A 230,686-nucleotide genomic window follows, 5' to 3' on the forward strand; every position below is an offset into this window, starting at 1 on the left:
AGACGCGTCGCCTGCTCGTTGGCGAGCGAACGCTCGGCAAGCTGGTCGATGCGCGCACGCAATTCGTCGATCGTATAGTCTCTGCGCACAGCATGAATCTGCAGCGCGGCGATCTCTTCCTTCTGCCGTGCAATCACGCTGCCGTTGCGAAACATGGACGGCCAATCGAGCGCCGGCGGTCCGTCGGCCGCGGCCTGCGCACGCCGCTGCGCGTCGTGTTCGCGCCGGATCACGACCTGATCGGGAATGAACAGGTTCATGGCGCCAATCGCGTCCTGTATTTCCTGCTCCGCGCTATCGGACTTCTTCCAGACGATCAGGTGATACATCACCTGATCGCAAACATCGAGCAAACTTTGCCGCGCGAAGCGGCGCTCGTCGTCGCTCGCGTTGAGAAACGCAGGGAAATAAAACATTTCCATGCGCGCCAGCCGGAACTCGATGCCGGGCTCCGAATGATCGGACTCGGCCAGTCCCCAATCGGTCGCATGCGGATGCCAGTATTCTTCCCGTGGTACGTTGGCAATTCTGCTGGAAGACCAGAATCGCGGCGTGTGCTCGTTGAACGCTTGAAGGTGGTAACTGTTCGCCGAGTTGAGTTTCTGTTCGAAGTACGGCGCGAGGATGCAAACTTGTGCGCCATGTTTGCACACGCGATAAATCTCGCGCATCGTGTGCATGAGGTCCGCTACGTGCTCCAGCGAATGGGATGCATAGACGAGATCGACCGAATCCGATTCCAGCGGAAGCGTGCCGTTCAGGTCGACGACCAGATCGACGCCCGGCATGGGCGAACGGTCCAAGCCGACAAAACCGGCCTGCTTGACCGTTCCACAGCCTAGATCAATGCAAAGCACAGTAACTACCTCCGCTGAGTTTTCCGACTCGAAGCTGGCTCATTGCAAGCACCCCTCATCTTAAAAACCAATTACATCAAGACAGCGCTTAGCTTTGATCGTTCAGCGGCCCCATCCTCCCAGCAAAACCATCGCGCAACCCCTGTGCCATCAACCTGAGTCGTTTCAATCGTGGCGCCAGGGCAATACCGAAGAAGAACCAGAACTGCACGAGCCGGACGACATGCCACAGTTGCCAGCCTCGACTCATGGGCGTGGAGCGCAGCATGACAACGGTATTGCGAAACGCGTAGTAGTCCCGAAATGGCGAATGCACGAATACTTCGCGCCAATGGCCGAACCAGACGCGCACGATGCTGTCGCCAAGCGAATGCTGCAACTCGGCGTCGCAGATGCCGAATATGCGCCAGTCGCGTGCCCGCGCGCGCAGACACCATTCGGTGTCGACGTGGTCGATGAAATAGCCTTCGTTCATCGTGCCGATCGCATCGAACACTTCCATGCGGACAAGCGTTCCGGATGCGATCAGAAAATCGGTTTCGACATACTCGCAACCCGCCTCGCAGGAAGGTCGCATGATCGACAGGCCGGTTGCCCGCATGAACTTGTTGCGGCTACCGGTTCTGCGATCGACCGTCACCGGCCCAACGGCAGCTAACCGAACGCCTTCCCGCACGAGCTTGCGGCTTGCCGCCACAAGGCGATCCACCATCGATTCGTCGGGGATGCTGTCGTGGTCGAGCAACAGCACGTATTCCGCGCCCCAGCGTTTCGCGGCTTCGATACCCCGGTTCTGCGCGGCAGCGATGCCCAGATTCCCGCCCAGCGGGATGAACTCACCATCGGCCCGACTCGCGAGTTCAGCGAGTTCAGCTTTCGCGTCACTCTTTGATCCGTTGTCGACGATGACGATACGTTGAACGGAGCGCGCCAGCGCCACCGTCTGCGCTGCGACCGTGGCAACTTCCGGGTTATAGCTGACGATGACCGCCGCGACCCTCGGACGCTCTCCGATGCCGGCAGATGAGTTACCGAGCGAGCTCATACGGACCGCCGCTGCAGCATGCCAAGCGTGTGTTCCAGCAGCCGACGGGTTCGCCGGGCCACGCCCGACACGATCCAGATGCGCCACAAGGCAATACGGGTCGCTCGCCTGACCTGCAAATGATCGGCGTCGGAGATGGACACAGCGCTCAGTGCCGCGTGCCAACGTTGCCCGGCTTCGAGCAAAACCTCACGCCATTGAAGCGCGACGACATCCTGCGCGTAGTGTTCGCGCACATCGGCGCATGCGCGCCCGGCAATCTGCTTCCTGAGTTGCGGATCCCGAATCAGGCTCGCAATACCTTCGTACCAGCCCTCTTCCGTTTGCTGAACCAACAAGCCCGTCTCGGCATGCTTGACACTGTTCTTGTAGGGATGCGAATCCGCATACACACCCGCAATACCCAATGCACCGTATTCGCGATACTTGTTGTTCGTCTTGTAGAGATTCGATTTCACCGGCGCCATCGGCGCGAGTCCGATGTCGAGGCACGACTCGCGTTTCAACCGGATGAAAGAAGTGTAGTCGTCGACATGAGCAGTGAAATGCACACGTGGATGCTTACGCAACCGCTCCGGCACGTAGCCGAAAAAATACAGCTCGGCTTGCGGGAAATCTGCGAGCACGCGCTGGAGTGCGGGAATCACCTGCTCGAAATCCGGCGCACGGGTCGGACTACCGGCGAAGCCGATGCGAACCTGGTTGTCCTCTCGCGGCGGCACATCCAAGGTATCGATGAGCGCGAAATCGAAAGGCGCCGGCAGAACGAGCGGCGTGACGCCTAGCCGCTCCTCGATGTATTGTCCGAGCAACGGAGAATTGACGATCACGGTGCCCGCGTGTTGCACGGCCAGCGCGAGCATGCCGCGAACGCCTTTCGATTGATAAAACCGCGCGAGGGGCGTACGCCCCTCCAGTTCCCAGAAGTTATCGTCGATGTAGTAAAGGTACGGCAGCTTGCGAGCGATCATCCATTCGAGCATGGGCTTACCGACGGGATCGCCGATTCTCACGAGAATCGGCATCCCGCCGTCGCGCAGATGGTTCGGCAAAAAGCCAGCCAGGATGATCTTGCTCACGTGCGCAGCGCCGCCGAGCGCCTGGGACACCAGACGCTCGATGATGTGCGTCGTCGCGATCTCGCCTTCGATCACCAGCTTTACCCGGCAGGACATATTTTCCTCGCACGAATTTCGTCTGGAACCGTGATGGCGCGCCCCGCCTGCGCGGCCAGGATGCCGCTCGACCACTGCATCGTCATTCGACGAACAACTCCATGAACGGCGTGGGCGGCGCGAAGCGCGCACCGAATAGACGTCGGTTGATGAATTCGTACACGTAGACCGGTGTTTTGGACCGCACGAAAACTCTGATGCGCCAGCTCTCGCCTTCCAGGGTCTTCACGTCGGTGAAATCGAAGCGCACCGGTTCGTGCACGTCGATGCGAGCGAGATCGAGCGACACGTTGTCTTTGATCTGGTCGTCCGGCGCCACGAGTTCGACGCCGATCAGCCCGTGACGGACCCAATCGACCGCCACCGCAAGCGACAAACCGCGCCAGGAGCCCGTACCCGGTTCGACCCGGTATTCGCGAAACGCCACATCGTGCAACGCGTCGCTGAGTTCGAGCGTTCCGCCCTTGCGCCAGTTAGCATTTGCGCTGTAGCGCTTGAGCCCGGCAAATTGCGGCGACACCGAGTCCCAGAGATCGCTCTTGCGGTGCAAGATACGGTGACGCCACGAGTAGCGCACCATGCGGCGCATGGCGGCGAGCTGATTGGCTTGCTCGTCGGCGTTTTCCGCACCCGCGGCATTGTTCGACAAACCTGCGGTTGCCCGCATCCAGCCCGCCAGTTTATGCAAACGACGCGACTGCTCTGCCCAACCCGGCTCACCGCCATGTTTCTCGAGCAGGCCGGAGAGAATCGCGACATTGGGCTTGCTAGAGAAATGCTCCGAGCAATACGCGGAGTTCCGCGCCTTGATATCGTCGAGATCGTATTTGCGCTCGACCAGATCCTTGAACGTTTGATACCACGCACGCGGTACGAATGCGTCGTTGACGATCGCCGCCACGCCGAGATCGGCGATTTCGGTGTACGGCGCGTTGCCCGGCATGACCGGTACGGCGTTGAGAAGCTTGGCGGTCAGCAACGGATGCAGAGTCTTGAATTCGTTGTTGAGCGTGGTGCTCGGCGCATGCACGACGAAGTCGGGCGAGAAGCGCGCGAATCGGCGCATGGCGAACACGTAGCTCACTTCGAACGAGAGCATCGTGACGCGCATTCCTTCGGGAAGACCTTGCAGCTGATCGAGATAAACCGAGTCGTGCGTTTCCGGAATGACGAAATTCAACGCCACGCCGCCCGACGCCAGCCGTTTCAATGCCGGAATAATGGCGTCCCAAAGGCCTTTGGTTCGATGAACACCGCCGGCGAAGGCAATGGTAATTTCACCGGGCTCCTTGGGAATCTGATAGTCGACATGAAACGGACGCTGGTCTTCGCATGCGACCGGATAAACGATCACGTTTGGATGAAGCAGCTGTTGCTCGAAATAAGCCTCGAGCTTGGGACTGGATACCAGTACCCCTTCGAACTGCTTCACGCTTTCGCGGAATGCCGGCAGGCGGTAATCCTCACCGGCAAACGTGTACTCGCCCGTCTCGGTCAGCAGCGGGAGATTGTCGTCGATGAAAAAGTACGTGGGAACGCCGATCGCCTTCGCGGCGTCGATCCACGGCTGGACCGAACTGATCGCGCGTACAAAAATCACGCACGTCGCGCGCGCCAGTTCTTCGACACCGAAGCCGCTGTAATACGAAATCACGCGAACGCGTTTGGCCACGTCCTGCGGAAGCAGTTCGAAATAAAGTGAAGTGGATGCATTGCCTCCGAGGTTCACTACGAGAATGTAGCCCTCTTTCGGCTCGGTGTAGTCCGGCGCGGGAACTGCGGACGGCCATCCACGTGCGAGCGAATGCTTTTTCGCAACCGACTCGGTGATGGTGCGCGTGCTCATGCCGTGCGACGGATCTTCGGCAAGCACCTCGCACATGGGAAGGTTGGCCGGACGCAGGCGTTCATTGCGCGCGGTGCGCATCCATTCGTCCGCGGCGCCAAAATCCACCGAATAGGTGTGGCCGAGGCTATCCGTTGTCATGGGGCCTTCTTCGCGGCCCACTGCAACGTCGACGAAGCGAATTTCGTAACGCTCCGCCACGCGGCACCACAGGTCCCAGTCGCACAAGCGCGCAATCACGATGTGCGGATCGTAGAAACCCACGTCTTCGACGACACTCTTCGACATCAGAATGCCGTTGTTCGGAATGAAGTTGCCGGCGCGCAGCGTGCCTTGCGAACGTTCGCTGCCAAGACGCGTGACGATGACTTCGTTGGTGGCCGGATCTCTGACGCAAAACTCGACGTGCCCGTAAATCACCGCCCAAGGCGTTTTCTTCGCTTCGGCGAGCAGTTCTTCGAGTGCTTCCGGATTGAAAATCGTGTCGTCGAACGCAAACGCCAAACGGTCCGCGCGCGCGCGCAGATAGCCTTCGAACTCGGAAATGGCCGGCAGACCGATGTTTTTCGTGTGACGCAGACAACTGACCCGGCCGTCCCGCTTCTGGAACTCGGCGATCTGATCCGCGGTGCCGTCGGTGCTGGCGTCATCGATGATGATGAGTTCGATGTTCTCCAGCGTCTGGTTGAGCACCGACTCGACGGCACGCCGGAACATCCCGCTTTTGCCACGTCGAAAGGTTGGCAGCAATACCGAGATTTCGGGCTTCCGGTTGACGTCGTAATCGGCGCCCGGCAACCACACGGTATCCCGAATCAGGTCTTTAACTAACATTCGATATTCCTTTGCTCGATGGCGAGCCGGTGCGGGCGCGGGAGATTTACGTCGTTGGCAGTCCTGCTTTGATGCGAATCGACGTACCCGGTGCCATGGACCGCCGCAGCGATGGTTATGAGCCTGAGTGCAATTCGTACTGCTTCAAGACTTCTTTCGCCGGTCCGTCCATCACGATCTCGCCCTTCCTCAGCCAGATCACTCGTGCGCAAAAGTCTTCGACCAGAGGCAAGCTATGACTCGAAAAAACAAGAATCTTGCCCTGCTCCATGAACTCGTACATCCGCCTTTTGGCTTTCTCGGCAAACACCAGATCGCCCGCCCCCATCACCTCGTCGAGCAGCAGAATCTCGGGATTGATGGCAGTCGATACGGAAAACGCAAGGCGGATGAACATCCCCGCCGAGTACGTTTTCACCGGGTAGTCAAGAAAGTGGCCGAGTTCCGAAAAATCCCCGATTTCGCGAATACGCTCTTCGATCTGCTGCGGTGCGAGACCGAGCAGCATGCCGCGTATGCGAATGTTGTCCCAACCCGTTTGCGTCATTTCGAAGCCGGTTGCCAGTTCGAACATTGGCGACACGTGGCCCACGATTTCAGACGTGCCATGGGTCGGAGGATAAATGCCCGCCATGACTTTCAGGATGGTGCTTTTACCCGCGCCGTTGAGACCGACGAGGCCAACCCGCTCCCCGTGTTCGATCTCGACGTTCACGCCTTTCAGCGCGTCGACGTATCGCTTTTCCCGCTTCTCGCCGCGAAGGCGTGCAAGAATTGCGCCCTTCAAACTGTCCTGATTGTTCGAAACATCGAAGCGCACCCGAACGTCGCGCAGGCTTATTTTCAGTGCGTTGGTCATAAAACGTAGACGATGCGAGCCGACATCTTTTTGATCACAATAATGGCGATGATTCCGACGAGCGCCCCGTATCCCAATGCAAGACCGACGACCGGCATAGGCGGTGCCGCGTTGTTCATCAGCGGGTAGCGGATGATTTCGATCAGATAGTACAGAGGGTTCATCAGATACACGAAGTCCAGCCCACGCTGCTTCAGCATATCGACGGTATACATCACCGGCGTGACATAGAAAGCGATCTGGATCAAGCCGGTCAACAAATGCGGCAAATCACGGAATCGCGCGCCGACGTGCGCCACGATAATCAAATGGAAAAAGTTGATTATCACGAACGCAAGGAAGCCCGGAATCGCCCAGAGCGCGCCCCATGTGAATGGCCGGCCGTAGGCGATTGCAACCACGAAAAACACGAACAGACCCACGCTGAACACGACCATGTAAGGCACCATGGCGCGATACAGATACGTCACTTTCGGAAACGAGAACTGCTTGATGTAGCCTTCCGCGTGGACGAACGACGATGCTCCTTCGGTCAGCGCTGAAGTCATGAAACCCCAGATCGCCAGGCCCAGCGTCAGAAACGGAAGGAAGTCCCGCATCGGCTGGTGGAACAGGCGGCCAAAGATGATCCCGACCGCGCCCATCGTTGCCGACAGGTTGATCAGAATCCACAGTGGGCCGAGAACGGAGCTTCTGAACCTGCCTTTCAGGTCCTGCAGCCCCATATGAAGCCAGACACGCCAGAGGCGTGCCGCCGTCACGTATTCGGTAAGCGGCCGCGTACGATTACTGCTGTACGTCACCATCGAGAGTTCGCTCCATGAAAATCACGCCATCCTTGCATTCAACGTCGTTGAACCCAAGCTTTGAATAAAGTTGGTGAGCCCGCTCATTTGCCTCGATGACCTCGAGATACAAACTGCTCAGCCCGAGTTCCTGCTTTGCAAATGACATCAGCCCCAGGATCGCATTGCGCATCAACCCTTTGCCCTGAAAACCGGGCGCAGCCACGAACCGGCCAATTTCGGCCCGACCCGCGACGGGATCGATCGAATAAATCGCTACCTGCCCAACTTTTTCACCCGAGCTCGTGCTTTCGACGATAAAGACGATATCGTCCGGCTTCTCGCTGTAGTGCAGGAACCACCGATGGTGTTGTTCCCACTCGAGCACAGCCGAATGCTTGAAGTTCTGACGAACACCTTCGCGATTACGCCATTCCAGCGTTTCGCGGAGGTCGGCTTCGGTCAGCGTACGAATGCGAACGTCGCCGCACACGTACGGTGCATAGACATTCTTCATGCGGCCGCGTAGCGGATCACGAGATCCGCAATCAATTCAACGTCTTTACGCGAGACGCCCATATGCATCGGCAGCGACAGGATTTCGCTGCTAGCCTGGTGCGACTTCGGACATTGGCCCTTGCCTTGCGCGTACATGCGGTACTCGGTGTTGTCGCGGTAGTGGACGCCCGGATACACCTCGTGCTCGTTCAGCGCGAGCATCAGTTCGTCACGGTTCTTCACGCGAATCTGGAACAGATGGCGCGACGACTCGCAGCCCTTCGTGATCGGCACCAGACGGATATTCGCGTGACCGCCGAGCAGTTCTTCGTACCAGTTGGCCAGCTGACGGCGATAGGAGTTGTCGTTATCCAGATACTTCAGCTGCACCAGGCCGATAGCGGCCATGATCGAGTTGCCGTGGTACTTGAAGCCCACTTCCTCGACGTCGTACATCCACTTGTACGCGCCTTGCGAAGCGGTACGTGCGTACGTGTCCTTGTTGATGCCGAGCCAGCTCATCTTGCGAGCACGCACGTCGTCTTCCGCGTCACGGAAGCAGATCATGCCGGAGTCGGCGGTCGGCAGATTCTTCACAGCCTGGAAGCTGAATACGGTGACGTCGGCGTCGTGGCCAACGTGCTTGCCTTGGAAGCGCGTGCCGGACATGTGAGCCGCGTCCAGAATCAGAGCGATGCCGCGATCGCGGCAGAGCTTCAGAACGCGCTCGTACTGACCAACGTTACCGCCCACGCCCACGTAGATCACTGCGCGCGTACGATCGGTGATGCGTGCTTCGATGCTTTCCGGATCGAGACACAGCGAGTCGTCCACGTCGGCGAAAACCGGCGTGAGCTGCGAGTACAGAATGGCGTGGTTCGACGAAACGAACGTCAGCGGCGTGGTGATGACTTCGTCGCCGTCAGCCCAGTTGTGCTTGGTCTTGAGCAGTTCGAATGCGAGGTGCAGCCCGACCGTGTTGGAGCTCAGAAAGTGCGCGTGCGGCAGACCCGTGTACGCCTTCCATGCTTCTTCGAACTGATTGGTCTTGAAGCCCAGCCCGGTCCAACCTTTCTCGAGACATTCCTTGATCTCGTCGAGGCATTCCTGAATGCGGAAATTAGGTACGAACAACTGAATAGCCATAAAAGTCTCCTCGGGAGTCGGGCTAGTTAAATAATTCGGCGTCGGCAAGTGCAGGCGCTGCCGCGTCTTTCTTCGACAGCAGCGGTTCACCCTCGAACGGCCATTCAATTCCGATAGCGGGATCGTTCCACGCCAGCGAGCGCTCGTATTCCGGCGCGTAATAATCGGTCGTCTTATACAGGAACTCGGCAAATTCCGACAGCACGACGAATCCGTGCGCAAACCCTTCGGGAATCCACAGTTGCCGTTTGTTCTGATCGGACAACTCGACACCGACCCATTTGCCGAAGTTCGGCGAGCTACGGCGAATGTCGACCGCGACGTCGAACACCTGACCGCTCGTTACCCGAACCAGCTTGCCCTGCGGTTGCTGGATCTGATAATGCAAGCCGCGCAGAACATTGCGCGCCGAACGCGAATGATTGTCCTGCACGAAGTTGCGCTCGATGCCCGTGCCTTCTGCGAACTCGCGAGCATTGAAACTTTCGAAAAAGAAGCCGCGATCGTCGCCGAATACCTTCGGCTCGAGAATGACGACTTCGGGAAGTGCCGTACGGGTAACGGTCAGATTCATGCTACGGTTTCCTTCAGAATCCGGTAAAGGTATTGGCCATAGCCATTCTTTGCGAGCGGCGCCGCCAGCGCTTCCAGATCCGACGCGGAAATCCAGCGGCTGCGGAACGCGATCTCTTCCGGGCATGCAACCATCAAACCCTGACGCTTCTGCAGCGTTGCAATGAAGGTCGCCGCTTCCTGGAGAGAATCGTGCGTGCCGGTGTCGAGCCAGGCGTAACCACGTCCCATGATCTCCACCTTGAGCGCTGCATTACGCAGGTAGTGAAGATTGACGTCCGTGATTTCGAGTTCGCCACGATCGGACGGCTTGATGCCCGCGGCAATGTCGCACACGGTGTTGTCGTAGAAATAGAGGCCCGTGACCGCGTAGTTGGAGCGCGGCGTTTTCGGCTTCTCTTCCAGCGAAACGGCCTGGAAGGCCTGATCGAATTCCACGACGCCGTAGCGCTCGGGATCGTGCACGTGATACGCGAACACGGTCGCGCCGTTCTCGCGGGCCGTTGCGCGCTGCAACTGACCGAGCAGGTCGTGGCCGTGAAAAATGTTGTCGCCCAGCACCAGCGCCGAGGGATCGTTGCCGACGAAGTCGCGCCCGATGATGAACGCCTGCGCGAGTCCGTCCGGAGACGGCTGAACCGCGTACTGAAGATTGAGACCCCAGCGGCTGCCGTCGCCCAGAAGCTCCGAGAAACGGGGCGTGTCCTGCGGCGTCGAAATGATCAGGATGTCGCGAATACCCGCCAGCATCAACGTGCTCAGCGGGTAGTAGATCATCGGCTTGTCGTACACCGGCAGCAGCTGCTTCGATACCGAACGCGTAATAGGGTAAAGGCGCGTGCCGGAGCCTCCGGCCAGGATAATGCCTTTTCTTTTCATGATGGGGTCTCTCAAGTTTTCGCCACGTACGCTTAGCCGAACAGCTGCCGTCCTTCGATCAACTGCGCCAGCACACGATCGACGCCGTCTCGCCAGTCGGGCAAATCGACGCCCAACGCCGCACGCAAGCGCGACGTGTCGAGCCGGGAGTTGAGCGGACGCGCAGCGCGGCTGCCGTAGTCGGCGGCCGCGATCGGCGCAATGCGCTCGGGACTTGCGGCAACCGGCACGCCCGCGCGCGCGAGCGTTTCAACAATACGGCATGCGTACTGATGCCAGCTCGTCTCGCCCGCCGCCGCGACGTGATAAACGCCATAAGGCATGGGCGACGCGGCGCCCAGATAGCCACGCACCGCCAGGGCCGTGACGTCCGCCAGCAGCGCAGCCGGCGTCGGCGCACCGATCTGGTCCGAGACCACCGACAAGGTCGGGCGCGTCAGAGCGGCACGCGCAATCGATTTCAAAAAGTTAGCACCCTGCAAGCCGAAAACCCAGCTGGTGCGAAACACCCAGTGGTCGGCGCCGCTATCCCGTACCGCGATCTCGCCGTCGAGCTTGGAGCGGCCGTAAACCGACAGCGGCGACGTCGCGTCGTCTTCCACGTACGCGACTTCGCTCGCTCCGTCGAACACGTAGTCGGTCGAATAGTGGACCATCAGGCTGCCCAGCGCCTTCGCTTCGGCCGCGAGCAAACCGGGCGCGACCGCGTTGATGGCGCGCGCCGCATCGACCTCGGTTTCCGCCAGATCGACTGCCGTGTAACCGCCTGCGTTGATAACGACGCGCGGCTTCACCGAGCGCATCGTGGTGACGATTTGATCCGCCGACGCGAGGTCGCACGTATCGCGCCCAACCGCCACGACGCGCCCTACCACCGACAGGCTCCGGCACAACTCAGCGCCGAGTTGCCCGCGGGCCCCGGTCACGAGGATCGTGTCGCTGCCCGCGGAAAAACCCGGGTCCCGATCACGCATAGTGCTGGCCTACCCACTTCCGGTACTCGCCCGACGTGACGTTGTCGACCCACGGCTGATTGTCCAGATACCACTGAACCGTTTTCTTGAGACCCGTCTCGAACGTTTCCGCCGGCTTCCAGCCAAGCTCGCGCTCGAGCTTGCGTGCGTCGATCGCGTAACGGCGGTCGTGGCCCGGACGATCCTTGATGAAGGTCATCTGGTCACGGTAAGAGCCTTCGGCTTTCGGCTTGAGTTCGTCGAGCAGATCGCACAGCGTATGCACGACCTCGAGATTCGTTTTTTCGTTCCAGCCGCCGACGTTGTACGTTTCGCCGGGCGTGCCGTGCGCCAGCACCTGACGGATGGCCGAGCAGTGATCGGTGACGTACAACCAGTCGCGCACGTTCTGCCCGTCGCCGTAGATCGGCAGCGATTTGCCGGCAAGCGCGTTGGTGATCATCAACGGAATCAGCTTTTCCGGGAAATGATACGGACCGTAGTTGTTCGAGCAGTTGGTGGTCAGCGTGGGCAGACCGTAGGTGTGGTGATAGGCGCGCACCAGGTGGTCAGAGGCGGCCTTCGTTGCCGAATACGGGCTATTGGGCGCGTACGACGTTGTCTCGGAGAACTGCGGATCTTGCGGACCCAGCGAGCCGAAAACTTCGTCCGTGGAAACGGCGAGCATGCGGAAAGCCGCTTTTTCGGTTTCGGGCAGATTGCTCCAGTAAGCGCGAACCGCTTCGAGCAACGTGAACGTACCGACGACATTGGTTTGCACGAAATCGGCCGGGCCGTCGATCGAACGATCGACATGGCTCTCGGCGGCGAAGTGGACTACCGCACGCGGCTTGTGTTCGGCCAGCAGTTTGTCGAGGGCTGCGCGATCGCAGATGTCGACACGGGCGAATATATGCTTCTCGCTGCCTTCGACCGACTTGAGCGTGGCCAGATTTCCCGCGTACGTGAGTTTGTCCACGTTAAGCACAGGTTCATCGTTGACGCTCAGCCAATCCAGCACGAAATTCGCGCCGATAAAGCCGGCGCCGCCCGTTACGAGAATCATACAAATCCTTAAGATGTATTCGTGCGCCACGGCCTGGTAGCGCGCCCCGCCACTCTGTCACTGCCGCGAACAGCGATAACCGATGCTTTTTCTGTGCGGATCCACGCCAGAAACCTGCAGGAGCCGGGGCGGATGTACTGTTTTTAGCAATCGTGCCAAAAACACCAATAGCCGGGCGATTTTTGACGCTTGGGGAGCGGAGATTATATGACACCCAGCCCCCAAAACAACGCCCCCATACAACTTGAAACATAGGACAGGCGGGTGAAACCTTGTGTTACCGGCACGAGTTACCGGCTACACATGGGGGCTTCGGGCTTCTTTACCGAGCAAATCGGGCGGACATTCTCGCCGCCGATTAATGCGAAATGATTACGTAATTTTTTAGCAAACCACGTCGGTTTGCAATCAGTTTCAGCGGACAACTCACGCCGCCAGCATCCACTTCAACGTATCCACGAACGGAATCGGCTCGACTTTCGGCACCAGCGTTCGCAGCTTGGCAGGCGACCCCGCCAGCATCTTCACGTCCGTCTGCCGCACGAAGGCCAGATTGACCCGCACCTCGATCTCATGGCCGGTCAGTTCGCTGGCCGTCGAGAGAATTTGCCGCAGCGTGAAGGGTGTGCCCGTACACACGTTGACGGTTTCCCCGGCCGCATCGGAATCGAGCAGCGCTTCATAGGCGCTTGCCACGTAACGCACGTCGGAAAAATCGCGCGCCACGTCGATATTGCCTAACTCGATGGCCGCATCGCGACGCGCGAAGTGTTCGACGATCTTCGGCACGAGGAAGTTGTTCGCCTGGCCGCGTCCGGTGTAATTGAACGGCCGCACGATCAGGATCGGCAGGCGGTCGAACCACGTGCGCACCATCGTTTCCATGGCCGCCTTGCTGGCCGCGTAATGATTCACCGGCGTGATGGGAAAGGTTTCGTCGATGGCGTTGCTCGTCACGTTGCCGTACACGTTCGCGCTGCTGGCGATCAACAGTTTGCGCGGCGTATGGCCGACCGCCTCGCAGGCTTCGAGCAGGTTCAGCGTGCCGAGCACGTTGACGCGGTAAAAGTCGAGCGGATCGTTGTGCCCGACGAAGCTGATCGCGGCGAGATGCACGATGTAGTCGGGACGTACCGCGGCGATCACGCGCCGGCAAGCGTCGGGGGACGTGATGTCGAGTCGCACGCGCGTGGGCGTTTCGACTTCGTCGCGACCGGCCACGGTCTCGATCACCGTATGACCGCGGCCCAGCAGATTTTCAACCAGATAGCGGCCGGTGAAACCGCTCGCCCCAGTGACGAGCGTGCGGATCGGTTGCGTCGCATGAGAATTCGACATGCTTTCTCCGTTCACGAGGGTCATTCTGTTGTGATGCAATATCGAGCCACTCCTGCGCGGCACCGCCTAGTCGCCGCATTCTGGCGGCATACGGCGCGATATTGGCGTCTCAAACGGGCTATTATGTCACGCTGGCATGTTGCACTGCCCACCGCGGCACGTCTTATGCGTAACAGGTTGTACCGAATTGCAACGACCCTCTTCGATGACACCTTCCACCGTTACTTCCGCCCCGTCCTCGTCACAACTGTTACCTCTCGCATTCGGCGACCTGCAGGGCTGCCGCACGCCTTTTCAGCAGTTGCTCGCGAAAGCGGCGCCGGCCTCCGGCACGCCGCTCTGGTTCGCGGGCGACCTGATCAACCGGGGCGCGGAGTCGCTCGCCACGTTGCGCGACATCATTGCATTGGGCGACCAGGCGGTGCCGGTGCTGGGTAATCACGACCTGCATCTGCTGTCGGTGTCGGCGGGTATCCGGAAGTCGAAGAAAGGTGACACCATCGACGAGATTCTCTCGGCACCCGACGCTCAGGACCTGCTCGAATGGGTTCGTCACCGGCCGCTTGCGCACTTCGATCACGGCATGCTGATGGTCCATGCCGGCGTGCTGCCGCAATGGGACGTCGCCACCACGCTCGAACTCGCGCACGACTTGCAGCGTGCGCTGCGCGCGCCGAACTGGAAGGAAACGCTCGCTGGTCTGTACGGCAACGAGCCGAATCGCTGGAAGCCGAATCTGAAAGGAATCGAACGCCTGCGTCTGACTTGCAGCGCGTTGACGCGCATCCGTTTCTGTAACGCGGACGGCGTGATGGATTTCAGCAGCAGCGGCGGCCTGAATTCCGCGCCGCCGGGCGCGATGCCCTGGTTCGATGTGCCGTCGCGCAAAACGTCGGACGTCACAGTGGTGTTCGGACACTGGGCCGCGCTGGGCTTGACCTTGCGCGACAACCTGATCGGTCTGGATTCGGGCTGTGTGTGGGGTGAAAAGCTGTCCGCCGTGCGTCTGGCGAAAAAACCGGCGGAGCGCACGCTGTTTCAGGTGAACTGCGAAAGTTGCCGCTCAACTGAAGAATAAGCGCGTTGCGGGGCCCGTTTCCGGGCCCGACCGCCGGGCGCGTGCTCAGTCTTTCTTGTAGACGTGTTTGTGCGCCGCCACGCCGTTAGGAAACAGTTTGCGCACGAGACCGCGCGCCGCCGCGTCCGCCTGTAGCACGACATCGCGCACTGGCTGGTCGGGTCGGCCGCGAAACGACGTCGGATGGAAATACGCTTCTTCGCCCACGGGATGGTCGGAGAAATAATAGTTCGACACGCAGCAGCGCGGCTCGTCGCTGAGATTCGGCGAGACCGAATGCCACGAGTGCTGGTTCGTCACCATCACGGCAAGCCGGTTGAACTGGCTGACGATGGTGATCGGCTCCGCTTTCGGCCCATGCGGCCACACTTCCAGATTGCCGCCATTCTCCGCCTGCCAGCCAGGCGACGCGTAGTACAGCAGATTCAGCACGCGATAACGCGCGCGATCCTTGTCGTGCGAATTGTCCAGATGCGGATTGAGGAAGTGCCCACGACCCATCATCGAAATACCGCCGGCGTACAGATGCTCGTCGGGATACAGCGAGCGCAGGCCGGTAATCTGCACGACGAGATCGACCACCTCCGGCTGCTGAAACGCAAAGATGACTTCTTCGAGAATCGGCGCATGCTGGTTCATCTGCGCCGAGACGTACTTCAGTTCGCGAAGGCTCTTGCGCAGCATCATCGTCGACGCGTCCGGAAAGCCCTTGCGCACCGACGCCGCCAGTTCTTCAGGCAGCACGTCGTCCACGACGAAATAATTGACCGGCGCACTCTGCTGCCATTGCACGCGTGCGGCGTCGAGATTTTCACTCAGCCGCGCCGCAATGTGCCGGCCAATGTCCGTGCGTTGCATTGTCATGGCGTTCACTTCTGTAATTTGGAGTCGATTCCGAGCAGCGCCTCTTCGGCCGGCGACGAAACCACGGCGCGGACCGGCGCTGCAACGCCTCGCCCACCCTGCATCTCCCGCAACGCCGCCCCAATCACCGCTTCCGCCTCCGCCGCCAACGTACGCCGATCCGCACCGGGCGCCAGCGCCGCGCCGACATAGACGTGCGCGGTCAACGGCCCGCCGCCCAGCAGCATGTTCAGCGAATCCGCGAGCGTCAGGTCGTCGATATAGGCCGGCGCGGTGGACTGCTTGCCGTGCGCGTCTTCGTACATGATGCACAGCGGCTGCACCGGCACCGAAGCCGACACCGCCGCCTGGAACATATTCGCGTGAAACGGCAGCAGCGTGAGGCCGTTGGACGTCGTGCCTTCGGGGAACACGCACATCAACTCGCCGGCACTCAGGCGGTCCGACAGTTCGTGCATGATCCGCTTCGCGTCGCTACGCTTCTCGCGCTGGATGAACACGGTGCCCAGTTGCTGCGCGAGCCATCCCACCACGGGCCATTGCCGGATCTCGGCCTTTGAGACGAACGGCGTGGGCCGCCACGCGTTGATCACGTAGATGTCGATCCACGAGATGTGATTGGCGACCACCAGTGCGCCGCGATCGAGCCGTGCGCCGTCGTTATGAACGACGAGTTGCATGCCGCACAAACGCAGCATTTTCAACGACCATTCGCGGTTCAGCGTCTGCCGGCCTTCCTCGCCTACTTTGGAAAAGCGCGTGGCGACGATCCACATACCGTGCAGCAAATGGGCGATGAGACGGGCCTTGCGTAACGCGAGCTTCATGTGCGGAGCTTTCCGTAACGGGACGATAACGCGGCAATCAATGCTGTTCGAACGCAACGTGGCCGGCCACGATGGTTGCACGCACGCGCGCCGGCAGTTCGTAGCCGAGGAACGGCGTGTTGTGACCCTGGCTCTTCAGCGCGCGCGGCTCGACGCGCCAGTGCGCGTTGCGATCGAACACGCACAGGTCGGCCACACTGCCCACGCCGATGCGGCCGGCTGCTTCGAGCTTCAACACGTCGGCGGGCGACGTGGAAATGCGATTCAGCGCCTTCGCAAGCGGCACGCCGGCTTCGTCGGCCCACTTCACTGTCAGCGAGAGGAACAGTTCGAGCCCGGTTGCGCCCGGCGTGGCTTCGGCGAAAGGCAGCAGTTTCTCGTCGTCGTCGACCGGCGTGTGATCGGAACAGATGGCGTCGATGGTGCCGTCGACGAGGCCCGCGCGGATCGCTTCACGATCGCGCTGTTGACGCAGCGGCGGATCGAGCCGGAACTGCGCATCGAAATAGCCGATGTCGAGGTCGATCAGATGCACGTGATTGATGGTGACGTCGCACGAAACCGGCAAGCCCTCGGCCTTCGCGGCCCGCATCAGCGCGACGCCCGCCGCCGACGACACGTGCGACAGATGCACGCGCGCGCCGGTCACGCGGACCAGTTCGAAGATGGTGTGCAGCGCGATCGTCTCGGCCGAGACCGGCACGCCGGACAGCCCCATGCGCGACGCAAGCGCCCCGCTCGCGGCCACGCCGCCCTTGCCGAGGTACGCGTCCAGCGGACGCAGCCAGACCGTGTAGCCGTACGTGGCGGCGTACTGCAACGCGCGCAGCAGGACCTGCGTATCCACGACCGGCACGTCGGCTTGCGAAAACCCGATACAACCCGATTCGGTGAGTTCCACCATCTCGGTGATGACCTGCCCCTTGAGGCCGACGGTCAGCGCGCCGAGCGGATAAACATGCGCCTGGTTCAGATTGCGCGCGCGGAACTTGAGCATTTCGACGAGGCCGGGTTCGTCCAGCGTCGGGTCGGTATCCGGCGGACAGACGAGGCTCGTGACGCCGCCGGCGAGCGCCGCGGCCATTTCGGATTCGAGCGTCGCCTTGTGTTCGTAACCCGGTTCACGCAGACGCGCCGACAGATCGACGAGACCCGGCGCGATCGTCAGGCCTTTGGCGTCGATCGTTTTCGCGGCCTCGAAGCCCGCGGGTGCATGGCCGAGCGCGGCGATCTTGCCCGCCTCGATAAAAATATCCTGCTGCTGTTCGGTGCCCGCTGCCGGATCGATCAGCGTGCCGCCTTGAATATGAATCTTCATGTGCTGCCTTATTTGTCGACTTGTGTGTCGCCTCATGGTCCGCCCGGAATAACGGTCGAACGTCGGGTCTAACGTTGCGCCCAGCGGCTCGGGGATGCCTAATCGTGGTTACCCGCGACGATACCCATCACCGCCATACGCACCGCGATACCGAACGTGACCTGATTCAGGATCACGGATTGCGGACCGTCGGCCACCTGCGAATCGATTTCGACGCCGCGGTTCATCGGTCCCGGATGCATGACGATCGCGTCGGGTGCGGCGAGCGCGAGACGCTCCGGCGTCAAACCCCAGCTCTTGAAGTACTCCTGCGCCGACGGCAGCAACGCGCCGCTCATGCGCTCGTTCTGCAGTCGCAGCATGATGATCACGTCGACGTCTTTCAGACCTTCGTCGAGATTGTGGAATACGCGCACGCCCATTTGCTCGAGGCCGCCCGGCAGCAAGGTGCGCGGGCCGATCGCGCGCACTTCCGGCACGCCGAGCGTGGTGAGCGCGTGAATGTCCGAGCGCGCGACGCGCGAATGCAGAATATCGCCGACGATCGCCACCCGCAGATTCGTGAAATCTTTCTTGTAGTGGCGGATCGTGTACATATCGAGCAGACCCTGCGTCGGGTGCGCGTGACGACCGTCACCGGCATTGATCACGTGCACGTGCGGCGCGCAGTGCTGGGCGATCAGATACGGCGCGCCACTCGACGCATGCCGCACGACGAACATATCGGCATGCATCGCCGAAAGGTTATTGATCGTGTCGAGCAGCGATTCGCCCTTGCTCGTGGACGACGCATTGATGTTCAGATTCAGCACGTCCGCCGACAGACGCGTGGCGGCAATCTCGAAGGTCGTGCGGGTGCGCGTCGAGTTCTCGAAGAACAGGTTGAACACCGACTTGCCGCGCAACAGCGGCACCTTCTTGACTTCCCGGTCGGTAACGCTGACGAACTGGTCGGCAGTGTCGAGAATGTGATTGACGATTGCCTTCGGCAAACCCTCGATCGACAACAGATGTTTGAGCTCGCCGTTTTTCGTGAGCTGCGGGTTGCGCTTCAGGAAGCCGTAGCGAAAGCGCTCGCTGTCGCTGCCGGATCGATCCTGGGGAGCGTGGGTGGCGGTGTTCATTGATGTACCTGCTTCAAATACGGGCTTCGACGGGTTCGATGTCGAAGCGGACTGCGTGTGATGGTCGAGGGCGCGCCCCCGGTCGCAGCGCCGGATCAGTCGACGCGTGCTTCGGTGTGAAACGTGAACTGCGGGCTGCCGGTCTTGCCGCCCTCGTCCCGGGCCAGCACGAGCGTGGCCTCGGCCGGCACGTCCACCGTGCCGCCCACGAAGCGCGCCGCCACCGGCAGTTCGCGCCCGCCGCGGTCGGCCAGCACGGCCAGTTCGACGGAAGCCGGACGGCCGTAATCGTAGAGTTCGTTGAGCGCCGCGCGAATCGTGCGGCCGGTGTACAGCACGTCGTCGACGAGAATGATGCGGCGCTGGTCGACCGCGAACGGCAGCGAGGTCGGACTCGCCTGCGAATGCAGGCCCTTTTTCGCGTAGTCGTCGCGATGCAGCGCGACGTTCACCACGCCGAAGCTCGGCACGTTCAGATCGTGCGCGAGACGCTCGGCGAGCCATGCGCCGCCGCTATAAATGCCAGCGAGCACGGCGTCATTGTCGCCGCCGAGCCCGTTGCCATGAACCGCCACAATCTGTTCGAGCAAAGCGCGGTAGAGCGCTTCGGCGTCAATGGAACTCATGATCGTCGGAAAGTCCGTCAAAGTATTGCTGAAGGATGATGCTCGCGGCTTCGGCGTCGAGCATGTCGGCGCGGCCTTTGCCGGCGCGGATTCCCGCTTTCGCTTCGACCGACGAATAACGTTCGTCGATCCACGTGACCGGCAGGTTGAAGCGGCCGTTCAGCTGGTTGCCGAAGCGCGTGGCAAGCTGGGTCATCTCGTGCGGCGCGCCGTCGGGATGCATGGGCAGGCCGACGACCAGCGCGTTGGGTTTCCATTCGGCGATCAGCTTGCCGATTTCCTCGAAGCGGTATTCGCGGCTGCGGTTCTGCACGATCACCAGCGGCCGGGCGCTGCGCGTGAGCGAGTTGCCCACCGCGACGCCGATCCGCTTTTCGCCATAGTCGAACGCAAGCAGCGTCGCCTCACGTCCGCCCGACAGACTCATGCGTGACCTGCTTCGCCCGAGAGCATGGAGAGGGAAATGCCGAGCAGCGCAAGAGCCGCTTCGAGGCGTTCTTCGGCGGGTACGTCGAACACGATTTTCGGGTCGGCTTCGACCGTCAGCCAGCCGTTCTTCGAGATCTCTTCTTCGAGCTGACCCGCGCCCCAACCGGCATGGCCGAGCGTGAGCAGAAAACGCTCCGGACCATTGCCGCTCGCGACCGCTTCGAGCACGTCTTTCGAGGTGGTCATTTCGAGGCCGCCCGGCACCGACATGGACGACGTGTACGCATTGCCGTCTTTCGGATCGTGCAGCACGAAGCCACGCTCGGTTTGCACCGGGCCGCCGAAATACACGGGAACATGCAGGAGAGGTTCGATCTCGAGCTTGAGGTCGATGCGACTGAAGAGCGCTTGCAGGTCGATGTCGGTCGGCCGGTTGATCACGAGGCCGAGCGCGCCGCGCTCACTGTGATCGCAAAGGTAGACCACCGTTCCTGAAAACGTGGGGTCGGCCATGCTCGGCATGGCGATCAGGAACTGGTTGGTCAGATTGATGCGATCGGTACTCTTGGACATAGTTCGGATTTTAGCAAAGACGATGCAGGATGGCGGGGCTTCGAGCGTGCTTCGATGCCGGTGCGACGGCAGGTGCCGAAGCGCTCCGAACGTGCCGAAGTTTGCCGACAGCCATCGGCGGCGATTCAAGTTCCACTCTATCACGCACGTCGATCCTGGCTAGGGCGCAGTTTCGCGCCGACCGACGACTTTGCGGGGACATTCCGCGGGCATTCATCGAGCACGCATATCGCGTGCCTTGAACGTCGCCGCAGTGTCCAGCCGCGCGGCGCTCAGGCGCCGCCCTCCTCGATGGCACGGGTCAGCGCGGCGAGCGTGGCCGCGGCACCGGGCGGCGCGACGCCGGCGGCGACTTTGTGCAACATGGCGCGCAGCGCCTCGGCAGCCTGTTCGAGCGTGCTCGCAGCCGGCGCACCGACGATGACATGCGCCCGCACCGCGGGTGTCGAAACGCCCGCGTGCGCGCGACGACGCCAGGCCAGCCCAAGTGCGTCGGCGACCAGCGCCACGTGGCCAAGACCCAGCGCACAGGCGGCCGCTCCGAGGCGGTACGCGGCGTCTCCGGCTTGCAGCGCTTCGCTCGGATCGGCTTTCTCGGGTTGGTCGGCCATGCGCGCGTGCTGCGTCAGCGCGGAGATCGCGGCGTCGGCGGTTTGCAGGAAATCTTCGTAGGCGTGGGCGTTGACGGTAAGCACGCCCAGTTCGCGCGTCAGCGACACGCGCGAAGCGCTGATTGCCTGCGCCTCTGCCACGCCCGCCTCCCATAGCATTTCGGAAGCCTGCGTGCCGGCCACATGCCAGTCGACCGTCAAACCGTAGTCGTGCAGCACTTCGACCTGATCGGCATCTTCCGCCGCAGCGCCGAATAGCGCGTAATCGCGCCAGAGCAGCGCGAGCGTTGCGCGAACCAGCGAACGCGGCGCGCGCTGGATGCCGCGCGCATGGTCGGCCAGGGTCAGATTGCAGCGCGCATAAAAACGTCGCGCATCCGGCTCGCCGGTGGCGCGGTTGCCCACGCGTAATGCTTTTGCACAGGCTCTCGCGAGCCGCCAGAAATCGTAGGGATCGGCGCCGGCCAGTTCGTCGAGCACGGCGTCGAGTTCGTCGAGCGCGGCGTTCGCGAACGCCAGCGCGGCGCCGCTGTTGTCAGGCTGCGCACGCAGCACCGGCAGCAAGGCGCGCTCGTAGCGCGCCCGCAAATGCGCGAGCCGATCAGCCGACTGCGCAGGCAGCGACACCGGCGGCACCGGACGCCCGGTCAGCGCGAGATCTTCGAACGCAACGGTGGAACCCGGCGAGTGCTCCGCCAGATGCGCGCAGACCGCGCGATAGTGATTGAACAACGTAGGCGAGCAGGACAGCTCGCGCAGATTGTGACGCTCGAGCGCCGCGCGAAAGTCGCGCAAAGCCGCGCCAAAGACCGGCCGCGCATCGTCGGCGTTAGACGGGTCGGACGTGGCGAGCGGCGAGAGCCGCACCAGTGCATCCGCGAAACGCTGGGCGCCGAGCCAGCCGGCCTCGCGCAGCGCATGGGACGCACGCACCAGAGCCGCCGCGCATTCACCGCGCTGTTCGTAGGCGAGCAGCGCTTCCGCCAGTGCCAGTTCCGCGGAGCGCACAGCGCCGCCGCGCGGATTCGGCAAGGCATCGAAGGAGTCGGGTGTAGCGGATCGAAGAGTCATGGGCAGACGACAGGGAGCTGACGGGCCGCCGCTTCGTGTCACGCGCAGACTGCTCGTCTAGCGACGTAATACCGGCGACAGGACAATGACAGACTACCGTTGCGACACGGCATATTCGAGGACGTTCCGTGCCGAAGCACCGAACACGGCTCGCGGACCTCACATCCGCCCGGTTGACCGCCGCTGGAAAGCGCCGCGCCGCCGCATCTGAGGAACGCTGGGCAAGCGCCGGCGAACCGACCGCAGCCGGCTGCTGACTTCAGATCTGGACCATCTCGAAGTCTTCCTTGCGCGCGCCGCACTCGGGACATGTCCAGTTAATGGGAACGTCCTCCCAGCGGGTGCCCGGCGCAATGCCTTCGTCCGGCAAACCGGCTTCTTCGTCGTAAATCCAGCCGCAAATCAGGCACATCCAGCTTTGATATTCCATTCTTGTGTCGCGTCGTAGAGTCCGTGGAAACGGGAGCCATGATGGTACCGTGTTGCCGCCCCAATGCCTAGCAATCAGAATCCTCCAAACGTCGCGCGCGACGGCGATCGGCAGCGATGCAAAAAAACGCCCCCGCGACGGTTTAGGCCGCATAATTGAGCCAATTGCGCACTCCCAGCGCCTAAATTCAGCTCCTTTCAGTCAATCTTCATGCCCAGCGATACGCCTCCGATCGTCCTCACCTTCGGCCTTTCCGATCCCACCGGCGGCTCCGGTCTGCAAGCCGACCTGATGACCCTTGCCAGCATGGGTTGCCACGGCGTTTCCGTGCTGACCGGCTACACGGTGCGCGATTCGGCCAGTTGCGATGAAGTCACCGGACTCGACCCAGAAGTGGTCGCCACCCAGGCGCGCATGCTGCTCGAAGACATGCCGATCGCGGCCTTCAAGGTCGGCGCCTGCACGCGCGCCGAAGTGGTCAGCGCGATTGCCGAAGTGGTCGCCGATTACGACGACATTCCGCTCATCCTCGCGCCCGACTTCACGCTCGACGACGAGCACGTGCTCGCCGCCGACGAACTGCGTGAAGCCATCGCCGACCTGCTCGCGCCACAAACCACCTTGCTGGTCGCCGATTCCGCCACCCTGCTCGCCCTCGCCCAACCCGACGGCGACGCCGAAGCGCCCAGCCTCGACGCGGCGATCTCGCATCTGCTCTCGCAAGGCTGCGAGTACATTCTGTCGACGGAAACCGGCACGCACCGTCTCGTCAACACGCTATTCAGCGAAGACGGCCAGTTGCGTCAGGACATGTGGGACCGCGGCAGCCACCGGATCATGGGCATTACCGACACGCTCGGCGCCGCGATTGCCGCGCTGCTGGCCAACGGTCAGGAACCGGCGGAAGCCGTCCGCGAAGCGCAGGAGTATCTGTATCAGGCGGTGCGCAGTGCGTTCCGTCCGGGCATGGGTGCTTATATGCCGGATCGTTTCTTCTGGGCGCGCAGCAGCGACGACGAAACACCGCCGGCCGCCGGCAAGGACGCAACGCCAGGCGAAGCGCGCCATTGATGTGGATCAACTGAATACGCCGGTCGCGCGATGCGCGGCCGGCGCGGCTGTGTGATTCGAAGCGGAAAGGATCGATGCCCGGACGTTTCGTCCGCATGCGCAACATCGCCAAGATCGCAACCAAACCAGACGACCATAAAAAAACCCGCATTTCTGCGGGTTTTTTCTTTTGGGAAGCACCCCTCGCGGCGCGCTTCCCCATGTGCTCCAACCGAGCCTCGCGAAGAGGCCCAATCGCAATTACATGTCCATGCCCATGCCGCCCATGCCGCCGGGCATGCCGCCAGGCATCGGTGCATCTTCCTTCGGCAGTTCGCAGACAGCTGCGTCGGTGGTCAACAGCAGGCCAGCGACCGAAGCTGCGTTTTGCAGCGCCGTGCGCGTCACCTTCGTCGGGTCCACGACACCAGCGTCGACCAGGTCGACGTACTCGCCGGTTGCCGCGTTGTAGCCGTAGTTGCCCTTACCAGCAGCAACTGCTGCCACGACGACGCTGGCTTCTTCGCCACCGTTCGTGACGATCTGGCGCAGCGGCTCTTCCATCGCGCGCAGCACGATCTTGATACCTGCGTCCTGATCGGCGTTAGCGCCCTTCAGGCCAGCGATTGCCGTACGTGCACGGATCAGTGCGACGCCGCCGCCAGCAACGATGCCTTCTTCCACAGCTGCGCGCGTTGCGTGCAGTGCGTCTTCGACACGTGCCTTCTTTTCCTTCATTTCGACTTCGGTCGCAGCACCGACCTTGATCACTGCAACGCCGCCTGCCAGCTTGGCAACGCGTTCTTGCAGCTTTTCACGGTCGTAGTCCGACGTAGCTTCTTCGATTTGCGTGCGAACCTGCTTCACACGTGCTTCGATGTTTGCAGCTTCGCCAGCGCCGTCGATGATCGTCGTGTTTTCCTTGCCCACTTCGATGCGCTTCGCTTGACCCAGTTCAGCCAGCGTTGCCTTTTCGAGCGTCAGGCCGGTTTCTTCAGCGATGACTTGACCGCCGGTCAGGATCGCGATGTCTTCCAGCATGGCCTTACGACGATCGCCGAAGCCCGGAGCCTTGACGGCAACAGTCTTCAGGATGCCGCGGATGTTGTTCACCACCAGCGTTGCCAGCGCTTCGCCTTCGACGTCTTCAGCGATGATCAGCAGCGGACGGCCAGCCTTGGCGACCTGTTCCAGTACCGGCAGCAGATCACGGATGTTCGACACCTTCTTGTCGTGCAGCAGCACGAACGGGTTGTCCAACACGGCAACTTGCTTGTCCGGGTTGTTGATGAAGTACGGCGACAGGTAGCCGCGGTCGAATTGCATACCTTCGACAACGTCCAGCTCGTCTTGCAGCGACTTGCCGTCTTCGACGGTGATGACGCCTTCCTTGCCGACCTTGTCCATCGCTTCAGCGATACGGTCGCCGATCGACGAATCGCTGTTCGCCGAGATCGCGCCGACTTGAGCGATTTCCTTGTTGGTCGTGCACGGCTTGCTGATCTTGCGCAGTTCTTCGATTGCTGCGAACACAGCCTTGTCGATACCGCGCTTCAGGTCCATCGGGTTCATGCCCGATGCAACGTACTTCATGCCTTCGCGGACGATCGACTGAGCCAGAACCGTTGCGGTCGTGGTGCCGTCACCTGCGTTGTCGCTGGTCTTGGAAGCCACTTCCTTGACCATTTGTGCGCCCATGTTCTGGAGCTTGTCTTTCAGTTCGATCTCTTTCGCGACCGACACACCGTCCTTAGTGACCGTCGGGCCGCCGAAGCTGCGTTCCAGGACAACGTTGCGACCCTTCGGGCCCAGCGTGACCTTCACAGCGTTCGCGAGGATGTTCACGCCTTCAACCATCTTGGCACGGGCGGAATCACCGAATACGACGTCTTTAGCTGCCATCTTCTAACTCCTTGAATTCTTTGAAATATGACCGGGAAAAGTAGCGACTTGCGCTTACTTCTGCACCACGGCCATGATGTCTTCTTCGCGCATCACGAGCAGTTCGTTGCCGTCGACCTTGACGGTCTGGCCTGCGTACTTGCCGAACAGAACACGGTCACCAACCTTCACGTCGAGTGCGATTTGTGCACCCTTGTCGTCGCGCTTGCCCGGGCCGACTGCCAGAATTTCGCCTTGATCCGGCTTTTCTGCTGCGGCTTCGGGGATCACGATGCCCGACGCGGTCTTGGTTTCTTGATCCAGACGTTTGACGATCACGCGATCATGCAAAGGACGAAGGTTCATACATACTCCTCTCTTGATTGAGACTGAAGAACGCTGAGAAAACCCGGCTGGCGGAGCCAACCGGCGATGTTGTTAGCACTCTCGTGCAGCGAGTGCTAATTATATGGACGGGTGGTGACAAATTCAAGAAGGGATGCTGCCGGGGATACCATGAGTCGCTGAACTACGAGCGTTGCGGGGTCGGATTCGAACTCTAGGGAGGTGGTTCCCCGCTAGTTGAGCATTTAATTCGACTCTTGAACAGACTTTTGGCGTAACGATCCATTTCGCTCGACTGGCCAACCGCCGCGCGGCAGCACCGGGCGAGTCATGCATCAACGCCGCAAGGAGGATTCACAGTCGCGACTTTGCCACATCGCCAGCCTCGCGTCGGCCGAAGACCCCTCAAGCGGCACCTGCCTCGACCCAATCCGGAATCGCGACGATAAATGCATACGAGCCCGGTTCGAAATTATCTTTAAAAATAACCTGCATCGACTCGCCATAAATCAGGCGCCCCAACACACCGAACAACGTTCTGAAAAGAAATCCAGAATTATTCGGTGCCCGAGGATAATTCTGAATCGAAGCGAATTTCGAATAACCAAAGCTTCTGACAAGATTGATCACCTTCGACTGGCCATCCACAAAATCCGACAAATGCTGTTCGAACAGGATGACCGGCGAATTTTTTCTGATCACGCTTTCGGAACCTAGTAAAGCGTCGTATTCGTGCCCTTCCACGTCGAGCTTGATCAGCTTTATCGGTTCGGCACCGTTCACGACGGAATCCAGAGTCTGCAATCGGATAGCCTGAGTGTGCGCGGACGGCTCCGTGGAAACGAACGAACCACCCAGATTCTCGTGATCGACGTGGAGCAAAGCATCCCGATTGCTGCTGGAGATGCCTACGTTGTAGCAGGCGATGTTCTCCGTGAGATCGGCGTTGATCGACAGAAGCTTGTAGGTTCTCGACGCCGGCTCGAAGCTCAGCACCTTCCTGTAGAAGTCGGAAAAATAAAGACTGTGATTTCCGATATTCGCGCCTATATCGATGGCGATACCATCGAAAATATTCTTGTATTGCGACAGCCAGGCAAACAGCGTTTCCAGCTCCTTGATTTCATATATTCCGCTGATATTGATTTCGCGACCAATATGATCGAACGAAAAAACAACCAGCTGCCGCTTATCCGCCAGATGTTTTTTAGACTGCCTGAGCAGCAGAAAATTGACCAGCCAGAACGCCATTTCCCGCAGAAAAAACAGGCGGCCGTAATTGATTTTAAATACAGGCGATTCGCCGAGGCTATCTTTACGCATAATTCCCTCAATGTGCATGAATGAACACAAAGGCGTCTTATTTCACCCCAGCAGCTTCCCGCTATTTTTCTAGAAACGTACCGACCCGCCGCGCGAAATCGAATCACAACACCCGGCGGCTCAGTGACCACTCGTAGTGAGCGCTTAATCAGACGGCATCCACCTTCATCTCCAACCGCCCTCTCGGCGCCGAATACACGTGCCGGTACGCCGCCCAGCAGCGCTCGATCGAAAAACGTGCTTCCATCCGGGCGCGCGCCTGATCGCCGAGCCGCTCGCGATCGGCCGCGCTCAATGCGAGCAGACTTGCGATGCCCTCGGCCAGCGCCTGCGGATTGCTGCGCGGCACGACGCAACCCGTGTCGCCCACCAGCAGCGCCGTGTCGCCTACGTCGGTGGCAACGCAGGGAACGCCGCAGGCCATCGCCTCGCCCACCACCGTCGGCAGTCCCTCGCTTCGGGACGACAGACAGAACAGATCGAGCGCGGGCACCAGCAGATGCAGATCGCTACGCGCGCCCATCAGATGGCAGACGTCCGTCACGCCGGCGCGATCGATCATCGAGACGAGTTCTTCGTTAGCGGCATCCAGCCCGCGGCCGATCATCACGAAGCGGCAATCCGGCTGCATGGCCGACGCTTTCGCCACGGCCGCGACAAAATTCTCGTAGTCCTTGGCCGGGTCGTAGCGACCGACGATGCCGACCACCGGCGTCGCCGCATCCAGACCGAGTGCGGTGCGCAGCGGATCGTCGTCGCGCGCACGCGGCTTGAAGAGATCGAGATCGAAGCCGTTGAAAATCACGTGCATGCGCTTTTCGTCGTATCCGCCGCCAACATGCGAGCGACGCGCCGCTTCGGCACAGCACACGATGACATCCGGCAGCCGCGACGACAACCACGCGCAAACCTTCGCCACGAACGCGAGCTTCATGCCCGAACTCGACGACGGAAACTCCGTTTGATGCACGCCCCACGCCAGCGTAAACGGCTGCGTCCGCGCGGCGCCGCGCCCCGTCACGAACTGCGCCACGCGCGCAGCCACGCCGCCGAAAAGATCGGCGTGATACATCCATGTTTGCACGACGTCCGGCCGCAATTCCACCAGCCAGCGCACCAGACGGATCAGACTGAACGGATTCGGCACGCTGCGCGACATCCCGAGCAGACGCACCTCGACGCCGAGCGCGCGAATGCGATCGCCCATCACATCGAGCGACGACATCGAAATGACCGTGTGCTGAACGCCGTCACCCTGCGATGCCTGGATCAGCCGGTAAAGCATCATTTCGGCGCCGCCCACGCTCAGGCCGGAGATGATATGAACGACTTTCATGGTGTGCGTGTCTCCGCGCTGGATTGCATCGTGGCCATCAAAGCGGCACCGGCGCCGGGACGGCCGGCGTCTGCGGCGATGCCACGCCGAGTTCGTGATAGACCGCGAGAATCCTCGCGAGCACGATGCTTTCGTCGAACTCTCTGAGCACCTTCTCTCTCGCCGCGAGACCGAGCTTCGCGCCGAGCGCGCGGTCGTCGTCGAGCAGACGGATCGCGTCGGCAAGCGCCTTCGAATCGCGCACCGGAATCAGAATGCCGTCCTCACCGTTGCGGCTCACCACTTCGCGGCAGCCGGGCGCGTCGGTGGTGATGAGCGGCAGCGCGCAAGCCGCGCCCTCGATCAAGGTAGTCGGCAAGCCTTCGCGGTAATAACTCGGCAGCACCACGACGTCCACTTCGGACAGCAGCGCCGGCATATCGCCCACATGACCGAGCCAAACCAGCAAACCCTCGCGCGCCCACGCTTCGATCTGGCTGCTGCGAATCGCGGCGGGATTGCCGTCGTCGGGCGAACCGGCCAGCAGAAACGTGACCGAGCGGCCTTCGCTTTTCAGCAAGCGCGACGCCTCGACGTATTCGCCAATACCCTTTTCGCGGATCAGACGCGCCGCGAGCAGAATCCGCAACGGCGCAGCCGACGACGACGCCGAAGGCTCGCGCGGCTTGTAGCGCGTGAGATTCACACCGGTGCCTTTGATGAGCCGCAGCGAATCGTCCGCAGCGATTCGCGACTTGCTGAACAGCGCGATATCGTCCGCGTTTTGCAGCATCACGACCGAACGCTTGCCGTTGAATGCCGCCTTCATGATGTTGCGTACCAACGGCCGCAACATCCGCGCACGCGCCTGCTGGCTCGTAAACACATAGCCCATGCCGTCGATCGCGTTGACCCGAATCGGCACGCCAGCGAGGCGCGCCGCGAACGAACTGTAAACGGCGCCCTTGATCGTGAAGCCGTGCACGAGAATCGGCTTTTCGCGCTTGAAGAAACGCGCGAGCCACATCACCAGCCTCAGTTCGCGCCACGGGTTGAGACTGCGCCGCTCCATCGGCATGACTTCCCAGCGGAACCCGAGTTCGCGCAACTTCGGACCATAGCTTCCGTCGGGCGACACCAGAATCACTTCGAAGCCGCGCTCGCGCAGCGCTTTTGCGAGCGGCAAGCGGAAATTGAACAGATACCAGTCTGTGTTGGAAAGCAGAATGACCTTCTGTCTCGGCATCATGCTCGTACTCCTTATGATTCTTCAGCTCACGCTCAAGCGCGAGAACAGCTGATCCCAGATCGCGAGAATCGCGGGCACCGAATAGCGCTCGCGAATCGAACGCGCGCCTTTCTTGCCGAGTTCTTCGCGCAGCGCGGCGTCGGCCAGCAGTCGACGCAATGCGTCGGCGAGCGCGGCAGCATCGTCCGGCGCGATCAGCAAACCGTCCTGACCGTCGCGCATCAATTCGCGCGGCCCGCTACGGCAGTCGAATGCAACGGACGGCACACCCAGCGCCATGCTTTCCATCAACGCCATCGGCATGCCTTCGAAGCGCGACGACAAAACGAAGGCATCGGCAGCGGCCATTTCGTCCCACACGGCTTGCGTGCGTCCAGGCAGCAAAACGCGGTCGCCCAGATTCAGTTCGGCAATGCGCGCGGTCAGCATGTCGCGCTCGGGACCTTCGCCCCAGATCCACAGATCCCAGTCGTCGAACTCGTTCGCCACTTTCGCAAACGTATCGATCAATAGTCCGTACTGTTTTTGCGGATGCAAGCGCCCCACCGAGATAAGCCGCTTTCTGCCGTCGGCACGCGTCGTTCTCGCGAAACCGAGCAGTTCGTCGGAGACGGGATTCGGCAGCACCGCGATGCGCTGCGCGCTGCGTTCGCGGTCCTTGTGCTTCTTGCGGAACGCCGCTGCAATCGACTCCGAAAGAAACGCAATGGCCGTCGCGCGCGGATACACCAGCTTGCAGAGCAATTTCCACAGCATCGAGCGGCCGTCGGCAGTCGGGTCGTTGTGCTCACAGGCCACCACCGGAACGCGCAGACCGCGCGCGGCGACGATGGCGGTGATGTTGACGTTCGTCAGGAACGAGACGATCACATCCGGTTGCGCTTCGACAAAAAGCCGGCGCAGCGCCGCGATTTTCGCGACATAGCCGAAGGGCTTTTTCACGCGGGCGCTCATACGGTCGGCGAGATACACCATCCGCACCTTGTCCGACACCGGGAAGAAGCAGCCGCCGCGTTTGCTGTAGGTGGCAACCAGCGTCACGGTGTCGCCGCGCGCGGCCCACGCCTGCGAAAGAATCGCCGCGACGCGCTCGGCGCCGCCGCTTTCCATCGAACTGACGACGAGAACGATCTTCATGAGTGGCGATCTCCCACGTTCGACGCCGATTCACCTGCTTTCGCGTCACGCCGTGCCGCGCGATCGCCGCCGTGACCGCCAGAAAACAGAATGCCGACCGAGATGAAGAACGCGGTGGCGTACATGAGCGCCGTCGAAATCTGCGCGCCCGCAATGCCGAAGTGCGGAATCAGCGTGAAGTTGCCGATCACTTTCAGACCGAAAGTCAGCACGGCGATATTGGCCATCACCTTGAAACGCCCCTCGCTGGCGAACAGTTGCCCGAGCACGAGACAGGCGAAATAGAACGGCACCTGCAACAGTCCCCAGCGAAATACACCGGCCACGTTGACGGTATCCGCCGCCGTGAAGGCGCCGCGCTGGAACAGCACGGCAATGAAGGTCGGACCGAACACCCACGACACCACGGCGCAGGCAATGCCGATCGCGAACGCGGCCATGCCCCAGAACAACGCGGTACGGTGCGCACGTTCGAAGTCGCCCTGTTTGAGGATGTCGGAGAAGATCGGCAAAGTGGCGCGCGCTGCCGCCATGGCGCCCATGCTCAGCAACAACGCGAGCACGCGATTGGCGTAGCCGAGCGTGCTGTTGGAGCCATCGCCGAGACGAGCCATGAAGTACTGATCGAGTGGCGCGCAAAAACACAGCACGATCTGACCGACCATCAGGGTCCGCACCGAAATCCACATCGCCGCCCAGTCGGTCGATTCGAACGACAGGCGCGCGCGACTCCGCACGCCGTCCGCGCGCGTTGCCAGCGATCTCAGCCAGACCGCCTGCAACGTGAGCCCCACGACTGTGCCGATGATCAGCGGCAGAACGCTGTCGCCGGTCGGCGCGGCGAGCACGCAGATCAGGATCAGTGCCGCCGGCAGACCTTCGAGCAGCGTGTTGACGTGCCGCTCGCGCGCCTGCAAACGCGCGGCGTAAACGCCGGACGCAAGCATCATCACACTCGTCGGCGCGAGTCCGTACATGAGTTGCTGGCACATTTCGCGCGTGACCGGCGACAGGTCGCTGCCGGTCACGCGAATCACGAGTGGCCAGCACAGAAACAGCACCGCGGCGAATACGATGCCGCACACCGCTGCCGCGCCTTCCATCTCACCGGAAAAGCGCGCCTGATAATCAAGCGGACGATGGCGCAAGTTGACGAACACCGGCACGAGCACCACGCCGAGTACGGCGAGCAACGTGCCCGGCAGCCACGTCACCAGCGCAACCGTGAACTGATACGCGTCGACGATATTGTTGATCCCGTACTTGTACGCGATCGCCATTTCCTTTAATGCACCCGCACATTTTCCGACCAGCACGAACGCGGAAACGCGCGCCGCGCCGCGCGCGATGCGCAAATGATCGGGATGTGCCGTGCGTACCCGCTCTCGCCAGCGAGAAATCTGAAACATCAGCGCAGTCAACATCGCGAGCCGCCCTCGACTCCGCGCGCTCGCCTCATTGAAGCGAGGCCCGGTTGCGGCAAGCGCGGCATCCTTGAGGTATCCATGTGATTGAGCATGTCACCGCGCACCGCCGTCATAGCTGCTGGCTACGTAGGCATGGCTGCCGTAACGTCCCGGATGCACCTGCTTCATGCTGGAAACGGCAAAGCCGTTCAGCATCACGCCGTGCACACGGCCACCGGTTTGCGCGAAGCGCTTGATCGACTCCTCGATCTCTGCAACACGTGTTTCGGAAAAGCGCGCCACGAGGAAGACGGTCCCCGCGTGCGGCGCCATCATGCCCGCATCGGATACGGCGAGAACAGGCGCGGAATCGAGCAGCACGATGTCGTATTGCGACGACGCCTTGCGCATCAGATTGCCGAACTCGTTGCCATTGATCAGTTCCGAAGGATTCGCCGGATACTCGCCGCACGGCAGGATGTCGAGATTCGGCAAGACTTCGCGCCGGATGGCACCGTCGAACAGTTCGGGATCGGCCAGCGCTTCGGCGAGGCCCGGTCCCATCTCCAGACCGAAACTGCGATGCAGTCTGCCCTTGCGCAAATCGCCGTCGACCAGCAACACGCGCTTGCCGGCCATCGCCAGGATCGGCGCGAGATTGCTCGCGACGAACGACTTGCCGACCAGCGGCAGCGGACCCGCCAGCATCACGATGTTGTTGCGCGCGCCGAGAATCGCAAACAGCAGCGCCGAGCGGAACATGCGCAGACTTTCAACCGTCGGGTCACGCGGATAGCGGCGTGCAAGAATCAGATGATTGGCGTCTGGCGCGGTTTCGTCGGTGTCCATGTCGCGTTGCTTCGCGCTTTGCGGCACCATCGCGTACACCATCAGGCCGGTGCGCGCTTCCACTTCTTCGGGCTCGGTGACACCCGCGAGCATCAGATGACGCACGAGCGTAATCGCAACGCCTACGCACAGGCCGAGCAGCGCGGCGACGATCACGATCAGCGAGCGCACCGGACGAACCGGATGCTCGGGAACGTCGGCGCGGTCGATCAACTGGGCCGAGCCTGCCTTGCCGGCCTGAACGAGCCGAAGCTGTTCGATATTCGAGCGCATGGCCGAGTACAGCTCGGTCGTCACGCGCATGTCGCGCATGAGTCCCAGTGCGCCCTGCTCTTCCTGCGGCATCGCCTTGATGCGCGCATTCAGCTTCGCGATGTATTGCTGGATCAAGCCGATCTGCGTATCGATCGCGACCATGTTCGGCGAAGCCGGCGCAAACCGGTCGGCCATGCTCGCGCGAGTCTTCCGCAGATTCAGCAACTCCACTTCCGCTTCGGCGCTCTTCTGCAAGGTCAGCTTGCCTTCTTCGCTGGCGTCGACGAGCGTATTCGAATTGCGATACGCGTTATAGCGCTGCTCGGCTGCGACCATTTCCGTTTGCATGACGGGCAATTGGCCTTCGAGAAACTTCAGCGAATTCGCGGCGATGGTGGCCTTGCGATCGTTGTTCTCGCGCACGTATTCGTCGGCAATCGCATTCAGCGTATTGCTGAGCATGACCGGATCGTTCGACTGCATCGAAACGTTCAGGATGTTCGACTTTTCGCCCTGCTCGACGATCTGCAGACGCTTCTGGATTTCATCGGTGGCATCTTGCCGCGACATGCGTACGACATCGAAGCGGATGCCCGGACGCGCTTCCATCTTCTTGACCAGCAGCGTGATGTCGCCGACCGGTGTCGCGAAAGTTTCGGTTTTGCCGACCATACCGGTAACGGGATGCTCGATACCGTCGCCGCTGAGCTGATAGTGGTTGTCGGCGAGCGCGATCAGTTTGAGCGGACGGCCCAGCAGTTTGCGCGGTACGTCGAGCGTGCCGACTTCGATCGATTCGTCGCCCCATGCATATCCGCCAACGCCGAGCAGACCAGGATTCGAGAGTCCTACATTGTGACGCGCAAGCCATCCACCGATCACCGGAAATCGGGCCGGGCCGGCAGAGATATCGAGTTTGAGTGTGTCGACGACATGCGCGATGACCAGACGCGAGGCGATCAACTGCTTTTCGCTTTCGGCATTCGACTTGGTATCGAACGAAGGTGTGAGATTGCTCAACAACTCCGGTTTCGATGACGTCGGACCATCGGCCAGCTCATCGATGCGTACGAGCAGATTGGCCCGATAGACCGAAGGAGCGGTGACTGCGTACGAGATCCCCAGTGCGATGAAAATGACCGTAGTGACGGCGATCGTTTTCCAATGACGCGTCAGTACATCGAGAATCTCGGTCAGATTACTCTTGTCTCCGTGCGCCGACGTTTGTCGTGTTGTTTTATCTGCGTTCATGGCGATCCAGTTAAGGTTGCCCTGGTTAGACGAAATGACCGCGCAGGGGTGTCGCGTCCCGCAGTCACGTCTTTTTCATCCAGCGTGGAACTGGATGTTCTGCCCAAATCGTGTCGAAATGCTGACAGGAAAATTAGTCACTTTTTCCAGAACGTAATCGCATTTATGACCTATCTCGTGGCGACCACAAGATATCAGCGCAGTCTGGCGGTATATGTTTGCCACCGCACATTGGCCGAGCAAGTGCCTGCGCTACTTTCTTTCCCGTGAACAAAAACAAATTTGAGACATCTACCACGCGCCGCCATTCGGGAACTCGATCCAATTTTCCTGGGAAATTCGAATAAGGGTCAGCAGTACGGTCTCGCGAACCAAATCATCTACGGATTGAAAACTGTCCGCCGTCCTGGTGAACTCCAATCCGATCGGGATTCAACGGAGCTTCAAAAATGTCAACGCTGACACTCGGCCTCCTGAGCAGTTTTCTGCTCACGTTCCTCATCGTCAGGTACGCGGGCCTCGTTAAGGGCATGGCGCTCGACGGCGACCTGACGGGTGTCCAGAAAATGCATGTCGTGCCGGTTCCGCGAATCGGCGGCGTTGCGATATCGATTTCAGTCTCGCTCACGATGCTGGTCGGCGCGTGGCTCGGAACAAATCCGCGTCAGGAAGCTTTCACGTTGATGCTCTGCGCCACACCGGTTCTGCTCGGCGGTGTGGCCGAAGATCTGACCAAACGCGTCAGCCCCGCGGCACGTCTGCTCTGCGCGATCGCTTCCGCAGCCGCCGGCGCTTACATGCTCGATGCTGTCGTTGGCCGCGTCGGTCTGCCCTTGATCGATCCGTTGCTCAAATACTGGCCTCTCGCACTCGGCCTCACGCTTCTCACCGTGGCGGGTCTGACAAACGCCATCAATCTGATCGACGGCTTCAACGGACTGGCCGGTGGCGTTGCCGTGCTGGTGTTCGGCTCGATCGGCTTCGTTGCACATCAGGTGGACGACTGGCTGGTGCTCAGCGTCTCGCTGACGATGATCGGCGCATTGCTCGGCTTTCTCATCTGGAACTACCCGTTCGCATCGATTTTTCTCGGCGACGGCGGCGCCTATTTCATCGGCTTCATCATGGCCGAACTGGTGGTGCTGCTGATTGCGCGGCACCCGACCGTCTCGCCGTGGTACGCCGCCGTCGTGGCGATTTATCCGCTCTTTGAAACCGTTTTCACCATCTACCGCCGACGCTTCGTGCGCGGATGCGAAGCCGGACAACCGGACGGCATTCACCTTCACACGCTCATCTTCCGCCGCCTCGTGCGCAGCGGTCCGCGTCCCGAAAGCGCTCGCCGCCGCACCTTGCGCAATTCGCGCACGTCGCCGTATTTGTGGATCATCAGCCTCGTCGGCATCGTTCCCGCCACGTTCTTCTGGGACAACGAAGCGGTGCTGGCGGGAACGGCGGTGGCGTTCGTCGTGGTCTACGTATGGCTTTACGTATCGATCGTCAGGTTCAAGGCACCGCGCTGGCTCGTCACGCACGCAACACGTGAGACGTCACCGGCCGCCAGCGCAACCCGCCATTGATAAGCGATGCCAATGAATATCCTCCATCGCGCTCGCAAGACAATCGACATGCGCCGCCCTTACTGCCTGCAAGCTATCCGGAGCGAATGACGATGCGCGCTCTCAGCTTTCGCAATGGTCTGCTGTTCGTCGCGCTGCTGCTCTGCACGCTGACGAGTCACGGGCCTTATGTGGTGATGGCCGGCATTCTGCTTTTATGTGCTTGCTGCCTGAATACGGCGGACGCGCGCGAACTGCTTTTCAGTCAGCGCTATCAGGCTGGCATCTGGATCGGCGCGTCGATTATCGCGGCGTTCTATCTCTGGTATCTGATGGTGCCGCATGCCAATACCTCGCGCGATCTCGAGGCATCGGCCAACAACAACTTCATGTTCCTGATCCTGGTGCTGCTGTTTCTCGCCGCATTGGCGGCGCTGATCGAAACACGTCTCGACGAAGTCACCTCGATCGTCAGCGGGTTGCTCGTTCTGCATAGTGCCGCGCTGTTGCTGCAGACGGTCGTGCTGCTCGCCACCAATCAGTACATCGACTTTATCAAGCCCATTACCGGCGAAGCGTCGCGCTACCTGAACTATCAGACCGTCAATCCGATCTTCGCTTACCGGCCAACCGGGCTTTACGTCGAACCGTCTACCTTCGGTGCCGCAGTCGGCGCCCTGGCTGTGGGCTACATCCTGTTGTCGCGCGCACGCGGTCGCACGCCCTCGCTGCTGCCGATCGCCCTGACTGTCGTGGCCATGCTCACCACGCAATCGGCAGCGGCAGTCGTGCAAACAGGCGCACTGGTGGCCGCCGTCGTGATTACGCACAAACCTCAGGCGAAGGCGTGGGCCGCGGTAGCACTCGCACTGCTTGCCATCGCATCGCCGGGCCTCATCTCGGCCTATCTCGACAGCTTCATGCTGAAGTTCAACGCCGACTCCGGCATGCGCTTCGCGCTTGTCTCCTACGCGTTCGATTTTCGGCGTGGCTGGGATTTCCTGTTCGGTTATGGCCCATTCTCGCTGGAATACGATCTGTACGATCTTGCCGCGAGAGGCAATGGCTCGGCGGCTGTGGCGTCGCTCAACGACTCCGGGCTGCTGAACTTCTTCATCGTCAAATTCGGCATTGCGGGCCTCGCGATTCCCGTTGCCATCTTCGCGCGTATGCGCAAAGACATCGGCACGATCTGTCTGTTCTGTCTGCTGATGACGACCAAGCTGTCATACACGACGCCTCTGCTTTATATCGGACTTTTACCGCTCGTCATGCGGATGCGCATGCGTGATTCGACTTTCATTGCGACGACACCCGACGCACTGGACGATCCACAAGACACCGACGCGGATCATTTCGACGAGCCCGCGCACACCGGCCCGCGCGCCGGAGACAACCCATGGTTGCGCTCATCATGAATACGTCGCTAACCATTCTCACGCCCACGTACAACCGCGCCAACTGGCTCGAACGCCTGTATCGCAGCCTGGTTGCACAAACGCGCCGCGACTTCGAATGGCTGGTGGTGGACGACGGCAGCACCGATCACACGCCGCAACTGATTGCCAGCCTCAAAGCCGAAAATACGATCACCATTCGCTATATCCGCAAGGACAACGGCGGCAAGCACACCGCCGTGAATGCCGGTGTGGCGCTGATCGAGTCGCCGCTGACATTCATCGTGGACAGCGACGACTACCTCACCGCCAATGCCGTGGAGCGCGCACTCGACGTGTGGGGCCAACATGCCTCACCGCGCTTGTCCGGACTCTGCTTCCTGCGCGGAACGAGCCCCGATCATCCGCTTGGACGTACCTTCGCGTCTCATTGCTCGGTCGCTTCATATATCGACATGCGCTTTAATCGCGGCATTAGCGGCGACAAGGCGGAGATTTATAAAACCGATGTATTGAAGGCTTATCCATTTCCCGAATTCGCCGGTGAACGCTTTCTCGCCGAAGACGCAGTGTGGGCGCGAATCGGCTTGCTGTACGAGATGGTTCATATCAACGAGATCATTTACATCTCGAACTATCTCGAAGGCGGATTGACACTCGGGGATCAGTCGATCAATGTGCGCTGCGCAAACGGCTCGGTTGAAAGCACGCGATGGTTTCTGTCGCGCAAGGTCCGACTGAAAGTGCGTTTACCGATGGCATGGCGCTATGTCGCGTACGGCCTCTTTGCGAAGAAGCCGTTGCGCGAGCTATTACGTATGACGGAATCGCCGCTGCTGGTGCTCACGCAGCTTCCCGCCGGCGTCGCACTCTATATGTATTGGTCGCGCAAATTTGCGCCGCAGCTTGCACGGGCCCGCACATTGAACGGACCGCCGCCACGCGCCCAGATCAATTCGGACGCGTCGTGAATGCCATTTTTACATCGTCTGGTATGAAGCAACGCTCAGCCGTTGCCGCTTCGATTGGCCGGTTTGGCTTCACCGGGCTTGCGAACGTCCTGCTGGGTACGCGAGGCTCTGCGTGCGCGCGCGTTTCTGCCCAGGTAACTGCCGCGACCCGAGACCTTGCCGAACAACACGTCGACAACAGCAATCAAGCCAAGACCTACCACGAGAATAAAAACAACCGTGCCGATGGTTCTTATGATTTCCATTGTGTTGAAACGCGAATGACGTGCGGCATAGACCCAGGATCCCGGAATGGTCGCAGGTTGCCGGATTCGTGTATTGAGTGGCGCAATAAGTGTGCCAACAATGGGGCGAAATACGTCCGATTAAATTATAGCGCCCACGCATGATCATCGAAGTACGAAACGCGAACCGGTCCCTGCTCGCATTGCGTGCAAGACGAACTGCGCGCCCACTCAACGCGGTGCGCAGATGTACTTTATTGGATCACTTCGCATCCATCCACACACGTATTCTGCAAGTACTGCGCAGCGCCCCCGCTCGCCTTTTGCCAGATGAAACTCGGCAAACCGGAGCCGCTGTCCTGTTTGCGTTGGGAACGGCCCGACACTGTGTTGTAGCGCACGACATTGCCGGAGTAATCGGCACCGCCGGCGGTCCCTCCTGTGAGCATGGCAGACGCTTTCATGTCCGGCGCGCCATAGCCATGCACGACGCTCAGATGGTTGTACTCGATGACGTTACCGCCGCTCATTTGCGAGGGCGCGTCGTTCTCGACGCCGAGCGCGCAGTCGACGAGTACGTTGTGGCCGATGTACCCGTTGCGGTGCGCAACGAGTGCCGCGCCGTAGTAGCCGCAGCTCTCGAAACGGTTATAGGCGATAACGTCGCCGCTGCCGCCGTCCACGCGGCCATAGGTCTGAAACATGGCCTGGCCGAAAAAGCGGCTGAAGGTATTGCCGATCAACATGAAGTTGCTGACCCTGTCCTGCGTTTGCACCGGGATGTTGTAGTGGCGCGCGTCGCCGTCGAAATAGCGCGGTGCAGCCGTGTTGGCGCCGACGAACACGCAATTTGCGATGCTGTCGCCGCTCAGTGTGCCTTCGTCGAGCGAGACGATTTCGAACATACGCTGTTCGTACGGATTGGTTTGCCTGAGCGTGGCGCCCGGCTCGCATGCCAGATGCCGGTTGCTCACGGTGATCTGAACCGTGTGGTCGATGACGCAAGTCCTGGCCGGCACCAGCACGTCGCCGGCATTCAGCGCAGCCTGAAATGCGGCCGAGTCGTCGGTCACGCCATCGCATTTCGCGCCGAACGTCAGCGGATTTCCCGGTTTGACAAGCGTGGGCGCGACGATCGTCTTTTCCACGCGCGAGGTCCGATCGATCACGGCCGGCGCGCTGGCGATTCCCTTTTCAGCGGCCGGGCTGATGGGTGGATCGCTGTGGTCGCTGAGAAAACGCCATGACAGCAGCCCAAGCAGGCAGATCAGCACCAGGTTTGACAGCCAGCAAGCAATCTTCATCGAGGTTAACCCGAGCTATCGATTCGCGGATGACGGGAGGAGAAGCATGGCGCTTCGAACGGTTGCACAAAGGCTGTGCCGATCAGCCGACGACGATAGTACGGCAGGAAGCCTGCGAACTCCAATCCGGCCGTCCGGCGAGTGCGCGAGCGACCTCGTTTGCGCACCGTTGTCAGGACAACGTCGGGAAATGTGCGGCGACGTACTTTCTCTTACCAAATCTTTCGATACGTTTTCGATGCTGAGACATTCTGCTTCATTGCTTGCCCATACGCGGTGCGCCGAGCCCCGCCACGAGACATCCCGGCACGCTGGGCCGCAGTGTGCCAAACCCGCACGACGAATAGGGGTGCAGATGGAAAAGTCTTTACTCCCGCTGAGCCTGAAGGCTGGTGTCGCCCCAGCGGGCGTCGCGCCGCCCCAGGGCATGGCAAAGCCGGCTGTCGCCCAGCGCCCGCAGGGGCTGAGCGAGCGCTCGGTCTTCCACGAGCCGTGGTGGCTCGACATCACCGCAGGCGGCTCCTGGGACTCGGCAATCGTCAAGGACGGCGACGAAGTTGTCGCGGAAATGCCCTATATGCTGCACCGGAAAGGCCCGTGGCTGCTTTCCACGCAACCGCCGCTCACTCGCACACTCGGCCCCATCATCAAGCCGCCCAAAGTGCAATCCGAGCAGGACTGGCGCTATCAGATCCAGCTGACGGCCGAACTGATTTCGAAATTGCCGCGCTGTGTGCTGTTCGAGCAGACGCTCGACACGCGCATTGGTGAGGCCATCGCTTTTGCGCTGCACGATTTCTCCATCTCCACGAGCTTCACGCTCACCGTGCCGCCCCATCGCACCGAGCAGGACGTCTGGCAGCAAATGCGGCCGAATACGCGCAACCTGATCCGCCGCGCCGAAGAACGCGTGATGGTGTCGGAGATCGTGAGTGCAGCAGAGTTCGTCGATTTCTACGACGTCAATCTCGCGGAACGTAATCGCCGCAATGTCTATGGGTCGCAATTGATGCGGCGTCTGGTCGGCGAAGTGATTCGCCGCAAAGCCGGCATCGTGCTCGGCGCCTTCTCCGATGCGCGCACGCTCAGCGCGGCGGTGACGCTCGTGTGGGACAACTCCACGCTGTATTACCTGCTGTCGACGCGATCGGCACGCGCACACTCGGGCTGCGTCGCACTGCTGCTCTGGCGCGCGCTTCAACTGGCTCGCGAGCGCAATCTCACGTTCGACTTCGACGGCATACCGAACATGCAGATTCTGACGTTCCTGAGCGGCTTTGGCGGCACGCCGGCGCAGCGGCTGACCGTCGAGCGCAGCCGCTTCGATTACGCCACCGTGCGTGCCATCCGACGCTTTGCGACCCGCGGTCGTTGACATGAGCCGGCTCGATGGACGCTGCTCACAGCGACTCATTTAACTGGATTCACCGGAAATCGAACGACGATGGACGCCAAGCTGCAAACACGCGTAATCACGAGCGCCGATGAATTTGCCGCGCTCAGGCCGGAATGGGACGCACTGTGGCAGTCGGCTGGCGGCCACCACAACCAGGCCTTTCGCACCTGCTGGCTAAGTTGGGAGCATGTGCAGAAACAGCGTGGGCGCACGCTCAAATGCATTACGTGTCGCGAGAACGGCGAACTGGTGCTGGTGTGGCCACTGGTCTCCTACCGGCGCGTTGTCTGGACATTCGTCGAACCGCTGACGCCCGGCACGGTGGAACAGACGAGCATGCTCACCGCTGCTTCCGCACGCGGGCCGGACGTTGGGCCTGGCGCTATTCATGCCGCGTGGCACGCGGCCACGCATGCATGCGGCGCGGACGTCATGTTTCTCCCGTTCCTTCGCAACGACGAAACGCTTTCGCGCCTCGCATTCGACCACAAGGGATTCATGCACAAGCGTTTCGACGTGTCGTCGAAAGCGATTTTGCACGACGCCCCGGAGTGGATCGCGCTCTGCAAGGAAATGGGACACGCACGCGGCGTACGCGAGCGGCGCCTGGGACGCGTCGGCAAGATGGAAATACGCGAGGTGGACTTCAGCGTCGAAGATCCCGCGAAGTGGATCGACTGGATTCTCGACAAGAAACGCGACTGGGCCGAACGTGTGGATAAACGCGGACCGTGGTTGTATGCGCCCGGCTATCGCGACTTTCTCGTCGGTCTCGCTAATCCGCAAGACGGTGGGCCGTTTCTGCGGCTTTTCGCAGTTGTGCTGGACGGCAACGTGATTGCCGCTTCGACGCTCGGCGTTGGGTCGTCGTGCCATTACTATCTGATCGGCTCGTTCGGCCTCGAGTACTCGAAGTACAGTCCGGGCACGATCCTGAACGAGTTCGTTATCAAATGGTGCGCCGACCGGAAGATGGACATCGATTTCGGCATCGGCACCGAGAGCTTCAAGGCGTACTGGAGTCGAGGCAACGTCATCGAGAGCCCGAGCGTGCAGATTGCCAATAGTCTCTCGGGGCGTTTCTATTTCGCTGCGAAGGACGCTGCTCGAAAGCTGCTCGACGCTTCGCGCAAATCGCGCGCGCCACGTCAGCAAGACGATGCAAGCGTGGCGCACAACTCGCCGGTCGGCATGCCCGAGGTCGGCACTGCTTCGCCGCCACAGCCTTGAACAAACATCATTGCTCAGTCGCTCGCGCGGCGAGGGAATCATGAAAGCAGAGGCCGTCGAATTTCAGATCGTCGAAGATATCGACGCCATGCAGGCGCTTCAACCCGAATGGGACGCCTTGTGGCACACGGCCCACGGCGAGTGCTATCAGAGTTTCCGCTTCTGCATGGCGAGCTGGACAACTGGCGTCGCCGCGCCTGGCGGAAAACTTCATTGCGTGGCGGGACGCAAGAGCGGTCGGCTGGTGGCACTTCTTCCGTTCGTTATTCATCGGAATCTGCTGTGGAAGTTCGTGAAGCCGCTTGCGCCCGATAACGGCTCGCCCAACGGCGTACTGGTCGAACCGGGCCCCGACGCCGTCGACCTTTTCAATGCGACGTGGCGCGCCATGCTTAAATCCACGCGCGCTGACGTTGTCGAATTGCGCCGCGTACGCGCCGGCTCGTTACTTCATCTGAATGCCGTTGCCAATGGGCGGATCGTCAATGCATCGCAGGAATTGACGCCCTTCGTGCCGCTTCGCCAGTACACCGATTGGGACGAGTTCCGTCGCTCGTGCGGCGGGCGGTCGAATACGTCGCCCGAGTACCTTGCCCGGCGCCTGAGCAATCGCGGCAAAGTGGAAGTCGAGATTGTCGAAGCGAACGACGACCGCGCTGAACATTTCGTCGATTGGCTGCTGACTCACAAGCGCGAATGGGCGAGACGCAACGATCTGAACAGCCCATCCATTTTCGCCCCGCAAACGCGCGACTTTCTGCTCGCGCAACTCAAAGCGCCGCCAGGGCATGCGTTGCCGTTCCGCTTCTTCGTATTAACCCTTAACGGACATCCTCTTGCGATTGCACTGGCCGCGATTGCAGGCCACTGCTTCGATCTGTTCATGAACACCTACGACGCCGCGTACTCGAAGCTCTCTCCGGGCACCGCGCTCGTCGACTACTGCGTGAAGTGGGCATTCGACCATCGACTCGATTTCGACTTCGGCCCAGGTCTTCAACAGTACAAGTGTTTCTGGAGTCGAGGCGAGTCATACGAAACCGTCAATGTGCGACTGGCGCAAACTGCATGGGGCCTGGCCGGCTGCAAAATAAAAGCAACGCTTGGCGCTACGCGTGATGCAGTGCGGCGATTACGCAGCGAGCAGAATGAGAAAAACGAAGACGCTCCGCAAGCGAGCGGTGAGACACCACAAACCCCTCTTCAGGTCTGAAGAACGTCGAACGACAACGTTTGCGCAATGTGCGATGCCCCACATTGCCGCCGGATAGCGCCGTAAGTTTTGGGAAGGCGCAACTATAGTCAATGGATAACGATTCGCTGTCCGGCAAGCCATTCAAGGCTTCGAGCCAACGAACTGCACCGATCGACTCCGGCGCTGTTAACTCTGTCCGATCTACAAGACTCGAGGAGTACACGAATGTTAAAAAGGAACTTCAACCGGCGGACTTTCCTGAAGAGTTCGGCCTCGGCGGCGGCCATGATGTCGCTTCCTCTTCCGGCCATGAGCGCGGGAACGCCGACTCGACTCGAATGGCAGGTCTTCAAAACGACACCGCAATACGCGTCTTTCCTGAATGCAGTGAAGTCGATGAAGGCGGTGACCGATGCGAAGAAGAAAACATCGTGGACGTATTGGGTCAATGTTCACCTCAATTACTGCCCGCACATGGTGCCGTACTTCCTCGCGTGGCATAGAGGCTATCTCTACTATTTCGAACAGCAGTTGCGTGCGGTGTCGGGCGACAATTCGCTTTGTCTGCCGTATTGGGACTATTACGCCAACCCCAATATTCCGAGCGAATTCACCGACTCGGCGCGCGGCAATCCGCTATACGTAACGGGACGCGTCAATACCGACGTCTATGCCGCGCTCACGCTCGCGCCCTTCGCCGCGAACGTGATCAACATGCAGCGCGGCACGGCGAATTCTTATGAAGCATCGTTTGAATCTGCGCCGCACAATCCGGTGCACGACATCATCGGTGGATGGATGGCGGACATGACGTCGCCCACCGATCCAATTTTCTATCTGCACCATGCAAACGTAGATCGTCTCTGGGACGCGTGGGCGATGCAGCCGCAAACCATTCTGCCGGCGCCGAACGATCCATACTGGTCAGGGACATTCACCTATGCCACGGGTCTGACGATTGCGAAGTCGCAAACCTATATGCCGTCGTTGCTGAACTACCAGTACTCGAAGCAGACGTTGCCCACCGCCCTGCCGCCGAACGCGCAGGAAGGTCACATCATTCGCGTGCAAGCGCAAATCAACCCTATCGTGTCACGTCCCCCACTCGCCAATTTCGCCGCCACGCAGGCACGTGCCATCACGAATAATCGACGCTCGCTCGGTGGCGTAGCCAATGTGACTTTCGACGAGAAGTCCTTCAGTGCGCGTTTGCCCTGGCAGGCATCGTCCACGTCTTCATTGCGCGACGCCATGGCGGCGAATGCAGCAATGGCCGCATCGGCCGCGAGTGCAATTGCGCCGAACGCGCAAAGCAATAGTGCCGCGACTACCGCGACGTTCAAATATCCGCATATCGTGCTGGACAACGTGACGGTGACGGATCTGGGAAAAGGCGGCGGGTACTTCTATAACGTGTACGTCAATCTGCCGGCTGCGGGTGATTCCGATGCGGATCGACAGGCGCATTTCGCCGGTACGATAGGCGCATTCGAAATATCGGCGGCCTTGCATCACAACGGTGGCGTATTGGTTTTGCCCGCTTCGGATGTATTCCGCAATCTCGGCCTGACCGATATGAGCGAAGTCGTGATCTCGCTAGTGCGCGTCAACGGCAAGAATTCGCCTAAAGGACCGGTGATCAATGTCGGCGAAATGCGAATCGAATTGTCGACCGACGGACCCTGATCCTCAAAAAAAAGCGCACCACGCGCTGAATACAGCGAGTGGTGCGCCAGGGTAACTACTGTTACTTCTATTGCTTGCGCAATTACTTGTACGTTGCGCAACCCGAACCGCAGGTATTGTTTTCGTACTGCGCTGCGCCAGCCGGCGAGCGTTGCCAGATTGCGCTAGGCAAACCTGCACGCTGGAAAGAACCCGAATCGCTTACGCCCGACACCGTGTTGTTACGCACGATGTTCGTCGAGTAATTCGCGTTGCCGGCAATACCACCCGTCAGCATGACCGCGTCGCCCATATCCGGTGCGCCGTAACCGTGCACGGCCGTCAGCGTGTTGTACTCGATGATGTTGCCGCCGGACTTCTGGCTCGCATTGTCGTTTTCCACGCCCATTGCGCAATCGATCAGCGTGTTGTGACCCATGTAGCCGTTCGTGTGCGCATCGAATGCCGGACCGTAGTAACCGCAGCTCTTGAACGTGTTGTATTCGATCACGTCACCGCTGCCGCCGTCGGTCGCGCCATACGTCTGGAAGCTCGACTGGCCGAAGAACTGTGCGAACGTGTTGCCGGCGAGCATGAAGTTACTGACGCGGTCTTGCGTTTGCACGGGAATGTCCCAGTGACGGTTGTCATTGCCGTAGTACTGCGGCGCAACCGTGTTCGAACCGAGGAACGAGCAGTTGACGATACTGTCGCCGGTCAGCGTGCCGCCCGACGGCGAGTAGACGTTGAACATGTTGCCGGCATACGGATTCGTGTGCTTCAGAACCGCGCCCGGGGTGCATTCGATGTGACGGTAGCTCACCGTGATGGCGACCGGCTTGTTGATCACGCACGTGCTGGCCGGAACCTTCACGTCGCTCACGTTGACTGCGGCCTGGAAGGCGGCGGAGTCGTCGGTCACGCCGTCGCATTTCGCGCCGTATTGCAGCGGGCTAACCGGATTGACCAGAGTCGGCGCCGTGAACGGCGAGCTCGAAGTCGGGGTGGACGTGGCCGGAGTAGACGGCGTCGAAGGCGTGCTGGTCGTCGGGCGATGCTGACGGTTAGCAACGGCTGCCGCGTCCGAACCGGAGTCGCCGCCGCCACCGCATGCGCTCAGCGCAATGCCGCAGACCGCAGCCGCGGTCAGAACCAGCATGCTCGAATGCGATTTTTTGAATGAACGAGACGTTTTGCTACGTAGTGACTTTAGAAAATTAATTAGCATAATAGAAATGCGATTGACGATTCCATATAGTTAAAAAAGGCTTCCTCGATACATCCGGTTAATTCGGTTTCCGCGAGCCCATAGCTGCGCCACAGGAGTTGCACGCGAAACGCGTGAGACCTGCCTCGTGCCCTGCGCGAATTGTCGACACTGCTTCGAACGCGTTGACCGCATTCGCAAATTGACTACCGAAACACCCGGTCACGAAGTGCCGGCACATGGCCGGACCTGCTCCAGACGAACGCCTTCACGCCTCAGCCAGGCTGGTGCGGTGCGGCCGGCTGGTAGCCGTGGCGGACTTGACCCGGATGGGTAACGGTCGGCATCGACGGGCTGACTCAAACACCATGCAAACCATTCACGCATTTGCAGTCGAAAACCGGACCATACGGAGTTGAATTTCGGTGGACGCTTCTCAAGCCACGAGAAGCATTTGCACGGATGCCGCCGATATCAGAATAAATCGGGTATCGAAAGACCCATTGCCTTATCCACTTTCGAACGACGACGCAGCCTAAGCATCAGGTTTCCCCGTACTGGAATTGGAAACATTCCGCATATGCGAATCGCCTTTCTATTCGTACTCCTAAACTAGCAAAAGTACTTCGCGCAATTCCTCCATTTCTCCGGAAGATTTCAATTGAAATCACCGTGGCTTGAGTGGCCGGTTGAAAGCGGCCAGAGTAGCGGCGAAACTATCCTTTGCAACGGGATAGCCCATTGATCAGACAAAAAAGTACTCGTAGGCGGTTTGTTAGCTCATCACCAGGCCTGGAAGAATCCTGACAAGGCGACAAAACTCGCAAACGTTTGCCTGTAAAGGCTGCCAGCGCTTCTGCCGGAAAAAATATTCCTTCCCGGCTAGGCAACGGGGTGAATCGTACCAAAAATGCACTGTGAATCAAATACTTAATAGCCAAAACGCGCCAAAAAGCACGATTGTTTCTGCCATCTCCAAATGTTGCAGAAAATTTCACGTAAGAGTTCCGGTATGAGGGCTAGACGCCCGGAAACTTACCGACTTCGACCCCACAAAAACGCATGTTCGGTCACTTCGACCTGTCTTAGCGTTCGCGTTTTGTTCAGGACAGAAAAACAATCCGAAGCTTCCATCACATCGGCACGTCGAAATTACTCGCAACAACGATTTGGCGAGCACAGTTACACTTTGTGACATGTTTGCTCGCGACGCGAGTAATGACTCGGTTCGACGGCAAAGTCCGCATCATGCTGAGGTAGCCCGACGGTCGTTTGGAAGCCGCCTTCCTGTCACGTGATGATCGTTTCACAGCGTCGAGTTACGCTGCATCGCACAAAAAAAAGCGCGCATTTCCGCTATAAAAAGAAGCCGGCCGCCATTCGCTCCAATAAAGCCAATGACGAATACGGATGTGATTCGCCGTGAATTCCAGTCGGATGCAATTACGCCTGCGTGCATTGCTTTTAAGTTTTTCAGTCTGATTGCGCACGGAATCGAATTACTCGCTGTCTTGTCGATACGACAGTTCACGCAAGGATTAACCCTTAGTTTTTCGCCCAATTTCTATCGTTTCTTATCGCCATGTCGTGTATGACCTGCACGATGGCGTTTTCGTGCGCTATTGAAGCCATTCGATCCGCAAAGCACGGTGTTACGCTAAAGAGGCAGCCTTCGCGGAAATGAGCCGCTGTCTTGCGGCATGTCAGCAACGATGAAAACGGACCGCGAAAGTGCCACTGCCTGCCTGTAAATGGCGAAACATCGCTGCGGGAGCGACTGCGATGGTATTTAAAACATATACCGTATTAACGTTGTTGGTCTTTAGCAGTGCTGCCCTTGCATGGCAGCCGCTGACCTATCCAGTTCGAAGTCAGAGTGCGTATCAGCGCAGCGTCGACACTGCGCTGTGCTATGCCGCGGCGAGCAAGCAGACCAAGGTCAATATCGCTCGCGAATCGCAACTGCCGCCTCGCAAACCGGCCGCGACGAAAACTTCGTCGACCGGCACGCCGTCGCGGCCGCCCTTGCCTCCCAGCAGTTTTTCCGCCACACCGACCGGTGGCGCGAGCATGCCTGTAGCGGCAACCGCGGCTGGCGCCAGCGCTCCGGCTGCAACCGACGCAACGGGCAAACCGGGCAAGCCCGGCACGAAGACAGCGACCGCTACGGCGGCAAGTTCACCGACAACATCCGCGGCGGCATCGGCCACGACTGCGGACATCGGCGCCTCGGGAACGGTGGCGGCCAGCGACGCACAGACGACCGCAGGGTCGGACGTGAAGCTGCCTCCGCTGCCGGCCCCCGAGCCGCCAATGACTCAGTACTGGGCCGCGTATGGCGCGTGCATGCAATCGCGGGGTTACGTCGTCACGCAGTAACTCCGGTTGCAAGCCTCGTTGCCGCGCGTGTTTTCTCTGATTGTGGCGCCGGCATTCGACGCCCCTTTGCGACACGGCGATGCTTAGCGACTTCGATACAGACCGATATGATCCATTGCGATGCAGGCACTGCGGTGGCCCGCTAGTCGGCCGCTTTACGCCCTGCGCCCGCTGCAGCGTGCGGCCCGTCGAAACTTTCGGCATGCAGCGACCGCCGGGCTCGCAACTCAAGGTGCCGCTGAGTCACACGCCTGCCGTGGTGAAGACGCCGGTGGTGAAGACGCAATTGCCCGCGAAAGTATGGGGTTCGTCTTCGAGAGCGTTGACCGATCCATCCTACCTGGCCCCCGAGCCCGAACTCGAGACATTGCCGCGCACGCAGAAGCTGCGCCATCCGGTGGCACTCGGGGCGTCGGTGGTCGTGGTGGTGTCGGCGGTGTATCTCGGCTTCATTCATAGCGACGACTCCGCCGTCGGTACGCCAATCGCCGTCTCCGGCAAAGTCCAGACCCAGAACCCGAAACAGCCTCTCGTCGTTGCGCAGCGCCCGGCGCCTGCGCGGCCGGTCGCGCCACCGCGCGTCGTTGCGTCTGTCAAACCGCCGCCCGTTCGCTCTGTGCCGACACCGGCGCCGGCACCGGTTGCCGTGGCGGCTGCACCGCCCGCGCGCCGCGTGGCAGCGCTGGCGTCCGCCGCGCCCTTATCCGCGCAAGCGCAACGCAATACGCCGAACCCGCCGCCCAGCCAGCTGGACAAAGCACGCGCCGACTCCGCGCGGCAATTGCGCGCCGCACGTGCGAATCTGCAGCAGAACAATCTCTCGGCGACGAAGGCGCGGCTCGCCGCCGCCATCGCCGCGCAGCCCGATAACCGCGACGCGTTGAATCTGCGCGCGTCGCTCACGCAACGCGAGCAACAGCGCGACGCGCTATTGAGCCTCGCGCGCGGATGCGGCTATATCGCGCGCTGGAACTGCGTATCGCAGAACGCAGGCAGTGCGCTGCAAATCGATTCGAGTAGCAAGGAAGCTCAGCGGCTCGTCACATTGGCGACGCGCGAATCGGAACTCGCGAGTGCATGGACGCAGGAGCCGGAAACGCCGGCAATCACGCCTGACGATCATCCGTCGATGAGTCATCACTAAAGCACGGGGCATTAAGAACGCTGAGCGCGCAGTACCACCGCAGTACCACGTCGATCAACGCGCCGGCACCGCCATGCAGACCTGCTGGGCAATCGCCCGATAACGCGCCGCCGTGTCGCTCAGCGTCAGACCGGCCAGCGAGCGTCGGGCGCGCGCCTGGCTCAAGGCCACCACCACCGCATCCGCGTAACACTGCACGTCGTCGGTATCGACGAGTTGAACGCCGGGGAAACCGTTCGCGAATGCGAACGATGGAATCTTGCTCGCGACGATCGGAATGCCCGACGCCAACGCTTCGAGAAACGCCACGCTATGCGCCTCGGAGCGCGACGGCATGACGAACACGTTCGACTCCGACAACACGGTCGCGACATCCGTGCGCGGACCGGCCACCACGACACGATCGGCAAGCCCAAGTTCTTCGACGAGCGAGACGACCGCATGCTGATAGTCGGGATCTTCCACCACGCCGTATAAAACGAGACGCGCGTCCTTCACTCGCGCCAGCACTTTGCTGAAGGCACGCACGGTGAGCAACTGATTCTTTACCGAAGCGTAGCGCCCGATCTGCACGACTTGCGGCACGTCGCCGTCATGGCCCACGCCGTCCGTGAATGAAAAGCGCGCGAGATCGACGCCGTTCGGCACGACCGTCATGGACGGATGCGGCCCAATGGCTTGCGCGTAATCCGTCACACCTTGCTGCGAAACGCCGATCACCGCGCGCGCGCGGCCCGACAGAATATGCTCGACATGCCGGAACAGCGGCCGCTCGAAATCGTTGGTCGCCGAATGCATCACGTAGACGACCGGCACGCGCAACGGCAACGCGCGCGCGTAGAACGAAGGAATGGTTGCGTGCGCAAAAATCACGTCGGGCCGGAATCGCCGAACCGCCTTGAACAGATTCCACAGCTTGCCGGGCGCGCGATGCCGCCGCGAAGCAAACAAACACTCCACGCCATGCTGCTGCAACTCGTCCTGCAGCGGCACGAATTCGTCATGTACCGGCATCAGCGAGGCGATGCATACCGCCATGCCGTCGGCTCGTTGATCGATGGCGAGATCCTTGGCGAGAACTTCGGCGCCGGATAAACGCGGCGCCAGAACGAGGTGAAAGACACGCATCACGAAGTAGTCCTTGCAGTCAGCGTACGGAACAGCATCCACGCCGCGGCGCAGCCAAGGCCCAGCGTCATCGACCACGCAATGCCCGTCACCCCCCACCAGTGCACGGCGGCGGGCACGCTTGCGAGCAACACGACGACCTGGATCAACGAAGCATGCACGGTCGCCTTGGCGTCGCCCACCGCGCGCAGATAGGCGACGAGTACCGCGATCAGCGCGCCGATCGCCATGTTGATCACCAGAATCCTGAAGAGCGGCACGGCCGGCAGCCAGGCCGCGCCGAGTACCAGTGAGAACAACGGCTCGGCGACGAGCCGCAGAATTTCGACGAACACCGCAAGACCGACCGCAATCGCCAGCAGATAGATCTTGATGAGTCGCGAGGCCGCTTGCGGATTGCGCCGGTGATGCGCGGCGAAGGTCGGAAACAGGTATTGCGACATCGCGATCGCCGCATCGGCCAGCAACATCTGCGCGAGCCGCGACGACATCTGGTAGCCACCGAGTTGCGCCGGCCCCAGCAGTTTGCCCACCACCACCTTGTCGAACTGGTTGAGCAGCAGATTGATGACGCTGCTCGCCCAGATCCAGCGGCTAAAACCGACGTACTGACCGATGCCGCTCCACACCGGACGCAGCGGCGGACGCGGGCTCATGGTGGCCCACGTCAGCGAACTCTTCAGCGTCTCACCTGCCACGAGACCGATCAGCACTGAAATCGCACCGGCGCCGAAATACGCGAGCGCGAGTCCCACCGAGCAATCGACAAAAGCCGCCGCGACTTCCACACCGGCAATGTGCTGAAAGCGCCTTTCGCGCTGCACGAGGTAATAAGTGGGCGACGCCAGCCCGCGCAATAAGGGCAGGGTCGCGGCCAGCTGGATCAGGACGAGCGAGCCGTCGAGATGGAACTGGCTGCTCAGAAGCGGCGCGAACGCCACCAGCAGCAGCGAGATCAGCACGCCGCGCGCCGTGAGCGTCGTCCAGACCGCGCCGAGTTGCGAGCGCGTCGGCGCATGTTCGCCCTGTATGACAGCCTGCGCGAGGCCGGTATCGGACAACGCCTCGGCGATCGACACCGCCAGCAGCGCAACACTCACGCTGCCGATCGCTGCCGGTCCGAGCATGCGCCCAATCGCAAGAAACTTGATCGCCACGAGTCCACGCACGGCGAACTGCTGCAGCAGCACCCACGTTGCCGCACTCGCGCCGAAGCTGGACGCTATCGAAAGCGCCGGAAGCCTGATCGCCCGCAAGCTGTACTCCGTCGAGTTGGAACGCCGTAGCACTGGCCACGCGCCGATTTGTCGGATCGCTGCGTGTGCCGCCGGCGAATAATTAGTAAGGTAGCCAGCGACGCCGGCAAGGTTTCTCATCGAACTCTAGGCACGACCATACCGCGAGAGAATCGGCGACAACCGCCATCACCCAGGCCATCTCGGCCTAAGCCATTGCGCTCTAGTACGTTTACCCACAGAACGAATCAAATAGACGAATTCACCCCTGCCGACGATGCTAACGTTGTTCAGTCAGCGATCCGGCACGCCCTGAAAACAGGGGCTTTTCCACAACCACTACGACACCTACGCGATGCAACAACCTTACGTACTGATTGTGGAACCTAACCTGACGGGCCATCGCTGGCGCTATGTCGAGTGGACCATGCAGGCCTGCGCGGAGGCCGGCTATCCCTGCATTCTCGCGACCGAATCCGCCAACGAAGATCATCGTCTGCCGAGGCAGATCATGGCGGCGAACCGGCCGGACATGCAGATCGCGTTCGTCGATCCGGAGGAGCGTCCGCGCGGCCTGATGCGCGACCCCAACGAGTACTGGCGGTTTCATCGCTACTTCAAACGCGTCGCCAAGGTGCTGAAGCACGCGCAGCCGATCCGTCTCGTGGTCGTGCCCTATGTCGACTACTTCTTTTATTCATTGCCCTTTCTCGGCTCGCCGTTCGGCAAGACGCCGTGGATCGGCATTACGATGCGCGCCACGTTCCACCATCACAAGGTCGGGATCAAGGCGCCGGATCGTCCGGTCGTGAATGCGATCAAGGCGCTGCTCTTCAAGCGCGCGGTTCGCACGAACGGACTGCGCACACTGCTGACCATCGACCCGACCTTGCCGGAGTGGGCCAGCCATAATCTGTCCAAAGGCAGCGCGAAGGTCGAGTATGTGGCCGATCCGTTCCCGGACGAACGCGCGGAGAATCCCGCGCTCGCGCGCGAGCGCCTCGGTCTCGATCCGGATCAGCGCTATCTTCTGGTGTACGGAGCAATTACCGAACGTAAGGGCATCTATGAACTGGTCCACGCACTATCGCGAATGGAGCATGCGCCTACGTTAATCGTGGCGGGCGAACAGGATGCCGGCACGCGTCATTTCATGCGCAACCATGTGCGCAGCGTCCAGCCGTCGCCGTTGATACTCGACTCGTTCATCTCGAACGAAATCGAACGCGATCTCTTCTCCGCCTGCGACGCCGTCTGGCTCGGCTACAAGGGTCACTACGGCATGAGCGGCGTGCTGGTGCAGGCCTATCGATTCGACAAGCCCGTGATCGCAACGGAAGACGGTTTGATCGGCTGGTTCAGCCGGCGCTGCGAACTGGGTCCGATTCTGAGCGATCTCAGTTCGGCCTCGATCGGCCGCGCGATCACCGAAACCATGACCTCGTGGCCGCACGAAGATCATGCGATACCCGCCGAGCGCGAAGATTTGCTGTCTCGTCATACGCTCGGGCAATTCAAGCAGACTCTGCTTCAGCAGATGGCCTGACGCGAGGCGTCATCGGTTATTCGGCAAGACGTCGACGCCGCTTCACGCGGCGTCATCTCCTACTTATTCCACCGGTTCGCCTCCCGCGCCTGGCGCGGGGTGGCGTCGCGCATCCTGCGTGCCATGCGCGAGCAGCAAACGCCTCGCCCACGCACCGCACGGCCGGTCGATCCAGCGTGTCGTCACCAAAGCGGCCGCGTACGACAACGCGCTCACCAGCGCGAGCGCAAACAGAAAGCCCAGCGTCGGAAAGTGCTTGAGCGCTGTCCCGACCGGCGTTTTCAGCAAGGCGCGCACGAGCGCGACCGCCGCCGCACTCCACAAGTAGACGCCATAGCTTTGCTGCCCGAAGCTCGCCACCAGCGGCGCCTTCAGCCAGCGCACCGGCAGATGCGAAGCGACGATCAGCATGCAGACCGCAGCGAGACCTGCTGCGCTCGGTGCGAGCCCGTGCGCCAGCTCCGCCCCCGCGCCGAACTCGTAGACCAGCGTGAGACACGCGAAGCCCGCCAGCACCAACGCAAGCAGCGCGCGCCACGGTAATCGCCGGCTGCCTGTCAGCAGCGGCATGCCGAAACGCGCAAGCCACAAACCGAACACGAAGCACGGCACCTGCACCGGCAGCCAGAAATAGAAAAACTCGTTGTTCTCGATATGACACTGCACGCCAGCGGAACACGCCCCCATGACCGCAATGGACGCGCCGCAAATGAGCATCAGCAGCCCCGTCATCCAGAGTCCGCGCGCAGTTCTGCTGGCATAGAGAACGAATGGCGCGAGCGCATAAAAACTCATCTCGACGCCGATCGACCAGCCGCCCGGCACCACGCTGTTGATCGACGTAGGCAACCAGCCATGAATGAACAGTAGATTCGCCATGACGTCGGAAGCATGGTGCTGCAGCGTGATCTGTCCATGCGCGAGATGCGCGAGGTAGTCCAGCACGCCGTACACGACGATTGCCGCGTAATACAGCGGCGCAATCCGCACGAACCGTTTGATGTAGAAGCGACGCGCCACGATCTGCAACGACGCACCGTAGCGGCGCTCGTCCGCTTCGAGCGTATAGCTGACCGTCACCGCGCTGATGACGAAAAAGAGCTGCACGCCGTACTGCCCGAGTTCGGACACGACGTTGAGCCACGGCGGCAACGCCGGCATCCATAGTCCGAGATGGACCGCTATGACGCCGACAATGGCGAACGCGCGCGCCGCATCGAGCACGGCGATGCGGTTGTCGGGGGCACGCTCGGCCACGCCGGTGGACAGCCCGGCAAAGCGTGCGAAGAGAGTGAGGGCCGGCCGCACGGGTCAGTGCAATCAGGACAACTGGCCGCCGGCAACAGGAACTTCCTCGCGCACCGAACTACTGCGTTTCTCGGGGAAGAGCGCGTTGCGCATCAACAGGAACGGATATTCGATCGCGCGAGTGGTCACGTAGCCGATCACGATGGCAATCGCGAACTGCGCCGTGAGCGCGACGATCCAGATCGCACTCGGCGGCAGACCCAGCGCGGTCGCCTTGCGAATGATGATGTCGCCCGGCGCGAGTGCGAGCGAATGCCACAGGTAAATGCCGTACGAGTACAGTCCGACCCACGCCACGCCACGATAAAGAAACGAGTTGCGCAACGATCCGGAATGCTCCAGCACGAGCACGATCAATCCGGCAAAGCCGATGGCCTGAATCGTGTAACCGATGCTTTCGTCGAGCGGAATGTTTTTGGTAGCCAGAACCAGCCACGCGCAGAGCACCGCGACGATACCGATCAGCAGCAGCCGGTTTTTAGCAAAGCGCTGATAAACGCCCGGTTTCATCCAGTAGATCGCGGAGAGAATCACGCCCACCAGCAGACTGTCGATCCGGTATTGCGTGTAGGCAAATGCGCCTTGCAGATCGCCGTTCGCTACCGCGAAGCAGCGCGCCGTGAGCACCACCACGCAGATGCCGCTCAGTACACCGACGATCGTCCAGACGCCGAAGCGCCAACGGGCGAAAAGCAGCAGCAAGGCCGGCAAAACCAGGTAGAAATGTTCTTCGACCGCGAGGCTCCACGTCTGCGTAATCGAGGTGCCGAGATAATTCTGCAGGTGCACCAGATTCTGGAACAGGAAGGTATTCCACGGATGACGCCCGGCCAGCACGTGAAACACGATCAGCACGTAATACGCGGGCCAGATACGGAAAATGCGTCGAATAATGAAACGGCGTGCGTCGACGTGGCCGGTTTCGGCGTATTGGCGCAACAGCAGGCCGCCCACCAGAAAGCCGCTTAGCGTGAAGAACAGATTCACGCCTTCACGGCCGAAATTCTTGAGGGGATACTCGATGATCTGAATGAGGAAATTGCCGGTGTGAACAGCATGAAAGTGAAAACCCATCACCATGATGATGGCAATGCCGCGGACGAAATCGAGCTCGATCGCCCTGCCGGCCGTCGCGGGTGCCGCCCCGCTGAAAAATTTCATGTTGTTCTCCCCTTGGCCCCAATTGTGCGGCACATTCGGCCGCACGTCCCCGCACGTCTGTAATGGCATATTCGGCGGCGAAGGCCGTGCGTGCGCGCCAACATCAAGGCATTGAACGACAAGATCGCCAGGTTCGCGCGCGTCTTGCAGAGAGCCGTCTTTCCCCTGTCGCCAGAACCCAGGCAATCGGAGACGAAAGCGCCGATCGAAATTGGCAAGCGGGGATATTCCCTCACAATGGCTTCGTGCTAGACCGTCTGCAATAGACCGACGGCGAAACGAAGGCGACGGGGAGGAATCAGCAATGCGCCATCAGTATGCGACGCTCTGGATCTGGATTTTCATACTACCGCTTGCGGTGGACTACAAAGCCACCGATGCCAACACCGGGCACTTCGCCCAGTTCGTGTTCGTGCTTCCAGTGGTTGCCGCGGGCATCGGCCTCGCGCTGATCGCGCCGCGCTTTCACGACCGCTCCCGGCTTCGCTCGATCGTCACGATCAGCATGCTGCTGTGCGTGTTCGGCAGCTTTCTGACGCAGTTCATTCAGGACAACGACTTCGGTAATTTCCTGCGCGTCATCCTGCCCTTCATGCTGTTCCTGCTCGGCTACATCGTGGCGTGCCGTCCGTGGAGCGAATACCGCATCTCGCAGTTCGAAAAAGCGATGTTCGTCGCGAATGTGATCTGTCTGCTCTTCACATTCGCGTTCGGTATGGCGACCGGCGGCGACCTCGAAGACGTGCGCTTCCGTATTCTCTCCGTGACCCTGCTCGGATTGCAGGGCGTGCTGCTGCATGAATTCGTCGTGGCCAAACGCTATTCGTGGCTGACGGTGGGCATTTTCGGCGTGAGCGTGGTGGTCGAACTGCTGAGCGTGACGCGCAGCATGATGGTCGGCACGATCCTGCTGTTCGTCCTCGCAATGGCCCTGTGTGCGCCGTCGATGCGCTACGTCTGGCGCGCCGGCGCGCGTTCCATCGTCGTGGTGGCGGTGCTGGCCGGTGTCGGCGGTATTGCCGCGGTGGCGTTCCCGACCGTCACCGAACACTGGAGCCAGCGCATCTTCGCGTCGAAAGAAGCGACCTCCGGCCGCGACCCGACCACTATCACGCGACTCGCGGAAATGCGCGATCAGTACGACCAGGTCACGGCGACGCCGGAAGGTCTGCTGTTCGGCGAAGGTTACGGCCACTACTACCGCTACTCGCCGCTCTACCTGCCCGATCTCGCCGGACAATTCAGCGAAAAAGATTTCTACGCGATCAACGAATGGGCTGCGGGTCACAATTTCTGGGTCTATCAGTTCTTCGCGGGCGGTCTCGTGTTCGGTATCGCCATGCCGCTGGCGTCGCTGCTGGCGCTGGTGGTCTGCATCTTCTCGTACCGATACTGGCGCTCCGTCGTGCCGGACGCGCCGCTCTTGCCGGTGCTCGGGCGCGCCATCATGATGTTCGCCGCCTTGCCGGCCACGTCGATCGGCGGCAACCCGCTGGGGCCGCGTTTCTCCGGTTTGATTTTCGGCCTCGCGCTCGGACTGATGGTAGCGACCCATGCGCGCCTGCAGCGTGCATTGCCGGCCCGCAAACGTCGCTTTCCGATGCCGCTGCGCCCTCGCCCGACCCAGATGCCGGACCTGCCGGGCAGAATCCAGCCCGGCATGGGCCGCGCCGATCTGGCCGGGACGCTCGGCGTGTCCCGCACGGCCAACACCGCGTCCGGCTCCGGTAATTTCGGCGCCCTCGTGCCACATAACCCGTCGGCTCACCGCAGCGACCGACCGGATATCGCCCGATGAAAATACTCCATCTTCTTGCAAGCGTCGATCCACGCACCGGCGGCCCGGTCGAAGGCGTACGCCGCAGCGGCCTGGCCATGCAGGAAGCGGGGCATGAAATCGAAGTGGCGAGTTGCGATACGCCGGGCGACGCCCATGTCGCCGCATTTCCGTTTCCCGTGCATGCGTTCGGGCCGGCCAGCAACCGCTACGGCTACAACGCGAAGCTCACGCCCTGGTTGTCGGCCAACGCGAAGCGCTTCGATGCGGTCGTGGTGCACGGACTATGGCAGTACCACGGCTACGGCACGTGGAAGGCATTGCGCAGAAGCGAAGTGCCCTACTACGTGTACACGCACGGCATGCTCGATCCGTGGTTCAAGGAAGCCTATCCGCTCAAGCACCTCAAGAAATGGCTGTACTGGCCATGGGCCGAATATCGCGTGCTGCGCGACGCGCGCGCCGTGATCTTTACGACCGAGGAAGAGCGCACGCGCGCACGTGAGTCGTTCTGGCTCTATCGGGCAAGAGAACGCATCGTGCCGTTCGGCACGACGGTGCCCGAACTCGACGCCGCACGAGTGCGCCACACCTTTCTGCAGGCGCTGCCCGAACTCGCCGGCAAACGCATCGTGCTATTTCTTGGCCGCGTGCATGCCAAAAAAGGCTGCGATCTGCTGATCGAAGCATTTGCGCGCGTCGCCGCGCGCGATCCGTCGCTGCATCTGGTGATCGCGGGTCCGGACGAGACCGGCTGGGCGCCGAGTCTGCTGGCTCAGGCGCAGGCCGCCGGCATCGCCAATCGAATCACGCTACCGGGCATGTTGCAGGGCGACCTCAAGTGGGGCGCTTTCCACGCGAGCGATGCGTTCGTGTTGCCGTCGCATCAGGAAAATTTCGGTGTGGCCGTCGCCGAGGCACTGGGCTGCGGGTTGCCCGCGCTGATCTCCGATAAGGTCAACGTGTGGCGCGAAATCGAAGAAGACGGCGCCGGGCTGGTGGCGACCGATACGGTGGAAGGCACGGAAAAGAGCCTGCTGCGCTGGCTCGACCTCGACGACACCGGCCGCCATGCGATGCGCGCTCAGGCACGCCGCACGTTTCACTCGCGCTTCCGTATCGAAACCATGGTCACGGCGCTGACGGCGTTGCTGGAATCTAAAGGCGCTGCCGTCGACATGCGCAAAACGCCGCTCACGCCTTTGCGCGAAGCAACGCAACAAAGCCGGTAACGCGACAGCGCCACTCGGCCACTCGCCCCCCCCACCACATTCGACACAAACCGGCCGCGGTCATCCCGCGGCCGGTTTGCGTTTCACCGCTCTTTCATGAGTGAAGGCGTCAACGTGGACGCCGCGATCGGCAGCGTGTCGATCTGCGATTGCGCGGGAATCGACATCATGGCGCTGTTGGCTGCCTCGAGCCGCGAGTTGGCGACGACATCCGGCAGATCGAGCTGACGGATCAGATGACCGGCAAGCCGCAAGGACAGCGCCGCAATCGTGATGGTCGGGAAGTTGGCGCCGACCGTTGGAAACACCGAGCTTCCGCCGATATACAGATTGCTGATGCCGTGTACCTTGCCGTCACGATCCACCACGCCTTCGCGCGGAGAATCATGCATGCGCGTAGTGCCCATGTGGTGCCACGTACCTTCGAGTTTCGCGGGCCAGCGGCGGCCTTCGATCGGCGCATCGAGTTGCACGTCCGCGACGCCGGCCTGTTGCAGTTCTTTCGCGAGCAGCGAGAAGGTTTTGTCGAAGGTGCGTTGCACCTGTTCACCCAGACGCCATTCCACCCGGACGCGCGGCATGCCGAAACGGTCGCGCCGGTCAGGCGACAACGTCACGCGACTATCGGGATCGGGCACGGCTTCCGCGATGGCCTGCAAGGTCACGTCGGTAATCAGCGCCGGCCACTGCAGCAGACGCGTCAAGCCGAAACCCACCGTGTCCAGCGGATGCGCGGCCATGGTCGCGATATCGGCCTTCAGGCTGCGGCCCGGCTGGTCTTTCTGCATCAACGCTTCCTTGCAGCGGATCAGCGCCTCGGAACCCGCGCTGCCCTCGCCGTACCAGCGCGAGTAAAGCCACACGCGTGAATTGAGCAGTTTCTCGCGCTGCATCCATTCCTGGCTCGGTGCGAACTGCGACGAGATCTTGGTGCCGTTCGCCGACACCGCCGCGTTCTGGTAGTGATACTTGATGTCGTAGAGCTTGTTGCGCTTGATGCCCTGACGGAAGCGCACCTTGCCCGACATCATGCGCGGATGGTCCATGAAATAGCGGCCCACCAGATCGTTCGCGTTGCCAAGGCCGGTGCTGTGCACGTTATTCGAAGCCAGCAGAAGACGCGCGTTTTCGATGCCGCCCGTGGCCAGCACGAAAATTTTCGCCGTCACGGACAGTCTGCGTCCGCTGATCGTGCCGACCTGCAGGCGCGAAATCGAGGTGCCCTGCGCGTCGGCGTCAATGTTGAGCACGTTGGCGTAGAGATACACGCGAACCCGCGGCGAGCGCTGCAATTCCTCGCGATACACCTTGCCGAAGCGAACCGGCGGACTGAACTGGGCAACCGTGTCGCGCATGTCGCCGGTCGAGAGCGAAATGCGGCGCACGTCGGGCCGGCCGATTTCACGTTCCCAATAGGCCGGATCGAAATTCTGCGGGCCGAGTTTCAGCAGATCATGTGTGCGGGCGTAGTACGGTGCGAGTTCTTCGAGACCGAACGGCCAGCCGCTGTGCGGAATCCAGTCGCGCTTTTCGAAATCCCACGGATCGAGCGGACGGCACCAGCCGCCCCAGCAATTGCTGCTGCCGCCGAAATAGCGGCTGCGCGAGCCGTCTGCGAAAGTATAAGGAAGCCCGACGTTTTCGCCGCGATAGAGATCGCGCGTTTCGTCGTCCGGCCCGAAGCCGCCGCTTTCGAGTATGCAGGCGTCGACTCCTGCTTTCGACATCTCCAGCGCGAGCGTGATCCCGGCTACCCCGCCGCCGATGATGCAGACTGTCGTTTCGATGACCGTATTCTGTTCGACGTTGCGAGTATCGATAAACATCCCTGCTCCCCATCTTCTTCCTGCATTTCTTGAGTGCGTCCACCCGGCGGCCCGCCAGCCGGAGCTAGCAAGCAAGCCAACGCACACGTCGTTGCCGGACCCTTCCATCGAACGAATCACGGTGCGCCGATCTTCAAAAGTCGATCGAAAAACGCAGGGTGTCTGCCGACCTTCCGGTGCTCAACGACTCGGCCTCCTCAGCGTACAAACGCTGCGGTTCTATCTATGTGGTTCAGGTCACGGAATCGAAGCGATTCCTCAGAAAACGACACGGATTTCCGCCGTACACGCCCTCCGGTTCAAGGGACCGATGAACAACGGATAGCGGCGTCACTACGGCCGAACGACCGATCGTCACGCCCATCTGCACGACGCACTTCGAGGTAATCCACACACCGTCTTCGATGACGATCGGCGCGACGCGCAAATCCATCGTGGTGCTCATGTCATGCGAACCCGCGCTGAGGAAAGTCCCCTGCGATACGCAGACATTGGAGCCGATCCGGATGAGCGCCTGGTTGTAGATCCAGACGTCGACGCCGAACCAGCAGTTGTCGCCCACTTCGAGGTTCCAGGGCGCCTTCACGCGCACGGGATGCACGAAGCGGCAGCCGCGTCCGACCTTCGCGCCGAAAAGACGCAGCAGGCCGACGCGCACGAACGAGAGCGGCAGCAGCTTGTTGTTGATCACGCAAGCTTCGAGCACGAACCAGATGAGTTCGATCAGCGCGCTACGCTTCGCCACGAAATTGCCCTTGCCGGCACGGCTCAGATCGATCACGCGACCGGCGTGGCCGCCCTCGCTTGCGCCCTGTTCCGGCAGGCGTCCGATCAGCGGATCATCGGCTACGTTACCCATCGAATTTCTCCACGCTACGAGCGGCGGTGAACAGATACAAAGCCGCCAGATTGCTTACATTATGTTGCGGCGCCTTACGCGACTTCGCGCACTGGCCGCGCAGGGAAGCGTTTTGGCGGCTACGCGCGTGACGGTTGGCGCACGATAGCTCTATCGCGACCGCACCATTCCGGGGAACATCATGACCAGTTCGCATCGGCAACTCGCCGCCTCGCTTTTCATCGTCGCCGTTTCGTGCGCCGCACCCGTCTTCGCGCAGAATGCCGCGCCCAATGCGGCCCCCGCGGCTGCGCCGGCCGGCCTCGGTTATGGCACGACGAACGCCGCGCCGACGGGCGCCGATCGTCAGGCCGCGCGTTTGAAGAAGGAACAGAGCCTGCTCGGCGCACCGCGCGAATATGGCTCGCCCGATGCGCAAGGCGACGGCGCCGATGCGCAGCAGGCCGCGCTGCTCAACGAACAGCGCATGACCGTGACCGGTGGCGGCCAGGGCGGTGGCGCGGCCGCGCCGGCCAAGGGTGCCCGCAACGCCAAAGCGGGAGGCGCTCCCAAAGCCGGCGACAACCTGATGGCGGCCGGCGCCGCCAAATCCACGTATGCCGACCCGTACGACACCACCGGCGCGGGTAAGCGCGCCGTGTATCGTTCGCCGTGGTGAGGTCGTCTGCATGAGAATGGCCGCGTACCGGATCAATCCGGCGCGGCTTCCTTCGCCGTCGTAGGCTTGCCGCGGCGGCGTGCCGCGGCCGCCGGACCGCGCGCTTCGAAATACGCCGCACGCGCATCGGAACTCTCACCGCCCGCGTCGCGCGACAACGTTGCCAGACGCTCCTCGAAAGTCCGCATGGTCGCTTCCGGCGACAGCGCGCGTTCCGCGTAATTGCGTGCCGCTTTGCCGAGCGCGGCGCGCCGCTGCGGATCTTTCGCCAGCACGCCGATAGCCGATGCCAGCGCCTTGACGTCGTCCGGCGGCACGACGACGCCACGCGGCGCCACTGCGTCGTAGAGACCCGTGCCGCGCCGTGCCATCGCCACGATGGCGCGGCCGCTGGCGAACATGCCGGTGAGCTTCGACGGCATCACCAGATCCGCGGCATCGCCGCGTTGCGGCAATACGTGAATGTCCGCGAGATTGAGCAGTTCGTTGAGCCGCTCCAACGGCTGCAAGGGCATGAATACGCAGTTCGACAGACCCGCGCAGCGCGCCAGCAGATTTTCTCTGGCCGCACCGCTGCCGCAGAAAACGAAGGTGAGGTCCGTGCGATCGGCGAGCAACGCGGCCGCGTCGGCGAGCGTCTCGATGCCCTGCTTCGCGCCCATGTTGCCCGAGTAGAGAATCACTTTTTGCGCCGCACCGATGCCGAGCACGCGCCGGTAGTCGCTCGCCTGTGGAAGCGGAAAAATCGCCTTCACGTCCACCCAGTTCGGCAGACACACGATACGCGACGGCTGCACGCCTTTCGCTTGCGCTCGCACGGTCATCTGACGCGTGATGGACGAAACCGCATCGAAACGCCGCAACAGCGCGCTCTCGATCCAGCGCGCCACGCGCGACGCGCGCGAGCTATTGAGCAAACCGAGTTCGAAGGCCGCATCCACTTCGAAATCCTGAATATGCAGCCAGGTTTTCGAGCGCGCCAGTCCGGCGAGCGTCAACGCGGCGGGCGCGCACATGAGCGTGGGCGCGATCAGCATCACGACATCGGGGCGCCAGAAAGTCTGGCGCGCGAGAACCGGCAACGAGCTTGCCGCGAAGGTCGCCAGATGCAGCATGCGCTTGAGTCCGCTGGGCCGCGACGGGACCCAGATCGGCGCGCGCCATACGGTCACGCCGTCACGCGTTTCGCGTTTGTAGCGCCACGATGAATAGCCCTCGCCGATACGCCATTCCGGGTAGTAAGGCGGCGCACACACCGCGCGCACCTCGTGACCCCTGGCGGCCAGCAGGACGGCCATTTCCGCCGTGTACTTGCCCGTTCCCGTCAGTTCCGGCGCGTAATTGAGGCCGTAAATAAGGATCTTCATTGTGGCAGCCAGAACGGTTGCAGAGCTATGCACGCATGACGCGGCCTCAGGCCGCGCGCATACGGCATCAGTACGGGTTCAATCGCTGAGCATCAGGGCGCAGCCGCGCGCGATATTCGCGGCAGCCGTGGGCGGATCGAAACGTCGGATCACGTCCATGCAGCGGCGCGCGGTGCCGGCAGCGTCGTCGAATGCTTCCATGGCCTTCAGCATGGTGCGTTGCAGCGCCGCGACGTCGCCCGCCGTGAACGCATAACCGCTCACGCCGTCGATCACCAGTTCGGGCACGCAGCCGCAACTCTCGCTCACCACTGCCGGGCAGCCGTGCGCCAGCGACTCGTTGACGACCAGTCCCCACGGTTCGCTATAACTCGGCAGCACCATGCAGGTCGCGCCGTAATACTCACGCGTCAGCGGCTCGTCCTGCAGACTGCCGACGAAGGTCACGGAGTCGCCGAGCTGGAGTTCGGCCACTTTGGCATGCAGCACGTCTTTCATCGGCCCGGTGCCGACGATGCGCAGTCGTGCCGCCGGAATACGCCGCCGCAAACCGGCAAATGCTTCGATCAGCGTGCCGATGCCCTTCTCTTCGGAAAGACGCCCCACGTACAGAAACACCGGCGGATTGCCCGCACGGGCTTCGGTCCGCTCGACGAGCGCGCGCTCCGGCGAAAACGATCCCGGCAACGCGGCGGCCTGACACGGTACGAAAATCTTGTCGCGTTTCGCGCCGAGCGACAGCAGATATTCGCGGCTGCGTTCGCCGAAACCGAAATAGCCGTCGCATAGCGAGAAAAACACGCGTTTTGGAATCGAGGTGAGCAGCTTCTTGGGCCGGTCGCGCGCGGTCGAATCGCAGAACACTGCGCGCCGTTTGCCGGTGACGATGCACGCGGCCAGCATGGCCCAGTACTCGGGACGATGGTAGCCCGGCAAAACGATCAGGTCCGACTTCGCCCGCAGCACTTCCCATGTGAGACGCCACATCAGCTTCATCGTGGGCACATCTTCGTAGCAACCGTCGAACAGCTTCTGCATCGGATAGCGATGGTACGAGTAATCCACTTCGGAGAAGCCGATGCGGTCGTGCTCGGTGTCCGCGATCTGCACCATCGAATACCGTATTGCTCCGGACGCCGAAATATTATGCAAAGCGGAGAACACGACACCCTTGTGACGCGACCATACGACGTTGTGGAAGATCGTGACTGATGCCGTCATTTTTATGCCACTCCTCGAAATTTCGTCCCCCTGTGCGGTCCGCGATGTAACCGGCGGACCGCCCAAGTTCCCTGGTGAACTCTTGGTATCGCGCTCGCGGGCGCGTTTTACGTCTTCCGATGCGGCTAGGCGGCGACGGCAGCCGGAGTCGAACCCGCATGAAGCTCGGCAAACTCGCGGTAAGTGGCGGCAATTCCCTCCTCCAGGCCAATGGACGCCTGCCAGCCCATTTCCGTGAGGCGAGACACGTCGAGCAGTTTGCGCGGCGTGCCGTCGGGTTTCGACGCATCGAACACGAGTTGACCTTCGAATCCGACGACCCGGCAGATGCATTCGGCGAGTTCGCGGATCGTCAGGTCGTGTCCCACGCCAACGTTGAACAGACCGTCCGTCACGCCGTTTTCGAGCACGAAGAGCGTGGCGGCGGCGAGGTCGTCGACATGCAGGAATTCGCGGCACGGCGTGCCGGAACCCCACACCGTCAGCGACGCCGCGCCGTTCAGCTTCGCTTCATGCGCCTTGCGCAGCAAAGCCGGCAGGACGTGGCTGCTGTTCAGGTCGTAGTTGTCGTTCGGACCGTACAGGTTGGTCGGCATCAGCGAAACGTACTTCGTCTGATACTCGCGGTTGTACGCCTCGCACAACTTCAGCCCGGCGATTTTGGCGATCGCGTAGGCGTCGTTGGTCGGTTCGAGCGGCGACGTGAGCAGATATTCTTCGCGAATCGGCTGCGGACACTGCTTCGGATAAATGCACGACGAACCGAAGAACACCAGCCGATCCACTTTTGCCCGATACGCCGCGTGGATCACGTTGGTTTCGATCACCAGATTCTCGTAGATGAACTCGCCAGGCCGCGACGAGTTCGCGAGAATACCGCCCACGCGCGCAGCGGCGAGCAGCACCACGTCGATCCGCTCTTCCTCGAAAAAGCGGTTCACGGCAGCCTGATCCTTGAGATCCAGCTCCGCGCGCGTACGCGTGATCACATTCGGATACCCCGCGGCGGTCAGCCGCCTGACCAGCGCGGAGCCGACCATGCCGCGGTGTCCCGCGACGAAGATGCGTGCTTGTTTGTTCATCGCAGTCACTCGTGATGTTCCAGCGCCGTGAAACCAGCCAGGGTGACGAGCGCGTCGCGTCTCGCGATCTGGTAGTCCGCACGCACCATTTCCTTGACCAGCGCTTCGAACGACGTAGTAGGCTGCCAGCCGAGTTGCGCGTGCGCTTTCGACGGATCGCCCAGCAGGGTTTCGACTTCGGCCGGACGGAAGTAGCGCGGATCGACCCGCACGATCACGTCGCCGGGCGACATCTTGATCTCGCGTCCTTCGACCTTTTCGACGATACCCACTTCGTCCACGCCGCTGCCTTCAAAACGCACCGTGACACCCAGCTCAGCGGCGGCGTGCTGCACGAACTGCCGTACGCTGTACTGCACGCCGGTTGCGATGACGTAATCCTCAGGTTTGTCCTGTTGCAGCATGCGCCATTGCATCTCCACGTAATCGCGCGCGTGACCCCAGTCGCGCAACGCCGAGAGATTGCCGAGATACAGCGTCTTCTGCATACCGACCGCGATACGCGCGACGGCACGCGTGATCTTGCGCGTCACGAAAGTCTCGCCGCGCACCGGCGATTCGTGGTTGAACAGAATGCCGTTGCACGCGTAGAGCCCATAGGCCTCGCGATAATTCACCGTGGTCCAGTACGCGAACAGCTTGGCGACCGCATACGGGCTGCGCGGATAGAACGGCGTGGTTTCGGACTGCGGCACCTGCTGTACGAGACCGTACAGTTCCGAAGTCGACGCCTGATAAAAGCGCGTCTTTTCCTGCAGGCCGAGAATCCGGATCGCTTCGAGAATCCGCAAGGCGCCGAGACCGTCCGCGTTCGCCGTATATTCCGGCTCTTCGAACGACACCGCCACGTGGCTCTGCGCCGCGAGGTTGTAGATCTCGTCAGGTTCGACGCGTTGAATCACGCGCAAAATGCTGGTCGAGTCGGTCAGGTCCGCATGGTGCAGAAAGAGCCTCTGATCCGGATCGTGCGGATCGCGATAGAGGTGGTCGATCCGATCCGTATTGAACAGCGAGGACCTGCGTTTGATTCCGTGTACGTCGTAATCCTTGGAGAGCAGCAGCTCCGCCAGATACGACCCGTCCTGTCCAGTGATGCCGGTGATCAGCGCGACCTTACGTTTCATGAAGCATTCTCCCGGTTAAACAATGCAATGCAGTGCTTCGTGCTGGTCGAGTGGCGCTCCCGGTCGGGAGCACACCTCAACCGGCGATGCTGTCGTATCCGTAATAGCCGCCCTGATAGCCCGAACCGAGGAAGGCGCCTTCCTGCGGAACGTCCGTGAGCAGCACACCTTTGAGATGAACGCCGCCGTTGAGCAGTCGCTTGACCGTCTCGGAGATCTCGTTCATCGGATGACGTCCGTGGCGCACCACCAGTAGCGTGGTGCCGACGTGCTTGCCGATCACCGTCGAGTCGGTCACGGCGAGCACCGGCGGCGTATCGACGATCACGAGGTCGTAGTGCGACTTCAGTTCTTCGAGCATCGTCTCGAAGCGCTTGCTCATCAGCAGTTCGGACGGATGCGAAGGCAGCGTGCCCTTGGCCAGCACATCGAGGCCCGGCAGCACGTCGCGCTGGATCATCGATTGCAGGTCGCCGCCGCTCAGCGCGTCGGACAGACCCGGCTGATGGACGATACCGAAGTGCGAGTGAACGTCGCCGCGCCGCATGTCGCCGTCGATAATCAGCACGCGCTTGTTCGCCGACGCCACCAGTGCCGCCAGATTCACCGAGAGGAACGATTTGCCGGCGTCGGGACGCGAGCCGGTAATCATCACCACGTTGTTCTCGGCATGATCGAGCGACAGTTGCAGCGAGGTGCGCAGATTGCGCACGCCCTCCACGGCGATGTCTTCCGGCGCCTGCTGCGCGAGCACATGCAAACCGCGACGGCGCAACATCACGTTTTCCTGCAGACGGATCTGCTGCTGGCTACGCGGCACGATCGCAAACACCGGCACGCCGAGCGCGGCTTCGATTTCATCCGGACGTTCCACGCCGCCGTACATCGCGCGCTTGAAGAAGGTCAGCATGATGCCGATCACCAGACCGCCGCCCAGCGCGATCAGGATCGCCAGCACGCGCTTCGGACGCACGGGTTCGTCGGGTGCTTCGGCGAAATCCACCACGCGCACGTTGCCCACCTGCCCCGCTTTCGCCACGCGCAATTGCTGCGCGCTGTTCAGCAGGTTCGTATAAAGCTCGGTGTCCACGTGCACGTCGCGCAGCAGCCGCAAAGCGGTTTGTTCCGTATCCGGCATGACGGACACGCTGCGGTTCATGTTGGTCTGTGCGCCTTGCAAGGCCGCGATCTGCGCGTCGAGTGCCGCAACCGCCGGGTGATTCGCCGTGAAGCGTTGCGACATCTCCGCGCGTTGCGTTTGCAGGTCGAGCAGCTTGGTCTTGTTATCGACGATCTGTTGCAGCAGCAAACGGCTTTCTTCGCCGAGGTCGACCGTGCCGTGCGTATTGCGGAACTTGTTGTAGCGCTGCTCGGCGTCGTCGAGTTCCTTGCGCAGGCCGGGCAGTTGCTGGTCGAGGAATGCGAGCATATGCTCGGCTTCCGTCGAACGGCTGGCCACGTCCTGACGCACGAATTCGCGTGCCATGTTGTTGACGATCGCAGCCGTCAAGGCACTGTCGCCGCCTTCGAGGCTCGCACGGATCACGCCCGATTGCAGCGTGGTTTCCTGCACCACCAGCGCTTTCTGCAGGCGGTCCACCGTCACGAGCGTCGACGCGCGCTGCAGTTCGAAGCGCGAGCCGGCAGGACCGGTCAGCGCATCGACGTGCAAGGCGATCGGGCCGTCGGCGGTATCGGTTTCCACCGTTTCGCCCACATGGCCCGACAGGATCGCGATGCCGTTCTTGTCGCGCAACACGTACGAACCCTCGTTGCCGGCAATCAGCGTAAAGGGCGTGTCGTACATGTCTTTCGAGGTATCGAAGCGCGACACCTTGATGCTTTCATTGCCCCATGCGTAACCGGACAGGTTGATGAACGAGGGCAACTTGAAGCCCCATTGCCCGTTCACCAGACCCGCGATCATGCCGCCGATGATGGGGAAGTAGCGTGGCGACGCCGAGATGTCGAGATGCAGACGCTTGACCGTTTCCTCGGTGACGAGCCGCGACTTCAGCAACTCGATCTCCGCCGCGGTCGACGGTTTAGTGTCGAACATGCCGGTGAGCGGCGGCAAGGAATCCTTGCCGTTGCCGTTGGCATTGGCAGTCTTGTCTTCCACATGGAACATCACGTCCGCGCGATACACCGGCGGAGCGAGGAACGCATAGGCGCACCCCAGCGCCAATGCGATCAGCGTAACCATGAGGATCGTGCGCCAGCCTCGCACGATCGTGCGCAGATAGTCCGACAGATGCAACTCATCCGGCCCGGAGACGTCCGTATAGCGGTTCTCGAAGTTGATTGCCATTTTCTTCACCCAGCAAAGCCTGGCGGTTCACGATCGCGAGGCATGGTTTTACTTCGCGAGGACAGCACCCGTCACAGCCGCGTTGATCGCCGGGAGCAGCAGGTTCAGCACGCGGTTGAAGCGGACGAGCGCATTGTTATCCACGTACACCACGTCCTTCGGTTGCAACTCGAACTGGTTCGCGAGCACCATCGAAACGGGCGAGGTCGCGTCGAGGTGGTAGACCTCGGGCGTATCGCTCGTCGAATTGCGGATCACGAACAACTGCTTGGTTTCGGCCGTGTTGGAGTTGAAACTGCCACTGTCCGAAATCGCTTGCGACAAGGTCAGCGAGCCGTTGCGCATCGGCAGGATGGTGGCCGGCTTGTTGACTTCACCCATCACGAACACGGCGCTGTCGTCACGCGAGGAAACGCGCACGATGTCGCCCGGCCGCAGATAGATGTCCGACGGATTACGACCGCGCTTGACCAGATCGTCCACGTTCAGCGGATACGTCGTGCCGTTGCGGATCAGGTCCACGCGGCTGCGATCGGCATTGGCGCTGAAACCGCCGCTCATGTTGATCGCGCTCGTGAGCGACATCGGAATGTCGTTGATCGACTGCGTGCCCGGCAGACGCACTTCACCGTCCACATACACCTGCGCGGCGCGGAACGAGGCGACGCGCACCGTCACTTCAGGCTTCTGGTACACCACGCTCAGCTTCTTGTGCAACTCGCGCTGGATCGTGCCGACGTCCTTGCCCGCCACGTGCAGCGTGCCTGCATACGGGAATTGCACGTCGCCGTTCTCGTCGATCAGGAAGCCGGGTGCGGCATCCGAAGTCTTCGAGTTCTGCGCCGGCTGGCCGAGCGCGGCAGCGAGTTCCGGGTGATCCCACACGACGATCTGCAGCACGTCGCCGGGACCGACCTTGTATGCGGTCGGCTTGCCGAACAGGCCAACCGTATCTGCCGGCAATGCCGCAGCCTTCTGATCGGCCTTCATCTTGCGCAACAGCGACAGGTTGATGTCGGTGATCGGCACCTGCACCTGCTGCGACGCTTCGGTGCTGTAAAGACCACCCGTGTCCTGCACAGCGGCAGGCGTCACCATCCGCTGCCCCGGCGCGAGCGAGCAGCCCGCGAGTAAAGCAGCCACCGTGCAAATCACCAAACTTCCCGTACGTATTTCAAGCGAGCCCATGATCTTCCTCCTTGCGCCAGGGCGTCTGTCCTCGGGGGAGGCAGGGCCCAGCGTGCTTGTTAACTACTTCTTAGTAAGCGTTTCGATGCCCCAGTCCGGCAACGATCGTCGCGCCGATGATCCGCATGTCGAGTGCGAACGACCAGTGCCCCAGGTAGTACAGGTCGTGTTCGACGCGACGTTCCATTTTCTCGATGCGGTCTGTTTCGCCACGGTAGCCGTTGATCTGCGCCCAGCCCGTGATTCCCGGTTTGATCCGGTAGCGATTGATGTAGCCAGCGACGACCTTCTGATACAGATCGTCGTGCTCGAGTGCATGGGGACGCGGTCCGACGACCGACATATCGCCACGCAGCACGTTGAAAAATTGCGGCAGTTCGTCGAGGCTCGTGCGACGCAGGAACGCGCCGACACGGGTGACGCGCGGATCGTTGCGCGTGGCCTGCTGCACGATGCCCTTCGGCTCGTTGTGCAGACGCATCGAACGGAATTTGTAGATGGTGAAGACGCGGCCGTCCGCGCCCTTGCGTCGTTGACGGAACAGCACCGGGCCGCGCGAGGAAAGCTTCACCGCAATCGCAATCGCGACCATGATCGGCGCGAGACCGAGCAGTGCGGTCGCCGCGAAGATGCGATCGAAGATCTCTTTCTTCAGCATCGAGCTCGCCGACAGCGGCGACGCCACCAGATTGATGGCGGGCACGCCGAGCAGATCGATCACGCCGCTGCCTTCGAAAAGCGCGAGGCTGCGCACGTCGGGCATGAAGCGGATGTTCACGAGGTCGTCGCGAAACTCGTTGATGAGCGAGACGATCAGCGGCTCTTCGGTGAGCGAGAGCATCAGCCAGAGTTCGTGCACGTCGTTCGTGCGGATGTACTCGGCCAGTTCGTTGACGCGCTCGAAAACCGGCACACGCGGGCTTGTCACGGGCGACGTGTCGGGACGCGTGTTGAAGACCACCGTGGCACGAAAGCCGGTGGTCGGCGCGGAATCGATACGGCGGATGATCGCGTCGCATTGCGCGCCGCTGCCCACGATCGCGACCTGATGCAGATTCATGCCGGCACCGCGTGCGCGTGCCAGCACGGCATGCGTGATGAGGCGATAGGAGATCAGCATGCCGCCCGTCATCGCGGTCCAGTACGAGAACCACAGACGCGAAACGAAATCGGCGCGATGCAGCGAGTACATCAGCACGAGCGCGCAGCATTGCACCATCAGCCACGCGAGCGACACCTGGCCGGCGAGCGCGAGCTTGGAGCGGCCGCGCCACGATTCGTAGACGCCGAACGCCGGAAAGATCGCCAGCGCGAACGCAGCGGAAAACATCACGAACGCCCAATAGAATTTGGATTGAGCGAGGTATTCAAAGCGGATCTGCGACGCTACCGCCGCACCCGTCAGCACCAACGCGACATCGAATATTCGCGCGAGCAAATCCTGAAACTTGCGCATTTTGCTTCCCTCGTTCTTGCCGTTCTTATCCGCGGATGATCCCGGCGCGCTGTTAGGAGCAGCGGCCGTAGTTGTCGTTGAACCTCACGATGTCGTCTTCGCCGAGATAGGCGCCTGACTGGATTTCAATGATTTCGAGCGGCACCTTGCCCGGGTTTTCGAGGCGGTGGCGCGTGCCGAGCGGAATGTAGGTCGATTCGTTTTCGCTCAGCAGGAACTGCTCTTCACCGCGCGTGACGAGCGCGGTGCCGCGCACGACGACCCAATGCTCGGCGCGGTGGTGATGCAATTGCAGCGAGAGTTGCGCGCCCGGCGTGACCACGATGCGCTTGACCTGGAAACGCTCGCCATGGTCGATCGAATCGTAGAAGCCCCACGGGCGGCGAACCTTGCGGTGCGCGTCGGCTTCGGGCGCGTGCTGCGCCTTGATACGCGACACCAGACCCTTCACGTCCTGTACATGCGAGCGATCGACCACCAGCACCGCGTCGGCCGTTTCCACGACCACTACGTTGGTCGTGCCGACGCAGGCGACCAGCCGCCCTTCCGAATGCGCATAGCTCGACACGGCGCCTTCGAAGGTCACGCGGCCACGTCCGGCGTTGCCGTTGGCGTCTTTGTCCATCGCGGCCCAGACGGCATCCCACGAACCGAGATCGGACCAGCCGGCGTCCAGCGGCACGACCACGCCCGCGGCATTGGCCGCCGCGGCAGGCTGATTGCCGTCCACTTTGCTTTCACCGTCCGTGAGGCGTTCCATCACGGCGTAATCGATCGAATCGGCCGGCGCGGCGAGGAAGGCGTCCAGCAGCGGGCGGAAATAGGCGCCGTCGGCGCGGCCGTTCGTGAAGGCCTGCTCGCAGGCCGCATGCATCTCGGGTTGCAAGCGTTTGAGCGTGTCGAGCCAGACGCTCGCCTTGACGATGAAGATGCCGCTGTTCCACCAGTACGTACCGGCGGCGACGTATTGCGCGGCGAGTTCTTCCGCCGGCTTCTCGACGAAGCCTGCAATGGCGTGACCGCCATCGGGCAATTCGGCACCGATGCGGATATAGCCGAAGCCGGTGTCGGGCCGTGTCGGCGGAACGCCGAGAGTGGCGATCGAACCTTCTTGCGCATGACGCGCGGCGGTTTGCAGCGCGCTTTGCAAGGCGTCGACGTTGGCGATCGAATGATCGGCGGGCATCACGATGAGAATGGCGTCGTCGCCGGCCGCGCAGGCGAGCGAAGCGGCAAGCGTCAACGCCGGCGCCGTATCGCGACGCGCGGGTTCGACGATCAGTCGCGCCGTCACGCCGTTTTCCTGCAGTTGCTCGGCAATCACGAAGCGATGCTCTTCACCGCACACGATGATGGGCGATGCATCCACGCTCCAGCCAGACGGAAAACCGTTCATGCGGCGAGCGGTGGCTTGCAGAAGCGAATCGGAACCGACCACGTCGATCAGCTGCTTGGGAAAATTTTCGCGCGATACCGGCCACAGGCGCGTGCCCGAGCCACCCGCGAGGATGACCGGTACGATGCGCGTGCAGCGCGAGCCGGCCGTCCCGGCGCTTGCGCCGTTCGGATTCACCGACACAGCGCTTCCAGCTCCCTGAATCAACATATTCGCATTCCTTATAATTCTTCAACCCCACCGCAATACCGTCGAAGCATTGCGTTGCCAGCGCGTTTTGCCGTGCAGCGGCGCCTTCGCTATGCGCCGACCAGTCGGCGGCTTTGAATCCGGAACTCCGTCGGGGAAATTCTCATGCGTTTGCGGAACACCTTGGCGAGCCGGTCGCCGTTGCCCATGCCGGTGCGCCGCGCAATCTTGTCGACCGGCAACTCGGACTCGGTCAACAGGCTGCAGGTCACCGCGAGGCGTTCGTGCAGCAGGAAACTGGAAGGCGTGATGCCCATTTCCATCTTGAAGCGGCGCAGGAAATTGCGTTCGCTCATGGCGGCGAACTGCGCGGCGTCGGCAATCGAAATCGATTGCTGGCAGTTTTCCTGCAACCAGCGGGCTGCCGCGCGTACTTTGTCGCCGGGACTGAGACCGCCGTCTTCACCGAGCAGCGGCGCAAGGTTCGAGCAGGAATCGGCGAGCAGGCGTTCTGCGACCGTGCGCGCCGTGGCGCTGCCCAGATCGCGCTTGATCATGGCAAGCGCGCTGCGCATCGATTCGAGACGGTCGCCGGCATCGCTGTTGTTCGGCTCGCTCTGACGCGACGACGGCAGCGGCGGCTGGCGCAGGTCGCCGCCTTCGCGTGCATCGGCGGAATACGCCGCTTCGAGCAGCGCGCGGCCTTCGGCGATCGGTCGAACCATGCCCGTATTGCGGCGTACGCGGCGCAGCCATGCGATCAGGCGCTCGTCGGCAGCCGCGGCTTGCGCGCCCTTGCCGCCCGCCACGTACAAGGCATCGAAACCGCCGTAATGGCGCGCGTCGAGTCCATCGGTCCACACCCGCAGCGCGGACGACGACGTCACCATGCCGCCATCGACCGACAGGAAACACACGTCGTACAGCCATCCGCCGGAACCCGACGAAGCCAGTTCATTGGCCGCCTGAAACACCTCGGCAACGGCGCCGGCGCCTTGCAACGAGCAGTCGTTGAACATCAGTAAGGCGATGCGACGCATACCCTTATTCGGTGCGTGCACCCAACGCAGCATTGCAGACTCGAGACTCGCGCAGGTCATAGTCATTCCTCACCGGAAAACGGATCTACAAGGTCATCTGAACGGCCGAACAGAGGCATCCTCTGTGCAGTGCATCATAGACACCGGCAATCCAGCATTTAAACGCCATGACCGAAAGAGCAGACATGTTGGCGTATCGATATGGTGGCCAGCCAGTGATTTTCAGAACATTCACGCCAGGGCGTTTCTTTCAATAAATCGAACGCGGATTCCGCATATGAATCTGTTTACGTTCTGCGAATCTTAATCAAAAACAATTCGACTTTGCGTGCGCCAGACCACACTGGCGCGCTACTCGAAAGACTCGTGCGGGATTCGGATTGCGCCCTTTATCTCACTGATTTCAAGTGACTTTTTTCTGCACTGACGGCAGAATGAGTGCAACCGCCCGATGTGTGCTGGCGCATGCCGGTAATGCCGGCAGGCTCAGCTTTCTTCCGACGATATATAGATCAGGCAACTCGCTGTAAAACAGTCACCAATATAAAGAGTTTTTGCGTGACAAAATTATTTAATTCCCTGCTATTGGCTGTCGGTAATATAAACAGGGCGATTAATGTTTCAAACCTGAAACACTCGAATAAGACAACTTCAGAGCGTTGTGCAATAGACGGGCCAGTGGCGGATTTCGTCGAAAGGGAGACGGTTCCTTTCCGCCATCCGATTGCGGAAATACACTATGCCATTTCCGCAACACATTGGAATGTACGCTAGCGTACGGCGGCTCTGGCCTGGTGAATTAGCAATCCTGCGACACGCTGAAACGCTGTCGACATGGCTACCACCTTGCAAACGATCATCAAACGACACGGGGATCACATGTCGAATGAAAGCGCCTTCCGCCTGCCGCGACTGTTCGCCCGCGTGCCGGCAAGTCCCGATGGACGGCAGCGGCTTGCTGGCTTCGCGCTCGTCGCGATCGTGCTGCTCGTGGCCGCTCCTCGCGCAAGCAATGCCGCCGCGCCCGCCGCGAAAGATGCCGAATTCACCGCAGACGGTAAAAAGTGGACACCGTGCGCGGCGGAATACGGCACCTGCCGTTTCAGCGGCACGCGGGAAGTGTTGTATGGAACGGTCGAACAGCATGCAGTGAAGACGTTCACCGACACCGCCGATTGCAACAACGGCGTATTCGGCGATCCCGCGCCGGGCGTGATCAAGCGTTGCGCTTTTGCGAGCGGCGCGGCATCCGCTGCAGCCGCCGCGCCGGCCGCGGCGTCGCCATCGGCACCGGCGCCTACCGCGTTGCGCGCGCTTGGCGGAGAAGGCCTGCGCTGCGCCGCGCCCAGTGCGCAAACTCGCGCGACGGCGAACGGCGATCTGCTGGAAGCCGACACGCCCGGCGACGGCACTCGCCTCTACGCAGCGGGCAAGCCGTTCACCCTCGTTTTCACGACGCGTCCGACGCAGAACGACACATTGGTCTGGCAAATCCGCGACAACTGGAACACCGTGCGTGCCAGCGGCCAGTTCCCGGTGAGCGCGGGGCCAATGCAGTCCACTTTGATGTGTGCGTCGAGTCTTGCCGGCTACTTTGCGATTTCTGCGTCGCTGGAGCGCGCGCATGGACAGCTCGACGCGCGCGGCACGCGGCCGGCGGGCATTGCCACCTTCGGCGTGCTGCCGGACCTCGCGGCCACGCTGCCGCCGGTCCGCTTCGCGTATGAAGATCAGCATCGCTTCGGCGGTCAGGGCGCGGCCTATCTTGCACCCGGTCAACATTGCTGCGACGGCGACGGCTACCGCCCCGTGTACACCGCGCTCGGGCTGACGTGGGTCAACGACAATCGCAACTGGTATATGGAGGAGCCGAAAAGCGCAGGCACCTTCAATCCTTCGACCAAACAGCTGGCGCCTTTCTTCAGACGCGGCGACCTGCTGCGCCTCATCCAGCTCGACGGCATTCCGCAATGGGCGAGTCCGAACCGGAAAGAGACGCACAGTTATGCGCCCACTTCGCTCGCGCAGATGAAGGAGTACATGGCAAAAGTCGGCACGGAATCCAATAGCGTACGAACCACTTACTTCCCGAAACAGCGCGACAACTACTATCAGGTCACATGGGAACCCGATGCCGACGGCGGTCTGCCGTGGCGCGACAGCGACGCGAATTTCGTCGCCATGTACCGGGCCGTCTGGGAAGGCATTCATCAGACCGATCCCCACGCCGTGGTGATGGGTTTGACCTACGCGTCCGTGCAAGCCAACGTGACGTGGCTGCGCCGCCTCGGACCGCAAGGTATCGGCCGCTATATGGACGGCGTGAGCATTCACGGCTATTACGATGTCGGCACGACGCCGTCGCATCCTCCCGAGCGTGTCGCCGATTCCGGCAACGCGGGGACGGTGGCGGGCGCGTTGCCCTCGGCCATGCGCGCCCTGCGCCATGAAATAACGCAATACCTGAAACCGGGCGCGCCGCTGTTCGTGACGGAAACCGGCATCAGCTATGACATCGGGCAGTCTTACGGCAAGAATTATCCCGGCTGGAACGTGCTGTATGCGCAGGCCGCGGTCGTCGCGCGCACGCATCTGATCCTGCTCGGCGAAGGCGCGGATATGACGTACATCTTCTATCTCGCCGATATGCCGGAAACCGCGCCGGGTTACGGCGTTTTCTTCGAACTCGACCACCCGACCGGCGCATACGGTCCGACTCACATCAGTCCGAAGCCGGCCGCGCTGGCAGTGGCGGCAATGACGCGCATCGTCGACGGCACCGTCACGCTCGGGCCGCTCAAGGCTTTGCCCGAAGGCGTGTACGGCTACGCGTTCCGGCGGCTCGGCGGCGGCAAGATCGTCACCGCTTTGTGGACGCATGACAACGACGCGTGGTCCGCGCGCGCCGGCTTCAATGCGACCCGGAGCGTCGACTATCGTCTGCGGGTGGACGCGCCGGGCACCAACGGCGAGGTGACCGTGCTCGATATGATGGGCAATGCCACCGCCCTGCCGTATCGCGACGGCGTGGCGGCGCTCAAACTGTCGCCGACGCCCGTGTACGTCGTCTCGACCAACGCCGACGTGTTCAAGGATGCCGTCAGGACGCCGGAGGGCTATGTCGGGCGCTAGGCAATTGCGGCGCGTATAGCGGGTCTGGTCTGCGGGAAACGGGGCTTGTCGAGTCGCGACGATACTTCGTCGTGATATGACAGGCCCCGGCAGCGATCACGGGACGTAGTATGAAACCGAATGGGAAAGTGTCCCGCTAATCAACGCACCGGAGCCCGACATGAACGGACTCGCATGGACGATGCTGGTGCTAGCCGCAATGATCGGCGCGTTTCTCTTTGCCACCGTGGGCGCCGTTCTGCTCGCCCTATTGCTGGGCAACGTGTCGGAGCGGCTCACGAAAGACGACGCCAGCCATCACGAGTACTGAAACTTCGAAACACCCACGACACGCGATCGGCCATTAACTTCCTGGAGCACGGATGCTGACTCAACTCGACTTTCTGGACGTGGTTCGCCTGACCCCGCTGGTGGCGATCGATCTGATTGTCAGCGATACGCAAGGCCGCGTGCTGATCGGCCATCGCCGCAATCGCCCGGCGCGCGGTACGTGGTTCGTGCCGGGCGGACGCATCCTTAAAGACGAGACGCTCGACGCCGCGTTCGCGCGTATCGCCGACGCGGAATTGGGCATCGGCCGGCTGGAGCGCTCGGCCGCGCGCTTCGAAGGCGTGTTCGAGCATCACTACAGCGATAACTTCGCCGACGAGCCCGACGTCTCCACGCACTACATCGTGCTGGCCTATTCGCTGCCCATCAGCGGCTCGGCGCCGGTCGGCCGGCTCGACCAGCACAGCGACTATCTATGGCTTGCGCCGCCGGATCTGCTCGCGCGCGACGACGTCCACGACAACACCAAAGCCTACTTCCGCTAGACCGCATTGCCGCGGCAGGAGTCGAACTGTGAGTTCGCCAACGTGCCGGGTCGCCGGGGTGAAGTAAGATCGAGCCCACCGTCAAGGCTCGAATCAACATGCGACTATCGGCATCCCGGCTTATTCGCGCTTCATTCCAGGCTTTTCTTGCGGTTTTCTTTCTGGCTGGCGCCTGCGGCGCGGCCCATGCGGCATCGTCCGACTCCGCAGCGCCTTCGGCTGCCTGCGGCGCCGGCACGCTCGTCACTGTCGTCGCGCACCTCGACGACGATCTGCTGTTCGTCGATCCGGCCATCAGCGAGCGGCTCGATGCCGGTTGGTGCATCACCACGGTTCATCTGATCGGCGGCGCCAACGGCGCGAATTTCGCGTACGTGCTCACGCGCGAGCGCGCTTCGCGCCTCGCCTACGCGCGCATGGCGGGCGTGCCGAACGAGTGGAACGAAGCGAACGTGACGATCGCCGGCAAGCTCGTGCACGAGATGGTGCTGAAAGCGAAGCCACAGGTGCGGCTGCTCGAATTCCGCCTGCCGGGCGGCGCCGTACGCGGCGGTCGCGAACCGCTCGGGTTGTTGTGGGAACAGCGCGCCACGCTCTCCACCTATCCGATGAACGCGGACGGCTCCGTGCGCGTGCAATACGATCGCGCTTCGCTCTCGGCCACGCTCAAGTCGATCCTTTCGAGCGCCACGCAGATCTACACGCTCAATCCGGACACGGTGCCGTTCATCGAGCATCCCGACCACATCTTTGCCGCGCGCATCACACGACACGTCGCGCAGACCTTGAGTCGCAGCGTGCCGATCGAATACCACGTGACGTATCCCACCGGCGGCTGGCCCGCCAATTTGCCCGCAGCCGAAGTGCAGCGCAAACGCGACATCGTGGCGAGCTACTTTGCCATCGACGGCAGCGATTATTCGCATGTGTTCGGCGAGTATCAGTGGGACGGCAACTGGGTCGCGCGACGTTATGCGTTCGCCGATCGCAGCGATCATCGCGTGCCCGACTTCCAGTCGAATCCGATCCAGCTCTTCAACGCAGCGTCGAGCCGTTGCCTCACGTCGGGCGGCGCGGGACGTTCGCCCACGCTCGCGGCCTGCACCGGCGCGCCCACACAGCAATGGCGCTGGGACCCGCTGACGGTGTATCCCGGCAACACGCGCAATGCGGCGCTCGTGAGTGTCGCGACGTCGCAATGTATCGCCGAACGCGACGGCTTTCTGATCGGCGAGACGTGCGATCAATGGGACGTCGCGCAACGCTGGACGCCCTGGGACTTCGGACTCGTCTACACGCCGCAGCGGCATTGCCTCGGCGAGAATGACGGCAAGCTCGCGATGCGCGGGTGCAATGCGCTGACCACGCGGTATCGTTGGGCGACGACCCAACGCACTCAGGCCACCGATCTGCGCCTCGCCACGGCCATGTACGGCGACCTCGCCGGCAAGGGCGAAGCGTCGGCGGTCTACGTGCAGCGTCAGAAAGACGGGCCGGGATTCAGCGTCTATGCAGCGTCGCTCGCGAAGCCCACGCATGCCGCGCTCTGGTACACGGGTTCGGTGCCCTTCGACTACAAGGCAACCGTGCCGAGCTGCGCCGGCGACAAGCTTTGCTTCGACAGCGTGCGCTTTCTGCTTGGCGATTTCGACGGCGACGGCAAGGCCGATCTGATGGCGATTGCCGCGCGCGCCGGCGGCACCGCGTTCTGGTTGCTGCACAACGCGGGCGGCCATTTCGAAGCACCGCGTCTCTGGCTTCAGACGCGCGACGCATTCCGGCCCGAACTCGCGCAGCAATACGTGGCGGCGAACTTCGACGGCAAAAATAAAGCGGACGTGCTGATCGCGCAGAAGCGCAGCGACAGCGGGTTGGATCTGTGGATTGCTGCTTCGAATGGATCGAGTGGCGCGGCGCCGACGCTGAAGGCACAGGCCAGAACGCTCGGACAAAACAGCAATTTCCTCGCGCTGCAAGCAACGAAACCGGGAGCGTATGCCTCGCTCGTCGCGCTCACCGACACGGACAATCGGCTCGCGGTCACACCCATCTCGAACGACGGCGCACAGATGACGATCGGCGAGCGCACGCTGTTGCCCGCATCGTTCGAGCCGGAGTTCGTGAAGGTGGCCGCCAGCGCTTCATCGAAAGACGGCGGCACGCTGATTCTGCTGACACCGCATCTCGAAGACGCCAGCGACGACGCGCGCATCGACGTCGCCGCCTTCGATCTCGCCGTCGACAAAAACAGCAGCGCAGCGAAGGCACCGGTTCCGGTGGGTACGTTGCAAGGGATGTCGTGGTCGGACGTGTTTCCGGCGGTGGTGTACGACAACGGAAATCCGTCGCTGGTGTTGTACCGGCGAACCGATGCGACGCTCGGCGATTTCTACTTCACCGGTGGGTCGGCGGCGCTGATGCGCTACCCGTTGAATGCGAATTTTGCCCTCGGCGCCGCTCAGGAACTCGGCGCGCTACCGGGACTTTTTTCGGAGACGCTACGCATCGACCGTCTTGCGCAATAGCGAGATTCGTTCAGGCGGACACTTGCAGCGGCTGCACGAACTTACGGGCGATGCTCATGTAACGGTCCGCCGTATCGTGCAACGTGTAGCCGGAAAGCTGGCGATTTGCGCGCGGCGTGTCGAGTGCGTTGAGCAGCGCGCGGCCATATGCGTTCGCATCGGTCGTATCGACGAGATTCACGCCGTCGAATCCACTGGCGAACCCGAAGGACGGAATGCGATTGGCCACGACCGGAATACCCGAAGCGAGTGCTTCCAGAAAACCGATACTCTGCGCTTCGAAACGTGACGGCATCGCGAAGACGCGCGAGGTTCTCAGAATCTCCGCGACATCCGATCGTGGCCCGCACACCGTCACGCGACTCTCCAGGCCAAGCCGATTGACCAGCGAAAGCACCGCTTCGTAGTAGCTCACTTCTTCCACTACACCGCACAGCAGAAGACGCGCATCGGGTTCGCTTTGCAGCACGCTGTCGAAAGCGCGAATCGTGTCGAGCTGATTTTTCGCTTCTATATAGCGGCCCAATTGCACGATCTGTTTGGACGGCACTTCAATCGACGGCGCAGCCGCGTCGACAACCGCCGCAAACTGCGATGCGTCGACGCCATTCGGAATGACGACCATGGCCGGATGCTCGCCGATCTCGCGCATGTAGTCGTCGATGTTCTGCTGCGACACGCCGATGATGGCGCGTGCGCGGCGCGACAACAAACGCTCGGCGTGCTTGAGCGAACCGTTTTCGAAATCGTTGACGCCGGAATGCATGACCCAGGCAATCGGCGTATGCACGGGCAAAAGACGCACATAAAGCGCCGCGAGCGTGGCGTGCGCGACGATGAAATCCGGCCTGAACTGACGCACCACGCGATACAGGTGAAGCAGGCGCCCCACTCTGCCATGGCGAGTCTGCGGAAACATGCAGGTCACGCCGGCGGCCTGCAGTTCGACGCGGATGTCGGCGAAATCGTCCTGCTGGGGAAGCAGGGACGCCATGCAGACTTCGTGCCCCGCGCGCTGATGATGAATCGCCAGACCCTTTACAAGTACTTCCGCCCCGGATAGCCGTGGTGCATGAACCAGCTGAAGAATTCTCACGATTTATCTCTCTGGATAACCGCATTTTTTGAGCAACGGATGGACATATCGACCCGGCTATCGAACCGCTCAAGGAAGAAGTCGGTAGTTCATCATCTTTTGATCATCGATCCAGCGCACTCGCCTCGAAGCCGCGCCCTTGTCTCGTGAAACGCTCGACAGTGCTACATCCAAAGTCACTGTCGCGTGGAAACGTTACACCCAAGCATAAGCACTATTACGCCAACTCCAAGACAGTATCCGCTTGGGAATGAGCGGCAACGCCCATTTCTCATCGCTTACTGCGAATCCATTTAGTTAGGCATCCATTTCAAATTCAGAAAGGCGTTCGTCGGCCCACATGAAACTGGCGGATAAGGACAGGTTTCGCCATACGTTTTCTTTCATTCGACCAATGAAATTAGTACTGCCTTATTGTTCATACGTAACGACTCGTTACTTCTTTTAAGCAGACTAATGCGTATCGTTGCGGTCGATTCTTCCCAAACAGGCCGTTTCGGCCTACGGGACAGTAAATACTGCATCGCGTAACGCGATGTTTCGCCGGAACGGCGGCAAGCCGCGTCGTTCCATCAGACTTTTGGCTGTTTTCGTCGTACTTTCTTCGATCGTCCGAATCCGCCAAAGCCGACTTTGGTCGGCGGCGCGCGTTCGCCTGAATGAAACCGACGTCGCTCATTTCCGCACGCGCGTGCCGCGAAGAAATGAACTGACGCTCCGCTAACTCATTGCTTACAGACTGATGAAATCCCGACTTCTTCTCCTTTCTACTCTTTCACTCACGCTGGCCGCATGCGGCGGCGGCGGTGGTGGCGACGGCTCGTCGAACAACGCATCCACTCAGGCCAACGGCAGCAGCGGTGCGGCCACCGCCGGCACGAATGCGGCCGGAAGCGCCGGCGCGGCTTCGTTGAACGCCGCAAGCAATTCCACCGCGTCGATGAGCTGCGCGTCGCCGTCCACCGCGGCAGGCTCCGGCAGCGCGACGATTTCCGCCGACACGCCGAGCGCCGACGGCACGCGCATTTTCGCTGCCGGCAGCAGCTTCCCGTTGACGTTCAATACCAACGCGCCGAGCGCCGACACGCTGAACTGGGCCGTCACCGACACGCTCGGCAAAGTGGTCGCGAGCGGCAGCACCGCCGTGGCCAGCGGCGCCAAAGCCATCACCTTCAATTGCACGTCGACGCTCGCCGGCTATTTCGCCGCGACCGGCACGCTCGCGAAAGCCGGCGGCAGCTTGCCGCAAGCCGGCACGCGTCCGGTCGGCATCGCCACGTTCGGCGTGGCGCCGAATCTTTCCGGCGTGATTCCCACCGTGACCTACGCGCGCCAGGAGCAGCATCGCTTCGGCATGCAGGGCGCGAACGACAACGGCCCACTGCTGGCCGCGCTCGGCATTTCGTCGACGATCGACGATCGTCAGCTGTCGACGATGGAGCCGAACGGCCCGAACACGTTCAGCCCGTCGGGCAGCAGCCTCGATCCGTTCTACAAGAGCGGCAACGTGATGCGCCTGATCCGGCTCGACGGCATTCCGGCATGGGCGAGCAGCACCGGCGCGTTCCAGGACGACACCGGCGTGCCGACCGACCTCGCCTACTACCAGAGCTACATGGGCCGCGTGGGCACGGAATCGAACACCATCCGCAGCACGTATTTCCCGAGCCAGTCGGCGAACTACTATCAGGTGACGTGGGAACCGAACCAGATGTGGACGGACACGGACGCCAACTTCATCGCGCTCTACAAATCCGTCTATCAGGGCATCCATTCGACCGATCCGCATGCGGTCGTGATGGGACCGGCCGACGCATTCCCGAGCCTCACGACCACGCGCCTGAAGCGTCTCGCGCCGCTCGGCCTCGGTCAGTACATCGACGGCGTGGCGACGCACGGTTACTACGACGCGGGCACCTCGCCCTCGCATCCGCCCGAGCGTTACGACGCCGATCCGTCCACCGCGGATAGCTCGCTGCGCGGCCAGATACGCGCACTGCGCTCGGAAATGGCGACGGACTATCGCACCGGCATGCATCTGTTCTCGACCGAAGCCGGCATCAGCTACGACATCGGCAGCTCCTACGGCCCCAACTATCCGACCGCCAACGTGCTGTACGCGCAGGCCGCCGTCGCGGCGCGCATGCACATCATCACGCTCGGCGAAGGCGCGGACCAGACCTACGTGTTCTACGGCGCGGACTATCCGGGCGAAGTGGGCTACGGCACGTTCTTCGATCTGAACGACGCGCAAGGCGCGTACGGCGCGTCGAACATCAGTCCGAAGCCGGTCGCGATGGCGATCAGCGCCATGACGCACACGCTCGACGGCACCACCACGCTCGGCCCGGTCAACGGCACGCCGAACGGCGTCTACGCGTATGCCTTCCAGCAGGTCGGCGGCGGCGCGGTCATCACCGCTTTGTGGGCGCACAACAACAACGTGTGGAACGCGAGTGCGGGCTTCAGCCCGAGCTACAGCGTGGCGTACACGCTGAATGTCGACGCGCCGGGCACGAGCGGCACGGTGAAGGTCGTGGACTTGATGGGCAACGCCTCGACGATGAACTACAGCAACGGCACGTTGACGCTCAACCTCACCGAATCGCCGGTGTACGTGGTGTCGACCAACGCGTCGGTCGCCAAGGCCAACGCGACGGCGCCGGTCGGTTACGTCGGCATGTAACGCTGTCAGACCGGAAACAAAAATCCGCCGGCAAGCGCGAGCATGCCGGCGGATTTTTTTATCGTGCTGCGATCCGATGCAGCGCGAAGCGAATCAACCTTCGCCGAGCCGTCCTTCCATGCCGCTCAGTTCCTTCTCGCGCTCGGTGGAAACCTTGCCGATCGGCGGACCCGCGAAGCTCTTGCGGACGCCCGCGCCATACCAGATGGTCAGCAGGACAGCGAGCAATCCGACGATCACGTACACCACTTTCTGGTTCGGCGGCTGCATGCCGACATAAGCGAGCACGAGGGCCCCGAACACCGCCGCGACCGCGAACGGCTTCGACAGCATGCCCAACTGGAACGGCCCTTTCTCCCTCCACGTGCGGCCTTCGGCAAGAATGCCGGCGGCAATCGGCATGGCGTACGAGATGAACAGAAACACCGCGCTGCCCGCGCTCAGTACGGTGAACGCGTCACCGTAGAGCGTCACCACGATTGCCAGCACGGCCGTGGTCCAGATCGCCGCGCCGGGCGTGCGGTGCGTCGCGTTCACTTTGCGCAGCCATTTCGATGCCGGCAAGCCGCCATCGCGAGCAAAGGCGAACATCATGCGCGAGGTCGACGTGACCGCTGCAAGGCCGCACACGTAGTTGATGAAGAACATCAGCAACTCGATCACGATGCGCAGCGGCCCCGGAATCGGCGCGAGAATCGCTTCGAAGAAACCCGTACCTTGCTTCACGGCCGCGCCGAGATCCGGCATCACGAGGACGAATGCGCAGACCATCACGTAACCGAAGGTGGTGGACCAGAACACCGAACCGACGATGCCGCGCGGCACGTTGCGCGCCGCCTCGTGCGTTTCTTCCGAGGTGTGCGCCGACGCGTCGAAACCCGTGATCGTATAAGCCGTCAGCAACAGGCCGGACAGAAACGCCATGGCGAGCGTTTGCTTGGGCCACGCGCCGCCGTCCACGCCGGTGAAATTGGTGAACGTATAAAGACGCGACAGGTCGATCTTCACCGGCGAATACACCAGCAGCGAGCCCACCAGCAGAATCGTCACCACGAAGATCAGATAACCGGACAGATCGGTGATCTTGCTCGTGATACGAATGCCGCGATGATTCAGAAACGCCTGCGACGCCGTGATCACCGTGAGGAAAAGCGTTTGCTGCCACCAGCCGAGCGAATCCGGATTCACGCCGAACATGGGCGCGATCAGGGTGCGGAAGAAAGGATCGTAAGTGCCGTAGTTGATGGCCGCGACCACGAACACCAGCCCGAGCAGATTGAGCCAGGCCGTCAGCCAGCCCCACGTTTTACCGCCGAGAATCGAACTCCAGTGATAGAGGCCGCCCGCGGTGGGATACGACGACGCGATCTGCGCCATGGCCGCCGACACCACCAGCGCGAACAGCGAACCGAGCGGCCAGCCGAGTCCGATGGAGGCGCCGCCCGCCGCCGACAGCCCCATCTGGAACGACGTGATGCCGCCCGACAGAATGCAGATCAGCGAGAACGACACTGCGAAGTTCGAGAACGCCCCCATGCGCCGGGACAGTTCCTGCGCGTAGCCCATCTTGTGCAACAGCTTGACGTCGTTGTCGGCGGATTCCGCTGACGGCACGGCCGTGTTGATGTCCATGACGCGTTCCTTTGAACAGGGTTATGACGAAGCGGCGAGCCGCGATCACGCCGCCGTAAAACAGTTATCGACGTACAGGTGCGCGCCGTTGACGAAGCTCGCGTCGTCGCTGGCGAGAAAGAGCGCGGCGCGCGCCACTTCTTCCGGTGCGCACAAACGGCCTTGCTGCACGGACAACGCGGCCTCGCTCGCGTCGAAGCCATATTTGGCCAGCGCGCTGATTTCGCGCCGCCCGTGCGGTGTGTCGATGAATCCCGGACACACCGCATTGCAGCGAATCCCCCGGTCGCGATACTCGACTGCAATGGAGCGCGCGAACATCGCACAGGCGCCTTTGGTCGTGCAGTAGAGCACTTCGAGCGGCGTCGCCGCCACCGACGAAATCGACGCCGTGCACACGATCGATCCGCCGCCCGCGTCGAGCATGTGCGGCAGCACGGCGCGCGTCATCATGAACATGCTCTTCACGTTGACGTTCATTAGCCAGTCGTAGTCGTCGTCGGTGGTATCCACGAACGGCTTCACGACGATGCTGCCCGCGTGGTTGAACAGCACGTCGATTCGACCGAAACGCGCCATGATGCCGGCGACCGCGGCATCGACCGCGGCGCGCTTCGACACGTCGGCGGCGAACAGTTCGGCCACGCCGCCTGCGGCGCGAATCCGCGTGACCACTTCCTCGCCCGCATCCGTGTTGATATCGACCACCGCGACCTGCGCGCCTTCCTGCGCGAACAGCAACGACGCCGCCCCGCCCGCGCCGGTGGCGCCGCCCGAGACGATTGCGATCTTGCCTTCCAGTCTGCCTGCTGACCTGCTCATGCCGACTCCCTTTCCAGTGCAATGCGTTATGCACAAAGTAGGGGCGGCAAAAAACGGCGACTATCCAAAATTGGCAAAAAGTAAAAATCCCGTAAAAACCCGTCTCGCTGACGAAACGATTACGGACGCGCGTTCAATGCGCCATGACTCGCCCGTGTTACCCGGATTCAACATTGCCGTGACGAGTTTTTTTTCGCATACACTGGGTGGCACGAAGTTTTGCGGGGAGCGCAACCAGAACCGGGAGAAGCCATGCACGCGGTCTATCGGACACACCAAGCCGTCGAGATTCGTTGTTGCCGCAACATCGACGAGCAGGCGATGCTGCTCGATGCCTGGAACCAGAGTTATTGCCAGATTTCGCGCGGCGCTTTCGACGGCTCGGTGAGTTCGTTCACGGCCGGCGGCGTACGCGTGCTGGTGGAGCGACTGAACCGCACGGTGTATCAGCGCGGCCAGGTGGCGGCATCCCGAATCGCTGTCGGCATACCGTTCCAGCTCGAAGGGCATGCACTGCTATGCGGCCAGACCAGTCATCGCGACGGTCTACACGTATTTTCCGGCGACGGCGGCTTCGAGTTTCTTTCGCCGGACAAGCATGTCGTAGTGAATCTGGAAATCGAACCCGAAGCGATCGGCGACATTCACGCGCGCTGGCAGCTCGAAACCTTATTGCCGGTGTTGGGCACAAAGCCCGGCGTACTCAATATCGACCCGGCGCGCCTGCAGGCGTTTCGCGAAGTCCTGAAGCGCCTGCTCGATGCCGTGGCCGCCACGCCCACCCTGCTCGACGACGCCGCGATTGCCGCGACGTTCGAGAAGTCGGTGATCTTCGGACTCGCCGAAGCATTGCAAGGTTTGTCGGACACCGCTGCGTTCGGCAATGCCGAGCCACGTACCGCGCGAAACTGGCAACTCGTGCGCAGCGTGCGCGAACTGGTCGAAGGCACGCCGGATTGCCCGCTTTCCGTTGCCGAACTGTGTGCCCGGTTTCGCGCGAGCCGGCGCACTTTGCAGTATGCGTTCGAAGATACCCTTGGCGTGAATCCTTCGGCGTACATGCGGGCGGTGCGGCTCGATCACGTGCGGCGCGAGTTGCAGGCGTCGTCGTCAGTGACCGAAGTTGCCACGCGTTGGGGGTTCTGGCATTTCGGGAATTTCTCCAGCGAGTATCGGGAGCAGTTTGGGGAATTGCCGAGTGAGACTTGTCGAAGAAAGAGGGTGGCTTGACGCCGAGGCGAGTTTGGTTTTTTGTCTGCGGTGGCTGTTGTTGTTGCTCTTGTTGTTTGCCTGCGGCGGTGGTGTTTCTTATGTTTGTGGTTTATTAGCGTTGCCCCTGTGCGGGGCGGCACTTACTTTCTTTGCCGCGGCAAAGAAAGCTAAGCAAAGAAAGCCGCTTTGAACCGCCAATGCTATTCGTTATCGGTGGCGCTTCTCTGCGGCGGTGGCCCCGGAGCATCCGACGTGTCGCGCACTCCGCGTGAGTGACAAGGCCGTCATCAGTTCCGGCGGCGCTCCGCGCGCCGAGCGGCATGCAAGGGAAACCACAGGTTTCCAATTAGCTTCTCGCCGAGGCAAAGCCGACGGCTGGCACAGCGAAAAACGAAGTGATTGGTTGAAATGAAGTACCGCTCCGGCGCGCGCAGCGTCGCCGGAACGGATGACTGCTGTACCACTAGAAATGACGATCCACGGTCGGCCCTATCGGCTGCCACTCCGTGTGGTTATGAGAGGTGCCCGCTTAGGGTTAGCGGTGTGAGCGGCTTTCTTTGCTTACCTTTCTTTGCCGCGGCAAAGAAAGTAAGTGCCGCCCCGCACAGGGGCAACACTAATAAACCAATAAGATAAATAAGCACCCACCGCCGCAGGCAAAAAACCCACCGCCCGCTGCGCAAAACAAAAAACCACCGTTGCATCCAATTCCAGCGCACACTAGCCCCCATAGCTCTCCAGCAGAGCAAAAAGATCACCCACCGGGAGCCCCCACCATGGCAAAAGGCCAACTACGCAGCAACCGCGAAGTAAAAAAACCGAAACAGGCGAAGAAACCGCAACCTGCCACTTCGCCGTCGGGCTCGCCGCCCATCCGCATCGCGCCGAGTACTTCCACGACGCCGAAAAAGCACTAATCCGCGATAGAAGCCCGCCCACGAAACGGCGGGCTACCTCGATACGTCCTCCAGTGCGACGCCTCGCGTCTTCGGCCCAAGCATGCCGATCGCTAGCATCACGATCACCATGGCGCCCGAAATAAATACGAATACGCCGTTCACGCCGAAGCGGTTCAGACACGCCGCGATCACGAACGCGGAAAACATCGCGGAAACGCGGCTCCACGAATAAACGAATCCCACGGCCCGCGCGCGGATGCTGGTCGGGAACAGCTCGGCCTGGTAGGCGTGATAGCTGTACGAAATGATGTTGCCCGCCAGCACGAGACATACGCCCAGACTCACCAGCAGCACGGTTTCGCGCGCCTGGCTGAACATCAGGCCACACACCACGTTGACCGCGGCCATGCAGATAATCACCGTCTTGCGTTCGAAACGGTCGGCAATCAGCATGCCGAGCAGCGGACCCAGCGGCGCGGCAATCGCAATCACACTCGCATACATCAGACTGGTCGTGACGGTGATGCCCTGCTTGATGAGCAAGGTCGGAATCCAGTTTGCAAAGCCGTAATACCCCATGGTCTGGAAGACGTGGAAGATGATCAGCATCAGCGTGCGCTTGCGATACGGCGGCACCAGCAGATCGCGAAACGCAGCGCGTGCGCGCACCGGCTCCGGCAGCGCGGGCGGCGGCAAGGGCCGGCCGTACTCGCGTTCCACGCGCGTTTCAAGGCGCGTCATGACGGCGTCGGCTTCGTCGATGCGTCCTTTCTGCGCCAGCCAGCGCGGGCTTTCCGGCAGCCGCAGGCGAATCCACCACACCACGATCGCGCCGACCACGCCGGTCAGCACGACGAGTCGCCAGCCGTCCATGCCGAAGTAGCGATGCGGTACGAGCAGATACGAGAGAAACGCGACGATCGGCACGGCGCAGAATCCGACCGCCTGCGAGAACGCCGAAGCCCGGCCGCGCACATGCTTCGGCACGAGTTCGGAGATGTACGTGCCGATCGTCACGATCTCCACGCCAATCCCGATGCCCGCAATAAAACGCCACAGGTTCAGCCCGAGCGCAGTGTCCTGAAACGCCATGATGATGTTGGCCGCGGTGTACCACAGCAACGACCACGTGAAGATCGCGCGTCGACCGAAACGGTCGGCGAGAAAGCCGCAGGCGGCGGTGCCGATGAACAGTCCCGCGAACAGCGCGGCGATGAAACTCGCCACGCCGCTGCTGCCGAAGAGGCCGTGCGTCGTGGCGCTCAGAATGCCGCTTTTCACGAGACCCGGCGCGATATAGCCGGAAAACATCAGGTCGTAGAGTTCGAAGAAAAGCCCGAGACTCAGCAGCATCACGAGCTTCCAGACAGAACGGGTGGCGGGCAAGCGGTCGAGCCGCGCCGATATGCGCGCGCCTTCCAGCGCGATCGCGTCGGCGCGACTGCTCGCGGAAGCGTCCACGTCCGCGTCGGGCACACCGCCGAGCGCGCCGGCATCGCCCAGCGCCGTTGCATACACTGCCTGATTCGACGATTTCATCGTCTGTCTCCTTGAATTGCGCTATGCCGGTCTCACGCCGGATAGAAATTGACCACGACGTCCGATGGATTCGCGTAGCGAGCAAAAGCTCACGCGGCTTCGCGCGGCGTTTGCACAGCGCCGCCGAGCGCCGCGATCTGCGCATCGTCGTAACCGAGTTCGCGCAGCACGTCGGCGGTGTGCTCGCCCACTTTCGCGATCGGCTGACGCGGTTGCAAACGTGCGCCGTCCATCGAAATCGGCAGCAACGGCATGGCGGTTTCGCTGCCGTCGTCGAGCGTCAGACGTGCAAGGCCGCCGCTTTCGTTCAGGTGCGGATCGTCGAACAGTTCTTCCGGCTTTGTGATCGACGCGAACGGAATGTGGTCGCGCTCGAACAGCGGCACGAGCGTCGCGCCGTCGAATCCGCTCAGTGTCTCGCCGAGCGTCTTGAGCAGCCACTCGCGCGCGAGCACGCGATCGTTGTTGGTCGCAAGACGCGGATCGGCGAGCAGATCGGCGCGGTCGAGAATGTTGCACAGCGCGCGCCATTGACCGTCGCCGGTGGCGGCAATGAACATCTGCTCGTCATGGGCCAGGCGGAACACGTCGTACACCGCCCATGCGCTGATGCGCTCGGGCATCGGCGCGGCAGGAACGCCGGTCGCGGCGAACTGCTGCATGTGTTGCGCGGAAAGCAGCACGCAGTTCTCGAACAGCGCACTCTGCACTTCCTTGCCGCGGCCGCTCGCATGCCGTTCGTGCAGCGCGGCGAGCACGCCGATGGCCCCGAACATGCCGCCCATGATGTCGTTGACCGAACTGCCCGCGCGCAACGGACGTCCCACGGGGCCGGTCATGTAGGCGAGCCCCGCCATCATCTGCACGACTTCGTCGAGCGCGAGGCGATGCTCGTAAGGTCCATTCAGAAAGCCCTTGTGCGATACGTAGATCAGCTTCGGATTGCGCTCGCGCAGCGCGGCGTAATCGAGACCGAGGCTCGCCATGCGGCCCGGCTTGAAGTTTTCGACGAACACGTCGGCGGTATCGACGAGCTTGTGCAGCGCCGCGAGTCCGGCTTCGCTGTCGAGATCCAGCGCGAGACTCTTCTTGTTCCGGTTGAAGGTGCGAAAAAAACCCGCGCCGGTGCCGAGCAAACGACGCGTGCCGTCGCCGCGCGGCGGCTCGACCTTGATGACCTCGGCGCCGAGATCGCCGAGAATCATCCCGCACGTCGGCCCCATCACCATATGCGACAGTTCCACCACACGAATACCCGCGAGCGGCAATGCGCCTGACTGCGCTGACGAAGCATCCACGGATGCCGAAGCGGAAGCGGACGAAGCGGAGAAAAACGATGTCATGGCAGCACCTGTGATTCGGAAAGTTCGAGACGTGGCGACGCGGCGGCACATTGCTTCGGCAAGCCGGCGCGCGCGAGATAACCGTAAAGCGGTTCGCCCGGCAGTGCGTCGGCGAGCACCTGGCGCGATTCGATCAGGCCGAGGAGATCGATGCCGGTGTCGTAGCCCATGCTGTCGAGCATGAACACGAGGTCTTCCGTATTGACGTTGCCGGTGGCGCCCGGCGCATGCGGACAGCCGCCCAGTCCGGCCAGCGATGCATCGAATGCGCGGATACCGTGTTGCAAGGCGATCAGCGTATTGGCGAGCCCGAGGCCGCGCGTGTCGTGGAAATGCAGCGAACGCAGTTTGTCGCCGGCCACGCCGCGCACCAGTTCGATGATTTCGCCGACCTGGCGCGGCGTCGCTTCGCCGGTGGTGTCGCCGAGCGCGAGCACATCGGCGCCCGCCTCCAGCGCGGCACGCGCAATCGCGGCGATATCCGCGTAAGGCACCGCGCCCTGCAAGGTGCAGCCAAACACCGTCGATAAACCCGCGATCAGTTCGACCGGCCGCGCGCTTGCGTCGATCAGGGCGCGCATGCCGGCAAACGCGCCGATCATCTCGGCGGGCGTCTTGCGCACATTGGCGAGGCTGTGCGCCGTGCTCACCGAGATCGGCGCGACGATGCGGTGCACGCCCGCTTCGAGCGCCCGCTCGGCGCCCTTCAGGTTCGGCACGAGCGCGGTGACGACGAGATCGTCGTAAGTCAGCGCATGGGCGATCACGGCGTCGGCGTCGGCCATTTGCGGCAGCAGTTTCGCGGGCACGAACGAGGCGACTTCCATATGACGCACGCCCGCCGCATAGGCGGCGTCGATCCAGCGGCACTTGGCGTCGGTGGGCATGATGCGGTCGATGCTTTGCAGACCGTCGCGCATACCGACTTCGGTCACGACGACGCGCTCCCTTGAGTCATTCATGGTGGTGATTCCTGCGGAAATTGCGGGGAATGGAGCAACTGGATGACAGCGTGCCCGCGCGCGTACGCGCTGCAAAGTCTGCGTTGACGACGCACTCCATCGCCGCTCGCGATGGCGCGCGAGCCCCGTGTGACAGGCGTGCGCCGTCGCAAAGGGGAAACCCTTAAGGGCTTGTCAGAGGGTGGTTGAACGGCGCGGCCGCCGCTGCGCCTTATACCGAGCGCAGCAGATGATCGAGCAGATGCGAGGCAGTCAAGGTCAGTGCGCTGCGGTCGCGCATGCAGATCACGAAACGGCGCTGCGCCCAGGCTTCGCGCAGCGGGACGGCGACGATGCCGTATTCGTCGGCCGCATGACGCGGCAAGGCTTCGCGCGGCAGGATCGCCACCGCGAGACCGGCCTGAATGAAACGATACGCGGCGTCGAAGGTGGAGACGTAAGTGCGATAGTTGAGTTCGCGGCCCTTCTCGGTCGCGATACGCTGCATCAGCGCATTCACCGACGCATTCGACGCCAGCCCGAGATGATCGAAAGCCAGCGTCTGCTCGAAGCCGACTTCGCTTTCGGCGGCTAGCACGTGATCGCGCGGCACGATCAGCGCGAGATGGTCGGCGCGATACGGCAACGTGTCGAGACTGCCCATCGGCACGACGTCGCGGCAGATGCCGAGATCGGCCACGCCTTCCTCGAGACCGCGCACGATCTCCGCGCTCACGCGTTCCTCGACATCCACGCGCACCCGCGGATTGGCCTTGAGAAACGCCGACAGCGTCTCGGGCAGAAACTCCACCATCGACGACACGTTCGCCAACACCCGCACATGGCCGCGCGCGCCGGCGGCGTACTCGCTCAACTCGGCTTGCAGCCGCTCATGACCACGCATGATGAGCCGCGCGTGCCGGAGCAGCGCTTCGCCCGCGGCGGTCGCGCGCACGCCGCGCTGGCTGCGCGAGAGCAAGGCGACATCGACCAGCGCTTCCAGATCGGCGAGCCGTTTGCTGACGGCGGACGGCGCGATGAATTCGCGTTCGGCCGCGCGCGCGATCGTGCCTTCCTCGCACACGGCGATGAACAAGCGCAACGTCACCTGATCGATTTGCCACATGAGCCCGCACGTCCCCGAGAATGTCGTCGAGGAAAATTATGCCCGACGAACCCGCCGATCGCGTTCGACCGAGGGTATCCCCGGTTGCGGTGCATCGGTATCGCTCACGGCGAATATCGCGTTGAACGCGCTCTCTTGCCGGGAAACAGGCGGCTCGTTATGCTGGGCGACCGGCCGCGAGCACGATCGTTATCGCGACGAACGCCGGCCATCGGAACAGATCACACGGATTCCCCATGTCCACCACGAGTCTCTTTTTCACCGCCGCGGGCGTCGGCCTCGCGATCGCCGCACCGGTCGGCCCGATGGGCATGCTGTGCATTCGCCGCACGCTCACCGGCGGTCCGCGCGCGGGTCTCGCAATCGGCTTCGGCATCGCCAGCGGCGACGCGGCTTATGGACTCATCGCCGCGCTGGGTCTCGTCGGCATTTCGCAATTCATGCTCGCCTACGACCGTCCGCTGCATCTGCTCGCCGGTCTGTTCCTGCTCTATCTCGGCCTGCGTACGCTGATGCAGAAAGCGCCCGCCGAACCGGCCGACACGAACGGCGGCAATCCGAAGCTCGGCGAAATCGGCCGCGCCGGCGCATTGCGCGCCTACGCGAGTTCCCTGCTGCTGACGCTCACCAATCCGCAAACCGTCATCATGTTCGCCGCGCTATTCACGACGCTCGCGCCGCGCGGCGCGTTTTCGTCGACGGTCGCGTTGACCACGGTGAGCGGCGTGTTCTGCGGCTCGATCGCGTGGTGGTGTTTTCTCGTGACGGTGGTGTCGCTCGCGCGCCATGCGATCGGCAGCAAACTGCGCGTCATGATCGACCGGGTGGTGGGCTTCACGCTCGCGGCCTTCGGCGTCGTGGAGATTCGCCGCGCGCTCTGAGTTCGCCGGAGCAAAGACGCCACCGCAGCGAGACGTACGCGATCGCGGCAGTTTTGCGACAATAACGGCTTTCGCCGCGCCGCCGCCCGCGCGCCCTGCGCGTTCCACGGGCACCTGGCCGGCGGCGCCGTCGCCCGATCCGTCCAACTCACCGACCGTCCGCGGTCCGCTCAATGGCACTTCCCCATATCGAACTGCTGTACTCCGTCTCCGGCCTGTTCGTCGGCTTTCTGGTCGGACTGACGGGTGTTGGCGGCGGCTCGCTGATGACACCGATTCTCGTCCTGCTGTTCAACGTCCATCCCGCCACCGCCGTCGGCACCGACCTGCTGTATGCGGCCGCCACCAAGGCGACCGGCACACTGGTGCACGGTCTGAAAGGCTCGGTGGATTGGGGCGTGACCTTGCGCCTCGCCGCCGGCAGCGTGCCGGCCGCCACCGTCACGTTGATCATGCTGCATCGCTACGGCATGGATACGCCGGGCGCGAGCCGTCTGATTCAGGTGGTGCTCGGCGCGGCCCTGCTGATTACCGCGGTGGCGCTGATCTTCCGTCCGCAACTCGCGGCGCTGGGCGCCCGGCGTCAGCGCGCACCCAGCCATGCGCGCACGCTCGCGCTGACCATCCTGACCGGTGCCGTTCTCGGCGTGCTGGTATCGCTCACTTCGGTGGGCGCGGGCGCGATCGGCGTCACAGTGCTGTTGCTGCTGTATCCGCTTTTGCCGACCACGCGGATCGTCGGCTCCGACATCGCACACGCCGTGCCGCTCACGCTGCTGGCGGGCGCGGGCCACTGGCTGCTGGGTACGATCGACTGGTCGATGCTGCTGTCGCTGCTGGTCGGTTCGCTGCCGGGCATCGCGATCGGCAGCTACCTGTCGTCACGCGCGCCGGATGCGCTGCTGCGCAACCTGCTCGCCGCCACGCTGACGCTGGTCGGCGTGCGGCTCGTGCTCGCATAGGCGCGCCGCCGGTTATTTGAAGAACCGGCAGGTCAGGTCGGTTTCGAATTGCCGGACCCAGCGTCCCTGATGATCCGGGTACGACTGCGCCCAACCGCCGCGCCGCACCGTGACCAGGCGTTCATGGCTGGCGTCGTCCGGGTCCACGCGGGCACTGATGACAAAATGCGCCGGCGCGAAGCCGTGCCGCGCGCAAACGAGTTCAAAAGCGGCACGATCGCCGATCGGCAGATCGGTATAGCGCAACAGGGTGGTTTCCATAGCATCGACTCCGGTTCCTGTTCATCACAGTACGCCTCGCTCCGCGTCGTCTGTGTGTCACAACGCACGGAGAGCCGCAGCAGCGCTCGCGATCGGCGCAACGCCACCGCTAACCATCATCACCGTTTCAATAATCTTCGCCGCGGAAAATAAAAAAGGCCCCGGCCGTTAGCCGGAGCCTTCGAATCAGCAAGCCTGCCGAACGGCCCGAAGGCCGGTCGTGCGGGTGGCGCCGCTTGCCGTTCGCTTACTGTTGCATCACGGTCAGCTTGTTCGACACCGACGTCACGCCTGCAACGCCCTTGGCGGCTTCGCCGGCTGCGTCGATCTGAGCCTGGCTCGGCACCGTGCCCGTCAGCGTCACTGCGCCGCCACGAGCGCGCACAGCGATGCTCGACACGTCGACGCCTTGCGCCTTGCCGATTGCAGCGCGCACTTTGCGGCCGAGCTGGCTATTGGCCTTCTTGGTTGCCTTGGCGCTGGCTGCCGGCGCTGCCGTCGTGCCCGTTGCCGGCGCATCGCTTGCCTGAGCGTAGACATTGCATGCGACAACCATCGCGACAACCGAACCCAGCGTTTTCAGAAAACCGACCGATTTCATATTTTCTCCTTTGCTTCACATTGGACCGCATCTAACAAGCGGCTTCGTTACGACTCCCTGCGACCGGCACCGGACGCGACAAGGCGCGGCGGGGCGACGGCCGACAAAGACGGCAACACGGAGTGCGAGAGGCTAAAGGAGCCGGCCGGTGCCGCATGCGATGACAGGCATGCAAGGCGGCGCTGAGCCGGCAAGCCGCGAGGTCCACGAGCGCGCCCGGTTCTTTTTGGTGTGCCGGGTCGCGCCGCGCAAACGTCTGTTCGCGGCAGCGATGCACAATTTAATCCAGGCGCGCCAGAATCGCAAAGGGTTTAGTCGTGAAGGCGCATCTGGCGGGCCATGAGGACGCGTTGCGCTCAGGTTTTGGGACGCGGACGGTTTATGCGCGGTTCATCAACCGGCGTGGCCGCCTTGCCTGCGATTCACTTTTTGTTACGCGTTTGTCGATGCGGCGCACGTGCCGACGCGTCGCCGGCGCGGCAATCTCGGGTACCATCGGCCCGACACGCGCGGCCGCGCGGCGTGCCCGGCATGGCGCGGTCCCGATACCGCCCAGCGCGAGGTTTGCCGCCGGGCGCCTTCAACTCACTTTCGATCGTAGCCGTTCCGTCATCCGATGAAGCCAGCCACCGGCCGCAAACGCCCTCCTCGCCTCGTCGCCCGATTCGTGGCAATTTCCTGGCGCGATCTGGCGGTCTCGTTCGGTCCGATCCTGCTGATCGCCGCCGCGGCGATCTGGGTCGCCGTGCGCCTGATCCAGCCCGCGCCGCCCAACACGCTCACCCTCAGCGCCGGTCCGGAAGGCAGCACCTACTGGACCGCCGCGCAGAAGTACAAGGCGATCCTGGCGCGCAATCGCATCACGCTGAACGTGTTGTCGTCCGAAGGCTCCGTACAGAACCTCAAGCGTCTCGCCGATCCGAAGTCGAATGTCGACGTCGGCTTCGTGCAGGACGGTCTCGCGCCCGGTGCCACCGACGGTTTGATGTCGCTCGGCAGCGTGGCCTATGTGCCGCTGGCGATCTTCTATCACGGTCCCACGGTCACGCGGCTCTCCGAATTCAAGGGCCAGCGGCTCGCCGTCGGCGCCGAAGGCAGCGGCACCCGCGAACTCGCGCTCGCGCTGCTCAAGGCGAACGGCATCGAACCGGGCGGCACCACCAAACTGCTGCCGCTCTCGGGCGACGACGCCGCTCAGGCGCTCATTTCCGGCAAGGTCGACGCGGCTTTCCTGGCCGGCGATTCCGCGCAACCGGCGGTCATGGGCAAGCTGTATCGCACGCCGAACGTGCAGTTCTACGACTTCGCGCAAGCCGACGCCTACACGCGCCGTTTCCCGTATCTGACGCAAATCACCATGCCGATGGGCGCGTTCGACCTCGGCAAGAATCTGCCGTCGGCGCCGTTTCATATGGTCGCGCCGACCGTCGAACTGGTGGCGCGCGACTCGCTGCACCCGGCGCTCTCCGACCTGCTCGTCGAAGCGGCCCGCGAAGTGCACGGCAAGGCGACCATCATGCAGCGCGCGGGCGAATTTCCCGCCCCGCTCGCCCACGATTTTCCGATCAGCGACGACGCTGCCCGTTACTACAAGTCGGGCAAGAGCTTTCTCTACCGCATATTGCCGTTCTGGCTCGCGAGCCTTGCGGACCGCCTGCTGGTCGTGGTCGTTCCGCTCGTCGTGCTGCTGATTCCGGCGCTGCGGCTGGTGCCGTCGCTCTATGCGTGGCGGGTCAAGTCGCGGATATACCGCTGGTACGGCTCGCTGATCGCGATCGAGCGCAGCGCGCTCAGCGAACACTCGGCCGCCGAGCGTGCCTCGCTGATCGAGCGGCTCGACGCTATCGAAGAATCGGTCAATGGTCTGAAGATGCCGCTCGCCTACGCGGATCAGTTCTACGTGCTGCGCGAGCACATCGGTTTCGTGCGCGAGCGGCTGACGCATACCCGCGAAGCGCAACGCGAAGCCACGGACGAGCCCGACGACGACGCGGGCCGCGCCGACGAAGCAACGGACCAGGCGTCGGACGAAAACCCGAACGACCAAGCGCCCGAATCCCCCGCCGCCGCCGAAGCCGGCGAGCCGTCCGGCGGCCGTCACGCCTAGCCACGGGCAGGCGCTGGATCGCGCCGCGCGCCGGGATTCATATTGACGGGTGCAAGCCGCGAGCGCACCGCGTAAGATCATTACAATTCCGACGGCCCAACAGACACGCCGTCGAGGCCACGCACCTGGAGACATTTATGAAGGCTGGCAAGGTCGCCACGCAACCGCTGTGGTTTTACGATTTCGTCTCGCCGTTTACCTATCTCCTGCTCGAACAGCACGAGAAATGGCCGGACTTCGACTTTACCTTTACGCCGGTCGTGCTGAACGACCTGTATCGTCATTGGGGCCAATCGCCCGCGTACAGCGTGCCGGCCAAGCGCACCTTCCTGTACCGCCACGCGCTGTTCCGCGCGGAGCAGCTCGGCATTCCGTTCAAGATGCCGCCGGTTCATCCGTTCGAGTCCATGAAGCTGTTGCTGCTCGCCACGGCCGTGCAAGGCGACGTGCAGTTCGTGCGCGAAATCTTCCGCTTCATCTGGCGTGAAGGCCGCGATCCGTCGAGCGATGCCGTATTCGCCGAACTGTGCGAGCGCGTCGGTCAGCCGAATGGTCCCGAACTCATCAAGGACGAAGCCGTCCACCAGCAATTGCGGCGCAACACGGAAGACGCGATCCAGCTCGGCGTGTACGGCGTGCCGACCTTCTATCTGAACAAACAGCTGTTCTGGGGCGAAGACGCGTTGCCGATGGTGCTGTATTGCGCCCGCACGCCGAACTGGCTCGACTCGAAAGAAGTGAAGCGGATCAGTTGCCTGCCTTCGGGTCTCGCGGACATCCAGCCTTAAGCCGGCGCGGAGCCGCACGCAGAGCGCATGTGAAGCGGATGCGCCGCGCTGATGCCGGTCATACCGCGCCTGCTATGGCCGCGGGTTGGCAACGGGCCTAAGGTTATGATCTTTGCGCCCGCTTCGCGATATCGCTCGCGGGCGGTTTAGTGCGACGCGCCCGCGTCCGATCCTGCCTGATGTTGCCTGACCCGCCACGCGCCTGAACCATGGACGACACCGCCGCTTCTCTCGACATCTGGCTCGTGCGCGTGTTGCGCACGCTGCTGGTCGAGCGCAGCGTGACGCAAACCGCGCTGCGTCTGAACCAGACCCAGCCCGCGATCAGCACCGCGCTGCGCAAGCTGCGCGAGACGCTGAACGATCCGATCCTCGTGCGCGGCAAGTCGGGCATGGTGCCGACCGAATACGGCGAATCCTTGCTGGCCGCTGCTCAACGCGTTCTGCGCGACGTCGATTTCGTCGCCACGCCGCACGGCGATTTCGATCCGGGCCGCTCGCGCCGCACTTTCCGCGTGGCCGCGCCGGACTACCTGAACGACTTTTTCATGCCCACCGTGATCGCGCAGTTTCGCGAAGCGGCACCGCATGCGCGGCTCGAAATCGAGTCGCTCGGTCCGCTGCTCGATCATTCCGCGGCGCTCGATTCGGGTGAGCTCGACCTCGTGATCGGCAACTGGCCCAAGCCCGATCCACGCTTCGGAAAGAGCGACCTGTTCTCCGATACCGTGGTCTGCATGATGCGCGCGGACCATCCGCTCACGCGCGCGCCGCTCACGCGCGAGTCGTATCTCGCGGCGCCCCATCTCGCGCCGACGCCATACAGCGGTGCACGCGGCGGCGCGATCGACATCGGCTTCGCGCGCGCACGCGCCGAGCGGCGGATCGTCGCCACGCTGCCGTATTTCGGACTGGTGCCGCAAACGCTGCTGCAATCGGATCTGATCTTCACCACCACGCGCCGTTTTGCCATGCACTATGCCGGCATGCTGCCGCTCGCGGTGGTCGACGTGCCGATCGCGTTTCCGCGCATCAAGTGTTATCAGCTCTGGCATCCGCAGCCGGATCGGCCGAGCGATGTCGGCTGGCTGCGTGCGCTGATGTCGCAGGTCTCGGACGATCTGGTGGCACGCAAGGTGAAGCGCACGAAACGCGCGTCCACGCAGGTGGCGGCGCCGGAAAAGACAACGTCAGCCGCGATGGACTGACGTTGGAGTGAACTTGCCGGCGGTTGAACTGCCGCCCTTAAGTGGCCACGCTAGGCCGTTGCGCAGATTTCCTGCGTCATCGCCAGCGCGACGGTTTGGCGGGTCCGAATCTGCAGCAACTCCGCGCACACCGCAATGGCGATCGCGGGCGGCGCTTTATCGACAATGCCGCCGACGCCGATCGGACACGTCATCTCCACCAGCCGGTCCAGGTCCACGCCACGTTGCAGCAGGCGACGCTCGAACTTCACGCGCTTGGTCTTCGAACCGATCATGCCGAAGTACGTGAAATCGCGCCGCCGCATGATGCGCTCGGCGAGCGAGAAATCGAGCGCGTGGTTGTGCGTCATCACCAGAAAATAGGCACCGGGCGGCGCCGTGTCGACGATCGCGTCGGGCGTGTCGGTCGCTTCGATCTGCACGTTGGCGGGCGTCTCGTCGGGAAACAGTTCGTCGCGCTCGTCCACCCATTGAACGACGCACGGCAAGCTGCCGAGCAGCGTGACGAGCGCATGGCCGACGTGGCCCGCGCCGAACAGCACGATATGCATCGGCGCCGGACGCGGCATTTCCACGGCGCCGCGCCGGCCGATCTGAACGGATGAAAAGTCGTTCATGGCGATCATTCCTGTTGATTTCGATAACTGCACGGCACGATGGCCCGGTTCACTTCGGCTTGCGTGTCGCCGCGTCTACTGGCGCGCTGCAACACTCGCCGCGCGTACCGCACCGACCGCCTTGAGAATTTCCTCGGCGGTGGCCGGCGCGTTCAGCGGCGGATTGACCTTGTGATTGCCCACGGCCGAGACCGCGTCGCGAATCGCAAAGAACACCGAGAACGGCAGCAGGAGCGGCGGTTCACCGGTCGCCTTGGAGCGGTGGATGCTGTCCTCGGCATTGCGGTTCTTGAACAGGCGCACGTTGAATTCCGGCGGCGTGTCGTTGACGGTCGGAATCTTGTAGGTGGACGGCGCGTGCGTCATCAGCTTGCCGCCCGCGTTCCACCACAGTTCTTCGGTCGTGAGCCAGCCCATGCCCTGAATGAACGCGCCTTCCACCTGGCCGACGTCGAGCGCCGGATTGAGCGAGGCGCCCACGTCGTGCAACGCGTCGGCGCGCAGCACGCGCATTTCGCCGGTGAGCGTGTCGATCACCACTTCGGAGACGGCCGCGCCGTACGAGTAGTAATAGAACGGCCGGCCTTGCAGCTTCGATTGATCCCAGTACAGCTTGGGCGTGGCGTAGAAACCGTCCGACCACAACTGGATACGCGCGATATAAGCCTTCGCGATCACTTCCTCGAACGGCACGACGAGTTCGCCGACCAGCACGCGGTCGTGCGCGAAACGCACTTCGGCGGCACTGACCTTGCCTTCGCCGAAACGCTCGGCGGCAAATGCCGACAGACGTTCGCGCAATTGCCGCGCGGCGTCCTGCGCGGCCTTGCCGTTCAGATCGGAGCCCGTCGATGCCGCGGTTGCCGAGGTGTTGGCAATCTTGCTGGTGTCGGTTGCGGTCACGCGGATGCGGCTGAAACCGACGCCGAGTTCGTGCGCGACCACCTGGGCGACCTTCGTGTTCAGCCCCTGGCCCATTTCGGTGCCGCCGTGATTCACCAGCACCGAGCCGTCGGTGTAGATGTGCACGAGCGCGCCGGCCTGGTTGAAGTGCGTCACGTTGAACGCAATGCCGAACTTGACCGGCGTGAGCGCGAGGCCCTTCTTCAGGACTTCGTTGTTCGCGTTGAATGCGTCGATCTCGGCGCGGCGCGCGCGATACTGGCTGGTGGCTTCGAGTTCGTCGATCAGTTCGTGAATCACATTGTCTTCGACGATCTGGCCGTACGGCGTCTGATTGCGCTCGGTCTTGCCGTACAGGTTGCGACGGCGCACGTCGAGCGCGTCCTGGCCGACCGAGCGCGCGACGTTGTCCATGATGTACTCGATCGCGAACGCGCCCTGCGGGCCGCCGAAGCCGCGAAACGCGGTGTTCGATTGCGTATTGGTCTTGCCGCAGAAGCCGTCGATGGTGACGTCGGAGAGCCAGTACGCGTTATCGAAGTGGCACAGCGCGCGCGTCATCACGGGACCGGACAGGTCGGCGGAAAAGCCGCAGCGCGAGGTCATGTCGACGGTCACGCCGTCGATCACGCCCTGATCGTCGTAGCCGACTTCATACGTGTAGTGGAAATCGTGGCGCTTGCCGGTGACCATCATGTCGTCGTCGCGATCCGGACGCAGTTTGACGGGGCACAGCAGCTTCCATGCAGCGAGCGCCGCGCAGCAGGCGAACAGGCCCGACTGCGATTCCTTGCCGCCGAAGCCGCCGCCCATGCGCCGGCATTCGATCAGCACGTTGTGCGAGGCCACGCCCAGTGCGTGCGCCACCATGTGCTGCATTTCGGTCGGGTGCTGCGTCGAACAGTAGACGTGCATGCCGTCGTCGTCTTTCGGCACCGCGTACGAAATCTGTCCTTCGAGATAAAACTGCTCCTGGCCGCCGAGCAGCATCTCGCCGGCTTCGCGATGCGCGGCACGCGCGATCTTCGGGCCGGCCTCGCCGCGCGCGAGTTTCATCGGCGGCAGCACGTGCTGATTCGCGGCGCGGGCCTGCTGCGCCGTGAGAATGGCCGGCAGTTCCTCGTACACCACGTCGGCGCGACGCGCGGCGAGGCGCGCGGTTTCGTGCGAGGTCGCCACCACGATGAACATCGGCTGGCCGATGTACTGCACGAGGCCGTCCGCGAGAATCGGATCGTCGCCGTGGATGATCGGACCGACGTCGTTCGCGCCGGGAATGTCTTGCGCCGTGAAAATCGCCACCACGCCGGGCGTCGCGCGCACCTTGTCGAGCGACATCGAGACGATCTTCGCGTGCGCTTTCGTGGAGAGCCCGAGCGCCGCGTGCAGGGTGCCGGCGAGCGTGGGGATATCGTCCGTGTAAGTGGCGCGGCCGCTCACGTGCAGATGCGCGGATTCATGCGGACGCGACACGTGCACCTGGGTGAAGGCTTCCTGGGCCTGAAGGTCTTTCAGGAACGGTTCGGCTTGCTGATTCATTGTGATGTTCTCCGTATCCGTGTGTCGTCTCAGGCGCTCGCGCCTTCCGGTGAGCAGGCGGCAAGCACCGCGCGCACGTCGAGCGCGCTCTTCGGCAGCGGATTGTTCGGACGCGTTTCGAGCCAGAAGCGGTACAAGGTGTTCTTCGCCGCTTCGAGGCGATAGTTGCTGGTGGCGCGCATGTCGGAGAGCGGCGCGTAGTCGTTGCCGAGCGCGATCATCGCGGCCTGCGCGGTGGCCTCGTGCCATTCGGCGTCACGCAGCACGGCTTCCGCGTGCGTGGCGCGCTTCGAGGTCGCGGCCATGCCGCCGAACGCGATGCGCGGCTCGCGGATGACGCCGCCGTCCGCGATGAACGAGAACGCGGCGCACACGGCGGAGATGTCGGAGTCGAAGCGCTTCGAGAGCTTGTAAGTGCGGAATTGCAGGTTGGCACGCGCGCCGGTGCGGGTCGGCACTTTCAGTCCGACCACGAATTCGTGTTCCGCCATGTCCTTCTTCTGATACGCGAGGTAGAGGTCTTCGAGCGGCATCTCGCGCTCGATCTCGCCACCCCGCACGATCACGCGCGCGCCGAGCGCGATCAGGCCGGGCATCGAATCGCCGATCGGCGAGCCGTTGGCGATGTTGCCGCCGAGCGTGCCGGCATTGCGAATCGGCAGCGACGCGAAGCGCTGCCACATTTCGTTCAGTTCGGGATACTGCTTCGCGATTTCCGCGTACGCCTTTTCAACCGTCACGCCCGCGCCGATTTCGATCCACTCGTCGTTCGTTTCGAGCTTTTGCAACTCGGCGATCTGACCGAGATAGACGATGTTGCCGAGTTCGCGCATCTGCTTGGTGACCCACAGGCCGATGTCGGTGCTGCCCGCCAGAATGCGCCGCGCCGGTTCGGCTTCCTTGATCTTCGCGAGTGCCGCGACCGTGCGCGGTGCGTCGAACTGCTGACCCGCGTGCTGATAGTGGAACGTGTCCGCGCGCTCGATGGTGGCAAGCGTCTTCGAAAGCGCTTCGACGTCGACTGGCGCCTTCGGCGCGGGTGCGTCGAACATGCGCACGGCGGCGTCGACGATCGGACGATAGCCGGTGCAGCGGCACAGGTTGCCCGTGAGCGCATTGCTGATCGCGTCGCGCGACGGCACGGTTTTGTTGGCGCAGCTATGTTCGTGGCCGTGCTTCTCGTACAGCGACCACATCGACATCACGAAGCCCGGCGTGCAGAAACCGCACTGCGAACCGTGACATTCCACCATCGCTTCCTGCACGGGATGCAGCGAGCCGTCCGGCTGACGCAGGTCTTCGACCGTGAAAAGCGCTTTGCCGTCGAGCGTCGGCACGAACTGGATGCAGGCATTCACCGCCTTGAAATCGACGCCGCCCGCCGCGTTGCGCTCGCCGACCACGACCGTGCACGCGCCGCAGTCGCCTTCGGCGCAACCTTCCTTGGTGCCGGTGCAGTGCGCGTCTTCACGCAGATACTGAAGCACGGTGCGGGTGACGGGCGCATCCTTGATCTCGCGGATGGCGTTGCGGTGATAGAAGCGAATCGGCTCAGTCATGTCTCTTACTCTCGAATGTTCTGTGTCCGTGGGGACGTGCTGCGGTCATGATTCGAAAACTATCACCGTCAATAAATACAACCCATAGGTGCGATCGCATGCGGGACATATCGTCAGGACGATAAAGAGATAGGTTTCGGGGATGATCGGCTTATGTTGCTATGACAGTATTGCCGCATTTGTCTCTTTTATATTGAATTCTCGCCACCATCAATGGCAACTAGCCGGTGCGAAGCGAGCAAAAAAGCGACCTTTATGGACCCGAATTGCCCACTATGTGGATCCGGCACCGTATTTTTGTCCGATGAATTATTAAGCAAATCCTGCAAGAGAATCGGTTCCATGGGAAAATCACGGCTTCCCGCCGATTTCAAGTCTCGTTTTCCCCATGTCCACCGACTCAGCGACACCGCGCAGCGAATTTGCGACGACCATGCAGATCATTCCGGTCGTCTTTTTCACGTTTCTTTGCTACCTGACCATCGGGATTCCGCTTGCGGTGCTGCCCGGCTACGTCCACGACGACCTCGGCTACAGCGCCGTGCTGGCCGGCGCGGCGATCAGCGTGCAATACCTGGCCACGCTGGCGTCGCGTCCGCTGGCAGGCCGGTCGGCGGACACGCTCGGGCCGAAGCGGACGGTGTCGATCGGCTTGCTCGGTTGCGGCGCGAGCGGCGTGCTGCTGTTGCTGGCCGTGCTGTGCGGCCGCTGGCCCGTGCTCAGCCTGGCGTTGCTGGTCTGCAGCCGTCTCGTGCTGGGTTTCGGCGAAAGTCTGTGCGGGACGGGCGCGATCCTGTGGGGCATCGGCCGGGTCGGCACGAGCAATAACGCCCGCGTGATTTCGTGGAACGGCATCGCCACCTACGGCGCGCTCGCCATCGGCGCGCCGCTGGGCGTCGCGATTGCGCACACCATCGGATTTTTCGCGCTCGGCATTCTCGTGATCCTGCTGGCCGCGCTCGGCTTCTACCTCGCGCGTCCGATGGCGCCGGTGCCCATCGTGCACGGCGAACGGATGTCATACCGCAGCGTGTTCACGCGCGTCCTGCCGCACGGCATCGGGCTCGCGCTGGGCTCCGCCGGCTTCGGCTCGATCGCGACGTTCATTACGCTGTTCTACGCCGCGAAGCACTGGCCGAACGCCGCTTTGTCGCTGACGGTTTTCGGCACGCTGTTCATCGGCGCGCGCCTGCTGTTCGCCAACACGATCAAAACCTACGGCGGTTTTCGCGTCGCGATTGCTTCGTTTTCTTTCGAGTGCGCCGGTTTGCTGATGCTGTGGCTGGCGCCTGAACCGCACATCGCGCTGGCGGGCGCCGCTCTCACCGGATTTGGTTTTGCGCTGGTGTTCCCGGCACTCGGCGTCGAGGCCGTCGGACTCGTGCCGCCGGCGAGCCGCGGCGCGGCGCTGTCCGCGTATTCCGTTTTCCTCGATCTGTCGCTTGGGATTACTGGGCCGTTGGCCGGGTATATTGCGGGCGAATTCGGATATGGGTCGGTGTTTTTGTTTGCCGCTGTGGCCGCGGCGGCGGCTGTGGGGTTGTCGACTGTTTTGTATTTGCGGAATGCGAAGGGGACGGGGGTGCAGGCGGCGACGTGACCGGGGATTTGCCCGGTGGGCGGTTTTTTTTGCCTCTGGTTTTTGGTGTTTGCCTGCGGCGGCGTTCTTTCTTTGCCTACGGCGGTGGGTGCTTATTTTTCTTTGTGGTTTATTAGCGTTGCCCCTGTGCGGGGCGGCACTTACTTTCTTTGCCGCGGCAAAGAAAGGTAAGCAAAGAAAGCCGCTTTGAACCGCCAATGCTATTCGTTATCGGTGGCGCTTCTCGGCGGCGGTGGCCCCGGAGCGTCCGTGTCGTCGCGCACTCCGCGTGAGTGACAAGGCCGTCATCAGTTCCGGCGGCGCTTCGCGCGCCGAGCGGTATGCAGGGGAAACCACAAGTTTCCAATTAGCTTCTCGCCGAGGCGAAGCCGACGGCTGGCACAGCGAAAAACGAAGTGAGTGGTCTGGTGAAGTACCGCTCCGGCGCGCGCAGCGTCGCCGGAACGGATGACTGCTGTACCACTAGAAATAACGATCCACGGTCGGCCCTATCGGCTGCCACTCCGTGTTGTTATGAGAGGTGCCCGCTTAGGGTTAGCGGTGTGAGCGGCTTTCTTTGCTTACCTTTCTTTGCCGCAGCAAAGAAAGTAAGTGCCGCCCCGCACAGGGGCAACACTAATAAACCACAAACAAAAGAAACACCGCCACCACAGGCAAAAAAAACAAAACCGCCGAACAGGCAAAAAAACCTATTTAACTTTACTCTTATCCAACTTCTTCCCCGTCGCGGCATTAAACTTCTCCACATACTCCTCGATCAACTTCCGCATCGCGCGTCCAATCTCCCGATAATCCGACTCGTTGAGGTTGGCCAAAGACACGCGCCCCGACGGATGTTGCGTTCCGAATCCGCGTCCCGGCAACAACACGACTCGCGCTTCGCGGGCCAGTCTGAAGAGCAGCTCGGACGGCTCGGTGTTCTTCAATAACCACTCGACGAACTCGCGTCCGAACATCCGCTCACCGAGAAACTCGATGTCGAGAATCGTGTAGTAGTCGACCTGGTTCGGATCGTCGTCCTTGAAGGAAATCCCCACCTCTTCGTACAAGGCCTGCTTGCGTTTGCGGATCAGGCGCTTGAGCGCGTTCTTGTACGCGTCCGGTGTGTCCATCAGCGAGAACAGCGAGAAGAGCACCATCTGCACCTGCTGCGGCGTCGACAAGCCCGCCGTGTGATTCAGCGCGACCGTACGGCTGTCGGCCACGAGGCGATCGATGAACTTGAGCTTGTCCGGCTCGGTCGTGATGGACTCGTAACGCTCGTGCAACTGCTTCTTCGCTTCCTTCGGCAATTCGGCGATCAGCTTGTCGAGCACGTTGTCGCGATGCGTCGCGATCGTGCCCAGACGCCAGCCGGTCGCGCCAAAATATTTCGAGTACGAATACACGAGAATCGTGTTCTTCGGCGCAAGCGCGAAGAGCGAAACGAAGTCGTCGGCGAAGGTGCCGTACACGTCGTCCGTCAGCAGAATCAGATCGGGGCGTTCCTTGACGATATCCGCAATGTATTCGAGGCTCTCGTCGTCCATCTTCACGGAAGGCGGATTGCTCGGGTTCACGAGGAAGAACGCCTTCACTTTCGGATCGCGCAGCTTGTCGAGTTCCTTCTTCGAATATTGCCAGCCGCTCTCCACGGCGGCTTCGAGATTCACCACGTTGAGCTGGTAATCGTTCAGACGCGGAATCTCGATGTACGGCGTGAAGATCGGCATGCCGAGCGCGATCGTGTCGCCGGCCTTGATGAGATGATTCTCGCGCATTGTGTTGAAGATGTACGTCATCGCGGCCGTGCCGCCCTCCACCGCGAACACGTCGAATTCGCCGACGAACGGGTGATCGCCGATCATCTCGCGGCGCAGATACTGGCCGACTATCAATTCCGACAACTTCAGCATGCGATCCGGCACGGGATAGTTCGACGCGAGAATGCCTTCGCACATCTCGTAGAGAAAATCGCCCGCCGACAAACCGAGTTGATCGCGCACGTAAGACACGGCGCCGCGCAGAAAGTCGATACCGGGCACGCCCTTGTTCTCGCGCAGGAACAGATCAAAGCGTTCTTCGAGACCGTCGCGGCGCGGAAAGCCGCCGACACCTTCGGGCATGTACGCGAACGAGCGCTCCGACTCGCGCATGGCGAAGAGGCCGAGTTGCCAGAAGCCGTGACGCGGAATGGTCGCGAGAAAATTCGGGTTGCCGCGGCCGGCGTTGAGCATCGAGGCATTGGCGGGACGCTCCACCGCGCCGCCGCCCGCCGCCTTGATGAGTTCGTCTTTCAACTCGAACGGGCTGAGCGCGGCAAAGCCCGCTTGCGCCATATCGCCACCCTGCTTCTTGCCGCCTTTGTCTTTTGCCATGATGCGTTCTCCAATGTTCAAGGGAATGACGCCAGCCTTCAAACAGTTATCCGGTCGCTGGCGCAAGAGAGATCGATGAAGCCATGCGTCGAATGAGACTAGACCAGCCCGACCACGAGCGGCCCAAGCAGCGTCAGGGCAACGTTCGCAATTGCATACGTGATGGCGAATGGCACGGTCGAGACGGCGCTCTCGGTCTTGTCGAGTACGCCGCCGAAAGCGGGATTGGCACTGCGCGAACCCGACAGCGCACCCGCCAGAATCGCCGCGTTTTTGTACCCGAGCACGTAACGGCCGAACAGCATGGTCAGCAGCAGCGGGAACATCGTGACGAACACGCCGAGCAGGAAGATCGTCATGCCGCTTTGCTTGACCGTCACCACTGCCTGCAAGCCGGAATTCAGGCCGACCACCGCGACGAAAGCGGCCAGACCGAAGTCCTTCAGCAACTGCGACGCCGCTGTCGGCATGACGCCGTACATCGGATGCTTGCCGCGCATCCAGCCGAATAGCAAACCGGCCAGCAGACAGCCGCCGCCGGAACCCAGCGTGAGCGGAATACCGGCCACGTCCACCACGATCAGACCGAGCAGCAGGCCGATGACGAGGCCGACGCCCATGTAGATGAAGTCGGTCTTGATGCTGTAGGGTAGTTCGTAGCCGGCGGCATCGACCGCGCGTTTGGTGTCTTTCGGCGAACCGTAGAAGGTGATGACGTCGCCGTGTTCGAGTTTGGTTTCGGGCAGAACCGGCAGCGGCTGACCGGCGCGCGTGACGCCCTGGATATACACGCCGTGACGCATGTCGCGGTCCACCACGTCGCGGGCGGCGGCAATCGTCGTGTGGTTCATGCCTTTGCGCGTGAACACGCCTTCGCGGGTCTGCATCACGAGACCGATATCGTCGACGTTGGCGATCTCGTTGCCGTTCGCGCCGAACGCGACCACCGCCTCGCGGCGCCCGACCACCAGCACCTCGTCGTTCAGTTGCAGGGTGAGATCGGGCGTGGGATCGAGACTCTTGCCGTCGCGCTTGATACGCTCGATGGTCAGCATGTCCTGATGCTGGGTCTCGACCGCCTTGACCGTTTTGCCCGCGCTCACGTCGATCCTGTAAGCGCGTCCCACCAGTTCCGGCAGCGCCCGCACCTGACCCGCGCCCAGCGACGACGCGCCGGCGGACAACTCACGCTCTGCCTCGATCGCCGCCTCGCGCAGACCCTGGCCCATGAACTTCGGCAGGATGTTCACGCACACGATAATCGCGCCGAGCGAGCCGAACACGTAAGTCACGGCGTAGGCGATCGCCACGTCCGACTGCATCGACTTGACCTGATCGGCGGGCAGGCCGAGACGCGCAATGGCGTCGCCCGCCGTGCCGATGATCGCCGACTGCGTCAGCGCGCCGCCCGCGAGTCCGGCAGCCAGGCCCTTGTTGAGATGGAACAGCTTCGCGCAGACCACCACGGTGATGAGCGCGGACACCGCGAGAAAAATCGCCATCGCGATTTCGCGCAGCGTCTTGCGATTCAGCGAGTTGAAGAATCCCGGACCGGAGTCGTAGCCGACCGCGTAGATGAAGACCGCGAACATCACGGACTTCACGCCGTTGTCGATCGTCACGCCGGCCTGACTGATCACCACCGCCGCGAGCAGAGAACCGCCCACGCCACCCAGCTGGAATTTGCCGAAGTTGATCTGACCGATGAAGTAGCCGACCGCGAGCGACAGAAACAGCGCGATCTCCGGTGACTTTTGAAAGATGCTGTGTATCCAGTCCATATATCCTCGCTGGGTAGTTTGCGATACTGAGTACTGGTTGTTGCGCCCGCGTGCGCGACGGGTCGCGTCCACACGCGTTGCTCGCTGCGCGCCACGCCGCGCAGCAATCCTGGCCGGCTAGCCGAACTTCGCGGCGAGACCCACCACCACGGGTCCCATCAACGGCAACAGAATGTTCGAGAGTGCATACGTGATCGTGTAGCCGATCACGGGTGTCGAATTGCCGGTTACGCCGACCAGCGCGCTGATCGCCGGCGTGCTGCACTGCTGTCCGGCGATCGCGCCGAGCAGCATCGGCGCGTCGAGCCTGAGAAACACGCGGCCGATCCACAGCGACAGCAAACCGGGCACGAGCACCATCAGAATGCCCACCGCCGGCAACGCGAGGCCGTATTCGCGCACCAGCTTGATGGCGTCCGGTCCCGCCGACAAACCGACTGCGGCAATGAACGTGGCCAGACCGAAATCCTTGAGAATCTGCGCGGCGGCCGAAGGCAGCGAGCCGATCAACGGATAGCGCGAGCGGATCCAGCCGAACAGCAATCCCGACAACAGACAGCCGCCGCCGGTGCCGAGTGCGAGCGAAATACCACCGATGTTTCCGCTCAAACGCCCGATCGCCATGCCGACCAGCACGCCCAGCGCGAGATAGATGAAATCGGTTTTCTGGGTCGCCACCAGCACGTAGCCGAGGCGCCGCGCGCCGCGCTCGACATCGGCCTTGGCGCCCACCAGAGTCAGCACGTCGCCGCGATTCAACTCGGTGCCGGGCAGCGCGGGAATCGTGCTTTCGAGCCGCGTGACGGCGGCGATATAGACGCCGCGGCCGTCCTCCGGCTTGGCCCGCTCGCGCAACTGGGCGACCGTCAGGCCGTGCGCATCGCTGCGGGTCAGCACCACGTCGAGCTTCTCGGCGACGATCTGGCCGAAGTGCTCGCCCGGCACTTCTTCTCCCAGATTCGCGGCGGCTGCCACGATCGCTTCGCGCCGTCCGCCTACCAGGATGAGGTCGCCGGACTCCAGCATGGTCTCCGGTTCGACCGTCAACGTCGCGCCGTCGCGTTCGAGTTGTTCGACCGTCAGGTTGAAGCCGTGGCGCTGCTCGACGCTCAGCACCGTCGAGCCGGCTGCGGCGCCGACGCGAAACGCGCGGCCCACCAGCGCGGGCGCCGCCGCGCGTTGACCGTCGCCGAGCGCGCCGTCGCCGCCGAGTTTGCGCCACACGCGCTCGGCCTCCTCCCGCAGATCGACGCGCAGCAGCAGCGGCGCGAACTGGCTGGTGAACAGCACGATGGTGATCAAGCCGAACAGATAGCTGACGCTGTAAGCCGTGACGATGTTCGCCTGCAGCCGCAGCGTTTCGGCGGCGTCGAAGCCCAGCTTCGAAATCGCTTCCGACGCCGTGCCGATCACCGCCGACTCGGTCGCCGCGCCCGCCAGCAATCCGGCGGCCGTACCGGCGTCGAGCCGCATCGCCACCACGGCGATCATCACCAGGGTCAGCACGGCCACGATCTCGACCACCGAGAGCAGTCCATAGCGCCAGCCGCGGCCGATGTTCGCGAAGAACTGCGGGCCGCCGGTGAAACCCAGCGCGAAGATGAAAAGCGCAAACGCGATGTCCTTCAGATCGGGCGCCAGACGCGCCCCCGTTTGCCCCAACAGCAACGCAACGATCAACGTGCCGCAGACGCCGCCAAGCTGAATTGGCCCCACGCGGAACGAACCAACGAAATATCCAATTGCCAGACTTGCGAACAGCGCGATCTCCGGTTGAGATCTCAGCAATTCACTGATCATGTCGACTCGCGGATTGACGGTTTATTAGCAGTTAACTGAAAAAATCAGTTCGCCTTTCAATTAATTCGAAGTGACGCGCAGCAGCACAGAATTACCCAGCACGCATGACTGGGCGCCAAAAGACTTGTTTATGGCAATGGGATGACGCAATCAGCGTTAAGAAAGAAACAGGACGTGACGCGCGAAGGCGCGGCGGCACATATGGCACGCTTTTCGGCTAGCTCGACTGTCACGCTTTCCTCGCGAAGTTGTCAGACGCCTTGAAAAAGACACGCACTGCGATTGGCCAATTCTCTTCGGGCACGAAAAAATGATCGTGCGTTTTTGAACTTCTTTTTTAATAAATATTGTAGTTCGGCAGCGCTGTCAATATTATTTTCAGTTGCGACTGGTTTAACTTCGCGAAAAGATGATCTTTAGTCGAGGCCGATTTACCGGCCTGTCCATGTTGCGCGGCGAGTCCGTCCGTCGATGATTTCGCGGCTCGCTCCGGCACGAACCTTCGGGAGTTCCGCATGCGCATGATCCTGTTCAGCAGCCGCCAGTACGACAGCGACACGTTCACCGAAGCCAACGGCAAACATGGCTACGAACTGCACTTCCAGGAGTCGCATCTGGACAGCGAGACGGCGATCCTCGCGCGCGGCTACGAAGTGGTGTGCCCCTTCGTCAACGACAACGTGGACGCCGCGGTGCTGGAACGTCTCCACGAAGGCGGCACGCGCATGATCGCGCTGCGCTCGGCGGGCTTCAACCACGTCGATCTCGCCACCGCCGAGCGTCTCGGCATGACGGTGGCGCGCGTGCCGGCCTATTCGCCGCACGCCGTCGCCGAACACGCGGTCGGCTTGATCCTGGCCTTGAACCGGCGTTTGCCGCGCGCGGTGGCGCGCACACGCGAAGGCGATTTTTCGCTGCACGGGCTGCTTGGTTTCGATCTGCACGGCAAGACTGTCGGTGTCATCGGCACCGGCATGATCGGGCGCGTGTTCGGGCGCATCATGGCGGGCTTCGGGATGCAAGTGCTCGCTTACGATCCCGGCAAACCCGCCGACGACCTGCTCGCGCTCGGCGCGCGTTATGTGCCGCTCGACACCTTGCTGGCCGAAGCCGACGTCGTGAGTCTGCACTGTCCGCTGGTGCCGGACACGTATCACCTGATCGACGGTTCCGCGCTCGCCAAGATGAAGCGCGGCTCGATGCTCATCAACACGGGGCGCGGCGGCCTGGTCGAAAGCAATGCGTTGATCGGCGCGTTGAAAGACGGCCAGCTCGGCCATCTCGGTCTCGATGTGTACGAAGAAGAAGGCGGCCTGTTTTTCGAGGACCACTCGAATCTGCCGCTACAGGACGACGTGCTGGCGCGCCTGCTGATGTTCCCGAACGTGATCGTGACGGCCCACCAGGCGTTCTTCACCCGCGAGGCGATGAACGAGATCGCGCAGACCACGCTCGATAACGTCGCGGCGTGGGTGGCCGGCACGCCGCGCAACGAGGTGCAGGTGAGCGCCTAGATCAGGCGGCGGGGCTCGCGCCGTTGCCGGCGTTGCCGGTGGCGTTGGTGCCGCTAGCTTCGCCCGGTAAGGTGGTCGGGCGGATCACGGTGCGGGCGTCGTCGGCCGCGCCGCACAACTCGCGCAGCAGCGCAGCCTCGCGCTCGTGCACTTCCACGGGAAACCAGCGCGCGCCGGCGTCCGCCAGATAGCGCGCGCGATGCTGGCCGTTGCGAAACGCCACCACGCCTTCGCGCTCCAGCCCGACCCATCCGAGCAGACCCGGCGCGCGTCGCGTCGAGATAGTCACGTAGGGCATCTGCGGAATGCGCGGGTTGTCCGGATCGAGAAATTCGCGAATGCCGCGCACCTTGCCCGAATGCCATTCGGCCACCGGCTTGAGCACGTAATCGGTGTTGTCGCGGTCCGCGCAGACGAGCAGTTTGCGCACATCCACCAGCACGACCTGATGGCGCGTGCCGTCGGTCACGAAAACACGTTTCAGACGCACATGGTCGAACCACGGATGCTCGTGCAGCGGCACGTTCCAGATGGTTTCGGCACAAGCGGGCGCAGCGGCGGGCGATGTATTGGACAAGGGCAGAGGCAGGCTCAATGAGCTGGCGTAATACCGCCAACGCGTTAAAAGAGCCGTAACGCTACGAGCCGATTGTGAAAGATGCATGACAGACAACTCGAATAATCAACCGGCATGAATGGCCGGACACAGACCCTTGGGCAAACGACGATCGTACCCACGCAAAATTTCAACGCACAGCGGTATATCGGCTTGCGCAGGCGTTTGGCGCAGGGCGTTTCAGCGAAAAACAACAACGTATGTAACGTTTAACGCAGCCCTTTTGACTTAGGTAGAATCCCCTACTGTTTACCCCTTGCTTCGGCGCACGCGTTCTCGCCCCGAAAACGCGCGCCAGCCGCGTGACGCATCCCGTCGCGCTGATTCCCGCTCCATCGCCATGCCTTTGCCCCTGCTCGCTCTCGCCGTCGCCGCTTTCGGCATCGGCACCACCGAATTCGTCATCATGGGCCTGCTGCCCGACGTCGCGCGCGATCTGTCCGTGTCGATTCCCGCAGCCGGCATGCTGGTATCGGCCTACGCGCTGGGCGTCACGATCGGCGCGCCGATCGTCGCGATCGCCGTGGCCAACATGCCGCGCAAGAAGGCATTGATGAGCCTGATCGGCGTGTTTATTGTCGGCAATCTGCTTTGTGCGATCGCGCCGAGTTACGCGGTGTTGATGGCGGCACGCATCGTCACGGCGTTCTGTCACGGCGCGTTCTTCGGCATCGGCTCGGTGGTCGCCGCCGGCCTCGTCGCGCCGAATCGCCGCGCTCAAGCCATCGCGCTGATGTTCACGGGTCTCACGCTCGCTAATGTGCTCGGCGTGCCGCTCGGCACCGCGCTCGGTCAGGCCGTGGGTTGGCGCGCCACGTTCTGGGCGGTCACGGGCATCGGCATCGTGGCGGCAGCGGCACTCGCCGTGTGCCTGCCGGCAAAGATCGAGATGCAGAAGGCGAGCCTCGTGCGCGAATTCAGCGTGCTGAAGAACCCGCAAGTGTTGATGGTGCTCGGCATCAGCGTGCTCGCGTCGGCCAGCCTGTTCTCCACCTTCACCTACATCACGCCCATTCTCGAAGACGTGACCGGCTTCACGCCGCACGCGGTCACGCTCGTGCTGCTGCTGTTCGGTCTCGGTCTGACGGTGGGCAGCACGCTCGGCGGCAAGCTCGCGGACTGGCGGCTGATGCCGTCGCTGGTGGCGTTCCTGATGGCGATCGTCGTCATCCTGACGATTTTCGCGGGCACGATGCACGCCGAAATTCCCGCGATGATCACCATTTTCGTGTGGGGCATTCTGGCCTTCGCGATCGTGCCGCCGCTGCAGATGCTGATCGTCGACCGCGCGAGTCATGCGCCGAATCTCGCGTCCACCTTGAACCAGGGTGCGTTCAACCTCGGCAATGCCACCGGCGCCTGGCTCGGCGGCATGGCGATCGGCGCGGGTGCGCCGCTCACCACGCTGCCGTGGGTCGGCGTGGCCACGTCGCTCGGTGCATTGGTGCTCACGCTGTGGTCTGTTTCCATCGACCGTCGCGCGCAACGCATGGCGGTAGCCGGCTAGCACGCGCCGCCGGCCGTTTCCGGGCACGCCGCACCACAGAGACGACGCGCCCGGCGGCCAGGTGCCAATGACTTGCAGCCGTAGTAGCATCTCGGCCGATGAAAGTCATCTTCACTCGCGATTTCCTCGCTTTGATCCTGAGCGTCGCTGTTGTCGGACTCGGCAGCGGCGCTACGCTTCCCCTCACCGCCCTCGCACTGACGCAAGCCGGCTACGGCACTGACGTCGTCGGGCTGCTGACCGCCGCACAAGCGGGCGGCGGACTTCTCGTCGTGCCGCTGGCCGGCTGGATCGCGGCGCGCTTCGGTGGCCGGCAAGTGATCGTCGGCGCCGTGCTGATCGTGGCGTTCGCCACGGCGCTCATGCAACTCACGTCGAACCTGTGGCTGTGGGCCGTCCTGCGCGTGCTCTGCGGCGCGGCGCTGATGCTGCTCTTCACGATCGGCGAAGCGTGGGTCAACCAGCTCGCAGACGACGCCACGCGCGGCCGCGTGATCGCCATCTACGCCACCAATTTCACGCTGTTCCAGATGAGCGGACCGGTGCTGGTCAGCCAGATCGCGGGCTATACGCATTGGCGCTTTCTGATCTGCGGCGCGCTGTTCCTGCTCGCGCTGCCGATGCTCGCCACCATCCGCAAGACGCCTCAAGCCTCGGAAGACGAGCACGCCGCGCACGGCAGCTGGCGACACGTGTTGCCGCTGATGCCGGCGCTCGTGATCGGCACGGGCTTCTTCGCGCTCTTCGACACCATCGCGCTGTCCTTGCTGCCGCTGTTCGCCATGTCGCACGGCATAGCGAGCGAAGTGGCGGTGCTGTTCGCGTCGGCGCTGCTGCTCGGCGACACCACCATGCAGTTTCCGATCGGCTGGCTTGCCGACAGGCTCGGCCGCGAACGCGTGCATATCGGCTGCGGGTTCGTGGTGGTCGCCTTGCTGCCGCTGCTGCCCTGGGCGATCAATTCCTGGTGGCTGTGCTGGCCCTTGCTGTTCGTGCTCGGCGCGGCGGCCGGCGCGATCTATACGCTCTCGCTGGTGGCGTGCGGAGAAAGGTTTCGCGGCGTCGCGCTGGTGTCGGCGAGTTCGGTGGTGGGCGCCGCGTGGAGCGTCGCCAGCTTCGGCGGTCCGCTGGTGGCGGGCGCCCTGATGAAAGGTGTCGGGGACGACGCCATGGTGGGTGTTCTGCTGCTGGCGGCAATCGGATTTCTCGCCGCGGTCTGGTGGGAAAGACGGCAGGCCATCCCCCAATACAAAAGCGGGGAGTCGCCCTGACCTCCCCGCTTTCGTCGCTGTTTGCCGCTGGCTCGCGCCGGGCTTTAACGCGTCACTTCAACGCAGGCAAAATCTCGCCGACGCACTTGCCGAAGCCGACGCGATAACCATCGCCCTGGCACCAGCCGGCCAGCGTCAGTTCGTCGCCGTCTTCGATGAAGGCGCGCGTGCCGCCTTCCTTAAGCTCGACCGGATTCTTGCCGTTCCACGTGGTTTCCAGCAGGCTGCCGCACGAGTCCGGCGTCGGGCCGCTGATCGTGCCCGAGCCCATCAGATCACCCACGCGCGTATTGCAACCGGATACCGTGTGGTGCGCCAGTTGCTGCGCCATCGTCCAGTACATGTGTTTGAAGCTGGTCCGCGAAATCGTGGTGGCCTGCTTCGCGGTTTGCGGACGCAGCGTGACTTCCAGCGAGATATCGAAAGCATGCCGGCCGTCGTGACGCAGGTACGCGAGCGGCTGCGGTTCCTGCACCGGCTGCGCGACACGGAACGGTTCGAGCGCGTCGAGCGTGACGATCCACGGCGAAATGGTGGTGGCGAACGTTTTGGCGTTGAACGGCCCGAGCGGCACGTATTCCCACTGCTGGATATCGCGCGCGCTCCAGTCGTTGAGCAGCAACATGCCGAAGATGTGCGCTTCGGCGTCGGCGCAGGCAACCGGTTCGCCCAGCGCGTTGCCCTGTCCAATCACGAAACCGGTTTCCAGTTCGATGTCGAGCTTGCGGCAGGCGCCGAACACCGGACGCTCCTGATCCGGCAGTTTCAGTTGACCGTTCGGGCGACGCACCGGCGTGCCGCTCACCACCACCGACGAAGCCCGTCCGTTGTAGCCGATCGGCATCTCGGACCAGTTCGGCAGCAACGCATTCTTCGGATCGCGGAACATCGAACCGACGTTCGTCGCGTGTTCTTTCGACGAATAGAAATCGGTGTAGCCGGGAATCTGCACGGGCAAATGCAGTTGCGCGTCGGCCTGGCGCACCAGCGCCTTCGCGCGCAGCGCGGTGTCGTCGCGCAAGGTGGCGGTGTCGCGTGCGAGCAGCGTGCTCAACTGGATGCGCACGCTGCGCCACGTGTCGCGGCCGAGCGCGATGAAATCGTTGAGCGTGTCGTTCGCAAAGACGTTGGCTTTCGACGGCACGTTCAGCAAACCGGCAGCCTGCAGCGCCGCAAGATCGACGATCTCGTCGCCAATCGCGACGCCGGCACGACGCGCAGCATTCGTCATGTCGCTGAAAATGCCGAACGGCAGATTCTGGATCGAAAAATCGCTGCTCGAATCGTTGGCCGATTCGACCCAGCTTTTGCGCGACGCGTCGAGCGTCGCCTGAAGATCGCTCAATGCGCTCATCGTTGCTCCGGATTGAAGTGTTTCTTGAGACCTTGCCAGCACTCGTAGTAATGCGCCTGCAATTGCGCGGTTTCGAGCGCAAAGCGCGTGGGCTTGATCAACGTGCGCGTTTCGAACATGAAGGCCATCGTGTCGCCCACTTTCTTCGGCGTGGACGTATCGCTATGCGAGGCTTTTTCGAAGGTGTCGGCGTCGGGCCCGTGACCGGTCATGCAGTTGTGCAAACTGGCTCCGCCCGGCACGAAGCCCTCGGCCTTCGCGTCGTACACGCCATGCACGAGGCCCATGAATTCGCTCGCCACGTTGCGGTGAAACCAGGGCGGACGGAACGTGTCTTCGGCCGCGAGCCAGCGCGGCGGGAAAATCACGAAGTCGATCGTATCGACGCCCGGCGTGTCGCTTTGCGATTGCAGCACGAGAAAGATCGACGGGTCCGGATGGTCGAAGCTGATCGAACCGATCGTGTTGAAGCGGCGCAGATCGTATTTGTACGGCGCGTAGTTGCCGTGCCACGCCACCACGTCGAGCGGCGAATGGCCGATGTCCGCGCGCCACAGATTACCGTTCATCTTGGCCACGAGTTCGAAATCGCCCTCGCGGTCTTCGTATGCGGCGTGCGGCGTGAGAAAGTCGCGCGGATTCGCGAGGCCGTTCGAGCCGATCGGCCCGAGGTCCGGCAGCCGCAGCAAGGCGCCGAAGTTTTCGCAGATGTACCCGCGCGCTGCACCGTCGGTCAGGCTTACCGTGAAGCGCACGCCGCGCGGAATCACCGCGATCTCGAACGGCGCGACATCGAGCACGCCCATTTCGGTGGCGATGTGCAGGCGGCCTTCCTGCGGCACGATCAGCAGTTCGCCGTCGGCGCTGTAGAAGAAGCGGTCCTGCATCGAACGGTTCGCCGCATAGACGTGGATCGCACAGCCGGTCATGGATTCCGCCGCGCCGTTGCCGGCCATCGTCACCCAGCCTTCGATGAAGTCGGTCGGTGCCGTGGGAATCGGCAAGGCGTCCCAGCGCAACTGGTTGGGCGGCGTGGGCGGCACGTCGGCAAAATTGGCGACGAGCTTGTCGAACGGCAACTGTGTGAACGGCAGATGCACGGCCGCCGGACGAATCCGGTACAACCAGGAGCGGCGATTGTGGCCGCGCGGCGCCGTGAACGCGGTGCCCGACAATTGTTCGGCATACAAACCATAGGCCGCGCGCTGCGGCGAGTTGCGGCCTTCGGGCAACGCGCCCGGCAGCGCTTCGGTGGCGAACTCGTTGCCGAAGCCGGACTGATAGCCCGGCTCGATTTCGAGCCGCGAGCTGGACGCGTTCGGCGTGCGTGTCTGCGTATCCATGTCAAATTCTCCGTTCTTACTCGATTCGTTCATCTCACGCGGTCTGTGCGCCGCTCGGGCGAGCCCGTTGCCGCGTGACGCCCGCCAGCGCGATCACCAGCAGCGCGGAGCACAGCACCGGCACGGCGGCCGCATGAAACAGCGACGCGTTCGACCAGTTCAGCGCGATCAGTTGTCCACCGACCAGCGGTCCGATCACCGAGCCGATCCGGCCGATGCCAAGGCTCCAGCCGATGCCGGTCGAGCGCAAGCTGGTGGGATAAAAGTGGCCGGCCAGCGCGTTGACCGCCGGTTGGCCGCCGACCACGCAGAAACCGCCGGCAAACACCACCAGCAGCAGCCACGGCAGCGCGTGCGCCACGGTGCCGATCGTGCCGACGGCCAGCGCCGCACCCGCGAAGCAGACGAACAGCACGCGCACGAAACCGAAGCGCTCGATGAACCAGCCGAGCAGCAAGGTGCCGACCACGCCGCCGGTCTGCAAAACCGTGCCGACGATCACCGCTGTGCTGGGCGAATAACCGGCGTCGCGCATCACGGTGGGCAGCCAGTTCGACAGGAAGTACAGATCGATCAGGTTCATGAAACTGATGGCCCACAAGATCAGCGTAACCGGGCCGCGGCCCGCGCGGAACAGTTCCGCGACCGGCGCGCCGCCGCTGCCCTTCTCGCGCACCACGATGCGCGTGTGCACGTCGATCGGCAGCGCCGGGTTGAATTTCACGAGCCAGCGCAATGCGCGATCGCTGCGTCCTTTGAGGACGAGAAACTGCAGCGACTCCGGCAGCGCCGCGATCATCGCGACGGTGAGCAGCAGCGGCACCGCGCCGCCGACCCAGAACACCGAGCGCCAGCCGTAGGCCGGAATCAGCGCCGCGCTGATGAAACCGCCGAGCGCCGCGCCCAGCGTGAAGCCGCACGACACCAGCATCATGCGCTTCACACGATGCGCCGGCGTGGCGAATTCGCCGACCAGCGCCATGGCGTTCGGCATGATGCAGCCGAGGCCGAGTCCGGTGATGAAGCGCAAGGCGATCAGCGCGGGAATCGTGGTGACGAAGGGCGTGGCCAGCATCGAGACAGCGAAGAACAAGGTTGCGCCGATCAGCACCGGACGCCGCCCGATGCGGTCCGCCAGCACCGACAAACCCAGCGCGCCCAGCAGCATGCCGAACAGACTCGCGCTGAACACTGGCCCGAGCGCGGCTTTGGACACATGCCATTCGCCGATCACGCTCGGCGCGACATAGCCCATCGCCTGTGCGTCGAAGCCGTCGATGACGAGGCAGAGCCCGCACAGCGCGAGCAGCATCCATTGAAATGCCGGGTGATGCGTCTCGGCGAGCACGCGCTCTACTTCGATCACATTGGCGGCGGCCTCGGCCGGTTTGGCGCTCATCGGTCGTCTCCTCGTTCTGAACGGGTTGGTTTCGTGTCTGACAGCGGCGCTGCGGCGCAGGCCAACGCGTGGTCTGCGAAAGACACGGCGTCACCCTGCGCTCACGCGCTCAGATTTACGTATGGTAAAACGAATTACGCATAGTGAAATTAACGTAAACCCTGAAAGTTCGAGGTCAAAGCGTCAAAAGCGCGACGCAAGCCCGGCGCGACAAGCGTTTGGTGGATAACGTTATGAGCATTTTGTTCATGTGCGCGCGGTGCAGACTGCTACCATCACTGGATGCGGCGAGCGTGTCGCGACCTGCCGGCGCTGAGCGCGCCCACTGCCATCTATTCGCCTAAATGATTCCGCCGACCATCCCGAACCTGATTGCCCGCGCCGCCTCTCACCCGTTTCTCGGCGAACATCTGGCGATGGGAACCGGCGTGCATGCGGAAACCGCGCAGGCGCGTTTCGAGGACATCGAACTCACGAGCGCCTACGAGCCGATCTTCGACATCAGCGTGCATGCACTGGCGCAGTCGTTGTCCTCGGGTGCCGAGGGCGTGGACCGTTTCGGCGACGAACTCGGTTTTCAGGCGGTCACGCAGCGGCTCGACGGCGCGCCGTTCGAGATCTTCGATCCCTTCGACCGTATCGCCGACGACCAGGAACTGGTCGCGCTCGACCGCATGTCGCGCGCGCTGCACGCCATCAATTTCTTCGGCGCACAAAGGCACGGCCTGCTGTTTCTGCGCGTGCACGAGCGTCTGTTGAAGAGCGTGAAGTACGACCACGGCCGGCACTTCTCGACCGTGCTGGTCTCGTTCGGGCTGAATCCGGCGCGCGTGGTGATCGAATTGCCGGCCGCGGCGGTCGCGCACAAAACCTTTCTCGGCTATCTGACCAAGAGTTATCAGCGCTACGGCTTCAAAGTGGCGGGCAATCTGTCGAACGCGGGACAGATTCTGTCGGTGTCGGATACCGCGCGGCTCGACTTCATCAAGATGGATGCGGCTGTCGCGTTGCGCGAATCGATGGTGAAGGCGCTCGTGGGTTACGCGAGCCGCCTGCATATCCCGCTGATTTTCAATCGCGTGATGGACGAGGCGCAGTTCCTCGCGCTTCAGCAATACGACGTGCGCTTCGTGCAAGGTCCTTTATTTACGGCGCATTATCACGACCGCGCGGTTTGATGCGGCTTGCTGCATGATGGCGAATCCGGCACGCGTCAGGCCGTGTCGCCGAGTCTGCGCGCCAGCGCTTTCAGGCGTGGCGCAACACTTTCCCTAAACACCTCTTCGCCCATCGACGATGCCGGCCCGCTGCAACTGAGCACCAGCCAGCGCCCGTCGCGCGGCTCGCGAAACGGCACGGCAACCGCGTTCACGTCATCGTGCCAGGCACGGAACGAAAAGCAGCAGCCCTCGTTCGCGAAGGCGTCGATCTCCGCTTCGGCGTCGGCTAGCAAAGCGGCGCCGTCCTTGCCCGCCGCTTTCTTCAACTCCGCGAGCAAGGCCGCGCGCACGTCGGGCGGCTGAACGGCGAGATACGCGCGTCCCATGGAACTCGTCAGCATGGAGAGCTTCGAACCGGACGCGAGGCCGAGCGTCAGCGCGGTTTCGCTGCGTATCGTGTCCAGATAAATCATGTCAAGGCCGTCTCGACAACCAAGCGAAACCGCCGCCCCCACTTCCCGCGCAAACGTCCGCATGTGCGGACGCGCCAGTTCGAGCGTGTCGGTGCCGGAAAGCAGCGCGAAACCGAGCGACAGCACGCCGGCATCGAGCGCATATTTACCGTGCGCCTCGTCGAGACGCAGGTAGCCGAGCACGGTGAGCGTGTAGGCGAGCCGGTTCACCGTTGCCTTCGGCAAACCCGTGCGCTCCACGAAATCGCGATTGCCGAGCATGGTCTCGCCCGGCTTGAACGCGCGCAGCAGGTCCAGCCCGCGTGCGAGCGCGACGACGAATTTGCGCTCGTCGAGCGGTTCGGGAAGGATGGATGCAGGCGCCATGTGGTGATACACTCGATCGTGATTTGCAAAACATTGTTTCGCATAGCGGAACTTCGGTCAAGCTGAATTCATCGGGTCGAGTCATCGGCCGGCGCACCGAAGTCCGTCAGTCAAAAGCTCAAGTCGAAGGAATCAGGAGATACGTCATGGCCGAGGCCGCGCAGTTTCACTGGGAAGACCCGTTGCTGCTGGATCAGCAACTCACCGAAGACGAACGCATGGTGCGCGACGCCGCCGCGGCTTACGCGCAGGACAAACTTCAGCCGCGCGTGCTGGAGGCGTTTCGCCACGAGAAGACCGATATCGAAATCTTCCGTGAGATGGGCGAACTCGGCCTGCTCGGCCCGACGATTCCCGAGCAGTACGGCGGCCCTGGTCTGAACTACGTGGCCTACGGCTTGATCGCGCGTGAGGTGGAGCGCGTGGATTCCGGCTATCGGTCGATGATGTCGGTGCAGTCATCGCTGGTCATGGTGCCCATTTACGAATTCGGCTCGGAAGCGCAAAAGCAGAAGTACCTGCCGAAGCTCGCCACCGGCGAGTGGATCGGCTGCTTCGGGCTGACCGAACCGAATCACGGCTCCGATCCGGGCAGCATGGTCACGCGAGCGAAGAAAGTCGACGGCGGCTACTCGCTGTCGGGCTCGAAAATGTGGATCACGAATTCGCCGATCGCGGACGTGTTCGTCGTCTGGGCCAAGCTCGAAGAAAACGGCAAGGACTCGATCCGCGGCTTCATTCTGGAGAAGGGCTGGAAGGGTCTGTCGGCGCCCACTATTCATAGCAAGGTCGGCCTGCGCGCGTCGATCACCGGCGAAATCGTGCTGGACGAAGTCTTCGTGCCGGAAGTAAACCGTTTCCCGGAAGTCAGCGGCCTGCGCGGTCCGTTCACCTGCCTGAATTCGGCGCGCTACGGCATTGCGTGGGGTGCGCTCGGCGCGGCGGAAGCCTGCTGGCACACCGCGCGTCAATACGTGCTGGACCGCAAGCAGTTCGGCCGGCCGCTCGCCGCGAACCAGCTGATCCAGAAAAAACTGGCCGACATGCAGACGGAAATCACGCTCGGCCTGCAAGGCGTGCTGCGCCTCGGCCGCATGAAAGACGAAGGCACGGCGGCGGTCGAAATCACCTCGATCATGAAGCGCAACTCCTGCGGCAAGGCGCTGGACATTGCGCGACTCGCGCGCGACATGCTCGGCGGCAACGGCATCTCGGACGAGTTCGGGATTGCGCGCCACCTGGTCAATCTCGAAGTGGTGAACACGTACGAAGGCACGCACGATATCCACGCGCTGATTCTCGGACGTGCGCAGACGGGCATTCAGGCGTTCTTCTGATGCGCTCGACGTGACGCGACGCGCCGGCCGGTTTCGACCTGCCGGCCGCCAGATGCAAGAAAGGCCGGTTCGATTCGAACCGGCCTTTCCTTTTTGACGAGGTTTCTTCTGCCGACGCTTACTTGTTCGGCTGCGGCGTCATGCGCAGATACGGACGCAGGGCCTTGTAACCCTTCGGGAATTTCTGCTTGATGACTTCCTCGTCTTTCAACGACGGCACGATCACCACGTCATCGCCCTGCTTCCAGTTACCCGGCGTCGCGACCGAGTGGCTGTCCGTGAGTTGCAGCGAGTCGATCACACGCAGCACTTCGTCGAAGCTGCGGCCGGTGCTGGCCGGATACGTGATGATCAGGCGCACCTTCTTTTTCGGGTCGATCACGAAGAGCGAACGGACGGTAAGCGTCTCGTTGGCGTTCGGATGGATCATGTCGTAAAGCTCGGCCACCTTGCGGTCGCCGTCCGCGAGAATCGGGAAGCCGACATTGGCCGCCTGAGTCTCGTTGATGTCCTTGATCCATTCCTTGTGCGACTCGGCGCTGTCGACCGACAAGGCGATCGTCTTCACGTTGCGCTTGTCGAACTGGTCCGCCAGTTTGGCCGTCAGACCGAGCTCGGTCGTGCAGACCGGTGTGAAGTCCGCAGGGTGCGAAAACAGCACACCCCAGCTATCGCCCAACCATTCGTGGAACTTGATGCGACCAACGCTCGATTCCTGCTCGAAATCCGGTGCGATGTCGCCAAGACGTAGACTCATAGTGCTGCTCCTAGATTGTATTCGGACATTCCGCGCGCAAGGCTCTCGCCCGAACGCGCCTCGCTAACTGCCTCGCAAACTCACAGCATAAGGGCGCGACGTTACATAACGAACAAACATCGCGTCACTACTTAATGTGTTTTTGTAATTTTCACCGATTTAGTGGAAACTTTGCGGGACAGATCAACTCCATCTTAGGCAAACTTTGCTGCACTGGGTAGCGGGTGGCATGGTTTTCATCACTCCGCCGCAACCGGGAACGGATCGTGCGTAACTCCGAAGCAACCGGGCACTGCGCTCGCCAGCGGCCGTTTCTTTGGTTACGATTCACGCGTGGCGTGAGACGAAGGGGAGCTGTCAATGTCGGAAGTCAACAAGGAGAGATTGATGTCGGATATCAAAACCGTCCTCGCGGACGCGGAAGATCTGCTGAAACAAGCCGCGAGCGCCACGGGCGAGCGCGCGTCGGAACTGCGTGAAACGGCGCTCACGCGTCTGAAACAGGCGAAGGAAAAAGCGGCTGACGTGCAAGTCGTCGTGGTCGAGAAAGGCAAGAAGGCGGCTCGCGCTACCGACGACTACGTGCATGAGCATCCGTGGGCATCCATCGGCATCGCTGCGGGCGCCGGCGTCTTGCTGGGTCTGCTGATCAACCGCAAGTAAGACACTGACGGCGTTGCCGGGTGCTTTGCATCCGGCGCTTCAGTCATTCGAGTTGACCGGCGCTTGCCTGGCCGGTCACTTCTCTTGGCGTGCTCGTTTTTACGCGCCGCCTAGGCCTTCACGCGCAACGCCAAAGCCATGACGATCGACTCACAATCGCAGCGCGGAGAACATAGCCCGTTGCGTCGCATCTTCGGTTCCGTGTTTGCCATTTTGCAAACGCGGCTTGAACTGATCGGCATCGAACTCGCCGAGGAAAAGGATCGCCTGCTCGGCGTACTGTTCCTTGGTCTTGCCGCCATGATGCTCGCCACGATGGCCTTGATCGCCTTGACGGCACTGATTGCCATCGCTTTCTGGGACACCTACCGCTGGCAGGCGCTCGCCAGCATCACCGCGGTCTACGCCATTGCCGGCATTGCCTGCGCGCTGAAAGCGCGCAATGGGCTGCGCCACGCGCCGATGGTCTTCGAAGCCACCATCGCCGAGTTCGAGAAAGACCGCGACGTGTTCCGCAAGCCGTGACGCAACGCCGTGTGGCGAGCGTGAACACGCCGCCACGCGTCCGCGTTCACCGATGTTCACGTTTTTGCCGGGCCGTTTCATCGCCTCAGTTTCATCGCCCCACTCACACTGCCGCCGATACGCCATGAGCCAACTCCACTCCGACACCGCCTTTCGCAACAAGCGCCATCAGGCTAAAGATTTGAGCGCGCCGCATCTGCGAGCGCTGCGCAAGGAACTGCTGCTGGTGCGCGCGGACGTCGAGCGCATGGAGCTCGCTCAGGCCACCGTCGAACTGCGCCAGGCCGTGACGCATTTCAGCTGGCTCAAATTCATCCTGCCGGGCTTCGGCGGAATGCGCGTAGGCAGCGGCGCAAAGTCGAGCATCGTCAATGCGGGAAGCATTGGCGCGTTGCTCAAACAATATCCGCTCATCAGCTCGATCGCCTCGATCGTGCTGGCCAAGCCGTTGCGCGCAACCGTCGCGGCTGGTGCAAAACCTGCGCTCAAATGGGGCAGCCTCGCCCTTGCCGGCTGGGAAGCGTATCGGATCTGGAAGCAGATGAAGAACGACTCCTCCAGGTCCGCGCAGAGCACGGCGGACAACCCGACCAGCGGTTACTGACTGGTTGTGGAACAGGCGGTGCAGTTGCCGCTGCCTGCTTGCGAGCGTTTCCCGCTTGCCGTTTGCCATTCACGCAAGGCCGATCGCCTAGCCCGTGTTCCAGCACTCGCGCGTGGTGAGCGTGACGCTTCCTCCATTTTCACTTCTATTGCCCCGCAGACCGGTTGCGTCGAGCGTAAAGACGCCACACGCGTCGTCATGCATGGGACTCGTGTCCGTCGGCATGGCTTCGATTGCGTAGCCACCGTTGCTGTCGTCCGGTGGCAGTATGCGTAGCCGATAAATCGGTGCGCCCAGTTGCGGCGCCTGATCCAGACCCGGCGGCAACGTCGCGACGCCGTCGCCCGGCGCCGATTCGACGAACTGCGCGGCCCGATACATCGCAGCCGACGCATCGATCCGATAGGTTCTCGCGACGTGATTGCGATACGACGGCACGGCGAAAGCGACCAGCGTCGCCGCTATGGCCAATGCAATCATGAGTTCGAGCAGCGTGAACGCGGATTGACGGAAATGCGTCATCGTCGCTCCTTCAAAATGGACGCGTGACGACACGCCGCCAGTGATGCTCGGCGCGCTCGTCAGCGAGTACGAGTTCCATCTGCAGCCAGACCTGCGACTCCTTGGTCTTCCCGAAGCCGCGCGCGGTCAACAGGTAGGCTCGTGCGTCGCGACGCGAACTCAGGCGCCATGGCTCGACCATGCACTGTGGCGGACGCAGCGAACCCGGCCATTGCGCAACCGGCGACAGCGCGCCGGCTTCAAACGCTGCAGCATTCTTCCATTGCGTGGGCTCGCCACTCGCAAGCGGCATTTCCGCTGCCGGCTGAGCGAGCGCGGCCGTAACGACACTGCGCGCACACAGCATCAGCGCCGAATCCGCGGCATGAAATGCCTGCGAGTAATCGCGAACATTGCCGGCCGCGCGCGAACTCGCCAGTGAGGCTTCGAACCACGCGGCGGAAGTGCTCAGCATCATGGCTGAAATTAGCAGGACGATCGGCAGGACCGAGCCGCCAATGCTTGCGCGCCTCCGATAGCCGACGCGCCGTTCTGCTGCTGTGCCCGATGGCGCACGAGGCGACGTGCAGGGCATGTTCGCTTGACCGTCTCCGATTGCAGTCACAACGCATCCTCCGCGACGTTTCGGATTGCCACGCGTCGCCAGAACGCCTGCCGCGCGCGCATGTCGGTGGCGAGATTATTCACGCCGTCACAATCGACGTAATGCCCTTTCCGCTGCTGCGGCGCGCCGCGAACGAGTACGCAAAGATCGACGGCGGCGACGTTTTTCCATTGGTCGATCGTGATCGCCGAAGCGTCGACCGCGTTCGCCGCGCCTCCCAGCCAATATCGAAGCCGCACGCGCTCGACGCCTTCGACCAGCGGTTGAGCAGAGCCGGGCTTGCCGCTGCCCTCGCAGTACAACTCCGGCTCGCCCGTCGACGTGCTGACTCTCGCAAAGTAACGGTTCACGAGCAGCACGCCTTGCGCACCGAGCGCAACATTGCTGTTTGCAACTGCCTGCCCAAGACAATCGGTCACCTGTCCCGTCGACGATGGCCACGTCGAGACGATGTCGCCCACGTACCGAACCGCGACGCCGTCCGAGTGACCCGGCAACGATTCGCACGTCGGACTGTCGTCGGCACCGGTCGGGCGTCCGCCTGAACATCCGAACAGTGCGGCGGGAGCGTCGAATGCAGCGATGTCTGCCGGTACGAAGCCTGCCATCTGGATTTGCTGGCCGATCAGCGCCAACGCGCTGAGGCCCGCTTCGCGGATACGCGTGGCGTCGCTTGCGGATTCGAATGCGTTGCGTTGCGACCGGTAGAGAGACACAGCTCCGGCCGTCACCACCAGGCCGAGCGCGATGGCGATCACGAACTCGACCAGCGTATGCGCGGCCTCACGTTTCGGGAGGCGCATCATTGCGCGAAGGCCAGCACGACGCACGACGATCCCGACGGAAGGTCCGCGCCGCCGCACGGTTCCGGTTTGTCGATGAGGTCTTCCGTGCGCGGCATATCGCGCAACGCAGTCCACGTTACGCGAGCCGCTGAAACCCCGCCTTCGGACACGACCGATACATCGCCGTGCGGCAACAGCGTCGCCGCACGAGCGCTCCATTGCCTGATTTCAGACTGCCCGCTCGGCGATGAACGCATGACTTCCGCGACGGAATCCGCGATCCACGATGCCTGCTCGCGGTTCGCCATCGCCTTAGCCTCGCGAGCCGTCCACAGTTGACCGGCCATCAGACCGAGTGCCGTGACGGCCATCAGCACCACGGCAAGCATGACCTCGATCAGCGAACTGCCGCTGTGGCACGCAACGAAGCGGCGCGGCATTTCGTTCGACAACCTGATGATTACGTGACTCATGACGTACCTCCGCACGCGCCTTCCACGATTCGCGCCCGTCCACCGGCGGCAATTTTTATGCAGCGCCGCCATCTGTCGCCCTGAGTCGCTTTGGACGACACGCGCGGCGCGATATCGAAACTGCGGAAGCTGCCGATCAACTGTCCGGCAGGCGGCGTGAAGGTCAGGTTCGTCTGCGTACCCACGATGCTCACCGCGGACAACAACGGCTGCGCGCGCAATAGCGAGAGCGCGCTGCCGTTGTCGGCAAAGACGGCCCAGCCGCATGACCAGTCGGTGACGCCGTCGCCGCACGACTGACCGGCGGCAAGACAACGCCGGGCCGCGTCGATCCGGCAAACGGTAATGCGCGAGCCACGGCGCAACGCTTCGCTGCGCGCATAAGCGAGCGTCGACGCAAGCGCCTTCGCCCTCGCGTCGACCTGGTCGCGCACGTGCCACGCGACGAACGACGGCGTCGCCATGACAGCGATCATCGCGATCAAGGCGATGACAACCAGCGTTTCAATGAGCGTGAAAGCATGGCGTGGCCGCCATCGGGCATAGGTCCAATTCATCTGCATCCCTGATCGTTCTGGAGAATGCAGCCAATCTAGCGAGTTGAACTGGGCCCGACAATCGGCCGAATGGCCAGGTGGCACTCAGACGCCATGCCGCGTAAGAATGAACACGAGGCGATCCACGACAGGAGCGGTAATGCAGATTTGCGATCGAACGCAGAGAAACCCAACCCGGCCGCGACGATGCGCGCGCGGGGAATCAGCGCTTGCGGGAAGGCTTGGGAGGAGAAGAGGCGCGGCGGAATTCTTCGATCACGTCTTCGAATTCGGAGACGTCTTCAAAGCGCCGGTAGACGGAGGCAAAACGAACATACGCAATGGTGTCGAGCGCGCGCAACTCGTTCATCACGAGTTCGCCGAGGCGTTCGCTGCGCACTTCGCGTTCGCCGCTGCCAAGCAGTTGATACTCGATGCGGGCGACAGCCGCGTCGATTTCGTCCGCTGCAACGGGGCGCTTGCGCAGCGCCAGTTGCATGCTCGCGAGAATCTTGCGGCGATCGAACTCCGTGCGGCTGCCGTCTTTCTTGACGACCGACGGCAACGCCAGCTCGACCCGCTCATACGTCGTGAAACGTTTGTCGCAGGCCGGGCAGCGGCGGCGCCGGCGAATCGTCGCGCCGTCTTCGGATACGCGCGAATCGACAACCTGCGTATCGGCGTGACGGCAGAAAGGGCAATGCATGGCGGTTTAGCCGTAGACCGGGAAACGTTGGGTCAGCTCGGCGACCTGGGCGCGTACGCGCTCGATCGTGGCCGCGTCTTCCGGATTGTCCAGCACGTCGGCAATCAGATTGCCCACCTGCTCTGCTTCCTTGACGCCAAAGCCGCGCGTGGTCATGGCCGGCGAGCCGAGACGCACGCCGCTCGTCACGAACGGCTTTTCCGGATCGTTCGGGATCGCGTTCTTGTTGACGGTGATGTGCGCGGCGCCCAGCGCTGCCTCTGCAGCCTTACCGGTGATTTTCTTGGCGCGCAGGTCGACCAGCATGACGTGGCTTTCGGTGCGGCCCGAAACGATACGCAGACCGCGCTTGACCAGCGTTTCGGCCAGCACGCGCGCGTTCTCGACCACCTGTTGCTGATACACCTTGAATTCCGGCGACAGCGCTTCCTTGAAGGCAACAGCCTTGCCGGCGATGACGTGCATCAGCGGGCCGCCCTGGATGCCCGGGAAGATTGCCGAGTTGATCTGCTTCTCGAACTCGGCCTTCATCAGGATCACGCCGCCGCGCGGGCCGCGCAGGCTCTTGTGCGTGGTGGTGGTAACGAAATCGGCGTGCGGCACCGGATTCGGGTACACGCCCGCTGCGATCAAACCGGCGTAGTGCGCCATGTCGACCATGAAGTACGCGCCGACCGACTTGGCGATTTTCGACAGGCGTTCGAAATCGATGCGCAGCGCGAATGCCGAAGCGCCGGCCACGATGAGCTTCGGCTTATGTTCCTGCGCCAGCTTCTCGGCGGCTTCGTAGTCGATGTCTTCGGCTTCGTTCAGGCCGTAGCTCACCACGTTGAACCACTTGCCCGACATGTTGACCGGCGAGCCGTGCGTAAGGTGGCCGCCGTGCGCGAGGCTCATGCCCATGATCGTGTCGCCCGGCTTCAGCATGGCGAAGAACACGCCCTGGTTGGCCTGCGAGCCCGAGTTCGGCTGCACGTTCGCCGCTTCCGCGCCGAACAGCTGCTTCACGCGGTCGATCGCCAGTTGCTCGGCGACGTCGACGAATTCGCAACCGCCGTAGTAGCGCTTGCCCGGATAACCTTCGGCGTACTTGTTCGTGAGTTGCGAGCCTTGCGCGGCCATCACGGCCGGGCTCGTGTAGTTTTCCGACGCGATCAGTTCGATGTGCTCTTCCTGACGGCGGTTTTCCTGCTCGATGACCTTCCAGAGTTCAGGATCGACGTTGGCGATGGTGCTTTGGGCTCTGTCAAACATACGGATTCCGTTGAGTGTGTTCAGGTTGACCGGATCGTGCGCCGATTCTTGCGTAGAGGGTACGCAGCGCTGCTGGCAGCTGGGCCAGCCCTGACGTGGCGGATGAAGAGTCGCCGCACACGCGAGGCAGGACAGCCACCGTCAGCGCAGATCAATGCGCGCGGATCACGGCTGCCCAGGCGAACGGCAAAACGGCACCCTGCGCTTCACGGTGGGTTGTTCCACCTTGAACCCGATTGGTTGAATCGGTTCTATCGCCAGTCACGCAGGGATGAGCGCGTTAGTTTATTTGAACAGGGTCGAATAGGCAACCGCGTTGCAGCCGCGCCGGTCGGCGGGTTCGGGCAGCCTTGCGGACGCAGCGCCGGCACCCTGAAACCGTCTGACGAAATGGCTTGCACGGGACGACCGGCTTGCCGTCGAGCGCCGCCCGTACGGCTCGTGCATCCTTGCCGCAGCGCCGCATTGGAAGTAGGCTTGGGGCCTTTCTCTCCAACCGACCAGGGAACTGCAATGATTGTGTTCGTCACCGGAGCGTCCGCGGGATTCGGCGCCGCCATCGCTCGCGCTTTCGTCAAGGGCGGCCATCGGGTCGTCGCGACCGCGCGCCGCAAGGACCGCCTGCAGGCACTTGCCGACGAACTCGGCGACGCGCTGCTGCCTTACGAGCTCGACGTGCGCGACCGCGCCGCCGTCGAAGCCGTGCCGGCCTCGCTGCCGGCCGATTTCGCGGCCATCGACGTGCTCGTCAACAATGCGGGCCTCGCACTCGGCGTGGAACCCGCGCACAAGGCGAGCCTCGACGAATGGAACACCATGATCGAGACCAATTGCATGGGTCTCGTCCAGATTACGCATACGCTGTTGCCCGGCATGGTGGAACGCAACCGCGGCCACGTCTTCAACCTGGGCTCGGTGGCCGGCCACTGGCCCTATCCGGGCGGCAACGTGTACGGCGCCACCAAGGCATTCGTGCGCCAGTTCAGCCTGAACCTGCGCGCCGACCTTGCCGGCACCGCCTTGCGCGTGACGGACATCGAGCCGGGTCTGTGCGGCGGCACCGAGTTTTCGAACGTGCGTTTTCGCGGCGACGACGAGAAGGCCGGCAAGGTCTATGAAAACGTGCAGCCGCTGACGGCCGAAGACATTGCCGACTCGATCTACTGGATCGCCACGCGCCCGGCGCACGTCAACATCAACACGATCGAACTGATGCCGGTGGCGCAGAGTTTCGCCGGTTTGTCCGTCCATCGCGGCTGAAATTTGCCTCTCAGGCCCGTCAGACGGGGCGCACATCTTGAAACAGACCTACAGGTGTGCGTTCCGGTAAAATGCGCCGCATGAATATGTCGCCTAGCCAGCCCGGCACGGAAATCGGCTTCACGTGGCCCATCCGCGTGTACTACGAAGATACCGACGCCGGCGGCATCGTGTTTTACGCGAACTACCTGAAATTTTTCGAGCGGGCGCGCACCGAATGGCTGCGCGCATGCGGCGTCGACCAGAACCGGCTTGCGGAAGAGACCGACGCGATCTTCATCGTGCGCAGCACCGCGGTCGATTACCGGGCGCCGGCCCGGCTCGACGACGTGATCGAAATCGTGAGCAGAATCGAGCGCCTCGGTCGCGCATCGGTCGATTTCGCGCAGGAAGCGTGGCGCAGCGGCACGCTGCTTGCTACGGGAACCATCCGGGTCGGTTGCGTCGACCGCAGTAATCTGCGGCCGGCAGCCATTCCTTCACCGGTTCTCGCCGCATTGCGGCGCGGGCCAGGCGCCAGTGACGTGTCAACGAACAACGACTGAACCCCGTTGTTACGGGGCCAGTGAACTCGTAACGATCAAGCAACACAAAGCATGGTTCGGCTTGCAGTGTCGCCGATGCTTCCGTTTTGCTCACGGCAAGCTTCGAGCGACCTTGCAGCCGGACGCCCCCTTCCGGGACGTTAAAACGAACCTTTATGAACACTACACAAGATCTGTCGATCGTTTCTCTCGTACTCAACGCGAGCCTGCTGGCGCAGGCCGTCATGGCGCTCCTGCTGCTGCTGTCCCTGCTGTCCTGGACCTTCATCTTCCGCAAGTGGTTTGCGATCCGCCGGGCGCGCGCGCAAACTGAACGTTTCGAACGCGATTTCTGGTCGGGCGGCGACCTGCAGGCGCTGTATCAAAGCGCGGCCAACAACCGTCACACGATCGGCGCGCTCGAACGCATTTTCGAATCCGGTATGCGCGAATTCCTGAAGGGCAAGGAAAAACGCCTGAACGATCCGGGCGCGATTCTGGACGGCGCACGTCGCGCCATGCGCGCCGCCTTCCAGCGTGAAATGGACGTGCTCGAAGCAAACCTCGCGTTTCTCGCGTCGGTCGGCTCGGTCAGTCCGTATATCGGTCTGTTCGGTACGGTGTGGGGGATCATGAATGCGTTCCGCGGTCTCGCCAACGTGCAGCAGGCCACCCTTGCGAACGTCGCGCCGGGCATTGCCGAAGCGCTGACCGCCACCGCGATCGGCCTGTTCGCCGCCATCCCGGCCGTGGTCGCCTACAACCGTTACGCGCACGACATCGATCGCCTCGCGATCCGCTTCGAGACCTTCATCGAAGAATTCTCGAACATTCTGCAGCGTCAGGCACAGTAAGGAGTCCACCATGGCAGGCTCATCCTCCAGCATGCGCGGCAGCCGTTCGCGCCGCGCCATGGCAGACATCAACGTCGTGCCGTACATCGACGTGATGCTCGTGCTGCTCGTGATCTTCATGGTGACCGCGCCGCTGGTCGCTCCGTCGATCGTCAATCTGCCGACCGTCGGCGGCGCCGCGCCGCAACAGCAAACGCCGCCTGTCATCGTCAATATTCGCGCCGATGGCAACATGAGCGTCAAGTACAAAGACGACGCCGGTGCGCAGCAGCAGGAAGACATGACGAAGGCCGATCTGAACGGCTTCATCGCGGACCGCGCGCAGTCGCATCCCGACCAGCCCGTCGTGATCGCCGCCGACAAGACGGTGAAGTACGAAGTGGTAATGAACGTGATGTCCGAACTGAAAGCTCGGGGCGTCAAACGCGTGGGATTGCTCGTCAAATCACAATGATCCGCAAGAATTCCGACTATCCGCTTCAGCCGCCGCGAGAACGCGGCACCGGGCGAGCCTTTGCGTTCGCCCTGGTGATGCACGCGCTGCTCGGGTTCTTCCTTTATCACGGCATTCAGTGGCAAAACAGCACGCCTGCGGGCGCGGAAGCCGAACTGTGGACCGAGGTGCCGGACACGGCTATCCCGCGTCAGCCGCCTCCTCCGCCTGTGCCGGTTGCGCCCGCGCCGCCGGTGCCGGACGAACAGGCCGACATCGCGCTGCAGGAGAAGAAGCGTCAGCAACAGGAGGCCGCGCGTCAGGCGCAGCTCGCGGAGCAACTTCGTCAGCAGAAGCTGCAGGCGCAGCAGGAAGCCGAAGCGAAGCGTCAGCAGCAACTCGCGGCCGAGCAGGCTGCGCAGCTTGCCGCGCAAAAGGCCGCCGCGGCCAAACAGAAGCAGTTGCAACAACAGCAACAGCAGCAACAGGCGGAAAAGCAGAAGCAGCAGCAACTCGCCGAGCAGCAGAAGCAGCAGCAACTGAAAGAACAGCAGCAGGAACAGCAGAAGCAGGCCGAAGCCGACGCGCAGAAGAAAGCTGACGCGCAGAAAGCGGCGAAAGCCAAGGCGCAAGCCGATGCCGCCGCGCAAGCGAAGAAGCTCGATTCGGAGCGCCGCGCGCGCCTTGCGCAGATGCAAGGCATGGCGGGCGGCGAAGGCTCGACCGGCAACGGGCTTGCGAAGAGCGGCACGGGTAGCGGCTCGGGCGGCAATGCGACTTCACCAGGCTATACGGACAAAGTAAGTCGCGCCGTGCGGCAGAACGTTTCGTGGGGCGGCCAGACGGAAGGTCTGGAAGCCATGATCGCGGTGCGCTGTTCGCCGAACGGTACAGTGTTAAGTGCCACGGTCGCGCGCAGCAGCGGCAACCCGGCGTGGGACGACGCAGCCCTGCGGGCCGTTCAGCGGACCGATCCGATGCCGCGCGACATCGACGGGAAGACGCCACCGAGCATGAACATCAGGGTACGCCCAGGACCTTGATGTTTGTAATTTACAGTCCGTTGACGGCAGACACGGCGCCACGCGCAGCGCGGCGCGCTCGGGAACGAATTAGTCGTTTTCGGGTCTGTCTGCTGTCGTGAAGCGTTAGTAAAACCGTTTTTTGGGGAATCCATACAGCATGAGTTTGATGACCAAGCTAGGCCTGCGGACACTTGTAGCGTCGTGCCTGATCGCCGTCGGCGGCGCCGCCAACGCACAACTCAACGTCCTCGTGACAGGCGTCGGGTCCACCCAGTTTCCGATCGCGACGGCGAATTTCGCCAACGAAGCGAATTCGCCGCAGCAGGTCAGCACAATCGTGCGTCAGGATCTGCAGCGCAGCGGCAAGTTCACGAACATCGACGCGGGCAGCACGCCGGTCGCCGAAACCGATTCCGTCGACCTCGGCAGCTGGAAGGCCAAGGGCGCCAACGCGTTCGTCTCGGGCAGCGTGAACCGCTTGCCGAACGGCCAGTACGAAGTGCGCTTCAAGCTGTACGACACCGTGAAGGGTGAAAGCCTCGGCGGCCTCGTGCTCGTGAGCCCCGAAAGCGGTCTGCGCATGAGCGCGCACAAGGTTGCGGACTACATCTACGCGAAGCTGATGGGTGGGCGCGGCGTGTTCGCTACGCGTCTGTCGTACGTCATCAAAACGGGCGGCCGCTATCAGTTGCAGATCTCCGACTCCGACGGTCAGGACGCGCACATCGCGCTCTCGAGCCCGGAGCCGATCATCTCGCCGGCATGGTCGCCAGACGGCACCAAGGTCGCTTACGTTTCGTTCGAAAAGAAGAAGCCGATCGTCTACATCCACGACCTGCCCACGGGCCGTCGCGTGGTCGTATCGGACCAGAAGGGTAACAACAGCGCACCGGCGTGGTCGCCGGACGGACGCACGCTGGCCGTCGCGCTCTCGCGTACCGGCAACACGCAGATTTTCGCCGTCAACGCAGACGGCAGCGGCCTGCGCCGCCTCACGCAAGGCAGCTCGATCGACACCGAACCGGCTTTCTCGCCCGACGGCCAGTCGATCTACTTCACCAGCGACCGTGGCGGCCAACCGCAGATCTACAAGATGTCGGCTCAAGGCGAAAACGCTGGCTCCGCGCAGCGCGTGACCTTCACCGGCAGCTATAACACCAGCCCGCGCGTGAGCCCGGACGGCAAACAGCTTGCGTATATCTCGCGCGTCGGCGGCGGATTCAAGCTGTATATCCAGGACCTGCAAGGCGGAACCGCCACGGGCCTGACGGACACGACACATGACGAATCGCCGAGCTTCGCGGCGAACGGTCAGTACATTCTTTACGCCACACAGGTGAACGGCCGTGGCGTGTTGGCCGCAGTTTCGACCGACGGTCGCACTCGGCAGGTCCTGTCCGTTCAGGGCGGCAGCGTACGCGAGCCGTCCTGGGGCCCGTTTATGCAATAACGTTCATGCAACAACACAAGGAGAGTAACCAAATGATGTCAAAACTTCGCTTTGCATTTGCTGTTCTGATGGTCGGCGCGCTGGCTGCGTGTCACTCGGGCGTCAAGCTCGACGAAAACGCTAACAAGGGTGGCGCCGTTTCGACGCAACCGAACCCGAACGATGTCGCACAAGTCAATGTCGATCCGCTGAACGATCCGAATAGCCCGCTCGCCAAGCGCAGCATCTACTTCGACTTCGACAGCTACTCGGTCAAGGACGACTATCAATCGCTGCTGCAACAACACGCTCAGTACCTGAAGAGCCATCCGCAACGTCACGTCCTGATCCAGGGCAACACCGACGAACGCGGCACGAGCGAGTACAACCTGGCACTGGGCCAGAAGCGTGCTGAAGCTGTCCGCCGTTCGCTGTCGCTGATGGGCGTGACCGACTCGCAAATGGAAGCCGTGAGCCTCGGCAAGGAAAAGCCGCAAGCTACGGGTCATGACGAAGCATCGTGGGCGCAGAACCGCCGCGCCGACCTCGCTTACCAACAGTAAGTAACGGGTGATAAGCCGAATGACGCATCGTTTCTCCTGGCTGCGGTTAGCCGCAGCGGCTTGCGTCGCGAGCACGGCCCTCACGGCCGTGCCGGCACACGCAGGCATCTTCGACGACGATCAGGCTCGTCAGGCGATTCTCGACCTTCGTACGAAGACCGATAGCCTGTCGAGCCAGTTGTCGGCAGCGCAGCGCACCATCCTCGATCAGTCCAACCGTCTCGACCAGCTGAATCAGCAGGTCGCAACGTTGCGTGGACAGAACGAGGACATGGCCAACCAGCTCGCCACTGTGCAGAAGCAGCAGAAGGACTACTACACCGATCTGGACACGCGTCTCAAGAAATTCGAGCCGCAGCAACAGACGGTGGACGGCGTCCAGGGCGAGGTGCAGCCGGGTGAAACCGATTCGTTCAATGCGGCGTCCCAGCAGTTCCGCAGCGGCGATTTCAAGAATGCGGCGGCGTCGTTCCGCACGTTCATCACCAAGTTTCCGAACAGCCCTTACCAGCCGACCGCGCAATACTGGCTCGGCAACGCGTTGTACGCACTGCGCGACTACAAGGGCTCGACGGCGACCTGGCAAGGTATCGTGCAGAAGTACCCGCAGCATCCGCGTGCGCCGGAAGCGCTGCTGGCAATTGCAAACAATCAGATCGAGCAAGGTCAGAAGGCTGCGGCCAAGAAGACGCTCGAGCAGATCGTCGCGCAATACAGCGGCTCGGATGTAGCGCAAACGGCGCAGAGCAAGCTGTCGCAAATCAAGTAGGTGCTGTCGCGGTAACGTGCAGTGTCCGATTTCATGGTCACGCGCGCCTCTCGCTGAAAAGCCCAGGCTAGCAATAGCCTGGGCTTTTCACTATCTGAAGTCCACGAAATCAATTGGCCTTCACGGGTTGACAGCCCCCGAACGCTATCGCTATAATTTCGCTTCTCTTTTGGGTCGTTAGCTCAGCTGGTAGAGCAGCGGACTTTTAATCCGTTGGTCACAGGTTCGAATCCCGTACGGCCTACCAAAAGATTCGAGGGCTTGCACGCGTCAGCGTCGCAAGCCCTTTTCTTTTTGCGGCGCAATTTTGTGTTGCACGGTGCAATCGCATGCCGTTTCTTCGCGGCATCGCCTCGCCTGGATCACTCGCGCATGTCAGCCAATGCGCAAGGTCGATCGAATCAATCCCACAACGTTAATCCCGAACTCCTCGCGGCATTCGAGCGGTTCCTACACGCCTCTTCTTTACACGCCGACAAATACAACGGACTCCGAACATTAGCGTTTATCGAGACGTAGAGCCATGTAATGATCGCCGCCGACCTGGCGTTGCGTGCCACGCATCCGCGTAAGCAACCGTGCTGGCAAGACCGCAAAAAATCTGCGCTTTCATTCCGTCGACATGACCAATTTTCTGATCGATCTGATCTCGAATCTCGCCCTGCTCGCTTTCGTGCTGATCGCGTGTGCGTTATGCAATCGGCTGATACCAGGAACCGTGCTCGATGGCGCGCGCATCTTCGCGGCGCTCGCCGTCACCGCGCTGATCTTCGACGCGGCACTGACCTTCGTCGTCTTCGCCGACGCGCAAACACGCTACGGCAAGTTCAGTACGACCGATGCGTTCCTCGGACGTGCAGGCGCTTATGCACTGGCCGCCGTCATCGCTCTGACTTACGCAAAAGTGGATCGACGCCTGCGCGCGGCCGAAGCAAAACCCAACGCGGGCGACAAGATCGTCATCCACACGTCACCGTACTCGGAATCGCATTTGCCGATGTAAGCCGGCGCGACGCGAACGCCCCGGCAAGCCCGTTCAAGCACAGCCGCCATAACGTCGCCCAAAGCCGCCATCCCCCCAGGGTGCCCCCGGGAACGCTGCTTGCCTACGCGCGCGCCGTCACCTATAACTTCCGAAGATCGAGAGTTACCGGTTGTGCCCGTCGCCGGGCAATTGCCGCTGCATTGCGCCACCGTCGTTCAATCAGTCGAAGGCAACTCACCCAGCGAGGGGGACATCTTGGATCTCGAAACCGTACGCGTCTTCATCATGACCCGAGGCATCGACCTCGGTACCAAGGTACTCGGCGCCATCGTCCTGTGGATCGTGGGCCGCTGGATCATCGGACTGATCACCGGCCTGCTGCGCAAGCTGCTGTCGAAAAACGGCCGCGTCGATCCAACCCTGGCTCACTATCTCGGCTCGATTCTCGGCGCGCTGCTGAACCTGCTGCTGATCCTCGCGATCCTGCAGGTGTTCGGCGTCCAGACAACCTCGTTCGCCGCGCTGCTCGCCGGCCTCGGTCTCGCCATCGGCACGGCGTGGGGCGGTCTGCTCGCGCACTTCGCGGCGGGCATCTTCATGCAGGTACTGCGACCGTTCAAGGTGGGCGATTTCGTCACGGCGGGCGGCGTGACCGGCACGGTTTCGGAGTTGGGCCTGTTCGGCACGACCATCGTAACGCCCGACAACGTGACGACCATCGTCGGCAACAACAAGATCTTCTCGGACACGATCTCGAACTACAGCGTGCTGCCCGTTCGGCGCGTGGAGTTGACGGCCAAGATCGCAAACGGCGTGGATCCGACGGACGCGATGAACCGCTTGCGAACCGCCGTCACGCAAATTCCGAACGTTGCGGAAAGTCCCGCGCCGGACATCGAAGTGCTGAGTTTCACGCCGGAAGGACCGATGCTGTGCGTGCGCCCTTACACGCACAACGAGCATTACTGGCAGGTCTACTTCGACACCAATCGCGCAATCATCCAGACCTTCAAGGACGCCGGTTACCCGACACCGGAAACGCCGCTCGCGCCGCGTGCAGTCACCTGAAATAACCCGCACGGCACGGCCGGGCAAAAAAAAGGCGTCGCAATACTCGCGACGCCTTTTTCCAGCTAACTCATTGGCCTCGACGCACGAAGCACGAGTTGCCTTGGTCCTCAGCGGTTACTGGCTCCCGAGGCATTTTTGCGTGTCATCTTCCACACGGCGCCGAGCAGGACCGGCACCACGGCCGCGCCGATACCCACCAGAACGATCACGTTCAGGTACTGGCGGATGAACGGAATATTGCCGAAGAAGTAACCGAGCAACACGAGCAGCAACACCCACAGCAGCGCGCCCAGCACGTTGAAAAGCTGGAACCGGCTGATCGTCATTTCCGACGCGCCGGCAACGAACGGCGCGAAAGTTCGCACCACCGGAATGAAACGCGCGAGCACGATGGTCTTGCCACCGTGCTTTTCATAGAAGTTATGCGTTTTTTGCAGCGCGGCGCGGTCGAGGAATCGCTCCAGCACCGGAATATGCGAATTGAACACGCGCGGCCCGATGGCGCGCCCGATCGTGTAGTTCACCGTATTGCCCGCTACGGCCGCGACGAGCAGCAGCACGATGAGCAGGCCGAGATTCATCTCGCCGGTTGCGCAGAACGCGCCGCCGATGAATAGCAGCGAATCGCCCGGCAGAAACGGCAGCACGACCAGGCCGGTTTCGCAGAACACGATCAGAAACAGCACCGCATAAACCCAGGCGCCGTACACGTGGATGAAGTCCCCCAGGAACTTGTCGATGTGCAAGACAAGATTGACGAAATGTAGCAACGTGTCCAAAGAGGCGTCCTTTTATTCAGCGAGTACGTGTGTATGGCAGAAGCGGCCGGAGAAATACGACGGCGAGCCGGCGAGCGACGAACGGCAAGTGCGAACTTACCGCCGCAAATTGACCGCGTCATGATACCGAAAGTGCCTGGAAGCGATTAAAAATGTGGGGACGCGAATCGCTATAATTTCGCCATGTCCGAATTTTCCGAAACGCCTGCCGATCTCGCCGCTGCGGCCCCGCTTTCCGGCGCAGCGCCCGGCCCACGTCCGTTGCGGGCGATCCAGCCCCTTCCCGATCAACTGATCAGCCAGATCGCCGCCGGCGAAGTGGTCGAGCGGCCGGCCTCCGTGGTGAAGGAACTGCTGGAAAACGCACTCGACGCGGGCGCGAAGTCGCTGCGCATCATGCTCGACGAGGGCGGGGTCAAGCGCATCTCGATCACCGACGACGGCTGCGGCATCCCCGAAAACGAACTGGCGCTCGCGCTGATGCGCCACGCGACCAGCAAGATCCGCTCGCTCGCCGAACTCGAAGCCGTGGCAACCCTCGGTTTTCGCGGCGAAGCGCTGGCGTCGATCGCCTCGGTGGCGCAAATGACGATCACCAGCCGCGTCGCGGACGCGCCGCACGCCGTGCGCGTGGACGCGCAGACCGGCGTGTTGAGCCCGGCCGCCGGCACGCAGGGCACCACGATCGAAGTGCGCGAGCTGTACTTCAATACGCCCGCGCGCCGCAAATTCCTGAAAAGCGAACAAACCGAACTCGGTCATTGCCTCGAACAGATTCGCCGCGCGGCGTTGGCGCGGCCGGACGTGGCCATTTCGGTCCTGCACAACGGCAAGGCAGTCGAACACTGGAACGCGAGCGAACCGCCCGTGCGCGTCGCCAAAATTCTCGGCGAAACCTTCGCCACGGCGCATTTGCCGCTCGACGAATCGGCCGGTCCGCTGGCCGTGTACGGTTGCGCCGGCCTGCCGACCGCCAGCCGCGGACGCGCCGACCAGCAGTATTTCTTCGTGAACGGACGCTTCGTGCGCGACAAGCTGCTGACACACGCGGTGCGCGCAGCCTACGAAGACGTCCTGCATGGCGACCGCTATCCGTCCTACGTGCTGTTTCTCGATTTGCCGCCGGAAGGCGTCGATGTGAACGTGCATCCGTCGAAGATCGAAGTCCGTTTCCGCGATTCGCGCTCGATCCACCAGTTCGTGTTCCACGCAGTCCAGCGCGCTCTCGCACGGCACGCCGGCGCGTCCCCGGAAACCACGGCGGGCGGTCACGCGGCACATCTGGAGCCGTCCACGAGCGGCCCGGCGCCGTTTGGCGCGACGCCGCTCGACAGCGCGGGAGTGGGCGGCGCGAATTTCGGCGCGGGCTCGTCTGGCGGTTCGAACAGCGGATTCGGCTCGGCGCAGCCGGGCAACACGTGGATGCGTCAGGCGCGCATGACGCAAGGCACGCTGCCAGTCGCGCAGCCGCTCGCGTTTTACGACGCGCTGTTCGGTCGCAAGGACACCAACGCCGGCAGCAACGCCGGCGCGACCATTTTCGAAATGCGCGATTCGGCCGCGGAAACGTCGACGCCGTTCGGGGCCACGCCTTCGTACGCCGCACCCGCTTTCAACGCCGCCGACGAGCAGCCGCTCGGCTTCGCGCTCGGGCAGATTCACGGCATCTATGTGCTGGCGCAGAACGCGCACGGCCTTGTCATCGTCGACATGCACGCCGCGCACGAACGCATTCTGTACGAGCAGTTCAAGAACGCGCTGGCCGATCGTACGATCGCCGTGCAGCCTTTGCTGATCCCGCAGAGCATGCAGGCCGATCCGATCGAAATCGGCACCGTCGAGGAAGAGCGCGACACGCTCGACGCGCTCGGCTTCGACCTCGCCGTGCTGTCGCCCACCACGCTCGCGATCCGCGCCGTGCCCGCGCTGCTGAAAGACGCCGATCTGCAGGCGCTGGCGCGTGCGGTGCTTTCCGACCTGCACGCGTTCGGCGGCTCGCGGGTATTGACCGAACGTCAGCACGAACTGCTCGGTACGCTCGCCTGCCATCACGCAGTGCGGGCGAACCGCCGCCTCACGCTCGACGAAATGAACGCACTGCTGCGCCAGATGGAAGCGACCGAGCGCGCCGACCAGTGCAATCACGGGCGTCCGACGTGGTATCAACTGACGCTGTCCGACCTCGACCGCCTCTTCATGCGCGGACAATGACCGTGCGCCCGACCCTGCTTTCCCGGCGCACGCCGCATTGCCCATGACCTCGTCGGACCGGATTCCCGTACCTTGCCTGCTCGGCCCGACTGCATCGGGCAAAACGGCGGCTGCCCTGGCGCTGGCCGCCAGACGGCCCGTGGAAATCATCAGCGTGGACTCGGCGCTCGTCTATCGCGAGATGGATATCGGCACCGCCAAGCCGACCGCCGAGGAGCGCGCGCTGGCGCCGCATCATCTGATCGACATCGTCGATCCGGCCGATGTGTACTCGGCCGCGGAATTTCGCACCGACGCATTGCGGCTGATCGGCGAAATCAGCGCGCGCGGAAGGCTGCCCCTGCTGGTCGGCGGGACGATGCTTTACTACAAGGCGCTGACGCAAGGTCTCAACGATCTGCCGGCCGCCGACGCCGACGTGCGCGCCACGCTCGACGCCGATGCCGTCCGCGAAGGCTGGCCGGCGCTGCATGCGCGCCTCGCTGCGGTCGATCCTGTCACCGCCGCGCGTCTCGCGCCCAACGATTCGCAGCGAATCCAGCGTGCGCTCGAGGTTTTCATGCTGACCGGTCAGGCGATGTCGGCGCTACTCGCCGCGCCCGCCCGCACCGACGACGCCGCGCTTGCCTGGCGCTTCGTGCCGATTGCGCTGGAGCCGTCCGAGCGCAGCGTTTTGCACGCGCGCATCGAGAAACGCTTCGACGCCATGCTGGCCGGCGGCTTTGTCGATGAAGTGGTGAAGCTGCGTGAACGCGGAGATCTGCTGCCCGACATGCCGTCGATGCGCTGTGTGGGCTACCGGCAAGTCTGGGAATATCTGGACGGCGCCGTGGATTACGCGACCATGCGGGACAAGGGAGTATTTGCGACGCGTCAGTTGTGCAAGCGGCAACTCACATGGCTGCGAAGCATGACGGAGCGGGTAGTGGTGGACTGCTGCGATCCTGGCGCGACGGCGCAGGTGGTGAGTCTGATCGACGAACTGCTTTAATAAGCCGCGATTAAGCGGTAGTTGCGCGGTGATTGAGCGCGTGACGCGTCGGGCGACGCGTCACGCAGCAACCCGTACTGCCTTACACGACGACGGTCTGAGCCTCGCCGGCGGCGCTTTCGCGAATCATGCCGATTTTCCAGACCTGCTCGCCAGCGGCCGACAACAGGCCGATCGCCGCGTCGGCGTCAGCGGCCGACACGACGACCGCCATGCCGATACCGCAGTTGAACACACGATGCATTTCCGCGTCGGCCACGCCGCCGTGCTTTTGCAGCCACGTGAACAGCGGCGGCATCGGCCAGCCACGATGATCCAGTTCGGCCGTCAGGCCTTCACGCAGAACGCGCGGAATGTTTTCGACCAGACCGCCGCCCGTGATGTGCGCCATGCCCTTGACGGCGATCTGCTGCATCAACGCCAGCAGCGGCTTCACGTAGATATGCGTGGGCGCCATCAAGGCGTCTGCCAGCGAGCGGCCGTCGAAGTCGGCGTTCAGATCGGGCTGGGCGCGCTCGATGATCTTGCGCACCAGCGAGAAGCCGTTCGAATGGATACCGCTCGACGCCAGACCCAGCACCACGTCGCCGGGGGCGATCGTGCTGCCGTCGATAATCTTGCTCTTTTCGACCGCACCGACCGCGAAACCGGCCAGATCGTATTCGCCGTCAGGGTACATGCCCGGCATTTCCGCCGTTTCACCGCCGATCAGCGCGCAGCCCGCGAGTTCGCAACCTTGCGCGATGCCCTTCACGACCGTTGCAGCGGTACCGACGTCGAGCTTGCCGCACGCGAAGTAGTCGAGGAAGAACAGCGGCTCGGCGCCCTGCACGAGAATATCGTTCACGCTCATCGCCACCAGATCCTGGCCGACGGTGTCGTGTTTGTTCAGTTGAAAGGCGAGGCGCAGCTTGGTGCCGACGCCGTCCGTGCCCGATACGAGCACCGGTTCCTTGTATTTCTTCGGCACTTCGAACAGCGCGCCAAACCCGCCGATGCCACCCAGCACGCCGTCGCGCATCGTCTTTTTGGCAAAGGGCTTGATCGCGTCGACAAGGGCGTCGCCCGCGTCGATGTCCACGCCGGCGTCGCGATACGACAAACCTTGAGTGTCTTGGGCGGATTTCGGTTGATTCATGGGGAAGAGCAAGAAGGTCGGTAAAATGCGATTTTACCCGATGCCGGCCGACTGGCTGGAATTTGAATCATCCTGAAGCATCCGGTCGCGACCCCACCTGGGAAATCACTTTGCAACAAAACTCCTCGATTCTGACGCCTGTGCAACGTCGCGCCTTCATCTGGCTGGCGATCGGGCTGGGCGTCGGCATTCTGCTGTGGCTGCTGAGCCCGGTGCTCACGCCGTTTCTGCTCGGCGCGATTCTCGCGTACATCCTGCAGCCCGGCGTTGCGTGGATGGTGCGTCGGCGCGTGCCGCGCACGCTCGCCGCCCTGCTGATGATGCTGTTCTTCACGCTGCTCATGACCGTGCTCGCGCTGCTGGTGCTGGCGGTGATCCAGAAGGAAGGGCCGCAGCTCAGGCAGCAGGTTCCGGTATTCTTCGCGCACGTCAGCGGCTGGCTGCATCCCAAGCTCGCGCTGCTGGGTCTGGCCGATTCACTCGATTTCGCCAGCATCCGCGATCTCGTGATGGGACAACTCGAAGGCAGCGCGCAGACCGTCGCGCTGTATGCGTGGACGTACATCCGCACCAGCAGCAACGTGATGATGACCGTGGTCGGCAACGTCGTGCTCGTGCCGCTCGTGCTCTTTTATCTGCTGTACGACTGGAATCGCATGCTCGCGCGTGCGCAGGGCATGGTGCCGCGCCGCTGGCTCGACAAGACGCAGCAACTCGCAAGCGAGATGGATCACATGCTGTCGCAATACCTGCGCGGGCAGTTGCTGGTGATGGGCGTGCTCGCGGTGTTCTACGCGGTGGCGCTCACCCTTGCCGGCTTCGAGATCGCGTTGCCGGTAGGCATCTTCACTGGGCTCGCCGTGTTCATTCCGTATATCGGTTTTGCCACGGGTCTGGCGCTGGCTTTGCTCGCCGCGTTGCTGCAATTCGGCGACTGGTACGGTTTCGGCGCGGTCGCGATCATTTATGGCATCGGGCAGATTCTGGAGAGCTTCTACCTGACACCGCGGCTCGTCGGCGAACGTATCGGGCTGCATCCGCTCGCAGTCATTTTTGCGTTGCTTGCGTTCGGCCAGCTGTTCGGCTTTTTCGGCGTTCTGCTGGCGCTGCCGGTCAGCGCGATACTGTCGGTGGCGCTGCGCGAGTTGCGTCAAAGTTATCTGACCAGCACGCTGTACAACAACTGACTCTTCGAATGTTGATCCACCTCTTCAGGGCCCCGCGTACGGGCCATTTGCGGACTAAGCCCCATTTTCGGCATTAACCTACTGTGCTTCGTCAACTGACGCTCGATCTCGGCACACCGCCGCCATCGACATTCGATAATTTCTTCGCTGGCGCCAATGCCGAGCTGGTCACGCGCCTGCGTGAGCTCGACAACGCGCTCGCCGCCGGGCCGGTGCCCGATCGCACCTTCTATCTCTGGGGCGAATCCGGCAGCGGCCGCACGCATCTGCTGCAGGCGCTGGTGCACGAAGCGCCGCCGGGACACGCGCGCTTTGCGAGTCCGCAAAGCAGCCTCGCGGCTTTTTCGTTCGACCCGCGCGTCGCGCTCTACGCCATCGACGATTGCGACGGTCTCTCGGCCGCGCAGCAGATCGCTGTGTTCAATCTGTTCAACGAAGTGCGCGCGCATCCCACCAGCGCGCTGGTCGCCGCGGGCAACGCGCCGCCGATCGGCATGACGGTGCGCGAAGATCTGCGCACGCGCCTCGGCTGGGGCCTCGTGTTCCACCTCGCGCCGCTGCCGGACGAAGGCAAAGCGGCCGTGCTCAAACACGCGGCACGCGAGCGCGGCCTGATGCTCGCCGACGACGTCCCTGCCTATCTGCTCACGCATTTCCGCCGCGACATGCCGAGTCTGATGGCGCTGCTCGACGCACTCGACCGCTTCTCGCTCGAACAGAAACGCGCGGTGACGCTGCCGCTTCTGCGCACCATGCTGGCCTCGCCCGACGCCGACGAACGGCGCGCTGCGCCGCCCTCGTCCGCCTTACCCGCCGCTTCAAGTAAAATAGGCCCCCATGGCTAACCTCGCACTCTTCGACCTCGACCACACGCTCATTCCCACCGACAGCGACCACGAATGGGGCCGCTTCATGGTGAAACAAGGCATGGTCGACGCTGAAAATTTCGCCCGTGAAAACGATCGCTTTTTCGCCGACTACAAAGCCGGCAAGCTCGACATTCACGCTTATCTGATCGCCATGCTCACGCCGCTCGCGAAATACACGCGCGCCGAGCTCGCCGAACTTCACGCGCAGTACATGCATGAAGTCATCACGCCGGCCATCCAGCCGGTTGCGCTCGAGCTGGTCAAGCAACACCAGGAAGCCGGCGACCTGTGCTGCGTGGTCACCGCCACCAACGAATTCATCACCCGCCCGATCGCCCAGGCGTTCGGCGTCAACGCGCTGATCGCCTGCGAAGCGGAAACCGTCGACGGCGAGCCGCATTCGCCGTACACCGGCCGTCCTACCGGCACGCCGAGCTACAAGGAAGGCAAGATCGTCCGCACCGAGATGTGGCTGGCCTCGCTCGGCAAAAGCTGGAGCGATTTCGAGCACAGCTATTTCTATAGCGACTCGCACAACGACATCCCGCTGCTGGAAAAGGTCACCGATCCGATCGCGACCAATCCCGACGACACATTGCGCGCCCATGCGCAGGCCAACGGCTGGCGCATCCTCGAACTCTTTCAACCCTCGTGATCAAAAAACTTATCCGCAAGCTATTCGGCCAGGACACCGTGCCCGCTGACGACACCTCGCCCGCCGATGCAGAAGCCGACGCCAACGGCGGCGCGCCGGACCGCAGCGCCTCGGGCACCGGCAAGCCGCGCCGCAAACCGTCGCGGCCCGCCGCCCCGGCGAAAGCCGCCGTGCGCGATCCGGACGTGCCGGTCATCATTCCGCACGACGTGCATGGCATCGATCCGTCGCTGATCTCGCGCAACGCGATCCGCGTCACCGAGGGCCTGCAGCAGGCGGGACACCGCGCGTTCATCGTCGGCGGTGCGGTGCGCGATCTGCTGCTCGGCATCAAGCCGAAAGATTTCGACGTCGCCACCGACGCCACGCCCGAACAGGTGCAGAAGCTGTTCCGTCGCGCGCGCATCATCGGCCGGCGATTTCAGATCGTGCACGTGCAGTTCGGTCAGGAAATCATCGAGACGTCCACCTTCCGCGCGCTGGTCGATCCGCCCGCGGCCGACGCGCCGCCGGCACGCCGTCTGAAGCGCGACGAACTCGACCGTCGCACGCACGCGGTCGACGCGAGCGGACGTGTGCTGCGCGACAACGTGTGGGGCGAACAGCACGAAGACGCCACGCGCCGCGACTTCACCATCAACGCGATGTACTACGATCCGGCCACGCAAACCGTGCTGGATTATCACAACGGCATGGCCGACATGCGCGCGCGTCTGCTGCGCATGATCGGCGACCCGGCCACGCGTTACCGCGAAGACCCGGTGCGTATGCTGCGTGTGGTGCGCTTTGCCGCCAAGCTCGACTTCGAGATCGAAGACGCCACGCGTGCGCCGATTCTCGAAATGGCCGATCTGATCAACAACGTGCCCGCCGCGCGTCTGTTCGACGAGATGCTCAAGCTGATGCTGTCGGGCCACGCGCTCGCCTGCCTGAAGCGTCTGCGCAAAGAGGGCCTGCATCACGGCCTGCTGCCGCTGCTCGACGTGGTGCTGGAACAGCCCACCGGCGAAAAATTCATCACGCTCGCGCTCAACAACACCGACGCCCGCGTGCGTGCCGGCAAGCCGGTTTCGCCAGGCTTCCTGTTCGCCACGCTGCTGTGGCACGACGTGCAAACGCGCTGGAAGCAATTCGAGGCGAACGGCGAATATCCCGTCCCCGCCCTGCATCGTTCGATGGACGAAGTCCTCGACATGCAAACGGAGAAGCTCGCGATCCACAAGCGTTTCTCGTCCGATATGCGCGAAATCTGGGGCCTGCAGCTGCGGCTCGAAAAACGTTCCGGAAGGAGCGCGCTGAAGCTGCTGGAACACCAAAGATTTAGAGCGGGGTATGATTTCCTCCTGTTGCGCTGCGAATCGGGCGAACTCGACGAGTCGGTCGGAGCGTGGTGGACGGAGTTCATCGAAGGAGACATCGCCGCGCGTGAAGCATTGCTCACGCAAGGCGGGAGGGACCGGAGCCCCAGAAAACGACGGCGGCGCAGCAGTGGCGCCAGAAGCCGCAAGCCGGGGGACGAAATGGAGGGCGGCACGCCAGCCGAACGCACGACAGACGAAACGGGCCACGACGGCTCGCACGAAGACTGAACGCGCATTCGCTGAAGCCGTCGAACGATAGTTGCAGGAAGTTATGCCATGACGGTTGCTTATCTCGGCCTCGGCGCGAATCTCGGGGACGCGCGCCAGACCCTGAAAGACGCAGTGGTGTGTCTCGCACAACAGCACACCATCTCCGTGCTCGCCAAGTCGAGCCTGTATCGCACTGCCCCGATCGACGCGGGCGGTGACGATTATTTCAACTGCGTCGTGAAGGTCGACACGACTCTCCCCGTGCGGCATCTGCTCGCGCTATGCCACAAGATCGAGCACCAGTTCGGCCGCGAACGGCCGTTCCGGAACGCGCCGCGTACGCTCGATCTCGACATCCTGTTGTTCGGCGACCAGTCGATCGACGAAGCCGATCTGATCGTGCCGCATCCGCGCCTCGTCGAACGCGCGTTCGCGCTCGTGCCGCTCGTCGAAATCGATGCGACGCTGGTCATTCCGCAGCATGGCCGCGCCGATGCGCTGCTGGCCGGCGTGAGCGACCAGCGCATCGAGAAAGTCAAATCGCCCTGCCAGTGCCCTATGCTTAATGCATTGACCGGCGGTGCGGATACTTCCACGAAAGGCCGTTGCGAATGAATTCGTCGCCGCTCACCGTCACTGCGCCGCAACTGCGTCCGCCGTTCGGCTATCTGGCGATCGAAGGTCCGATCGGCGTCGGCAAAACCTCGCTGGCAAGACGGCTCGCCCAGCGCTGGTCGATGCAGGAACTGTTCGAACGTCCGCAAGACAATCCGTTTCTCGAACGCTTTTACCGCGACACCGCGCGCTACGCGCTGCCCGTGCAGCTGAGCTTCGCGCTGCAACGTGCGCAACAGGCGCAGGAAGTGGCGGCGGCGCACGTGGCGGGCACGCCGCTGATCGCCGACTTCATGACGCAGAAGAACGACATCTTCGCGCGTCTGACGCTTCAGGACGACGAGTGGCAGTTGTACCGCGCCCTTGCCGCGCGCCTCGACGTCAGTGCGCCCGCGCCTGATTTCGTGGTCTATTTGCAGGCGTCGCCCGAGGTGCTGTTCGCGCGTATCCAGAAACGCGCGGTGCCGATGGAACTGCAGATTTCCGACGCTTATCTGCATGCGCTCTGCGACGCCTACAACGAATTCTTCTATCACTACGACCGCACGCCCGTGCTGACGGTCAACGCCGAACATCTGAATCCGCTCGACTCCGATGCGGACCTTGCGCTACTCGCCGACCGCATCGAAACCATGCGCGGCCGCAAGGAGTTCTTCGTCAAGGGCACGTCGCTCTGAGCGCCGCGGCCACCTCTTTTTTCAACGGATTTCCCCATGACCTATTTGCAGGAAGCGAGCCGGAACGCCATTACCGTGCCGAAACTTCAGGCAATGAAAGACGCTGGCGAAAAGATCGTCATGCTCACCTGTTACGACGCGAGTTTTTCGGCGCTGCTGGATCGCGCCGGTGTCGACGTGATGCTGATCGGAGATTCACTCGGCAACGTGTTGCAAGGCCAGACCACGACGCTTCCCGTGTCGCTCGCCGATATCGCGTATCACACGGCGAGCGTGGCGCGCGCGCGTCCGTCGGCGCTGATCGTGGCCGATCTGCCGTTCGGCACTTACGGCACGCGCGAGGACGCTTTCCGGAGTTCGGTGGAGCTGATGCGCGCCGGCGCGCAGATGGTGAAACTCGAAGGCGGCGAATGGCTCGCGGACACCGTGCGGTTTCTGGTCGAGCGCTCGATTCCGGTGTGCGCGCACGTCGGTCTGACGCCGCAGTCGGTGCATGCATTCGGCGGGTTCAAGGTGCAGGGCAAAACCGAAGCCGGTGCCAGCCAGTTGATGCGCGATTCGTTGGCGGTGCAGGAAGCCGGCGCGCAATTGATCGTAATGGAAGCCATCCCGACCCTGCTCGCGAGCGACGTCACCCGACAACTGCGCATTCCGACGATCGGCATCGGCGCAGGTCTGGATTGCTCGGGTCAGGTGCTGGTGCTGCACGACATGCTCGGCATTTTCCCCGGCAAGCGGCCGCGCTTCGTGAAGGATTTCATGCAGGGACAACCAAGCATTCTGGCCGCCGTAGAAGCCTACGTGCGCGCAGTAAAAGACGGCACGTTCCCCGGACCTGAACACACGTTCTGACGAACATCGGCGCCTCGGTCGCGACACCATCGCCGAGGCGCCAACCGTTATTGCTCCAACCTCTAACGGACGATGCGCGCGGGCAACGCGCCGCGCAGCGCATTGCAGATCAGCAGCTCCTCCGCGTTCTCCACGTCGCTCCGGCTCAGAACCCGTTCGGCGGCCTGAAAATCGCGATCTTCGAGCAGCACGCCACGCATCACGCCGGGCAGCACGCCTGAATCCAGCGGCGGCGTCCACCACTTCCCCGCCAGCTTCACGAACACATTCGAGCGACCGCCTTCGGTCAATTCGCCGCGCTCGTTGAAAAACAGCGTATCGAACGCGCCTTTTGCGGTGGCCTCGCGCCAGCCGCGATCGTATTCGGCGCGCCGGGTCGTTTTGTGACGCAGCAGCGGATCGGCTGCCTGCATGCTGGAAAAATCGTGTTCCGGACCGAGCAGAACGCCGGCGATCGGCTCGGCGAGCGGCGCCAGCACCTCTGCCGTGATCTGCGTCGCGCCGTTCTTGCTGAGCGCAAGACGCACACGATGCGGTACGCGCTCCGGCAACATCGCGCAGCGCGCGGCAAGTTGCGCGCGGATCTCGTGCTCGCCGTCGAAGCGGAAACCCAGCGACGCGGCGCTTGCCGAAAGCCGGGCGAGGTGCCGCGACAGATGCCGCACGCCGTCTTCGCGCGTGGCATACATCGTTTCGAACAGATCGAAACCCGGCTCGGCGCCGGTCAGAAAACTCGCTTTCAACTGACACTCCGCGTATTCGTCCGTGGCGACGCTATCGAGCACGATGCCCGCGCCGACGCCCATTTCCCCGCGCAGCGAACCTGCTTTCGCATCGGCCGGCGTCAGCGTCAATGTGCGGATCGCCACCGAGAGACAGAAGTCACCGCAGGCGTCTTCGCTCCCGGTAGACGACGCGTCGACCGATGCCGCATCGAGCCAGCCGATCGCGCCGGTATAAAGACCGCGCGGCGTACTTTCGATCCCGTCGATCAGTTGCATCGTGCGATGCTTCGGCGCGCCGGTGATCGAACCGCATGGAAAGAGCGCACGCAGAATCTGCGCGAACGAGGTCTGCTCACGCAAGATCGAATGCACGGTCGACGTCATCTGCCAGACGGACGCATACGGCTCCACCGAAAACAGCGCCGGCACCTTGACCGAGCCGATTTGCGCCACACGCGAAAGATCGTTGCGCAGCAGATCCACGATCATCACGTTTTCAGCGCGATTTTTCGGGTCGTTCGCGAGGAACTCGGCGGCACGCCGGTCTTCGAGCGGATCGCTCGACCGCGGCGCGGTGCCTTTCATCGGACGGGCGCGCAGCACGTCGCCCTCTTTCTCGATGAACAGTTCCGGTGAACACGACAGCACCCAGCCACCGTCCGGCAGTGCGATCAAGGCACCGAACGGCACCGGTTGACGCGCACGCAGGCGGCGGTAGAACGCCGTCGGCGAGCCGAAAACGTCGAAGCCGAGCCGGTAGGTGTAGTTGACCTGGTAGGAATCGCCCGCGCGCAGCGCGGCGTGGATCGTCTCGATGGCCGCGTTGAATTGCGCCGGGTCGACGCTTGCGCGCACGTTCATCGTGCCCGCCACCGACGCCTCGGCCGCGCCGCCGTCCTGCTGCATCAGCCAGGCATCGACCTCGTCGCGCGAGAGCTTTGCGCAGCGCTCGAACAATAAAAAACGCAGCGTGGCATCGCCACGCTGCGTTTTCAGAGACTGGCCGGCTGCTGCGTCGAACTGCAGTTTGCCGCCAAATTCGTAGTCGGCAAGCACGACCGCGTGCAAACCGCGCCGCGTGTGCGCCGCGACCGCTTCGCACACGGCATCGAGTTGCGCGGCGTCGGTACAAACCGACTCGCGCACGAAACCCGTGTACAGACGACTCGAACGGCGCGCCGCCGTCGCGTCGCAATCGTCGAGCAGCGCGAACACTGCGCCGCGCTCATCTGCCGTCATGCTTACCGCCAAACTTCGAACAACCGTTAATCGAAGAAGCTCTTCACCCGATCGAACCAGCTCTTGCTTTGCGGGCTATGCCGCGAGCCGCCCTCGACGAGCGCCTTCTCGAACTGCTTGAGCAGATCGCGTTGCGGCTCGGTGAGTTTGACCGGCGTTTCGACCTGCACATGCACGTACAGATCGCCGGCAATGCTCGAACGCAGACCCTTGATGCCCTTGCCGCGCAAACGGAACGTCTTGCCCGACTGCGTACCTTCCGGCACCGTGAAGCTCGCGCGGCCGGCCAGTGTGGGCACTTCGATTTCGCCACCGAGCGCCGCCGTGGTGAACGGAATCGGCATCTGACAATGCAGGTCGTCGCCGTCGCGCTCGAATACCGAGTGCTGCTTGATGTGAATCTCGACGTACAGGTCACCCGACGGACCGCCGTTGATACCCGGCTCGCCGTTGCCAGCCGAGCGGATACGCATGCCGTCGTCGATACCTGCCGGGATCTTCACTTCCAGCGTCTTGGTTTCCTTGACCTTGCCTGCGCCATGGCAGTGGCCGCAAGGATCGGGAATATAGGTGCCGGTGCCGTGGCACTTCGGACACGTCTGCTGGATGCTGAAAAAGCCTTGCGACATACGCACCGAACCCGAACCGCTACAGGTCGGACAGGTTTCCGGCTTGGTGCCGGGCTTGGCGCCCGAACCGTGACAGATCTCGCACGAGACCCAGCTCGGCACGCGAATCTGCGTGTCGTAGCCGTGCGCGGCCTGTTCCAGCGTGATTTCCATGCTGTAGCGCAGATCGGCGCCGCGATACACCTGCGGACCGGCACGACCACCGCCGCCACGCGCGGCGCCGCCGGCTGCCTGGCCGAAGATGTCGCCGAAAATATCGCCGAATGCGTCGGCAAATCCGCCGAAGCCTTGCGCGCCTGCGCCTGCCATGTTCGGATCGACGCCCGCATGACCGTACTGATCGTACGCCGCGCGCTTTTGCGAGTCCGACAGCATTTCATAGGCTTCCTTCACCTCTTTGAAATGCTCTTCCGCATCCTTGTTGCCCGGATTGCGGTCAGGGTGATGCTTCATCGCGAGCTTGCGATAAGCCTTCTTGATTTCGTCGTCGCTCGCGTTCTTTGCGACGCCCAGAACCTCGTAGTAATCCCGTTTCGCCATATCGGTTCAACGCCACTCGCGCAAGGGGGCGCGGTGACTCCTCTTGAATGCTGGAGTCTTGCGACTCGTCCGGCCGCTGTTTTTCGCCGTTTTCACGGCTGGAAACAACGCCCTCCATAAAACAAATGTGCCCGGAGAGCCCAAAAGGCTCACCAGGCGCGATAACCGCTTTGCAGGTCGATGCACCCGGACGGGAGCAAAACCGTTTTGCAGCCGGGCCGCACACATCGCTGTGTGCGGCTTTACGGTCAGATTGCGACCCGGCTTTAGTCTTTCTTGACTTCCTTGAACTCGGCGTCGACCACGTCGTCCTGCTGCTGGCTCGCGCCACCAGCCGACGCGCCTGCACCTGCCGCGCCTGCTGCCGCTGCTTCGGCACCTTGCGCTGCCTGCATGTCGGCGTACATCTTTTCGCCCATCTTCTGCGAGGCCGTGGCCACCACTTCGATCTTGGCTTCGATCGCAGCCTTGTCCGCCGAACCGCTCTTCAGCGTTTCTTCGAGGTCCTTCAGCGCCGTTTCGATCGCTTCCTTCTCGGCGGCTTCCAGCTTGTCGCCGTATTCCGTGAGCGCCTTCTTCGTGCTGTGGACCAGCGCGTCGCCCTGGTTACGGGCATCGGCCAGTTCACGCAGCTTGTGATCTTCTTCCGCGTTCGCTTCGGCGTCCTTCACCATCTTCTCGATTTCGGCTTCGGACAGACCCGAGTTCGCCTTGATCGTGATGCGGTTTTCCTTGCCGGTCGCCTTGTCTTTCGCGCCGACGTGCAGAATGCCGTTCGCGTCGATGTCGAAGCTCACTTCGATCTGCGGCGTGCCGCGCGGTGCCGGCGGAATGCCTTCGAGGTTGAACTCGCCCAGCAGCTTGTTGCCCGCTGCCATTTCGCGTTCGCCCTGGAACACCTTGATCGTCACGGCGCCCTGGTTGTCGTCGGCCGTCGAGTAGACCTGTGCGTGCTTGGTCGGGATCGTGGTGTTCTTGTTAATCATCTTGGTCATCACGCCGCCGAGCGTTTCGATGCCGAGCGACAGCGGAGTCACGTCGAGCAGCAGAACGTCCTTGCGGTCGCCGGACAACACCTGACCCTGGATCGCGGCGCCAACGGCGACGGCTTCGTCCGGGTTCACGTCACGGCGCGGATCCTTGCCGAAGAATTCCTTAACCTTTTCCTGCACCTTCGGCATGCGGGTCATACCGCCGACCAGAATCACGTCGTCGATTTCGCCGACCTTCACGCCCGCATCCTTGATTGCCATGCGGCACGGCTCGATGGTGCGTTCGATCAGTTCTTCAACCAGCGCTTCCAGCTTGGCGCGCGTGATTTTCAGGTTCAAGTGCTTCGGACCCGACGCGTCGGCTGTGATGTACGGCAGGTTGATTTCCGTTTGCTGGCTCGACGACAGTTCGATCTTCGCCTTTTCAGCCGATTCCTTCAGGCGTTGCAGCGCAAGCACGTCTTTCGACAGATCGACGCCCTGCTCTTTCTTGAACTCGCCGATGATGTAATCGATGATGCGCTGGTCGAAGTCTTCACCGCCGAGGAACGTATCGCCGTTCGTGGAGAGCACTTCGAACTGCATTTCGCCGTCGACGTCAGCGATTTCGATGATCGACACGTCGAACGTACCGCCGCCCAGGTCATAAACCGCGATCTTGCGGTCGCCCTTTTCGGCCTTGTCCAGACCGAATGCCAGAGCGGCTGCGGTCGGTTCGTTGATGATGCGCTTGACTTCCAGACCCGCGATACGGCCGGCGTCTTTGGTGGCCTGACGCTGGCTGTCGTTGAAGTACGCGGGAACCGTGATCACAGCTTCCGTGACCGGCTCGCCGAGGTAATCTTCAGCGGTCTTCTTCATCTTGCGCAGCGTTTCCGCCGAGATTTGCGGCGGCGCCAGCTTCTGGTCGCGCACTTCGATCCATGCATCGCCGTTGTCGGCCTTCATGATCTTGTACGGCATCAGAGCGATGTCTTTCTGAACTTCTTTTTCTTCAAAGCGGCGGCCGATCAGGCGCTTGACCGCGTACAACGTGTTCTTCGGGTTCGTGACCGACTGACGCTTCGCAGGCGCGCCGACGAGAATTTCGCCGTCTTCCATGTAAGCGATGATCGACGGCGTGGTGCGTGCACCTTCCGAGTTCTCGATCACTTTGACCGAATTGCCTTCCATGATCGCCACGCACGAGTTGGTCGTGCCGAGGTCGATGCCGATGATTTTGCCCATTTTTACTGTTCTCCTGACTTTGATCGCTGCGGGAAGCGCCGTTTTTGCCCATCTGGCGGTACGGCGATCCGCTCTCAATTCCTACCTGCACTCAACATAAGTGCATCCGCATCGTTTTCAAGACCTCTTTTACGATGCGGTCTTTAATTTTTTTCAATCGGGCGAACTTTTGCCCGAAATCGCGCTGCTTTTTGCCCCTTCGACCGCTTCGGCTGCCTCGACCGCGCGAATCCTGACCCGCGCGGCGGCAACCGCCGCCTCGAACTGCCCGATGCCATGCCAACCGGTCACCCGGCCGAGCCGTTTGCCGCGATAGAAGAAAAACCAGCTCGGCACGCCGTGCAGCGTGAAGCGGCGACCCAGCTCGCGGTGCTCGTAGACGTTGCTGTGAAACCAGTTGAGGCCGAGCGCGCGAATCGCGTCCGGCTGCGCCAGCATGGCTTTTTTGGCGATCTCGCAGTTGAAGCAGTCGAGACCCCAGAAAAACACCACGGCCAGTTCGTCTGCGGCGGCGGCCAGCGCCCGGTCGAACGACCCTGCATCGACCGGCTGCATATCGAACACCGCAAAGGCGCTCGTGTCGACGGGAACGTGGAGCATGGCTCCGCCTGCCAGCGGCCGGCAGCAAAAGATGCTACCGCTGCCCGGACGCCGCTTACTTCGGTGCGGCGACGGTCACGAGCGCAGGACGCAGCACGCGGTCGGCGATCACGAAACCTTTTTGCAGCACGGCAACGACCGTGTTCGGCTCCTGATCGGCCGGGACCATCGAAATGGCCTGGTGACGATGCGGATCGAACTTCTCGCCGACCGGATTCAGGGCGACGACACGGCCCTTCTCCAGCGCGCCCGTCAGTTGACGCAGCGTGAGTTCGACGCCTTCGCGAACCTTCTGCAGGTCGTCGGACGAGTGCGCAACCGCGGCTTCGAGGCTGTCGATCACCGGCAGCAGATGTTCCGCGAAACTTTCGATCGCGAATTTGTGCGCCTTGGTGACGTCTTCCTGCGCGCGGCGGCGCACGTTTTCAGTTTCGGCTTTTGCCCGCAGAAAGCTTTCCTGCAACTCGGCGATCTTTGCCTGAGCTTCGGCAAGCGCGGCATCGACGCCGGCTGCCGGCGAATCGGTGGCGGCGTCTGCGGCGGCTTCCTGCTGGGCGGCGGCGGCCTCGGCGGCCTGGCGCGCGGCTTCGTCCGAGGGCGTGGGATTCTGGCTCGTCGGGTTCTCTTGCGTGTTTTCCATGTCGCTGAAAGTCGATAAAAATTTAAAAGCCAACGGTGGCGGCAACGCCCAAAAGGCAGAGGCGATTTGTGCGTTGCAAAATTGCGACAGGCGGCGTGGCGACCTGACGCGCATCGAAACGGCAGATGGGGCCGGAAAGGACCATTTCAAGCGGCTCCCGCCGAACATTTCGCACCACGGACGTGCGGCGGAAATGCCCGGTTACAACCATTATCGAGTCGCAATCAGATTGAGATTGAGTGCGCCCGACAAGTGGCCTATGCTCCAATAAAGCATCGGAAAAGACACGTTAACCCTAATCTGACGTAAGCCTTTCCGATTCATTGCATTCGACCGATTAGCCCGTTTCCATCCAGCAGCTTCTTCCCAAGGGGAGTACCGTGAAACTGACCTTTGCAATATCGGTGGTCGCATTGGTACTGATCGCGGGTACCACGACCATCTGCATGTCCGGGGCCGTCAACGACCACACGACCGAATACGGCGGTGTGCACGCGACCATGGAACAACTGTTCAATCCCCACCTGAAAGTTTGTCGATAGTGCGCCGGTCGCGCTTGGTCGGCCTGCCGTGCAATGCGGCAGCCGGCTCGCGATACGTCTTGCGCCGCTCCTGCTCGACTTCCCGCTTCACACGGCTCTCCTCGGTTTCCGCATAAAGCGTCTGCGCAATGCTGGCGGGACCGCGCACGTCGCAGATGCCGAGCACTTCCACCTGCCACACGATCCGCTCGATCTCGATCTCCACCAGATCGCCGACGCGCACGTCCTTGGACGGCTTGACGCTCGCGCCGCCGATTCGCACATGACCCTTCTCGACCGCGTCCGCCGCGAGCGAGCGCGTCTTGAAGAAACGCGCCGCCCAGAGCCATTTGTCGATGCGCAGCTTCGCGCCCGGTTCGGTGGAAATCCTGTAATTCATCGGCCTGATCACATTCCTGAAGTGTGCGCCGGCGCATGGGCGGGCGCGTGTGCGGGCGTATGAGGCACCGGCATTGCCTGCACCGGCCAGCCCTGCAGATTTTGGGCGACGATCTCGCCGAGCGCCGCGATCCACGCCTGCGACGCGTTCAGGCAAGCAATGCGGTGAAACTCCTTGCCGCCCGCGTGCAGGAATTCGTCGCGCACTTCCATGCCGATTTCCTCGATCGTCTCCAGACAATCGGCGGTGAAACCCGGACAGAATACGTCGGCGCGTCGGACGCCGGCCGCGCCCAACTCCTTGAGCGTCGGCGCGGTGTAGGGCTGCAGCCATTCGGCCTTGCCGAAGCGCGACTGGAAAGTAATGCGGCATTCCACCGAAGTCAGTTCCAGCGCCTGCATGAGCAGCGCGCCGGTCTGCTGGCATTGCTCGTGGTACGGGTCGCCGAGATCCATGGTGCGCTTGGGCACGCCGTGAAAGCTCAGCACCAGTTTGTCGCCGGCGGCGAAATCGGGCCGGCCGTGCTGATGCCAGTATTGATGCACCTGAGCGGCCAGCGCGGCGATGTAGGCCGGATGGTCCGCGTACTGGCGCACCGTGCGAATTTCCGGCTGATTGCGCATGCGCTTGAGCGCGGAGAACGCGTCGTCGAAAGCGGTGGCCGTGGTGGACGACGAGTACTGCGGATACATGGGCACGAGCAGCACCCGCTCCGCGCCCGCCAGCTTCAGCTGATTAAGCATGGCGGGAATGCCGGGCGTGCCGTAGCGCATGGCGTAGTCGACCAGCACGGTGTAATCGTTCAGTTGCAGCAGATGCCGCAAGCCTTCCACCTGCTTCTCCGTATGGACGCGCAACGGCGAGCCCTCGGGCATCCACACCGCCGCGTACTTGCGCGCCGAGGAGCGGCCACGAAACGGCAAAATCAGCAGCCGCAGGATGACCTGCCAGATCAGGGCGGGAATTTCGACCACTCGCGGATCGGACAGAAACAGCGCAAGGTAGCGGCGAACCGCACGCGGCGTCGGCGCGTCGGGCGTGCCGAGGTTGATCAGCAGCACGGCCACCCGATGTGACGTGGCGTTCTGCGAGGGCCGCTCGAGATCGAAGCGCATAGGCAGCAGGAGTAACCGCTTTGGGCGGCAAGTCGGTTCAGGTGGAATTCATTATAGCGGCGCGTTTCCGCGCGACTACCTGGCCATTCGGCCAATTGGCAAGCCGCCCGCCGCCGAGCATCATGAACGTATGGATCGGCGGCGGCGAATTACTGCTGACTGAGCGTGAGCGAGAGCAGCCGCGCGGTGATGTCGACGATTGGGATCACGCGGTTGTAGGCCATGCGGGTCGGCCCGATCACGCCGAGCGTGCCGACGATCTTGCCGTTCACCTCGTACGGCGCCGTTACCACGCTCATTTCCTCGATCGGCACGAGATTCGACTCGCCGCCGATGAAAATCTGCACGCCCGCGGCGTGACTCGACACGTCGAGCAACTGAAGGAGACTGGTCTTTTGGTCGAACACATCGAACAGCTTGCGCAAACGCGCCATGTCCGAAGAAAGGTCGGCGACTTCGAGCAGGTTGCGCTCGCCCGAGATCAGCACGGTTTCGCCGGTATCGGCTTCGTCGGTGCTGGCGGTGACCGCGGCGTGCATGAGCGTGGTCATGTCGCCGCGCAATTCGTCGATTTCCTCGCGCAAACGGCGGCGGACCTCGTCGAACGAAAGGCCGGCAAAATGCGCGTTGATGTAATTGGACGCCTCTACCAGTTGCGACGGCGAAAAGTCGCGCTGGGTGGCCATGATGCGGTTCTGCACGTCGCCCTCGGGCGTGACGATGATCAGCAGAATGCGCTTGTCGGACAAACGCATGAACTCGATCTGCTTGAACACGTGGCTGCGCCGCGGCGTGAGCACCACGCCGGCGAATTGCGACAGACTGGAGAGCACGCTGGCCGCGGCGGCCACGATTTTCTGCGGTTCGCCTGCCTGCAGCGTAGTCTTGACCGTGCGCATGACGGCTTCTTCGTCGGCGGCGGACTCGACGGTGAGCATCGTGTCCACGAACAGGCGGTAGCCGCGCGGCGTGGGAATGCGCCCCGCCGACGTATGCGGACTGATGACGAGCCCCAGATCCTCGAGGTCGGACATCACGTTACGGATCGTGGCCGGGCTCAGCTCCAGGCCGGAATAGCGTGACAGCGTGCGCGAGCCGACCGGCTGACCTTCGGCGATGTAGCGCTCGATCAGCGTTTTGAGGAGGGTTTGTGCGCGAGGATCTAGCATGAGGGAAAATTTTAGCTCAATGACGCAACGACCGCGAGCGCCGACGACGCCCATGAACACCCCGATTCGCCACCATGCTTCGTGTCATCGAGGCTTCACCATTCTAACGATAATCGGGACATGCGCCGGCAGCCCCTGTCGGCCGGCCCTCAACCGGGTCTGTCTGCGGTTCTTTTCAGGCCCTACCTATGGTGTAATGCCGGCATGCAAGTGACCAGCCAGTTCAAGACCGTCGCGCTCGTCGGGCGCAACAATACGCCGGGCATCAGTGAGCCTCTGACCGCGCTCGCCTCGTGCATCGCGAAACGCGGTTTCGACGTCGTTTTCGAAGCCGATACCGCCGCCGAAATCGGCATCACCGACTACCCGGCGCTGCGCCCCGCCGAGATCGGCGCGCGCGCCGACGTCGCCGTGGTGCTGGGCGGCGACGGCACGATGCTCGGCATCGGCCGGCAGCTCGCGCCTTATCGCACGCCGCTGATCGGCATCAACCACGGCCGTCTCGGCTTCATCACCGACATCCCGATCTCCGACATGCGCGAGATCGTGCCGCAAATGCTATCGGGCAATTTCGAGCGTGAGGAGCGCGTGCTGCTCGAAGCGCGCATCATGCGCGACGGCACGCCGATCTATCACGCGCTGGCCTTCAACGACGTGGTGGTCAACCGCAGCGGCTTTTCGGGCATGGCGGAACTGCACGTCTCGGTGGACGGCCGCTTCATGTACAACCAGCGCTCGGACGGTCTGATCGTCGCCACGCCTACCGGCTCGACCGCTTACGCGTTGTCGTCGCAGGGGCCGATCCTGCATCCGCAATTGCAGGGCATCGTGCTGGTGCCGATCGCGCCGCACGCGTTGTCGAACCGGCCGATCGTTCTGCCGGACGACTCCAAGGTCAGCATCCAGATCGTCTCGGGACGCGAAGTGAACGTCAATTTCGACATGCAGTCGTTCACCTCGCTCGAACTCGGCGACACGATCGAAGTGCGACGCTCGCGTCATACGGTGCCGATGCTGCATCCGGTGGGCTACAGCTATTACGCCACGCTGCGCAAGAAGCTGCACTGGAACGAGTACCCCTCGCACGAAGAAGATCCCAAGCCCTAGCGGGTCCGAATCGCTGGACGCGACCGCGCCGCTGCCGAAACCGTACCGAACCCGTACCTTCACGCACATCAGACGACCTCCATGCTTCGCCATCTCTCGATACGCGACTTCGTCATCGTCGCCGCGCTCGATCTCGAATTCGACAGCGGCTTCACCGTGTTTTCAGGCGAAACCGGCGCCGGCAAGTCGATCCTGATCGACGCCCTCGCCCTTGCGCTCGGCGCCCGCGCGGACGCGAGCGTGGTGCGCACCGGAGAAAGCCGCGCCGACATCACGGCGGAATTCGACACGCATGCGCTGGTCGAGCACTGGCTCGACGAACAGGCGCTCGGCGCAGCGGACGACGATCATCACGGCACGGTCATGCTGCGGCGCGTGGTGGACGCCAACGGCCGTTCGCGCGCGTTCATCAACGGCACGGCGGCAACACTCGCGCAGTTGCGCGAGGTCGGCGAAATGCTCGTGGATATTCATGGGCAACACGCTCACCAGTTGCTGATGCGCCCGGATGCGCAACGCGAACTGTTCGATACGCACGCCGGCCTGAGCGATTCCGCCTCGACGGTCACGCGTAGCTGGCGCGCCTGGCGTGAAAAGGTGCAAGCGGTCGAACATGCGCAAACCCGCGACCGCGAGCTGCAACTCGAACGCGAGCGCCTCGCCTGGCAACTCACCGAGCTGGACAAGCTCGCGCCGCAGCCGGGCGAGTGGGAAGAGGTCAACACCGAGCATCGGCGTCTGTCGCACTCGGCCAATCTGATCGACGGCGTGCATGGCGCGCTCAACGCGCTCTCCGAATCGGACGAGGCGATGATCGCGCATCTGGCGTCGATCGTTTCGAAGGTGCGCGATCTGGCCGAGATCGATCCTGCCTTGAACGACGTGCTGGCCGCGCTCGAACCGGCGGAGATCCAGTTGCAGGAAGCCGCTTACTCGCTCAGTCACTACGCGCAAAAACTCGAACTCGATCCGGACCGGCTGGCGCAGGTCGAAAAACGTCTCGACGCGCTGCACTCCGCTGCCCGTAAATTCCGTCTGCAGCCGGAAACGCTGCCGGAAGAACACGAAGCGCGCCGCACCCAGCTTGCCGCGCTCGACGCCGCCGCGGACCTCGACGCGTTGCATGCTGCCGAAGCCAAGGCCAAGGAAGCATTCATCGGGGAAGCGAAGAAGCTCTCGAAGGCACGCGCCAAGGCCGGCAAGGCGCTCGGCGCGGCGGTCACGACGGGCATGCAGGAATTGTCGATGAAGGGCGGCAGTTTCGAAGTGGCGCTGGTGCCCTTGCCCGAAGGCGGCGCACACGGGCTCGAGCAGGTGGAATTCCGCGTCGCGGGCCACGCGGGTGTGCCGCTGCGGCCGCTTGCCAAGGTTGCATCAGGCGGCGAACTGGCGCGTATCAGTCTCGCGCTGGCGGTGATCGCGAGCGCCGCCAGCCCGACGCCCACCCTGATTTTCGACGAAGTGGACACGGGCATCGGCGGCGGCGTCGCCGAAGTGGTCGGACGGTTGTTGCATCAGCTGGGCGAGGCGCGTCAGGTGTTGTGCGTGACGCACTTGCCGCAAGTGGCCGCGCGCGGCGACCATCACTTCCAGGTCGCCAAGGCCGGCAACGGCAGCGGCGGCACGGTCAGCAGCGTGACGCCGCTGGACAAATCTAGCCGCGTCGAAGAAGTGGCGCGCATGCTCGGCGGACTGGAAATTACGGCAACCACGCGCAAACACGCGAAGGAAATGCTGGCGGCCTGAGTATCGCGGCTCATCCGGCCAGACCAACAAGCAGGGCGGGCAGTTTAGCCGCTGCCCTGCCGCCTGGACAACGCGATCGGCGCGATCGGCTAATGCGCCGCATCCGACGTCAGCCGAACACACGCTCCCACAATCCCAGCACTGCCGCACGCTCCGTCTCGACCAGAGCCGGAGCGACGCGCGCCTTCTCCATGCCATCGAGCCGCAGCTTGTGCTGCAGCTTCCGGTACATCCGATAAGCGGCGCCAACCGTCTCCGCTTCCGCCTCGCTCATCAGCCCGAAATGGGACACTTCGCGCAGCAAGGCGATGTTGCCCGTGTTGCGGATCAACGCGGGATCGCTCGCGGCGTGCAGCAAAACCCAGTACTGCACTGTGAATTCGATATCGACCATGCCGCCACGGTCGTGCTTCAGGTCGAACAGCGCCGTGTGATTCGGATGCCCCGCCTCGACGCGCGCGCGCATTTCGACGATCTCTCTTGCGAGCGGCGCCGCCTCGCGCGGCGTGGTCAGCACCTGTTCGCGGATCGCTTCGAATTTCGCGCCGATCGCGGCGTCGCCCGCGCAATAACGCGCACGGCTCAACGCCTGATGCTCCCAGACCCACGCCGTGTTCGCCGCGTCGCCTTCGCGCAACTGGTAGCGGCGGAACGCGTCGAGATCCGTGACGAGCAGGCCCGACTCGCCGTTGGGCCGCAGACGCAAGTCGACATCGAACAAGGTGCCCGCGCCGGTCGCCGTGGTGAGCCAGGTGATCAGACGGCGCGTGTAGGTGGAATAGATATCGGCGGCGGCATCATCGTCGTCCTCGTAGAGAAAGATCACGTCGAGGTCCGAGGCGTAACCGAGTTCCTTGCCACCCAGCTTGCCGTAGGCGATCACCGCGAATTGCGGCACCTCGCGATGGCGCTTGGGCAACTGCTTCCAGACTGCTTCGAGCGTGACGTCGAGCACGGCGTCGGCGAGTTCCGAGAGCCGGTCGCTCACGTGTTCGACGCTCAGACGGCCGGCCAGATCGATCAGCAGAATACGGAACACCTCGGCCTGGTGCGCGTGACGCAGCAGATCCATCTGCTGCTCGACGCCGTCGGCGGCGGCCAGACGCAGGCGCAAGGTCCGCTTGAACTCGGGCCAGTCGAACGGGCTGTCCATGGCTTCGTCGTCGAGCAATTCGTCCAGCAATTGCGGATGGCGAATCAGATAACCCGCCGCCCAGCGCGAACCGCCCAACACCGACAACACCCGGTGCAAGGCTTGCGGATATTCGGTCAGCAACGCCAGATAGGCGCCGCGCCGGCTCACGGTTTCCAGCAGATCGAAGAAACGCGCGATGGTGTCGGCGCGACGCTCGGGCGGCTCCAGCGTGCGCGCGGCTTCGAGCGCGCGCTGGGCGACGATGTCGAAACGTTGCCGGCTGCGCTCGGCGAGCCCAGCGTAACGCGACGACTGCCACACCGCCCGCAACCGCGCCAGCAGGTCGTCCGGCTCGGCCACGCCCAGTTCGACGAGGCGCGCGCGCAAGGCGTCGTCGGCGCTGTCGTCGGCGAGCGCGCTGCTCCACACCCACGCCGCGGCGCCGTCCTCGGGCGCGCCGCAGCCGTCCCGGCCGCTCACCTTGTCGGCGAAAATCTGGTCGAACTGCTGCTCGACGAATTCACGATGCGCGTCGAGCTTCGCCATCAGCGACGCGTAGTCGTCGCAACCCATCGCGCCCGCCAGCGCCACGCGTTCGTCCGGGTCGACCGGCATGGCGTGGGTCTGCGCATCGTTGCGGTATTGCAGCCGGTGTTCGAGTTCGCGCAGAAACCGGTAGGCCTGCGAGAGCTTCACGCAGACCGTCGTATCGATCAGACCGTGCGTCGCGGCATGCCGCAGCACGGCGAGCGTGGGCCGCACACGAAAACCGGCGTCCTGGCCGCCGCGAATCAGCTGGAACACCTGCGCGCTGAATTCGATTTCGCGGATGCCGCCGCGGCCGAGCTTGATGTCGTCGGCTTTGTCGGGGCGCATCGAGGCGCGCCGCTGCGCTTCCTGGCGAATCTGCAGATGCAGCGCCCGGATCGCGCTGATCACGCCGAAGTCCAGATAACGACGATAGACGAACGGCGTCACGATCGCGTCGAGTTGCTTCTGCAGGCGCTGCGCCGAGTCGCTCGCCCCTTCCGAGACGAGACGCCCCTTGATCCACGCGTAGCGTTCCCACTCGCGGCCCTGCACGTAAAAATATTCTTCGAGCATGCCGAGACTGCACACCAGCGGCCCCGAGTCGCCGTTCGGCCGCAGACGCATATCGACGCGAAACACGTAACCGTCGCCGGTGACTTCAGCCAGCGCGCCGATCAGCCGCTTGCCGAGGCGCGTGAAGAATTCCTGCGTGGCGATCGGCGAGCGCTGACCGCCTGCCGTCTCGCCGTCCTCTTCATAAATGAAGATCAGGTCGATATCCGACGACACGTTCAACTCGCGCCCACCCAGCTTGCCCATGCCGACCACGCCGAGCGAAAGACGCTCGCCCTGGGGTCCGCGCGGCTCGCCGTACAGCGTCTCGAGTTCGGCGGACAGCACGGCGAGCGCGCGCTGAATGGTCGTCTCGGCCAGATCGGTCATCGCGCCGGTGACTTCGGCGACATCCGCCTCGCCGGCCAGGTCGCGCTCCATCACGGCGCAGAACACCTCGGTGCGCAACTGACGCAGCGCCCGTTTGAGTGCATCTTCGGTCAGGGTCGCGCCACCGGCGCCTTGCGCTTGCGCGCACAACGCGTCGAAGCGCGCGTCGATGCGCTGGCGGCTGAGCGGCTCGGCGGCCAGCGCCTCCACTTGCGCCGCGAGTGGCGGACGCGCCGCCACGGCCCGCGCCGCGTAATGCGAATACTTGGAACTCAGGAGAGTAGCGTCAGTCATCAAGGGTCTGGCTCGCTCGTTGCTTGAGAAGCGTGGTTCAGTCGTCGTAGCACCGGGTCTGCCGTAGCCGCCGGGTTCACCGAGGCCGCGGAAGAGCGTGCTGACAGGGTTTGCAGTAAGCCCGCCAGCGCTTTCCCGTGTGTTACATTTCGTCGTTAATTCGCAAAACTACCATACGCCCACCCGCCGCAGCATGTCCGAGCGAAACGAATCCGCCGACCCGCACGAAACCGGGCAGGTCCGGCCTGTGAGCGGCAGCGACCACATCGTGTTGCGTCGGACTTTGCACGTGCTGCTGGCCGTCGCGCTCGTGCTCTACTTCGTCGCGACAGGCCTGTTCCTCGGCTTGCGTTATGTGCTGCTGCCGCGCGTCGATTCGTTCCGCCCGCGCATCGAAGCCACCGTCTCCGACAAGCTCCACACGCAGTTCACCATCGGCAAACTCGCGCCTTACTGGAGCGGTTTCCAGCCCGGTCTCGACGTCACCAACCTGGTGATCCGCGACCACGAAGGCAAGCCCGCGCTGACCATTCCGCACGCCACCGCCACGCTGTCGTGGAAGTCGCTCTGGCAGTTTCATCCCGCGCTGTCCAGCCTCGTCGTCGATCAGCCCGACGTGCTGGTGTCGCGCACCGGCGACGGCGTGATGTCGGTCGCCGGCGTGCCGATCCCGACGCGTCACAGCGGCAACGACACGTTGTCCACGTGGCTCTTGCGGCAACAGGCGATCGTGGTGCGCGGCGGCGTACTGCGCTGGCGCGATGCCGAGCACGACGCGCCCGAACTCGCGTTGCGCGACATCCGCATCGCCATTCTCAACGACGGCTACGATCACCGCATGGCCTTGCAGGCGCCGCCCGACGGCCAGGTGCTGCACGGTCCGGTCGACTTCCGCACACAGTTCCGGCACACGCCGCTCTCGGCCATCGGCAAACCGATCAACTGGACCGGACACGTGTACATGTCCACCGGACCGGTCGATCTGCCGACGCTCGCGCGCTATATCAACTTCCCGATCGAGACGTTCGGCGGCCGGATCGACAACGCCATCTGGGGCGACTTCACCGACGGCCGCATGACGTCCGCGAGCGGAACATTGGCGGGCGCCGACGTCGCGCTGCGCGTACGTCCGACGCAGCCTAAGTTGCTGCTGCCCGTGGCGAATTTCGCGTGGCGCCTCGAAGCCGACCAGGGCGACTACAAACTCCAGCTCAACAACCTGCGGGCCGAACTTGGCCAGCCGCCGCTCGACGACGGTACGCCGCTCACCCGCACGCTCGCATTCGAGACGCTCAATGGCCGTTTTCGCGCGGCGTCGCAGCAACACGGGCAGCTCGTCAGCGTCGGCGGCGATCGCGTCGATCTGGGCATCCTCGCGGAATTCAGCCGCGCCCTGCCGCTGCCGCGACCGCTGCTTAACAATCTGCTGCGCTTCAATCCGCGCGGCATGGTGTCGAATTATCTGATCGAAGTGGAGCGCGGCAAGCCGGAATCGGGCGAAGCCGGCAGCGACCGTCATTCGAGCGGCGCGGAGCCGCTCGAGCACTATCGCTTCAAAGGCGATTTGCAGGGCATCAGTGTCGCGGCGCAGGAACCGCCGCCGGGCCTCACGCCGCTGAATCACCCGCGCGCCGGCATTCCCGGCATCGAAAATCTGTGGGGCAGTGTCGACGCCGACGAAAATCACGGCACCGCGCTGCTCGACACCTCCAACGTGGCACTCACCCTGCCGGGCGTGTTCGACGACCCGCGCCTGATTTTCGACCGTCTGCACGGTCGCGCCGACTGGACCATCAAGCCGAAAGCGCCGGGCGAAACGCGTCCGTCGTTCGCAGTGAAGCTGGCGGACTTCAGCGTCTCGAATGCGGACGTCGCGGCCACCGCCACCGCCGATTACAGCAATCCAGGGCACGGCCGCGGCTCGCTCGATCTGGAAGCCAACTTCGAGCGCGCGCAGGTGACGCGCATCGCCCGTTATCTGCCGACCAGCATCACCGAAAAACTGCGCATCTATCTCGGCCATGGTCTGCAGGCCGGCACGTCGCGCGGCGGCAAGATCGAAATTCACGGCGACCTGACCAAGTTCCCGTACTCGCGTGCACCGGAAGCCGGGCAGTTCCATATCGTCGCGCCGTTCAAGGGCGGCAAGTTCGACCCGACGCCTTTCCCGCCGCGCAAGATGCGCAACGGCACGCCGAACCTGTGGCCGCCGCTCGACGGCATCGACGGCGTGTTTGAACTGCACAACAACGTGCTGCGCTTCGACATCGACCGCGCGAAATACAAACGGGTGGCGCTGACGCGCGTGAACGGCAAGATCGACGACCTCGGCACGAAAGCGTCGAGCCTCGTGATCGCCGGCAACGGACGCGGCCCGCTCGAAGACATGCTCGACTACGTGAACGAAAGCTCGCTCGGCATCATGGCCAAACACGAGACCGAGAAGGTGCGCGCCGACGGTGCGGCTTCGCTCGCGTTGAAGCTGACGATACCGCGCACGCCGATGCCGCACATTGCCGTGGAAGGCGCGCTCGGCTTCCAGAACAATCGCCTCGCTGTCGAAAACGCCCCGCCTTTGTCGCAACTGAACGGCAAGGTGCGCTTCACCGAACACACGGCGCGCATCGACAAGCTGTCCGCGCAATTCCTGGGCGGCGACGTTCACGCGAACGGCGGCCTCAACCAGAACGGCACGTATGCGCTCGATCTCAGCGGCCACATCGCCATCGACGCCGCGCGCGGTCTCAATCTGCACGGCCCCGCCGCCGAGGTGCTCACCCGCATGAGCGGCACGGCGCCTTATGCGCTGAACGTACGCGGCGCCAAGGGACACTTGCCGGAAGTCACGGCGAACTCGGACCTGACCGGCCTCGCGCTCGATTTTCCCGCGCCCTTCAACAAGCCGATCGGCGCGCCGATGCCACTGCACTTTGCCGTGAGCCCGGCGACAACGGAGAGCGAAGCCGGTTTGCAACGCGCCGACCTGACCTTCGGCCCGATCGCGGCGACCTATCTGCTGCGCTACCAGCCGAAGGAAACGCCCGTGGTCGTGCGTGGCGCGATCGGCGTGAACAAGCCGGCCGATCTGCCGGCCGACGGCGTGATTGCAGCCGTCGACCTCGAAGCGCTCGACGCCGACGCCTGGCGCGCACTCGTCGCGCAGATGCGCAGCAAGGAAGCGCCCGCGGCGGCGCCCGTGCCGGCCTCAGCTTCCGCGGCAACCGCAGCGTCCACCGCAGCCGCCACGCCGCCGGCCACCCCGAACCCCGTGCTCGCGCAATTCCTGCCGAGCCGCTTCGCGCTGCACATCGGCACGCTGACCTTGCTCAAGCGTCACTGGGACAGCGTGATCGTCGGCGCCTCGCATGCGGACAACAAATGGCAGGCGAACATCGCGTCGAACCAGGTGTCGGGCCACGTGTCGTGGCTGCCGGGCGCGACTAAAACGTCGCCGGGCACGCTGCAGGCGCGCTTTGCCCGCGTGGTGATTCCGTCCGCCACCGACAAGGACCTGCTCGGCCGCGCGATGTCGGCGCCGGCCCAGAACATGCCGTCGATCGATCTGATCGTCAACGAACTGATTTTCCGCGACCGCAATATCGGCCGTCTGGAAGTGGATGCGCATAATTTCGAGGAAGACGGCGTGCCGGTCTGGCAGCTCGACAAGCTCGACATCAGCAACCCCGCCGCCACGCTGAGCGCGACGGCGAACTGGCGCACCTCGACCGATCTCGGCAATACCGCCGCCGACACCGCCGCGCGCCGCACCGTGTTCGACTTCAAGCTCGATATCAAGGACGCCGGCGCGCTGCTCGAACGGTTCGGCCAGCCGCGCACGCTGAAATACGGTGCAGGCTCCCTGTCGGGCAAGATGGTCTGGCGCGGCGGCCCGACCGCCATCGATTACCCGTCGCTCAACGGCAACCTGGCCGTCGATCTGCGGCACGGCCAGATTCTCAAGGTCGATCCGGGCGTCGCCAAACTGCTGGGCGTGCTGAGCCTGCAGAGCCTCGCGCGCTTCGCCACGCTGAACTTCCGCGATGTGATCGGCGAAGGCTTGCCGTTCGAACACGTCACGGGCACGGCCCAGATCCAGAACGGCGTCGGCCGCACGGACAACTTCGAAATGGTCACCGCGCCCGCACGCGCCGAGATGAAGGGCTCGGTGGATCTGGCTCAGGAAACGCAGAATCTGCGCGTGGAGATCGTGCCGACGGTGAGCGCCGGCGCCGCGGTGATCGCCGCGACGGTCATCAATCCGCTGCTCGGGCTGGGCGCACTGGTCGCCGATCTGGCCTTCAGCAAGTCGGTGTCCACGGCGTTCGCGCGCGAGTATGCAATCACCGGTTCGTGGTCGAAACCGCACATCGAGCGGGTCAAGGGCGATCGCGGTAAGATGGACGCTCCGGCTTCGACCGTGGAAGCGCACTGAGCTGCGCGTCAGGCCCGGCTTCGTTGAATGCGGCAACATCTGGCCCTTCCAAGGGCGAGATGGCCAGCCGACCACGAAGCGCGCCGCCCCGGCCCGAGCCAGCCTTGAACGACGTCAGCGGCACGTATCTCGCATCGCCGCCTTTGCCGGGAGTTTTTCGAAACGCTCATGAGCGAAACACACGTCTTTCCCTCTTCCTCCTCCGCGGAATCCGGCGGGTACTCCAGAAACGCATTCCGTGTCGCCGCGCTGCAAATGGTCAGCACGCCGGACCGCGAGCGCAATCTCGCCGAAGCGGAACGTCTGATTGCCGAGGCCGCCGCCGACGGCGCGCAACTCGTCCTGCTGCCCGAGTATTTCTGCTTCATGGGCTTCAAGGACACCGACAAGCTCGCCGTGCGCGAGCCGTATCGGGACGGCCCGATCCAGCGTTTTCTCGCCGACTCTGCGCGCCGCCACAAGCTGTGGGTGATTGGCGGCACGCTGCCGCTGATGTCGGCCGAACCGGCGCGCGTGCTGAATACCACGCTCGTGTTCGACCCGCAGGGCAACGAGGCGGCCCGCTACGACAAGATCCACCTTTTCAACTTCGAAAAAGACGAGGAATCGTTCGACGAGGCTCGCACCATTTGCCCCGGCGGCGAGGTCCGCACCTTCGACGCGCCGTTCGGCCGGGTCGGCCTCTCGGTCTGCTACGATTTGCGTTTTCCGGAGTTGTACCGGCGCATGGGCGACTGCGCGCTGATCGTGGTGCCGTCGGCGTTCACGTACACCACCGGCCGCGCGCACTGGGAAATGCTGCTGCGCGCAAGGGCGGTGGAAAACCAGTGCTACGTGCTGGCCGCCGCGCAAGGCGGCAAACATGAAAACGGCCGTCGCACCTGGGGCCACAGCATGCTGATCGACCCGTGGGGCGAGATCGTCGCGGTGCGCGACGAAGGCGCCGGCGTGGTCGCCGGCAATCTCGAACGCGCACGTATCGACGAAGTGCGGCAGAGCCTGCCCGCCTGGCGTCATCGCGTGCTGAGCTAGTCCGGCCGGCGTACCGATCTGAACCGCCGGCATTGAAACTGCGGCGTCGCCCACTCATATAGGTGAGAGCGGCGCTAACCGAATCCTTCGTATCGAGCAGAACATACTTCGCATGAACATCATCGAACCCGGTATCCGTAATCTCGCCACCGCCAAGGACATCCTCCTGACGCCCTACGGTCTCGACGAATCCCTGCTGACCCGCACGCTCGCCGAAATCTTCACGCACAGGATCGACTACGCCGACCTCTACTTCCAGTACACGCGCAGCGAGGCGTGGAGTCTGGAAGAAGGCATCGTGAAGTCGGGCAGCTTCAGCATCGACCAGGGCGTCGGCGTGCGCGCCGTGTCGGGCGACCGCACGGCGTTCGCGTACTCGGACGACCTGTCGCCCGAAGCGATCCGTCAGGCGGCGCTGGCTACGCGTTCCATCGCCAAGGCCGGCGGCGGCAAGCAGAAGATCAAGGCGGCAACGTCGCTGACCGGCATCGCCGGGCGCGATCTGTATCTGCCGTCCGATCCGCTGCATTCGCTCGACGCCACGGCCAAGGTCAAACTGCTGGAGCGCATCGAACAGATGGCGCGCGGACGCGATCCGCGCATCCAGCAAGTCATGGCAGGCCTCGCCGGCGAATACGACGTGGTGCTGGTGGCGCGCAGCGACGGCGGCTTCGCGGCGGATATCCGTCCGCTGGTGCGCGTGTCGGTCACGGTGATCGCCGAGCAGAACGGTCGCCGTGAAATCGGCAGCGGCGGCGGCGGCGGCCGTTTCGACTACGGCTATTTCACAGACGAAGTGCTGTCGAAGTACGTGGACGACGCCGTGCATGCGGCACTCGTCAATCTCGACGCACGCCCGGCTCCGGCCGGCGCGATGACCGTCGTGCTCGGACCGGGCTGGCCCGGCGTGCTGCTGCACGAAGCCATCGGCCACGGTCTCGAAGGCGACTTCAACCGCAAGGGTTCGTCGGCATTCGCCGGGCGCATCGGCGAGCAGGTCGCGGCCAAGGGCGTCACCGTGGTGGACGACGGCACGTTGCCGAACCGCCGCGGCTCGCTGAACATCGACGACGAAGGCAACCCGACGCAATGCACGACGCTGATCGAAGACGGCATCCTCAAAGGCTACATTCAGGACACGCTGAACGCCCGCCTGATGAAAATGCCGGTCACGGGTAATGCGCGCCGCGAGTCGTATGCGGCGCTGCCCATGCCGCGCATGACGAACACGTACATGCTCAATGGCGATAAAGACCCGCAGGAAATCATCGAGTCCGTGAAAAACGGTCTGTACGCGGTGAACTTCGGCGGTGGCCAGGTCGACATCACGAACGGCAAGTTCGTGTTCTCGGCTTCCGAGGCGTACATGATCGAAAACGGCAAGATCACGTACCCGGTCAAGGGCGCGACGCTAATCGGCAGCGGCCCGGAATCGCTGAAATTCGTCAGCATGATCGGCAACGACATGAAGCTCGATTCGGGCGTCGGCGTGTGCGGCAAGGAAGGCCAGAGCGTGCCGGTGGGCGTCGGCCAGCCTACGCTGCGAATCGACCGCATGACGGTGGGCGGCACGGCCTGATTGGCAGCATGACGCATACTTCGTGCATGCATTGCGCGAAGTATGCGGATTTCCCGCGTTTTTCACCCCCGTAGCTTGTCAAGCGAGCTTACCCGGGTTATAAAGTCATTCACCCTTTTTGACCAGCGACCTCATTTCGCCATGTCCGCCAAGTTTTATTTTTACTTTTTTTGGTATCTCAGACCGCTGGCGGATCGAGAGGGGTGTTAGTGCACGCAGGACACCAGGAATTCCCGAAAAACCGCCAGCTAGCCTGGCGGTTTTTTTTCGCCCCATGCCTTTGAAACTTTTGCCGTTGAACATTTTTTGATTGTTGTCCGCTCAAGGCCTTGCTGCCTGATCGTTTCCTGATCGCAGCCTGCGTTGCCCGCGCGAACACGCTACGAACCGATTCAGGAGAATAACCATGCCCCCGCACAACACCGACGATGTCCGTATCCGCGAATTGAAAGAACTCACGCCGCCCGCTCACCTGATCCGCGAATTCGCCTGCGACGAGAGCGTGTCCAACGTGATCTACAACTCGCGCAACGCGATGCATCGCATCCTGCACGGCATGGAAGACCGGCTGATCGTCATCATCGGGCCGTGCTCGATTCACGATCCGAAAGCCGCGATGGAATACGCCGGACGCCTGATCGAACAACGCAAGCGCTTCGCCGGCGAACTCGAAATCGTGATGCGCGTGTACTTCGAAAAGCCGCGTACGACGGTGGGCTGGAAAGGTCTCATCAACGACCCGCACATGGACAACAGCTTCAAGATCAACGACGGCCTGCGCGCCGCGCGCGAGTTGCTCCTGCGCATCAACGAACTGGGTCTGCCGGCGGGCACCGAATACCTCGACATGATCAGCCCGCAGTACATCGCCGACCTGATCTCGTGGGGCGCGATCGGCGCGCGCACGACGGAATCGCAGGTGCATCGCGAACTCGCGTCGGGTCTGTCGTGCCCGGTCGGCTTCAAGAACGGGACGGACGGCAACGTCAAGATCGCCGTGGACGCGATCAAGGCCGCTTCGCAGCCGCATCATTTCCTGTCGGTCACGAAGGGCGGCCACTCGGCGATCGTTTCGACCGCCGGCAACGAGGATTGCCACATCATCCTGCGCGGCGGCAAGACGCCGAACTACGACGCGGACAGCGTGAATGCCGCCTGTGCCGACATCGGCAAGGCCGGCCTCGCCGCGCGTCTGATGATCGACGCGAGCCACGCCAATAGCTCGAAGAAGCACGAGAACCAGATTCCGGTGTGCGCGGACATCGGCCGTCAGATTGCTTCGGGCGACGAACGGATTGTCGGCGTGATGGTGGAATCGAATCTCGTGGCAGGCCGCCAGGATTTGCAGGAAGGCTGCGCATTGACGTACGGTCAAAGTGTGACCGACGCCTGCATCGGCTGGGACGAAAGCGTCGCCGTGCTGGAAGGACTTGCTGACGCGGTCAAGCAGCGTCGTGTGGCGCGCGGCAGCGGCAATTGACGGCTGCGCGGTAAGCGAGGCGGCCTGAATGCCGCCAGCGCATTAACGAAAAACCCGGCTAGCTGGACTGAGCCGGGTTTTTTGTTGGCCGCTCGGCCGGTTGGTGCGGCATTTTTCGACGCCGCTCGTCGTGGCTGCCGACCGTTATTGCACGGTGCCCGAGCCGAACACTTCCGTGTGAATTCGCTCTGCGTCCACGCCGAGCGCGGCCAACGCTTCACATTGCGCACGCATGAACGGCACCGGTCCACAGATGTAGTAATCCGCGTCGGGCGAGATCACCTGGTCGGCGATCTTCGTCAGATCGAGACGGCCTTCGAAATCGTAGTCCACACCGATTCGATCGACGGCCTCGACGGCTTCGTAGAACACGGTGCTCGACACGTTCGCATGCGTCGCCACCTGCTCCGTCAGCCATGGCCGGAAGGCGTGAACCCGTCCGTTACGGCAGGCATGCACGAAGCTCACGCGGCGCTCGCTGGCGTCCGCGAGCAACGAGGCCAACATCGAAGTCATGGGCGTGATGCCCACGCCGCCGCTGATCAGCACGACCGGCGTACTCTTCTTGCGATCCAGCGTGAAGTCGCCCATCGGCGCGCTGACCTGAACGATCTCGCTGACGCCCACGCCATCGTGCATCAGATTAGAAACGTGACCCGGCGCGACGTCCTGCTTGCCCGCCTCGCGCTTGACCGAAATGCGCAGCCATTTGCCGTTCGGCGCGTCCGACAGGCTGTATTGCCGAGGCTGATCGACACCGAGTTCGTCGACGAAACGCTTCACGCTCAGATACTGGCCGGGCTCAAAACCGCAAGCCGGACCGCCGTCGGCGGGTGTCAGATAGAAGGACGTGATTTCGTCGCTTTCCTCGTGCTTGCGCGCCACCCGGAACGGACGGAAGCCGCTCCACGCCGCGCTCTCGTACAACTTCGCCTCCGTGCCGATGAAGATGCCGGCGAGTTGTCCGTAGGCCGCCCGCCACGCTTCGAGCGTGTCCGGATCGACCGCGTCGCCCAGTACGTCGACGATCGCGCCCAGCAGATGCCGTCCCACGATCGGATAGTGTTCCGGCCGGATACTCAGGCTGACGTGCTTGTTGGCGATACGCGAAACGGTGGGACCGAGCGCGCCGAGGTTGTCGATGTTGGCGGCATACGCATACACGGCGCGCGCCAGCGTTTCGGGCTGGTTGCCGCTCTTCTGATGCGTCTGGTTGAACACGTTCTTCAACTCGGGATGATGCGCGAACATGCGCTGGTAGAAGTGCTTCGTGATGGTCGTGCCGTGCTCGGCAAGCACGGGAACGGTGGCTTTGACGCGCGCAATCTGATCGGTCGTGAGAGCATTCATGTGGGTTTCTCCGTTAAAGATGCATTTACGATACATCTTTAAAGGTAAATTTTCCATGACAGATTGTCGCAGGCGCAAAAATGTCGTTGAGGTGCCTAGCCGGCGTGGCGCTCGTGGCTCCAGAGCACGTCGGTGCAGCCGTCCACGCGATTGAGCACGCGCGCCAGAACGAACAGCAGATCGGACAGTCGGTTCACGTATTGACGCGGCGCAGCATTGATCGTTTCGTCCTCACCGAGCGCGACGATGCTTCGCTCGGCGCGTCGGCAGACGGTCCGGCAAACATGCGCGAGCGCGGCCGGACGCGAGCCGCCGGGCAGGATGAACTCCTTGAGCGGCGGCAGGCTGGCGTTGTAGTCGGCGAGCCAGCCATCGAGTTGCGCCAGATGACGGTCGGTGATCATCGTGTGGCCCGGAATGCAGAGTTCGCCGCCGAGGTCGAACAGATCGTGCTGGATCGCGATCAGCGCCGCGCGGACGTTGTCCGGCAGCGGTTCGCACAGCAATACGCCGAGATTCGAATTGAGTTCGTCGACGTCGCCGATTGCGGCGATGCGCGCGCTGTCCTTGCCGACGCGGCGGCCGTCGCCGAGCCCGGTGGTGCCGTCGTCGCCGGTGCGAGTGGCGATCTTGCTCAAGCGGTTGCCCATGATGTCTCCCATCCAGTCGATACAGGTCGAAGCGATGCGCGGGTGCCGGCAGCACGGCGGCCACGCGTTTATCCATATTGCGCGCGTCTTCGGGTCGCCGCCATTATAGGAGCGCTGCCGGCTCGACCGCCGCCCCGTAAGCGATCGGCGTAAAATGAAGTACAAGCTGTAGAACGGCTCTGCCCCATTCAGGAGACATGCGTGAACCATCCCGTGCCGCCGGCCCCGTTGCGCCGGCCGTTCCCCGCCGAGCTGCTGGCCGAGCTCAAAGCCGCGTTTGCCGAGCGTGTGTCCACCGCCGAGGCAGTCCGCGCTCATCACGGCCGTGACGAATCTCCTTTCGACCCGCAGTTGCCCGACGCCGTCGTGTTCGCGCGCACCACCGAAGACGTGCAGGCCATCGTCAAGCTGTGCGGCCAGTACGACGTGCCGATCATTCCCTACGGCAACGGTTCGTCGCTCGAAGGTCATCTGCTCGCGGTTCAGGGCGGCGTCTCGATCGACCTGTCGGAAATGAACCGCGTTTTGTCGATCAACGCCGAAGACCTGACGGTCACCGTCGAGCCCGGCATCTCGCGCAAGCAACTGAACGAAGCACTGCGCGACACCGGCCTCTTTTTCCCGATCGACCCAGGCGCGGACGCGAGCATCGGCGGCATGTCGGCCACGCGCGCGTCCGGCACGAACGCCGTGCGCTACGGCACGATGCGCGAGAACGTGCTCGGCCTGACCGTAGTGCTCGCCGACGGCCGCGTCATCAAGACCGGCACGCGCGCGCGCAAATCGTCGGCGGGTTACGACCTCACGCGTCTGTTCGTCGGCTCGGAAGGCACGCTCGGCGTCATCACGGAAATCACGCTGCGTCTCTACCCGCAACCCGAAGCGGTATCCGCGGCGGTGTGCGCGTTTCCGTCGATGGGCGACGCGGTGCGCGCCGTGATCGAAACGATCCAGATCGGCGTGCCCATTGCGCGCGTCGAGTTCGTCGATTCGCTGGCGATCCGTTCCATCAACCGTCATTCGAATCTCACGCTGCGCGAGGCGTCCACGCTGTTCTTCGAATTTCACGGCACCGAAGCCGGCGTGAAAGAGCAGGCCGAACTGGTGCAGGACATCGCGGCGCAGAATGCCGGCGAAGGTTTCGAATGGGCCACCCGCCCGGAAGATCGCAGCCGCTTGTGGAACGCGCGTCACAACGCCTACTTCGCCATGCTGCAACTGAAGCCGGGTTGCCGCGCCGTCACGACCGATGTCTGCGTGCCGATCTCGCGCCTCGCGGAATGCGTCGAGGAAACCGAGCAGGACCTGAACGCCTCGCCGCTGCCCTGCCCGATCGTCGGTCACGTGGGCGACGGCAATTTCCACGTGGCGATCCTGATCGACCCGAACAAGCCCGAAGAACTCGTCGAAGCCGAGCGGCTGAACCATCGCATCGTGCAGCGCGCGCTGCGCATGGACGGCACCTGCACGGGCGAGCACGGCGTTGGACTGCACAAGATGGCGTTCCTGCTCGAAGAGCATGGCGATGTGGCGGTCGACACGATGCGCTCCATCAAGCACGCGCTCGACCCGCGCAATCTGATGAACCCGGGCAAGATTTTTTCCTGGGCGGCCTGACGCGTTCACACGTTGGAACCGCGGCGTCGGCGCTCGAAGGCACCGATGTCGCCGGTGAATGACACGGAAAAACCCGCGCAGACCGGACAGGCACGAGGAGACAAGTCACATGAACGCACCCGCTGAACTGACGGCCGAAGTACTCGCCCAGCGCCAGCGCGAAGTCGTGCAGGCGTTAATGGCCGTGCTGCCCACGCACTGCCTGCTGTTTCGTGAAGAAGACACTGTTGCCTACGAGTGCGACGGACTCGCCGCCTATCGCCGTCTGCCGCTCGCCGTGGCGTTGCCGGAGACGGAATCGCAGGTGCAGCGCATCGTGCAGATCTGCCATCGGCTCGACGTCCCCATCGTGCCGCGCGGTGCGGGAACGGGTCTGTCCGGCGGCGCCATGCCGATCCGCCACGGCGTGGTGGTGTCGCTGGCGCGCTTCCGGAAGATTGTCGAAGTCGATTCCTACGCGCGAACCGCAACGGTACAACCGGGCGTGCGCAACCTGTCGATTTCCGAAGCCGCCGCGCCTTACGGCCTGTACTACGCGCCGGACCCGTCGTCGCAGATTGCCTGCACGATCGGCGGCAACGTCTCCGAAAACTCGGGCGGCGTGCACTGCCTCAAATACGGCCTCACTGTGCATAACGTGCTGCGCGTGCGCGCGGTGACCATGGAAGGCGAGATCGTCGAATTCGGCTCGCTCGCGCCCGACGCGCCGGGCCTCGATCTGCTCGCGGTCCTGATCGGCAGCGAAGGCATGTTCGCGATCGTCACGGAAGTCACCGTCAAGCTCATCCCGAAGCCGCAGTTGGCGCAAGTCATCATGGCCAGTTTCGACGACGTGGTGAAAGGCGGCGATGCGGTCGCCGGCATCATTGCGGCCGGCATCATTCCGGCCGGACTGGAGATGATGGACAAGCCGGCCACCCGCGCCGTCGAGGAATTCGTCAACGCCGGCTACGACCTCGACGCGGCAGCGATCCTGCTGTGCGAGTCGGACGGCACGCCGGAAGAAGTCGCCGACGAAATCGTCCGCATGACCGCCGTGTTGCGCGAACAGGGCGCCACGCGCATCCAGATTTCGCGCTCCGAGAGCGAACGGCTGCGCTTCTGGTCCGGGCGCAAGAACGCGTTTCCGGCCGCCGGCCGCATTTCACCCGACTACTACTGCATGGACGGCACCGTGCCGCGCCGCAGTATCGGCCCGCTGCTCGCCCGCATCGAAGCCATGGAAAAGAAGTACGGCTTGCGTTGCATCAACGTGTTTCACGCCGGCGACGGCAACATGCATCCGCTGATCCTGTTCAACGGCAACGATCAGGACGAGTGGCACCGCGCCGAGGCGTTCGGTTGCGACATTCTCGAAGCGTGCGTCGAACTGGGCGGCACGGTGACGGGCGAGCATGGTGTCGGCATCGAAAAGATCAATTCGATGTGCGTGCAGTTTTCGCCTGAAGAGCGCGACACGTTTCACGCGGTCAAACGCGCCTTCGATCCGCCGGGACTGCTCAATCCCGACAAAGGCATTCCGACCCGCGCGCGCTGCGCCGAATACGGCAAGATGCATGTGCGCGGCGGCCTGCTGCCGCATCCGGATCTGCCGCGCTTCTAGTGCGCAACCGGCCGCCCGTCGAGCGCGGCCGGTCGACGCGCCACCGCGCGTCGATCCACCGTGCATGCCCCGTGCGGCCGCTTTTCCCTCTTCTACGCTGATTACCCGATGCGGGTCCGCTCCGGGTTGCCAGCGAGCCCCCGCCCGGTACAATCAAACGAAACACAACGAAGCAGGACACCATGGAAGAGGACGACATCGTCGCGGTTTGGTCCGAGCGCGTGCGTTCGGCCAGCGCCGAAGGGCGCACGTTGCGCATCCGTGGCGGCGGCACCAAAGACTGGTACGGTCAGGCGCTGGAAGGCGAGGTTCTCGACACGCGCGCTTATCGCGGCATCATCGCTTACGATCCGGCCGAACTGGTCATCACCGCGCGCGCGGGCACGCCTCTGCTCGAAATCGAAGCCGCACTCGCCGAGCATCATCAGATGCTGGCTTTCGAGCCGCCGCACTTCGGGCCGCAAGCCACCTTCGGCGGCTGCATCGCGGCGGGCATCGCCGGTCCGCGCCGGCCGGCTGCCGGTGCCGCGCGCGACTTCGTCCTCGGCACGGTCATCATGAACGGCCAGGGCCAGAAGCTGCACTTCGGCGGCCAGGTCGTGAAGAACGTGGCGGGCTACGACGTGTCCCGGCTGATGGCCGGCTCGCTCGGCACGCTCGGTCTGATCCTCGAACTCTCCATCAAGGTCTTGCCGCTTCCGCAAGCCGAAGCCACCCTGAAGTTCGACATGAACGGCACCGACGCGGTCCGCAAGCTCAACGAATGGGGCGGCCGGCCTTTGCCGATCACCGCTAGCGCATGGCGTCACGGCACGCTCGCGGTGCGTCTCGCGGGCGCGGAAGCCGCCGTCAAATCGGCGCGCCTCGGCTTGGGCGGCGAGGTGGTCGATGCCGTCGAAGCCGAACGTTTCTGGGCCGGCCTGCGCGAACAAACCGATCCTTTTTTCGCCGGCATCGCACCGAAGGCCGCGCTGTGGCGTCTCGCGTTGCCGTCGATCACCGAGCCGCTGCAACTGCCGGGCGCGCAACTCATGGAATGGGGCGGCGGACAGCGCTGGTGGATTACCGACGCCGACGCGCAAACCGTACGCATCAGCGCGAAACAGGCCGGCGGCCACGCCACCATTTTCCGCACCGGACACGGCTACGATCGTGGCGCCGGTGTCTTCACGCCACTACCCGCGCCGCTGATGAAAATCCATCGCGGCCTGAAAACCGCCTTCGACCCGGCCCGCATTTTCAATCGCGGCCGTCTCTACCCCGACTTCTGAGCGCGCGATGCAAACCAATCTCGCGGACTTCATTCGCAACACGCCTGACGGTGACGAAGCCGACGCCATCCTGCGCAATTGCGTGCACTGCGGTTTTTGTACGGCGACCTGCCCGACCTACCAGATACTCGGCGACGAACTCGACGGTCCGCGCGGGCGCATCTATCTGATCAAGCAGATGGTGGAAGGCGCGCCCGTTACGCGCAGCACGCAGGTTCACCTCGACCGCTGCCTGACCTGCCGCAATTGCGAAAGCACGTGCCCCTCGGGCGTGCAATACGGGCGGCTGGTCGAGATCGGCCGCAAGATCGCCGAAGAAAAAGTCACGCGCCCACCCGGCCAGCGGCTGCTGCGCCGCTTGCTCGCGAGCTTCGTCCCGAATAGCGCGCTCTTCACGCCGACCATGCGTCTCGGCCAGCACGTGCGCCCGCTTCTGCCGAAGAAACTGCGCGACAAGGTGCCCGCGCGTCAGCGTCCGCTCGAATGGCCGAGCGCGAAACATGAGCGCAAGATGCTGATGCTGGCCGGTTGCGTGCAACCGTCGATGATGCCGAACGTCAACGTTGCAACGGCGCGCGTGCTCGACGCGCTCGGCGTGGAAACGGTGATCGCGCCCGAGGCCGGCTGCTGCGGCGCGATCCGTCTGCACCTCGGCTACAACGACGATGCGCTCGACGACCTGCGCGCCAACATCGACGCGTGGTGGCCGTACATCGAACAGGGCGCCGAAGCGATCGTGATGAACGCGTCGGGTTGCGGCGCGACGGTCAAGGAATACGCGCATCTGCTGCGGCACGATCCGGCGTATGCGGAGAAGGCGCGCCGCGTGGTCGAATTGACGCGCGATATCTCGGAGATCCTGCCGGAGTTCGAAGAGGCGCTGGTGGCCAGCACGCGCCGCCGTTCGATTCACACCGTGGCGTTTCATCCGCCCTGCACGCTTCAGCATGGTCAGCAGATACGCGGCAAGGTCGAGCATCTGCTCGCCGCGCTCGGCGTGGAAGTACGTCTGCCCGCGGACAACCATCTTTGCTGCGGCTCGGCCGGTACGTATTCCCTCACGCAGCCGAAACTTTCCTACGCATTGCGCGACCAGAAGCTCAGCCGTCTGCAGGCGCAGGAGCCGCAAGTGATCGTGTCGGCGAACGTGGGTTGTATCGCGCATCTGCAAAGCGGCACGTCGACGCCCGTCGCGCACTGGATCGAACTGGTCGAGCACATGCTGTCCGTATAATCGGGTACATCGTCTTTTGCTGGACTTACGGTACCTGCCATGCCCGATCTGATTCACAACCTCGAAGCCGTGCAGCAGCGCATCGCCCTCGCGGCCCAGGTGGCCGGGCGCGATGCGCGTTCGATCCAACTGCTGGCCGTCTCCAAGACGTTTCCCGCCGAAGACGTGCGCGCCGCCCACGCTGCCGGTCAACGCGCGTTCGGCGAAAACTACGTGCAGGAATCGCTCACCAAGATCGAAGCACTGGCCGATCTGCGCACGACGATCGAATGGCATTTCATCGGTCCGCTGCAGTCGAACAAGACGCGTACCGTCGCCGAGAATTTCGACTGGGTGCACTCGGTCGATCGCCTGAAAATCGCCCAACGTCTGTGCGAGCAGCGTCCCGAGAATCTGCCGCCGCTGAACATCTGCCTGCAGGTCAACATCAGCGGCGAAGCGTCCAAGAGCGGACTGAGCGTTCCCGAAGCCGTGGAAGTCGCACCGCAGATCGCCGCCTTGCCGAATCTCAATCTGCGCGGCCTGATGGCGATTCCCGAACCGGGCGGCAGCATCGACGAACAGCGCGCGCCGCATCGTCAGTTGCGCGAACTGTTCGATCGGCTGCGCAACGACGGACTCGAACTCGACACCTTGTCGATGGGCATGTCGAGCGATCTCGAAGCCGCCGTGCTCGAAGGCGCCACGATCGTCCGTGTGGGCACCGCGATCTTCGGCGCGAGAGATTACTCCAACTGACTGGCCCGGCCCGTTTCGGGCCCGCCGCGCAACTTTGCAACTTACCCCGGAACATCATGAAAATTGCTTTTATCGGCGGTGGCAATATGGCCGCTGCATTGATCGGCGGCCTCATCAAGCGCGGCGTCGCGCCCACGGATCTGTACGCGATCGATCCCAATGAAGACGTGCGCAAGCGCAATGAGCAGCAGTTCGGCGTCAAGACCGGCGCGGCCGCCGACGCGGCGCTCGCCTCGTACGACGCCGTGGTGCTGGCCGTCAAACCGCAAATTCTGAAGAGCGTCGCCGAGGGTCTGGCGCCGCAGTTGAACGCGTCGCAACTCGTGGTCAGCATCGTCGCGGGCATTCGCATGGAAGACATGTCGCGCTGGCTCGGCGGCCACGCGCGCATCGTGCGCGTCATGCCGAACACGCCGGCGCTGATCGGCATGGGCGTGACAGGACTGGTGGCAACCAGCAGCGTCGACGAAAGCGGCCGCGCGCTGGCCTCGCAGGTGCTGGGCGCGGTCGGCGAAACCGTCTGGTTCGACGACGAAGCGAAGATCGACGCGGTCACGGCGATCTCCGGCAGCGGCCCGGCCTACGTGTTCTATTTCATCGAAGCCTTGCAGGAAGCCGCGCGCCAACTCGGGATGGACGAAGCGCAAGGCCGGGCGCTCGCCGTGGCCACCTTCACGGGCGCCGCGCAGCTTGCGGCGAATTCGGATGAACCGCCGAGCCTGCTGCGCGAACGCGTGACGTCGAAGGGCGGTACGACGGCGGCCGCGCTGGCCTCGTTCGACGCGAGCGGCATCAAGGAAGCGATCGTGCGTGGCGCACTGGCCGCCGATGCGCGTGCGAAAGAAATGGGCGACGAATTCGGCAAGCAGTAAGCCGCCAGTCGGCGTTATCGAAACGACGCGCCGCGCCGGATCGTTCCGGCGCGACGTTTTGCCTGAAGCTGCAAAGAACTAGAACGAAGCCGCGGCGTAGTGCGCGGCAATGCCGACGAACAACGCGCCGCCCAGCCAGTTGTTGTGACGGAACGCGGCGAAGCACGCCATCCGCTCACGATTGCGGATCAGCGTGTAGTGATAGACGGCGCAACCCACGGCCGCCAACCATCCCAGCCAGTAAAGTACGCCGAAGCCGAGCTTCACGCCGATCCCGACGTAGATGCCGAGCGTGACCGCATAGCAGAGCATGATGGCAAGCACGTCGAAGCGGCCGAAGGTGAGCGCGGACGTGCGGATGCCGATCTTGATGTCGTCGTCGCGATCCACCATGGCGTATTCGGTGTCGTAAGCGACCGACCAGAACACGTTCGCCAGCAGCATCACCCACGCGAGCAGCGGAACGTGGTCCTGAATCGCCGCGAAAGCCATCGGAATGCCGAAGCCGAACGCAATGCCGAGATAGGCTTGCGGAATCGCAAAGAAGCGCTTGGTGAAGGGATACGAACCGGCGACGAACAAGGCCGCCACGGACAACTCCTTGGTCAGCGCGTTGAGCGGCAGGATCAGCAGAAACGCGAGCAGCGACAAGCCCGCCGCCAGGGCCACCGCCTCCCACGCCTTGATCTTGCCCGACGTGATCGGCCGATTTTCCGTGCGCTTCACGTAGCGGTCGAAATCGCGGTCGGCGTAATCGTTGATCGCGCAGCCCGCCGAGCGCATCAGCACCGTGCCGACAGTGAAGATGACCAGCAGCGGCCACGACGGATGTCCGTCGGAAGCGATCCACAGCGCGTTGAGCGTCGGCCAGAGCAGCAGCAGGCTGCCGATCGGCTTGTCCATGCGTACGAGACGCAGATACAGGGGAAGTCGGGCGAACATGGCGGAACCGGTCGAGTACAGACAGTCCCGCTATTTTACGGGATGCGGACGGCGTCCACCGTGCAGACGGACAGGCGTGCGCCGCGTTCCGTCGGCCACACTGACCGCATCCGGCGCTGCAAATAAAAAAGCCTCCCGCCAAGGGAGGCTTTTCTGCCTTCGATCCAGCGGCGACGCCAACGCGCCGCGCTGAACCCGGGTGTCAGTTACGCCAGCATCGAGCGCAACATCCACGCCGTCTTTTCGTGCGTCTGCATGCGTTGCGTCAGCAGATCGGCAGTCGGTTCGTCGTTGGCGGCTTCCGTCGACGGGAAGATGGCGCGCGCGGTACGCACGACGGCTTCCTGACCTTCCACCAGTTGGCGGATCATTTCTTCGGCAGCCGGCACGCCGTCCGCTTCCGGAATCGACGACAGCTTGGCGAAGTCTTTATAGCTGCCCGGCGCATGCACGCCCAGCGCACGGATACGCTCGGCGATCGAATCGACCGCCAGTGCCAGCTCGTTGTACTGCGTTTCGAACATCAGATGCAGCGTGTTGAACATCGGACCCGTCACATTCCAGTGGAAGTTGTGAGTCTTCAGGTACAGCGTGTAGGTGTCCGCGAGCAGACGCGACAGACCTTCTGCAATCTTCTTGCGATCCTTGTCGCTGATGCCGATGTTGACGTGCTGGACGGCTTCTTTCTTGGCCATGATGACTCCTTTGAAGAGTGATACGAACCGGTCGGCAGATTCGAGGTTGGCCGCATGGCAAACCTGAAACATGAGAACGCCCGACAGTTTATCTTAGATATCTGCCACGCTCGCGCTGCAAAAGGTCGCGTTCTGCACGTCGCAATCGACCACGATTCACGCGCCGAACGCGTGCTGCAGCGCTTGCGCGACGATCACCGCGACGCCGCTCGTGAAGATCGCGAGTCCCACGGCCTTGCGCAGCATCAAGGTGTGTTGCGCGTGGCTCGCGCGTGCGGCGGCCGAACCGCCGATGGTGGACATCATCATCTGGATCATGATCGTGCTTCCTCGATTCGTACCGAAACCAGCGGAGCGCCAGTGCGCCCCGCTTTGCTGCATTACTTCGCGTCGTGCGCGGCAAGCTCGGCGAGCGCCGCGATCACGCCTTCCGCGTATGCCGGATCGGCGCGCCGGAAATGCTCGATCTGACGCGCGACGATTTCCTTCGGCACACCGTTGATGTGACGGGCAATGTTGCCGAACAGACGCTTGCGTTGCGCGTCGTCGAAGAGCGCAAACAGCATGCCCGGCTGCGTGTAGTAATCGTCGTCGGCACGATGATCGTATCGATCCACCGCACCGGCGGCGAGCGGCGGCTCGGACGCGTTGGTGTCCTGAGCGAAATCGCCGAAGCGGTTCGGCTCGTAGTTCACGTTGCTGCCGAGATTACCGTCCGTACGCATGGCGCCGTCACGATGGAACGAGTGCGGATTCGGCACGCGCGGTGCGTTCACCGGAATCTGGTGGTGATTGATGCCGAGACGATAGCGCTGCGTGTCACCGTACGAGAACAGCCGTCCTTGCAACAGACGATCCGGCGAGAAGCCGATGCCCGGCACGACGTTAGCCGGCGAAAACGCGGCCTGTTCCACGTCAGCGAAATAGTTCTGCGCGTTGCGGTTCAATTCGATCGTGCCGACGTCGATCAGCGGATAGTCTTTCTGCGACCACACCTTCGTGATGTCGAACGGATTGAAGCGATAGTTCGCCGCGTCCGCTTCCGGCATGACCTGAATCGCGAAACGCCACACCGGCACATTGCCTTGCTCGATGTTCGTCACCAAATCGCGCTGCGCGCTTTCACGATCCTGCGCGACGACTTGCGCCGCTTCGGCGTCGGTGAAGTTCGCAATGCCTTGCATCGACTTGAAGTGGAACTTGACCCAGAAGCGCTCGTTATTCGCGTTGATGAACGAATACGTGTGCGAGCCGAAGCCATGCATCTGACGGTAATTCTGCGGAATGCCGCGGTCACTCATCAGAATCGTGACCTGATGCAGCGACTCCGGATGACGCGACCAGAAATCCCACGCGGCAACATTGCTGCGCATGTTGGTGTACGGGTCGCGTTTTTGCGTGTGGATGAAGTCCGGAAACTTCAACGGATCGCGGATAAAGAACACCGGCGTGTTGTTGCCGACCACGTCCCAGTTGCCCTCTTCCGTGTAGAACTTGATCGAGAAGCCGCGCACATCGCGTTCCGCGTCCGCTGCGCCGCGCTCGCCGGCGACCGTCGAGAAGCGCATGAAGAGCGGCGTTTTTTTGCCGACCTGCGCGAACACTTTTGCCTTCGTGTAGCGCGAGATGTCGTGCGTGACTTTCAGCGTGCCGAATGCGCCCGAACCTTTTGCGTGGACACGACGCTCGGGGATCACTTCGCGGTCGAAGTGAGCGAGCTTTTCGAGCAGCCAGACATCTTGCAGAACAACCGGACCGCGCGCGCCTGCGGTCGCCGAATTCTGGTTGTCGGCCACGGGTGCGCCGGCTGCGTTGGTGAGTTTCTGTTCGGACATGCGTAACTCCTGATGACTTTTTCGGAAGCGATTTATGGGGAGGCGCAGCGCGCTGCGAAGAATGGGGAATTGCGATTACGCGGACAAGGCCCGATCGACCAGCAAAGACATCGCGACCGTACGAATGCTTTGCAGCGACGCCGATACGGCGCTCGTCGCGATGACGCGGGCGGATTGGACGGCGGCAGTCTGGGTCGACTGCTGCGAGAACGTGAACGTACGTGATGGCGTCATGCTTTCCTCCGTGTCTTGGGGATCGGGCGATCCATAGAGGAAACTATAACAATGCTATCGAATTATCGTGCTTGATTAATTATATCTATTCGATAGGGACGGCGGCTGGGGGCGCCTTACTTAATGCCTTGCGCGCCGTATTCGGGCGGCGGCGGACTTGCCGGACGCCGCCTGAATGCGGCGGCTTTCCGGCTTTCCGGCTTTCCAGCTTTTCAGACGCCAGTCAGTTGACGGCGACCGGCAGATCCAGCTTCTTGACGCCGGGCAGATCGCAGGCGGCGATAGCGTCGCTGATCGCTTCGATGGCGGGCATGCGCGTGAAACTCTTGCGCCAGGCCAGCACGACGCGGCGGTCCGGCACCGGCTCGTCGAAAGCGACGTAGCTGAGCAGACCCGAGTCGATGCCGCCGGCGTGCGGCTTGACCTCATGCACCGACATGCGCGGCAGCACCGTAATGCCGACGCCGCTCGCCACCATATGGCGGATGGTTTCCAGCGATGAGCCTTCGAACGTCTTCTGGATGCCATCCGCGTTCTGCGAGAAGCGCATCAGTTCGGGACACACGCCGAGCACGTGATCGCGGAAGCAATGGCCGCTACCCAGCAGCAGCATGGTTTCCTGCTTCAGGTCTTCGGCGTCGATTTTCGGCCGGTTTTCCCACGCGTGACCCGACGGCAGTGCGACGACAAACGGCTCGTCGTAGAGCGGACGCTGCATCAGACCCGTTTCCGGGAACGGCAAAGCCATGATGGCGACGTCGATTTCGCCCTGCTTGAGCAATTCGATCAGCTTGACCGTGTAATTTTCCTGCAGCATCAACGGCATCTGCGGGACGCGCTTGATCATCTGTTTGACCAGCGTAGGCAGCAGATACGGCCCGATCGTGTAGATGACACCGAGGCGCAACGGCCCGACCAGCGGATCTTTGCCCTGCTTGGCGATTTCCTTGATGGCGAGCGTTTGCTCAAGCACGCGCTGGGCTTGCGTGACGATCTGTTCGCCGATAGGCGTGACGCTGACTTCGCTGGTGCCGCGCTCGAAGATCTGCACGTTGAGTTCGTCTTCGAGCTTCTTGATGGCCACCGAGAGCGTTGGCTGGCTGACGAAACACGCCTCGGCGGCCCGGCCGAAGTGCCGCTCGCGGGCGACGGCGACGATGTACTTCAATTCGGTGAGCGTCATTAGGGGACCAATCAGTGCGATGAATTCGATAGGTTCTAGTTATACACCTATAGGGTCGGTTCGCCAACTTTTTGGTTTTTTGCCTTCCCCGGCAGGGGTGGTTTTTTGCCTGCGGCGGCTCTTTTTTGTTTGCGTGCGGCGGTGGTGTCTCTGTTCTTATTGGTTTATTAGTGTTGCCCCTGTGCGGGGCGGCACTTACTTTCTTTGCCGCGGCAAAGAAAGGTAAGCAAAGAAAGCCGCTCACACCGCTAATGCTATTCGTTATCGGTGGCGCTTCTCGGCGGCGGTGGCCCCGGAGCGTCCGGCGCGTCGCACACTCCGCGTGAGTGACAAGGCCGTCATCAGTTCCGGCGGCGCTTCGCGCGCCGAGCGGCATGCGACGGAAACCGAAGGTTTCCATTGAGCTTTTCGCCGAGGCGAAGCCGACGGCTGGCACACCGAAAAACCGAAGTGAAGGTTTGAATGAAGTACCGCTCCGGCGCGCGCAGCGTCGCCGGAACGGATGACTGCTGTACCACTACGAATAACGATCCACGGTCGGCCCTAGCGGTCTCCACTCCGTGTTGTTATGAGAGGTGCCCGCTTAGGGTTAGCGGTTTGAGCGGCTTTCTTTGCTTAGCTTTCTTTGCCGCGGCAAAGAAAGTAAGTGCCGCCCCGCACAGGGGCAACACTAATAAACCAATAACGCAAAGAAACGCCGCCACCGGCAAGCAAACAAACAAAAAAACCAAGGCCCTATCCAGGACACCCAGGCAAAGCAACCACCCCCACCTTCCCCGAACCGGAACCAGAACCCCGCCCATTAGCAGCCATCCCCTGCACCGCCCCCGCGATCTGCGCGGATATCTGCTGCAAGGCAGCCCGATGCCCATTCACCAGCGCATCGAACCCGTCGCCGACCGGCTCACTAACAACACTCCGACATGTCATCACCGCCGTGCTCTTCACGGCCCGCACACTCCACACCGCGTCGATCAACGCGTGCGATCCCGGCCACGATTCGAAACGCTGCACGTTCATGCTGACGCGATACACGGCCGCGTTGTCCGCGTACGCCGTGCCGTACACGTCGATCGTCCCAAGCTGCTGCGTCAGACTGGTCGACAGGCTGCGGCGAATCTCGTCGCCCGGCAGCGAAGCCCAGCGCTCCTGCTCCAGCACCTGAACCTGGCTCGGGCCGGTCTGTACGACGAGCTGGTTTTTCGCGACCTGCGGCGGCACATCCACCGGCGCGACTTCGATCAGATAAGCCGGCGCGGCTGCGGTGCGCGCGGCGACGGGCGCCGCGCTGTCGGAGCCGAGCGTGTAAAACCGGCTGGTCGGCGACGAGCACGCCGCCATCGCCAGCAGTCCGGCCAGAGCGCCAGCATAAGCAGCACCGCGCACGAACCCGCGCGGCGGGCGGGGAAGCCGGGCAAACGTCATGGTTTATCTCCTGATTTACCGCGCAACAGTGATTCCGGATGGCGCTCCAGATAATCCGACAGCGCATTCAGCGATTGCAACGTGCGGGTCAATTCCTGCAAGGCCTGGTGAACGTCCGACTGCAACGGCGAGTCCTGTTGCAAGGTAGCTTCGGCCGAACCGAAAGTCTGCTTCGCGGCGGCGAGCGTGTCGCGCGCCTCGGGCACCACTTCCTTGTCGAGTCGCGTGAACAGCTGATCGGCGTTCTTCAGCGCGCTGTTCAGATTCGTGCCGATCTGGTCGAACGGAATCTTGTCGAGCTTCTTCGCGATGTCCGCAACCTGCACCTGCAATTCGTCGAGCGAGTTCGGAATGGTCGGCAATTCGAGCGGGTCGCTCATCACGTCGACGGTCGCCGGCGGCGCTTTCGGGAAGATGTCGACGGCGACATACAGCTGGCTCGTAATCAGATTGCCGGTGCGCAACTGCCCGCGCAGACCATGCTTCACGAGCGCTTGCAACATGCTTTGTCCGGCGAGGCTGCCCGGCGTCGGCGCGGTCTCGCGGAAGCGCTTGCCGAGCCGATCCGGATAGATGTTCATCGTCACCGGCATGGTGAAGCTGCGCGTCTTCGGATCGTAGTCGATGCCGATGTTGGTCACCTGACCGAGCACGATGCCGCGGAAATCGACCGGCGCGCCGATCGACAGACCACGCAACGACTGGTTGAAGTTCATCACGACGCGCAACGGTACGCCGTCCGGTTCACGCATTGCGTCCGCTTCGTCCGAGCCGAGACGGAACGTCATGTTGTTCGGCGCCTGCGCGCCCACGCCCTGCCCCGGTGGCGACTGGAACGACAGCCCGCCGACGATCACCGTGGCAAGCGACTGCGTGTTGAGCTTGAAGCCGCTCGAATCGAGCCGCAGATCGACGCCGCTCGCATGCCACCAGCGCGAGTTGGTGCCGACGTACTGGTCGAACGGTGCGGACACGAACACCTGCATGGTCACGCCGGTGCCGTCCTTGTCGAGCGAGAAGCCGACCACCTGGCCGACCTGCACGCGCCGGTAGAAGATCGGCGAGCCGATGTCGATGGAACCGAGCGAGTCGCCGTGCAGAATGAACTGGTGACCTTTCTGGTCGCCGGTGATCGGCGGCGGCGTTTCGAGGCCGGTGAAGTTCTTCTCGGTGTCAGGCGAATGGCCGGCGTCCGCGCCGATGTAGGCGCCCGACAGCAGCGTGGTCAATCCCGAGACGCCGCTCGCGCCGACGCGCGGGCGCACCACCCAGAAGCGCGAATCCTTCACCGCGAAGTCTTCGCCTTCCTTGGTGAGCTGCACCTGCACGAGCACGTGCGAGAGATCTTTCGCCAGCGTGATGGTCTTCACCGAACCGACGTCGACGTCCTTGTACTTGACCTTGGTCTTGCCGGGTTCGAGCCCTTCCGCGCTGATGAACGAGATCGTGATGGTCGGACCTTTTTCGGTCACGGACTTGATCACGAGCGCAATGCCAATCAACGCGGCGATCAGCGGAATCACCCAGACGAGCGAGGGCAACCAGCGGCTGCGCGGCTCGATCTCGGGGTCGGGCAGTTGAGGCGGCAACTTCGGTCCGTTCGAATCGTTGCGCGGCGCATCGGGAGCGGGCGTCGGTCCTTGCGGGCTAGTCATGGTGAAGGTCCTGAGGTTTTTGAGTACTGCCTTCCACGTTATCCCAGATGAGGCGTGGATCGAATTGCATGGATGCCAGCATGGTCAGAATCACCACGGAGCCGAAAGCGATTGCGCCCGGCCCGGCCGTGATGACGGCAAGCGATTTGAAGCGCACCAGCGCGACGGTCAGCGTGACCACGAACACGTCGAGCATCGACCAGCGGCCGATCCGCTCGACCATCCGGTACAGCGTGGTGCGCTGGTCCGGCCGCCAGCGCGAGCGGCGCTGCGCGGTGATGGTGAGCAGCATCAGCACGGTGAGCTTGAGCATCGGCACCATGATGCTGGCGATGAAAACGATCACGGCGAGCGGCCAGTCGCCCGAGGTCCAGAAATACACGACGCCGCTCATGATGGTGTCGTCTTCCGACCCGAGCAGCGACGAGGTATGCATCACCGGCAACAGATTCGCGGGAATATACAACAAGGCAGCGGCGATCAGCAGCGCCCATGTCCGCATCAGACTGTCGGGATTGCGCGAGTGAAGACGTGCGCCGCAGCGGCCGCAGTGTTGCGGCGTGATGGAGCGCACGCGTGGTTCGACGCGTCCGCATGCGTGGCAGGACAACAGGCCGGCGCGTTTTGCCGTGACGTATTTCATCGTGCGCTCATCCCTGATGCGACGCCGGTGGCGCGTTCGGTGGCGGCTCGAGCGGTCCGCGTGATCCGCCCGATTCGGGCAACACGGGCGGCGCGGGCGGGCCGGCAACCTCGCTGATCGCCAGCGCGGCGCTGTCGGCGGACGTGCGCGGCAGCGGGCGCTGGCTGCGATCGCCGAGTTCGTCGGCGAGGTCCCACAGAATGCGCGGATCGAACGACACCACCACCGCGAACATCAGCGTGAGCACGCCGAAGGCAAAGAGCGCCGCCTCGGGAATCACGCGCGCGAGGCTCACCATCTTGACGATCGTAATCAGCACGCCGAGCATGAAGACTTCGATCATGCCCCACGGACGCACGAACTGGATGGCGCGCAGGACACGGTTGAAACCCGGCGGCACATAGCCCGCTCGCAGCGGCACCAGCACGTACAGCAGCGCCACGAGTTCGGTGAGCGGAAAGAGAATGGTCGAGCAGAACACCATGACCGCGACGATCTGCATGTCCTCGCCCCACAGCGCGACGAGCGCACCGAACAGCGTGGTTTGCGACGTGATGCCGTTGGTTTCGAGTTCGACGATCGGAAAGCCTTGCGCGATCAGAAAGGTGATCAGCGCGGCCAGCGTCATGGAACAGATGCTGTCGAGCTTGCGCGAGACGCCCCGATAGAGCGTGGCGCCGCAGCGCGGACAACGCGCGGTGGTTCGCCCGACAAGCCGTGGCTTGCGGAACAGCGTATCGCATTCATGGCACGCGATCAGATTGTCATGTTCCATTCGGCGGAGGCGCGGGCGGCGAGAGTGGGGGCATGCAGTGCCGGGTTATGGGGTCGACTGGAGAAGGCGTGCAGCAATAGTACCAAACGCCTTCATGCACGCGGCTTTCGTTATACAAGCGGGAGCCGCGGGGCCTCGTACCACGACCGTCTGCACGGATCCTTACAGCTCATCAACATGACTCTGACATCGTCCGTCCCCAATTGTTCAATAGCATGGGAAGACGAGCCTGTTTGTGGCGTTGCCACATTCTCACGAGGCGCAGCCAGCTTTTTCAGCTTGGGGTAGCATGGCGGCCTTGGCGTGTGCCGCAGCCGGCAGATCGCTACAAAAATTTGCGCGAAGCGGTGGTCGAAGCGCGTCGAAAAGAAGCCCCGATGCGAGTCGCATTGAAGCCGTGGAATAGCAGGACCGGCTGTGCCGTTAACCTCTCCTAACTTGCGTCGACCTGTCATGGCACTCAATCCTTCTTTCAGCGGCCGAGAATCCTACACGCGCACCGCCATCGCCTTTCACTGGCTGATCGCACTTCTGATCGTTTGCGGCTTTGCGCTCGGCTGGGTGATGACCGATATCCCCGGTTTCACGCCTACCAAGCTGCGTTACTTCTCCTGGCACAAGTGGATCGGCGTGACGGTGTTCGCGCTCGCCGTGCTGCGCATTCTGTGGCGAGCCACGCATGCCACGCCGCCGATGCCGCGCCGCATGCCGGCCTGGCAACGCGGCGCCGCCCATCTGACACACTTTCTGCTCTACGTGCTGATGATCGCCATTCCGGCGTCGGGTTATCTGTACAGCTCGGCGGCCAACGTGCCGGTGGTGTATCTCGGGCTGATTCCCCTGCCCCGCCTGATCGCGCCGGACCCGCATCTCAAGGAACTGCTGAAAACGGTTCATATCACGCTGAATTACACCTTGCTCGTGCTGGTCGCGTTGCACGTCGCGGCGGCGCTCAAGCATCAATGGCTGGACCGCGACGGTTTACTGTCGCGCATGCTCCCTTTCATCAAATAAGGACAAACATGAAAGTCTCGTTCTATCGCTACATGCTGGCCGCTTTCGCCGCGGCCACGTTGACGGCTTCGGGCAGCGCACTCGCGCAGGTGGACGTGTCGAAAAGCACGGTCACGGCCACCTCGAAGCAGATGAATGTGCCCGTGGAAGGCAAGTTCGGAAAATTCACGGCTCAGGTGAAGTTCGATCCGGCCAAGCCGGCCGACGGCAGCGCGCAATTCACCATCGACGTCGCGAGCTACGATCTCGGCGACGAAAGCTATAACGACCAGGTTCGCGGCAAGGACTGGTTCGACGCAAAAACCTATCCGAGCGCAACCTTCGTTTCGAGTGGCATCGCGGCGGCCGGCGGCAACAAGTTCAACGTGACCGGCAAGCTGACCATCAAGGGCAAATCGCAGACGGTCGTGGTGCCGGTCACGGTCACGAGCCAGGGCGCGACGCAGGTGTTCGACGGCGCCCTGCCGATCAAACGCTCGCAGTTCGATATCGGCACGGGCGAGTGGAAAGATACGTCGGTGGTCGCCGACGATGTCGTCATCAAGTTTCATATCGTAGCCGCACATAAGTGAGCACACCGCGCGTTCCGCGCGCGGCCGCCTTCCCTCAAGAACAAAGGAGCATGAAATGAAAACCTCGCTGTTGATCGCCGTCGGCGCACTGGCCGCTTCTTTCTCGCTCGGCGCATTCGCCGCCGATACGTATCAGCTCGATCCGACACACACCTACCCGAGCTTCGAAGCGGACCACTTTGGCGGCCTCTCGGTGTGGCGCGGCAAGTTCACCAAGAGCTCCGGCACGGTCACGCTCGATCGCGCGGCAAAAACCGGCACGGTCGAGGTCACGGTCGATCCGTCTTCGGTCGATACCGGCAATGCCAAGCTCGACGAACATCTGAAGACCGACGCGTTCTTCGACGTCGCCAAGTTCCCCTCGGCAACCTACAAGGGCACCGACATCAAGTTCGACGGCGACAAGCCGGTCGAAGTGATCGGCACCTTGACGCTGCACGGCGTCACCAAGCCGCTCAATCTGCAGATCGATTCGTTCAAGTGCATGCAGCATCCGGTGCTCAAGCGCGAAGTGTGCGGCGTCGAAGCCAGCGGTCATTTCAGCCGCGCCGATTACGGTATGGACTTCGGCTCCAAATACGGCTTCAACATGGACACGAAATTGCACATCCAGTCCGAAGGCATCAAGCAATAAACGTATTTGCCGGTTTATTGAATGCCCGATTAATTGATCGCGTCGCCGTTGCGGCGCAACAAAAAACCGCTTCGTTTGCTTTTGCGACGAAGCGGTTTTTTATTGTTTAATGGAATCGCGCAAAGCCTTGCGCGGCGGCCCTCATCGAATTGCCGCTCGCCTCGGTTTATTTTTTCAGGTACATAGAGCGCTGACGCCTTATTGGTTGTGCGCGCATCCAGTTAGGCCATATCGGGCTGCATTGCCCGCATTAATAATATTTGACGCGCATTGGAGATCGGCATGAATGCAACGACAGCAGCAAGTCTGGCGGGAAGCCGGCAGAACTCGTGGCGGGCAGTGGTGGCCGCCTCGATCGGCAACGCGCTGGAATGGTTCGATCTGGTGGTGTACGGTTTTTTCGCGGTGGTCATTGCGAAGCTGTTTTTCCCGGCCGGTAACGAAACGGTTTCGTTGCTCCTCACGCTCGGCACTTTCGGCGTGTCGTTCTTCATGCGCCCGCTCGGCGCCATCGTGATCGGCGCTTACGCGGATCGCGCCGGCCGCAAGGCGGCACTCACCCTGTCGATCCTGCTGATGATGGCCGGCACCCTGATCATCGCCATTCTGCCGACCTACAACAGCATCGGACTCGCCGCGCCCGTCATTCTGGTGGTCGCGCGGCTGATGCAAGGATTCTCGGCGGGCGGCGAATTCGGCAGCGCGACGGCGTTTCTCGCGGAGCACGTGCCGGGGCGGCGCGGTTTCTTCGCCAGCTGGCAGGTCGCGAGCCAGGGGCTCACTACGCTGCTCGCGGCCGGCTTCGGCGTGCTGCTGACCGGCAAGCTGTCGCCGGATCAGATGGCTTCGTGGGGCTGGCGCGTACCGTTCTTTTTCGGTCTGCTGATCGGCCCGGTTGCGTGGTACATCCGCACCAAACTCGACGAGACGCCGGAGTTCCTCGCGGCGGAAACCACCACCACGCCGCTGCGCGACACGTTCAACAGCCAGAAACTGCGCCTGCTGATCGCCATCGGCGTGGTCGTGCTGGGCACGGTGTCCACGTATCTCGTGCTGTTCATGCCGACTTACGGCGTGAAGCAACTGGGACTCGCGCCGTCGGTGGCGTTTTCGGCAATCGCGCTCACCGGCCTGATCCAGACGGTGTTCTCGCCGCTGGTCGGTCATCTCTCGGACCGCCACGGACGGACCACGATCATGCTGGCGTCGGCGCTGCTGCTTCTCGTGCTGATTTACCCGGCGTTCGTGTATCTGGTCGCGCATCCGACTTTCGGCACCTTGATGGCGCTGCAAATCGTGTTCGGCTTTCTGATGACCGGCTACTTCGCCGCGCTGCCAGGTTTGCTCTCGGAAATGTTCCCGGTGCAGACACGCACAACCGGCATGTCGCTGGCCTATAACATCGCCGTGACGATCTTCGGCGGCTTCGGCCCGTTCATCATCGCGTGGCTGATCAGCGCGACGGGCTCGAAGGCCGCGCCGAGCTACTACCTGATCTTTGCCGCGCTCATCAGCCTCGCGGCGCTGCTGACGGCGCGCCGCAAGCTCGGCTTCCGCTAATCCAGCTTGACGGCGGTAAACGCAAAAGGCCGGTTCACGATGAACCGGCCTTTTTTATTGCATGCGAGGTCGGGTTAAGCTTCGACCAACGCAAGCAGGATCAGACTTGCGCGCCTGCGTTCGGATCGTTCGGATCGGTGCCGACCTTCTTGTCCTTCAGCAGATCTTCACGCTTCACGCCGAACCACATGGCGAGCGCTGCCGCAACGAACACCGACGAGTAGATACCGAACAGAATACCGACCGTCAGTGCGAGCGCGAAGTAATGCAGCGTCGGACCGCCGAACAGGAACATCGACAGCACCATCATCTGCGTACAACCGTGGGTGATGATCGTGCGCGACATCGTGCTCGTGATGGCGTGGTTGATCACTTCGATCACGCTGAGCTTGCGTTCGCGGCGGAAGGTTTCGCGAATCCGGTCGAAGATAACGACGGATTCGTTCACCGAGTAGCCGAGCACCGCAAGCACCGCCGCCAGCACGGACAGCGAGAACTCCCACTGGAAGAACGCGAAGAAGCCGAGAATGATGACCACGTCGTGCAAGTTTGCGATCACGCCGGCCACCGCGTACTTCCATTCGAAGCGGAACGACAGGTAGATCACGATGCCGACGACCACGCAGGCGAGCGCCAGCAGGCCGTCGGTGGCGAGTTCCTTGCCGACCTGCGGGCCGACGAACTCGACGCGCTGCAACTGCACTTCAGGCGTATCCGCCTTCAGCGCGCCCATCACCTGGTCGCTCTGCTGCGCCGACGTGAAGCCCTGCTTGAGCGGCAAACGGATCAGCACGTCGCGCGAGGTGCCGAAGTTCTGCACCTGTGCGTCGGCGTAACCGAGTTTGGCGAGCGAGCCGCGCACCGGATCGAGCGGCGCGGCGCCCGGATATTGCACTTCGATCACCGTGCCGCCGGTGAACTCCACCGACAGATGCAGCCCGCGGTGCACCAGGAAAAACACGGCAGCCAGAAACGTCAGCAACGAGATCGCGTTGAAAATCAACGCGCGCTGCATGAACGGAATGTCTTTGCGGAAACGGAAAAATTCCATGGTCTAGTTCTCCGGGGTTCAGCGGGACGAACCCGGTTTCTGCGGCGCATTGCGGCGACGCACGGTCGGCTTGCCGGCCTGCGCCTTCGCGGCGGCTGCCTTCGGCTTCGCGGCTGCGGCGACGGCTTGCGCCGTGTCGGTGGCCGCGTCGTCGTTGCCGAGGTAGGCGGCTGCGCCGTCGATACCTTCCGCCTGCGGACGCCACACCTGACCGATTGCCAGCGACTTCAGTTTCTTCTTGCCGCCGTACCAGAGATTGACGATACCGCGCGAGAAGAACACCGCCGAGAACATCGACGTCAGAATGCCGATACAGTGCACGATCGCGAAACCGCGCACCGGGCCCGAACCGAACGCGAGCAGCGCGATACCGGCAATCAGCGTGGTGACGTTGGAGTCGAGAATGGTCGCCCATGCGTGCGCGTAACCGTTCTGGATTGCCAGCTGCGGCGGTGCGCCGTTGCGCAGTTCTTCACGCACGCGCTCGTTGATCAGCACGTTCGCGTCGATGGCCATACCGAGCGCCAGCGCGATAGCGGCGATACCCGGCAGCGTGAGCGTGGCCTGCAACATGGACAGCACCGCGATCAGCAGCAGCAGGTTGACCGACAGGCCGATCATGGAAATCACGCCGAACAGCATGTAGTACGCGATCATGAAGACGGCGATCGCCGCGAAGCCCCACACCACCGAGTGGAAGCCCTTCTTGATGTTGTCCGCGCCGAGGCTCGGGCCGATCGTGCGTTCTTCGATGATGTCCATCGGCGCGGCCAGCGAGCCGGCGCGCAGCAGCAGCGCGAGGTCGGCGGCGCCTTGCGGCGTGGCCTGGCCGGTGATCTGGAAGCGGTCGCCCAGTTCGGACTGGATGGTCGCCACCGTCAGCACTTCGCCTTTGCCTTTCTCGAACAGCACCATGGCCATCGGCTTGCCGATGTTGTCGCGCGACACGCTGCGCACCGCGCGGCCGCCCGCCGAGTCGAGACGGATGTTCACCGACGGACGCTGATGCTCGTCGAAACCCGCCGACGCGTCGATGATGCGGTCGCCCGTGAAGATGATCTGCTTGCGCAGCAGCACCGGCGTCTGGTTGCCTTGCGTGAACAGCTCGTCGCCCGGCGGCACCGGATCGGACGGATTCGGATGCGTGTTGACCGGGTCGGCGAGACGCGCTTCGAGCGTTGCCGTGCGGCCGATGATGTCTTTCGCCTTGGCCGTGTCCTGCACGCCCGGCAACTCGACCACGATACGGTCGGAGCCTTGCTGCTGGATCACCGGTTCGGCCACGCCGAGTTCGTTCACCCGGTTATGCAGCGTGGTGATGTTCTGCTTGAGCGCGGCGTCCTGCACGGCTTTCTGCACGGCCGGCGTAAACGTGCCGACCAGTTGAATGCCGCCGTCCGGCGCCGTTTGCGAGGCCCACTGGAGTTCGCCGATGCCGCGTGCCAGCTGCTTCGAGGCTGCGTCCGCCGTGGCCTGGTCGGCGAAATTGATCACTACCGTCTGGTTGACGCGGTTCACGCCGCCGTCGCGAATGTTGTTGTCGCGCAGGAGCGTGCGTGCGTCGGAGGCGTCGGAGTCGAGCTTCTTGTTCAGCGCGCCGGCCATGTCGACCTGCAGCAGGAAGTGCACGCCGCCGCGCAAATCGAGACCGAGGTACATGGGCAGTGCGTGCAGCGCGGTCAGCCAGCGAGGCGAGGCGCTTTGCAGGTTCAGCGCGACGACGTATTGCGGGTCGGCCGGATCGCTGTTCAGGGACTTCTGCAGCAGGTCCTTCACGCGCAATTGCGTGTCGGTGTCCAGAAGGCGCACGCGGATGTTCGCGTTGGTCGACGAATTGTCGAACGTGACGTCTTCAGGCTTGATCTGACTTGCGGCGAGCGCTGCTTCGACCGCCGACAGCGTGGCCGAGTCGAGCTTGACCGTCGCCTTGCCGCTCGACACCTGCACCGCCGGCGCTTCGCCGAACAGGTTGGGCAGCGTGTACACGAGGCCGATGACCAGAGCCACCAGCATCACGGCGTATTTCCAGAGGGGGTAACGATTCATGAGTGGTCCAACGGGAAGGTTGGCTTGGAAGCGATGCATCCGGCGATGAGCGCGGGCGATTCAGCGTGGCGTTGCATAGCGTTGCGGAACCGCCGGCGAGGCCGCGCCGGATGCGAGAGAGCAGGCCTTACAGCGACTTGATCGTGCCCTTCGGGAGAATCGTCGTGACCGACGCCTTTTGCACGGTGATTTCCGTGCCTTCCGAGATTTCGACGCCGACGTAAGCTTCACCCACCTTGGTCACCTTGCCGACGATGCCGCCGTTCGTCACCACTTCGTCACCCTTGGCCATGGCGGCGAGCATGTTGCGATGCTCCTTCTGGCGCTTCATTTGCGGGCGAATCATGATGAAGTACAGCACGCCGAACATCAGGATCAGCGGCAGGAAGCTCATCAGGTTCGATTCAATGCCACCTGTTGCTGTGCCTTGGGCGAAGGCATTGGAAATGAACGACACGTTGGTCTCTCCGTTATAAATCAAAACGATCAAAAAAATCAGCCGGTTATTCTACCACCGGCCAACCTTGGCCCGGCGCGGCGAATCGGCTTTCCGATCAAGCTGTTAAAGCCTTTTCACACGCGACGAAAGTTAATTGTAAGTTTTTTCTCGTTGCGCCGAAGGATTGTTCCGCGGAATCGGCTGCTGCGGCGGTTCCAGCCGCGACAGCCGCAGCGGAACCGCCTAATCGATGCCGCGCGCGCGGTTCTCGTGGAAACGCTTGCGGAACGCCTCGAACAGTTTGGCGTCGATCGCGTCGCGCATTTCCTGCATCAACTCGAGGTAGTAGTGCAGATTGTGGATCGTGTTCAACTGCGCACCGAGGATTTCCCCTACACGATGCAGATGGTGCAGGTAGCCGCGCGTGAAATTCCGGCAGGTGTAGCAGCCGCATTGCTCGTCGAGCGGACGCAGCGAATTCTTGTGCGCGGCGTTGCGGATCTTGATGTCGCCGAAACGCGTGAAAAGCCAGCCGTTGCGCGCGTTGCGGGTCGGCATCACGCAGTCGAACATGTCGACGCCGGCGGCGACGCCCGCCACCAGATCTTCCGGCGTGCCGACGCCCATCAGGTAGTGCGGCTTGTCGGCCGGCAACTTCGGACCGATGTGGTTCAGCACGCGCATCATGTCTTCCTTCGGCTCGCCGACCGACAGGCCGCCGATCGCCAGGCCGTGGAAATCCATTTCCGCGAGACCGGCGAGCGACTCGTCGCGCAGGTCTTCGAACATGCCGCCCTGAACGATGCCGAACAGCGCATTCGGGTTGCCGAGCGCGTTGAATTCGCTGATGGAGCGGCGCGCCCAGCGCATCGACATGCGCATGGAATCGGCGGCTTCCTGGTGCGAAGTCGGCACTTTGTTGGTGGCGTACGGCGTGCATTCGTCGAACTGCATGACGATGTCGGAGTTCAGCACCTTCTGGATCTGCATCGAAACTTCCGGCGACAGGAAGAGTTTGTCGCCGTTGATGGGCGACGCGAACGTGACGCCATCTTCGGTGATCTTGCGCAGATCGCCGAGCGAAAACACCTGAAAGCCGCCGGAATCGGTCAGGATGGGCTTTTTCCAGCCCATGAAACCATGCAGGCCGCCGTGCGCCGCGATGGTTTCGAGCCCCGGGCGCAGCCACAAATGGAACGTGTTGCCGAGGATGATCTGCGCATGCATTTCCTCGAGTTCGCGCGGCTGCACGGCCTTGACGGTGCCGTAAGTGCCCACCGGCATGAAGATCGGCGTTTCAACTACGCCGTGGTTGAGTGTCACGCGGCCGCGCCGCGCCTGGCCGTCCGTACCGAGCAGTTCGAACTTCAGTCCGTTCCCGGGAGGCACGGTGGCGGCGTCGTGGCTCGCGCAGGTGTTGCAGGTACCGCTGGAATCGTGGGTATGACCGTCGGTCATGAAAAGCTCCTGTGCCACCGGAAAACAGTCCGGCGCAAATGGTGAATGCCGCCGGGCAGGCCTCGGCGGCTGGGTCAAGAAAACTCGAACAGCACGGTCAGGCGGACTGCCTGAACCGCGCCGTGGAAATCAGCTGTCGCGGCGCGTGAGCAGCATGGCGTCGCCGTAGCTGAAGAACCGGTAGCGCTGCTCGATCGCGTGGCGATAAGCCTCGCGAATCGTGTCGACGCCCGCGAACGCCGACACCAGCATCAGCAATGTCGACTTCGGCAGGTGGAAGTTGGTGACCAGCCGGTCGACCACGCGGAACCGGTAGCCCGGCGTGATGAAAATATCGGTTTCCGTGCTGGCCGCGGCGAGCGGCCGGCCGGCCGCTTCGGCGTCGCGCGCGGCGGCTTCCAGCGCACGCATCGACGTCGTGCCGACCGCGATCACGCGGTTGCCGCGCGCGCGCGTGGCGGCGATCTTGTCCGCGAGCGTTTGCGGCAGGTGATACCACTCGCTGTGCATCTTGTGCTCGGCGAGGTTCTCGACCCGCACCGGCTGAAACGTACCCGCGCCAACGTGCAAGGTGAGCGTGGCGCGTTCGACACCCTTGGCGTCGAGCTGGGCCAGCAGCGCGTTGTCGAAGTGCAAACCCGCCGTGGGCGCGGCGACCGCACCCGGATTTTGCGCGAACACCGTCTGATAGCGGGTTTCGTCCGTTGCGTCGGGATCGTGCTCGATGTATGGCGGCAGCGGCAGCCGGCCGAACTGTTCGATCAGGGTCAGGCAGTCGTCCGGGAAATGCAGCGTGTAGAACGGCTCGACGCGCTCGCCGAGCGTGACGTCGAACGCGTCGGCGAGACGGATCGTCGTGCCGGGCTGCGGGCTCTTGCTGGCGCGAATCTGCGCCAGCGCCGTGCGCTCGCCGGTCAGGCGTTCCACCAGCACCTCGACCTTGCCGCCGCTGGCCTTCTGGCCGAGGAAACGCGCCTTCAGGACTTTGGTATCGTTGAACACCAGCAGGTCGCCCGGCGTGATGCAGTCAGGCAGTTCGGCGAAGCGGCGGTCGACGAGACGCGCGGGCGCGGCGCCTGCTGCCGTGTTGTCCACTTCGAGCAGACGGCTGGCGCTGCGCTCGGGCAGCGCCACTTGCGCGATCAACTCGGGTGGCAGATCGAAATCGAAATCGGAAAGCGTAAACATGCGGACGACTGGAAGCGAATTGGGACTGAATTGAGCCGAAGCCGGAGCCGGGCGGCTATGATTGCGGGACGCCAAAGCGGCCCGCTAGCCCGCGCGCCGTATGGCGCACGACACCTTTGACAGCCGATATTGTACTTGCGAAGCAACTCATGCCTTTGTCCGAACGCCGATTGCCCGATGCCACCGACGAAGAGAGCGCCGAGCCGAAGCGCCGCGTCTCGCGGGGCAAGGCGGCGGCGGACCTGAGCGGCCGCGAGCCGGATGCCCCGGCCGGACAGCAGGAAGCCGCAGCCACCGCGCCCGAATCCGCCGGCAAAAATGCGGCCTCTGCCGCGAAATCCGCCCGCAAATCCGCGGAAAAAGCGCCGGCAAAACCCGTCGACAAACTCGCCAAACTCGGTCTCACGCGCGACATCGATCTCGTTCTGCATCTGCCGATGCGCTACGAGGACGAAACGTCGCTGACGCCGATCGGCCATCTGCTGCCCGGCGGCATCGCCCAGACCGAGGGCGTGGTGTTCGACAACGAGATCGCCTATCGTCCGCGCCGCCAGCTTCTCGTGAAACTGCACGACGACGCCGGCGACGAACTCGTGCTGCGCTTTCTCAACTTCTACGGCTCGCAGGTCAAGCAGATGGCGATCGGCGCGCGCCTGCGAGTGCGCGGCGACGTGCGCGGCGGCTTCTTCGGGATGGAGATGGTCCATCCGGCCGTGCGCGTAGTCGACGAAAACACGCCGCTGCCGCAAGCGCTCACGCCGGTTTATCCGAGCACGGCGGGCGTGACGCAGGCTTATCTGCGCAAATCGATCGACAACGCGCTGTCGCGCGTGTCGTTGCCGGAATTGCTGCCCGCGCCGGTCGAGCAGGCGTATCTGAAGCCGCTCGACGTGCCGGGTCTGATGGACGCCGTGCGCACGCTGCATCATCCGGGCGTGCAGTCCGATGAAACGGCGCTGATCGACGGCACGCATCCGGCGTGGGTCCGCATCAAGTTCGAGGAGCTGCTCGCGCAGCAGATGTCGCTCAAGCGCGCGCACGACGAGCGCCGCACGCGCGCCGCGCCGGGCATGCCGCGCCGGAAAATCGGCGACGAGGCCTCGCTGGTCGCGCGTCTGCTCAAGGCTTTGCCGTTTTCGCTGACCGCCGCGCAGGAGCGTGTGTGCGGCGAGATCGCGCTCGATCTCACGCAGCCGCATCCGATGCAGCGGCTCTTGCAGGGCGACGTGGGCAGCGGCAAGACCGTGGTGGCGGCGCTGGCCGCCGCGCAGGCGATCGACGCCGGCTACCAGGCCGCGCTGATGGCGCCGACCGAAATCCTCGCCGAGCAGCACGCGCGCAAATTGCGCGGCTGGCTGGAGCCGCTCGGCGTGAGCGTCGCGTGGCTGGCCGGCAGTCTCAAGACGAAAGAAAAGCGCGCGGCGATCGAAGCGGCGGCACTCGGCACCGCGCAACTCGTGATCGGCACGCACGCGATCATCCAGGACGCGGTCGAGTTCGCACGGCTCGGGCTGGTGATCGTCGACGAGCAACACCGATTCGGCGTCGCGCAGCGGCTCGCGTTGCGCGCCAAGGCGCAAAACGCCGCCGACGGCGCGCGCGATTTCCAGCCGCATCAGTTGATGATGACGGCGACACCGATTCCGCGCACGCTCGCCATGACCTATTACGCCGATCTCGACGTCTCCACGATCGACGAATTGCCGCCGGGACGCACGCCGATCCTGACCAAGCTGGTGTCCGACGCGCGGCGCGAAGAGGTGATCGGCCGCGTGCGCGAGGCAGCGCTCACGGGACGGCAGGTGTACTGGGTGTGTCCGCTGATCGAAGAAAGCGAGACCTTGCAGTTGCAGACCGCCGTCGAGACCTACGAGACGCTCGTCGCGGCACTGCCGGAGTTGAACGTCGGCCTCGTCCACGGCCGCCTCGCGCCCGCCGAAAAAGCTGCGGTGATGGACGCGTTCACACGCAACGAGGTGCAGTTGCTGGTCGCGACGACGGTGATCGAAGTGGGCGTCGACGTGCCAAACGCGTCGCTGATGGTGATCGAGCACGCCGAGCGCTTCGGGCTCGCGCAATTGCACCAATTACGCGGACGCGTGGGGCGCGGCAGTGCGGCGTCGGTGTGCGTGCTGCTCTACACCGGTCCTTTATCGATGACCGCGCGCGCGCGTCTGCAGACCATGCGCGAAACCACCGATGGCTTCGAGATCGCGCGACGCGACCTGGAGATTCGCGGTCCCGGCGAATTTTTGGGCGCCCGGCAGTCGGGCGCGGCGATGCTGAGGTTTGCAGATCTCGAGAATGATCAATGGCTGATCGAACCGGCCAGAGAGGCTGCAGCGGTTTTGCTGGAGAAATATCCCGAGGTGGTAGTGCAGCATCTGGCTCGATGGCTGGGGGCTAAAGAGCAGTATTTGAAGGCCTAAAAGGGGGGCCTTGCAGGGGTGCTTTTTGGTTGTTTTGCCTGTGGCGGCTGTGTTTTTTATGTTTGTGGTTTATTAGTGTTGCCCCTGTGCGGGGCGGCACTTACTTTCTTTGCCGCGGCAAAGAAAGCTAAGCAAAGAAAGCCGCTCACACCGCTAACCCTAAGCGGGCACCTCTCATAACAACGCGGAGTGGCAGCCGATAGGGCCGGCCGTGGATCGTTATCCGTAGTGGTACAGCAGTCATCAGTTCCGGCGACGCTGCGCGCGCCGGAGCGGTACTTCACCAAACCACTCACTTCGTTTTTCGCTGTGCCAGCCGTCGGCTTCGCCTCGGCGAGAAGCCAATTTGGAAACTTGTGGTTTCCCCTGCATGCCGCTCGGCGCGCGGAGCGCCGCCGGAACTGATGACGGCCTTGTCACTCACGCGGAGTGCGCGACGGCCCGGACGCTCCGGGGCCACCGCCGCAGAGAAGCGCCGCTGATAACGAATAGCATTAGCGGTGTGAGCGGCTTTCTTTGCTTACCTTTCTTTGCCGCGGCAAAGAAAGTAAGTGCCGCCCCGCACAGGGGCAACGCTAATAAACCACAAACATAAGAAACAGAGAAACCACAAACACAAGAATCACAGCCGCGCGCAGGCAAACACCAAAACCAAAACCAGCCGCCGCAGGCCCCCACCCCAACCGCGTACAATACCCCCTTATCTAACGCCTTCCGGCAACCTCAATGTCCTTCGATTTCTTTCTCCCCTGCCCGCGCGGCCTCGAAGCCTCGCTTGCGGCTGAACTCGCCGAAATAGCGGCTAAACACCTGAACGGTGCGCCGTTCACGGCCGGCGCTCAGGTCCCCGGCGGTGTGCATTTCCGCGGCGGCTGGGCTGCGGGCATGGCCGCGAATCTGCATTCGCGTCTGGCCAGCCGCGTGCTGCTGAAAATCGCGCATCGCCCGTACCGCAGCGAGCAGGACATCTACGCGCTCGCCGTCGAGCAGCGTTGGGAGCAATGGTTCTCGGCGAATGAAACGCTGCGTGTCGACGTCACCGCAATCAAGTCGCCGCTGCGCAGCCTCGAATTCACGACGCTGCGCGTGAAAGACGCGATCTGCGATCGTCTGCGTGAAGTGAGCGGCGCGCGTCCGAGCATCGACACCGCCATGCCCGACGTGCGCGTCTTCGCCTTCCTCACGGCCACCGACTGCACGCTCTATCTCGACACGTCCGGCGACCCGCTCTTCAAGCGCGGCTGGCGTCTGGACAAAGGCGCGGCGCCGCTGCGCGAAAACCTCGCGGCCGGCATCCTGCGTCTGACCGGTTGGACCGCCGGCACGCCGCTGTACGACCCGATGTGCGGCAGCGGCACCTTCCTCGCGGAAGCAGCCCAGGTTGCGCTGAACATCGCGCCGGGCGCGGAGCGGCGCTTCGGCTTCGAAAAGCTCAAGCAGTACGACGCGAAAACCTGGCAAACGCTGAAAGCTGCCGCGCTCGACGCCAAACACGCAGCCCGCAACTCGCGCGCCGATCTGCAGATTTTCGGCAGCGACATTTCCGGCGATATGCTCGACAAGGCGCGTGCGAACTTCCAGCGCGCAGGTCTGCCTTCCATTCCGCTCAAGCAGGTGGACGCGCGCGGCATGACGGCGCCGTCGTCGGAGGCGGGCATTCTCGTCGCCAATCCGCCGTACGGCGAACGGATCGAAGTACGCGGACGAAATGCGCGCGGCGAACTTCGCGAAGGCCGCGCCACGCGCGAGAGCCGCGACGAAGAAAGCTTCCACCGCGCGCAGGAAGAAGCGCCGGACAGCGAGTTCTTCCACTCGCTCGGCGACGCGCTCAAGCAACGTTTCACCGGCTGGCATGCGTTCATCCTCACATCGGATCGCAAGCTGCCTGGGCAGTTGCGTCTGCGTGAATCGACCAAGACGCCGCTCTTCAACGGCGCGCTCGAATGCCGTCTGTTCCGCTTCGATCTGATTGCAGGCAGCGTGCGTCAGCGTCCGCAGAACAACGATACGCCGGCAGCCTGATACGTCCTGACCGACACAGCCGGTCGGCAGCGAGCAGCAAGCCCAAGCAACAACGAAAACCGCGGACCGATCTCCGCGGTTTTTTTTTCGCCTTCACGTCCCGAGCGAAAGCGAAACAACGCACCATCGGCGCCCGCCGTGAAAGCCGCACGTCCACCCTACTGACACCACGCTGTCAGCAGCCCCCCCGCACACTCCTTCTCACGCCATCCGGCGCTTGCACGGCCTACCGCCATCACGAGGAGCATGTCATGTCCGCATCATCCAAAGTTGTTGCATGGTTCGAAATCCCGTCGGTCGACTTCGATCGCGCCGTCCGTTTTTACGAAGCCGCGCTCGACGTCAAACTGAATCCGCAGGAATTCGGCGGCCAGCCGATTGCGGTCTTCAACTACGAAGAACCGGCGACCGGCGGCGCGATCGTCCACAGTCCGTCGATGACACCGTCGGACGATGGCGTCATCGTCTACCTGAACGCCCGGCCGACCGTCGACGCCACGCTCGCGCGCATCGAAAAGGCCGGCGGCAAGACCGATGGACCGGTGATCAAACTGCCGCAGGACATCGGCTATATCGCCTTCTTCACGGACACCGAAGGCAACCGCCTCGGCCTGCATTCGCCGACCAACGGCTAACGGGAATAAACCGGCGCCCGCAGTACGCACCGGCGACCGGAGCGCGGCATGCGGCGCTATCATCGGGGACCTGTTCCCGTCCTTTTCTACAAGACGCCCACGATGACGCGCCGCGCCGACCGCCTGTTCCAGATCGCCGAACTGCTGCGCGGACGGCGCCTGACCACCGCGCAGCAACTCGCCGACTGGCTGCATATTTCGCTGCGCACGGTTTATCGCGACGTGCGCGATCTGCAACTCTCGGGCGTGCCGATCGAAGGTGAAGCCGGGATCGGTTATCGGCTGAGCCGGGCAGCGAGTCTGCCGCCGCTCACTTTCACCGCCGACGAACTGGCCGCCCTCGCGGCGGGCGCGCGGATGCTCGAATCGTGGGGCGGCGCGGGCTTCGCCAGCGGCGCGCGCGGCGCACTGGCCAAGATCGCGTCGGCGATGCCGGCCGACAAACGCGCGACGCTCGAACGGCTGGCGATCTTCGCGCCCTCGTTCCATATCAAGGCAGAATTCTCGGCGCGCGTGGATGTGTTGCATCGCGCGATCGACTCACGTCAGGTGGTGAGTTTCGCCTACGTCGACGCAAACGGAGCGGCAACCGAGCGGCGTGTATGGCCGCTCGCGCTCGCCTATTGGGGTGCGCGCTGGACACTCGGCGCATGGTGCGAAATGCGCGAAGACTTTCGCAATTTCGGGCTGGAAAAAATCGACCGGCTGCAGGTGCACGAATCCTATCCGGATCTGGAAGGACGGCGGCTCGCCGACCTGCTGCGGCATGTCAACGCGAAGCCGCGCTGAGCGTCGAACGCCGTCACGATCCGCCGCGGCCGAAGCACGCGGCAGATCGTAGCGCCCTCATCATTCCACCGCTTTCACCATGTCTTCGATCACCTTCTTGGCGTCGCCGAACACCATCATGGTCTTGTCCATGTAGAAGAGGTCGTTGTCGAGACCGGCGTAACCGGCTGCCATCGAGCGCTTGTTCACGATCACCGTACGCGCTTTGTACGCTTCGATGATCGGCATGCCGGCAATCGGCGACTTCGGATCGGTCTTCGCGGCCGGATTCACTACGTCGTTCGCGCCGAGCACCAGCACCACGTCCACCTGACCAAACTCGCCGTTGATGTCGTCCATCTCGAACACCATGTCGTAGGGCACTTCGGCCTCGGCGAGCAACACGTTCATGTGACCCGGCATGCGCCCCGCCACCGGGTGAATCGCGTACTTCACCTCGATGCCCTTCTCGACCAGCTTGTCGGTGAGTTCCTTCAACGCGTGCTGGGCGCGCGCCACCGCAAGACCGTAACCCGGCACGATCACCACGGTTTCCGCGTTGCCGAGCATGAACGAGGCGTCGTCGGCCGAACCTGATTTCACCGGACGCTGTTCCGCCGAGCCGCCGGCTACCGCCGCACCCGCATCGTTACCAAAGCCGCCCAGAATCACGTTGAAGAACGAGCGGTTCATGGCGCGGCACATGATGTACGACAGAATCGCACCGGACGACCCCACCAGCGAGCCCGCGATAATCAGCATCGGATTGTTCAGCGAGAAACCGATGCCTGCCGCCGCCCAGCCCGAGTACGAGTTCAGCATCGACACCACCACCGGCATATCCGCGCCGCCGATCGGGATGATGATCAGCACGCCGAGCACGAAGGCGATCAGCGTCATGATGATGAACGGCAGCCACGATTGCGTGAGGAAGAAGATGATGCCGAAGCCGATCATGGCGAGCGCGAGCAGCAGATTGATCAGGTGCTGTCCGGCATACACGACCGGCGCGCCCTGAAACAGTCTGAACTTGTACTTGCCCGACAGCTTGCCGAACGCGATGACCGAACCGCTGAACGTAATCGCACCCACGAACGTGCCGATAAACAGTTCGACGCGATTGCCGTACGGCAAAAAGCCGGGCGCCGTATTGTCGGGATCGACGAGTCCGAAGGCCGAGGGCTCCGACACCACCGCATACGCGATGCACACGGCAGCCAGACCGATCAGCGAGTGCATCGCCGCGACCAGTTCCGGCATCTTGGTCATTTCGACGCGCGCCGCGACGAACGCGCCGATTGCGCCGCCCACTACCAGCGCAACCAGCAGCAGTCCGAGTCCCAGACCGAGATTCGAGCCGAGCCCATTGGCCTGTTTGACGATCAGCGCGATGGTGGTCAGGATCGCAATCGCCATCCCGGCCATGCCGAAGGTATTGCCGATACGCGCGGTTTTCGGATTGGAGAGTCCTTTGAGCGCCTGAATGAAGCAGACCGACGCGACCAGATAAAGCAGCGTGACGACGTTCAGACTCATTACGCGTTCTCCTTGGCAGCGGCGGGAAGCTTCTTCGGTTCTTTCTTGCGGAACATCTCCAGCATTCGCCGCGTCACGAGAAAGCCGCCGAACACGTTGACCGCGGCCAGCGCGACCGCGAGCGTGCCGAAGAACTTGCCGGGTGTGCCCAGCGTAAGACCCGCGGCGAGCATCGCGCCGACGATCACGATCGCCGAGATCGCGTTGGTCACGGCCATCAGCGGCGTGTGCAACGCAGGCGTCACGTTCCAGACGACGTGGTAGCCGACGTAGATCGCCAGCACGAAGATGATCAGATTGATGACGGTGTGGTTGATGACTTCCATTGTCCAGTCTCCTGTCGAACAGAGCCGGCGCTGCGGCGCCTTACCCTGCTCCCATGCACGTTAGTGCGCTTAGGCCTTGCGCGTGACTTCACCGTCGCGAGCCAGCAAGGTGGCCGCGACGATGTCGTCCGCGAGATCGATGTTCAGGGCGCCTTCCTTCGTGACGATGAGCTTGAGGAAGTCGAGCAGGTTGCGCGCGTACAGCGAAGACGCATCGGCGGGCACCATCGAGGCAAGGTTCGTATAGCCGACGATCGTCACGCCATGTTTGATCACGACCTTGTCCGCTTCGGTGAGCGGACAGTTGCCGCCACGCTGACCTTCGTACTCCGCGCCGCGACCGGCCGCGAGATCGACCAGTACCGAGCCCGGCTTCATGGCCTGCACCGTTTCGACGGAGATCAGGGTCGGCGCGGCGCGGCCCGGAATCAGCGCGGTGGAGATCACCACGTCGGCCTGCTTCGCGCGTTCGTGCACCAGCGCCGACTGACGCGTGAGCCACGAAGGCGGCATCGGCCGCGCATAGCCGCCGACGCCCTGCGCGGCTTCGCGCTCTTCATCGGTTTCGTAAGGCACGTCGAGGAATTTGGCGCCGAGCGATTCGATCTGCTCTTTCACGGCGGGCCGCACATCCGACGCTTCGATCACCGCGCCCAGGCGCTTGGCCGTCGCGATGGCCTGCAAACCGGCCACACCGGCGCCGAGAATCAGCACGCGCGCCGCCTTCACGGTGCCGGCGGCCGTCATCAGCATCGGCATGAAGCGCGGGTAGAGCGTGGCGGCCAGCAGCACCGCCTTGTAGCCGGCAATGTTGGCCTGCGAACTCAGGACATCGAGACTCTGCGCGCGGGTCGTACGCGGCGCGGCTTCGAGCGCGAACGCCGTGATGCCTGCCGCCGCGAGCTTTGATGAGTTTTCGGTATTAAACGGATCGAGCATGCCGACCAGAACCGCGCCGCGTTTGAGCAACGGCAGTTCCGCGTCGGTGGGCGACTGAACCTTGAGCACGAGCTCGGCGCCGAATGCGCTCGCCGCATCGACGATCTCCGCGCCGGCGGCTGTAAAGGCTTCGTCTGGAAAGCTTGCGCCGGTGCCGGCGCCGCTCTGGATCGTGACCCGGTGGCCCTGGGTCACGTACTTCCTGACCGTTTCGGGCGTCGCGGCGACGCGGGTTTCGTGCGCGCGCGTCTCGGCTGGCACTCCGATGTGCATCGTTTCTCCTCCTCGACTTCCTGTTTTACGACAGATCGGCCGACGAGGCACGCCGGCTTGCGATTGCAACGGCTAACGCCTCACTTTAACCGAAACAGGGGGGTGCGCAGAAATCGGGGACAATCCGGGGTTGCCCAGCGGGCGGGGCGCGGCGTGGTTCGGCGGCGAGCGTGCCGCGCCGCCGCCGGCAGCGATCGTTCCGCTCCCGGCAGCCGCGGGCTATAAACGGTAAAATGCGCAGCCATGAAACCAGAAACCTGGGCGCCGCACGTCACCGTCGCGGCCATCGTCGAGCGTGACGGACGCTTTCTCATGGTCGAGGAAAACACCTCCGCCGGGCTGCGGCTGAATCAGCCGGCCGGCCACCTCGACGCAGGCGAAACGCTGCTCGAAGCGGCGGTCCGCGAGACGCTCGAAGAAACCGCGCATCCCTTCACACCCGAAGCGCTGGTGGGCATGTACATGACGCATTTCGAGCGTCCCGGCAGCGAAGGCACGACGTATCTGCGCTTCACCTATTGCGGCCGCGCCGCCGAAGCGGAACCGCACCGCGCGCTCGACCCGGACATCGTCCGTACGGTGTGGATGAGCGCCGAAGAATTGCGCGCCTGTCCGGAGCGGCATCGCACGCCGCTCGTCATGCAATGTATCGACGATTACCTCGCCGGCCGCCGTTTCCCGCTCGATTTCGTGCACACGCATTCGGTCGGACCCAAGGGCGCGGCGCAACGTCAGTGAATGGTCCGACGAAGGACCGAACGATTCAACGAAATCAGGTTGTACCCCAGTGAGCATCTTATGAGCAAGCAAAAAGTCGTAGTAGGCATGTCGGGCGGCGTCGATTCGTCGGTTACCGCGTGGCTGCTGAAAGAACAAGGCTACGACGTGGTCGGCCTGTTCATGAAAAACTGGGAAGACGATGACGACAGCGAGTACTGCTCGACGCGTCAGGACTGGATCGACGTGGTGTCCGTGGCGGACCTGATCGGCATCGACGTCGAAGCCGTCAATTTCGCCGCCGAATACAAGGACCGCGTGTTCGCCGAATTCCTGCGCGAATACTCGGCCGGCCGCACGCCGAATCCGGACGTGCTGTGCAACGCCGAAATCAAGTTCAAGGCCTTCCTCGATCACGCCATGTCGCTCGGCGCGGAAACCATCGCGACCGGACACTACGCACGCGTGCGTGAGAACAATGGCCGCTTCGAATTGCTCAAGGCGTTCGATCACACGAAAGACCAGTCCTACTTCCTGCACCGTCTGAATCAGGCGCAGTTGTCGGAAACATTATTTCCGCTCGGCGAGATTCCGAAAACCAAAGTGCGCGAGATCGCCGAACAGATCGCACTGCCGAACGCGAAGAAGAAAGATTCGACCGGCATCTGCTTCATCGGCGAACGTCCGTTCCGCGATTTCCTGAACCGCTATCTGCCGACCAAGCCCGGCCCGATGAAAACCACCGACGGCAAAGTGGTCGGCGAACATATCGGGCTGGCGTTCTACACCTTCGGTCAGCGCAAGGGCATCGGCCTGGGCGGCAGCAAGGAAGGCAGCGGCGAGCCGTGGTTCGTCGCCGGAAAAGACATTGCGTCGAACACGCTGTACGTCGCGCAAGGCCACGACCATTCCTGGCTGCTCAGCCATACGCTCAGCGCGGGCAACACGAGCTGGGTGGCGGGCGAACCGCCGGCCGAGGGTTTCGCCTGCGGCGCGAAAACGCGTTACCGGCAAACAGACGCGCCCTGCACCTTCAGCGCGGCAGACGTCGAACCGGGTCTCTTCGAACTGAATTTCGACACCGCGCAGTGGGCTGTCACACCAGGGCAATCGGCGGTGCTCTACGATGGCGACGTATGTCTTGGCGGCGGCATCATCGAACACGCGGTAACCGCGCAACCGGCGGGCCGCCAAACGCAAACGGCAGCGCTCCTGAGCGCGCGCTGAACGTCGCTTCACTATAAAAAGCAGGCATTCGTTTCTCTTCGCGGCGAATACCGCCTGCGCCGACAGCGTGGGCGATCTCGCCGTGACGATCTCACTGCACGGGAGTCCCCATGTTTTCTCGACGTTATCTGGCGATGTGGTGCGCGCTCGCGCTATTCGCCGCCTGTGCCGCGCTCGCCGCGACACATCATGTGTCCTGGTTCTGGATCGTCATACCCATCGCGCTGGTCGCGCTCGGCCTGTTCGACCTGGCGCAGCAGCGCCACGCGATTCTGCGCAACTATCCGCTGTGGGGCCACTTCCGCTTCCTGTTCGAATTCATCCGTCCGGAGATCCGTCAGTATTTCGTCGAAGGCGACACGGACGAAAAGCCGTTCTCGCGCGTGCAACGCAGCATCGTTTATCAGCGCGCGAAAAACGACGTGGATAGCCGTCCGTACGGCACCGAACTCGACGTCAAAGCCGTGGCGCACGAATGGATCAGCCACTCGCTCGCGCCCACCACGCTCGACAGCCACGACTTCCGCATCGTCGTCGGTCCCGATCGCGCGCAACCGTATTCGATGTCGATCTTCAACGTCTCGGCGATGAGCTTCGGCTCGCTGTCGGCCAACGCGATCATGGCGCTGAACCTCGGCGCGAAGAAAGGCAACTTCGCGCACGACACCGGCGAAGGCTCGATGTCGAAGTATCACCGCGAGCATGGCGGTGACATCATCTGGGAAATCGCCTCGGGCTACTTCGGCTGCCGCAACGACGACGGCACCTTCAGCCCGGAAAAATTCGCGAAGCAGGCCGCCGAGCCGCAAGTGAAGATGATCGAGGTGAAGCTCTCGCAAGGCGCCAAACCCGGTCACGGCGGCGTGCTGCCGGCGGCCAAGATCACGCCGGAAATCGCGGAGACGCGCGGCGTGCCGATGGGACGCGACTGCATTTCGCCCGCCACGCATTCCGAGTTCTCGACCCCGCGCGGTCTGCTCGAATTCGTCGACCGTCTGCGCACGCTGTCGGGCGGCAAACCGACCGGCTTCAAGCTGTGCATCGGTCATCCGTGGGAATTTTTCGGCATCGCCAAGGCCATGCTCGAAACCGGCATCCTGCCGGACTTCATCGTCGTGGACGGCGCGGAAGGCGGCACGGGCGCGGCACCGCTGGAATTCACCGACCACGTCGGCGTGCCGCTGCAGGAAGGTCTGCTGCTGGTGCACAACACGCTGGTCGGGATCGGCTTGCGTCAGCGTATCCGCATCGGCGCGAGCGGCAAGATGATCACGGCGTTCGACATCACGCGCACGCTGGCCATCGGCGCCGACTGGGTGAACGCGGCACGCGGCTTCATGTTCGCGGTGGGCTGCATTCAGGCGCAGACCTGTCACACCGGCCGCTGTCCGACCGGCGTCGCCACGCAAGACCCCGTGCGCCAACGCGCGCTCGTCGTGCCCGACAAGGCCGATCGCGTCTTCAACTTTCATCACAACACGCTGCACGCGCTGAAGGAAATCGTTCAGGCCGCTGGGCTCAAGCATCCGGCGGAACTGCGCGCGCATCACATCGTGCGGCGCGTGTCTTCGCACGAGGTGCAGTTGATGTCCGAACTGTTGAAGTACCTCGATCCGAACGACCTGCTGAACGGCAACTATCGCTACACCCTGTACGAGAAATATTGGCCGATGGCGCAGAGCGATTCCTTTTCGCCCAAGGTGGAACTGGCCGCCACCTGACGCCCGCCCATCGCGATCGACGCACCGCGCGTCGATCGCTTCAAGGTCGCTCATCTGGCGACTTCACCAGATACATAAGATTCCTTAAGAATTCGTCTTATATACAAGCGTCGCCACGAATCGTAAATTGACGGGTCTTCTGTCCCCGCTTAGTTTCCATGGCTACGACTGCTATTTCTTCTTCCGCTCACGCGTCGGCGGCTTCCGTTCAGGTGGCGCTCGGCGCGCACACGCAACTCGTCCAGACCCGCCACGGCTGGATGCTCGCCAATCCGAACGACTTCTATCTCGGCCGCGCCCTGATCGAATACGGCGAATGCAGCGAACTGGAATCGGCGGTGTTGCGGCAACTGCTGGTGCAGCCGGGCATCGTCGTCGAGGTGGGCGCGAACATCGGCGTGCATACCGTCATGCTCGCGCGCGAGGCGCTGGCGCGACGCCAGGTGCTGGTGGCGTTCGAACCGCAGCCGGTGATCTTCCAGAACCTCTGCGCGAATCTCGCCGCCAACGGCGTGCGCAACGTGCTGGCTTGGCCCTATGCGTGCGGCACCACACCGGGAACCCTGCATTTCGTGCAACCGGATTACGACGCGCCGGGCAATTTCGGCGGCGTGGCCATGCTGACCGAAGCCACGGCCAATACCACGCCCGTGCCCTGCGTGCGGCTGGACGACGTTCTGCGCTCGCACACGGTGGGTCTGCTGAAGCTCGACATAGAAGGCTTCGAACTGAACGCATTGCAAGGCGCCGAAGAAACCATCGCGCGCTCGCGGCCCACCATCTACGTGGAAAACGACCGGCTCGACAAGTCGCAGGCCTTGATCGAATGGCTGTGGTCGAAGGCTTACCGATTGTGGTGGCATCTGCCGCCGCTGTTCAATCCCACCAACTTCTTCGGGCGGGCAGAGAACATCTACGGCGGGCTGTTGTCGTGCAATATGCTTGCGCTGCCCCGCGAACTGGAAATGGAAGTCGACGGATTCACGGAAGTGACGCATTCGGATTTGGCTCGGCATGCATTGAGGGGCTAGCAGGACAGGCGCTCGAACTCCCGCTTTCCCCACCGCCCGCGCGCCGGTCGCGCGCCGGTCGCGTTATCGCACGCACACAAACGCCGGCTGTCCCGCCCAGCCCCCCCGTGACCGGCCGCGCACAGCCCGCGGGCACCTCGCCGGCACGATCGAGCCGCAACCTCGCATCGCCCCACCCCGGCAAAACGGACACCCCCCTCCCTTTCCGTTAAAATCTACGGTTTAGCACTTCGCTCCACGGCGAGTCCCGCGCGCTTCGGCGCTCAAGGCGCGCCCTCATGCCCGAAAGGCACTTCATGCTCACGTTTCAGCAAATCATCCTGACTCTGCAGTCCTACTGGGACAAACAGGGTTGCGCGTTGCTCCAGCCGATCGACATGGAAGTCGGCGCGGGTACGTCCCACGTCCATACTTTCCTGCGCGCCATCGGTCCGGAACCGTGGCGCGCGGCCTACGTGCAACCGTCGCGTCGTCCGAAAGACGGCCGTTACGGCGAGAACCCGAACCGTCTGCAGCACTATTACCAGTACCAGGTGGTGTTGAAGCCGGCGCCGGAAAACATCCTCGACCTGTACCTCGGCTCGCTCGAAGCGCTCGGCTTCGACCTGAAGCAGAACGACGTGCGCTTTGTCGAAGACGACTGGGAAAATCCCACGCTCGGCGCCTGGGGCCTGGGCTGGGAAGTGTGGCTGAACGGCATGGAAGTGACGCAGTTCACGTACTTCCAGCAGGTCGGCGGGCTGGATTGCAAGCCGGTGCTCGGCGAGATCACCTATGGTCTGGAACGCCTCGCCATGTATCTGCAGAAGGTCGAGAACGTCTACGACCTGATCTGGACCGAGTGGGAAGAGCAAGGCCCGAACGGCCCGGAAATGCGTCGCCTGACGTACGGCGATGTTTATCACCAGAACGAAGTCGAACAGTCCACCTACAACTTCGAGCACGCGAACGTCGATCTGCTGTTCACGTTCTTCAACAGCTACGAAGCCGAAGCGAAGCGCATGATCGAAGCGCAGATCGCATTGCCCGCGTACGAACTGGTGCTGAAAGCCGGCCACACGTTCAACCTGCTCGATGCACGCGGCGCCATTTCGGTCACGGAGCGCGCCGCCTACATCGGCCGGATTCGCGCGCTGTCGCGCCTCGTCGCGCAGGCGTATTACGACTCGCGCGAAAAGCTCGGCTTCCCGATGCTCGGCAATCCCGTGCACGGCGTGCCTGGCCTGACGACCGACGAACAGGACGCCGCGATGCCCGCCTGGGCGCCGCCGCTGAAAGTCGAACGCAAGATCGATCCGGACTGACGAGAACACCAAGAAATGACTCAACCCCATCAAGCTACCCTGCTCGTCGAACTGCTGACCGAAGAACTGCCGCCGAAAGCGCTCGCGCGCCTCGGCGACGCGTTCGCCGAAGGCATTGCGCAGCGCCTCGCGGCGCGCGACCTGATCGAAGGCGAGCTGTCGTTCGAACGTTACGCCACGCCGCGCCGTCTCGCCGTCACCATCCGGAACGTGCGTTCGGTGGCGCCGGAAAAACACGTCCGCGAAAAAGTGCTGCCGGTTTCGGTCGCGCTCGACAAAGACGGCCAGCCCACGCCGCCGCTCGCCAAGAAGCTGGCCGCGCTCGGCTTCCCCGACTTCTCGGTGAACGACCTCGAACGCGCGCAGGACGGCAAGGCGGAAGCCTTCTTCCTGCGTTACGCCGCGCCGGGCGCCACGCTCGCCGACGGCTTGCAGGCCGCGCTCGACGAAACGCTCGCCAAGCTGCCGATCCCGAAGGTCATGACGTATCAGCGTCCGGACGGCACCAACGTGCAGTTCGTGCGTCCGGTGCACCGCCTCACCACGCTGCACGGCGAAGCAGTCGTGCCCGTCACGGCGCTCGGCGTCGACGCGGACGACACCACGCTAGGCCACCGTTTCCTGTCGGAAGGCTTCGTGCAGATCCAGCACGCGGACACCTACGCCGAAACGCTGGCGCACAAGGGCCGTGTGGTGCCGAATTTCGTCGAGCGTAAGGAAAAGATCCGCACGCATCTGCTCGCGCAAGCCGAAGGCGATCAGGTCGTCATGCCGGAATCGCTGCTGGACGAAGTGACTTCGCTGGTCGAATGGCCGGTGGTGTACGCCTGCCGTTTCGAGGACGAGTTCCTGCAAGTGCCGCAGGAATGCCTGATCCTCACCATGCAGACCAACCAGAAGTATTTCGCGCTGACGGACGCGAACGGCAAGCTGCGCTCGCGCTTCCTGATCGTGTCGAATATCGAAACCGCCACGCCGGGCGATATCGTCGAAGGCAATGAGCGCGTGGTGCGTCCGCGTCTGGCCGACGCCAAGTTCTTCTTCGAGCAGGACAAGAAAAAGCCGCTCGCCGATCGCGTGCCGCTGCTCGCGAACGTCGTGTATCACAACAAGCTGGGTTCGGCGCTGCAACGCGTCGAGCGTGTCGAAGCGCTGGCTGGCGCAATCGCCCAGCTGACCGGCGCGGATGTCGCGCTGGCCAAACGCGCCGCGCGCCTCGCCAAGGCCGACCTGATCACCGACATGGTGGGCGAATTCCCCGAGCTGCAAGGCACGATGGGCACGTACTATGCGCGCCACGACGGCGAGCCGGAAGAAGTCGCGCTCGCGTGCTCGGAACATTATCAGCCGCGTTTCTCCGGCGACGCATTGCCCACCACGGCAACCGGCACGGTGGTCGCACTCGCCGACAAGCTCGAAACGCTGGTCGGCATCTGGGGCATCGGCCTGCAACCCACGGGCGAAAAAGATCCGTTCGCGCTGCGCCGTCACGCGCTCGGCGTGCTGCGGATTCTGGTCGAGAAGCAGTTGCCGGTCGATCTGGTCGAATTGCTGCGCGCGGCGTATGCCACGTTCGCCGCCGTACCGAACGTCGCCGACTCGACGCAAGCCATCTACGAATTCAGCATGGACCGTTTGCGCGGCCTGCTGCGCGAACGCGGCTATGCGCCGGGCGAAATCGACGCGGTGCTGGCGCTGAATCCCACACGTCTCGACGACATCGTCGCGCGTCTGGATGCCGTGCGTGAATTCGCGGCCTTGCCGGAAGCGGCCTCGCTCGCGGCGGCCAACAAACGCATCTCGAACATCCTGAAGAAGTCGGAAAGCGCGACGACCGGCGGCGTGCAGGTTACGCTGCTGATCGAAGCAGCGGAGAAGGCTTTGCATGCGCAGCTCGAACAGGTCGCGCCGCGCGTGCAGACGCAACTCGCCGCCCGCGACTACACGGGTGCGCTGACCGCGCTCGCCGCGTTGCGCGAACCGGTGGACACGTTCTTCAACGACGTCATGGTCAACGCCGAAGATCCGGCGTTGCGCGCCAACCGTCTGGCCTTGCTCGGCGCGCTGCATCAGCAGATGAACTGCGTCGCCGACATTTCCCGACTCGCTGCCTGAGCCCCGCGCCATGCCGACCAAAAAAGTGGTGATCCTCGACCGCGACGGCGTGATCAACGTCGACTCCGACGCGTTCATCAAGTCGCCGGACGAATGGGTCGCCCTGCCGGGCGCGCTCGAAGCGATTGCGCGTCTGAACCAGGCGGGCTATCGCGTCGCCATCGCGACGAACCAGTCGGGCATCGGTCGCGGCCTCTTCGACATGAATGCGCTCAATGCGATGCACCTGAAAATGCATCGCATGGCGGCGGCGGTCGGTGGGCGTATCGACGCGGTGTTCTTCTGCCCGCACACGGCGGAAGATCATTGCGAATGCCGCAAGCCGAAGCCCGGCATGCTCAAGATGATTGCCGAGCGTTTCGAGGTCGATCCGGAAGATACGCCGGTGGTCGGCGACGCCATGCGCGATCTGCAGGCAGGCGCCGCATTGGGGCACCCGACTCACCTCGTGCTGACCGGCAAAGGCCGCAAAACACTCGAAGCGGGCGGACTGCCCGAAGGCACGCGCGTCCACGACGACCTGCGCGCCTTCGCACTCGACTTCCTCGCCGACGCCCAGGAATGACGTGCAGGCGTGACACGCCGCGCGTCCCTTAACTCTTACCGACCACGCCGATGCGCTTCATACGTTCTTTGCTGCTGCTGATTTATTTCGTGCTCTTCACGGTGCCGTACGCCACCGCGTGCTTCATCGCGTTCCCGTTCATGCGCGCCGACAACCGCTACTGGATGGCGGCAGGCTGGTGCCGCGCCACGCTCCATACGGTGCGCTGGCTGAACGGCATCCGCTACAAGATCGAAGGCTTCGAGAACCTGCCCAAGGGTCCGGCGGTGCTGCTGTCGAAGCATCAATCGGCATGGGAGACGCTGGCATTTCCGGCGCTCATGCCGCGGCCGCTCTGCTACGTGTTCAAGCGCGAATTGCTGTACGTGCCGTTTTTCGGCTGGGCGCTCGGCATGCTGAAGATGGTCCATATCGACCGCAAGGAAGGCAAGTACGCGTTCGAATCGGTGATCCGGCAAGGCCGTCAACGCATGGACGAAGGCGCCTGGGTCATCATGTTTCCCGAAGGCACGCGCACGCCCACCGGCAAGAAGGGCAAGTACAAAACGGGTGGCGCGCGCTTCGCGATTGCCACCGGCGCACCGGTCGTTCCGATTGCGCACAACGCGGGCCGCGTGTGGCCGCGCAACTCGTTTCTCAAATATGCGGGTATAGTCACAGTGTCGATCGGCAAGCCGATCGAGACGACGGGGCTCACGCCCGATGAAGTGAACACGCGCGTCGAACAATGGATCGAAGCTGAAATGCGCCGCATCGATCCTGCCGCGTACCGCGAGACGGACAGTTCTTCCGCCGCCGCACCAATCTGACGCGCTAACGCCCTCGAAGGCGTAATTTGCGCGATGCCGAATCCGATGCAGAAGTCTCTCAAGCCGCAGCCCGCTGCGGCGCTCGATAGCCGGCAACTCGATCTCCCGCTCTTCGCCGAGCCGGGCTCGACGTCGTCGTCCCCGTCACCTTCTTCGCCTTCGTCCGGTTCATTGTCCGGCACGCAAAACGGTCAGCCGCCGGCCGTGCCGCTTGCGCCGGACGGCAGCAAGATGCGCAGCATCACCATCGGTTCGCGCACGCTGCACTACGTGCTCAAGCGCTCGGCGCGTCGCTCGATCGGTTTCGCAATCGACAGCACCGGCCTGATGATCACCGCACCACGCTGGGTCACGCTGGCCGATATCGAAACGGCGATCACCGAGAAACAGCGCTGGATTTTCACCAAGCTGATCGAATGGCAAACGCGAGTCGAACAGCGCGCGCTGCCTAAGGTCGATTGGAAAGACGGTGCGGAAGTCCCGTATCTCGGTCGTCCGGTACGTGTGCAATTGGGTTCGCCGCAAGGCACGCTCGCGTTCAACGCCGAACTTTCAGCGCTGCAATTGCCGCTGCCGTTGCAGGCCGATCCGCAGCAGATCAAGGACCGCGTGCAGGGCTGGTTGCAGGGTGAGGCGAAGCGTCTGTTCGGCGAGCGCCTCGCGATCTACGCGGAAAAGCTCGGTGTGAATTACCGCGCTTACGCGCTCTCTTCCGCGGCGACGCGTTGGGGCAGTTGTTCGAGCGACGGCAAGATTCGCCTGAACTGGCGTCTGATCCATTTTCCGCTGTCCATCATCGACTACGTGGTCGCGCACGAACTGGCTCATCTCCGCGAGATGAATCACAGTCCGCGCTTCTGGCAAACGGTCGAATCGATTTTCCCGGAATTCCGCGAGGCGCGGCAAACGCTGAAGTCTCATCCGCCGGAATTGTTGCCGACGCTCTGACGTTCGCGGCGCCGGCCGGGTCCGTACACGGTTGCGTACGTTATTCCGTACAGAAAGTTTCCTGCAGATGACGCCACCGCACTAGGCCGTGCGCGTCCACTTCCATCACCGCCGTTGAGCGCCGCACGTTCGCCGTGCCGGTGTCGTCGCGTTGAAACTCACGATACGTCACCACCGCGCCCGACTCGTATTGCGCGACGATCACGCGATCCTTGATCTGGATCTGCGAGCCGGGACGCGCGCCGTTCAGCCTGGCGAACGTGTCGTGCAGACTGGCGCGATCCAGCACCGCACCCGACGGCATCACCAGCGTGAAGGAAGGCGCGAAGCGCGCCATGATGCGATCCAGTGCGCCGGCGTCCGCGGAACCGTCGAACAACGCCTGGATTTCGACGTGGATATCGTCGAGTTCTTTGAAGTAGGGATTGTTGTCGTTCATTGCCTGTTATCGGCTCACCGCTTACGCCGCCGACCTCACTTTTTCTTCTGGATGAACTCGATCTTGTAGCCGTCCGGATCTTCCACGAAAGCGATCACGGTGGTGCCGTGCTTCATCGGACCGGCTTCGCGCGTGACCTTGCCGCCCTGCGCCTTGATCTTGTCGCACGCGGCATACGCGTCTTCCACTTCCACGGCGAGATGGCCGAAACCGTTGCCGAGGTCGTACGCGGGCGTGTCCCAGTTATGCGTCAATTCCAGCACGGTGCCGCTGCGTTCGTCTTCGTAGCCGACGAAGGCGAGCGTGAATTTGCCTTCCGGATAATCGTCGCGGCGCAGCAGTTTCATGCCGAGCAAATCCGTGTAGAAAGCGATGGAACGATCCAGGTTGCCGACCCGTAGCATGGTGTGAAGCAGTCGCATGGTGTACTCCCAGTTGCGTGATGGCGAAGACCGACAATTTACCCGGAATCACGCGGGATTGCAGGTCGCCCGGCCAGCCGGCGTTTCGTCACGCATGCTGTCGCACGTGTTCTCGTGACTGATTTTTCGGGAACTTGACGTGAATCACAGCGCCGGTTTTATCCGGCGCCAACCGCGGCCGTTTCGCGCTAGAACTGATGCCGCACGCCTGCCATCAGGCCGATCTGCGAACCTTTTTGCGCGAGCCCCACGCCGTTGACGCCCTGCAATTGCGCGCCGATCAGGTCGCCGCGATACAGCGCGTAGTCGCCTTCCAGATAAACGTCGGTGCGTTTGGAGAGGTTGTAGTCGGCGACGAGTTGATACTGCCACGCGGAGCCGTCCTGCGCGGCCGTCTTGCCGTCCTGCAGCGTGCGCCACACGTTCGCGGCAAAGTGCCACGCATTGCCGACCTGCTGCGTCACGCCGCCGAGAATCATGCGGCGACGCGAAAAATCCGTGTACTTGAGCGCGGCAAGCGCGGGCGCAGTGAATGGTCCGTTGGCGAAATTCGAAAAGCCCGCGTCGTTCTGATTGACGATGTAGCCCACCGCGAAGCGCGTCTTGTCCCACGTGTACGAACCGCCGAAAGTCCAGGCCTTCGCGGCCGCGCCGTTCACCGAATCTTTCGACTCCTCGTATGCGCCGCCGAGTGTGAACGGTCCGCCAGGTTGTGCATACGCGGCCGCCACGCCGATCTGACTGCCGTACGAATTGCCGGCATTACCGCCGAACGCGTAGCCCGCGGCAATATTAAAACCGTCGTAGCGCGCCTGATACTGCACCTGGTTGCTGGTCCAGATGCCGCCGGTCATGGTCACTTCCGGCTGGAAGCTGAAGTCGTACGGAATCCACGGATTGCTGCCGTAGCCGCCCACCGTAATGCCTTCGATCATCACGTTGTATTGACGACCCAGAATGACCTGGCCGTACGAGTCCGAGCGGATGCCGACTTGTGCTTCGTTGAAGAACGGCAACGTGGGATCGCTTTGTCCGCTGTTCAGATACAAGCGGTTTTCGAGCTTGAAGAAGGTCGACCAGCCGCCGCCGAGGTCTTCGATACCCTTCAGGCCCCAGCGGCTTTCCGTCATGCCGCCCGCGCCGAGCCCGACCGACGAATCCCCGGCCGGATTCGCATGAGTCAGATATCGCACGCTCTCGTCGACCACGCCGTAAAGCGTCACGCTGGATTGCGCGGACGCAACATGGCAAACCAGTGCCGCCGGTACGGCCGCCAGCACGAACCTGCTTGCGCACTTCATAGCATCTCCTCGATCAACTCCGCTTGACGCGGCTATTCGATACGACATACCTGCTTCAAAGTACGGTGACGCGACCGACTGGAGGCCATGCAGATCGGTGTTTTCGCCGGCCATTCGAATGGCCTGACAATTTCGCGTGGATGAACCATAGCGCGAAATCGTCGCTGTAAGAAAATGAACGGCGCGGGTGTTGCATCTGTGTTGCGCCGTTGCAGTGACTTGTGTGATTCACTTGCAGGTTGTAAGAAGCGCGCGTAGGCGGTGGGGTCATCGCAATGCAACATCCGAACGGTCTGATATCGTTTGACCCCACCCCTCACACCGACACCGCCATGAGCACAGCCACCCTGCCCGCGCGCCGCACTCCGGACAGCTTCGCGATCCTGCTGATGGTCGGTCTGTGCGTGATCTGGGGCTTTCAGCAAGTCGCCATCAAAAGCACGAACTCCGCGCTGCCGCCTATGTTTCAGGCGGGCTTGCGCTCGGCCATTGCGGCCGCGCTGGTGTGGGGCTGGGCGCGCTCGCGCGGCACGCCGCTGTTTCGCGACGACGGCACGCTGGGCGCGGGCCTTCTCGCGGGCGTGCTGTTTGCCGCCGAATTCATCTGCATCTTTCTCGGCCTGACGCTGACCAGCGCTTCGCGCATGGCCGTATTCCTGTACACCGCGCCGTGCTTTACCGCGCTCGGCCTGCACTGGTTCGTCGAAGGCGAACGGATGCGGCGCATTCAGTGGATTGGCATCGTGGTGGCGTTTGCCGGTATGGCGCTGGCTTTCGCCGACGGCTTCGTGCATGCCGGAGCGGGCTCCACGCTCAAGGGCGCGGCCGGCGACGCGCTCGGCGTGCTGGCGGGCATCGCATGGGCCGCGACCACCGTGGTGGTGCGGGCAACGCGCCTCGCGCAGTCGAGTGCGAGCAAGACGCTGTTCTATCAGCTGGCGGTGTCGGCCGTGGTGTTGCTCGCGCTGGCACTCGCCGTCGGTCAGGCGCGCGTGGAAACCGTCACGCCGCTGGTCGTGATGAGCCTCGCGTACCAGGCGGTGGTGGTCGCGTTTATCAGCTATCTGGTGTGGTTCTGGCTGCTCACGCGCTACATTGCTTCGCGGCTTTCGGTATTTTCTTTCTTGACGCCGCTATTCGGCGTGAGCTTCGGGGTGCTGTTGCTCGGCGAATCGTTCAGCCTGCGTTTTCTGATGGCCGCCGCGCTGGTGCTGACCGGCATCGCGCTGGTCAACGCGCCCGCGAAGCGGGCAGCGTGACTGCTTGAGTGTTACTGCCTAAGTTTGCTACATAAGGTGGCTACTTAGCCTGGCTGGCCGCCTTGGCAACCAGTTGCGCGACGTGCACGTATTCAGCCACCGGCACGTCTTCGGCGCGACGCTGCAGATCGAAACCCAGCGCTTCGAAATCCACCCTGTCGCGATACGCAGCCAAAGTATTGCGCAGCATCTTGCGACGCTGCGAGAACGCGGCGGTCACCACTTCGCCGAGCACGCGCTCGTCGACGTCCGGCAACTCGTGCACTTCGTACGGAATCATGCGGACGATCGCCGAATCGACCTTCGGCGGCGGATTGAAGGCTTCCGGCGGCACGTCGAGCTGTTTGTCGATCACGTAGCGGTATTGCAGCATCACGGAAAGCCGGCTGAACGCCTTCGTGCCCGGCTCGGCCACCATCCGGTCGACCACTTCGTTCTGCAGCATGAAGTGTTGATCGATGACGCGATCGGCGAAACTGGTGAGGTGAAACAGCAGCGGGCTCGAAATGTTGTACGGCAGATTGCCGACGATACGCAGCGA

197 protein-coding genes, 1 tRNA gene and 1 riboswitch (2 of these 199 running past the window's edge) are annotated in these 230,686 nt (G+C 62.8%); of the genes, 86 read left to right on the top strand and 112 right to left on the bottom strand.

Features of this window, described 5'->3' with window-relative positions; translation table 11 throughout:
• From P3T18_RS07405 to P3T18_RS07465, 13 genes are all read right to left on the bottom strand, one after another.
• On the bottom strand, positions 1–857 hold the 5' portion of the coding sequence (locus P3T18_RS07405) for a class I SAM-dependent methyltransferase (protein WP_429299272.1). It extends 526 nt beyond the left edge of the window; only the first 857 of its 1,383 coding nucleotides appear in the window; it begins with the start codon at positions 855–857; the stop codon falls past the left edge of the window.
• Positions 858–945: 88 nt separating this feature from the next.
• Complete coding sequence (locus P3T18_RS07410) at positions 946–1,902, bottom strand: glycosyltransferase family 2 protein (RefSeq protein ID WP_429299273.1); 957 nt, start codon at positions 1,900–1,902, stop codon at positions 946–948.
• Positions 1,899–3,077: a hypothetical protein gene (locus P3T18_RS07415; RefSeq protein ID WP_429299274.1), complete on the bottom strand. Its 1,179-nt coding sequence runs from the start codon at positions 3,075–3,077 to the stop codon at positions 1,899–1,901. The genes P3T18_RS07410 and P3T18_RS07415 overlap by 4 nt, the downstream gene beginning before the upstream one ends.
• Before the next feature lie 82 nt (positions 3,078–3,159).
• Positions 3,160–5,757 carry a glycosyltransferase family 2 protein gene (locus P3T18_RS07420; RefSeq protein WP_429299275.1) on the bottom strand — a complete coding sequence of 866 codons (2,598 nt, stop codon included), beginning with the start codon at positions 5,755–5,757 and terminating at the stop codon, positions 3,160–3,162.
• A gap of 115 nt (positions 5,758–5,872) precedes the next feature.
• A complete protein-coding gene (locus P3T18_RS07425) occupies positions 5,873–6,616 on the bottom strand; it encodes an ABC transporter ATP-binding protein (protein ID WP_429299276.1) in 744 nt (247 codons plus the stop codon).
• Positions 6,613–7,422 carry an ABC transporter permease gene (locus P3T18_RS07430; protein ID WP_429299277.1) on the bottom strand — a complete coding sequence of 270 codons (810 nt, stop codon included), beginning with the start codon at positions 7,420–7,422 and terminating at the stop codon, positions 6,613–6,615. The genes P3T18_RS07425 and P3T18_RS07430 overlap by 4 nt, the downstream gene beginning before the upstream one ends.
• Positions 7,403–7,918: a GNAT family N-acetyltransferase gene (locus tag P3T18_RS07435; protein WP_429299278.1), complete on the bottom strand. Its 516-nt coding sequence runs from the start codon at positions 7,916–7,918 to the stop codon at positions 7,403–7,405. Before P3T18_RS07435 ends, P3T18_RS07430 begins: the two co-directional genes overlap by 20 nt.
• Entirely contained in the window at positions 7,915–9,045 is a 1,131-nt protein-coding gene (locus P3T18_RS07440; RefSeq protein WP_429299279.1) for a DegT/DnrJ/EryC1/StrS family aminotransferase, read from the bottom strand. The genes P3T18_RS07435 and P3T18_RS07440 overlap by 4 nt, the downstream gene beginning before the upstream one ends.
• Positions 9,046–9,067: 22 nt before the next feature.
• Positions 9,068–9,619 carry a dTDP-4-dehydrorhamnose 3,5-epimerase gene (gene rfbC / locus P3T18_RS07445; RefSeq protein ID WP_429299280.1) on the bottom strand — a complete coding sequence of 184 codons (552 nt, stop codon included), beginning with the start codon at positions 9,617–9,619 and terminating at the stop codon, positions 9,068–9,070.
• Positions 9,616–10,497: a glucose-1-phosphate thymidylyltransferase RfbA gene (rfbA, locus tag P3T18_RS07450; RefSeq protein WP_429299281.1), complete on the bottom strand. Its 882-nt coding sequence runs from the start codon at positions 10,495–10,497 to the stop codon at positions 9,616–9,618. The genes rfbC and rfbA overlap by 4 nt, the downstream gene beginning before the upstream one ends.
• A gap of 32 nt (positions 10,498–10,529) precedes the next feature.
• Positions 10,530–11,471 (bottom strand): dTDP-4-dehydrorhamnose reductase, encoded by a 942-nt coding sequence (gene rfbD / locus P3T18_RS07455; RefSeq protein ID WP_429299282.1) that lies wholly within the window; start codon positions 11,469–11,471, stop codon positions 10,530–10,532.
• The gene (gene rfbB, locus P3T18_RS07460; RefSeq protein ID WP_429299283.1) at positions 11,464–12,516 is read right to left on the bottom strand and encodes a dTDP-glucose 4,6-dehydratase; all 1,053 of its coding nucleotides are present in this window, start codon (positions 12,514–12,516) and stop codon (positions 11,464–11,466) included. The genes rfbD and rfbB overlap by 8 nt, the downstream gene beginning before the upstream one ends.
• Before the next feature lie 426 nt (positions 12,517–12,942).
• Entirely contained in the window at positions 12,943–13,854 is a 912-nt protein-coding gene (locus tag P3T18_RS07465) for a GDP-mannose 4,6-dehydratase (RefSeq protein ID WP_429299284.1), read from the bottom strand.
• Between the two features lie 205 nt (positions 13,855–14,059).
• Between P3T18_RS07465 and P3T18_RS07470 the strand changes: the two genes are divergently transcribed.
• Positions 14,060–14,932: a symmetrical bis(5'-nucleosyl)-tetraphosphatase gene (locus tag P3T18_RS07470; protein WP_429299285.1), complete on the top strand. Its 873-nt coding sequence runs from the start codon at positions 14,060–14,062 to the stop codon at positions 14,930–14,932.
• A gap of 45 nt (positions 14,933–14,977) precedes the next feature.
• On the opposite strand, the gene P3T18_RS07475 is transcribed toward P3T18_RS07470, so the two are convergent.
• From P3T18_RS07475 to P3T18_RS07515, 9 genes are all read right to left on the bottom strand, one after another.
• Positions 14,978–15,796 (bottom strand): 2OG-Fe(II) oxygenase, encoded by an 819-nt coding sequence (locus P3T18_RS07475; protein ID WP_429299286.1) that lies wholly within the window; start codon positions 15,794–15,796, stop codon positions 14,978–14,980.
• Positions 15,797–15,801: 5 nt separating this feature from the next.
• Positions 15,802–16,623: a lysophospholipid acyltransferase family protein gene (locus P3T18_RS07480; protein WP_429299287.1), complete on the bottom strand. Its 822-nt coding sequence runs from the start codon at positions 16,621–16,623 to the stop codon at positions 15,802–15,804.
• 37 nt (positions 16,624–16,660) lie between these two features.
• Entirely contained in the window at positions 16,661–17,941 is a 1,281-nt protein-coding gene (locus P3T18_RS07485) for a dihydroorotase (RefSeq protein ID WP_429299288.1), read from the bottom strand.
• Between the two features lie 98 nt (positions 17,942–18,039).
• Positions 18,040–19,065 (bottom strand): aspartate carbamoyltransferase catalytic subunit, encoded by a 1,026-nt coding sequence (locus tag P3T18_RS07490; RefSeq protein WP_429299289.1) that lies wholly within the window; start codon positions 19,063–19,065, stop codon positions 18,040–18,042.
• A gap of 95 nt (positions 19,066–19,160) precedes the next feature.
• On the bottom strand, positions 19,161–19,691 hold the full coding sequence (gene pyrR / locus P3T18_RS07495) for a bifunctional pyr operon transcriptional regulator/uracil phosphoribosyltransferase PyrR (RefSeq protein ID WP_429299290.1): 531 nt from the start codon (positions 19,689–19,691) through the stop codon (positions 19,161–19,163).
• The gene (gene ruvX, locus P3T18_RS07500) at positions 19,678–20,118 is read right to left on the bottom strand and encodes a Holliday junction resolvase RuvX (protein ID WP_429299291.1); all 441 of its coding nucleotides are present in this window, start codon (positions 20,116–20,118) and stop codon (positions 19,678–19,680) included. Before ruvX ends, pyrR begins: the two co-directional genes overlap by 14 nt.
• The gene (locus tag P3T18_RS07505) at positions 20,115–20,693 is read right to left on the bottom strand and encodes a YqgE/AlgH family protein (protein WP_429299292.1); all 579 of its coding nucleotides are present in this window, start codon (positions 20,691–20,693) and stop codon (positions 20,115–20,117) included. The genes ruvX and P3T18_RS07505 overlap by 4 nt, the downstream gene beginning before the upstream one ends.
• A gap of 272 nt (positions 20,694–20,965) precedes the next feature.
• Entirely contained in the window at positions 20,966–22,375 is a 1,410-nt protein-coding gene (locus tag P3T18_RS07510) for a hypothetical protein (protein WP_429299293.1), read from the bottom strand.
• A gap of 259 nt (positions 22,376–22,634) precedes the next feature.
• On the bottom strand, positions 22,635–22,805 hold the full coding sequence (locus P3T18_RS07515; protein ID WP_006047743.1) for a rubredoxin: 171 nt from the start codon (positions 22,803–22,805) through the stop codon (positions 22,635–22,637).
• A gap of 210 nt (positions 22,806–23,015) precedes the next feature.
• On the opposite strand from P3T18_RS07515, the gene P3T18_RS07520 reads away from it, so the two are divergent.
• The gene (locus tag P3T18_RS07520; protein ID WP_429299294.1) at positions 23,016–23,876 is read left to right on the top strand and encodes a hydroxymethylpyrimidine/phosphomethylpyrimidine kinase; all 861 of its coding nucleotides are present in this window, start codon (positions 23,016–23,018) and stop codon (positions 23,874–23,876) included.
• A gap of 240 nt (positions 23,877–24,116) precedes the next feature.
• Here P3T18_RS07520 and groL read toward each other — a convergent pair whose 3' ends face one another.
• From groL to P3T18_RS07560, 8 genes are all read right to left on the bottom strand, one after another.
• Positions 24,117–25,757, bottom strand: coding sequence for a chaperonin GroEL (groL, locus tag P3T18_RS07525; RefSeq protein WP_429299295.1), 1,641 nt, complete (start codon positions 25,755–25,757; stop codon positions 24,117–24,119).
• A gap of 54 nt (positions 25,758–25,811) precedes the next feature.
• Positions 25,812–26,102, bottom strand: a complete 291-nt coding sequence (groES, locus tag P3T18_RS07530; RefSeq protein ID WP_007178996.1) for a co-chaperone GroES — start codon at positions 26,100–26,102, stop codon at positions 25,812–25,814.
• A 384-nt stretch (positions 26,103–26,486) separates the two neighbouring features.
• Positions 26,487–27,404 carry an FkbM family methyltransferase gene (locus P3T18_RS07535; protein WP_429299296.1) on the bottom strand — a complete coding sequence of 306 codons (918 nt, stop codon included), beginning with the start codon at positions 27,402–27,404 and terminating at the stop codon, positions 26,487–26,489.
• Positions 27,405–27,552: 148 nt separating this feature from the next.
• On the bottom strand, positions 27,553–28,740 hold the full coding sequence (locus P3T18_RS07540; protein ID WP_429299297.1) for a glycosyltransferase family 4 protein: 1,188 nt from the start codon (positions 28,738–28,740) through the stop codon (positions 27,553–27,555).
• A gap of 37 nt (positions 28,741–28,777) precedes the next feature.
• Entirely contained in the window at positions 28,778–29,968 is a 1,191-nt protein-coding gene (locus P3T18_RS07545; RefSeq protein ID WP_429299298.1) for a glycosyltransferase family 4 protein, read from the bottom strand.
• A gap of 21 nt (positions 29,969–29,989) precedes the next feature.
• Complete coding sequence (locus P3T18_RS07550; RefSeq protein ID WP_429299299.1) at positions 29,990–31,105, bottom strand: glycosyltransferase family 4 protein; 1,116 nt, start codon at positions 31,103–31,105, stop codon at positions 29,990–29,992.
• Entirely contained in the window at positions 31,102–32,514 is a 1,413-nt protein-coding gene (gene murJ / locus P3T18_RS07555; RefSeq protein ID WP_429299300.1) for a murein biosynthesis integral membrane protein MurJ, read from the bottom strand. Before murJ ends, P3T18_RS07550 begins: the two co-directional genes overlap by 4 nt.
• 111 nt (positions 32,515–32,625) lie before the next feature.
• Positions 32,626–34,866, bottom strand: a complete 2,241-nt coding sequence (locus P3T18_RS07560; RefSeq protein ID WP_429299301.1) for a polysaccharide biosynthesis tyrosine autokinase — start codon at positions 34,864–34,866, stop codon at positions 32,626–32,628.
• A 449-nt stretch (positions 34,867–35,315) separates the two neighbouring features.
• On the opposite strand from P3T18_RS07560, the gene P3T18_RS07565 reads away from it, so the two are divergent.
• The 3 genes from P3T18_RS07565 (at position 35,316) to P3T18_RS07575 (ending at position 38,793) form a co-directional block, all read left to right on the top strand.
• Complete coding sequence (locus tag P3T18_RS07565; protein WP_429299302.1) at positions 35,316–36,446, top strand: MraY family glycosyltransferase; 1,131 nt, start codon at positions 35,316–35,318, stop codon at positions 36,444–36,446.
• Between the two features lie 92 nt (positions 36,447–36,538).
• Positions 36,539–37,843, top strand: a complete 1,305-nt coding sequence (locus P3T18_RS07570) for a hypothetical protein (protein ID WP_429299303.1) — start codon at positions 36,539–36,541, stop codon at positions 37,841–37,843.
• Positions 37,825–38,793, top strand: a complete 969-nt coding sequence (locus P3T18_RS07575; protein ID WP_429299304.1) for a glycosyltransferase family 2 protein — start codon at positions 37,825–37,827, stop codon at positions 38,791–38,793. Before P3T18_RS07570 ends, P3T18_RS07575 begins: the two co-directional genes overlap by 19 nt.
• Before the next feature lie 478 nt (positions 38,794–39,271).
• Here the strand turns inward: P3T18_RS07575 and P3T18_RS07580 are convergent, their stop codons facing one another.
• Entirely contained in the window at positions 39,272–40,321 is a 1,050-nt protein-coding gene (locus tag P3T18_RS07580) for a glycosyl hydrolase family 28-related protein (RefSeq protein WP_429299305.1), read from the bottom strand.
• Between the two features lie 355 nt (positions 40,322–40,676).
• Between P3T18_RS07580 and P3T18_RS07585 the strand changes: the two genes are divergently transcribed.
• From P3T18_RS07585 to P3T18_RS07600, 4 genes are all read left to right on the top strand, one after another.
• Positions 40,677–41,696, top strand: a complete 1,020-nt coding sequence (locus P3T18_RS07585) for a GNAT family N-acetyltransferase (RefSeq protein WP_429299306.1) — start codon at positions 40,677–40,679, stop codon at positions 41,694–41,696.
• A 69-nt stretch (positions 41,697–41,765) separates the two neighbouring features.
• On the top strand, positions 41,766–42,947 hold the full coding sequence (locus P3T18_RS07590) for a GNAT family N-acetyltransferase (RefSeq protein ID WP_429299307.1): 1,182 nt from the start codon (positions 41,766–41,768) through the stop codon (positions 42,945–42,947).
• A gap of 40 nt (positions 42,948–42,987) precedes the next feature.
• Positions 42,988–44,160 carry a GNAT family N-acetyltransferase gene (locus P3T18_RS07595; RefSeq protein ID WP_429299308.1) on the top strand — a complete coding sequence of 391 codons (1,173 nt, stop codon included), beginning with the start codon at positions 42,988–42,990 and terminating at the stop codon, positions 44,158–44,160.
• 207 nt (positions 44,161–44,367) lie between these two features.
• Positions 44,368–45,828, top strand: a complete 1,461-nt coding sequence (locus P3T18_RS07600; RefSeq protein ID WP_429299309.1) for a tyrosinase family protein — start codon at positions 44,368–44,370, stop codon at positions 45,826–45,828.
• 82 nt (positions 45,829–45,910) lie between these two features.
• Here the strand turns inward: P3T18_RS07600 and P3T18_RS07605 are convergent, their stop codons facing one another.
• Positions 45,911–46,966 carry a glycosyl hydrolase family 28-related protein gene (locus P3T18_RS07605; protein ID WP_429299310.1) on the bottom strand — a complete coding sequence of 352 codons (1,056 nt, stop codon included), beginning with the start codon at positions 46,964–46,966 and terminating at the stop codon, positions 45,911–45,913.
• A gap of 1,830 nt (positions 46,967–48,796) precedes the next feature.
• On the opposite strand from P3T18_RS07605, the gene P3T18_RS07610 reads away from it, so the two are divergent.
• Both P3T18_RS07610 and P3T18_RS07615 read left to right on the top strand, forming a co-directional pair.
• The gene (locus P3T18_RS07610) at positions 48,797–49,393 is read left to right on the top strand and encodes a hypothetical protein (RefSeq protein ID WP_429300066.1); all 597 of its coding nucleotides are present in this window, start codon (positions 48,797–48,799) and stop codon (positions 49,391–49,393) included.
• Between the two features lie 202 nt (positions 49,394–49,595).
• The gene (locus P3T18_RS07615) at positions 49,596–50,537 is read left to right on the top strand and encodes a hypothetical protein (RefSeq protein WP_429299311.1); all 942 of its coding nucleotides are present in this window, start codon (positions 49,596–49,598) and stop codon (positions 50,535–50,537) included.
• A gap of 54 nt (positions 50,538–50,591) precedes the next feature.
• Here the strand turns inward: P3T18_RS07615 and P3T18_RS07620 are convergent, their stop codons facing one another.
• Positions 50,592–51,665 carry a glycosyltransferase gene (locus P3T18_RS07620; RefSeq protein ID WP_429300067.1) on the bottom strand — a complete coding sequence of 358 codons (1,074 nt, stop codon included), beginning with the start codon at positions 51,663–51,665 and terminating at the stop codon, positions 50,592–50,594.
• Entirely contained in the window at positions 51,665–52,921 is a 1,257-nt protein-coding gene (locus P3T18_RS07625; protein ID WP_429299312.1) for an oligosaccharide flippase family protein, read from the bottom strand. Before P3T18_RS07625 ends, P3T18_RS07620 begins: the two co-directional genes overlap by 1 nt.
• Before the next feature lie 334 nt (positions 52,922–53,255).
• Between P3T18_RS07625 and P3T18_RS07630 the strand changes: the two genes are divergently transcribed.
• Positions 53,256–54,446 (top strand): glycosyltransferase, encoded by a 1,191-nt coding sequence (locus P3T18_RS07630; RefSeq protein ID WP_429299313.1) that lies wholly within the window; start codon positions 53,256–53,258, stop codon positions 54,444–54,446.
• 63 nt (positions 54,447–54,509) lie between these two features.
• Here P3T18_RS07630 and P3T18_RS07635 read toward each other — a convergent pair whose 3' ends face one another.
• Both P3T18_RS07635 and P3T18_RS07640 read right to left on the bottom strand, forming a co-directional pair.
• Positions 54,510–55,754 carry an acyltransferase family protein gene (locus tag P3T18_RS07635; RefSeq protein WP_429299314.1) on the bottom strand — a complete coding sequence of 415 codons (1,245 nt, stop codon included), beginning with the start codon at positions 55,752–55,754 and terminating at the stop codon, positions 54,510–54,512.
• A 12-nt stretch (positions 55,755–55,766) separates the two neighbouring features.
• Positions 55,767–56,915 (bottom strand): acyltransferase family protein, encoded by a 1,149-nt coding sequence (locus P3T18_RS07640; protein ID WP_429299315.1) that lies wholly within the window; start codon positions 56,913–56,915, stop codon positions 55,767–55,769.
• Positions 56,916–57,219: 304 nt separating this feature from the next.
• On the opposite strand from P3T18_RS07640, the gene P3T18_RS07645 reads away from it, so the two are divergent.
• Together P3T18_RS07645 and P3T18_RS07650 are read left to right on the top strand one after the other, a co-directional pair.
• On the top strand, positions 57,220–58,713 hold the full coding sequence (locus tag P3T18_RS07645; RefSeq protein WP_429299316.1) for a hypothetical protein: 1,494 nt from the start codon (positions 57,220–57,222) through the stop codon (positions 58,711–58,713).
• On the top strand, positions 58,710–59,924 hold the full coding sequence (locus P3T18_RS07650; RefSeq protein ID WP_429299317.1) for a glycosyltransferase: 1,215 nt from the start codon (positions 58,710–58,712) through the stop codon (positions 59,922–59,924). The genes P3T18_RS07645 and P3T18_RS07650 overlap by 4 nt, the downstream gene beginning before the upstream one ends.
• 83 nt (positions 59,925–60,007) lie before the next feature.
• Here P3T18_RS07650 and P3T18_RS07655 read toward each other — a convergent pair whose 3' ends face one another.
• Both P3T18_RS07655 and P3T18_RS07660 read right to left on the bottom strand, forming a co-directional pair.
• Positions 60,008–61,750: an FAD-dependent oxidoreductase gene (locus P3T18_RS07655; protein WP_429299318.1), complete on the bottom strand. Its 1,743-nt coding sequence runs from the start codon at positions 61,748–61,750 to the stop codon at positions 60,008–60,010.
• Between the two features lie 232 nt (positions 61,751–61,982).
• Complete coding sequence (locus P3T18_RS07660) at positions 61,983–62,609, bottom strand: putative colanic acid biosynthesis acetyltransferase (RefSeq protein WP_429299319.1); 627 nt, start codon at positions 62,607–62,609, stop codon at positions 61,983–61,985.
• Positions 62,610–62,790: 181 nt separating this feature from the next.
• Here P3T18_RS07660 and P3T18_RS07665 point away from each other — a divergent pair, with 181 nt between their 5' ends.
• Positions 62,791–63,267: a hypothetical protein gene (locus tag P3T18_RS07665; protein ID WP_429299320.1), complete on the top strand. Its 477-nt coding sequence runs from the start codon at positions 62,791–62,793 to the stop codon at positions 63,265–63,267.
• Between the two features lie 32 nt (positions 63,268–63,299).
• On the opposite strand, the gene P3T18_RS07670 is transcribed toward P3T18_RS07665, so the two are convergent.
• The 9 genes from P3T18_RS07670 to P3T18_RS07710 all read right to left on the bottom strand — a co-directional run bounded on the left by P3T18_RS07670 (position 63,300) and on the right by P3T18_RS07710 (position 75,701).
• Positions 63,300–64,634, bottom strand: a complete 1,335-nt coding sequence (locus P3T18_RS07670) for a glycosyltransferase WbuB (protein ID WP_429299321.1) — start codon at positions 64,632–64,634, stop codon at positions 63,300–63,302.
• Between the two features lie 78 nt (positions 64,635–64,712).
• Entirely contained in the window at positions 64,713–65,855 is a 1,143-nt protein-coding gene (locus tag P3T18_RS07675) for a glycosyltransferase family 4 protein (RefSeq protein WP_429299322.1), read from the bottom strand.
• A gap of 125 nt (positions 65,856–65,980) precedes the next feature.
• Positions 65,981–66,937 carry a GDP-L-fucose synthase family protein gene (locus tag P3T18_RS07680; protein WP_429299323.1) on the bottom strand — a complete coding sequence of 319 codons (957 nt, stop codon included), beginning with the start codon at positions 66,935–66,937 and terminating at the stop codon, positions 65,981–65,983.
• A 5-nt stretch (positions 66,938–66,942) separates the two neighbouring features.
• Positions 66,943–68,061 (bottom strand): GDP-mannose 4,6-dehydratase, encoded by a 1,119-nt coding sequence (gene gmd, locus P3T18_RS07685; RefSeq protein WP_429299324.1) that lies wholly within the window; start codon positions 68,059–68,061, stop codon positions 66,943–66,945.
• A gap of 76 nt (positions 68,062–68,137) precedes the next feature.
• Entirely contained in the window at positions 68,138–70,372 is a 2,235-nt protein-coding gene (locus P3T18_RS07690) for a polysaccharide biosynthesis tyrosine autokinase (RefSeq protein ID WP_429299325.1), read from the bottom strand.
• Positions 70,373–70,420: 48 nt separating this feature from the next.
• Positions 70,421–71,560, bottom strand: coding sequence for a polysaccharide biosynthesis/export family protein (locus tag P3T18_RS07695; RefSeq protein ID WP_429299326.1), 1,140 nt, complete (start codon positions 71,558–71,560; stop codon positions 70,421–70,423).
• A 70-nt stretch (positions 71,561–71,630) separates the two neighbouring features.
• Complete coding sequence (locus tag P3T18_RS07700) at positions 71,631–73,016, bottom strand: undecaprenyl-phosphate glucose phosphotransferase (protein ID WP_429299327.1); 1,386 nt, start codon at positions 73,014–73,016, stop codon at positions 71,631–71,633.
• 52 nt (positions 73,017–73,068) lie between these two features.
• On the bottom strand, positions 73,069–74,622 hold the full coding sequence (locus P3T18_RS07705; RefSeq protein ID WP_429299328.1) for a mannose-1-phosphate guanylyltransferase/mannose-6-phosphate isomerase: 1,554 nt from the start codon (positions 74,620–74,622) through the stop codon (positions 73,069–73,071).
• Positions 74,623–74,711: 89 nt separating this feature from the next.
• Positions 74,712–75,701, bottom strand: coding sequence for a helix-turn-helix domain-containing protein (locus tag P3T18_RS07710; RefSeq protein WP_429300068.1), 990 nt, complete (start codon positions 75,699–75,701; stop codon positions 74,712–74,714).
• A gap of 774 nt (positions 75,702–76,475) precedes the next feature.
• On the opposite strand from P3T18_RS07710, the gene P3T18_RS07715 reads away from it, so the two are divergent.
• The 4 genes from P3T18_RS07715 to P3T18_RS07730 all read left to right on the top strand — a co-directional run bounded on the left by P3T18_RS07715 (position 76,476) and on the right by P3T18_RS07730 (position 82,113).
• Positions 76,476–78,773 (top strand): hypothetical protein, encoded by a 2,298-nt coding sequence (locus P3T18_RS07715; protein WP_429299329.1) that lies wholly within the window; start codon positions 76,476–76,478, stop codon positions 78,771–78,773.
• A gap of 160 nt (positions 78,774–78,933) precedes the next feature.
• Positions 78,934–79,083, top strand: coding sequence for a hypothetical protein (locus tag P3T18_RS07720; RefSeq protein WP_429299330.1), 150 nt, complete (start codon positions 78,934–78,936; stop codon positions 79,081–79,083).
• A 52-nt stretch (positions 79,084–79,135) separates the two neighbouring features.
• Positions 79,136–79,588, top strand: a complete 453-nt coding sequence (locus P3T18_RS07725; protein ID WP_429299331.1) for a GDP-mannose mannosyl hydrolase — start codon at positions 79,136–79,138, stop codon at positions 79,586–79,588.
• Between the two features lie 98 nt (positions 79,589–79,686).
• Positions 79,687–82,113, top strand: coding sequence for a hypothetical protein (locus P3T18_RS07730; RefSeq protein WP_429299332.1), 2,427 nt, complete (start codon positions 79,687–79,689; stop codon positions 82,111–82,113).
• Positions 82,114–82,123: 10 nt separating this feature from the next.
• Here the strand turns inward: P3T18_RS07730 and P3T18_RS07735 are convergent, their stop codons facing one another.
• Together P3T18_RS07735 and P3T18_RS07740 are read right to left on the bottom strand one after the other, a co-directional pair.
• Positions 82,124–83,209 carry a glycosyltransferase family 4 protein gene (locus P3T18_RS07735; RefSeq protein ID WP_429299333.1) on the bottom strand — a complete coding sequence of 362 codons (1,086 nt, stop codon included), beginning with the start codon at positions 83,207–83,209 and terminating at the stop codon, positions 82,124–82,126.
• A gap of 840 nt (positions 83,210–84,049) precedes the next feature.
• Positions 84,050–84,271: a hypothetical protein gene (locus P3T18_RS07740; protein ID WP_429299334.1), complete on the bottom strand. Its 222-nt coding sequence runs from the start codon at positions 84,269–84,271 to the stop codon at positions 84,050–84,052.
• Between P3T18_RS07740 and P3T18_RS07745 the strand changes: the two genes are divergently transcribed.
• The gene (locus P3T18_RS07745; RefSeq protein WP_429299335.1) at positions 84,261–85,895 is read left to right on the top strand and encodes a hypothetical protein; all 1,635 of its coding nucleotides are present in this window, start codon (positions 84,261–84,263) and stop codon (positions 85,893–85,895) included. The two genes, P3T18_RS07740 and P3T18_RS07745, sit on opposite strands and share 11 nt — an antisense overlap.
• A gap of 93 nt (positions 85,896–85,988) precedes the next feature.
• Here the strand turns inward: P3T18_RS07745 and P3T18_RS07750 are convergent, their stop codons facing one another.
• On the bottom strand, positions 85,989–87,527 hold the full coding sequence (locus P3T18_RS07750; RefSeq protein WP_429299336.1) for an amino acid permease: 1,539 nt from the start codon (positions 87,525–87,527) through the stop codon (positions 85,989–85,991).
• Positions 87,528–87,572: 45 nt separating this feature from the next.
• Positions 87,573–88,349, bottom strand: a complete 777-nt coding sequence (locus tag P3T18_RS07755) for an SDR family NAD(P)-dependent oxidoreductase (protein ID WP_429299337.1) — start codon at positions 88,347–88,349, stop codon at positions 87,573–87,575.
• 321 nt (positions 88,350–88,670) lie between these two features.
• Between P3T18_RS07755 and P3T18_RS07760 the strand changes: the two genes are divergently transcribed.
• A complete protein-coding gene (locus tag P3T18_RS07760; RefSeq protein ID WP_429299338.1) occupies positions 88,671–89,579 on the top strand; it encodes a helix-turn-helix domain-containing protein in 909 nt (302 codons plus the stop codon).
• Positions 89,580–90,511: 932 nt separating this feature from the next.
• Here the strand turns inward: P3T18_RS07760 and P3T18_RS07765 are convergent.
• From P3T18_RS07765 to P3T18_RS07780, 4 genes are all read right to left on the bottom strand, one after another.
• Positions 90,512–91,999, bottom strand: coding sequence for an MFS transporter (locus P3T18_RS07765; RefSeq protein ID WP_429299339.1), 1,488 nt, complete (start codon positions 91,997–91,999; stop codon positions 90,512–90,514).
• 89 nt (positions 92,000–92,088) lie between these two features.
• Positions 92,089–93,342, bottom strand: coding sequence for a CaiB/BaiF CoA transferase family protein (locus P3T18_RS07770; protein WP_429299340.1), 1,254 nt, complete (start codon positions 93,340–93,342; stop codon positions 92,089–92,091).
• On the bottom strand, positions 93,339–94,304 hold the full coding sequence (locus P3T18_RS07775) for a hydroxymethylglutaryl-CoA lyase (protein ID WP_429299341.1): 966 nt from the start codon (positions 94,302–94,304) through the stop codon (positions 93,339–93,341). The genes P3T18_RS07770 and P3T18_RS07775 overlap by 4 nt, the downstream gene beginning before the upstream one ends.
• Positions 94,305–94,515: 211 nt before the next feature.
• On the bottom strand, positions 94,516–95,409 hold the full coding sequence (locus P3T18_RS07780; protein ID WP_429299342.1) for a LysR family transcriptional regulator: 894 nt from the start codon (positions 95,407–95,409) through the stop codon (positions 94,516–94,518).
• A 236-nt stretch (positions 95,410–95,645) separates the two neighbouring features.
• Between P3T18_RS07780 and P3T18_RS07785 the strand changes: the two genes are divergently transcribed.
• Both P3T18_RS07785 and P3T18_RS07790 read left to right on the top strand, forming a co-directional pair.
• Entirely contained in the window at positions 95,646–96,290 is a 645-nt protein-coding gene (locus P3T18_RS07785) for a LysE family translocator (RefSeq protein WP_429299343.1), read from the top strand.
• Positions 96,291–96,463: 173 nt separating this feature from the next.
• Complete coding sequence (locus P3T18_RS07790; protein ID WP_429299344.1) at positions 96,464–97,252, top strand: sulfite exporter TauE/SafE family protein; 789 nt, start codon at positions 96,464–96,466, stop codon at positions 97,250–97,252.
• A 12-nt stretch (positions 97,253–97,264) separates the two neighbouring features.
• On the opposite strand, the gene P3T18_RS07795 is transcribed toward P3T18_RS07790, so the two are convergent.
• Positions 97,265–97,513: a hypothetical protein gene (locus P3T18_RS07795; RefSeq protein ID WP_429299345.1), complete on the bottom strand. Its 249-nt coding sequence runs from the start codon at positions 97,511–97,513 to the stop codon at positions 97,265–97,267.
• Between the two features lie 247 nt (positions 97,514–97,760).
• Positions 97,761–98,114, bottom strand: coding sequence for a BON domain-containing protein (locus P3T18_RS07800; protein ID WP_429299346.1), 354 nt, complete (start codon positions 98,112–98,114; stop codon positions 97,761–97,763).
• A gap of 616 nt (positions 98,115–98,730) precedes the next feature.
• Between P3T18_RS07800 and P3T18_RS07805 the strand changes: the two genes are divergently transcribed.
• The 3 genes from P3T18_RS07805 (at position 98,731) to P3T18_RS07815 (ending at position 102,217) form a co-directional block, all read left to right on the top strand.
• Positions 98,731–100,221 carry a TAXI family TRAP transporter solute-binding subunit gene (locus tag P3T18_RS07805; protein WP_429299347.1) on the top strand — a complete coding sequence of 497 codons (1,491 nt, stop codon included), beginning with the start codon at positions 98,731–98,733 and terminating at the stop codon, positions 100,219–100,221.
• Between the two features lie 137 nt (positions 100,222–100,358).
• Positions 100,359–101,009, top strand: coding sequence for a 2-hydroxychromene-2-carboxylate isomerase (locus P3T18_RS07810; protein ID WP_429299348.1), 651 nt, complete (start codon positions 100,359–100,361; stop codon positions 101,007–101,009).
• Between the two features lie 209 nt (positions 101,010–101,218).
• Positions 101,219–102,217 carry a LysR substrate-binding domain-containing protein gene (locus P3T18_RS07815; RefSeq protein ID WP_429299349.1) on the top strand — a complete coding sequence of 333 codons (999 nt, stop codon included), beginning with the start codon at positions 101,219–101,221 and terminating at the stop codon, positions 102,215–102,217.
• Positions 102,218–102,267: 50 nt separating this feature from the next.
• Here the strand turns inward: P3T18_RS07815 and xdhC are convergent, their stop codons facing one another.
• From xdhC to xdhA, 3 genes are all read right to left on the bottom strand, one after another.
• Entirely contained in the window at positions 102,268–102,834 is a 567-nt protein-coding gene (gene xdhC / locus P3T18_RS07820) for a xanthine dehydrogenase accessory protein XdhC (RefSeq protein WP_429299350.1), read from the bottom strand.
• Between the two features lie 75 nt (positions 102,835–102,909).
• Positions 102,910–105,276: a xanthine dehydrogenase molybdopterin binding subunit gene (xdhB, locus tag P3T18_RS07825; protein ID WP_429299351.1), complete on the bottom strand. Its 2,367-nt coding sequence runs from the start codon at positions 105,274–105,276 to the stop codon at positions 102,910–102,912.
• A 29-nt stretch (positions 105,277–105,305) separates the two neighbouring features.
• The gene (gene xdhA, locus P3T18_RS07830; protein ID WP_429299352.1) at positions 105,306–106,835 is read right to left on the bottom strand and encodes a xanthine dehydrogenase small subunit; all 1,530 of its coding nucleotides are present in this window, start codon (positions 106,833–106,835) and stop codon (positions 105,306–105,308) included.
• 388 nt (positions 106,836–107,223) lie between these two features.
• Between xdhA and P3T18_RS07835 the strand changes: the two genes are divergently transcribed.
• Entirely contained in the window at positions 107,224–108,435 is a 1,212-nt protein-coding gene (locus tag P3T18_RS07835) for an MFS transporter (protein WP_429299353.1), read from the top strand.
• 689 nt (positions 108,436–109,124) lie between these two features.
• Here P3T18_RS07835 and P3T18_RS07840 read toward each other — a convergent pair.
• The 3 genes from P3T18_RS07840 to aspT (P3T18_RS07850) form a co-directional block, all read right to left on the bottom strand.
• Positions 109,125–110,792: a bifunctional aspartate transaminase/aspartate 4-decarboxylase gene (locus tag P3T18_RS07840; protein ID WP_429299354.1), complete on the bottom strand. Its 1,668-nt coding sequence runs from the start codon at positions 110,790–110,792 to the stop codon at positions 109,125–109,127.
• 98 nt (positions 110,793–110,890) lie between these two features.
• Complete coding sequence (gene aspT / locus P3T18_RS07845; protein WP_429299355.1) at positions 110,891–112,573, bottom strand: aspartate-alanine antiporter; 1,683 nt, start codon at positions 112,571–112,573, stop codon at positions 110,891–110,893.
• A gap of 117 nt (positions 112,574–112,690) precedes the next feature.
• Positions 112,691–114,373: an aspartate-alanine antiporter gene (gene aspT / locus P3T18_RS07850; protein ID WP_429299356.1), complete on the bottom strand. Its 1,683-nt coding sequence runs from the start codon at positions 114,371–114,373 to the stop codon at positions 112,691–112,693.
• A 515-nt stretch (positions 114,374–114,888) separates the two neighbouring features.
• On the opposite strand from aspT (P3T18_RS07850), the gene P3T18_RS07855 reads away from it, so the two are divergent.
• On the top strand, positions 114,889–115,887 hold the full coding sequence (locus P3T18_RS07855) for a 2-hydroxyacid dehydrogenase (RefSeq protein WP_429299357.1): 999 nt from the start codon (positions 114,889–114,891) through the stop codon (positions 115,885–115,887).
• Position 115,888: 1 nt separating this feature from the next.
• On the opposite strand, the gene P3T18_RS07860 is transcribed toward P3T18_RS07855, so the two are convergent.
• Positions 115,889–116,551 (bottom strand): plasmid fertility inhibition factor family protein, encoded by a 663-nt coding sequence (locus tag P3T18_RS07860; protein WP_429299358.1) that lies wholly within the window; start codon positions 116,549–116,551, stop codon positions 115,889–115,891.
• A gap of 292 nt (positions 116,552–116,843) precedes the next feature.
• Here P3T18_RS07860 and P3T18_RS07865 point away from each other — a divergent pair, with 292 nt between their 5' ends.
• Together P3T18_RS07865 and P3T18_RS07870 are read left to right on the top strand one after the other, a co-directional pair.
• Positions 116,844–118,010 carry an MFS transporter gene (locus tag P3T18_RS07865; RefSeq protein ID WP_429299359.1) on the top strand — a complete coding sequence of 389 codons (1,167 nt, stop codon included), beginning with the start codon at positions 116,844–116,846 and terminating at the stop codon, positions 118,008–118,010.
• Positions 118,011–118,108: 98 nt separating this feature from the next.
• The gene (locus P3T18_RS07870) at positions 118,109–119,281 is read left to right on the top strand and encodes an MFS transporter (RefSeq protein WP_429299360.1); all 1,173 of its coding nucleotides are present in this window, start codon (positions 118,109–118,111) and stop codon (positions 119,279–119,281) included.
• 52 nt (positions 119,282–119,333) lie between these two features.
• Here P3T18_RS07870 and fahA read toward each other — a convergent pair whose 3' ends face one another.
• The 3 genes from fahA to P3T18_RS07885 are packed head-to-tail and all read right to left on the bottom strand — an operon-like array spanning position 119,334 to position 123,377.
• A complete protein-coding gene (fahA, locus tag P3T18_RS07875; RefSeq protein ID WP_429299361.1) occupies positions 119,334–120,635 on the bottom strand; it encodes a fumarylacetoacetase in 1,302 nt (433 codons plus the stop codon).
• The gene (gene hmgA / locus P3T18_RS07880) at positions 120,632–121,978 is read right to left on the bottom strand and encodes a homogentisate 1,2-dioxygenase (RefSeq protein ID WP_429299362.1); all 1,347 of its coding nucleotides are present in this window, start codon (positions 121,976–121,978) and stop codon (positions 120,632–120,634) included. Before hmgA ends, fahA begins: the two co-directional genes overlap by 4 nt.
• Before the next feature lie 34 nt (positions 121,979–122,012).
• Positions 122,013–123,377 carry an MFS transporter gene (locus tag P3T18_RS07885; RefSeq protein ID WP_429299363.1) on the bottom strand — a complete coding sequence of 455 codons (1,365 nt, stop codon included), beginning with the start codon at positions 123,375–123,377 and terminating at the stop codon, positions 122,013–122,015.
• Positions 123,378–123,721: 344 nt separating this feature from the next.
• Here P3T18_RS07885 and P3T18_RS07890 point away from each other — a divergent pair, with 344 nt between their 5' ends.
• The gene (locus tag P3T18_RS07890; RefSeq protein ID WP_429299364.1) at positions 123,722–124,555 is read left to right on the top strand and encodes an EAL domain-containing protein; all 834 of its coding nucleotides are present in this window, start codon (positions 123,722–123,724) and stop codon (positions 124,553–124,555) included.
• 35 nt (positions 124,556–124,590) lie between these two features.
• Here P3T18_RS07890 and P3T18_RS07895 read toward each other — a convergent pair whose 3' ends face one another.
• Positions 124,591–125,376 carry an IclR family transcriptional regulator gene (locus P3T18_RS07895; RefSeq protein ID WP_429299365.1) on the bottom strand — a complete coding sequence of 262 codons (786 nt, stop codon included), beginning with the start codon at positions 125,374–125,376 and terminating at the stop codon, positions 124,591–124,593.
• Positions 125,377–125,522: 146 nt separating this feature from the next.
• Between P3T18_RS07895 and P3T18_RS07900 the strand changes: the two genes are divergently transcribed.
• On the top strand, positions 125,523–126,713 hold the full coding sequence (locus tag P3T18_RS07900) for an acyl-CoA dehydrogenase (RefSeq protein ID WP_429299366.1): 1,191 nt from the start codon (positions 125,523–125,525) through the stop codon (positions 126,711–126,713).
• A 118-nt stretch (positions 126,714–126,831) separates the two neighbouring features.
• On the opposite strand, the gene P3T18_RS07905 is transcribed toward P3T18_RS07900, so the two are convergent.
• Positions 126,832–127,470 (bottom strand): peroxiredoxin, encoded by a 639-nt coding sequence (locus P3T18_RS07905; RefSeq protein WP_429299367.1) that lies wholly within the window; start codon positions 127,468–127,470, stop codon positions 126,832–126,834.
• A gap of 360 nt (positions 127,471–127,830) precedes the next feature.
• Between P3T18_RS07905 and P3T18_RS07910 the strand changes: the two genes are divergently transcribed.
• The 3 genes from P3T18_RS07910 to P3T18_RS07920 all read left to right on the top strand — a co-directional run bounded on the left by P3T18_RS07910 (position 127,831) and on the right by P3T18_RS07920 (position 129,262).
• Positions 127,831–128,133 (top strand): DUF883 family protein, encoded by a 303-nt coding sequence (locus P3T18_RS07910; protein WP_028198798.1) that lies wholly within the window; start codon positions 127,831–127,833, stop codon positions 128,131–128,133.
• Positions 128,134–128,271: 138 nt separating this feature from the next.
• Positions 128,272–128,658, top strand: coding sequence for a phage holin family protein (locus P3T18_RS07915; RefSeq protein WP_429299368.1), 387 nt, complete (start codon positions 128,272–128,274; stop codon positions 128,656–128,658).
• A gap of 124 nt (positions 128,659–128,782) precedes the next feature.
• Positions 128,783–129,262 (top strand): DUF3318 domain-containing protein, encoded by a 480-nt coding sequence (locus P3T18_RS07920; RefSeq protein WP_429299369.1) that lies wholly within the window; start codon positions 128,783–128,785, stop codon positions 129,260–129,262.
• 87 nt (positions 129,263–129,349) lie between these two features.
• Here P3T18_RS07920 and P3T18_RS07925 read toward each other — a convergent pair whose 3' ends face one another.
• The 7 genes from P3T18_RS07925 to glyA form a co-directional block, all read right to left on the bottom strand.
• The gene (locus P3T18_RS07925; RefSeq protein WP_429299370.1) at positions 129,350–129,784 is read right to left on the bottom strand and encodes a type IV pilin protein; all 435 of its coding nucleotides are present in this window, start codon (positions 129,782–129,784) and stop codon (positions 129,350–129,352) included.
• Between the two features lie 10 nt (positions 129,785–129,794).
• Positions 129,795–130,241 carry a pilus assembly PilX family protein gene (locus P3T18_RS07930; RefSeq protein WP_429299371.1) on the bottom strand — a complete coding sequence of 149 codons (447 nt, stop codon included), beginning with the start codon at positions 130,239–130,241 and terminating at the stop codon, positions 129,795–129,797.
• Positions 130,242–130,384: 143 nt separating this feature from the next.
• The gene (locus tag P3T18_RS07935; RefSeq protein WP_429300069.1) at positions 130,385–131,191 is read right to left on the bottom strand and encodes a PilW family protein; all 807 of its coding nucleotides are present in this window, start codon (positions 131,189–131,191) and stop codon (positions 130,385–130,387) included.
• Complete coding sequence (locus P3T18_RS07940; RefSeq protein WP_429299372.1) at positions 131,191–131,646, bottom strand: type IV pilus modification PilV family protein; 456 nt, start codon at positions 131,644–131,646, stop codon at positions 131,191–131,193. The genes P3T18_RS07935 and P3T18_RS07940 overlap by 1 nt, the downstream gene beginning before the upstream one ends.
• Positions 131,643–132,203 carry a GspH/FimT family pseudopilin gene (locus P3T18_RS07945; protein WP_429299373.1) on the bottom strand — a complete coding sequence of 187 codons (561 nt, stop codon included), beginning with the start codon at positions 132,201–132,203 and terminating at the stop codon, positions 131,643–131,645. Before P3T18_RS07945 ends, P3T18_RS07940 begins: the two co-directional genes overlap by 4 nt.
• A 202-nt stretch (positions 132,204–132,405) precedes the next feature.
• The gene (gene nrdR, locus P3T18_RS07950) at positions 132,406–132,888 is read right to left on the bottom strand and encodes a transcriptional regulator NrdR (protein ID WP_429299374.1); all 483 of its coding nucleotides are present in this window, start codon (positions 132,886–132,888) and stop codon (positions 132,406–132,408) included.
• A gap of 6 nt (positions 132,889–132,894) precedes the next feature.
• Entirely contained in the window at positions 132,895–134,142 is a 1,248-nt protein-coding gene (gene glyA / locus P3T18_RS07955; protein ID WP_429299375.1) for a serine hydroxymethyltransferase, read from the bottom strand.
• A gap of 166 nt (positions 134,143–134,308) precedes the next feature.
• Positions 134,309–134,417: riboswitch (ZMP/ZTP riboswitch) on the bottom strand.
• Between the two features lie 238 nt (positions 134,418–134,655).
• Between glyA and ydfG the strand changes: the two genes are divergently transcribed.
• From ydfG to P3T18_RS08010, 11 genes are all read left to right on the top strand, one after another.
• Positions 134,656–135,402: a bifunctional NADP-dependent 3-hydroxy acid dehydrogenase/3-hydroxypropionate dehydrogenase YdfG gene (gene ydfG, locus P3T18_RS07960; RefSeq protein WP_429299376.1), complete on the top strand. Its 747-nt coding sequence runs from the start codon at positions 134,656–134,658 to the stop codon at positions 135,400–135,402.
• A gap of 71 nt (positions 135,403–135,473) precedes the next feature.
• The gene (ybgC, locus tag P3T18_RS07965; RefSeq protein WP_429300070.1) at positions 135,474–135,947 is read left to right on the top strand and encodes a tol-pal system-associated acyl-CoA thioesterase; all 474 of its coding nucleotides are present in this window, start codon (positions 135,474–135,476) and stop codon (positions 135,945–135,947) included.
• 155 nt (positions 135,948–136,102) lie between these two features.
• Positions 136,103–136,780, top strand: coding sequence for a protein TolQ (gene tolQ / locus P3T18_RS07970; RefSeq protein ID WP_007179119.1), 678 nt, complete (start codon positions 136,103–136,105; stop codon positions 136,778–136,780).
• Between the two features lie 10 nt (positions 136,781–136,790).
• Positions 136,791–137,234, top strand: a complete 444-nt coding sequence (tolR, locus tag P3T18_RS07975; RefSeq protein WP_429299377.1) for a protein TolR — start codon at positions 136,791–136,793, stop codon at positions 137,232–137,234.
• Positions 137,231–138,256: a cell envelope integrity protein TolA gene (tolA, locus tag P3T18_RS07980; RefSeq protein ID WP_429299378.1), complete on the top strand. Its 1,026-nt coding sequence runs from the start codon at positions 137,231–137,233 to the stop codon at positions 138,254–138,256. Before tolR ends, tolA begins: the two co-directional genes overlap by 4 nt.
• 139 nt (positions 138,257–138,395) lie before the next feature.
• On the top strand, positions 138,396–139,688 hold the full coding sequence (gene tolB / locus P3T18_RS07985; protein WP_429299379.1) for a Tol-Pal system beta propeller repeat protein TolB: 1,293 nt from the start codon (positions 138,396–138,398) through the stop codon (positions 139,686–139,688).
• 32 nt (positions 139,689–139,720) lie between these two features.
• Complete coding sequence (gene pal / locus P3T18_RS07990; RefSeq protein ID WP_429299380.1) at positions 139,721–140,230, top strand: peptidoglycan-associated lipoprotein Pal; 510 nt, start codon at positions 139,721–139,723, stop codon at positions 140,228–140,230.
• Positions 140,231–140,249: 19 nt separating this feature from the next.
• On the top strand, positions 140,250–140,999 hold the full coding sequence (gene ybgF / locus P3T18_RS07995) for a tol-pal system protein YbgF (protein WP_429299381.1): 750 nt from the start codon (positions 140,250–140,252) through the stop codon (positions 140,997–140,999).
• A 171-nt stretch (positions 141,000–141,170) separates the two neighbouring features.
• Positions 141,171–141,246: transfer RNA gene (locus P3T18_RS08000), tRNA-Lys, on the top strand.
• 375 nt (positions 141,247–141,621) lie between these two features.
• Complete coding sequence (locus P3T18_RS08005; protein WP_429299382.1) at positions 141,622–142,002, top strand: hypothetical protein; 381 nt, start codon at positions 141,622–141,624, stop codon at positions 142,000–142,002.
• 237 nt (positions 142,003–142,239) lie between these two features.
• The gene (locus P3T18_RS08010; protein ID WP_429299383.1) at positions 142,240–143,052 is read left to right on the top strand and encodes a mechanosensitive ion channel family protein; all 813 of its coding nucleotides are present in this window, start codon (positions 142,240–142,242) and stop codon (positions 143,050–143,052) included.
• A 110-nt stretch (positions 143,053–143,162) separates the two neighbouring features.
• Here the strand turns inward: P3T18_RS08010 and P3T18_RS08015 are convergent, their stop codons facing one another.
• Positions 143,163–143,834 carry a DedA family protein gene (locus P3T18_RS08015; RefSeq protein WP_429299384.1) on the bottom strand — a complete coding sequence of 224 codons (672 nt, stop codon included), beginning with the start codon at positions 143,832–143,834 and terminating at the stop codon, positions 143,163–143,165.
• 183 nt (positions 143,835–144,017) lie between these two features.
• On the opposite strand from P3T18_RS08015, the gene mutL reads away from it, so the two are divergent.
• Together mutL and miaA are read left to right on the top strand one after the other, a co-directional pair.
• Positions 144,018–146,045 carry a DNA mismatch repair endonuclease MutL gene (mutL, locus tag P3T18_RS08020; RefSeq protein ID WP_429299385.1) on the top strand — a complete coding sequence of 676 codons (2,028 nt, stop codon included), beginning with the start codon at positions 144,018–144,020 and terminating at the stop codon, positions 146,043–146,045.
• 43 nt (positions 146,046–146,088) lie between these two features.
• Complete coding sequence (miaA, locus tag P3T18_RS08025; protein ID WP_429299386.1) at positions 146,089–147,036, top strand: tRNA (adenosine(37)-N6)-dimethylallyltransferase MiaA; 948 nt, start codon at positions 146,089–146,091, stop codon at positions 147,034–147,036.
• Positions 147,037–147,118: 82 nt separating this feature from the next.
• Here miaA and purM read toward each other — a convergent pair whose 3' ends face one another.
• The gene (gene purM / locus P3T18_RS08030; RefSeq protein ID WP_429299387.1) at positions 147,119–148,174 is read right to left on the bottom strand and encodes a phosphoribosylformylglycinamidine cyclo-ligase; all 1,056 of its coding nucleotides are present in this window, start codon (positions 148,172–148,174) and stop codon (positions 147,119–147,121) included.
• Between the two features lie 110 nt (positions 148,175–148,284).
• On the opposite strand from purM, the gene P3T18_RS08035 reads away from it, so the two are divergent.
• From P3T18_RS08035 to panB, 7 genes are all read left to right on the top strand, one after another.
• A complete protein-coding gene (locus P3T18_RS08035; RefSeq protein WP_429299388.1) occupies positions 148,285–149,361 on the top strand; it encodes an AI-2E family transporter in 1,077 nt (358 codons plus the stop codon).
• Between the two features lie 83 nt (positions 149,362–149,444).
• The gene (gene hda, locus P3T18_RS08040) at positions 149,445–150,206 is read left to right on the top strand and encodes a DnaA regulatory inactivator Hda (RefSeq protein WP_429299389.1); all 762 of its coding nucleotides are present in this window, start codon (positions 149,445–149,447) and stop codon (positions 150,204–150,206) included.
• A complete protein-coding gene (locus P3T18_RS08045; RefSeq protein ID WP_429299390.1) occupies positions 150,199–150,885 on the top strand; it encodes an HAD family hydrolase in 687 nt (228 codons plus the stop codon). The genes hda and P3T18_RS08045 overlap by 8 nt, the downstream gene beginning before the upstream one ends.
• Entirely contained in the window at positions 150,882–152,474 is a 1,593-nt protein-coding gene (gene pcnB / locus P3T18_RS08050) for a polynucleotide adenylyltransferase PcnB (RefSeq protein WP_429299391.1), read from the top strand. Before P3T18_RS08045 ends, pcnB begins: the two co-directional genes overlap by 4 nt.
• Before the next feature lie 48 nt (positions 152,475–152,522).
• The gene (gene folK / locus P3T18_RS08055; protein ID WP_429299392.1) at positions 152,523–153,071 is read left to right on the top strand and encodes a 2-amino-4-hydroxy-6-hydroxymethyldihydropteridine diphosphokinase; all 549 of its coding nucleotides are present in this window, start codon (positions 152,523–152,525) and stop codon (positions 153,069–153,071) included.
• Positions 153,068–153,748 carry a deoxynucleoside kinase gene (locus tag P3T18_RS08060; RefSeq protein WP_429299393.1) on the top strand — a complete coding sequence of 227 codons (681 nt, stop codon included), beginning with the start codon at positions 153,068–153,070 and terminating at the stop codon, positions 153,746–153,748. Before folK ends, P3T18_RS08060 begins: the two co-directional genes overlap by 4 nt.
• Before the next feature lie 36 nt (positions 153,749–153,784).
• A complete protein-coding gene (panB, locus tag P3T18_RS08065) occupies positions 153,785–154,600 on the top strand; it encodes a 3-methyl-2-oxobutanoate hydroxymethyltransferase (RefSeq protein WP_429299394.1) in 816 nt (271 codons plus the stop codon).
• Positions 154,601–154,662: 62 nt separating this feature from the next.
• Here panB and pabB read toward each other — a convergent pair whose 3' ends face one another.
• The 5 genes from pabB to grpE all read right to left on the bottom strand — a co-directional run bounded on the left by pabB (position 154,663) and on the right by grpE (position 161,192).
• A complete protein-coding gene (pabB, locus tag P3T18_RS08070) occupies positions 154,663–156,564 on the bottom strand; it encodes an aminodeoxychorismate synthase component I (RefSeq protein WP_429299395.1) in 1,902 nt (633 codons plus the stop codon).
• Positions 156,565–156,590: 26 nt separating this feature from the next.
• Positions 156,591–157,733 carry a molecular chaperone DnaJ gene (dnaJ, locus tag P3T18_RS08075; RefSeq protein ID WP_429299396.1) on the bottom strand — a complete coding sequence of 381 codons (1,143 nt, stop codon included), beginning with the start codon at positions 157,731–157,733 and terminating at the stop codon, positions 156,591–156,593.
• A gap of 266 nt (positions 157,734–157,999) precedes the next feature.
• Entirely contained in the window at positions 158,000–159,952 is a 1,953-nt protein-coding gene (gene dnaK, locus P3T18_RS08080) for a molecular chaperone DnaK (RefSeq protein WP_429299397.1), read from the bottom strand.
• A gap of 153 nt (positions 159,953–160,105) precedes the next feature.
• Positions 160,106–160,552: a thioredoxin family protein gene (locus P3T18_RS08085; protein WP_429299398.1), complete on the bottom strand. Its 447-nt coding sequence runs from the start codon at positions 160,550–160,552 to the stop codon at positions 160,106–160,108.
• 55 nt (positions 160,553–160,607) lie between these two features.
• Complete coding sequence (gene grpE, locus P3T18_RS08090) at positions 160,608–161,192, bottom strand: nucleotide exchange factor GrpE (RefSeq protein WP_429299399.1); 585 nt, start codon at positions 161,190–161,192, stop codon at positions 160,608–160,610.
• Between grpE and P3T18_RS08095 the strand changes: the two genes are divergently transcribed.
• On the top strand, positions 161,191–161,463 hold the full coding sequence (locus tag P3T18_RS08095) for a hypothetical protein (protein ID WP_429299400.1): 273 nt from the start codon (positions 161,191–161,193) through the stop codon (positions 161,461–161,463). The genes grpE and P3T18_RS08095 overlap by 2 nt on opposite strands.
• A gap of 242 nt (positions 161,464–161,705) precedes the next feature.
• On the opposite strand, the gene P3T18_RS08100 is transcribed toward P3T18_RS08095, so the two are convergent.
• From P3T18_RS08100 to hrcA, 3 genes are all read right to left on the bottom strand, one after another.
• Positions 161,706–162,113, bottom strand: coding sequence for an RNA-binding S4 domain-containing protein (locus tag P3T18_RS08100; protein WP_429299401.1), 408 nt, complete (start codon positions 162,111–162,113; stop codon positions 161,706–161,708).
• An 8-nt stretch (positions 162,114–162,121) separates the two neighbouring features.
• A complete protein-coding gene (gene hemH, locus P3T18_RS08105; RefSeq protein WP_429299402.1) occupies positions 162,122–163,228 on the bottom strand; it encodes a ferrochelatase in 1,107 nt (368 codons plus the stop codon).
• Between the two features lie 149 nt (positions 163,229–163,377).
• On the bottom strand, positions 163,378–164,397 hold the full coding sequence (gene hrcA / locus P3T18_RS08110) for a heat-inducible transcriptional repressor HrcA (RefSeq protein ID WP_429299403.1): 1,020 nt from the start codon (positions 164,395–164,397) through the stop codon (positions 163,378–163,380).
• 204 nt (positions 164,398–164,601) lie between these two features.
• Between hrcA and P3T18_RS08115 the strand changes: the two genes are divergently transcribed.
• On the top strand, positions 164,602–165,504 hold the full coding sequence (locus P3T18_RS08115; protein ID WP_429299404.1) for an NAD kinase: 903 nt from the start codon (positions 164,602–164,604) through the stop codon (positions 165,502–165,504).
• Between the two features lie 81 nt (positions 165,505–165,585).
• Positions 165,586–167,250 (top strand): DNA repair protein RecN, encoded by a 1,665-nt coding sequence (recN, locus tag P3T18_RS08120; protein WP_429299405.1) that lies wholly within the window; start codon positions 165,586–165,588, stop codon positions 167,248–167,250.
• Between the two features lie 109 nt (positions 167,251–167,359).
• Here recN and glnE read toward each other — a convergent pair whose 3' ends face one another.
• Positions 167,360–170,155 (bottom strand): bifunctional [glutamate--ammonia ligase]-adenylyl-L-tyrosine phosphorylase/[glutamate--ammonia-ligase] adenylyltransferase, encoded by a 2,796-nt coding sequence (glnE, locus tag P3T18_RS08125; RefSeq protein ID WP_429299406.1) that lies wholly within the window; start codon positions 170,153–170,155, stop codon positions 167,360–167,362.
• A gap of 190 nt (positions 170,156–170,345) precedes the next feature.
• Between glnE and P3T18_RS08130 the strand changes: the two genes are divergently transcribed.
• The 3 genes from P3T18_RS08130 (at position 170,346) to tldD (ending at position 177,195) form a co-directional block, all read left to right on the top strand.
• The gene (locus tag P3T18_RS08130; RefSeq protein WP_429299407.1) at positions 170,346–174,584 is read left to right on the top strand and encodes a YhdP family protein; all 4,239 of its coding nucleotides are present in this window, start codon (positions 170,346–170,348) and stop codon (positions 174,582–174,584) included.
• A 168-nt stretch (positions 174,585–174,752) separates the two neighbouring features.
• Complete coding sequence (locus P3T18_RS08135; protein ID WP_429299408.1) at positions 174,753–175,616, top strand: carbon-nitrogen hydrolase family protein; 864 nt, start codon at positions 174,753–174,755, stop codon at positions 175,614–175,616.
• Between the two features lie 112 nt (positions 175,617–175,728).
• Positions 175,729–177,195: a metalloprotease TldD gene (gene tldD / locus P3T18_RS08140; protein ID WP_429299409.1), complete on the top strand. Its 1,467-nt coding sequence runs from the start codon at positions 175,729–175,731 to the stop codon at positions 177,193–177,195.
• A 105-nt stretch (positions 177,196–177,300) separates the two neighbouring features.
• Here the strand turns inward: tldD and P3T18_RS08145 are convergent, their stop codons facing one another.
• On the bottom strand, positions 177,301–177,498 hold the full coding sequence (locus tag P3T18_RS08145; protein WP_429300094.1) for a hypothetical protein: 198 nt from the start codon (positions 177,496–177,498) through the stop codon (positions 177,301–177,303).
• Between the two features lie 103 nt (positions 177,499–177,601).
• Here P3T18_RS08145 and aroG point away from each other — a divergent pair, with 103 nt between their 5' ends.
• Positions 177,602–178,675, top strand: a complete 1,074-nt coding sequence (gene aroG, locus P3T18_RS08150; RefSeq protein WP_429299410.1) for a 3-deoxy-7-phosphoheptulonate synthase AroG — start codon at positions 177,602–177,604, stop codon at positions 178,673–178,675.
• A 144-nt stretch (positions 178,676–178,819) separates the two neighbouring features.
• On the opposite strand, the gene hmpA is transcribed toward aroG, so the two are convergent.
• Together hmpA and P3T18_RS08160 are read right to left on the bottom strand one after the other, a co-directional pair.
• Positions 178,820–180,025 (bottom strand): NO-inducible flavohemoprotein, encoded by a 1,206-nt coding sequence (gene hmpA / locus P3T18_RS08155; RefSeq protein ID WP_429299411.1) that lies wholly within the window; start codon positions 180,023–180,025, stop codon positions 178,820–178,822.
• Between the two features lie 95 nt (positions 180,026–180,120).
• Positions 180,121–180,675, bottom strand: a complete 555-nt coding sequence (locus P3T18_RS08160; protein ID WP_429299412.1) for a cob(I)yrinic acid a,c-diamide adenosyltransferase — start codon at positions 180,673–180,675, stop codon at positions 180,121–180,123.
• A 201-nt stretch (positions 180,676–180,876) separates the two neighbouring features.
• On the opposite strand from P3T18_RS08160, the gene P3T18_RS08165 reads away from it, so the two are divergent.
• The 6 genes from P3T18_RS08165 to proC all read left to right on the top strand — a co-directional run bounded on the left by P3T18_RS08165 (position 180,877) and on the right by proC (position 188,010).
• Positions 180,877–182,292: an FAD-linked oxidase C-terminal domain-containing protein gene (locus P3T18_RS08165; RefSeq protein WP_429299413.1), complete on the top strand. Its 1,416-nt coding sequence runs from the start codon at positions 180,877–180,879 to the stop codon at positions 182,290–182,292.
• Positions 182,293–182,401: 109 nt separating this feature from the next.
• Entirely contained in the window at positions 182,402–183,895 is a 1,494-nt protein-coding gene (locus P3T18_RS08170) for an FAD-linked oxidase C-terminal domain-containing protein (protein WP_429299414.1), read from the top strand.
• A 182-nt stretch (positions 183,896–184,077) separates the two neighbouring features.
• Entirely contained in the window at positions 184,078–185,166 is a 1,089-nt protein-coding gene (glcE, locus tag P3T18_RS08175) for a glycolate oxidase subunit GlcE (RefSeq protein ID WP_429299415.1), read from the top strand.
• A gap of 7 nt (positions 185,167–185,173) precedes the next feature.
• Positions 185,174–186,400, top strand: coding sequence for a glycolate oxidase subunit GlcF (gene glcF, locus P3T18_RS08180; protein ID WP_429299416.1), 1,227 nt, complete (start codon positions 185,174–185,176; stop codon positions 186,398–186,400).
• 39 nt (positions 186,401–186,439) lie between these two features.
• Positions 186,440–187,138 carry a YggS family pyridoxal phosphate-dependent enzyme gene (locus P3T18_RS08185; RefSeq protein ID WP_429299417.1) on the top strand — a complete coding sequence of 233 codons (699 nt, stop codon included), beginning with the start codon at positions 186,440–186,442 and terminating at the stop codon, positions 187,136–187,138.
• A gap of 56 nt (positions 187,139–187,194) precedes the next feature.
• Positions 187,195–188,010, top strand: a complete 816-nt coding sequence (gene proC, locus P3T18_RS08190; RefSeq protein ID WP_429299418.1) for a pyrroline-5-carboxylate reductase — start codon at positions 187,195–187,197, stop codon at positions 188,008–188,010.
• Positions 188,011–188,088: 78 nt separating this feature from the next.
• Here the strand turns inward: proC and ubiA are convergent, their stop codons facing one another.
• The 10 genes from ubiA to P3T18_RS08240 all read right to left on the bottom strand — a co-directional run bounded on the left by ubiA (position 188,089) and on the right by P3T18_RS08240 (position 197,397).
• Positions 188,089–188,952 (bottom strand): 4-hydroxybenzoate octaprenyltransferase, encoded by an 864-nt coding sequence (gene ubiA / locus P3T18_RS08195; protein ID WP_429299419.1) that lies wholly within the window; start codon positions 188,950–188,952, stop codon positions 188,089–188,091.
• A gap of 206 nt (positions 188,953–189,158) precedes the next feature.
• On the bottom strand, positions 189,159–189,647 hold the full coding sequence (locus P3T18_RS08200; RefSeq protein WP_006047907.1) for a Dps family protein: 489 nt from the start codon (positions 189,645–189,647) through the stop codon (positions 189,159–189,161).
• Between the two features lie 156 nt (positions 189,648–189,803).
• Positions 189,804–189,965, bottom strand: a complete 162-nt coding sequence (locus P3T18_RS08205; protein WP_429299420.1) for a hypothetical protein — start codon at positions 189,963–189,965, stop codon at positions 189,804–189,806.
• Positions 189,966–190,027: 62 nt separating this feature from the next.
• Positions 190,028–191,482, bottom strand: a complete 1,455-nt coding sequence (locus tag P3T18_RS08210) for a catalase (protein ID WP_429299421.1) — start codon at positions 191,480–191,482, stop codon at positions 190,028–190,030.
• Between the two features lie 75 nt (positions 191,483–191,557).
• Positions 191,558–191,716, bottom strand: coding sequence for a hypothetical protein (locus tag P3T18_RS08215; RefSeq protein ID WP_429299422.1), 159 nt, complete (start codon positions 191,714–191,716; stop codon positions 191,558–191,560).
• A 223-nt stretch (positions 191,717–191,939) separates the two neighbouring features.
• The gene (locus tag P3T18_RS08220) at positions 191,940–192,899 is read right to left on the bottom strand and encodes a hydrogen peroxide-inducible genes activator (RefSeq protein WP_429299423.1); all 960 of its coding nucleotides are present in this window, start codon (positions 192,897–192,899) and stop codon (positions 191,940–191,942) included.
• Positions 192,900–193,634: 735 nt separating this feature from the next.
• Positions 193,635–194,324 (bottom strand): PqiC family protein, encoded by a 690-nt coding sequence (locus tag P3T18_RS08225; protein ID WP_429299424.1) that lies wholly within the window; start codon positions 194,322–194,324, stop codon positions 193,635–193,637.
• Positions 194,321–195,979 carry an intermembrane transport protein PqiB gene (locus P3T18_RS08230; RefSeq protein ID WP_429299425.1) on the bottom strand — a complete coding sequence of 553 codons (1,659 nt, stop codon included), beginning with the start codon at positions 195,977–195,979 and terminating at the stop codon, positions 194,321–194,323. The genes P3T18_RS08225 and P3T18_RS08230 overlap by 4 nt, the downstream gene beginning before the upstream one ends.
• A complete protein-coding gene (locus P3T18_RS08235) occupies positions 195,972–196,622 on the bottom strand; it encodes a paraquat-inducible protein A (protein WP_429299426.1) in 651 nt (216 codons plus the stop codon). The genes P3T18_RS08230 and P3T18_RS08235 overlap by 8 nt, the downstream gene beginning before the upstream one ends.
• Positions 196,623–196,629: 7 nt before the next feature.
• Complete coding sequence (locus P3T18_RS08240; RefSeq protein WP_429299427.1) at positions 196,630–197,397, bottom strand: paraquat-inducible protein A; 768 nt, start codon at positions 197,395–197,397, stop codon at positions 196,630–196,632.
• Between the two features lie 453 nt (positions 197,398–197,850).
• Between P3T18_RS08240 and P3T18_RS08245 the strand changes: the two genes are divergently transcribed.
• From P3T18_RS08245 to P3T18_RS08260, 4 genes are all read left to right on the top strand, one after another.
• Complete coding sequence (locus P3T18_RS08245) at positions 197,851–198,411, top strand: cytochrome b (RefSeq protein ID WP_429299428.1); 561 nt, start codon at positions 197,851–197,853, stop codon at positions 198,409–198,411.
• Between the two features lie 8 nt (positions 198,412–198,419).
• On the top strand, positions 198,420–198,983 hold the full coding sequence (locus P3T18_RS08250) for a YceI family protein (RefSeq protein WP_429299429.1): 564 nt from the start codon (positions 198,420–198,422) through the stop codon (positions 198,981–198,983).
• A 55-nt stretch (positions 198,984–199,038) separates the two neighbouring features.
• A complete protein-coding gene (locus P3T18_RS08255; RefSeq protein WP_429299430.1) occupies positions 199,039–199,617 on the top strand; it encodes a YceI family protein in 579 nt (192 codons plus the stop codon).
• Between the two features lie 282 nt (positions 199,618–199,899).
• Complete coding sequence (locus P3T18_RS08260) at positions 199,900–201,177, top strand: MFS transporter (RefSeq protein ID WP_429299431.1); 1,278 nt, start codon at positions 199,900–199,902, stop codon at positions 201,175–201,177.
• 100 nt (positions 201,178–201,277) lie between these two features.
• Here the strand turns inward: P3T18_RS08260 and secF are convergent, their stop codons facing one another.
• The 5 genes from secF to queA all read right to left on the bottom strand — a co-directional run bounded on the left by secF (position 201,278) and on the right by queA (position 207,359).
• Entirely contained in the window at positions 201,278–202,228 is a 951-nt protein-coding gene (secF, locus tag P3T18_RS08265) for a protein translocase subunit SecF (RefSeq protein ID WP_429299432.1), read from the bottom strand.
• A gap of 18 nt (positions 202,229–202,246) precedes the next feature.
• Complete coding sequence (gene secD, locus P3T18_RS08270) at positions 202,247–204,274, bottom strand: protein translocase subunit SecD (protein ID WP_429299433.1); 2,028 nt, start codon at positions 204,272–204,274, stop codon at positions 202,247–202,249.
• 127 nt (positions 204,275–204,401) lie between these two features.
• Entirely contained in the window at positions 204,402–204,731 is a 330-nt protein-coding gene (yajC, locus tag P3T18_RS08275; protein WP_007179286.1) for a preprotein translocase subunit YajC, read from the bottom strand.
• 225 nt (positions 204,732–204,956) lie between these two features.
• Positions 204,957–206,171, bottom strand: a complete 1,215-nt coding sequence (tgt, locus tag P3T18_RS08280; RefSeq protein ID WP_429299434.1) for a tRNA guanosine(34) transglycosylase Tgt — start codon at positions 206,169–206,171, stop codon at positions 204,957–204,959.
• Between the two features lie 129 nt (positions 206,172–206,300).
• A complete protein-coding gene (gene queA / locus P3T18_RS08285) occupies positions 206,301–207,359 on the bottom strand; it encodes a tRNA preQ1(34) S-adenosylmethionine ribosyltransferase-isomerase QueA (protein WP_429299435.1) in 1,059 nt (352 codons plus the stop codon).
• A 149-nt stretch (positions 207,360–207,508) separates the two neighbouring features.
• Between queA and recG the strand changes: the two genes are divergently transcribed.
• The 4 genes from recG to P3T18_RS08305 all read left to right on the top strand — a co-directional run bounded on the left by recG (position 207,509) and on the right by P3T18_RS08305 (position 213,234).
• A complete protein-coding gene (recG, locus tag P3T18_RS08290; RefSeq protein WP_429299436.1) occupies positions 207,509–209,788 on the top strand; it encodes an ATP-dependent DNA helicase RecG in 2,280 nt (759 codons plus the stop codon).
• A 726-nt stretch (positions 209,789–210,514) separates the two neighbouring features.
• Positions 210,515–211,810 (top strand): THUMP domain-containing class I SAM-dependent RNA methyltransferase, encoded by a 1,296-nt coding sequence (locus tag P3T18_RS08295; RefSeq protein ID WP_429299437.1) that lies wholly within the window; start codon positions 210,515–210,517, stop codon positions 211,808–211,810.
• 251 nt (positions 211,811–212,061) lie between these two features.
• The gene (locus tag P3T18_RS08300; RefSeq protein ID WP_429299438.1) at positions 212,062–212,445 is read left to right on the top strand and encodes a VOC family protein; all 384 of its coding nucleotides are present in this window, start codon (positions 212,062–212,064) and stop codon (positions 212,443–212,445) included.
• A 48-nt stretch (positions 212,446–212,493) separates the two neighbouring features.
• Complete coding sequence (locus P3T18_RS08305) at positions 212,494–213,234, top strand: helix-turn-helix transcriptional regulator (RefSeq protein ID WP_429299439.1); 741 nt, start codon at positions 212,494–212,496, stop codon at positions 213,232–213,234.
• Between the two features lie 60 nt (positions 213,235–213,294).
• Here P3T18_RS08305 and P3T18_RS08310 read toward each other — a convergent pair whose 3' ends face one another.
• The 3 genes from P3T18_RS08310 to P3T18_RS08320 all read right to left on the bottom strand — a co-directional run bounded on the left by P3T18_RS08310 (position 213,295) and on the right by P3T18_RS08320 (position 216,287).
• Positions 213,295–214,749 (bottom strand): NAD(P)(+) transhydrogenase (Re/Si-specific) subunit beta, encoded by a 1,455-nt coding sequence (locus P3T18_RS08310; RefSeq protein ID WP_429299440.1) that lies wholly within the window; start codon positions 214,747–214,749, stop codon positions 213,295–213,297.
• Complete coding sequence (locus tag P3T18_RS08315; protein ID WP_012431753.1) at positions 214,749–215,075, bottom strand: NAD(P) transhydrogenase subunit alpha; 327 nt, start codon at positions 215,073–215,075, stop codon at positions 214,749–214,751. Before P3T18_RS08315 ends, P3T18_RS08310 begins: the two co-directional genes overlap by 1 nt.
• Positions 215,076–215,144: 69 nt before the next feature.
• Complete coding sequence (locus tag P3T18_RS08320) at positions 215,145–216,287, bottom strand: Re/Si-specific NAD(P)(+) transhydrogenase subunit alpha (RefSeq protein WP_429299441.1); 1,143 nt, start codon at positions 216,285–216,287, stop codon at positions 215,145–215,147.
• Between the two features lie 243 nt (positions 216,288–216,530).
• On the opposite strand from P3T18_RS08320, the gene P3T18_RS08325 reads away from it, so the two are divergent.
• The 9 genes from P3T18_RS08325 (at position 216,531) to P3T18_RS08365 (ending at position 226,724) form a co-directional block, all read left to right on the top strand.
• Positions 216,531–217,025, top strand: a complete 495-nt coding sequence (locus tag P3T18_RS08325) for an NUDIX hydrolase (RefSeq protein ID WP_429299442.1) — start codon at positions 216,531–216,533, stop codon at positions 217,023–217,025.
• Positions 217,026–217,085: 60 nt separating this feature from the next.
• Positions 217,086–218,231: a tRNA 2-thiouridine(34) synthase MnmA gene (gene mnmA / locus P3T18_RS08330; protein ID WP_429299443.1), complete on the top strand. Its 1,146-nt coding sequence runs from the start codon at positions 217,086–217,088 to the stop codon at positions 218,229–218,231.
• A 110-nt stretch (positions 218,232–218,341) separates the two neighbouring features.
• Positions 218,342–219,952 carry an FMN-binding glutamate synthase family protein gene (locus P3T18_RS08335; protein WP_429299444.1) on the top strand — a complete coding sequence of 537 codons (1,611 nt, stop codon included), beginning with the start codon at positions 218,342–218,344 and terminating at the stop codon, positions 219,950–219,952.
• A 158-nt stretch (positions 219,953–220,110) separates the two neighbouring features.
• Positions 220,111–220,983 carry an FkbM family methyltransferase gene (locus tag P3T18_RS08340; protein ID WP_429299445.1) on the top strand — a complete coding sequence of 291 codons (873 nt, stop codon included), beginning with the start codon at positions 220,111–220,113 and terminating at the stop codon, positions 220,981–220,983.
• A 296-nt stretch (positions 220,984–221,279) separates the two neighbouring features.
• Entirely contained in the window at positions 221,280–222,287 is a 1,008-nt protein-coding gene (gene glyQ / locus P3T18_RS08345) for a glycine--tRNA ligase subunit alpha (RefSeq protein ID WP_429300071.1), read from the top strand.
• Between the two features lie 15 nt (positions 222,288–222,302).
• The gene (gene glyS, locus P3T18_RS08350) at positions 222,303–224,402 is read left to right on the top strand and encodes a glycine--tRNA ligase subunit beta (RefSeq protein ID WP_429299446.1); all 2,100 of its coding nucleotides are present in this window, start codon (positions 222,303–222,305) and stop codon (positions 224,400–224,402) included.
• A 10-nt stretch (positions 224,403–224,412) separates the two neighbouring features.
• The gene (gene gmhB, locus P3T18_RS08355) at positions 224,413–224,967 is read left to right on the top strand and encodes a D-glycero-beta-D-manno-heptose 1,7-bisphosphate 7-phosphatase (protein WP_429299447.1); all 555 of its coding nucleotides are present in this window, start codon (positions 224,413–224,415) and stop codon (positions 224,965–224,967) included.
• A gap of 50 nt (positions 224,968–225,017) precedes the next feature.
• Positions 225,018–225,776 (top strand): lysophospholipid acyltransferase family protein, encoded by a 759-nt coding sequence (locus P3T18_RS08360; RefSeq protein ID WP_429299448.1) that lies wholly within the window; start codon positions 225,018–225,020, stop codon positions 225,774–225,776.
• Between the two features lie 45 nt (positions 225,777–225,821).
• Entirely contained in the window at positions 225,822–226,724 is a 903-nt protein-coding gene (locus P3T18_RS08365; RefSeq protein ID WP_429300072.1) for a M48 family metallopeptidase, read from the top strand.
• A 40-nt stretch (positions 226,725–226,764) separates the two neighbouring features.
• Here P3T18_RS08365 and P3T18_RS08370 read toward each other — a convergent pair whose 3' ends face one another.
• The 3 genes from P3T18_RS08370 to P3T18_RS08380 form a co-directional block, all read right to left on the bottom strand.
• Complete coding sequence (locus P3T18_RS08370; protein WP_429299449.1) at positions 226,765–227,163, bottom strand: DUF4440 domain-containing protein; 399 nt, start codon at positions 227,161–227,163, stop codon at positions 226,765–226,767.
• 35 nt (positions 227,164–227,198) lie between these two features.
• Entirely contained in the window at positions 227,199–227,585 is a 387-nt protein-coding gene (gloA, locus tag P3T18_RS08375) for a lactoylglutathione lyase (RefSeq protein WP_429299450.1), read from the bottom strand.
• Between the two features lie 188 nt (positions 227,586–227,773).
• Entirely contained in the window at positions 227,774–228,886 is a 1,113-nt protein-coding gene (locus P3T18_RS08380; protein WP_429299451.1) for a porin, read from the bottom strand.
• A 332-nt stretch (positions 228,887–229,218) separates the two neighbouring features.
• On the opposite strand from P3T18_RS08380, the gene P3T18_RS08385 reads away from it, so the two are divergent.
• Positions 229,219–230,145 (top strand): DMT family transporter, encoded by a 927-nt coding sequence (locus P3T18_RS08385; RefSeq protein ID WP_429299452.1) that lies wholly within the window; start codon positions 229,219–229,221, stop codon positions 230,143–230,145.
• Between the two features lie 40 nt (positions 230,146–230,185).
• Here the strand turns inward: P3T18_RS08385 and rsmA are convergent, their stop codons facing one another.
• Positions 230,186–230,686 carry the 3' portion of a 16S rRNA (adenine(1518)-N(6)/adenine(1519)-N(6))-dimethyltransferase RsmA gene (rsmA, locus tag P3T18_RS08390; protein ID WP_429299453.1) on the bottom strand. The gene runs 342 nt beyond the window's last position, so the window shows 501 of its 843 coding nt (coding positions 343–843); its start codon lies off the right edge, out of view; it ends in the stop codon at positions 230,186–230,188.

Origin of the sequence: Paraburkholderia sp. GAS199 (assembly GCF_050436585.1) — a bacterium.
Classification (GTDB): domain Bacteria; phylum Pseudomonadota; class Gammaproteobacteria; order Burkholderiales; family Burkholderiaceae; genus Paraburkholderia.

What these genes read in the sequence shown, in the direction of transcription:
- P3T18_RS07410 (WP_429299273.1), bottom strand. Translation starts at nt 1,902, where the DNA reads ATGAGCTCGCTCGGTAACTCATCTGCCGGCATCGGAGAGCGTCCGAGG.
- P3T18_RS07415 (WP_429299274.1), bottom strand. Translation starts at nt 3,077, where the DNA reads ATGTCCTGCCGGGTAAAGCTGGTGATCGAAGGCGAGATCGCGACGACG.
- P3T18_RS07420 (WP_429299275.1), bottom strand. Translation starts at nt 5,757, where the DNA reads ATGTTAGTTAAAGACCTGATTCGGGATACCGTGTGGTTGCCGGGCGCC.
- P3T18_RS07425 (WP_429299276.1), bottom strand. Translation starts at nt 6,616, where the DNA reads ATGACCAACGCACTGAAAATAAGCCTGCGCGACGTTCGGGTGCGCTTC.
- P3T18_RS07430 (WP_429299277.1), bottom strand. Translation starts at nt 7,422, where the DNA reads ATGGTGACGTACAGCAGTAATCGTACGCGGCCGCTTACCGAATACGTG.
- P3T18_RS07435 (WP_429299278.1), bottom strand. Translation starts at nt 7,918, where the DNA reads ATGAAGAATGTCTATGCACCGTACGTGTGCGGCGACGTTCGCATTCGT.
- P3T18_RS07440 (WP_429299279.1), bottom strand. Translation starts at nt 9,045, where the DNA reads ATGGCTATTCAGTTGTTCGTACCTAATTTCCGCATTCAGGAATGCCTC.
- rfbC (WP_429299280.1), bottom strand. Translation starts at nt 9,619, where the DNA reads ATGAATCTGACCGTTACCCGTACGGCACTTCCCGAAGTCGTCATTCTC.
- rfbA (WP_429299281.1), bottom strand. Translation starts at nt 10,497, where the DNA reads ATGAAAAGAAAAGGCATTATCCTGGCCGGAGGCTCCGGCACGCGCCTT.
- rfbD (WP_429299282.1), bottom strand. Translation starts at nt 11,471, where the DNA reads ATGCGTGATCGGGACCCGGGTTTTTCCGCGGGCAGCGACACGATCCTC.
- rfbB (WP_429299283.1), bottom strand. Translation starts at nt 12,516, where the DNA reads ATGATTCTCGTAACGGGCGGCGCCGGCTTTATCGGCGCGAATTTCGTG.
- P3T18_RS07465 (WP_429299284.1), bottom strand. Translation starts at nt 13,854, where the DNA reads ATGTCGAATTCTCATGCGACGCAACCGATCCGCACGCTCGTCACTGGG.
- P3T18_RS07470 (WP_429299285.1), top strand. Translation starts at nt 14,060, where the DNA reads ATGACACCTTCCACCGTTACTTCCGCCCCGTCCTCGTCACAACTGTTA.
- P3T18_RS07475 (WP_429299286.1), bottom strand. Translation starts at nt 15,796, where the DNA reads ATGACAATGCAACGCACGGACATTGGCCGGCACATTGCGGCGCGGCTG.
- P3T18_RS07480 (WP_429299287.1), bottom strand. Translation starts at nt 16,623, where the DNA reads ATGAAGCTCGCGTTACGCAAGGCCCGTCTCATCGCCCATTTGCTGCAC.
- P3T18_RS07485 (WP_429299288.1), bottom strand. Translation starts at nt 17,941, where the DNA reads ATGAAGATTCATATTCAAGGCGGCACGCTGATCGATCCGGCAGCGGGC.
- P3T18_RS07490 (WP_429299289.1), bottom strand. Translation starts at nt 19,065, where the DNA reads ATGAACACCGCCACCCACGCTCCCCAGGATCGATCCGGCAGCGACAGC.
- pyrR (WP_429299290.1), bottom strand. Translation starts at nt 19,691, where the DNA reads ATGAGTTCCATTGACGCCGAAGCGCTCTACCGCGCTTTGCTCGAACAG.
- ruvX (WP_429299291.1), bottom strand. Translation starts at nt 20,118, where the DNA reads ATGAGTCTGTCGGGCGGACGTGAGGCGACGCTGCTTGCGTTCGACTAT.
- P3T18_RS07505 (WP_429299292.1), bottom strand. Translation starts at nt 20,693, where the DNA reads ATGTCCAAGAGTACCGATCGCATCAATCTGACCAACCAGTTCCTGATC.
- P3T18_RS07510 (WP_429299293.1), bottom strand. Translation starts at nt 22,375, where the DNA reads ATGACTCTTCGATCCGCTACACCCGACTCCTTCGATGCCTTGCCGAAT.
- P3T18_RS07515 (WP_006047743.1), bottom strand. Translation starts at nt 22,805, where the DNA reads ATGGAATATCAAAGCTGGATGTGCCTGATTTGCGGCTGGATTTACGAC.
- P3T18_RS07520 (WP_429299294.1), top strand. Translation starts at nt 23,016, where the DNA reads ATGCCCAGCGATACGCCTCCGATCGTCCTCACCTTCGGCCTTTCCGAT.
- groL (WP_429299295.1), bottom strand. Translation starts at nt 25,757, where the DNA reads ATGGCAGCTAAAGACGTCGTATTCGGTGATTCCGCCCGTGCCAAGATG.
- groES (WP_007178996.1), bottom strand. Translation starts at nt 26,102, where the DNA reads ATGAACCTTCGTCCTTTGCATGATCGCGTGATCGTCAAACGTCTGGAT.
- P3T18_RS07535 (WP_429299296.1), bottom strand. Translation starts at nt 27,404, where the DNA reads ATGCGTAAAGATAGCCTCGGCGAATCGCCTGTATTTAAAATCAATTAC.
- P3T18_RS07540 (WP_429299297.1), bottom strand. Translation starts at nt 28,740, where the DNA reads ATGAAAGTCGTTCATATCATCTCCGGCCTGAGCGTGGGCGGCGCCGAA.
- P3T18_RS07545 (WP_429299298.1), bottom strand. Translation starts at nt 29,968, where the DNA reads ATGATGCCGAGACAGAAGGTCATTCTGCTTTCCAACACAGACTGGTAT.
- P3T18_RS07550 (WP_429299299.1), bottom strand. Translation starts at nt 31,105, where the DNA reads ATGAAGATCGTTCTCGTCGTCAGTTCGATGGAAAGCGGCGGCGCCGAG.
- murJ (WP_429299300.1), bottom strand. Translation starts at nt 32,514, where the DNA reads ATGTTTCAGATTTCTCGCTGGCGAGAGCGGGTACGCACGGCACATCCC.
- P3T18_RS07560 (WP_429299301.1), bottom strand. Translation starts at nt 34,866, where the DNA reads ATGAACGCAGATAAAACAACACGACAAACGTCGGCGCACGGAGACAAG.
- P3T18_RS07565 (WP_429299302.1), top strand. Translation starts at nt 35,316, where the DNA reads ATGTCAACGCTGACACTCGGCCTCCTGAGCAGTTTTCTGCTCACGTTC.
- P3T18_RS07570 (WP_429299303.1), top strand. Translation starts at nt 36,539, where the DNA reads ATGCGCGCTCTCAGCTTTCGCAATGGTCTGCTGTTCGTCGCGCTGCTG.
- P3T18_RS07575 (WP_429299304.1), top strand. Translation starts at nt 37,825, where the DNA reads ATGGTTGCGCTCATCATGAATACGTCGCTAACCATTCTCACGCCCACG.
- P3T18_RS07580 (WP_429299305.1), bottom strand. Translation starts at nt 40,321, where the DNA reads ATGAAGATTGCTTGCTGGCTGTCAAACCTGGTGCTGATCTGCCTGCTT.
- P3T18_RS07585 (WP_429299306.1), top strand. Translation starts at nt 40,677, where the DNA reads ATGGAAAAGTCTTTACTCCCGCTGAGCCTGAAGGCTGGTGTCGCCCCA.
- P3T18_RS07590 (WP_429299307.1), top strand. Translation starts at nt 41,766, where the DNA reads ATGGACGCCAAGCTGCAAACACGCGTAATCACGAGCGCCGATGAATTT.
- P3T18_RS07595 (WP_429299308.1), top strand. Translation starts at nt 42,988, where the DNA reads ATGAAAGCAGAGGCCGTCGAATTTCAGATCGTCGAAGATATCGACGCC.
- P3T18_RS07600 (WP_429299309.1), top strand. Translation starts at nt 44,368, where the DNA reads ATGTTAAAAAGGAACTTCAACCGGCGGACTTTCCTGAAGAGTTCGGCC.
- P3T18_RS07605 (WP_429299310.1), bottom strand. Translation starts at nt 46,966, where the DNA reads ATGCTGGTTCTGACCGCGGCTGCGGTCTGCGGCATTGCGCTGAGCGCA.
- P3T18_RS07610 (WP_429300066.1), top strand. Translation starts at nt 48,797, where the DNA reads ATGGTATTTAAAACATATACCGTATTAACGTTGTTGGTCTTTAGCAGT.
- P3T18_RS07615 (WP_429299311.1), top strand. Translation starts at nt 49,596, where the DNA reads ATGCAGCGACCGCCGGGCTCGCAACTCAAGGTGCCGCTGAGTCACACG.
- P3T18_RS07620 (WP_429300067.1), bottom strand. Translation starts at nt 51,665, where the DNA reads ATGCGTGTCTTTCACCTCGTTCTGGCGCCGCGTTTATCCGGCGCCGAA.
- P3T18_RS07630 (WP_429299313.1), top strand. Translation starts at nt 53,256, where the DNA reads ATGCAACAACCTTACGTACTGATTGTGGAACCTAACCTGACGGGCCAT.
- P3T18_RS07640 (WP_429299315.1), bottom strand. Translation starts at nt 56,915, where the DNA reads ATGAAATTTTTCAGCGGGGCGGCACCCGCGACGGCCGGCAGGGCGATC.
- P3T18_RS07645 (WP_429299316.1), top strand. Translation starts at nt 57,220, where the DNA reads ATGCGCCATCAGTATGCGACGCTCTGGATCTGGATTTTCATACTACCG.
- P3T18_RS07650 (WP_429299317.1), top strand. Translation starts at nt 58,710, where the DNA reads ATGAAAATACTCCATCTTCTTGCAAGCGTCGATCCACGCACCGGCGGC.
- P3T18_RS07655 (WP_429299318.1), bottom strand. Translation starts at nt 61,750, where the DNA reads ATGTTTATCGATACTCGCAACGTCGAACAGAATACGGTCATCGAAACG.
- P3T18_RS07660 (WP_429299319.1), bottom strand. Translation starts at nt 62,609, where the DNA reads ATGGGTAACGTAGCCGATGATCCGCTGATCGGACGCCTGCCGGAACAG.
- P3T18_RS07665 (WP_429299320.1), top strand. Translation starts at nt 62,791, where the DNA reads ATGACCAGTTCGCATCGGCAACTCGCCGCCTCGCTTTTCATCGTCGCC.
- P3T18_RS07670 (WP_429299321.1), bottom strand. Translation starts at nt 64,634, where the DNA reads ATGAAGATCCTTATTTACGGCCTCAATTACGCGCCGGAACTGACGGGA.
- P3T18_RS07675 (WP_429299322.1), bottom strand. Translation starts at nt 65,855, where the DNA reads ATGACGGCATCAGTCACGATCTTCCACAACGTCGTATGGTCGCGTCAC.
- P3T18_RS07680 (WP_429299323.1), bottom strand. Translation starts at nt 66,937, where the DNA reads ATGAACAAACAAGCACGCATCTTCGTCGCGGGACACCGCGGCATGGTC.
- gmd (WP_429299324.1), bottom strand. Translation starts at nt 68,061, where the DNA reads ATGAAACGTAAGGTCGCGCTGATCACCGGCATCACTGGACAGGACGGG.
- P3T18_RS07690 (WP_429299325.1), bottom strand. Translation starts at nt 70,372, where the DNA reads ATGGCAATCAACTTCGAGAACCGCTATACGGACGTCTCCGGGCCGGAT.
- P3T18_RS07695 (WP_429299326.1), bottom strand. Translation starts at nt 71,560, where the DNA reads ATGGGCTCGCTTGAAATACGTACGGGAAGTTTGGTGATTTGCACGGTG.
- P3T18_RS07700 (WP_429299327.1), bottom strand. Translation starts at nt 73,016, where the DNA reads ATGCGCAAGTTTCAGGATTTGCTCGCGCGAATATTCGATGTCGCGTTG.
- P3T18_RS07705 (WP_429299328.1), bottom strand. Translation starts at nt 74,622, where the DNA reads ATGTTGATTCAGGGAGCTGGAAGCGCTGTGTCGGTGAATCCGAACGGC.
- P3T18_RS07710 (WP_429300068.1), bottom strand. Translation starts at nt 75,701, where the DNA reads ATGACCTGCGCGAGTCTCGAGTCTGCAATGCTGCGTTGGGTGCACGCA.
- P3T18_RS07715 (WP_429299329.1), top strand. Translation starts at nt 76,476, where the DNA reads ATGGCTACCACCTTGCAAACGATCATCAAACGACACGGGGATCACATG.
- P3T18_RS07720 (WP_429299330.1), top strand. Translation starts at nt 78,934, where the DNA reads ATGAACGGACTCGCATGGACGATGCTGGTGCTAGCCGCAATGATCGGC.
- P3T18_RS07725 (WP_429299331.1), top strand. Translation starts at nt 79,136, where the DNA reads ATGCTGACTCAACTCGACTTTCTGGACGTGGTTCGCCTGACCCCGCTG.
- P3T18_RS07730 (WP_429299332.1), top strand. Translation starts at nt 79,687, where the DNA reads ATGCGACTATCGGCATCCCGGCTTATTCGCGCTTCATTCCAGGCTTTT.
- P3T18_RS07750 (WP_429299336.1), bottom strand. Translation starts at nt 87,527, where the DNA reads ATGGACATCAACACGGCCGTGCCGTCAGCGGAATCCGCCGACAACGAC.
- P3T18_RS07755 (WP_429299337.1), bottom strand. Translation starts at nt 88,349, where the DNA reads ATGAGCAGGTCAGCAGGCAGACTGGAAGGCAAGATCGCAATCGTCTCG.
- P3T18_RS07760 (WP_429299338.1), top strand. Translation starts at nt 88,671, where the DNA reads ATGCTGCTCGATGCCTGGAACCAGAGTTATTGCCAGATTTCGCGCGGC.
- P3T18_RS07765 (WP_429299339.1), bottom strand. Translation starts at nt 91,999, where the DNA reads ATGAAATCGTCGAATCAGGCAGTGTATGCAACGGCGCTGGGCGATGCC.
- P3T18_RS07770 (WP_429299340.1), bottom strand. Translation starts at nt 93,342, where the DNA reads ATGACATCGTTTTTCTCCGCTTCGTCCGCTTCCGCTTCGGCATCCGTG.
- P3T18_RS07775 (WP_429299341.1), bottom strand. Translation starts at nt 94,304, where the DNA reads ATGAATGACTCAAGGGAGCGCGTCGTCGTGACCGAAGTCGGTATGCGC.
- P3T18_RS07780 (WP_429299342.1), bottom strand. Translation starts at nt 95,409, where the DNA reads ATGTGGCAAATCGATCAGGTGACGTTGCGCTTGTTCATCGCCGTGTGC.
- P3T18_RS07785 (WP_429299343.1), top strand. Translation starts at nt 95,646, where the DNA reads ATGTCCACCACGAGTCTCTTTTTCACCGCCGCGGGCGTCGGCCTCGCG.
- P3T18_RS07790 (WP_429299344.1), top strand. Translation starts at nt 96,464, where the DNA reads ATGGCACTTCCCCATATCGAACTGCTGTACTCCGTCTCCGGCCTGTTC.
- P3T18_RS07795 (WP_429299345.1), bottom strand. Translation starts at nt 97,513, where the DNA reads ATGGAAACCACCCTGTTGCGCTATACCGATCTGCCGATCGGCGATCGT.
- P3T18_RS07800 (WP_429299346.1), bottom strand. Translation starts at nt 98,114, where the DNA reads ATGAAATCGGTCGGTTTTCTGAAAACGCTGGGTTCGGTTGTCGCGATG.
- P3T18_RS07805 (WP_429299347.1), top strand. Translation starts at nt 98,731, where the DNA reads ATGAAGCCAGCCACCGGCCGCAAACGCCCTCCTCGCCTCGTCGCCCGA.
- P3T18_RS07810 (WP_429299348.1), top strand. Translation starts at nt 100,359, where the DNA reads ATGAAGGCTGGCAAGGTCGCCACGCAACCGCTGTGGTTTTACGATTTC.
- P3T18_RS07815 (WP_429299349.1), top strand. Translation starts at nt 101,219, where the DNA reads ATGGACGACACCGCCGCTTCTCTCGACATCTGGCTCGTGCGCGTGTTG.
- xdhC (WP_429299350.1), bottom strand. Translation starts at nt 102,834, where the DNA reads ATGAACGACTTTTCATCCGTTCAGATCGGCCGGCGCGGCGCCGTGGAA.
- xdhB (WP_429299351.1), bottom strand. Translation starts at nt 105,276, where the DNA reads ATGAATCAGCAAGCCGAACCGTTCCTGAAAGACCTTCAGGCCCAGGAA.
- xdhA (WP_429299352.1), bottom strand. Translation starts at nt 106,835, where the DNA reads ATGACTGAGCCGATTCGCTTCTATCACCGCAACGCCATCCGCGAGATC.
- P3T18_RS07835 (WP_429299353.1), top strand. Translation starts at nt 107,224, where the DNA reads ATGTCCACCGACTCAGCGACACCGCGCAGCGAATTTGCGACGACCATG.
- P3T18_RS07840 (WP_429299354.1), bottom strand. Translation starts at nt 110,792, where the DNA reads ATGGCAAAAGACAAAGGCGGCAAGAAGCAGGGTGGCGATATGGCGCAA.
- aspT (WP_429299355.1), bottom strand. Translation starts at nt 112,573, where the DNA reads ATGGACTGGATACACAGCATCTTTCAAAAGTCACCGGAGATCGCGCTG.
- aspT (WP_429299356.1), bottom strand. Translation starts at nt 114,373, where the DNA reads ATGATCAGTGAATTGCTGAGATCTCAACCGGAGATCGCGCTGTTCGCA.
- P3T18_RS07855 (WP_429299357.1), top strand. Translation starts at nt 114,889, where the DNA reads ATGCGCATGATCCTGTTCAGCAGCCGCCAGTACGACAGCGACACGTTC.
- P3T18_RS07860 (WP_429299358.1), bottom strand. Translation starts at nt 116,551, where the DNA reads ATGCATCTTTCACAATCGGCTCGTAGCGTTACGGCTCTTTTAACGCGT.
- P3T18_RS07865 (WP_429299359.1), top strand. Translation starts at nt 116,844, where the DNA reads ATGCCTTTGCCCCTGCTCGCTCTCGCCGTCGCCGCTTTCGGCATCGGC.
- P3T18_RS07870 (WP_429299360.1), top strand. Translation starts at nt 118,109, where the DNA reads ATGAAAGTCATCTTCACTCGCGATTTCCTCGCTTTGATCCTGAGCGTC.
- fahA (WP_429299361.1), bottom strand. Translation starts at nt 120,635, where the DNA reads ATGAGCGCATTGAGCGATCTTCAGGCGACGCTCGACGCGTCGCGCAAA.
- hmgA (WP_429299362.1), bottom strand. Translation starts at nt 121,978, where the DNA reads ATGGATACGCAGACACGCACGCCGAACGCGTCCAGCTCGCGGCTCGAA.
- P3T18_RS07885 (WP_429299363.1), bottom strand. Translation starts at nt 123,377, where the DNA reads ATGAGCGCCAAACCGGCCGAGGCCGCCGCCAATGTGATCGAAGTAGAG.
- P3T18_RS07890 (WP_429299364.1), top strand. Translation starts at nt 123,722, where the DNA reads ATGATTCCGCCGACCATCCCGAACCTGATTGCCCGCGCCGCCTCTCAC.
- P3T18_RS07895 (WP_429299365.1), bottom strand. Translation starts at nt 125,376, where the DNA reads ATGGCGCCTGCATCCATCCTTCCCGAACCGCTCGACGAGCGCAAATTC.
- P3T18_RS07900 (WP_429299366.1), top strand. Translation starts at nt 125,523, where the DNA reads ATGGCCGAGGCCGCGCAGTTTCACTGGGAAGACCCGTTGCTGCTGGAT.
- P3T18_RS07905 (WP_429299367.1), bottom strand. Translation starts at nt 127,470, where the DNA reads ATGAGTCTACGTCTTGGCGACATCGCACCGGATTTCGAGCAGGAATCG.
- P3T18_RS07910 (WP_028198798.1), top strand. Translation starts at nt 127,831, where the DNA reads ATGTCGGAAGTCAACAAGGAGAGATTGATGTCGGATATCAAAACCGTC.
- P3T18_RS07915 (WP_429299368.1), top strand. Translation starts at nt 128,272, where the DNA reads ATGACGATCGACTCACAATCGCAGCGCGGAGAACATAGCCCGTTGCGT.
- P3T18_RS07920 (WP_429299369.1), top strand. Translation starts at nt 128,783, where the DNA reads ATGAGCCAACTCCACTCCGACACCGCCTTTCGCAACAAGCGCCATCAG.
- P3T18_RS07925 (WP_429299370.1), bottom strand. Translation starts at nt 129,784, where the DNA reads ATGACGCATTTCCGTCAATCCGCGTTCACGCTGCTCGAACTCATGATT.
- P3T18_RS07930 (WP_429299371.1), bottom strand. Translation starts at nt 130,241, where the DNA reads ATGATGCTGAGCACTTCCGCCGCGTGGTTCGAAGCCTCACTGGCGAGT.
- P3T18_RS07935 (WP_429300069.1), bottom strand. Translation starts at nt 131,191, where the DNA reads ATGCGCCTCCCGAAACGTGAGGCCGCGCATACGCTGGTCGAGTTCGTG.
- P3T18_RS07940 (WP_429299372.1), bottom strand. Translation starts at nt 131,646, where the DNA reads ATGAGTCACGTAATCATCAGGTTGTCGAACGAAATGCCGCGCCGCTTC.
- P3T18_RS07945 (WP_429299373.1), bottom strand. Translation starts at nt 132,203, where the DNA reads ATGAATTGGACCTATGCCCGATGGCGGCCACGCCATGCTTTCACGCTC.
- nrdR (WP_429299374.1), bottom strand. Translation starts at nt 132,888, where the DNA reads ATGCATTGCCCTTTCTGCCGTCACGCCGATACGCAGGTTGTCGATTCG.
- glyA (WP_429299375.1), bottom strand. Translation starts at nt 134,142, where the DNA reads ATGTTTGACAGAGCCCAAAGCACCATCGCCAACGTCGATCCTGAACTC.
- ydfG (WP_429299376.1), top strand. Translation starts at nt 134,656, where the DNA reads ATGATTGTGTTCGTCACCGGAGCGTCCGCGGGATTCGGCGCCGCCATC.
- ybgC (WP_429300070.1), top strand. Translation starts at nt 135,474, where the DNA reads ATGCGCCGCATGAATATGTCGCCTAGCCAGCCCGGCACGGAAATCGGC.
- tolQ (WP_007179119.1), top strand. Translation starts at nt 136,103, where the DNA reads ATGAACACTACACAAGATCTGTCGATCGTTTCTCTCGTACTCAACGCG.
- tolR (WP_429299377.1), top strand. Translation starts at nt 136,791, where the DNA reads ATGGCAGGCTCATCCTCCAGCATGCGCGGCAGCCGTTCGCGCCGCGCC.
- tolA (WP_429299378.1), top strand. Translation starts at nt 137,231, where the DNA reads ATGATCCGCAAGAATTCCGACTATCCGCTTCAGCCGCCGCGAGAACGC.
- tolB (WP_429299379.1), top strand. Translation starts at nt 138,396, where the DNA reads ATGAGTTTGATGACCAAGCTAGGCCTGCGGACACTTGTAGCGTCGTGC.
- pal (WP_429299380.1), top strand. Translation starts at nt 139,721, where the DNA reads ATGATGTCAAAACTTCGCTTTGCATTTGCTGTTCTGATGGTCGGCGCG.
- ybgF (WP_429299381.1), top strand. Translation starts at nt 140,250, where the DNA reads ATGACGCATCGTTTCTCCTGGCTGCGGTTAGCCGCAGCGGCTTGCGTC.
- P3T18_RS08005 (WP_429299382.1), top strand. Translation starts at nt 141,622, where the DNA reads ATGACCAATTTTCTGATCGATCTGATCTCGAATCTCGCCCTGCTCGCT.
- mutL (WP_429299385.1), top strand. Translation starts at nt 144,018, where the DNA reads ATGTCCGAATTTTCCGAAACGCCTGCCGATCTCGCCGCTGCGGCCCCG.
- miaA (WP_429299386.1), top strand. Translation starts at nt 146,089, where the DNA reads ATGACCTCGTCGGACCGGATTCCCGTACCTTGCCTGCTCGGCCCGACT.
- purM (WP_429299387.1), bottom strand. Translation starts at nt 148,174, where the DNA reads ATGAATCAACCGAAATCCGCCCAAGACACTCAAGGTTTGTCGTATCGC.
- P3T18_RS08045 (WP_429299390.1), top strand. Translation starts at nt 150,199, where the DNA reads ATGGCTAACCTCGCACTCTTCGACCTCGACCACACGCTCATTCCCACC.
- folK (WP_429299392.1), top strand. Translation starts at nt 152,523, where the DNA reads ATGACGGTTGCTTATCTCGGCCTCGGCGCGAATCTCGGGGACGCGCGC.
- P3T18_RS08060 (WP_429299393.1), top strand. Translation starts at nt 153,068, where the DNA reads ATGAATTCGTCGCCGCTCACCGTCACTGCGCCGCAACTGCGTCCGCCG.
- panB (WP_429299394.1), top strand. Translation starts at nt 153,785, where the DNA reads ATGACCTATTTGCAGGAAGCGAGCCGGAACGCCATTACCGTGCCGAAA.
- pabB (WP_429299395.1), bottom strand. Translation starts at nt 156,564, where the DNA reads ATGACGGCAGATGAGCGCGGCGCAGTGTTCGCGCTGCTCGACGATTGC.
- dnaJ (WP_429299396.1), bottom strand. Translation starts at nt 157,733, where the DNA reads ATGGCGAAACGGGATTACTACGAGGTTCTGGGCGTCGCAAAGAACGCG.
- dnaK (WP_429299397.1), bottom strand. Translation starts at nt 159,952, where the DNA reads ATGGGCAAAATCATCGGCATCGACCTCGGCACGACCAACTCGTGCGTG.
- P3T18_RS08085 (WP_429299398.1), bottom strand. Translation starts at nt 160,552, where the DNA reads ATGCTCCACGTTCCCGTCGACACGAGCGCCTTTGCGGTGTTCGATATG.
- P3T18_RS08095 (WP_429299400.1), top strand. Translation starts at nt 161,191, where the DNA reads ATGTCGCTGAAAGTCGATAAAAATTTAAAAGCCAACGGTGGCGGCAAC.
- grpE (WP_429299399.1), bottom strand. Translation starts at nt 161,192, where the DNA reads ATGGAAAACACGCAAGAGAACCCGACGAGCCAGAATCCCACGCCCTCG.
- P3T18_RS08100 (WP_429299401.1), bottom strand. Translation starts at nt 162,113, where the DNA reads ATGAATTACAGGATTTCCACCGAACCGGGCGCGAAGCTGCGCATCGAC.
- hemH (WP_429299402.1), bottom strand. Translation starts at nt 163,228, where the DNA reads ATGCGCTTCGATCTCGAGCGGCCCTCGCAGAACGCCACGTCACATCGG.
- hrcA (WP_429299403.1), bottom strand. Translation starts at nt 164,397, where the DNA reads ATGCTAGATCCTCGCGCACAAACCCTCCTCAAAACGCTGATCGAGCGC.
- P3T18_RS08115 (WP_429299404.1), top strand. Translation starts at nt 164,602, where the DNA reads ATGCAAGTGACCAGCCAGTTCAAGACCGTCGCGCTCGTCGGGCGCAAC.
- recN (WP_429299405.1), top strand. Translation starts at nt 165,586, where the DNA reads ATGCTTCGCCATCTCTCGATACGCGACTTCGTCATCGTCGCCGCGCTC.
- P3T18_RS08130 (WP_429299407.1), top strand. Translation starts at nt 170,346, where the DNA reads ATGTCCGAGCGAAACGAATCCGCCGACCCGCACGAAACCGGGCAGGTC.
- P3T18_RS08135 (WP_429299408.1), top strand. Translation starts at nt 174,753, where the DNA reads ATGAGCGAAACACACGTCTTTCCCTCTTCCTCCTCCGCGGAATCCGGC.
- tldD (WP_429299409.1), top strand. Translation starts at nt 175,729, where the DNA reads ATGAACATCATCGAACCCGGTATCCGTAATCTCGCCACCGCCAAGGAC.
- P3T18_RS08145 (WP_429300094.1), bottom strand. Translation starts at nt 177,498, where the DNA reads ATGTTCAACGGCAAAAGTTTCAAAGGCATGGGGCGAAAAAAAACCGCC.
- aroG (WP_429299410.1), top strand. Translation starts at nt 177,602, where the DNA reads ATGCCCCCGCACAACACCGACGATGTCCGTATCCGCGAATTGAAAGAA.
- hmpA (WP_429299411.1), bottom strand. Translation starts at nt 180,025, where the DNA reads ATGAATGCTCTCACGACCGATCAGATTGCGCGCGTCAAAGCCACCGTT.
- P3T18_RS08160 (WP_429299412.1), bottom strand. Translation starts at nt 180,675, where the DNA reads ATGGGCAACCGCTTGAGCAAGATCGCCACTCGCACCGGCGACGACGGC.
- P3T18_RS08170 (WP_429299414.1), top strand. Translation starts at nt 182,402, where the DNA reads ATGAACGCACCCGCTGAACTGACGGCCGAAGTACTCGCCCAGCGCCAG.
- glcE (WP_429299415.1), top strand. Translation starts at nt 184,078, where the DNA reads ATGGAAGAGGACGACATCGTCGCGGTTTGGTCCGAGCGCGTGCGTTCG.
- glcF (WP_429299416.1), top strand. Translation starts at nt 185,174, where the DNA reads ATGCAAACCAATCTCGCGGACTTCATTCGCAACACGCCTGACGGTGAC.
- P3T18_RS08185 (WP_429299417.1), top strand. Translation starts at nt 186,440, where the DNA reads ATGCCCGATCTGATTCACAACCTCGAAGCCGTGCAGCAGCGCATCGCC.
- proC (WP_429299418.1), top strand. Translation starts at nt 187,195, where the DNA reads ATGAAAATTGCTTTTATCGGCGGTGGCAATATGGCCGCTGCATTGATC.
- ubiA (WP_429299419.1), bottom strand. Translation starts at nt 188,952, where the DNA reads ATGTTCGCCCGACTTCCCCTGTATCTGCGTCTCGTACGCATGGACAAG.
- P3T18_RS08200 (WP_006047907.1), bottom strand. Translation starts at nt 189,647, where the DNA reads ATGGCCAAGAAAGAAGCCGTCCAGCACGTCAACATCGGCATCAGCGAC.
- P3T18_RS08205 (WP_429299420.1), bottom strand. Translation starts at nt 189,965, where the DNA reads ATGATCCAGATGATGATGTCCACCATCGGCGGTTCGGCCGCCGCACGC.
- P3T18_RS08210 (WP_429299421.1), bottom strand. Translation starts at nt 191,482, where the DNA reads ATGTCCGAACAGAAACTCACCAACGCAGCCGGCGCACCCGTGGCCGAC.
- P3T18_RS08215 (WP_429299422.1), bottom strand. Translation starts at nt 191,716, where the DNA reads ATGACGCCATCACGTACGTTCACGTTCTCGCAGCAGTCGACCCAGACT.
- P3T18_RS08220 (WP_429299423.1), bottom strand. Translation starts at nt 192,899, where the DNA reads ATGACGCTCACCGAATTGAAGTACATCGTCGCCGTCGCCCGCGAGCGG.
- P3T18_RS08225 (WP_429299424.1), bottom strand. Translation starts at nt 194,324, where the DNA reads ATGACGTTTGCCCGGCTTCCCCGCCCGCCGCGCGGGTTCGTGCGCGGT.
- P3T18_RS08230 (WP_429299425.1), bottom strand. Translation starts at nt 195,979, where the DNA reads ATGACTAGCCCGCAAGGACCGACGCCCGCTCCCGATGCGCCGCGCAAC.
- P3T18_RS08235 (WP_429299426.1), bottom strand. Translation starts at nt 196,622, where the DNA reads ATGAAATACGTCACGGCAAAACGCGCCGGCCTGTTGTCCTGCCACGCA.
- P3T18_RS08240 (WP_429299427.1), bottom strand. Translation starts at nt 197,397, where the DNA reads ATGGAACATGACAATCTGATCGCGTGCCATGAATGCGATACGCTGTTC.
- P3T18_RS08245 (WP_429299428.1), top strand. Translation starts at nt 197,851, where the DNA reads ATGGCACTCAATCCTTCTTTCAGCGGCCGAGAATCCTACACGCGCACC.
- P3T18_RS08250 (WP_429299429.1), top strand. Translation starts at nt 198,420, where the DNA reads ATGAAAGTCTCGTTCTATCGCTACATGCTGGCCGCTTTCGCCGCGGCC.
- P3T18_RS08255 (WP_429299430.1), top strand. Translation starts at nt 199,039, where the DNA reads ATGAAAACCTCGCTGTTGATCGCCGTCGGCGCACTGGCCGCTTCTTTC.
- P3T18_RS08260 (WP_429299431.1), top strand. Translation starts at nt 199,900, where the DNA reads ATGAATGCAACGACAGCAGCAAGTCTGGCGGGAAGCCGGCAGAACTCG.
- secF (WP_429299432.1), bottom strand. Translation starts at nt 202,228, where the DNA reads ATGGAATTTTTCCGTTTCCGCAAAGACATTCCGTTCATGCAGCGCGCG.
- secD (WP_429299433.1), bottom strand. Translation starts at nt 204,274, where the DNA reads ATGAATCGTTACCCCCTCTGGAAATACGCCGTGATGCTGGTGGCTCTG.
- tgt (WP_429299434.1), bottom strand. Translation starts at nt 206,171, where the DNA reads ATGACCGACGGTCATACCCACGATTCCAGCGGTACCTGCAACACCTGC.
- queA (WP_429299435.1), bottom strand. Translation starts at nt 207,359, where the DNA reads ATGTTTACGCTTTCCGATTTCGATTTCGATCTGCCACCCGAGTTGATC.
- recG (WP_429299436.1), top strand. Translation starts at nt 207,509, where the DNA reads ATGCCTTTGTCCGAACGCCGATTGCCCGATGCCACCGACGAAGAGAGC.
- P3T18_RS08295 (WP_429299437.1), top strand. Translation starts at nt 210,515, where the DNA reads ATGTCCTTCGATTTCTTTCTCCCCTGCCCGCGCGGCCTCGAAGCCTCG.
- P3T18_RS08300 (WP_429299438.1), top strand. Translation starts at nt 212,062, where the DNA reads ATGTCCGCATCATCCAAAGTTGTTGCATGGTTCGAAATCCCGTCGGTC.
- P3T18_RS08305 (WP_429299439.1), top strand. Translation starts at nt 212,494, where the DNA reads ATGCGGCGCTATCATCGGGGACCTGTTCCCGTCCTTTTCTACAAGACG.
- P3T18_RS08310 (WP_429299440.1), bottom strand. Translation starts at nt 214,749, where the DNA reads ATGAGTCTGAACGTCGTCACGCTGCTTTATCTGGTCGCGTCGGTCTGC.
- P3T18_RS08315 (WP_012431753.1), bottom strand. Translation starts at nt 215,075, where the DNA reads ATGGAAGTCATCAACCACACCGTCATCAATCTGATCATCTTCGTGCTG.
- P3T18_RS08320 (WP_429299441.1), bottom strand. Translation starts at nt 216,287, where the DNA reads ATGCACATCGGAGTGCCAGCCGAGACGCGCGCGCACGAAACCCGCGTC.
- P3T18_RS08325 (WP_429299442.1), top strand. Translation starts at nt 216,531, where the DNA reads ATGAAACCAGAAACCTGGGCGCCGCACGTCACCGTCGCGGCCATCGTC.
- mnmA (WP_429299443.1), top strand. Translation starts at nt 217,086, where the DNA reads ATGAGCAAGCAAAAAGTCGTAGTAGGCATGTCGGGCGGCGTCGATTCG.
- P3T18_RS08335 (WP_429299444.1), top strand. Translation starts at nt 218,342, where the DNA reads ATGTTTTCTCGACGTTATCTGGCGATGTGGTGCGCGCTCGCGCTATTC.
- P3T18_RS08340 (WP_429299445.1), top strand. Translation starts at nt 220,111, where the DNA reads ATGGCTACGACTGCTATTTCTTCTTCCGCTCACGCGTCGGCGGCTTCC.
- glyQ (WP_429300071.1), top strand. Translation starts at nt 221,280, where the DNA reads ATGCTCACGTTTCAGCAAATCATCCTGACTCTGCAGTCCTACTGGGAC.
- glyS (WP_429299446.1), top strand. Translation starts at nt 222,303, where the DNA reads ATGACTCAACCCCATCAAGCTACCCTGCTCGTCGAACTGCTGACCGAA.
- gmhB (WP_429299447.1), top strand. Translation starts at nt 224,413, where the DNA reads ATGCCGACCAAAAAAGTGGTGATCCTCGACCGCGACGGCGTGATCAAC.
- P3T18_RS08360 (WP_429299448.1), top strand. Translation starts at nt 225,018, where the DNA reads ATGCGCTTCATACGTTCTTTGCTGCTGCTGATTTATTTCGTGCTCTTC.
- P3T18_RS08365 (WP_429300072.1), top strand. Translation starts at nt 225,822, where the DNA reads ATGCAGAAGTCTCTCAAGCCGCAGCCCGCTGCGGCGCTCGATAGCCGG.
- P3T18_RS08370 (WP_429299449.1), bottom strand. Translation starts at nt 227,163, where the DNA reads ATGAACGACAACAATCCCTACTTCAAAGAACTCGACGATATCCACGTC.
- gloA (WP_429299450.1), bottom strand. Translation starts at nt 227,585, where the DNA reads ATGCGACTGCTTCACACCATGCTACGGGTCGGCAACCTGGATCGTTCC.
- P3T18_RS08380 (WP_429299451.1), bottom strand. Translation starts at nt 228,886, where the DNA reads ATGAAGTGCGCAAGCAGGTTCGTGCTGGCGGCCGTACCGGCGGCACTG.
- P3T18_RS08385 (WP_429299452.1), top strand. Translation starts at nt 229,219, where the DNA reads ATGAGCACAGCCACCCTGCCCGCGCGCCGCACTCCGGACAGCTTCGCG.